The organism is Carnobacterium viridans, from assembly GCF_900102725.1.
Lineage (GTDB): Bacteria > Bacillota > Bacilli > Lactobacillales > Carnobacteriaceae > Carnobacterium_B > Carnobacterium_B viridans.
Genome location: NZ_FNJW01000008.1, coordinates 1,556,637 through 1,757,500 on the forward strand (window position 1 = coordinate 1,556,637; position 200,864 = coordinate 1,757,500).

The following is a 200,864-nucleotide window of genomic DNA, read 5'->3' on the forward strand; positions in this document are numbered from 1 at the left end:
ACAACTTTTTTGTTTTTTTATTTCGCTGTGTTGGTTTATTTCAACCTGTCTCAGCGACGTATTTAAATATAACAAGGTTTTAGCGTTTCGTCAATCATTTTTGACAAATAAAATAAACTAATTTTCAAAACTGAACATTATTTTGGAAATTAGTTCAAAACAGATTCATATAACGAAAAAAGACGAACTTTTATTCTCGTTTTTCACATTTAGTTAGATTTCATATATACAGTATAGTGTTTTTTTATGAATAAAATTTTGTGTTTATTTTTCTTACTGCAAAAAAAGCTTTTCCATTATTGCTAATGAAAAAACTCTTTTCTTTTTAAAAACTATTGATTGACCCAATTTGATTCAATAAAGTCTGCTCTTCCTGATCCTTGTCTGTATCTTGAATAATGCGCTGCATTCTTTTTGTAAAACCCTTGATGGTATGTTTCTGCCGGATAAAAAGGTTCAGCAGGTTGAATTTCAGTTACAATCGGCTGCTTAAAGCGACCACTATTTTGCAATGCTTCTTTAGAAGCTTCTGCTAATTGTCTTTGCTCTTCATTATGATAGAAAATAACAGGACGGTAAGATGATCCTCTATCGGCAAATTGTCCACCTGCATCAGTTGGATCGGTTTGCTGCCAATAGATTTCCACTAGATCTTGGTAGCTAAATTTTTCAGGATCAAATGTGATCTGAACCGCTTCTGTATGACCAGTAGTTTCACTACATACTTCTTCATAAGTTGGGTTAACCGTGTGACCACCTGTATAACCTGAAACAACTGATTCGATACCTGGTTGGGTTTCAAACGGTTTTACCATGCACCAAAAACACCCACCTGCAAATGTTGCTTTTTCAAATTTTTGTTCACTCACTATCGATTCCCCCTTTTGTTCTTAATGATTAGAGTATAGCACTCAACCTTATTGGTTTACATTATTTTGAATTGCCCTATTCTTAATCTGCTTTACGAATTTCAGTTACGCCACCCATATACGGAACCAATACATCAGGTATCTTAACTGATCCATCTGCTTGTTGGTAGTTTTCTAAAATAGCCGCTATCGTTCGGCCAACTGCTAATCCTGAACCATTTAATGTGTGGACGTATTCTAATTTACCTGTTTCTTCATTACGGTAACGTATCTTTGCTCGTCTAGCTTGAAATGCTTCTGTATTTGAGCAAGAGCTGATCTCACGGTACGTTTCTTGCGCAGGAATCCATACTTCTAAGTCATAGGTTTTTGCAGCAGAAAATCCCATGTCTCCAGTACATAATGCTAATACACGATAAGGAAGATTTAACTTTTGCAATACCGCTTCAGCATTGTTCGTCATCTTTTCTAATTCATTATAAGAAGTTTCCGGCTTACTAAATTTCACCATTTCAACTTTGTTAAATTGGTGTAGGCGTATCAATCCACGAGTGTCTCTTCCTGCACTACCTACTTCTGATCTAAATGAAGGACTTAATGCAGTAAAGTATACTGGAAGTTGCTCTTCTTTTAAAATTTCATTGCGGTAATAGTTCGTCAATGGAACTTCTGCTGTTGGTATCAGCGTTAAATCGGTTCCCTCAATTTGGAATACATCTTCTTTAAATTTCGGGAACTGGCCTGTACCAAACATTGAATCGCTATTCACTAAATAAGGTGTCATCATTTCTGTATAACCATGTTCACCGGTATGCAAGTCTAACATAAAATTGTATACTGCTCGTTCTAATCTAGCACCTAATCCTTTATAGTAGACAAAACGACTTCCAGAAACTTTTGCTCCTCGTTCAAAGTCCAAAATATTTAACTCTTCAGCAACTTCCCAATGTGCTTTTGCTTCAAATGTTACTTCTACAGGCGTCCCCCATTTGCGGACTTCAACGTTGTCTGCTTCATCTGCCCCTACTGGCACAGAATCATGCGGTAAATTTGGCAATCCAGTAGCAATTGTTTCTATTTTTTCATCAATTGCTGCTAATTGTTCATCTAAATCTTTTATTTTTTCTCCAACTTCACGCATTTCTTTTATTTTTTCATCTGCATTCTCTTTGTTGCGTTTTAGTGTTGCAATTGCACCAGATACTTCATTACGGTAACTTTTTAATTCTTCTGTTGTCACAATCAAAGAACGTCTTTCACTATCTAAAGTAATGAATTCTTCTAATAGCTCGTGTTTAACCCCACGTTCTTCTAACTTTTTAGCCGTTGCATCAAAATCTAATCTTAATTGTTTAATATCTAACATCTTAATCTTCCTTTCTTCTTGTAATTCCTAATCGATTGTACAAAAAAAGCCATTCCGATCCATTATTCATGGGACGAAATGGCTTCAACGTTCGCGGTACCACCCAAATTTAGAAGATTGCCTATGAATCCTCTACTCTTTTCAATCAGATAACGGTCTGGATCCGAAACAATTTTATCAAAAAAAGCTGAGTTCATTGTTTACTTCATGCGATGGATTCAAAAGATTAAACCATCAGTTTTCACCAACCACTGACTCTCTTTGTGTATTCAGTCTATTTTACTAATTCGCATTACTAACGTTCGTGTTCATTCAGTTGCTTACATTCTACCCAATCCCTTTACTTAAGTCAATAAAAAAAAGACTGGAAAATTCCCCCAGCCTTTTGCTATAAAAGTAATTAAATTTATAATTAACGCACTTTAGAATAAGTCACTAATAAAAGCTTTCACCCAGCGACCTGTTAAAACAAATACATTAGATTTTTCAACAGTTGAAGCAGCTACAACGGTAACTTCTTCTCCTGTATTTCCATTAACGTATCCTAACTCATCGCCTTCACTGATGACTTGCGCAGTTCCTACTTCTGTTCCCTTTTTGATTGGTGCAGTTAAGTTACCCGCTTCATTTAATAAATCTTTTTTGACTTGGACAGTTGCGTTTGTCTTTTCGCTATCCGCACTTGTTGGAATCAATAAGGACACATCCGATTGAACGGCTACATTCAAAGTATCCTTTTTACCTTTATCAACGGCTAAAGGCTCTACATCTTCTAACGTTTGACCTTCTTTAAAGACAGGAACCATATCCCAATTTTCAAATGCCCAATCCATTATTTTGTCTGTTTCAGCAAATCGTTTGCTCAAATCTTCTTGTCCATTCGTTGCGTTCATTACGATTGTAACAACACGCATACCTTCTTCTTCAGCTGTACCTGTCATTGAAGCTCCAGCGAAGTCAGTTGTCCCCGTTTTTAATCCATCAACATTTTCACGCTCATAAATTAATCCTGGCAACATCCAGTTAAAGTTTTGCATTGAAATTTCATCTGACGTACCTTCTCTGAATTTCTTTTCACTAATACTAGAAGTCTTTAACACTTCAGGAAAATCTAACAGTAGACGTTGAGCTACAATCGACATTTCTCTTGCAGTCATTGAATTTTCACTCTCGTCAGTGCTACCTGGATAAATGTTACCCTTCAAATCAGAATTAGATAAACCAGTTGTATTGTACAATTCATAATTCGTAATACCCCATGATTCAACTTTTTCATGCATCATATCAACAAATGACTTTTCATCTCCAGCAATATGTTCAGCCAATGCAATCGTTGCTCCATTTGCTGAATAAATTGCCATTGCTTGGTAAAGTTCTTCTACTGAGTATGTATCGTCTATTCGTAAAGGAACATTTGATAATTCATAATTTTGGCTAATGTTATGAGCGTACTCACTAATGTTAACTTGATCATCCCATGCCAAGTCGCCATTTTTAATGGTTTCCAACAAAATATATTCTGTAATCATCTTAGTCATTGAAGCAATGCCTAGTTTTTCATCGCCGTTTTGATTTAACAACACTTTTCCAGTTGTTGGTTCAATAGCAAACGCTGCTGCTGCCTCTATAGCAGGTTGTTCTATTGTTGCTGCCGATACAGTTGTGCTAGCAATTAATGGAGAAAAAGTTCCCAACAATAGCATTGTGACAAATAAGGTACTAATTTTAGTTAATTTCTTCATGATTTTTATTGTCTCCTCAGTCCGTTTGATTTTCTATTTAAGTATGTGTTAAATGATATTCTGTCTTAAATGACTACATGCGTTTTCTATGTTAGCGAAATAAACAAAAAAAAACAACCCTCTTTTGTCTAAAACTAATATAAGACTGTTGTTTTTAAAAGGTTTTAGCTAAAATCCCTTTAAATTTAGTCGTTATTTTTTTCAGCTAATTGTTTTAGTGGCAAGTGCATAACAAAGCGGGTTAATGTTCTATCAGAAGAGGCATAAATATATCCTCCATGAAGGGCTACAATACTTTGTGCAATTGCCAACCCTAAACCGGTGCCTCCTGTTTCTTGTGACCGAGACTCTTCCACACGGTAAAAACGATCAAATAATTGATCCAAGGATTTTTGCGGAATAGGCTGTCCATCATTATTTACTGAAATGATCGCTTCTTTTCCAGTTTTTTGGACTTCTATAAACACTTTTTTACCACCTTTTCCGTACTTCAACGCATTTGAAATTAAATTATTGAACACACGAACTAACTTTTCAGTATCAGCTTCCATTTGGACACTCTCATATGAAGTAACCACTTCGATTACCATATTCTTTTTTTCTGCTTCCAATTCAAAATCTGCTACCAACTGCTCTAATAGTTGAACCATATCAAATTCAGATAGATTTAAAGGCGTAGTAGTTTGACGCACTTTTGTGTACTCAAATAAGTCTTCTACAAGAACTTTCATTTGTTTCGCTTTCGTGTAGGCCGTATGAGTATATTTCAATAGTTCTTCTTCATTTTGATAACGCCTTTCTTCAATCAAACCTAAATAGCCTATGATAGAAGTTAAGGGTGTCCGAATGTCATGACTGACATTTGTGATCAGTTCATCTTTGGACTGTTCTATCTGGCGTTCATCTTCCATTGCTTGTACTGTGCTATCGACCAAAACATGTATGCTTTCTACTACTTTTTCCATATCTCCGCCAAAATCTGTTGTGATACGGTGCTCGTAATGACCTTCTGCGATATAGTGCAGCTCACTTATGATATGGTTCAACTGCATTTGTTTATAACGCCTTTTTAAACGCCAATAAATCGTTCCTGTTGCTACTATTGTTAGAAAAATAATAAAAAACGGCGTAAGAGAAATAATTTGATTTCCGCGAACACTAATAATGGCATCACTAAAGAACCAGAACCCTCTAATAATTTCAGGAGAATCAACAAGCATGCGGTTAAAAATAAGAAAAGCTGCATAATACAAAATCAAGATCAATCCAATAGTAATAAATCCTTCAACAATCAACTTACTTTTTTCTTTCCTTGTTAGTTTCAAGTAACTAGTCAACTCCCGTGTTTCATTCTTCTCAAATGGTATTACCGCTCACCAATTTTATACCCTACTCCCCAAACCGTTTGAATCACTTTTTCTCCGCCAGTTGCTTCTTCAATCTTATCTCTTAAATGACTGACATGAACCATGACCGTTTTAGCCGAAACGAGACTTTCTTGTTGCCATACACGTTCAAATATTTCATCTGCACTAAAGACGCGATTTGGATGGCTGGCTAATAAGTATAAAATCCCAAATTCTAAAGCTGTTAACTGAATAAATTCTCCATTGATTGTTCGAACTTCATGCGATTCTTTTTCAATTAACAATGGACCAACCTCAAGTTTATTTTGTTCTTGCGAGTTAGTCATATACTGACTTCTACGCAATAACGATTTGATTCTAGCCATCACTTCTAAAGGATTAAAAGGTTTAGCTACATAATCATCCGCTCCGGTTACTAAGCCTTTGATCTTATCAATATCCGTTGTTTTAGCACTAAGCATAAGAATTGGCACTTGCATCTCTTTGCGGACTTCTTTTACAACTTGATTTCCATCCATGTTAGGCATCATTACATCTAGTACCATTAAATCTATATTTTTAATTGTTTTGATTTTTGTTAAGGCTTCTTTTCCGTTATAAGCTTTTTCTACTTCGTATCCTTCATTTTGGATATAAATACTTAACAGCTCTACAATCTCTTTATCGTCATCGACTACTAAAATTTTCATATAATATCCCTCATTTAGATATATTTTTCCGATTTTACTTATCATATCAGAAAATACTAAAGAATTTATTAAAAGAAGACCAATAAAGTTCTGAATCGAACTTTATTGGTCTTCTTTAGTTAACAGTCTATTTATTGAACAGAGTAATTTGGAGCTTCGTTTGTAATTTGTACATCATGAGGGTGAGATTCGCGTAAACCGGCTCCACTCATTTGAATAAATTGTGTTTCTTCGCGTAATTGCTCTAAGTTTCCTGCTCCAACATATCCCATACCTGAACGTAATCCACCAAGCATTTGGAAAACAATATCAGAAACAGCTCCTTTATAAGCAACACGTCCCTCAATACCTTCTGGAACTAATTTGTTTGCTTCATTTACGCCACCTTGGAAATAACGATCGCTTGAACCTTTTTCCATAGCAGCTAAACTTCCCATACCACGATATGTTTTGAAGCGACGACCTTGGAAAATTTCAAATTCACCAGGAGATTCGTCTGTACCAGCAAGCATACTACCTAGCATAACAACATGTCCTCCAGCGGCTAATGCTTTTACAATATCTCCAGAATATTTAATTCCGCCATCTGCAATAATCGCACGTCCATATTCGCGAGCCACTGCTGCTGAATCATAGATAGCTGTAATTTGAGGAACACCAACTCCAGCTACCACACGTGTTGTACAAATTGATCCAGGACCAATTCCTACTTTAACGACATCCACACCTGCTTCATATAGCGCACGGGTCGCTTCACCTGTTGCTACATTCCCTGCGATTAAGGTAGCTTCTGGGAACTCTTCACGAATTTCTTCAATTTTACGAATAACTCCTGCACTATGACCATGAGCTGTATCAATAACAATTGCATCAGCACCAGAATCAATTAACGCGTGTGCACGTTCAAACGTGTCACTTGTTACGCCGACTGCTGCTGCAACAAGTAAACGACCATGAGAATCTTTTGCAGCATTTGGAAATTCAAGAATTTTTTCGATGTCTTTAATGGTTATTAAACCACTAAGACGCCCATTTTGATCAACAATTGGCAATTTTTCAATTTTATGCTGTTGCAAAATTTGCTCAGCTTCTTTCAAAGACGTTCCTGTCGGTGCAGTAACTAGGTTCTCTTTTGTCATTACTTCATCAATTTGAATAGAGTAATCTGCTACAAAACGCAAGTCACGGTTTGTTAAAATCCCTACTAGAATACGTTCATCCATAGTATTTACGATTGGCACACCACTAATGCGGTAGCGGCTCATTAGTTTTTCTGCTTCTGAAACGGAATGGGTGGGGGTTAAAAAGAAAGGATCCAAGATAACGCCGCTCTCAGAACGTTTTACTTTTCTGACTTCATCTGCTTGCTGTTGGATGGTCATATTTTTATGAATGACTCCTAAGCCGCCTTGACGAGCCATAGCAATCGCCATTCTTGAGTCTGTTACAGTATCCATACTCGCACTCATGATAGGCACGTTCAATTTAATATTTTTAGCTAGTTGAACACTTAAATCCACATCATTTGGTAAAACGTGACTTTCAGCAGGTACTAGCAATACATCATCAAAAGTGAATCCTTTTTTTGCAAATTTTGTTTCCCAATTAGACATTACAACCATCCGCTCCTTTTTCTCCACTTAATTTGTTCGATAATTTTATCTACAAAAATAACAGAGATAGCGGGCTTAGTCAAGAGTTGAATTCAAAATCATTGATTACTTCAGTCTTTCCTTCAAGCATATTAGCATATGAAGTGTTCTCGATGAAAAACGCATGAGAAAAAGCTCAAACCGCCTAAAATTGATTTAGACGATTTGAGCTTTTAAATGCTTTCCAATTTATAGGTTGATCCTAAAATAATCCGCCGCGAATATTTAATTTGCGTTTTGCAAAGTATTTAGCCACAAAAGCAAGTGCACCAATAATAATATTACTTATTGCATTTAAGGGGATATTCACAATTGGTGGAATAACCATCATCGATCCCGTCATGACAATCATTAAAGATAGCATCCCAACAGTAGAGACTAGGATATAGCGGAACATGCCGCCTTTTTTCGGGTTCTTTCTATCCGGCATATTTTTTGAAATCCATAGAATCACTAATCCACCGGCAATAAAGTTCAGTAACGTAGTAATCAATCCCAACGAAGAGCCTTCTACATTATTAAACAAGCCAGAAAGACCTGTGATAATAGAAAATAATCCACCTATCATCAATCCACCATCTAAAGCAATTTTCCAATTCTCAGAAGGTCCTTCTTGTTCTTTAGTCGGTTTTGCAACTATTTTGTCTGCACATTCAGTCACGGTCCCATATAATTGACGAGCCGTTTCTCCTGATCTTTGACGTTCAACTAAATTGTGAAGCATCTCGTTAACTAGTTCTTCTTTTTTAGTTTCAGGAACATTTCTTTCCACTAGAGCTTTATTCAAACTCATCATGTACTGTTCATTTTTTTTGGTTAATTTTTTAATTAATGTGCTGTTTTCTTCTTTTTTTGACAGAGTTGAATTTACTTGTACTTCTTCCATGAATCAATTGCCCCTTTCTAGGCCTTGCTCTTAGAAACTAACGGTTACTTATACATTAAATCTAAATAATAAAATATCTCCATCTTTAACAACATACTCTTTTCCTTCAGAACGCATACGACCTGCTTCTTTTGCTGCTTGTTCACTTTCATATTTATCGAAGTCTTCATAAGAGATTGTTTCTGCACGAATAAATCCGCGTTCAAAATCACTGTGAATAATTCCAGCCGTTTGAGGAGCTTTCATTCCTTTTTTAAAGGTCCATGCGCGAACTTCTTGAACACCTGCTGTAAAGTACGTTCCCAAACCTAAAAGATTATATGTTGAACGGATTAATTTGTCTAACCCTGATTCCTTGATTCCTAATTCTTCTAAGAATAATTCTTTTTCTTCGTCTTCAAGTTCAGCAATTTCTTCTTCAATTCTCGCACAAATTACAATAACTTCAGCCTTTTCTTCTTCAGCAAATTTACGGACTTGATTGACAAGCTCATCATTCTCAGTATCCGCTACTTGATCTTCAGAAACATTCGCTACATACAATACAGGCTTTGTTGTTAATAAAAATAAACTTCTAACGATTTTTTCTTCATCTTCATTAAATTCGATTGAACGAGCTGATTTACCTTCTTCTAAAACTGGTTTGATTTTATCCAAAACAGCTAACTCAGCTACAGCTTCTTTATCTTTTGTACGTGCAATTTTCGATACCCGAGTATAGCGTTTTTCAACTGACTCTAAATCAGCTAGAACTAATTCTAAATTGATGGTCTCAATATCTGAAATTGGATCAACTTTTCCTTCAACGTGAATAATATTGTCATCTTCAAAACAACGAACAACATGACAAATAGCATCTACTTGGCGAATGTTAGCTAAGAATTTATTTCCTAGTCCTTCCCCTTTACTTGCTCCTTTTACGATTCCGGCAATATCTGTAAACTCAAAAGTAGTAGGAATTGTTTTCTTTGGTGTAACCAATTCCGTCAAACGTGTTAAGCGGTAATCAGGAACTTCTACAACTCCCACGTTCGGGTCAATCGTTGCAAATGGATAGTTTGCAGCTTCCGCTCCGGCTTTTGTAATGGCGTTAAATAAGGTTGATTTACCTACGTTCGGTAAACCTACAATTCCAGCTGTTAATGGCATGTTTAAATTCACTCTTTCTTTTTTTAATAGTTTTTGTTGTTAGTTTTCTTCTGCTCTTTCTAAAACCTTTTTCATTTTCTTTTCAAAATCTCTTCTTGGCATCATGACCATATGGCCGCATTGTGTGCACTTAATGCGAATATCCATACCCATTCTAATGATTTGCCAACGGTTTGCCCCGCAAGGATGAGGTTTTTTCATTTCAACAATATCATTCAAATCGTAATTTTTTTCCATCGTTAATCTCCCATGCGTTTATTCATCATCAAATTGAATCTCTAGAATATCTAAAATACGCGTCAAATCATCAGTAGAAAGGTATTCAATTTCAATTTTCCCTTTTTTGTTTTTTTCATTTATCGATACACTGGTGCCAAATTTATCCATTAACCGTTCTTCACTCTCACGAATATAGTAAGGCTTTTTGGTTTCTTTTTTTGGCTGTTCTATTTCTTCTTTAGACTGGTTCATCTTGTTCACTAATTGTTCTAATTGACGAACCGTTAAATGTTCTTTGACCACTCGTTTAGCTAATTTCGAGATTTGTTTTTTATCTTTTAAGCCTAACAATGTTCTTGCTTGACCCATTGAGATTTCTTCTTTTTGAAGCATCTCTTTAACAGCATCTGGCAGCCCTAATAAACGCAAATAATTGGCGATGTATGGACGGCTTTTACCCAAACGTGTAGCGACTTCTTCTTGCGTTAGTTTTAATTTTTTCATCATCATTTCATAAGCTTCTGCTTCTTCTAAAGAGGTTAGATCTTCTCTTTGCAGATTTTCCAATACCGCGACTTCCATCATCTTTTCTTCATCAAATTCACGAATAATGGCTGGTATCGTTTCTTTTCCAGCCAATTTCGACGCTCTGAAGCGACGTTCTCCAGCTATGATTTCATAACCTTTAATTTTTGACTCACGAAGGATAATAGGTTGAAAAACACCAGATACTTTGATTGATTCTGCTAGCTCATTTAAAGCTATTTCGTCAAACGTTTTTCTCGGTTGGTAAGGATTTGGTCTGATATCGGTTAAGGGTATCTTCTGAACTTGTTCATTAGCTGCATTGATAGTTGAAAGCTCTGCATAATCTCCAAAAAGAGCATCGATTCCTCTTCCCAACCCTTTGCTATTTTTATTAGCCATTTGCTAGCACTTCCTTTGCTAATTCAAGATAGACTTCTGCTCCTCTAGAACGCGCATCGTAATCAATAATCGACAATCCGTGACTTGGAGCCTCAGATAACCGGATATTGCGTGGAATAATCGTTTTATAAACTCTTTCTCGGAAGTATTTCTTCACTTCATCGACTACTTCATATCCTAAATTCGTACGTGCATCCAACATAGTCAATAAGACACCTTCAATTTTCAATTCAGGGTTAAAATGTTTTTGAACTAGGCGAACCGTGTTTAACAATTGACTTAATCCTTCTAAAGCATAATATTCACATTGAACAGGAATCAGAATAGAGTCACTTGCAGTGAAGGCATTGATCGTCAAATGTCCCAGTGATGGGGGACAGTCAATCAATATATAATCGTAATCGTCTTTTACCTTTTCTAACGCTTGCTTCAGTCTAGATTCTCTAGCCATTTGTGAGGTTAATTCAATTTCTGCGCCTGCTAATTGAATTGTAGCTGGTACGACCCACAAATTCTCTCTTGAAGACGGCAGAACGACATCTTTAACAAGTGTTTCGTTTACTAAAATATCATAGATATCTTTTTCAACATCTGACTTGCGTACGCCTAAACCACTTGTTGCATTTCCTTGAGCATCAATATCAACTAATAATATTTTTTTACCAAAATACGCTAAACAAGCACCTAAGTTGACTGTTGTCGTTGTCTTACCAACTCCGCCTTTTTGATTTGCGACTGATATAATTCGTGCCATCCTATTTCCTCCATCTGTGTTTAATATCCCTAGTAACTTTATCGACACTGATTCAAGTGCAATAAACAAAAATAAGAGAAAAATTACATCTTGCGTATTTTTCTCCTACGCATTTGTTCAAAATGAATTTTTTTCATTTATCGCTCTCTATTCACTTATCTTTTTTTATTTCAATTGTAATGCGGTAAACATCTTCTAGATCTTCTTCTATTGCTTCTAAAGGCATACCTGTTTCTTTTATCAGTTCAACTGACTTATTGATTGTATTTAAAGCTAATCGAAGATCCTTAGAGATTTTTCTAACTCGTTTTTTCGGCTGTTCTTGAGTACTGTTTTTTTCTGCTACTTTTTGCTTCACTAAACGCTCTGTTTCTTTAACGGTTAGTTTTTTTTCAATAATGACACTTAATAATTCATTCTGTTCCTCATGCGATAAGGCTAGCACACTGCGTCCATGTCGTTCGGTGATTGTTCTGTTAAGCAAAGCTTCTTTTAAAGCATCAGCTAACTTTAGCAACCGCAGTTTATTGGCTATGAAAGATTGGCTTTTCCCAATGCGTTGCGCTAACGCTTCTTGTGTCAACCCATTTAACGCCATTAAGCCTTGATAAGCTTCAGCTTCTTCAATAGCTGTCAATTCTTCTCTTTGTAGATTTTCAATTAACGCAACCGAAGCTGTTTCGTTATCTGACATCTCTTGAACAATCGCTGGCACTTCTTTCCATTCCAAAAGTTGCATCGCACGAAAACGGCGTTCCCCTGCAACAATTTCATACTTGTTTTCTTCATATTTTCTAAGAATGATGGGTTGGATCAATCCATGAATATGAATTGTGCGAGCTAATTCATCCAACTTTTCTTCGTTAAACACTTTTCTAGGCTGAAAACGATTAGGAACAATCTGTTGTACCGCAATTTCTTGAACATGTTTTTGTTTTTTTAATACTTCTAACAAAACATCTTCTTCATTTTCAGTTTTCTTTTTAGTTTTTCCTGAACCAAATAAATCAGACAACGCCATTCTTTTTCTCTCCCTCAGTCCTATATGTCCTTTGATTCTATTGTATCAAAAAACGTTCTTATTGAGTAGTTGAATCCGAATAGAAACTGTCTGATAAGTATTGGTTTCTACTATAATGGATTCTTATTTGGTGTTCCCGGTTTTCTTGGATATTTTTTTGGGGATTCTTTCTTCTTGTCAATTAAAACAATGTGTCGTTCTCCAGCTTCACGCGGCAGTTCAAAAACAAATTCTTCGCGAAACTTTCCGCCCAATGTAGCAATCGCTTTTTGCCCTTCAGCCATTTCTTCTTGGGTATTGCTTGCTTTTAGAGCAATAAAAAGCCCATCTTTTTTAACTAACGGCAAACACAATTCAGATAAAACACTCATACGTGCAACGGCTCTGGCAGTTACAAAATCAAATGATTCGCGAAATTGTTTGTTTTGGCCAAACGTTTCAGCACGATCATGATAAAAATGAACACCATCTAACCCTAGCGTTTGAGCTAACAATGTTAGAAATTGAATTCTTTTATTTAATGAATCAACTATAGTGACTTCTAATTGTGGGAAAATAATTTTTAGGGGGATGCTTGGAAACCCGGCACCTGCACCTACATCACATAGGCTTTGGACCCCTTTAGTAAAATCCACATATAGTCCAGCTGTAATCGAATCATAGAAATGTTTTAAATACACTTCTTCTTTTTGGGTAATTGCAGTTAAATTAATTTTTTCGTTCCATTCTTGCAACAGTTTAAGGTATTGATCAAATTGTTCCATTTGCTTCTCAGTAACCACTAATCCCTTATCTTCAAGGGCTTTTTTTAACTCTTCTGGATTCATTAACTCAACTCCTTTTTACTAACGTGAAACACTATTTGTTTCACAAATCCATCGTTTTAACTGTATAACAAATTGACTAGAAGTGCAATGCTTTAAAGCATTTTTTCCGCTATATAAATGGATTAAATTTTATAACATTTGGCACTAAATGAGAATTAGATAAAATAAATTAAAATTAAATGATAGAGTTTGTTGACATTGTCTTGTAAGCTTGTTAGAATATTGGAAATAGTCAGAAAACAATTAATGAAAAGGAGATGTTCAATATGAAAACTACAGTCGAATTGTCTAGCTCGCGTTCTCAATTGAACGTATCTTTAGTCATTATTAACTTATTAATTTAGCCCAGGATTTGAACTATTCATTTAGTTGAGTCCTAGTTTGCGTATCTAGGGCTCAATCATCGAACTGATGAGGCAAGCCTTTATACAAAGGCTTGCCTCTTTTTATTTGAAAAATTCGAGGTTCATAAGTGTTGGAATGTCTGTTAAACAAAAATACGGAGGCGATTGAATATGAAGAACTATCTAACAGAAAGAATGTATAAGGCATCATCAGGGATCGCGAATGCTATTTTTGTAACAATCGGTATTGGCTTATTATTAGAAACAATTGGAAAAATGACTGGCTTAACCATTTTAGTTATGATTGGAACGGCCGCTAAAATGCTGATGGCTCCTGCTATTGGTGCTGGTATCGCCGTTATGTTAGGCGGAAACACTCTTACCATTTTTAGTGCTATGGCTGCTGGAGCGCTTGGTGCTGGCGCCATTCAAACGACAGCAGACGGCATGATCACTATTGCCACAGGCGAACCAATTGGTTGTCTCATTGCAGCTACTATCGCTACATTTGTTGGCAAACGTATTTCAGGTAAAACGCCTTTAGATATGATGGCCATACCGGTTACAGCGGTCTTATCTGGTGGTGTAGCTGGTTATTACTTAAATCTTGTCATTGCCCCATTCTTAAATATGGTTAGTGCTTTTATTTCTGCTTCCGTTGCTGGTTCACCAGTTGTTGGAGCCGCTGTGATTTCAGTTGTTGGCGGACTCGTATTAATGTCTCCTGCTTCTTCGGCCGCTATCGCAATTGCACTAAATCTTGATCCTGTCTCAAGTGCTGCAATGTTGGTGGGAACGACTAGTATGTTTATTGGCTTTTCTTTTGTCTCTATACGTCAGAATAATCTTGGCGGATTCTTAGCACAATTTGTTTGTACACCAAAAGTGCAATTGCCGAATATCGTTAAAAATCCGCGGATTTTAATTGGCCCAACTTTGGCTGCAGCAGTAGCAGCTCCCATTTCAACTGTTGCACTTGGTTTTACAGCACCCAGCGCTTTAGCAGGATTAGGTTTTTGTTCACTGATTGCTCCACTAAATATCTTTGTGTCTCAAGGAAGTGGTTCATTTGCTGTTTATATCCTGACTGCCTGCTTGGTTCCTATTGCTATTACGGTAGTAGTAAACAAAGTGTTGGAAAAAGTTAGTTGGTTGCGTAAAGGAGATATGGCTTTAGTAGTAGAATAATCTGATGGTATTACTAGCCTTCAATACATTTGAACCTTTATGCAAACGAAAAAGAGACATAAATCTCCAAAAAGGATTTATGTCTCTTTTTTTGATGGTCCCTACTGGGCTCGAACCAGCGACCCCTACCTTGTCGAGGTAGTGCTCTCCCAACTGAGCTAAGGAACCTTTTCTTGTTTGCGTTTGCAACATCGTTAAGTATACCCTAAACAGTTGCTTCCGTAAATATAGAGTTTTATTTATTTTTAAAAATTATATTATTTCCTGGGAAATAACAATCAAATAGAGCCTTACAATTAAGAGTAGCTTGATTGTAAGGCTCTATTCGTAGTTACTATCTATACTAGTACTTTTGCAATTTTTCCTTGTTCTACATAAACCATTAAAATTGAAATATCCGCTGGATTCACACCACTAATACGGCTAGCTTGAGCAATTGTTTCAGGCTGAATTTTAATCAACTTTTCTTTTGCCTCTGTAGCAATACCATTGATAGCAGCATAATCAATATTTTCCGGTATACGTTTATTTTCCATACGTTTTAACTTATCCACTTTTTGAGAAGCTTTAGCGATATATCCTTCGTATTTCACTTGAATTTCTACCTGCTCTTCTACGGCTAATGGAAGTTCATAGTCTCGAGGAACGAATGCTAAAAGATCTTGATACGAAACTTCTGGACGACGTAAGAAGTCTTTAGCTAAAATGCCATCTTTTAAAGGTGCTTGGTTGTTTTCAGTTAAATACGATTGGATTTCAGCAGTTGGTTTCAACCGAATAGAACCTAGACGTTCTATTTCTTCTTCAAATTGAGCTTTTTTCGCTACAAAAGTATCGTAACGTTCTTTTGTTACCAGTCCTATTTGGTGACCGATTTCAGTTAATCTAAAATCTGCATTATCATGACGCAACAATAAACGGTATTCTGCACGAGACGTCAATAAACGATAAGGTTCATTCGTACCCTTTGTCACTAAGTCATCAATCATAACGCCGATATATCCTTCACTACGCTTCATTACAAACGGTTCTTTCCCTTGCACTTTAAGTGCTGCGTTCATACCTGCCATAATTCCTTGGCCTGCTGCTTCTTCATAACCCGAAGTTCCATTCATTTGACCAGCAGTAAACAAGTTTTCAACTACTTTTGTTTCTAAAGAAGGACGTAATTGATGAGGTGTAACCACATCGTATTCAATTGCATAGCCAGTACGCATCATCTCTGCGTTTTCCAACCCTTCAACTGAATGTATAATATCTTGTTGAACATCTTCCGGAAGAGACGTTGATAAGCCTTGGACATAAACTTCTTCTGTATCGCGTCCTTCAGGTTCTAAAAACAATTGATGTCTTGGTTTGTCACTAAAACGGACAACTTTATCTTCAATTGATGGGCAGTAACGAGCACCTACTCCTTCAACAATTCCTGTAAACATTGGTGCACGGTGAAGGTTATCTTGAATTTTTTGATGAGTCGATTCATTTGTATACGTTAACCAACACGATAACTGATCTTTTAAATACGCACTGTTTGGTGTTTCATAACTAAAGTGATTCGCTTTTTCGTCACCTGGTTGTTCTTCAGTCACGCTATAATCAATTGTTGAAGATTTAACTCTAGGAGGTGTTCCAGTTTTAAAACGATTTAATTCAAAACCATTTTCGAGTAAACTTTCAGAAAGTTTAACAGATGGTTGCGAGTTGTTTGGGCCAGAAGAATATTTCAGTTCGCCAATGATAATTTGACCACGAGAAGACGTACCTGCTGTTAAAATAACCGCTTTAGATCGGTAGATTGCACCAGTATTTGTGATAATTCCTTTGCATATACCGTCTTCAATAATTAGTTCATCAGCAATTCCTTGTCTTAAAACAAGATTTTCTGTTTCTTCAATGGTTTTTTTCATTTCATTTGCATACATAAATTTATCTGCTTGAGCGCGTAAAGCTCTAACAGCAGGTCCTTTACCGGTATTCAGCATTCTCATTTGAATATACGTTTTGTCAATATTGCGACCCATTTCTCCACCAAGAGCATCGATTTCTCGAACGACGACACCTTTAGCCGGTCCTCCAATTGACGGGTTACAAGGCATAAAAGCAACCATATCTAGATTAATGGTAATTAAAAGCGTATGACTTCCCATTCTTGCTGCGGCTAATGCAGCTTCTGATCCAGCATGACCTGCACCAACAACAATTACATCAAAATTTCCAGCTTCATAATGATTCATTTAAACAATCCCTTCTTTTCTGTATTTAGTTCTTTTATAAGCATCAAATTATTTCATTTTCTGTTTTATCTGTGTGTCTAAACGGGAAGTTCAGCATCCTTTTAGTTGAGCTTCACTTCCCAGACACTGGGCTATTTTCAAGATTTGACGCAATGCGCGGGATGCTCTTGCTTTCAATTCTTGAAAATCGCTGTGTGTCTAAACGGGAAGTTCAGCATCCTTATTTTCCTAGGCAGAATTGGCTGAATAGTTGGGTCAGTAGTTCGTCTTGAACGCTGTCTCCTGTAATCTCACCTAATAGATCCCAACAACGTGTCATATCTATTTGAATGAGATCTACTGGCATACCAGCCTCTACTCCATTGATGACTTCATCTAACGCTTCTTCTGCATCATGTAATAATGCAATATGGCGTACATTAGATACGTAAGTAGCATCACGTTCACCAGTTTGTCCAGTGAAGAAGAGAGCAGCTATTTTCTTTTCTAAAACATCTACACCTGATTTAGATAAAATAGAAGTCTTCACAATACTTTCTGGATCTACTAGCGTTTCTAATTCAGTTAAATCTAATTTATTTGGTAAATCCATTTTGTTTAAAATAATAATACGGTGGTGTTGGCTTGTTGCTTCAATTAAGGCTTTATCTTCTATTGTTAAGGATTCGCTTTGGTTAAACACCAACAATACTAAATCTGCATCGCTTAGGGCTTGACGGCTTCGTTCTACACCAATGCGTTCAATAATATCTTCTGTTTCGCGGATACCTGCTGTGTCGATTAGTTTTAAAGGAACACCTTTAACACTGATGTATTCTTCAATGACATCCCGTGTGGTACCGGCAATATCTGTAACGATGGCTTTTTCTTCATCCAATAGATAATTCAACAAGCTCGATTTACCAACATTTGGTCGTCCAATAATAGCTGTTGCTAGCCCTTCTCTTAAAATCTTTCCTTGGCTAGCCGTTTCTAGCAACTGTTGAATGGAAGCTTTAACTAATTTAGCTTTTTCAATCAACAATTTCGAAGTCATTTCTTCAACGTCATCGTATTCAGGATAATCAATATTCACTTCTACTTGAGCTAATGTATCTAATATATCTAGACGCAAATTGCGAATTAAATTAGACAAGTTTCCATCTAATTGCTTTAATGCAACATGCATCGCTCTGTCTGTTTTAGCACGAATCAAATCCATTACAGCTTCTGCTTGAGATAAGTCGATTCGTCCATTCAAGAAAGCCCGTTTTGTAAACTCACCAGGTTCAGCTAAGCGAGCGCCATTTTGTAAAACACATTGCAAAACTTGATTGACAGAAGTAATCCCTCCATGGCAATTGATTTCAACGACATCTTCTCTTGTAAAGGTTCTAGGTTCACGCATAACAGATACCATTACTTCATCAATCGTTTCATTCGTTTTTGGGTTTTCAATGTGGCCATAGTGAATAGTATGACTCTTTTGTTCAGCAAGTGCTTTTGAACCAGATTTATATACACGGTCTGCAATTTCAATAGCTTGTTCCCCACTCAACCTTACTATCCCTATTGCCCCTTCACCAGGAGGCGTCGAAATAGCTGCAATTGTTTCAAATTCTAATGTCACGCTCTCTCACTCCTTCTATTTTTTTGCACGAAAAAAGTGCCTACTCCACCCTTTTGTTTTTCACAAAAGGAATGGAAAGCACTTTGACTACTTTTATCATTCAGATAAGTTATTTAATTTTCAGTATATTTAATGTTAATTTGTTGTTCCGTTAAGACTATACAAGTTCTCTAACTATTTGTCAACAACTTCAGTTGACTTTATTTATGATTTACTTTGCTGATCTTACATTTATTCGTACTTCTTCATACTCTGCTTCATTGTAGCTATCTAACAGACCCTTTTCCATAATCGCTGCTTTAGACACTACTTTTTGAATCAATCTACTATTAATAGGAGCTTCAAAAGGGAAAACTTTTAATGCAATCGTTTGTTCATCGATCCAGCTCGGATGTATATTCGTTTCATTTAATCCAAGTTCTTCAGATAACGAAAGTCCTTTTTTAAAAAAGGGATGAATCGTTTCTTCCGTAGCTCCAGGTTCGTTGACACATGCATATACAGATAGCGTATCTCCCAATACCAGTAAAGCATAATGGAAATCAAAAACACACTTATCAAAATAATCCAATGCAGCAATGATTCGACTCTTCCGTTCTTCTTCTTGTTTAAGAAATGCCTGTGATTCTTTAGATGAATCTTTTAAAAAGAATTGAGTATAATGTCTGCTGCAAAGTAATGCGGCATAAGCATCAACTTTTTCAACTTCATCGATACCATAAGTATAAAAGATAATTTTCGGTGCTTTTGGAAAATCAAATAGTGAATATGGAGCTTGTTTTTTATCATTCCAAAAGGGACTTTTATCAAGAGATTCCCATCCATAGTCATGCATTCGAATAGCGTAATCTACTGACTTGCTTAACTCTTCTCCTTGAAACAACGTTTTTTTCCATTGAGCCATAACGTCTCCCGCGAATTGAGCATGGTTCTTTTGTTCAATCATAACAAAATCATTTTCCCGTTCTCTAATAATCATAATGATGCACCCTTTCAACTTGTTTCATTTAGTCATTCTCTAGAATCTTCATTCCTTCTGACGACTATTTCACTTTTCATTATACCATTATTCTAACTTCTTCTTATTTATAAATCACTTTAAATTCTTCACATACCACAAGAATATTGTCATGAAAAACTAATCCACTTTGCTTATAAGATTTTGTGAAAAAGTCTTCGTGGACTTTTCTCCAGTACCTTAGTGAACGATCTCCTTCGCCTTCTTTGAATGCATGTTTTTCTGATACTTCTAAAAAAGGGACTACGGACACTTTTATCGTCTTTGTGATGCAGACAGCTTCTTCTCTAGCATCAAGTATGATATTTAATTCTCCAACTTGTGGTAATGCTTCGTTTTCTATTGCATATTCTTCATAGGCGGAAGCCGTAGCTGTTTTTATCTGTTCGATGGTTAAACGTGCTAATTCATCTGGTACTACACCGTAGCTCCAAGCTTGATACGTTTCGTTCTGATACTCCGGGTATACTGAAACAAATTTCTGCCACATTTGCTGTGCTTTCATAATAGGTACTCCTTTCTTATAAACTAAATTTAATAGCCAATAAAATTAATTGATGCAATGGGTAGTAGAGGTAACCAAAAATTTTCGGCATTTTTTTAGTCTCCCTATATGTGTCTATTAATAGTAGAAAAATAGCCAAACAGGCAAATAGTTGAAGAGATGGCCAGACAAAAATGTGCACCACCAGAAAAAGTATTACTCCAAGTGGCTTATGAATAAATACCATACAATAAATAGCCCATCCCAATAAAAAACCATATATTCCATACTCACAAAAGTAACTTAGTACTAATGCTAAAACAAAAAAACGCTTGTCTTTAATCGATAGTGCTACTAGAGCCAGTGTAAATAATATATTAAACACTGTTCCAGAATAAAGACTAATTGGAATCGTTAAAATACCTGTGCCAATCAATTGAAAAAAGTATTTTTTGAAATTGCTGGTATTTTTACTTCCTTGAATCGTTGTGTATAGAAAACATGGAAAAGCTATTCTTCCTATGATACGAAGCCAAATGACTTCAGGATACAAGTAATAACCGATATGATCGATTGTCATTGTAATAATTCCAATCCATTTGATTGCATTGATTTTATTGTAGCTTTCTTTTTGTGTCATTTAAGCCCTCCCATCACTATAAATCCTTTATTTGTAAGTATTTACTATTAACAACATACACCTTAACACGGCTTCTTTCGTGTAACTTTTACAGAATAAAATTACAGATTAAGTCATATTTTACATTAATTTACTTGTTTTGTATTGCTTTGGTAATGAAACGATTGAAATAATACAGAATGAATAAGAAACGATGACGAATGCCCTAAAGGCCTTTTAATTTTTTTTTACCATGGTAGGATAGCATTTGTTGAAGGAACAATCCCTTCATTTTTAATAGCACTTAGAGATTGTATGGAACATCGTCGCTCAGAATCCACAGTCACCTTCTTTTACATTAAGCAAGGAAAACTATATTTAACCAATAAAGGAGATCAAAAAAAAATGAAAAACTTTAAATCGAAATTATTTGTAGCAAGTGCAACTTTAGCTTTAACAGGTGTCATTGCCGTTTCAAATCCAACAGAGGCTTCTGCTGCTGAATATACTTCTAGCACTTGGGAAGCTCGTTCAGTAAGTGAGATCAAACAAGATCTTAAAAGCACTGAAGACGGAAGCACTCAATATACGATTCAATGGGGCGATACATTATCGTCAGTAGCTTTGGCAACTAATTTATCTATTAATGATTTAGTAGATGTAAATGATATAAATAATGCAAACACTATTTATAGTGGCAATACTATTTCTTTATCTGCTGACCAATCAACTGTTACTATTGAAACTCCTGAAGAAACTAAAAGCTACAATGTTAGTACTCCAGATGTTGTAGAAGTAGAGCCTGCTGAAGAAGCGCCAGTTGTTGAAGAACAAGCTCCTGCTGTTGAAACTGCACCGGTTGTTGAAGAACAAGCTCCTGCTGCTGAAACTGCACAATCTGGTAAAACAGTTACTGTTGAAGCAACAGCTTATTCAACAAATCAACCTGAATTAAGTGATACTACTGCAACTGGAATCAACTTAAACGAAAATCCAAATGTAATTGCTGTTGACCCAAGTGTTATTCCTTTAGGTTCAACTGTCTACATTCCAGGACAAGGTACATTTATTGCTGGTGATACTGGTAGTGCCATTAAAGGAAACCGTATCGATGTTCACATGACCGACTTAAACCAAGCATTAGCCTTTGGTAGACAAACAATGGAAGTGCAAATTTTAAACTAATACCATTAAATGAAGCTTATTCATATCCCCCAGATGTTGAATAATTAAAAAGATCCACCTAAGAGAGATTAATCTTTTAGGTGGATCTTTTTGTTACTTATTTATGATTTGAATAGGTATATGAGCAGACTGTTCAAAATCAAATAATCCTAAATCTGTTAATTTTAATTTTGGAATAACCGGTAGTGTTAAAAAGGATAATGTTAAAAATGGATTGAAATTTAATTCTTTTCCGATAGTGGCGACTGCCTGATTCAATTCTTTTAACTGTTGGTTAACAACTAAATAATCTGATTCTGTCATTAATCCTGCTACAGGTAATGCTAATGAAGCGAGTACTTCTTCTCCTGCTACTACAGTTAAACCACCATTGGTTCTGATAACTTGTTCAACCGCTTTTAAAATTTCCTGATCAGAAGTTCCCACTGCTACAATATTGTGTGAATCGTGCGCCACAGTTGTAGCAATTGCTCCTTTAGTTAAACGGAACCCTTTTACAATACCTAAACCGACATGATTGGTTCCGTTATGTCGTTCAATAACAACAATTTTCAACTGATCACTTTCGATTGAAGGGACAAAACAGCCGTTTTTAACTGTGACATTTTCTTTCAAATGATTAGTAATCAGACTATTGGGAATGATCTTGATTACGTTACACAAAGGATTTGTTAAAGGTACTGCCAATGCTGTTGTTGTTAACTCTTGAGTGTTTATTTTTGCTAAATTTGCGCCTATAAGTTTTTTTTCCACCTTTGTTTCAAATAAAGCAGTAGTCAAATTCCCATTATCTGAAATCATCACTCCTTTTTTGTACACTTGATCAATAGCAACAGTTTCTAAATCGTCCAAAATCAAAAAATCAGCTTGGTAACCTGGAGCAATCGCTCCTAAATGTTTCAAATTAAAACATTCAGCTGTATTTAGCGTTCCCATTTGGATAGCCGTTATAGGATCTAGTCCTTTTTGAATAGCTAAACGTACGATATGGTCGATGCTTCCCTCTGCTAATAAATCATCAATCAATTTATCATCTGTAACAAACAAGCACCTTCTAGCATTTTTTGCTGTCACAGCAGGTAACAAGGCCATTAAGTCTTTAGCTACTGTTCCTTCTCGAATCATTAAGTGCATACCTAAGTCCAAACGATCTTTTGCTTCCTGCGCATCAATACTTTCATGATCTGTTCGAATTCCAGCTGCTAAATAGATGTTTAATTCTTCTCTAGTCAAACCGGCAGCATGCCCATCTATATAACGATCTGCTTCTTGAACCATAGCAAGTTTATCCATCATCACACTGTCGCCATTTTTTACAGAGAAAAAATCCATCACTTCCGCTAAACCTAATACTTCTGGCTCTGATAAGAAAGGTTCAAGTTGTTCGGCATTTAATAGTGCCCCATTATTTTCAAATGCTGTTGCTGGGACGCAAGAAGATAACATAACATAAATATCCATTGGCAAACTTTTTGCTTCTTCTAGCATAAACTGAATGCCATCCACTCCAGCTACATTAGCGATTTCATGCGGATCTGTAATAACACTAGTTACGCCATGTTGCAGTACGACTTTTGAGAATTCTTTTGGTGTTAACAACGAACTTTCAATATGAACATGTCCGTCAATAAACCCTGGTACAATAACTTTATTTTGAGCGTCAATTGTTTCAACACCGTCATATGAGCCTATTCCAACAATCATACCTTCTGTTATCGCAATATCCCCACTCATGAATTCACCCGTAAACACGTTCACAATCGTTCCATTTTTGATAACTAGATCAGCTGGTATTTTTTTTGCTGCTACTTTGATTCTTTTTTCCAATGTTCCAGTTTCTACATTTCTCAAATCAATTGCCCCCTTGTAATGTATACACTATTGTTCTTTTATATTCTTACAATAATACACTAGCAAGGTTTAAACACAACTTTTTCCCTGATTTCCCTGACTATTTTTTCTTTCTTCTACTTAAATAAGTGTTAGCATTTGCAAGTTTTTCTTAAGAGACTATGCTAAAATGTAAGCTAAGGATAGGAAATGTGAGGAATCTATATGAGCAAGTTTAATGAAATTTTTTTAGATCTCGAAGCAGCGATTTTAAATCAACGATTTATTTCAGGTGATCTTTTACCTAGTGAAAATGAATTAGTCAAAACCTACAATGTTTCCCGTGAAACAATTCGAAAGGCCCTAAATTTACTTTTAGAAAAAGGATATATACAAAAAATACAAGGCAAAGGTTCTATTGTTTTAGATATTAAGCGCTTTGATTTCCCTGTATCAGGATTGACAAGTTATAAAGAACTCCAAGATGCTCAAAATATGAATAGTCAAACAATTGTGGTATCCAATGGCTTGCTACCTGTTTCAGAAGAGTTAGCGAATCACTTAAAACTTTCTGTAGGTACTCCAGTTTTGTATCTTGAACGATTAAGAAAAGTACATGGAGAAGTGGTTATTATTGATAAGGATTATTTAGTCACTTCTATTGTTCCAAGTATCCCGAATGAAGCTGCTGAAGACTCTTTGTACCATTATATTGAACAAACATTGGGTCTATCTATCGGTTACGCTCAAAAAGAAATAACGGTAGATCCTATTACTGAAGAGGATAAACGATTGATGGATTTACAAGAAGATACCCATGTTGTGGTTGTGCGAAGTGATGTCTATTTAGAAGATACAACCCTATTTCAACATACCGAATCACGTCATCGTTTGGATCGCTTTCGATTCGTCGATTTTGCTAGACGTCGAAATTCTTTATAAACAAAAAGGCTCTATACATTTTAGTGTCGATAGCTTAATTAAATTGGTTACAAGTTATTTCTGGAGGAATAGGGTTTGCTTGTAGCCATGCATTGGATTCAATGCAAATTATAAAACGTTAGCGCTTCATTGGAAGTGTGACTAAAAGCGGTTAGACCTGAATCACTGGAGCGAATAAGCGCAGTATGGTCAACGACCATCGAGCATTATTCGTGAAGTGGACGTCAGGACTGCTTTTTGAAACACGTTCTAGAATAAAGCAGCTTCAGACGTTCCCATGGCTCTCCACAAGCAAACCCGTCTATTCCAGAAGAAATTTTGTTTTGTTCTATCAACACCATTGACGAAGAGTCAACAAAAAAGGAAACTGATAATTATCAGTTTCCTTTTTTTGTTTACTTAGCTTCAAAATAAAAAGCAATGGTTTCGTAGGGACCTAATTCTAAGTTCGTGGTTAATGATCTTTCTTTTCCATTCCCAATAAGGTAGCGACTAGCTTTCGTTAAAAATTCTTCTGGAATTTCCAATGTTACCGAACCTGCGTAAAAATGATTGAGTACAAGCAACTGTTCACCTTCATATTCTCTAACATAGCCATAAACACTCGGATGATCCATCATGATTCCACGATAGCTTCCTTCAGAAATAACCGGCATCTCTTTTCTCAATTGAATCAATTTTTTATAAAATTCAAAGATGGATCCTTCTACTTGTTCTTTTTCTACATTAATTTGATGGTAGTTGTCAGCTAATTTTATCCACGGTTCTCCTGATGTGAAACCTGCATTTTCCTCATTTGTCCATTGCATCGGAGTCCGGCTATTATCTCGAGACTTACTTTTAATGATTTCCATAATTTCTTCATGTGGTAAATTTTTTGCTTTTAATTCTTTATAGGCATTATGCGTTTCAATGTCCACATAATCTGTCATTTCTTGAAATTCAGGATCTGTCATTCCAATTTCTTCTCCTTGATAAATATAAGGGGTCCCACGCAGCAAATGAATTGACTGAGCGAAGAGTTTAGCTGAAGCTTCAAAATGATTCACTGGATCTCCAAATCGGCTTATTACACGTGGTTGGTCATGGTTGTTCCAGAATAATGCATTCCATCCATTTCCATAAGACATGCCTTCCTGCCAATCGTTGAGCAACTCTTTTAATTTTATAAAATCAAATGATGTTTTACTCCATTTTTCGCCATCTAAATAATCAACTTTTAAATGATGGAAACTAAAAACCATCGATAATTCTTGTTTATCTGGATTAGAATATGCAATTCCATTTTCAATCGTTGTTGAAGACATTTCACCAACTGTCATGATATCTGAATATCTTCCAAACGTTTTTTGGTTCATTTCATGGATAAATTCATGTGCGATTGGGCGATCTGTATACAACGATTTACCTATATTATCTTCTGCATCTAATAGTTCTTCATCTTTACCGATTACATTAATCACATCAAACCGGAATCCTTTTACGCCTTTTTCTAACCAAAAATTGACTACATTAAATACTTCTTCTCTTACTTCAGGATTACGCCAATCTAAGTCAGCTTGCGACACGTCATACAAATGCAAGTACTCTTTTCCAGTATTAGCAAAAGGAGCCCAAGCTGGGCCACCAAATTTTGAGACCCAGTTCGTAGGATGGCTTCCGTCTGACTTTGGTTCACGTAGGATATAGTAATCTTGGTATTTCTTCTCACCTTTAAGAGCTTTTTGGAACCATTCATGTTCGATAGAGGTATGGTTTAACACCATATCTAACATAACTTCCAATTTATATTCCTTCGTTACGACAATGAGTTCCTCAAAATCTTCCATTGTTCCAAATAAAGGATCGATTTCTACATAATTAGCGATATCATAGCCATTGTCTTTTTGTGGAGAAATGAAAAATGGATTGATCCATAATACATCAACGCCTAACTCAGCTAAATAGGGTATTTTTTCAATAATTCCTTTTAAATCTCCTACTCCATCTCCATTTGAATCCTTAAAAGATTTTGGGTAAATTTGATACACGACTTTCTCATGAAAGGTACTCATTTTATTCCTACTTTCTAAAAATTATTTTCCTAATTCTGGTTCTGTAACAACAACTTGATCTGATTTATTTAAAATATTGTACTTACGGAATACAATTGTTAAGACAATCGGTACCACTATTGCGATTGCCATACAAAGGAAGAAGATTGGCCAATATTGATTTTGGATAGATAAGAAACCTGGAATTCCACCAACACCGATTGAATTGGCTGTCACGTTGAAAGTAGTAGCTACTAACCCAGCAAGACCTGAACCGATCATAGCCGCCACAAATGGGTAAATGTATTTGATATTGATCCCAAACATAGCGGGCTCAGTTACACCTAGATAACAAGAAATCATCGCTGGAATAGACACTTGTTCTTCTTTTTCATTTCCGCGGTGTAAGAAGATAATCGCCAGCACTGCTGAACCTTGAGCAATATTTGATAAAGCGATCATTGGCCATAAATTGGTTCCTTTAAAGTCAGCAATCAATTGTAAATCGATTGCATTCGTCATATGGTGCAATCCTGTAATAACCAACGGTGAATATAAGAAACCAAACAAAGCACCAAACAACCAGCTAAATGAGCTTCCTAATCCTGCATAAACGACACTTGAAACCCAGTTTCCTATAACCCAACCAATTGGTCCTAAAACCGTGTGAGCAATCAAAACCGTTGGAACTAAAGCAAAGAATGGTACAAAAATCATTGAAATAGCTTGCGGAACTATTTTACGCAATCCTAATTCTAAATAAGCTAATACAAATCCGGCTAACATAGCAGGAATAACTTGTGCTTGGTACCCGATCATGTCAATTGTGAAGTAACCAAAATCCCAAACTGGAATGTCTGCTGCTGCTGTTCCGGCAACTGCGTATGCATTCAATAGTTGAGGTGACACTAGTGTGATCCCTAGAACGATTCCTAAAATCTGAGTGGTTCCCATTTTTTTAGCAACACTCCACGTGATACCGACTGGTAAGAAGTGGAAAATAGCTTCACCAATCAGCCATAAGAACGAGTTGACTCCACTCCAAAACTGACTGACATTAACGATTGTATTGTAAATAGGTTCTCCAGCACTGTTGACTTGTGCTACACCATCTACCATCAATTGACCAAGAGATTCCATTGGAATGGCTTCCAAAATATTTCGGAAGCCTAAAATCAACCCTCCGACAATAATTGCTGGAATAATAGGTGAAAAGATTTCTGCTAAAACAGACATCGCGCGTTGTACTGGATTTTGATTTTGTTTACTGGCTGCTTTCACTTCGTCCTTAGATACGCCTTCTTTTCCGGAAATTTTTGAAAATACATTGTAAAATGTGGCAACATCATTGCCAATAATAACTTGATACTGACCGGCTTGAGTAAAGGTACCTTTGACTGCAGGGATATCTTCGATTTTTTTGCTGTCTGCTTTTGCTGGATCATTTAACACGAAACGCATGCGAGTGGCACAGTGACTGACTGCAGAAATATTATCGGGACCTCCGATGTCTTCTAAAAGCTGTTTTGCATCTTGCGTGTAATCTGCCATTTTTTTCCTCCTAAGAAAAAGTTATAATTGCAACTTGTATATACAAGTACAATGTAACCTTTTTCTTTTGTAAATGCAAGCGTTTTACCTTTATTTTTAAAAATAAAAAGAGTGAGCTAAGAATTAATCTTAGTTCACTCTTTTACCTGTTAACAAATTATTTAACGATGCTGTAATAAACTTTTGAGGTTACTTGATAAATGATTCCATAGATTACACTATAGCCAACAATTACACTTGCAAAACACCAAAAGATTAATGTTGTATCTACTACATTGAAAAGTAGTAACAGTTTTTGGATAATTGGAAAGGCAAATGCAACATGAATCACCGCAATTACTAGAGGCAATAAGAACATCCAAATAATTTGTAAACGAGTCGTTTTGCGAATCATTTGTTTGTCTAATCCTACTTTCTGCATGATTTGGAATTTTTCTCGATCATCATAGCCCTCTGAGACTTGTTTAAAGTAGGTAATCAAAGCTGCTCCAAAGGTAAACAATAATCCAAGGAAAATACCTAAGAATAAGAAACCACCATTCATATCATATAACGCATCACTTAAAAGTTCTTTAGACTCAAAGTATGAACCTTCTCTACTGTTCAATTTATCTGCCAATTTCTCAGAATAGCTTTTTTTCTGCTCTTGTGTTCCAGTCGTATTCCATGAAATCATCGCTTCCATAGGAACATCATACTCGATCTCTGATGCTTGAATGTTATAGTCTATAATAGACTGAAGAACTTCTTTTGATTCAACTACAAGAATCATATTCGGGCTTAACCATTCATCCATTTTGATAGGGTTTTCTATCTTTGACTTGATTTGATAAATTTCATCTCCTATAAGCAATGTAGAAAAGTCATAGTCATCTTTTAAGTCATAAATCAATATTTCATTTGATTCTAGGTCAATCGATTGATTTGTCATTTTTTCATAGTCTTCTTGTACGATTATTTTAGCTTGAAAAAGTTCATTTGCAGAATAATCCGTTTCGCCAAGAATTAGTTCATTATCTGCTACTATTGGATTCAAGTTATAGTACGTATAGATTTCTGTACCTGTTACTTCTAAGCCTGTTGCTTCCGTTTCTTTTTGTATTTCTTTAAATTCTTCTTCTAAATTAGCTTCTGTATAATACGTTACTTTATTTTCATAAGGAAAGCGGACATCTAACGTACCTTGTATCCCTATAAAAACCGCTATCGTAGTCGATACTGCAACAATGACCATCGTTGCTAAAATAGTAATATTAGCTAATCCTACGGCGTTTTGTTTCATACGATAAAGCATACCAGAAATTGAAATAAATGGACTTGGACGGTAATACAATTTCTTGTTTTTCTTCAATGCTTTTAAGATAAATATTGAACCAGAAATGAATAAGAAATACGTACCTACAATAACCAAAAGCACTGCAAGTAAAAAGTAAAGCATTGCGTCCATTGGGTTATCAATCATTACAGACAGATAGTAACCTGATCCAATCAATAATAACGAGAGAATAAAAAGGATAATAGAACTTTTTGGTTCCCGTTCTCCTGTTTGTTTTCCTTTGATCAATTGAATGGGGTTAGAAAACGTTACTTGAGTGATATTATAGAGCAACGTCACCAAAAAGATGAGAACAAATAATCCAATCGTGATTATTACAGCATTCAATGTAAAAGGAAAAGACATCTTTACGCCGAATTGCAAAGCATAATTTAAAATAAGGAAAGCAAGTTCTCCCAGTAGATGTCCGAGAATCAAACCTACAATGATGCTAAAAGAGCTGGTTACTAATGATTCAATTGTCAATATTCTAGAAACATGTTTTTTCTTCATTCCTAGTATCGCGTACAACCCAATTTCTTTTTTCCGTCGTTTGATTAAGAAACTGTTGGTATACAAAACAAACAGAAAGGAAAATACCCCAATGACCACTGCTCCAACAGTAAACATCATTGGTAAAGATGCGTTTCTCGTCTGAACAAATTTGTTTCCCATTAAGGCAACCATCATATAAAACATTGCTACCGTAGCAATAGAAGCGAAAATATAAGGTAAATAAATTTGTTTATTGGATTTAAGGTTACGTAAAGCTAACTTAGAAAAAAATCCTCTATTCATGTTGCTCACCTCTATTAGCTAATACGATCAACGCTTGAGAAATTTTGTCCATGAATTGATCTGGCGTTTGTTCTCCACGGTAAATTTCGTGGTACACTTCACCATCTTGAATAAACAAGACACGATTCGAATAAGCAGCAGCTCTTGTACTATGAGTGACCATGATAATGGTCTGACCAGCGTTATTGATGGTTTCAAACGTTTCTAATAAACTTTGGCTGGATTTTGAATCTAATGCTCCAGTTGGTTCATCAGCAAGAAGTAATTTCGGGTTTGTGATTAAAGCACGAGCTACAGCTGCACGTTGTTTTTGTCCTCCAGATACTTCGTAAGGATAATGATTGACCAACCCTTCAATTTTCAGTTTTTTAACAATTGGCATCAGACGATGTTCCATTTCAGTTATTGGCGTATTAGACAGTACTAACGGCAACAGAATATTGTCTTTAATTGAGAAGTTGTCTAGTAAGTTAAAGTCTTGAAACACGAATCCAAGATAGTCTCTGCGGAAATTAGAAATATCACTGTCCTTAATTCCTGTTAAATCATTTCCTTCTAGCAAGACTTCTCCACCTGTAGCCGTATCCAGTGTTGCTAAAATGTTTAATAAGCTGGTCTTGCCAGAACCTGATTCTCCCATAATGGAGACAAATTCTCCTTTTTCTACTGAGAAATTCACGTCTTTTAAAGCTTGTACTTCCTGTGCTGAAAACCTTCCTGTATATGTCTTTTTTAAATGGCTCACTTTTAATAATGTCATCATTGTTTCCTCCTGTTCATTTCTTTATTTCTATTACTAGTTTAATAAAAATGAACAATAGTTGCTTTTATCTCTTCTTACAAATAACGATTAAACCTTACACTTTCGTAAGATTCAGTATTAATACTCTTTTATTAGTGACGTTCGGGCTAAATCGATCATTACTTTAGTGCCTTTTCCTACAGTTGACTCGATTGACATCCCATGACCAAGACGTTTTGTAATTTCCTGACTAAGAAATAAACCAAGCCCTGTTGATTTTTCATGTATTCTTCCATTAAAACCAGAATAGCCACGTTCAAAAATACGCGGCAAATCTTCAGAGCGAATGCCAATACCGGTATCTTCAATAATGAGTTGATCTTCTGTAGTTGGGCTCATATAAATTTTTATCTTACCGCCTTCTGGAGTATATTTTAGGCTGTTAGAAACAATTTGTTCTACTAATACCTTTAACCACTTCTCATCTGATAAAACAGACTTATCAATTTCTTGATAATCTAATTGGATATGTTTATAAATAAATAGAATTGAAGACTTTTTAACCGTTTCTTTGATGACTCGATCAAGCGAAACTTGTACAAAGTCCAAATCAGAACCGCTTTGCTCTATTTTCAAATAATTCAATGCCATATGTGTATAGTTTTCAATCTGCACTAACTCTTGTTCCATTTGATGGCTAAATAGTGATTTAGTATCTCTTTGCATCAATAAGCTGATAGCTGAAATAGGTGTTTTGATTTGATGCAGCCACAAAGTAAAATAATCCATTTGAGACGCATTGCGTTGTAGACTCTTTTTTTTGATTTGCTGTATTTCTCCCATTAAATTTTCAATTTTAAGATGAAAAAAAGCTTCACTCGGATCATGATTCGATGATAGCTGCTTCAATGTTTCGAACGGATCCTTATCTAATCGTTCCAACAATCGAAAACGTTTGTAATACTTTGAAAATTTAAACAAAAAGAAACATCCGCCTATAAATAGCGAAAGTTCAATACTAAATACTAAAAAGTACAATGGCAATTGTCCTAATACATAAATAAAGCTAAACACACATAAGTTAAGTACGTATGCTAAAAAGAACGGATAATTAGCTTTTATAAACGCCTTGAGAACATCAATCACTTTATTAGTTGCTTTCAATAAAGTCATCATCCTTTTGTAGGCCATACCCATAGCCTTTTTTTGTAACAATAAATGAAGTTAAGTTCAATTCTGCCAGTTTTTTTCGTAGACGATTAATATTAACTGCTAATGTATTGTCATCAATGAATGAATCATTTTCCCATAATTTCATCATAATCGCTTCTCGGGAAACAAATGCTCCTTTTTGTAAAAATAAAACTTCTAAAATTTTCATTTCATTTTTTGTCAGTTCAACTTCTTGATCTTGATAGTGAATCTTTAATTCACTTATTTTTAAATAGACTTTCTGATAGCTTAAATAAGCATCATTTCCCGTAAAATCATACGTTCTGCGCAATAGCGCTTGTATCTTCGCTAATGCAACGGTTAAGTCAAAAGGTTTACTAATAAAGTCATCTGCTCCCATCTGAATAGCCATCACAATGTCCATTTGCTCACTTTGAGAAGAAATAAAAATAATTGGTACTTGTGAAATTTTGCGAATTTCTGTACACCAGTAATAGCCGTTAAAATAAGGTAGTTTAATATCGATTAAAACTAATTGAGGTGCTTCATGTGTGAATGTATCCATCACCCCATTAAAGTCTGTTACATGGAACGCATCGTATTGCCATTTCGTTAACTCTTCTTGTAAACTTGAAGCAATTACCAAGTCATCTTCAATAATCATAATTTTAACCATTCTAGGCACCTACTTATCTTTAATTATTTATTACATACTATACAGGATTTTTTTCAATCATCCTATGAGACTTTTGTATTAGACAACAACTATACTACAAAAAAAAGAAAGAATTCGGCTGATCGTGCTGACCGAATTCTTTCTTTTACTATTTTTTCTATAGAAAAATTTAGTTACTTTGATTCAACGACTAAATAACGGTGAGGTTCATTGCCTTCAGAATGAGTAATAACAGAATCATCTTTACTTAAATAAAAATGAATTTGTTTTCTTTCAGAAGCAGGCATAGGTTCTAAGAATACAGGTTGCTTTGTACGTCGAACTTTTAAAGCAGTTCGTTCAGCCAGCTCTCTCAAAGCATTTTCACGGCGTTCACGATAATCTCCAACATTTACGATAGCAACAAATTTTGTTTGAGCATGACGATGAAGCAACACTTGAGCTAACGATTGTAAGGCATTTAACACTTTACCATGTTTTCCAATAATCAAACCCGCTTTTTCTGTTTCAATTTGAAATACGATTTGATCTGTTGTTTCTTCTACCGTTACTGTACTAGAAATACCCATTTTTTGCGTGATGTCTTGAAGGTAATCGGCTACCATTTTGATTGCTTGCTCATCATTTCGTTCCGTGCTAGTTACGGTAGAAAGATGATCCGTTTCTAAATGATTCACCTCTGACAAGTTTGGTGCTTTTTCTTGTACAGTTTCAACTCGGATTGAATCAGATACTGGACTAAAAGTTTCCTCTTTAATAGCTGTTTTTTGAAAGATTTCTTTCGCATTGTTGTCTGTTGCCATTTTAGTGACCATTACAATAGCATCTTTCTTACCTATTTTAAAAATTCCTTTTCTGCCTGAATCTATTATTTCAATAGAAGCTTCTTTTCTAGTGATTCCTAATTTCTTCAATGCTTTTTGAGTAGCTTCCTCTATTGTCTCAGCTTGAGCTGTGTACTTATCCATCTGCCTGCCTCCATTCTCCCCATTTTTAATGCTTTATCTTTTTTTCTTTTTTTTCGTTTTTAGTGCTTTTTCAAGAGCGCGTTGACGATCTCGTTCAGCTTTTATTTTTTCATCACGCTCTTTTTTTATTTTAAAAGGATTATTTAATAATAATGTTTGTGCCACAGAGAACGCATTTCCAACTACCCAGTATAATGATAATGCACTAGGCAATGTGATACCCATGAATAAAATCAAAGCAGGCATTACGTAAAGCATAGTGGTCGTTGTCGGGTTAGATTCTGCTTGACTCATAGTAGATAACTTAGTCGTTGCAAATGTTAATATTGCAGCTAGTACAGGTAAGATGAAGTATGGATCTGGTGCCCCTAGATTCATCCATAAAAAATTTCCCGTTTTTAAAACTTCTGTACGGCTGATTGCTTGATACATGGCAATCAGTACTGGCATCTGAATGAGTAATGGCAAACAACCGGCTACAGGGTTGACACCTGCTTCTGAATACAATTTAGAAGTTTCTTCTTTTAACTTACTTTGAGTCTCTGTATCTTTAGAAGCATATTTTGTTTGCAATTCTTTTAGTTGCGGTTGCAACTCTGACATTTTCCGAGTACTTTTGGTTTGACCATGCATAACAGGTAAAAGAATTAATCGAATAATCAATGTAAAGACAATTATCCCTACTCCATAACTTCCACCAAATAAATTAGACAACCAAATAATAACACGAGAGAAATTAAAAATAACATATTTGTCCCATATTCCGGTACTTTGTTCTGTAATAGGTGAAGTACCACAACCTACCAAAACGACTGCTAACAACACTGTTCCTAACAAAAGAAGTAATCGCTTACGTTTATTCACATTTTGTCCCCCACTCTAATCTATTCTATCTTAATAATTTAGCAAGCTTTAATACGTGCATCAAGCTTTTCTTTGTTTCTTGCACGGTCATCTCTGCTGCTGGTTTTCGAGCAATTACGATAAAATCTTTTTCTGCTTTTAATTGCGGCTTCAACTCTGTTAAACTTTGTCGAATGCTTCTTTTAACTTTGTTCCGCATAACAGCATTTCCAATTTTTTTACCAACGGATATTCCTACACGAAAATGTGGTTGATTCTTCTTATCTAATACATAAATGACAAATTGCCGATTTGCTGTTGATTTGCCATGATGAAAAACTTTTTGAAATTCAGCTTCTTTTTTGACACGATAGGTTTTTCTCATTAAAATAACCTCTCATCTCTATAATAAATTGATATAAACCTGTTCCCATATAATGGAATAAGTATTAAAAATACTCCGTAGTTGTTTACATTAAACAACCACTGAGTACTTTTTTATTCGAATCCTAAAAAAAAAGACCACTGAAACGTTCAGTGATCTATGCAGACAATACTTTTCTACCTTTACGGCGTCTACTTTGTAATACATTACGTCCATTTTTAGTACTCATGCGTTTACGGAAACCATGTACTTTTTGACGTTTACGTTTTTTAGGTTGGTAAGTTCTTTTCATACGTGATACACCTCCTGTAAAAACTATCTCTCATTATTCTATTTTAAATTATCCCAAGACAGTCTAGATTATTATAACGAAGAAAAAATAGTCTTGTCAAGCACAATTCCCCTATTTTTATTCATTCACTCCAGTATAATAGCATATTTTTACCTAATAAGAAACTATCTTTTGCAAATTCTTTTTCCAAACCCCTAATTTCTTCTTCTTTATTAAGACTTAATAAGATTTAATCCTTTTTTTTCATTCAATATAAAGATATCCACAGGTGCATAACATTATACACAAGGCTATGTATGATTTTTTTTTAATTTTTGTTATCCCGTAGTTATCACCTAGTTATCCACATACAAACACGCTGTGTAAAAACATTATCCACTACCAATATATCTTTGTGGATAACTATTAGAAATGTTATCAGAACAACTTTTAATTAGTAATAGTTATCCACAAAAACAACCATTAACTTGTTGCCTAAAAAAGTTATACACTGTCTATAATCACTTGTGGATAACTTTATTTACAGGCCTTGGACAAATTTTCTATTAAAAAAACTACTTGTGGAAAACTATTTATAAAAGTGCTAAAATAACTTAGACGCATTTTAAAAGGAGGTTCTATTTTGGACGATTTACAAACACTCTGGATTTTTCTAAAAGAAAAATTCAAAGAATCGCTCTCCAAAGTCAGCTATGATACATGGATTGAAAGCGCAAGTCCCATACGTATCACTGATAACAATATTATTATCGAAGTCCCTTCTTCTTTACATAAAGAATATTGGGAAAATAACTTAGCTACTCGAATTGTTGAAAATATTTATGAATACTCCAGTCGTGAAATTTCTCCATTGTTTATTATCAAAAATGAACAAGAAGCAAGCAATTTGGTAAATAAAAATTTACGTAATGAGGTGCCAAAAAAAACCCTCTTTAAAAAAGATATTCAATTAAATACTAAATATACTTTTGATACGTTTGTTATAGGTAAAGGAAATCAAATGGCTCACGCTGCAGCTTTAGTCGTTGCAGAAGAACCTGGAACAATTTATAATCCTTTATTTTTCTACGGTGGAGTTGGACTTGGAAAAACCCATTTGATGCATGCTATTGGTCACCAAATGTTACTGCTAAACCCAGATGCACGAGTGAAATATGTTAGTAGTGAAACATTTGCAAATGATTTTATAAATTCCATTCAAAATAAAACACAAGAAAAATTTAGAAATGAATACCGTAGTGTTGATCTGCTTCTAGTAGATGATATTCAATTTTTTGCCGATAAAGAAGGAACTCAAGAAGAATTTTTCCATACATTTAATGCTTTATACGATGATCGTAAACAAATCGTATTGACTAGTGATCGTTTACCTAACGAAATACCTAAATTACAAGAACGCTTAGTATCAAGATTCGCATGGGGATTATCCGTCGACATTACCCCTCCAGATTTGGAAACACGTATTGCGATTCTAAGAAAAAAAGCCAATGCTGAACGATTAGAAATTCCTGGTGACACATTAAGTTATATCGCCGGTCAAATTGATTCAAATATTAGAGAATTAGAAGGTGCTTTAGTTCGTGTACAAGCTTATGCAGCTATTGAAAGTCGTGACATTACAACCAGTCTCGCTGCTGATGCTTTAAAAAGTATGTTACCTTCAGCAAAACCAACCACATTGACCATCTTAGATATTCAAAATGCTGTCAGTAAATATTATCAGTTATCTATTGCTGATCTTAAAGGGAAGAAACGCATTAAATCGATTGTTTTACCAAGACAAATTGCTATGTATTTATCTAGAGAACTTACATCAAATTCACTACCTAAGATAGGAGCTGAGTTTGGAGGAAAAGATCATACAACTGTTATTCATGCTTACGAAAAAATCGTCCATGCTTTAACGAACGATGACCAATTAAAACAAGAAATTAACGATATAAAGAAAAAAGTAACGTGATTTTTTTCTTTTACACATGTGCATAACTAATAGACTTATCCTTTTTTTACTAACAGGTTATCCACATGTGTAAAACCTTATAAATAAAAAGGTCCCTTTAGTTTTCCACAGTATCAACAAGCCCTACTACTATTACTAAAGAACTTATTAAACTAAATTAAACTATACTTGGAGGTAAATTTAATGAAATTTACAATTAAAAGAAGCGTCTTTTTAAAAAGCTTATCTGATGTACAACGTGCAATTTCTTCGAGAACCACTATTCCAATATTGACTGGGTTGAAAATAATCGCTAATGATGAAGGATTGACTTTAACAGGTAGTGATTCAGATATTTCTATTGAAGCATTCATTCCTGTATCTGAAGAAGACAATTTATTAGTTATTGAAAAAACTGGAGGAATTGTTTTACAAGCACGCTTTTTTAGTGAAATCGTAAAAAAACTTCCTGAAGAAACAATGACTATTGAAATACTTGACCATTTTCAAGCGTTGATTACTTCTGCAACAGCTTCATTTACTATTAATGGACTAGATCCTAATAATTATCCTCATTTACCGATTATTGATACAAAAGAATCATTTACTTTGCCTGTAAATTTATTTAAGCAAGTAATTGGACAAACCGTTATTGCTACTTCAACTCATGAAAGTCGTCCAATACTTACAGGAGTAAATATAGTGATTGAAAATGGTAAGTTTTTAGCTGTTGCTACCGATAGCCACCGCTTAAGCCAACGTGTGATTCCTTTAAAAATGAACGATGAGCAAGCTTCAAAAAAATACAATGTTATTATTCCTGGTAAAAGTTTAATTGAATTGTCTCGTACACTAGATGAAAATTCTGACACTATTGAAATGATGATCACTGAAAACCAAGTATTGTTTAAATCAGAAAACATGTATTTTTATTCTCGCTTACTAGAAGGGCACTATCCTGATACAAATCGTTTGATTCCTGCTAATTCTTCTACAGAAATCAGTTTTAATGCTAATTCTTTATTAGGTTCGATTGAACGTGCTTCATTGCTTTCACATGAAGGAAAAAATAATGTTGTAAAAATTACGATCAATCCGAATTTGGTCGAGATTTCTGGAAATTCACCTGATGTTGGAAATGTTAATGAGGAATTAGATTATCAGTCTGTTGAAGGAGAGCCAATCGAACTTTCCTTTAACCCAGATTATATGAAGGATGCACTGAGAACTTTTGGCCAAACAGACATTAAAATAAAGTTCACTTCACCAGTTCGTCCATTTATTTTAGTTCCTAGTGAAAATGACCAAGATTTTATTCAATTGATTACTCCAGTTCGAACATTCTAAAGGACATTCAAAAAAAACTACTTTTCAGGCAACTGAAAAGTAGTTTTTTTTATATCTATGCTGAATAACCATGTTTTTTTCGATTTAAGCAATTATGGAGGATTTAAGGTCTTTTTTTATCTTTTGCTTAAAACCGATAATAGTAGGGTTATTTTTAGATTCATTTGTACTATTGGTAAAAAAAGAGTATAATAGTATTAATAAGCGGCAGCGTAATGCGTGGATTAACTCCACGCTTATTTTATTGAAAAGTAGGTGAAAAAAATGAAAAAAACGATTAAAATCGATCGTGAATTTATTACATTGGGACAATTTTTAAAACATGAAAATATTATCAGCAGTGGTGGAATGGCCAAGTGGTATCTATCTGAACATACAGTCCTTCTTGATAACGAAGTTGAGAATCGCAGAGGTAAAAAACTTTATCCTGGTTCTGTAGTTGAAATACCTGATGAAGGAACATTCTTTATCCAGTCAGAAAATGAAACTGCTAAAACAAATGAGGAAGAAAAATAATGTTATTGAAAGAGATCCATCTTTCCGATTATCGAAATTACGAACATGCTGAAGTTGTCTTTTCTGAAGGTATCAATGTTTTCTTAGGAGAAAACGCTCAAGGAAAAACAAGTTTGATGGAAGCTATCTACGTATTAGCAATGGCAAGAAGCCATAGAACTGCAAATGATAAAGAAACCATTCGATGGGAACAAGAATTTGCACGAGTAAGTGGAAGAATTCAAAAGAAAAATACGAGTTTTCCACTTGAAATCTCTATTTCTAAAAAAGGAAAAAAAGCAAAATTTAATCATTTGGAGCAAAAAAAATTAAGTGAATACATTGGAAACCTAAATGTTATCTTATTTGCTCCAGAGGATTTATCTTTGGTAAAAGGTTCGCCTTCTGTCAGAAGAAAATTTTTAGATATGGAAATGGGGCAGATGAGCCCTATTTATTTACATCATCTCGTGCAGTATCAGCATCTTTTAAAACAAAGAAACAGCTATCTAAAACAATTAAGTCTAAAAAAAGTAAAAGATTTAACTTTTTTGGACATTTTAACGGAACAATTAGCTGAGTTTGGGGCGGCTATTTTAGTAGAACGTTTTTCATTTATAAAAAAACTAGAGAATTGGGCTAAGCCTGTTCATGCTGAAATTTCTAAGCAGAAAGAAATTCTTGAAATTGGGTATTCTTGTAGTTTGAAAATCACAAACGAAACAGACAAAAAGCAGATTTATTCAGATTTGATGGACGCTTATACGCAAGGCAGACAAAGAGAATTAGAGCAGCGAACAACTGTTTTTGGTCCACATAGAGATGATTTGAAGTTTAGTGTAAATGGGAGAAATGTTCAAACCTATGGCTCTCAGGGTCAACAAAGAACGACAGCATTAAGCGTAAAATTAGCTGAAATCGATTTAATGAAAGAAATGACAGGTGAATACCCCGTCTTATTACTAGATGATGTCCTGTCCGAGCTGGATGATGAGCGTCAAACGCATTTATTGAAAGCAATTCAAAATAAAGTTCAAACGTTCTTAACGACAACTAGTTTAGATGGAATAAAGAAAAATATGCTGGAAACTCCCAAAATTTTTCTGATTGATAATGGACAAGTAGAAATGGAGAGTGAATGAGTGTGTCTGAAGAAATAAAGAGCAAACAAGATCGTGCAAAAGAATATGATGCGAGTCAAATACAAGTTTTAGAAGGTCTAGAAGCTGTTCGTAAACGTCCAGGTATGTACATTGGTTCAACAAGTGGTGAAGGATTGCACCACCTTGTTTGGGAAATCGTTGATAATTCAATTGACGAAGCTTTAGCAGGTTTTGCCGATGAAATTAATTTAGTCATTGAAAAAGACGAAAGTATTACCGTTATTGATAATGGTCGTGGGATTCCTGTTGATATTCAAGCTAAAACAGGTCGTCCAGCGTTAGAAACCGTGTTTACGATTCTTCATGCTGGAGGTAAATTTGGCGGTGGAGGTTATAAAGTTTCAGGTGGTTTACACGGAGTTGGTTCCTCAGTCGTTAATGCACTTTCGTCCACTTTAGATGTTTATGTACACAAAGACGGAAAAATCTATCACCAACAATATGCTCAAGGAAAAGTTGTTCATGATGTTGAAGTCATTGGTGAAACAGATAAACACGGTACAACTGTGCATTTTGTTCCAGATCCTGAAATCTTTAAAGAAACAGTAGAGTTTAATTTTGATAAATTAGCTACACGTGTTCGAGAATTAGCTTTCTTAAATAAAGGATTAAAAATTACGATTGAAGACAAGCGTGAGGGCAAAGAACAATTTCTAGAATACCACTACGAAGGCGGTATCAAGAGCTATGTAGAATTCTTGAATGAAAACAAAGCTGTTTTATATGATGAGCCTATTTTTCTAGAAGGCGAGCAACAAGGCATCACTCTTGAGGTAGCTATGCAACATACAGACGGTTATCACAATAACTTATTAAGTTTTGCGAATAATATTCATACTTATGAAGGTGGAACGCATGAATTTGGGTTCAAGACAGCTTTGACACGTGTGATAAACGATTACGCAAAAAAGAATAAAATAATTAAAGAAAATGAAGAAAATCTAACTGGTGAAGATGTGCGAGAAGGCTTAACAATCGTTTTATCCATTAAACATCCTGATCCTCAATTTGAAGGACAAACGAAAACAAAATTAGGGAATTCTGAAGCACGTACCATTACAGATCGTTTATTTTCTGCGCATTTTGATAAATTCTTGATGGAAAATCCACAAGTAGCTCGTCAAATCGTCGAGAAAGGCTTATTGGCAGCTAGAGCTCGTTTAGCCGCCAAAAGAGCTCGTGAAGTAACGCGTAAAAAGAGCGGATTAGAAATCAGCAACCTTCCTGGTAAATTAGCAGATTGTTCGAGTAAAGATCCAACTATCAGCGAAATATTCATTGTTGAGGGAGATTCCGCTGGCGGTTCTGCTAAACAAGGACGCTCGAGACTTTTTCAAGCAATTCTACCGATTCGTGGAAAAATTTTAAATGTTGAAAAAGCAACATTGGATAAAATTTTAGCGAATGAAGAAATTCGCTCATTGTTTACCGCTATGGGTACCGGATTTGGAAATGATTTTGATGTTTCTAAAGCACGTTACCATAAATTAGTTATCATGACCGATGCCGATGTCGACGGAGCACATATTCGTACATTATTATTAACTTTATTCTACCGTTACATGCGTCCAGTAGTTGAAGCAGGGTATGTTTACATTGCTCAGCCACCTTTATACCAAGTACGTCAAGGTAAGAAAATGGTTTATTTGGATTCAGATGAAGAACTGGATAGTTATTTGAAAGAGATACCTCTTTCACCAAAACCTGCCATTCAACGATACAAAGGTCTTGGAGAAATGGATGCTGAACAATTATGGGAAACAACTATGAATCCAGAAAATAGACGAATGTTGCAAGTCACAGTTGACGATGCTATTGAGGCAGATAAAAGTTGTGATATGTTAATGGGTGATCGTGTTGAACCAAGACGTTTATTCATTGAAGAAAATGCACGCTACGTACAAAATCTAGATATTTAATCCAAATAGGAGGACAATAAAGAATGGCTGAAGAATTTAAAGAGAATATAAAAAGTATTGAACTAAGCCATGAAATGCGCACATCGTTTCTTGATTATGCAATGAGTGTTATTGTAGCTCGCGCATTGCCGGATGTACGAGATGGATTGAAACCCGTCCATCGTCGTATTTTATATGGAATGAGTGAATTGGGCGTAACGCCGGATAAAGCGCATAAAAAATCAGCACGTATTGTTGGGGATGTTATGGGTAAATACCATCCTCATGGTGATAGTGCAATTTATGAATCGATGGTTCGTATGGCACAAGACTGGAGTTATCGCTATCCGTTAGTGGATGGTCATGGAAACTTTGGATCAGTGGATGGAGATGGAGCTGCAGCAATGCGGTATACCGAAGCCCGTATGACAAAAATGGCGTTAGAAATGTTACGTGATATCAATAAAGATACTATTGATTACCATGAAAACTATGATGGATCAGAGCGTGAACCAGATGTATTACCGGCTCGCTTTCCTAATCTACTTGTAAATGGTGTCACTGGTATTGCAGTTGGTATGGCTACTAATATTCCACCGCACAATTTAACTGAGGTTATTTCTGCATTACACATTTTGATGAATAACCCTGATGCAACCACGGCTGATTTAATGGAAGCTATACCAGGTCCTGATTTTCCAACCGGTGGATTAGTGATGGGTAAATCTGGAATCAGAAAAGCCTATGAAACAGGTAAAGGTTCTATTATGGTTCGAGCTAAAGTTGAAATCGAAATACAAAAAAATGGCAAAGAACGCATTATTGTGCATGAATTGCCTTATATGGTAAATAAAGCACGATTGGTAGAGCGTATAGCTGATTTAGCTAGAGATAAACGAATCGAAGGTATCACTGATTTAGCAGATGAATCCGACCGTGATGGTATGCGTGTTGTGATTGATGTTAGACGTGACGTTAGTGCGAGTGTAGTTTTAAATAATCTATATAAATTAACTTCTTTACAAACTTCTTTTGGCTTTAACATGCTAGCTATTGTGAACGGTGTTCCAAAAGTATTGAGTTTGAAATCAATTCTTGAAGAATACTTGAAGCACCAAGAAATAGTGATTCGCAGAAGAACAGCTTACGATAAACGTAAAGCTGAGGCACGAGCACACATCTTAGAAGGATTAAGAATAGCGTTAGACCATATTGATGAAATCATTCGAATTATACGTGGTTCAAAAACTGGTGATATTGCCAAAACAACTTTAATTGAGACGTATGGTTTATCAGAGAAACAAGCACAAGCTATTTTAGATATGCGAATGGTTCGATTAACTGGTTTAGAAAGAGACAAAATTGAAGCAGAGTATACTGAATTGATGGCTTTGATCGCGGATATGGCGGATATTTTGGCGAATCCAGCTCGTGTACACACGATTATTGAAACGGAACTTCTTGAAGTTCAAGAAAGATTTGGAGATGCTCGTCGTACTGAATTGTTGGTAGGAGAAGTATTAAGTCTTGAAGATGAAGATCTGATTGAAGAAGAAGATGTCGTGATTACATTGACTAGCAAAGGTTATATCAAACGTCTTCCAAGTTCTGAATTCAAATCACAAAGACGTGGAGGGCGTGGAGTACAAGGAATGGGCGTTCATGATGATGATTTCATTGAAACCTTAGTTTCTTGTTCTACTCACGATACCTTATTATTCTTTACGAATAATGGGAAAGTCTACCGCTCGAAAGGATACGAAATCCCTGAATATGGCCGTACAGCTAAAGGAATCCCAGTTATCAACTTACTAGGAGTCGACTCTGGGGAAACGGTTCAAGCGGTTATAAACGTTAGAGGAGAAGCTGAAGAAGGACTGTACTTGTTCTTTACGACTCGTCTTGGAACAGTTAAACGTACGGATGTAAAAGCTTTTTCTAATATCCGAAGCAATGGTCTAAAAGCGATTGTATTAAAAGAAAATGATGAATTGATGTCTGTTTCTGTAACAAATGGAGATCAAAATATTATCATTGGAACACATATGGGGTATGCTGTGAGTTTCCATGAAAATGATGTCCGAAATATGGGTAGAACTGCTGGCGGTGTTCGTGGTATTCGTTTAAGAGAAGATGATTACGTCATTGGAGTAGATTTACTAACTGAGGACTCAGAAGTTTTAGTCATTACAGAAAAAGGGTATGGAAAACGTACCAAAGCGAGTGAATATGCGATTAAAGGTCGTGGCGGAAAAGGAATTAAAACAGCTAATATCACAAGTAAAAATGGGAATCTAGCTGGATTAACGACTGTCAAAGGCGACGAAGATATCATGTTAATAACAAATACAGGTGTTATTATTCGCTTTAATGTTTCTGCAGTATCTCAAACGGGCCGTGCAACATTAGGTGTACGTGTTATTCGAGTAGCTGAAGATGTCAAAGTTTCAACTATGGCAAAAGTAGATGCAGAAGTTATCAAAGAAGAAATAGATGAAGCAGGAATCCTTTCTGAATCGCCGTCTATAGAAGACAGTGAACTAAACGAATCGATTCAAGAAAATGATACTTCAAACAATTCTGATAATGATGCTGAAAGCAACAATGATTTAACTGAAGACTAAAAGAGTAGAGAGAATGAGATCAATAGATCATTCTCTCTATTTTTTTATGATTTAACAAATGATGTTAGTGGCTAAAAGAAAATTTCTATTAGAATAATTTTTTTTGCATGTAGTCATAGTCATTAGAAAAGGATTATATATAAGTGCAATTCAAGTATTGATGTTTAGAATGAAATATGCTATACTAAACGGACGTGAGTAATCTAAAGGAACATTAATTAGAATACTCTCCTTGCTCTGTAAAAAGAGCCAAAGTCCATAAGGAGGTGACAGTCAAGATGAGTAAAACAGCAAAATACGAAATTTTATACATTATCCGTCCAAACATCGAAGAAGCTGAAAAAGCAGCTTTAGTTGAACGCTTTGACACTATTTTAAAAGATAATGGTGCTGAAATCACTGAATCTAAAGACTGGTCGAAACGTCGTTTTGCTTACGAAATCAAAGATTTCCACGAAGGAATCTACCATATCGTAAAACTTACTGCTAATGATGCAGCTGCAATTAACGAATTCGATCGTTTGTCTAAAATCAGTTCTGATATTCTGCGTCATATGACAATTAGAGAAGAAGACTAAGCAAAAATGTTTCACATGAAACATTTTTATCGGAAGGAGTGGACAATGTGATTAACAATGTTGTTTTAGTTGGAAGATTAACAAAAGATGCTGATTTAAGATACACTTCAAATGGCACAGCGGTAGCAACTTTTTCATTGGCTGTAAACAGACAGTTTACAAACCAAAAAGGTGAAAGAGATGCAGATTTTATCAACTGTGTGATTTGGAGAAAGAGTGCTGAATCATTTGCAAACTTCACCAGAAAAGGTGCATTAGTAGGTGTAGAAGGCCGTATCCAAACACGTTCTTACGATAATCAACAAGGGCAACGTGTATATGTTACTGAAGTAGTTGTTGAAACGTTCTCATTATTAGAATCAAAATCTAAAAATGATCAACGTAAAGATCAAAATGATTCTCAAGCTCAATCGGGATCATATGGTTCTCAACAAAAATCTTATAACACTAATACACAAAGTAATTCACAAGAAGCTCCCCGTAACCAACAATATCAAAACTTTGGAAACTCTGATCCTTTTGAAAAGAGCGGACAACCGATTGATATTTCAGATGACGATTTACCATTCTAAAAAGAGTGGGACGTAAAGGAGGAATATGAAATGGCTCAACAACGTAGAGGCGGAAAAAAACGCCGTAAAGTTGATTTTTTTGCAGCAAACCACATCGAACACGTGGACTACAAAGACATTGACCTATTGAAACGTTTTATCTCTGAAAGAGGTAGAATTTTACCGCGCCGTGTTACTGGAACATACGCGAAAAACCAACGTAAATTAACTAAAGCAATCAAACGTGCTCGTATTATGGGATTATTACCTTTCGTAACTGACGAACAATAAAAAGATAAAGAGTTGAGGCAAATGTCTCGGCTCTTTTTATTTTTCTCGTTCAACTGTCATTCTAATTTTGAAAGATACTTAATAAAAAACATGTTTCACGTGAAACATACTCACGAAACTTGTTTCATGTGAAACAAGTTGTCTACTTAAAGAACAAGTGGTAAAATAGAGGTTGAACTTTAATTAGGAGAGAGATGGAAAAAGGGGCCTGTTATGAATAAGAAACTATCTCAAGAAAAATTTCCGGAATTCTTAAGTGATAAAAAAATCCAGACAATTATAGCCATTATAATGGTGCTTCAGTTAGTTATAATTATTTTAGGATTTATTGCTAATATTGGAATTGGCTTAGCGTTATTCATTATTTTTATAGTGGTATTATTTTTATTGTATGATTTGGCAAAAAAATTAGCCATTGAAAACAAAAAATACATTTCAGATTTAGCTTTTCGAATTAAGCGCGGAGAGCAAGAAGCTCTGATAAAAATGCCCATTGGTATTCTTTTGTTTAATGAACAGTTACAACTGCAATGGATCAACCCTTATCTTCAATCACATTTAGGATACCAAGAAGTGCTAGGTAAACAGTTAGAAGATGTTGATAGCGAATTAGCCATACTTGTCAAAGAAAGCCAAGATTCTGGATTGAAAAAAGCAAAATGGGGCGATAAAGTTTTCCAAATAATTGTTCAAAAAGATATTAAAGTTGTTTATCTAATGGACATTACAGAATACGCTATCATTCAATCAAAGTATGAGGAAGAACAAATCGTTATTGGAAATATATTTGTCGATAATCATGATGAAATTACTCAAGGAATGACCGATAGAAACATATCTAATTTGGATAACTTTATTACAACTCAATTATCTAATTGGGCTAAATCACATCATGTGTACTTAAAACGCATAACAGAAGATCGCTTTATCGTTATGATGCACAAGAGATCTTTAGCTAAAATGGAAGAAGAAAAGTTCAGTATTATCGATCAGATTAGGGAGAGAACTTCAAAACAAAATTTCCCTCTAACGTTGAGTATAGGTATTGCTTATGGATCTGAAGATTTAAGTGAATTATCTAAATTAGCTCAAAGTAATTTAGATTTGGCTCTAGGTAGAGGTGGAGACCAGGTTGTTGTAAAAGGTTATGATGCTGAACCGCGTTATTATGGCGGAAAAACAAATCCGATGGAAAAAAGAACGCGTGTTCGTTCTCGGATGATTAGTCAAGCACTTCAAGAATTAATGAAGCAATCCGATCAAATTTTTATTATGGGGCATAGGTACCCTGATTTGGATGCCATTGGAGCTTCATTAGGTATTAGAAGAATTGCTGAAATGAATAACAAAGAAGCTTGGGTTATTGTAAATCCAGATGAATTTAGCAAAGATATCTCTAAATTAATGAATGAAGTAGAAAAGGATAATGAAATTAGCCGATATGTTATAACACCTGCTGTTGCTGAACAAATGATTACAAACAATAGTTTAATTGTGTTAGTTGATTTTCATCGTCCGTCTATGGGAATAGCTCCAGATTTAATTTCTCAAACAAATAAGGTAGTTGTTATTGATCATCATCGTCGTGGAGAAGCTTTTCCAGAAAATCCAGCTTTAGTTTACATTGAACCCTATGCTTCCTCGTCAGCAGAACTGATTACAGAGCTGTTCGAGTACCAATCGAAAGAAGCAGATCCCATCAATAAGATTGAGGCTACTGCGCTATTAGGCGGTATTATTGTAGATACCAATAGTTTTTCTCTTAGAACAGGATCTCGTACTTTTGATGCTGCAAGTTACTTAAGATCTTGCGGTGCAGATGCTGTTATGATCCAACGACTATTGAAAGAAGATAAAGAAACCTACCTTCTTCGTAGTCATTTAATTGAAACCATTGAATTTGTGACTAAAAATATAGCCGTTGCTGTTGGTGAAGAGAATACTATTTATGATACAGTGGTAGCAGCACAAACAGCTGATACCATGCTTTCAATGTCTAAGATAGATGCAGCTTTTGTCATTACTAAACGTACAGATAATAAAATTGGCATTAGTGCTCGCAGTTTAGGTGAAATTAATGTACAAGTTATCATGGAACAGCTTGGTGGCGGCGGACATTTATCTAATGCAGCTACGCAATTAGATAACATGACGATAAAAGAAGCAAAAGAACAATTGAGTGAAGTTATTTTAAACAAAATTAAGGAGGAATAACATTATGAAAGTTATATTTTTAGCGGATGTAAAAGGTAAAGGTAAAAAAGGCGAGGTAAAAAACGTTGCTGATGGATATGCACATAACTTTTTATTGAAAAACAACTTAGCGAAAGAAGCTACTTCAGCTAGTATAAGTGAATTAAATGGTAAAATAAAAGCTGATGAGAAAAAAGAAGAAGAGATTCTACAAGAAGCTAAAAAGATAAAGGAATTTCTTGAAAAAGATGAAAATGCAATCGAAATCAAAACAAAAGCAGCTGAAGATGGTCGTTTATTTGGTTCCGTTACAACAAAACAAATTGCTGCTGCAGCTCAAAAACAGTTAAACATAAAGCTTGATAAACGTAAAATTGAATTACCTGTTCCTATTAGAAGTTTAACGTCAATGAAAATTGATGTAAAAATTCATCCAGAGGTAGTTGCCACTATAACGGTAAGAGTCCTACCAGAAAATTAAATTAGCAAAAAAAGCATTTGGCTCAGTAGCATTATAAGAGTCAAATGCTTTTTTTAAACAGAACAATCGTGGAACGAATGTTCTGTTTTCTAGATTGTGTTTCAAGTCCTTTTAAGGTAAAATAACAGAATTGAATACAACTATTTTACGGAAAATAATCGTACTGTTGATAGTGAAAGGGAGAGAATTTATTGGTACAAGAAGCTTTTCAAGATCGCTTACCACCACAGAGTATAGAAGCAGAACAAGCTGTTTTAGGTTCAATATTTTTAGATCCTGAAACGGTTGTCGGTGCTTTAGAATTTATTGAGTCCAAAGATTTTTATCGTCGAGGACATCAGTTGATTTTTCAAGCAATGCTGGAATTAAATAACCATAATGAAGCTATTGATATCGTTACGGTAACCAATGCCTTGGAGTCTAAAAACCAGTTAGAAGACATTGGTGGAATGGCTTACCTAGCCGAGTTAGCTGTGTCGGTTCCAACAGCTGCTAATATGGAATATTACGCAAAAATAGTAGAACAAAAAGCTATTTTAAGAAATTTAATCCACACAGCAACAGATATTGTGACCAAAGGATATGAAGAAGGAGATGAGCTAGCTTCAATTTTAGATGAGGCAGAGCGTAGTATTCTGGAAGTATCTGAAAGGCGCAACAGGAGCGGATTTTTAGCCATCTCAGACGTGTTGAACAGTTCTATTGCTCAGATAGATCAACTTTATCAAAATAATGAAGAAATTACAGGCTTGCCGACTGGTTATCAAGCTCTAGATAAAATGACAGCTGGACTTCAAAAAGAAGAATTGATTATTTTAGCTGCACGTCCCGCTGTAGGGAAAACGGCATTTGCTTTAAATATTGCTCAAAATATAGGCACAAAAACAGATGAAACAGTTGCCATTTTTAGTTTAGAAATGGGAGCAGAATCATTGGTCAATCGGATGCTTTGTGCAGAAGGAAGTATCGATGCTGGCCATTTGAGAACGGGGACGTTATCAGAAGAAGAATGGCAAAGCCTGATTGTAGCTATGGGTAGCTTATCAAAAGCCAATATTTACATCGATGATACACCAGGAATTAGAATAGCTGAAATTCGGGCTAAATGTCGTCGACTAAAACAAGAAAAAGGGAATCTTGGTTTAGTATTAATTGATTATTTGCAATTAATTGAAGGTACTGGGCGTGAAAGCAGACAACAAGAAGTTTCTGAAATTTCTCGTCAGTTAAAGAAATTAGCAAAAGAATTAAAAGTTCCTGTTATTGCGTTGTCTCAATTATCGCGTGGTGTGGAACAACGTCAAGATAAACGTCCAGTTTTAAGTGACATACGTGAATCTGGATCAATTGAACAAGATGCTGATATCGTAGCCTTCTTATATCGTGATGATTATTATGATCGTGAAGAAGGAGAAGATGACGACGATCATGGATCTGCCGGTGAAGACAATGTGATAGAAGTCATTATCGAAAAAAACAGAAGTGGTGCAAGGGGTACTGTTAAACTTTTATTTATAAAAGAGTATAATAAATTTTCTTCATTAAGTTATTATCCAGATGATATGGTACAACGTTAAAAAGACAAATGCGAAGTATTGTTCGCATTTTGTCTTTTTTTTTTAGTAATAAAAAATTAATGTTCGTTTATGTGGATTTTTTTAGTTGAAATAAAAAAAAATATTCGCTTTTTTGTTGAAACAATTATCATTTACTGCTAAAATTAACAAGTATTTGGGTAAAAAAAAATTAATGAGGTGTTCATATGTCTTCAGTAGTAGTCGTTGGTACACAGTGGGGCGATGAAGGAAAAGGTAAAATCACGGACTTTCTAAGCGAAAATGCGGAAGTTATTGCACGTTATCAAGGTGGCGACAATGCGGGACATACTATCCAATTTGATGGTGAAACTTACAAACTGCATTTAATCCCATCAGGAATTTTCTCTAAAGAAAAAATCAGTGTTATTGGAAATGGTGTTGTTGTAAATCCTAAAGCACTTATTAAAGAGTTAGCTTATTTACATGACAAAGGAATAACAACAGAGAATCTGCGTATTTCTGATCGTGCTCATGTTATTCTGCCTTATCATATTCAGTTAGATCAATTACAAGAAGATTCTAAAGGTGATCAAAAACTCGGAACAACAATTAAGGGAATTGGACCAGCATATATGGATAAAGCTGCTCGTATTGGTATCCGAATTGCTGACTTACTAGATAAAGAAATTTTTGAAGAACGTTTGCGCATTAATTTGGAAGAAAAAAATCGTAGTTTTGTAAAAATGTACGATTCTACTGCAATTGACTTTGAAGATGTTTTTGAAGAGTACTATCAATATGGACAAGAACTTAAACAGTATGTTTGTGATACATCAGTAGTATTAAATGATGCTTTAGATGATGGCAAACGTGTCTTATTTGAGGGAGCTCAAGGGGTTATGTTGGATATCGATCAAGGTACGTATCCTTTCGTTACTTCTTCTAATCCAGTAGCTGGTGGAGTAACTATTGGTAGTGGTGTCGGCCCTTCGAAAATTAATAAAGTAGTTGGCGTATGTAAAGCATACACTTCACGTGTTGGAGATGGCCCGTTCCCAACTGAATTATTTGACGAAGTAGGACAACGTATCCGTGATGTTGGACGTGAATATGGTACAACTACTGGACGTCCACGTCGTATTGGTTGGTTTGATACTGTAGTGATGCGTCACTCAAAACGAGTATCTGGGATCACTAATCTTTCTTTAAATTCAATTGATGTTTTAAGTGGTTTAGAGACAGTTAAGATTTGTACAGCTTATGAACGCAATGGAGAAGAGATTCTACATTACCCAGCAAGTTTAAAAGAGTTAGCTGAATGTACACCAATCTACGAAGAGTTACCAGGTTGGAGTGAAGATATTACAGGATGTCGTACTTTAGCAGAGCTTCCTGAAAATGCAAGAAATTATGTACACCGCATTTCTGAATTAGTGGGTGTTCGTATTTCAACGTTTTCAGTTGGACCTGACCGCGACCAAACAAACATCTTAGAAAGTGTTTGGGCGCAAGTTTAATAAATTAACGATTAACCAAGCAAAAAGCTGTTTTGTTTGGTTAATTTTTTAGTTGATAAAAGTTAGAAAAAGGATTTTTTTTGCTGTTTTTTACATAAAAACAATAAAATGTGTTAAACTATATTTTGTAAGCAAGAAGGTAAAAAACGGGTTGTTAGCTCAGTTGGTAGAGCAGCTGACTCTTAATCAGCGGGTCGAGGGTTCGAGCCCCCCACAGCCCATTGGGTGCCAAACCCACGAGACGAATAAACGTTGGTGCGAAAGCATTTTGAAAACGTTTGTTGCGTCTCTTTTTTATTTGTTCATGACATCTGCATTCAACTGTTTGTGAAAAAAATAAAAGAGCATTATACTGAAGAGGAAGAATAAAATAGTTGGCTATTATTAAAAGGAGTGAAGTAATTGATTGAATTTATGAGTTCATTAAGTCCACTAGTACAAACGATAATTGCTACGCTCTTTACATGGGGAATGACAGCTTTAGGAGCTGCATTAGTATTTTCTACTAAGAACGTGAATCAAAAGTTGATGGATGGCATGCTAGGTTTTGCTGGAGGAGTAATGATTGCAGCAAGTTTTTGGTCACTTTTAGCGCCTGCTCTTTCAATGGCTGAAAGCGGTCCGTTACCAGCATGGATGCCTTCTGCTATTGGTTTTATGTTAGGTGGTATCTTTTTATGGAGTGCAGATAATGTTTTACCTCATCTAAATCCTAATATGCCTCCAACAGAAGCTGAAGGGGTCAATCCTCAAAAGAGAAAACGTAGTACATTATTAGTTTTAGCGATCACGATGCATAATATACCTGAGGGTTTAGCAGTAGGGGTTGCCTTTGGATCAGTTGCAACAGGTAATCCAGAAGCTTCTATCGCTGGAGCAGTTGCTTTAGCAATTGGTATGGGGATACAAAACTTCCCAGAAGGAACGGCTGTGTCTATGCCTCTGAGACGTGATGGCATGTCTAGAGCGAAAAGTTTTTACTATGGTCAACTTTCGGGTGCTGTTGAACCAATTGCTGCCATAGTAGGGGTATTAGCTGTTACAGTAATGGAGCCTTTACTTCCATATGCTTTAAGTTTTGCTGCTGGAGCTATGATTTTCGTTGTTGCAGAGGAAGTTATACCTGGTTCTCAAGAAAATGGTAATAAGGATCTAGCATCTATGTGGTTGATGATTGGTTTTACAATCATGATGATTTTAGATGTAGCTCTTGGGTAGAAGAATCAAGTGTATATGAAAAAAAATGGACTCAACAGTTTACTGTTGAATCCATTTTTTTTTTCATATATTAGTGTCTATCTCTGCGATCTGAATTTAATAAAGGGAAGAATTTCAAGGAATACAATGCACATAAACCAACGATGATATAAATAATTTTAGATAACAACGATGTTTGTCCGCCAAAAATTGTAGCAACGAGATCAAATTCAAATAGTCCAACCAAGAGCCAGTTTAAACCGCCAACAATTAATAGTGCTAACGCAATACTATCCAATGCTTTCATCTAGATAACCTCCTTTATTTGATAAAGTAACTATACTTGGTTTAGAATTAGTTGTCGATTAATGTGACTTGCAAAAGAAATTCTTGTTATTATTCTTTTTGATAGAAAAATGGTAAAATTGCTAAAATCAATAAAATTAAATTTTTGAACAAGCAAGATATCAAATAACAGATTAGTTATCGAAAGGATGAAGATTATGCACAAAAATGGACTAATGATGCAGTATTTCGAATGGTATGTAGAAAATGATGGAAAGCATTGGATACGGTTAAAAGAAGATGCAAAGCACCTACATGAAATTGGTGTAACCAGTGTATGGATTCCTCCTTGTTTTAAAGGTATGGATAAAAATGATAACGGGTATGGTATTTATGATTTATATGATTTAGGAGAATTCGATCAAAAAGGGACTGTACGTACGAAATATGGTACTAAGGAAGAACTAATTGCAGCTATTGAAGAGCTACATAAATATGAAATACAGGTTTATGCAGATGTCGTTTTGAACCATAAAGCAGGTGCAGATGGAACTGAACGATTTAAAGCGGCTGAAGTGAATCCAGATGATCGTAATCAAAAGATTAGTGATGTTTATGAAATTGAAGGATGGACAGAGTTTACGTTCCCAGGCAGAAAAGGAAAGTATTCTGATTTTCACTGGCACTGGTATCATTTTTCTGGGACAGACTACAATCAAGAAAATGAAAAAAAAGCCATTTATCGTATTGAAGGACAACATAAGGGTTGGGCAGATGACGAGACGGTAGATAATGAATACGGAAACTACGATTACTTGATGTTTGCGGATATTGATTATAGTCATCCTGAAGTCATTGAAGAAACAAAAAAATGGGCCAACTGGTTTATTGAAGAAACTGGAGTGGATGGATTTAGGTTAGATGCTGTTAAACACATAAATGAGAAATTTATTTATGAACTTCGTGAAAGTATAGAAGCTAATTTTGGCAAACAGTTCTTTATTGTAGGAGAATATTGGGACCAAAACTATACAAACTTAAATAGTTATTTAGATAGTCAAGATTACAAGTTGGATTTATTTGATGTAGGATTACACCATCAATTAGAAAACGCTTCTAAAATGGGACAAGAATTTGATTTAACACATTTATTTGATCAAACATTAATTAAAAACAATCCAATGCAAGCTGTCACATTTGTAGATAATCATGATTCACAGCCAAACCAATCACTTGAATCATTTGTTGAACCTTGGTTTAAGTCTATAGCGTATGGAGTCATCTTACTAAGGAAAGAAGGCTATCCTGTACTCTTTTATGGTGATTATTATGGTATAAAAGGGGAAAATCCTATCGAACCACATCGTGAAGTAATCGATAAATTACTTTATGTAAAAAAACAGTATGCGTATGGAGATCAAACGGATTATTTTGATCATGGCAATTGCATTGGCTGGACACGTTCTGGAAATGAAGAACACCTTAAAGGATGCGCTATAGTCATTTCAAATAGTGAAGCTGGATATAAAGATATGTTTGTAGGAAAAGATAAAAAGGGATTCGTTTATGAAGATTATTTAGGGCATTGCAAGGAGACTGTAACTATTGATGAAGAAGGAAATGGTCATTTTCTTGTAGAAGCTGGATCCATATCTGTATGGGTTCACAGTGAAGAATAAAAAATAATGAAGTGATCAAAAAAAAGAGGCTGGAAAAAATTCCAGCCTCTTTTCTATATACGACTATTCACTCTAAAACGTGTTCCAAAAAGCAGACCCGAGGGCCACTTTATCATGCCTGTAGTTGCTGTAGATACGTTTGCTCCAGTTGCCCTAGCTCTTGCGGCTTTAGTCGCTTAGAGATAAGGTATGCGTTAGAAGATTCGGATTTAAACGCTTTTTTCCACACGCTCTTTTTATAATTGTCCACGTCTATCTTCAACAGATAAGTCAGGAGCATTAGATAAGTCTTCAACTACAGATGTTGGTGGAACTTCCACAGCACCTACGAATTCTGAATTATCAAGTGGTTCAGAGTGTAAATTTAAGTCTGTTTCAATATCTTCAATGGTTGCAGCTAATTCAGGATCAGTATAGCTGATTTCCTCTTCAACTTCTTTGTAACTTTGTTTTACTTCATCAGCAAAACTGTTTACTTGATCCATTGCTTGGTCTTTCAAATCGTTTGCTTGCGTTTTGATATCTTGTCGTAATTCTTTTCCTGATTTAGGAGCGAGTAATAAAGCAGTAACTGCAGCAGCAGCTCCTACAAATAAAGTTCTAGTAAAACTATTAGCCATAACAAAGTTCCCCTTTTCTAAATTGATTTAGTTTAGTTAAATGAAAAACGTTTTTTTGTTCTGTTTTTTCTACTCTGGTACATCTTTAAAGCAGTTTTTCCAACTTTGGTTATTCGAGGAGGAGTAACTGTTACTTTTCTCCTTGAACTAGAAAGAAAGTATGAAGCGACTTTAGTGCTATTTTGTTTTAAATCGTTGATAGAATCTCCAAAATCAGCTGTTGTCTGAGTAAAATCAGAAATATAAGCTTGTTTAACAGCTACATCTTTTGTCATACTATCTACTCGAGTGGTCATATGGTCTATTTTACTTGTTATAGCATCTGTTTCTTTTGTAAAATGAGTTATTTGATCTTGAACAGTAGTCTGAGTTGAATTAATTTCTTTCATTAAACTTCCTACCTTTTTACCCATGAGTATTCCGACAATAACTAAAGCAACCAAGGCTAAAACCACGATACCAATAGCTATGATAAATTCGATTGACATTTAGCTTTTACGCTCCTTTCATTAAAGATAGAGTTGAAATTGGTTTAACTTAATAAGAAATAGGTAAAGTAGCCACTCATTTTATCAACGAGTATCAGTTTACCTTTATTTTCTATAAGAATACCATTAAATATGGGAATAGCCAAATAAAATGAAATCGCATTATTGTAAAGTTTGACTAATGGATAAAAGAGAAGACAAACTTAAAGTTCTTAATTACCGTTGGATTAAATAACGAATGAATTTAGATAGATTTTTTTAAAAGATGGTCAAAGCATTTAGAATCCGGTACAATTAAAGATAAAATAAATAATGAGGAAAGATCAAAAAATGAATAAAAAAGAGATAGATATTGGAGGATTTATTGGAATGGACTTATCTTCAAAAAAAGAAGCACAAAGCGAATGGCTAGGGAAGAAAAAGGCATCATTAGTAGCTGTAACAGATGGTAGTGTGATACCTGTAGAAGAAGTGCCAGATCTTGTGTTTTCTGAAAAAATGATGGGAGAAGGTTTTGCTATGATCCCTACTTCTAATGTAGTTTGTGCTCCTATTGGCGGTATATTATTCCAAGTAGCAGATGCATCTCATGCATTCGAAATCCGAACAGAAGACGGATTAGAAGTTCTCATACATGTTGGTTTAGATACCGTAATCTTAAATGGAGAAGGTTTTGAAACGCATTTAAAAAAAGGCATGACTGTTAAACAGGGAGACACGCTGGTAAAGTTTGATAAGGAATACCTACTTAGTCACGGTTGCCGATTGTTTATACCAGTGATTGTAATAAATGGAGAAAACGAAAATTACCGTTATGTATTCAAACCAAATAATGAAGTCGAAGCTCAAGCTGGAAAAACAGTTGCATTAACTATCGAGGGTTATTAAAAAAATAGCCAATCAATAATACAAAATCAAGAGCGTGTATGCATGCTCTTGATTTTGTTTTTGCACTCTTACTGTATGTTCGGTATAATGAAAGGTAGAATAGTTTGTTATTCTTACAGCAAATTAATTAAAAAGCAATAAACCATTAATAAAAAAAATAATCATAAAAAGTAGAAATTCCAAGGAGGTTTCATTTTGAAAAAAATATTAGTCGTTGATGATGAGAAACCAATTTCAGATATCGTTAAATTTAATTTAACAAAAGAAGGATATGAAGTCTTTACTGCGTATGATGGAGAAGAAGCTTTAGAAAAAGTAGAAGAAGTGATGCCAGATCTTATCATTTTAGACTTAATGCTTCCTAAAAAAGACGGACTAGAAGTTTGTCGCGAAGTGCGAAAAAATCATGATATGCCTATTATTATGGTTACAGCAAAAGACTCGGAAATCGATAAAGTACTTGGATTAGAACTTGGTGCGGATGATTATGTCACAAAACCATTTTCTAATAGAGAATTGACAGCGCGTGTAAAAGCAAACTTAAGAAGACACGACAACGCTAAGACACCTGTTGTTGAAGAAATAGAAACAAATGATATTGAAGTAGGTGCTCTAATAATTCATCCAGATGCTTATATTGTTTCTAAAAGAGGCATTACAATTGAATTAACGCACCGTGAATTTGAATTGCTGCATTATTTGGCTAAACATTTAGGTCAAGTAATGACCAGAGAGCATTTGTTGCAAACGGTTTGGGGTTACGATTATTTTGGTGACGTAAGAACGGTTGATGTAACAGTTAGAAGATTAAGAGAAAAAATAGAAGACAACCCTAGCCATCCAACTTGGCTTGTAACGAGACGCGGAGTGGGCTATTATTTAAGAAATCCTGAACAGGAGTAATGTTTCATGAAGAAAAAAATCACTTTTTTTCAATCTATTGATTTCAAAATAATTTTCGTGTTCATTATTCTAATATTAGTGGCATTAGAATTAATTGGAACGTATTTTGTTAGACAATTAGAAACACAGCTAGTCACTAATTTCCAAGAAGAAAAAAAACTTCAAGTAGGTTTTTTAGATAATACTATTCAACCTATTTTATTTGATGATGAGACAGCAGAAGATAGTACCGAGATTGAACGGTTAATTGAAGATTTCTCAGGAAATGGAATTTTAGAAGTTCAGATCATTGACGCCCAACATTATTTATTAGGAACGAGCGACAGCACGCAGCAAAATAGTGTTGGTAGTAAAACAAATGACAAGGATGTTCAACAAGCATTACTGCTGGGAAATACAGTCACCAGCCAATACAGAGATCAAACGACCAACGACCGAATCTGGAAGTTGGTTTCTCCTATTATTGCAGGTGATGGCTCAAATGAAATATTGGGTGTAATAGCATTAACGACAAATATCGAAAGTGTCTACGAACAAATCAGCGAAATAACGCTCATTTTTCTTAATTCTTCCTTGATAGCAGTCGCATTAACCGTTATTTTAGCGCTGTTTATTTCCCGGGCAATAACAAAGCCAATCACTGAAATGACACAACAAACGATTCAAATGGCGGATGGAGATTATTCAGGACAAGTTAAAGTCTATAGTAAAGATGAACTGGGTATCTTATCTATGGCAATCAATGATTTGTCAACTAAGGTTGAAGAAGCTCAAGAAACGACTGAATCTGAACGGAGACGTTTAAATAGTGTGCTGACCCACATGACAGATGGGGTTATCGCTACAGACCGAAGAGGAGTCATTGTTATTATTAATGACAAGGCTATGGAAATGTTGAATATTTCCCAGGAAATGGCGCTAGGTGTTTCAATTTTAAAAGTATTAAAAATAGATAAAGAATATACATTGCGCAAATTACTTGAAAATGAAGATGATATGTATTTTGATTTTTCAAATGATGAGATGCCAGTAACTTTGAGAGGTGAGTTTACTCTTATTCAAAGAGAAACTGGGTTTATCAGTGGAATTGTTTGTGTATTGCATGATGTAACAAAGCAAGAAAAAATAGAAAATGAACGAAAAGAGTTTGTGTCAAATGTTTCTCATGAACTTAGAACACCTTTAACAAGTATGAGAAGTTATCTGGAGGCGTTACTTGATGGTGCATGGAAAGACCCGGAAATCGCTCCGCAATTTTTACAAGTAACACAAGAAGAAACAGATCGTATGATTCGGATGATCAAAGATTTGTTAGATTTATCTCGTATGGATTCTGGTAAAGGTTCGCTGGATTTAGAATACCTTAATGTAAATGAGTTGTTTGATCATGTCATCAAACGTTTTGAAATGATGATACAATCCTCTGACAAATCAACAAAAGATTTTTTAATCAAACGAAACTTTACGGATAGACAATTATGGGTTGAAGTGGACGCTGATAAAATGATTCAAGTTTTAGATAATATCATGAATAATGCTATTAAATATTCTCCAGATGGAGGAACGATCACCTGTGGACTAATGGAAACAAATGATAGCGTCGTTTTGAGCATTAGTGATGAAGGTCTTGGTATTCCAAAAAGAGATCTTGCAAATGTATTTGATCGTTTCTTTAGAGTAGACAAAGCTAGAGCACGCTCAATGGGTGGAACTGGATTAGGTTTAGCCATTTCTAAGGAAGTGGTTCAACAACATAAAGGTAAGATATGGGCAGAAAGTACGGAGGGAAAAGGAACGACTTTTTATATTTCACTGCCTTATCTTCCGTATGAGGAGGATGATTGGGAATGAAGAAAGATTTAATAATAAAAGTTGTTCTAGTAGCTCTTATCGCACTTAGCCTCTTTCTAACCTTTATGATTTGGACCATGCCTAGCCAATTTAATGAAGAGACAAATGCGAGTCAAGGGACGACCTCTGCTGTGTCTATCGCACGCAATTTGTCCCAGGTATTTGGCCCAACACAAGTTGTCCTTCATGAAAATGGTGAAATAAATGTATTTACTCAAACAGAAATTGTAACGGCTATAACTAGAGAATTTACTAAATGGAAAATAGATACTATTGAAGAACCGATTGAATTAACAAATGAAGAATACCAAGAAAAGTTGAGACAGACCAATGCACTAGAAATGGTTTTTGTTGAAAATATTTCATTTGGTGTTTTCCCAGATTTATTTAAGGATCTTGCAGGAGAATATCAAGATCGGTCATTTAATCGTATATATTTTTCAAAAGATAATTTAAATCAGGTTTATTTCTATAATACGCATTCAAAATTATTTTACAGTGAAACAATAGAAGGAATAGATCAAAGCAAAATAGATAAACTGATAGAAGAAGAAAATGCTAAATCTTACTTGGCAAATGCTGTTTTAGATGAAGGCAAACAAATTTATACTTCAATAGAGGAAATAGAATTGCCTTATTTAAGTTATTTAGTTGAAAGGCAAACAAATCAATTATTTATTGAACGGTTGTTTGATGATACTTCAGAAGTAAGAGAAAATAATGCTAACGATGAAAACATGGTTAGTTACAATGACTATGTGAGTGAATTGCAAATAAATGAAAATACTGACATATTAACGTATTATCGTAATCGAAATGCTGAAAATAAGTTATCCATCACAGAAACACTTAGAGTAAGTTACAATGAATTGATTCAGTATGAAAATTGGGCTTCAGATGTTCATTATTTTGACTATAACGATTCTACGAAAGAAGTTACTTATCGTCGTTATATTGCAGGATTTCCTGTGTTTAGTGAATTTTCTGACTATGGAACAACTCATATAACTGTTTTTGAAGATGGATTGTCACGGTTACAAGTTCCTTTAGTTATTGCTCAAACGCCTATTTCTGAGGTTGAAGAACAAAAAACACTACAAAGCGGTGTAAGTATCTTGGAATCTCTAACAGCAAGTGGCTATGCTAGTGAAGAAATCGATGATCTAAAAATCGGTTATACTTGGATAAATAGTGCGGAATCTGATCGTGTGATCAACTTAGAACCTAATTGGTATGTTAAAATCAATGGTAGATGGCAACTTGCTCAAAGCCTTCTTTTCAAAGAAGGAGGTCAGTAAAATGGACTTTAAACGAATTCAAATTATTTTTATTATTACCTTTCTCTTTCTAAATACTTTTTTGATATTTACGTATTTAGATAAAAATAAAAATTATTATACTAGCAGTTCAAATCAGTTAATTGATTTTATAGAAGAAATGGAAAATGAAAATATTCGGTTACCAAATTTTTCAAAAACTGAAAATAAAGTGCCCTATGTTCAAGCAGAAATAAATAGTTTATTTGAAGATAATATAGATAAATTGAAAAATCATTCTGGAACAATCGAAAAAGACGGTTCACTTTACATGAGTTTACTTTCTAATCCACTTGCTTTGTCAGAAGAGGAAGAATTGACTAAGGAAGACATTAAGTTGCTCGATGAATTTGTGATAAGTGATCAAGTTCTTTTTGGTAAACAGTATAGTTATTTTAGTTATAGCTCAACAGAGCAAAAAATAATTTATACTCAACTAGCGAACAATATTCCAATTGCAGATGGAACATCCCAAATTGTATTTCATTTGAATAATAAGAAAGAAGTCATCTCTTATGACCAAACCTATGCAGGTCCTGTTACTGTTCAAGGAGATAGTCGAAAACTGATTACAGATAAAAATGCTGTTGAAATTTTATATCAAAATGACGAAATACAAGCGAATGCTACTGTAAGAAAACCAAAGTTAACGTATTCGAAAACACTTTCGCTACAGAAATTAAGCATGTATGCACCAGTGTGGTACATTGAAATTGTTAACAGTGGAAGTACCGAGATCGAACGAGTAGATGCACTGAGCGGCAGTATTATACGAACGCCAACGAGTGAGACACCAGCTGCAGAAGAATCTGCAGCACAATAGGTTTAGAAACTGAAATGAAAGATTTGAAAAAATCGGTTTTCTTAGTTTAAAGCTAGAGCCAAAGTAAGAGGTGTGCAAGAGATGTCTTGTCACACTCCCTTTCTTTGGGTCTTTTTTTGCGTTTTGAAAACTTGAATTTATATAAGTTTGATGTAAAATGATAAAGGTAATAGAGGAGGATTTTTTAGATGGTATCCAAAGAAAGTAATGGTTTAAAGGTTAGTATTCTTGCCAGCGGAAGTTCTGGAAATGTGACATATATAGAATCTGAAAAAAAGAAGATTTTAGTTGATAGTGGATTAAGCGGAAAAAAAATAACGGAATTGTTAAAAAAAATTGACCGAAATGTAGCTGACCTGGATGGGATATTAGTCACACACGAACACCGTGATCATGTACATGGTGTGGGTGTTTTAGCTAGAAAATATCATTTAGATGTTTACGCTAATGAACAGACATGGGAAGCTATGACACCCATAATCGGCACGATAAAAACAGAACAGAAGTATTTATTTGAAATGGGAAAAACAATGACCATTGGCGATATAGATGTAGAAAGTTTTGGAGTTTCACATGATGCAATCGCACCTCAGTTTTATAGTTTTCATAAAGACAATAAAAGTTTTGTCATGTTGACTGATACAGGTTATGTTAGTGATCGTATGAGAGGGATTGTTTCGAACGCAGATGCGTATTTATTTGAAAGCAATCATGATCTCGAAATGCTGCGAATGGGAAATTACCCGTGGCATTTAAAACAACGTATTTTAGGAGATAAAGGACATCTTTCAAACGAAGACGGTGCACTAGCTTTAGCTGAAATCATAGGAGATGCCACGAAAAAAGTGTATTTAGGTCATCTAAGTAAAGACAATAATTTAAAAGAATTGGCTCATTTAACTGCTGTAAATATTTTAAAAGAAAAAGAAACAGGTGTAGAGGACAAATTTTTAGTATTTGATACAGATCCAGTTGTACCTACTTCTTTATTTGTTGTTTAAATTTTACAAAATAACCTCTCGCGACTAAAGGTCAAGAGAGGTTATTGATTTTGTATAAGATTATTCACTATCGTGTAAAGTAGATTTAATGTTAATATAATAATGAATAAATAAAAAGTTCCCAAAATTTTCATATAAAGTTCAAATGTAAAGATTATACTAACATCATAAAAAGACTACAAGGGGTGAATAGTTATGAGTGAGGAAACAAAAAATAAAAAAAGTGGTTCTTGGAAAAATGGACTTGTCGGAGGGCTAATAGGTGGACTTGTAGTAGCGGCACTAGGTGGAGGTTACTTAGCAGCAACGGATAATGGAGTAAATACTGAAACTGGTGTAGGTATGGTCGATAAAGACACTGGAGAAGTGATCACAACCAATGTCAGCGTAGATGTGACTTCTGATGTAACAGAAGCTGTCGCTAAAGTAGAGGATTCAGTTGTTTCCGTTGTTAATATGCAATCACAGGCCGATGGAGGTTTAGGTGGCGCATTTGAGACGAATAGCATGCAAGAAGAAGATAATTTACAGACAGCTGGTGAAGGTAGTGGAGTGATTTATAAAAAAGATGGTGATACAGCTTATGTCGTAACCAATAATCATGTTATCGATGGTTCAGATGCAATTGAAGTTATTTTAAAAGATGGCACAAAAGTTGAAGCTGAATTAATCGGAACAGATATCTGGACAGATCTAGCCGTATTGTCTATTCCTTCTGAAAATATTACCACAGTTGCTACTTTTGGCGATTCAGATGCATTGACTGTTGGCGAACCTGCAATTGCAATCGGTTCTCCACTAGGAACAAACTTTGTTTCTTCTGTTACTCAAGGAATTATATCTGCTAAAAATCGTAGTGTTGAAACGGATATTACAGGCGATGGCGTAGTAGATTGGGAAGTTACAGCTCTTCAAACCGACGCAGCTATCAATCCAGGTAATTCTGGTGGTGCTTTGATCAATATAGCTGGTCAAGTAATTGGCATCAATTCAATGAAAATCTCTAGTGATACTGTCGAAGGAATGGGATTTGCTATTCCAAGCAATGACGTTGTCAGCATCATTAATCAATTGGAAGCAAATGGTGAAGTTGTTCGTCCGGTATTGGGAATTAGCTTATTGGATTTAAGTGAAATATCTGAACAACAACAAGAAACAGTCTTGAAATTACCTGAAGATGTTACCTCAGGTGTTGTAGTAGCTGAAGTTCAACCAGATTCAGCAGCTGAAGTCGCTGGATTAGAGCAATACGATGTTATTGTGAAATTCAATGGTAAAGAAGTGACAGATTCAATATCATTGCGTAAAGAAATTTATGCTTCTGAACTTGGAAAAGAAATTGAAGTCGAGTACTATCGTAATGGTGAACTTCAAAAAACGACAGTCACAATGACTGCTTCAGAACCAACTCTATAATAAAATAAAAATTTTAAAATGAAAATGGAGTCTGAGTGATAAAAACTCAGACTCCATTTTTTTGTCATTAGCTAATTGCTTTTTTCCATTTACGAATTTTGGTTCTGAAATTCGTAAATGGTGCAATTGTATTTGTATGAATCCATTTCCAAATAGGCCATTTGGCTTTTGTAGTAGCCCAATTTCGTTGTTCGGGTTCAAATAATTCAGTATCAGAGAGACTTTCCACCCACTGGCATAACTCTTCAACTAACTGAGTTAACAGTTCTTTTTGTTTTACTAATGAGTATTTCCCATATTCTTGATAGAAAGACTGATATAATCCACCTAGATTGTTCCATTTGTATTCTTCAGTAGGTGTTTGAACAGTTTTTCCTTGTTGTTCATTTTTTTCCCATTGAAGTAAGAGATTGATCCAACCAAGCTGATAAGATAAATTTTCAGAAGGAGTTTGTTCTACTTCTATGATTCTCTTGTCTTTAAATTCTTCAGGGATAGAATCAAATTCGGTGATGTATTTTTGGTAGTGTTCTTTAATGGTGTTTATTAATTCAGTTTTATTTTGATATTCTCTCATAAAAAATTCCTCCTAATCGTTTAGTAATAAGAACAGAAGATTCTATATAAAAAGAATAAGGTGTAGAATACAAAAAGTCTAGGTCTTCGTAAAAAAATTGGAAACGAATTCTTTAACCTGAAAAAATGATGAAATAAACCAATTTTTAATTGGTTTTTTAAATTTTTGTGGACAAGTAAGTGTGAAAAGTTTTGAACATTGTGGATAAGTGCTGTAAAATAATAGAGGTAGGTATGTGGAGACGAAATAAGTTATCCACAAAATGAGGAAGGTGTTGTGGATGGATAAAATTTTAGCTTGTAAGGAACATGTGGAAGAAGCTTTAGATGACGCAGTTTATGGAGGTTTTGAACTGCCGGTACTAGACCAATTGTTACCTGTTGATAACTCGAAACAAAAATGTGGTTATTGCGAGAAGGATGCAATATATGTAGTGTCGAACAAGCATTCTACCACTATATAATGATTTAAAGTTGTGGACATGTGTATAACTTTTGTGGATAACCTGTGATTATAGGAGGATAACTTTTTGAACATCAAAATAATAACTGTGGGTAAGTTAAAAGAAAAATATTTGAAAATGGGTATTGCAGAATACGCTAAGAGATTATCAGCTTATTGTAAAATGGAATTAATTGAAGTTCCAGACGAAAAAGCACCTGAAAAATTAAGTGAAGCTGAAATGGTGCAAGTTAAAGAAAAAGAAGGCGAGCGTATTTTAGCAAAGATTCCAGATCAAGCATTTGTTTTTGCGTTAACTATTGAAGGCAAACAACGTACTTCAGAAGAATTTGCAAAAGAAATTGAACAACTAGGTGTTCAAGGGAAAAGTACCATTGTTTTTGTGATAGGTGGGTCATTAGGGTTAAGCGATGCAGTAATGAAAAGAAGCAATACACCTATTTCCTTTGGAAAAATGACACTACCTCATCAATTGATGCGATTAGTTTTAATTGAACAGATCTATCGTGGCTTCAAAATTGTTCGGAATGAACCGTACCATAAGTAAATGAGGTTTTAGTTGCTTATCAAAAGAATACTAATAAACTATAGTGTTTGAGGAATAAAGTTTTTTTATGAGAGGTGCGCAAATGAAGAAAGAAGAAGATATAGTTAAATTAAAAGAAATTCTATATCACAATTTTAATGATTATAATAATCTTGAAGTCATAGAAGTTGCTACTAAATTAAATAAACTGATAAGTCTCGGAAAAGACTCTTTAAAAAATAAATATAAAGGAGCTTTTATAGATACTTTAAAATTTCTATCTGAAGCAGAGTATTTACAAAAAAATTATGAATCTTGTTTAAAGCATATAAAACAACTTAAACTTAGTGAGTTTTATAAAAAGGAACCTATTAGTACAGTTAGACATGCGACTATTAGAGGATTTCAATGTGATGTTTTTTTAGGAATTTATCAAAATAACTTTGGAAAAATTAATATTGTAAAAAAAGAATTAATTGAATATGGAGATATTAACAGATCTGAGTTAGAGGTAAATTTAAAGGATGATTATGATAAGATACTTGATTTAGCTAGCTCGTTTTTAAATAATTCAATTAAAACGATAGTTAATTTTAAATTGCCATATAAAATAGATATTTCAGAAGATGAAGAAGTTATATATGAATATAAGGACATACAATTTAGTTTAAAATTTAAGACAATCAATAATATCACACAAGTACCATTTGAAGCTACTAACGGAGTGATAGAACTTGATAGAGATAAATATGGGGTATATTCATGTAGTGATTTAATGTTGACTTTTAATAAATTCTTTGATGCGACTCATTATATTAATGAATTATTAGCTCTATGTTCTGAATCATTTAATTATTTTTTAGATTATTATAAGACAACTACAAAATATTATTGGATAGACAATCTAAATTTATCGCAAATTCAAGTATCAAACGTAAAGGTAATCTCAGAAAAATATGATGATATAATATCAATTCCTTTTTACTCTGGACAGAGCATTTTATTTTCTGATAAGCCAAGTTATATTACCCAAGAAAAATTTAGCGAATTAAAAGACAGTCTTATTAAAGGGCAAGAACTTCCACTATGGAAAGTATTATACCTGGATGCAAAGAATAATATGTTTATAGAAAAATATAAGGAAGCAGTAATATCAATAAATTCTGCGTTCGAAAATTATTTGAATATAAAATCAAGGGAGATACTTAGAAGTGGAATGACTGATATAGAAGTTGAAGCTTACTTACAAGGAAAAGTATCCTATACAACATATTTTTTAAAAGATTTTATTAAAGAAGAAGATTTCAATAAAGCCATTGAGCAAGGAATAATAGGTTTGCATTCTCCTAGTACTTTTCAAATCATAAAAAAGTGTTTTAATTTAAACGATAACAATAGGATTACTACAAGTAAGAGTAAGATAAATGGACTAGTCAATAATATAAGAAAAAATAGAAACGACATAATTCATGGAAATATAATACTAATAAAAGATATTGAATCCGATGCTAAAAAATCAATAAATTCATTTGAAGAATTCATTAATGTGTTTCAGTAGATTAATTTAATAAAAATAATTACTTCTAGGAGTAGGAAACAGTATCATAAGCAATGATAAAATTTTAATAATCTAAATTTAAAGGCTGGAGATACTATGGATAAAAATAAGCTTACTGGAGAATTTGAAATTGAGGCAAAATGGTTTTCAGATGATTCTAAAAATGCAGAGTATGGAATATTAAAATATTCGCAAAATAGTATTGTTGTGGAGTTGCCAGATAGCGATATGGAATTTGATAGAAAATTTAGAACAGTAATAGGTGAAAATCAAAAAAATATAATAAGTTTATTTAATGTGCGAGTTATTAGCGAATCGAACAAATATTTAAATAAAACTAAATTACTTGCTGACTTTATGTTCATCGATAAAAAGGCAATTGATAGTTTGGAAGACTTTAAAATTGATTCAATTCAGTGGTCAACTGATAACTTACCACTTTTTCTAAATGATAGTGCTTGGGAAGGTTTAAGTGAAGGAGAAGGTGTTAAATATTCTGAAATTCCAAAGAGAGAGTACAAGATTCAAAATTTAGATGCGACCATAAGTATTAACTATTCATATATTACTAAGTCACAAATAACGTCGGAAGGTCTAGTTAATACATTTAAAACAATACCATACTTTAGCATTAAATATAGTAAAGTAAAAAGTATACTTGAAATTAAAGAAGATGTACAAAAAATTTGTAATTTAATTTGTATACTAAGTGGTGCTCCTCAAGTGATAAGTACGTTCAAATATAGTTCAACGGAATATGATTTACTAGGCAAAAAAATGCCAGTAAAGAGTCAATTTTATTTTAGTCAAGGAATCCCTTCCCAAAAAAAGTATCAGAAAATTGTCTCTGCCTATAAGTTTGATTTAATTGCGGATAATTTTGGTGATATTTTATCAAAGTATTTCGAGGAGCATGGGAAGCTACAAGCTATAATTCAACACTTAACTCTGCTAATTTCTTATAAAAATTTACTTGAGTCTAGTTATGTAGATGCAATTACTAGTTTAGAAGCATTTCATACGGAATTGTATGGTGATGATAAAAAAATTACTCTCTTTACCCAAGATATTATTATGAAATTAAAAGCAGAGACTAAAGAAGCATATAAAGATAAAAAGGGAAATGAAAAAGATGAAGAAGCTATTCTATTAACATACATTAAAAAAGTTAAAAAGATTACGCTTAAAGAACGATTAGTTGAATTATTTGATTTAACTCCTGTTAAACTAAAACAAAATTTTAAACATCATAAAATTAACTTTCTTATAGATGAAGATAAAAATGAATTTACGCGTAAATCTGTAAAGACTAGAAATCATCTTGCACATGGAAATAGTCAAATAATATTTACTTTTGATGAAATGTTAAGCGCCACCTATATATTATCAATGATTGCAGAATGCTGTTTGATGAAAAGAATAGGTTTGGATGAAGAATTAATAACGGAAGGTATATTTAATACTAGAATCTATAGAAACTATATTAAGTAGCTTTATAATTCTGAACAAATAAGCTTTCAAAAAATGAAAATTATTGGTTAATTAGTTATCTACAGAGAAACACTTATTAAATATAAAAAAGGCAAATAATAGTAAAAAATAGATGTTATAATATATTTATTAAAACCTAAACAATTCAAATCTATTTTAAGAGCGGTTACAACATGAAATTCGTATAGAAAAAAGGGGGAAAAATTAATGAATAAAGTTTTTTGGTTGGTTTTGAGTGTTGCAAGTGTGTTGGGTGCTTGCTCTACCGATAAGGTTGATAATGATGGTCAAAATAGCAGTTCAAATGCTGTTGCAACGGAAGAAGTATCAACAACTGAAACAAACAGCGTGGATGAAAATTATAAAGTATATTCTATAAATAGTTTGGAGTATTCAATTCCTGAAAGTTGGACGGAAGAAGTATCTGATGAAAACCTGAAATACTATTACCCTGAAGATGGTATGCTAATGGTTAGTTATTCGGAGACAGATGGAACTATTTCCAATAGTGTATCAAGAGCGAGTTTCGTAGAGGGCTTTACTTCTAATCTTGAATCATTCGATATAATTTCGGAGACAGAAATAACCGTAGGAGGTAAAACAGCATACCAGTACAATTTGAATAATGAAGTATCCAACGAAGAGTATGAAACTTCTGTAGTTATTTTTGATTATTATGATGGAATAATTAGCTTAGTTATGACAAAGGCATCAAATTCAGACGAAGATTATAGCAATGAATTTGAAAACATACTTAGTTCAATAGAACTTACAGATGAAGTTGATGAAGAGGTAGAGGAAATAGTTGAGGAGTCTGCTGGAAAAGAGATTGTCTTAGGAGAACCTATAGAATTAGGAGAATACACATTAACCATTCAAAAATATAGCCTTGGTGTAGATTATGAAGGAGATAGTGCTTTAATCATTGAATATGACTGGGTCAATAATTCGGAAGATTCAACTTCCCCGTTCATGACATTCATGTTAAAAGGGTTTCAAGATGATGTTGAAACTGATGATGCAATTATGGTTGAGGGTGTAGATTTAGGAGTTGGACAAAAAGAAGTAAGACCTAGTGGGGTAATCGAAGGTGCTCAGAGCACGGTTGGTATATCTGATACAACTAAGCCGCTAGAATTGGAATTAGATGAACTATTCTCATTAGATAGTAACCCTTATATAGCGGAAATTGATCTATCCACGTTAGAATAACTTAAATAAAAAAGCCCCACTCCCTACCAACAAATAAGAAGTGTCAAGCAAAAATAACACCCCAATAATAAGGCTATTTATGTATCCTATTATTGGTTTTTTTTTGCATGTGTTAATAGAATGAATTGAGTATGGATAGTCTCCCTTAATTAGACAGCTCCGTTAAGATCATATAAACATTATCAAACAAAGGCAATTATTAAAAAACCTCACTTAGGTATAACACGGAGAACCGTACCATAAGTAAAGGAGGTTTTCCTAGAAACCACAGCTTGTTATGTTGGGGGCATTTTTAATAATTGATAAAAATTATATTTTTCTTGGGAGGATTATATTTGAATAGATTAGACTTATATAAGAAGCCTATTTTATTACGTACTTTTATTACGAATGATGATGAACACAGTGACGAAGAATATAAAACTTATTCACGTGCAGTAGAAGATGTTGAAATTAATAATGATAAATTTAAAAAAGATTCTGAGTTTTATGAAATTATCAAAGAAATGATTTTTGAGGTTGATGAAGAAGATAGACCGTTTCTTTATATTATCTGTTATACATTTAATAGTTCATATAATAGCCTCGAGGTAGCAGCTCTAATGAAGACATCAGTTGAAGGATCAAAAAATGAAATAGACAGAACAATACTTCATGAATTAGCTATGTCGGTTATTTACAATATACCTATCTTTCCTAATCACGAGAATTTGGAAGAGGAACTGGGTCTTTATTATAACGAATTATATAAACATGGTTTTGAATTAATAGATAAAAACGAAAAGGTAAAAAAATATAAACTTGCTGATATTTTAATTCCAAATTTTGAAAATCAAAAGGATGATTTGTCAGAAGAAAAAATACCACGGATATATTCATATAGCGAAGTAAATTTTTATAAGAATAAATTAATGGAAAAATTAAAGAATTTTGATAATGCACAATATATAATAAATAACTTGAAAGATGGAATTGAAAAGTTATCAGATCAGTTAAACAGCCCTGAAAGAAATGAGAATAAGATTCAAAAAATATTAACAAACTATCCAATTCTATTTGGAACAGAATATACTGAAGTATTAGATAAGCAGAGTTTTGGATCAGAATATGAAGCTGATTATGTTTTGAAAAGGTATAATGGACTTTATGATATTGTTGAAATCGAAGCAAGCACATTAAATATTTATACTAAACAAGGTAATCCGTCTAGCCAACTGGTGCACGCAGAGCAACAAATAATGGACTGGTTAGAGTGGATTGAACATAATAGCTCATACGCACGAGAAAAAATTAAAAAACTATACTCACCAAAGGGCTATGTTGTCATTGGAAGGTCGAATACTTTAACAAGAAGTAATAAAGAAAAGCTAAGAAGAAGAAACTTAGTTTTTAGAGATAAAATCGAAATAATTACATATGACGACTTATTAGAAAACGCTAAATTATTATTAGATTTTTTAAGTGGTAACAAAATAAAAAAATGATTAAATTTACTGAATATATTGTCATAATATATTTCAGTGTATCGTTGCAATAGACAAAGGAGTTAGTAATTTCCTGTAAAGGGTGGACGCGAGTTTTACGATCGAGAAATTGCATACCCCTGACAAGGAGTTTCAATATCGCTTACATATTTTAATTGAGCAATATCTAAGTGTCTAAACACTGAAAAACCTCATTTAGATGAAGTTCGGAGAACCGTACCATAAGTAAATGAGTTTTTTTAAACATAGTTAAATCTGGGGTGAATGACCTAAAGGATGAGGTGAATTAATGAAATTTAATAAAACAAAAGATTCTTTAATTATCACAAAAAAACATATCCCTTTTTTACCAACGAAAATTGGGAATGAACTTCCGTCAGAAATTATTGCGCGCTTTGAACTTTATCCAGAAAATATACGACGACCTGTCAACAAGACTTTGTTTAGAAATGAGTACTTTGAATTAAGATATAATATGAAGACAAAAGATTTAGCTATATCATCCAGAGGAGATATTGTCTATTCAGCTATCCCATATGATACAGCTAGAAACTACATCCAACGTGCAGCTATTCAGTACTGACTCCATCCAGAAGAGGTACGTGAGTATATTAAAATGCATAAAGGTAATTTAGAAAAATACATTAAATTGAGTATGTTTCAAGTTACTAATAAAAGGATGGGTAAAAACAATAGTGAAGTTAAACAAGCTTATAATGCAATATTTCAAAATACATTATTTGAGATTCAAATTCTTGGGCGACTTCTGCAGCATGACGAAACTGGACCGATTTCTGCAAATATTGCAGGTAAATTCTTATTTAGTGAGAATGTAAACACAGGAATTTCTGAGTATGTTTTCGAATACCTTAAATTTGTCGTTCAACTCGCTAATTCGTTACCCATAACAACGGATGGAAAAAGAGTTGAATTGTTAGAAAAAAATCAGTTAAAGAAAGTTTTTTCTAATAATAGAAATAAAGATGAGTTTTTAACCTATAGATCAGACATTAAACCAGCATTGAGTTTCATGCCTCAAGAATTAAAGATAAGTTTAGAAAATTCAATTATCATTGCAAAACAATCTCAGTCTGTAAAATTAAAACCTATTTTACGATCAAAATCAGAGAAGAAAATTTCTAATCTTAGAAAAAATTATATTCCGCATAGTGTTCATCCTAAAGATACAGAAGAACACTTTGAAAATGTTCTTTCTACAGAGAATACAAATTTATTGAATGTTATCTCTGATGTTCACTCTAATGACGGAAAGCTGCCATTCTTCAACAAAAATTTCAATATAATGGTAGGAGATATCTCGGACTCTAAAGTAACAAACGGAGATATTAAAGGGCTCTACGTTATTGGAAATCATGAATTAGTAGATGTATTGCCGAGTAGTAGACAAGAACTTCAAGAAAAAAAGTGGAAACCATTTCTGAGAACCAAATGGTTTAAACAGCTTTTAGAAAATCCCGATGAGTCGTGGTACATGTTGCCTGTGGGCAATCATACATTTTATGAGGTAGTGAAGGATGAGCTTGAACAACGATTCCCACGAATAAACATATTGCATAATAGTCATATAGTTCATGAAGGAATACGATATATCGGGATCACAGTACCAGTTGTTTTAGTTAAGAGAAAGAAAGAGCAACAAAAATTTATTCTCAAAACTTTAAAAAATTTACTGAACAACGATTATGATATTCCAACGGTAATCGTTTCACATGCACCACTGTTTAACGAATTGAATATGGTCTCAATGAAGAGCAAAGTATATAACAATGAATATAATTGTTCAGAACCTAATATTGAAGAATTATTTAAGGAATATAACATAATTGGAGCTATACATGGTCATCATCATATACCAGCATCGTCTGGACGAAGCAAAGTTGTGCACTTTGCAGGCAAAGAGCTCTTTGTGGTTTGCTCAATTTATTCTAAAATGAATACAGGATTTGAGTTAATGAATCTGATAAGATCTAAGCAATCAAACTAAAAAAAGAATTTATTGAAATTTCATACAGAATAGTGCTTGTTTTTTGTTGTCGAGAATGTAATAGTATTTTAAATAAAAACATTGGAAAACTACCTAAAATTAGGGACGAACACGATTGAAGCCTGGTGAAATTATTTAAACGAAATGGGAGTCTATCAAATAAATGGATTCGGTACTTATGAGATGATTTAAGATGTTTGTTAATCAATTAAATGCGAATGATGATTTGAAGGAATAAAAAAATATAAGCATGTTGGCAACAGCCAACATGCTTATATTTAAAATAGTAGAAAAATTATTTTGCGCGTTTTACTTCAATCCGATAGCCATCAGGGTCCGTCACAAAGAAATAAGAGGGTGTGCCTCCTGAAAGCCCTCTTAAATCACCTGTTTGGTAAGCAGAAGATTTACAAACTTCATGCATTTTTTCTAAGTCACTAACAGTCACACCTAAATGACTGAAGCCGTCTCCTACATTGTATGGCTCAGCATCGTAATTGTAAGTGAGTTCAATTTGTACAGAAGAACCAGGAGAATTCAGATAAACTAAATCAAATTTATCTTCAGGGAATTCTCTGCGACTGGCAATTTCAAAATCAAATAGATTAGTATAAAAGTCTAAAGTAGCTTCAATATCTCTAACACGCAGGCAAATCTCAACAAGTTCTTGTTTCATAATAATATCATCCTCCAATAGTTTCTTATTTTATTCTAGCATGAATAGGTCATATAGGCACGCCCATGTTATTTTCTATAGTGCTTTCTATTACCTCGATAGGCAAAAAGAACAGAGTTTAATCTGATAATAGGAGCATTCATTGACAAAAATATATTCTACAAAGAAATAGTTGGTAAACTAAATGAATTAACGAAATAAACAAAGTTTGTTAAAGGTGTTGAGAGAACCATATCATAAGTAAAAATAAAAATTTAGTTAGTTAAATAGGAGGAAAAATAAAATGAGGATGAAATTTGACCCAAGTAATCCTATTATCCAGCTCTGTATGAAAGGGATGGCTCTAGAAGAAAGTGGAAATTTGGATGATGCCATCGAAGCTTTTATTGAAGCATGGAACCAAACAAGTGACGACTATGAAAGATTTATTGCAGCTTATCATTTAGGATTAAGACAAAATAATGTCGACGATAAGTTAAAATGGATGGAAAAATCATTGGCCCTGGCTCTAAAAATTAATGATGATGATGTTAAGAGTGCTTATCCAACTTTATATTTAACTATCGCTAAATGTTATGAAGCAATGAATGATACTACAAATGCTAGAAAAAATAGTGAATTGTTTCATTCATGTCAAGGTAGACCGACTGACGCTGGTCCTTTTTATCATGGGTCAAAGGCAGATTTGCAAGTTGGCGATTTGCTAACAGCGGGTAAGAAATCAAATTACGAAAAAGATCTTAAAATGAACCACATCTATTTCACAGCAAATATCAATGGTGCGGGACTTGCTGCAGCATTATCAAAAGGTGAAGGAATAGAACATGTTTATATCATAGAACCTACCGGTGAATTTGAAAACGACCCTAATGTAACTGACAAGAAATTCCCTGGTAACCTAACACGTTCTTATCGCTCCCAAAACCCTCTAAAAGTTTTGGGAGAAGTAACAGATTGGGAAAAACTGACTCATTCAGAACGACAGGAATGGGATGAAAGATTAGCTAAGAATAAAGGGGAGATTATTAACTAAAATTAACTATCATAGCAGTGCAACGGATGAGTAGTTATTTAGCATTCACGATTTTTACACTGTAATGAAAACTAATAAAGACGGAGATAATCCATTGTTAAATGATGGCTTATCTCCGACTTTTTCTGCTGTTATTGATATAAATCATTTAGGATTTTAGTACAATAATGCATATATACGGTATAAATATTGAGAATAATTAAAGTAAATTATACTTGTGAACAGAGTTTTGCAGATACCCTAGAAATATAATTAAGTTTAGTGATAAACTAACAGTCAATTGTAATTATTAAGTATGATATTTTTGATTTACTATTTTAGGGGGAGAAAGAGAATGGGATTTATTGTTAATAAATTGATATTAATTGTATCGTTAGGGTTGGTGCTAGGTGCTTGTTCTGCAGCAACTGACATGGAAGAAAGCTCAGAGAATACAACAGATGAGGCTGTAGAGGCAGTTGAAGAAACTGAAGAAAAAAGTATTGTAGCCGATGAAATGACAACAACTTTTTATCCAGAAGTAACTAGATTAAGACATCTTACCGAAGAAGACCTGGAGTGGTACGATATCATTATAACTAGATTAAATGCTATAGATGATTTCTCAGGTGATCGGGAGACTGTATACGAGATAGCTGAAGAATACGGAGAAGATCCTGAAGAGTTATATTTTGATTGGTTAGAGATTTGGGATGCAAAAGTGCATGGTGATAATGGGAATTATGCTATTTTGTCAGAGGCTTATAGTAAATTAACTACTGAGATTATTGAAAAAAACATCGTGGGGGAAAAAATCGAACATTCTAGCAGTAGATCTAGTTTAGATGAGGGAAATTTAACTACCTTTGTACAGCACGAGCTAGACGTAGATGGAGAACTTTATGAAGTTGCTTACGTGATTGAACACAGAGATGATTATAAAATTGCGGAAATAATTGAGTTTAGTGTTAATGGAGAAAAGACAGATTTATAGATAGAGTATGTTTAGTTATGTTCGTTGTAGCTGTTTTAATGCATCAATAAGAATTTTAGTATAAGTAAATGCAAAGGCTAAAATTTGGGCATATTGGTGCATGAGTAGTATGATGAAGTTACGAATAAATTTTATGAGGAGTGGTAAGATGACAGCATATGAATTACCAAAAGTGTGGCAGTGGGAAGAAGAGAATTCAAAAAAAGGTGGCAATCGTCCAACAGCTGGGAGTCGTTTCGAACAAAAATTACCAGTTGGAGATGCTCCGTTTCAACTCTATTCATTAGGAACACCGAATGGCATTAAAGTTACAATTATGTTCGAAGAGCTGAAAGAGTTGGGTGCGGAAGGCGCAGATTATGACTTATATACTATCAATATTGGCGAAGGGGACCAATTTGGTTCAGATTTTGTTGAGATCAATCCTAATTCTAAAATTCCAGCTCTTGTTGATCAAAGTCAAAGTCCTCGTTTGGATATTTTTGAATCAGGTTCTATTCTTCTTTACTTAGCGGAGAAATTTAACCAACTCATTCCGACAACTATTCACGGTCGGACTGAAACTCTTAATTGGTTATTCTGGCAAATGGGAGCAGGTCCTTATGTTGGTGGAGGATTTGGCCACTTTTTCGCTTATGCTCCTGAGTTTATGAAATACCCGATTGATCGCTTCACGATGGAAACGAAACGTCAGTTAGATTTATTAGATAAAACTTTAGCACAACGACCTTATATAGCAGGTAATACCTATACCATCGCAGACATTGCTATCTGGTCTTGGTACGGACGTTTAGCTTTAGGAAAATTATATGAAGGATCATATGAATTTTTGAATCTAGATGAATATACCCATCTCTTAGAATGGTCTCAGCGCATTGCAGAACGACCAGGTGTTCAAAAAGGTCTGGCAGCAGAGTCTCAATCAATTAAAGAATAGTTTGTATCATATTTTATTACTTTAGGGTTTTAACAATCTATTTTGATTAAAAAGAAATAAACAATCAGCACTGTATTATAATAAACAAGACAACAATAAATTATCACCAATACTAGGATTCTCTATAAATACCTTGCAAAAATAATTTATTATAGGTAGATTTAAGTTACACTTGAGGTATGTAATAGATAAAAATGTTTATGATAGTAGGGTTTGTATTGAGAAAAAAAGCACTAAAGATTCAGTTAACGAGTTGGATTTTCCTCTTAACTGCAACTGCAGGATTTATGAACGTTGTAACGATTATTTTATTTTCAGCTACTAGCTCCCATCATACGGGGAGTTTATCAAACAGTATGATTCATTTAGTAAAAGGGGATTTCGAGGGTTTTATTCGTTTGATAATCGTTATACTAGCCTTTTTCTTAGGAACGATGTTGAGTGGATTCCTATTTCCAGAACAGGTCTTTAAATTGAAACGTCGGTATGGTTATATTCAACTCTTATCCGGTTTAGCGATTTTAGTGGGAAGCATTATGCTTAAGGATCCTTGGTGGCGTTTGCTAGAGACAACCCTGATTTTAGGTCTGCAAAATGGTATGTTTGTCTATTATAAAGGGATGATTGTTCGTACGACACATATGTCTGGAAACCTAACTGATGCTGGTTTGGCTTTAGGTAGAAGTTTAGCAGGACGAAAATCCGAGTTATGGAAGGCCCGTTTCCAACTACTAAATCTCAGCTTCTTTCTATTAGGTAGCATAGTTGGTGCCGGCTTATTGCTATATACTAACGTTGATATTTGGCTTGTAGCAAGTAGCTTATACCTCTTTCTTGGTCTCTTATATTTCTCATTGTATCATCACGTCAATTACGTAAAATCAACCCATGATGAATTTGAAATAAACGGAAAAAACTTATTTGATTATTTAAAATAGACTTAGATTGGATTGTCTACACTAAACTGTACAAAATTTATATGGACTACGACCTGAAGTCAAAAGGACTCTTGTAGTCCATCCAAACAAAGAACCCCTCGCATTTTACTGTGAGGGGTTCTTTGTTTATTTATAGAGTCACAACTGCTTAATAGTGTAGTGCTTTTAATTCTTCTATAGTAACATCTTGATCAACATAGCCATCAACCATAAAGCCACTTAAATTTGAAAATTCTTTATAAAAGATGTCGTAAGCTGTCAGATTAGAATTGAAATTTTCTTCATTTAATTTTAGGATAAGTTCCTTCGTTTTAGCCTGAGTATCGCTGTCAAGTTCCCAGTTATCAGGTCTAAGACGGCCCACTTCATCGTATTCAGGCTTGTTGCCATAAATCATTTCTCTATAAATGCGGTCTTGATGCATAATTGGTGTTTCATGGGTGCCTTTATCTGCCATCACTTTGTAAAGACCGATACAATAAACAGGGAAAAAAGGAATAACTGAACTTGCTTTAGTGGTAACTGCAGTAGCGACTACAATCTGAGCTTTGCCGTTTATGTCAGCTAGTAACTCATTAATATTGTTTGTCTTTTCATCACAATCTGCTTTAGCCAGGCCAAGTGTACCACCACCATAGTAAGAATGGTTAAGCTCTGTTCCTAAATAAGAATAATTAGTTGTTAAGACGCCATCAGCTAATACGTCTGCTTCTTTTAGTGCTTGCATCCATAGTTCCCAGTCTTCTCCGCCCATTACCTTTACAGTATTAGCGATTTCCTGTTCAGTTGCAGGTTCCAGAGTTTCAGTATAGTAAGTCTGGTTTTGCATATTAATATTAGGTCCAACTACGGGCTCTCCAATGGCTTTAATCGAAGAAGTATATGTTTCTCCAGTAGTAGGATCTGTTCTTCGACCACTTGCCAGACTGTAAACGACTAAGTCTACTTTACCGCCAAATTCGTTCTTTATATAATCGATGACTTCTTGCTTGCTTTCGTGGCTGAAAGCGTCTTGAACAAAGTTTTTAGCAATCAGACCTTCTTTTTCAGCGGCTTCTCGAAAAGCAATATTATTGTACCAGCCAGCTGTACCTAAATTCTTTTCGTTCTTTGGACCCTTTTCAAAAGAAACGCCAATTGTATCTGCTCCAGTACCGAAAGCTAAGCTGATTCGGGTAGCTAAGCCGTAGCTTGATGATGCGCCAATGATCAATACTTTTTTTGGACCTTCATAAGTTCCTTTGCCTTTTACATAGTCAATTTGATTCAATACTTCCTGTTTGCATCCAAGTGGATTTATACCTAAAGCTACATTTCCACGAATATTTTGTTTGAATTCCATCATAATTAATTTTCCTCCATTAAATCGTTATAAGAATATCATATCAGAAAAAGCTTCTTATGAGAAATTACTTATCAAAATTTCACATCAAAGTTACGTACCTGTGTTCATCACTCAATAGGTAAAATGGAATGGTTGTATAGTATTACTAAAAATAAAAAAGATTTGGTAGTAAGATAGTGATTATGGTAACTACTAGATAAATGTAAGTTTCTGGTATAATTAATAATATATTAAAAATCACATTTTAACTATGGATACTAAAATTTAAATTGAGGAGACAGAATTATGGACATTAATCTCGTAAAAGCATTTTCTGATAATTATATTTGGATTATTGAAGAAGGTACAGAGGCAGTGGTAGTCGATCCAGGAGAAGCTGAACAAGTAATGGACTACTTAGCGGAAAAGCAGCTACAGTTAAACTCCATCCTTTTAACGCATAATCACGACGACCATATCGGAGGAGTTCAGCAAATTTCAGCAAAATACCCAGATGCCTCAATTTATGGCCCGAAAGAAACAGAGGACATAGCAGATCATATCGTAGTGGACGGGGACTCTTTTAGTTTGTTAGGTCAAAATTTCCAAGTATTAAAAACGGGCGGACACACCGAGGGACATATCAGCTTCTTAATGGATAATGTTCTCTTTTGCGGGGATGCTTTATTCTCAGCAGGCTGTGGCCGAGTTTTTACAAAAGATTATCAAGCTCAATATGATGCCTTACAGAAATTCAAACAATTAGACGATGAGGTACAAGTATATGCCGCTCATGAATATACGCAAACCAATTTACGTTTTGCGCATTCTATGCAGCCATCGAACACAGCCATTTCTGAAGCCTTAAACCAAGTCAATGAAATGCGCGCAAAAGGAAAACCAACTTTACCTACAACAATTGGTAAAGAGAAAAAAATCAATCTGTTTCTGCAAGCAGAGAAGATGGAGGACTTTAAAGAGTTGCGTGATGCTCGTGATAAGTTTTAGGTATTCTTTCAAATCCTGACACTAAGTTTTTACTAAATTAAGTAAGGAGATACAAAACAATTATGAATTTTGAAACAGTTATGCAGGAGCTTGAAGACTTAAGTAAGCCAAGAATGAAGAAAATATATCTATCCAATGGTGCACAAGAGCCGCTTTTTGGTGTAACCACGGGTGAAATGAAACCTATGTCAAAGAAGATAAAAAAAAATCAACCTTTAGCGGAAGAGCTTTATGCTACAGGTAATTATGATGCTATGTATTTTGCTGGTGTTATTTCGGACCCCAAAATTATGACGGAGTCTGATTTTGATCGCTGGATGGATGCAGCTTATTTCTATATGTTGTCTGATTTTGTTGTAGCTGTAACATTATCTGAATCAGATATTGCACAAGACGTTGCGGATAAATGGATTGCAAGTGGTCAAGAATTGAGAATGTCTGCGGGTTGGAGTTGTTATTGTTGGCTTTTAGGAAATCGTTCAGACAATGAATTTTCTGAAAGTAAAATTTCTGACATGCTTGATCATGTAAAAAAGACGATTCATGATGCGCCAGAACGCACAAAAGCGTCCATGAACAATTTCCTATCCACGGTTGGGATTTCATTTTCTCCTTTACATGAAAAGGCACTCGAGACAGCAATGGAAGTAGGTACAGTAGAAGTCAAACGTGAAAACAAAAAAAACAGTACCTTAAATGCTTATGAGAGTATTCAAAAACAAGTAGAAAAAGGAAGAATCGGCTTTAAACGTAAATATGTAAGGTGTTAAGATTAGCTTCACACAGGAGGTTCTAAGATATGGGAATACAAGAGCATAAGTATATTGAGACGAATGGAATCAAGCTGCATGTTGTTCAACAAGGACCTGAAAATGGACAGTTAGTGATTTTACTGCATGGGTTTCCTGAATTTTGGTATGGTTGGAGCAATCAGATGTCTGAACTGGCAAATAAAGGATTTAGAGTATGGGCGCCAGATCAAAGAGGCTATAATCTTAGCGATAAACCTAAAAAAGTAAGTGATTACCGAACGGATCATTTAGCTGCAGATGTTGCTGGTTTAATTAAAGCTTCCGGTAAAGAAAAAGTAGTTTTAGTAGGTCATGACTGGGGTGGAATCGTGGCTTGGAGAGTCGCAAGAGAATATCCTGAGCTGCTAAATAAGTTGATTATTCTTAACGCTCCACACGAAATGGCTATGAGTAACCAACTCTTAACACACCCATTACAAATTCTGAAAAGTTCGTATATTGCTTTCTTTCAATTGCGAGGATTGCCGGAAAAATTATTTGGCATGTCTAATTGGAAAGTTGTGGAGAAGGCATTAGTGACCAGCAGCCGAAAAGGAACCTTCAGTGAAGAAGACTTACAAAAATATCGAACTGCGTGGTCTCAGCCAGGTGCTATGCGCTCAATGATCAATTGGTACCGTGCTTTGGTATCCAACTATACTAGTTCAGATGTTCCATCTCGAGTGATTGTCCCAACGTTCTTGATCTGGGGAGCTAAAGATCAATTTTTAGGTCCTGAATTGGCCAGTAAAAGTCTCGAATTTTGTGATGATGGTCGAGGAGTATTGCTGGGAGAAGCTACTCACTGGGTACACCATGAAGAACCCGAACGTGTCAATAAGCTGATTCTTGATTTTATTATTAGTGAAGAGCCCCCTTTGTAGTTCTCCCTGAGCGTATTTAACTGTAACTAACGGTAACCAGAATAATAAACTCATATAAAAAGGCACAACATCCATTTATTACTGGACGGTGTGCCTTTACTAATTTTTATTATTTCACTTCGCCAATTGGCATAATAACTTTTCCATAAAGTTCATTCAAAACTTGTGCCATTGCAGCATAAATTGCTGAGAATCCACAAATGATTCCCTCGTAACCAGCAATGGTTAAAATAAGTGAAGAGTCTGTAAAATGACCTAAAGATAATAATAGGAATAAAAGTGCTAATGATCCAAATACAACTTGTAAAGCTTTATTGATTCTAAGTGTTCCAATAAACATAGCAAATGTAAAGATAGCCCACATGAATAAGTAAGCTCCCATAGATTGACTAGAAGGCGTTTCGCCTAAACCCATAGTAGGTAAAATGTTTATTGCAATCAATGATAGCCAAAAGAATCCATATGATGTAAATGCTGTAGCACCAAATGTATTATCCTTTTTCCATTCCATAATGCCTGCAATAACTTGTGCAAATCCGCCATAAAAAATACCCATTGCAAAAATCATTGAATCCATTGGGAAAAATCCAGCGTTATGAAGATTTAACAATACAGTAGTCATTCCGAAACCCAAAAGCCCAAGCGGAGCAGGGTTTGCAGTTATTTCTTTAAAAGTAACTGTTTTACCTAATTTATCTTTATCCAATTTGTAAATCTCCTCTAAATATAATAGTCGCAAAAAAATCGCGCGATTCTTATTATACAGAAGGCGGTCTATACAAGTCAAATAAAAGTCTGAATTAAATACTTTGAAGCTATTAATCGTATTTTTATGCAAAAAAACCCTAAAAATTAGATTTTTAGGGAATGACTTATTTTGAAATTCGTCTTTTTTGTATTAAACTTATTTTGTATAGTTGTCGAAGTAACCTTGAATATAAACAATAGGTGTCCCTTTGTCTCCGCTACCAGAGGTTAAGTCAGATAATGAACCGATTAAGTCTGTTAATCTACGTGGAGTAGTACCTTGCGCTTCCATCGTGCCAACTAAATCTTCCTTTTTATTCAGGATGTATTCAGAAATAGATTGTTTTAGATCTTCTCCACGAAGATGAGAGAAGTTATTGTCGGCTAAATATTTTAATTTCACTTCATTTGGAGTGCCTTCAAGTCCTACGGTGTATGCAGGTGAAACAACTGGATCTGCAAGTTCCCAAATTTTACCAACTGGGTCTTTGAATGCCCCATCGCCATATACCATAACTTCAATTGTTTTACCTGTCAGTTCTTTTAATTTGGCTTGAATACCATCAACAATTGGTTGGCAATTGTTTGGAAAGAGCTTCAGGGTATCTTCTGTTGCTTTATTGGATCCAAGCAGGCCATAAGTTTCGTTAAAGCCGCTACCATTGATTGACGCCGTTAAGATATCATCAAGGCCGTATACTGTTTCAGCTCCATTAGCTGATAAAATACGTTTTGTTCTAAAGCGTGAATGTATATCACTCGCCAGGACATGTTTAGTATACGTCAAAATAGTTTTGGGATTGTTTGAGAAAATGACTTCGCAAGTTGCGCCTTCAGCTTCAATCAACTCTCGATAGTAATCGATATAATCGATCCCAGTAAAGCGGTGTTTTTTGTAACCAAAATGCTCACGAAATTCAGCTTCCGTTAAAACATCTGTCCATGGATTTACACCTTTGACATCCAATTCATCAATCTCAACAAGTTGATTCCCTACTTCATCAGAAGGATAACTCAACATTAAGATGATACTATTTGCACCTTTTGCAATACCACGTAAAATATTTGCAAAGCGATTACGACTTAATATTGGGAAAATGACGCCAATTGTTTCATCACCGAATTTTGCTTTGATATCTTCAGCAATAGCATCAATTGATGCGTAGTTTCCTTGTGCGCGTGCTACAATTGACTCGGTTATAGTAACAATATCTCGATCTTCAAAAGAAAAATCTTTATTCTTAGCTGCATTTAAGACAGTCTCCACTACAATTTGTTCAATATCGTCACCTTTATTGATGATTGGACCGCGAAGACCGCGTACTACTGTTCCTACTGTGTTTTCCAATATGATCTCTCCTAATAAATTGCTTTATAAAAATAGGCATAACTATTTACACACTATATCCTTATTATACCTTTTTGAATGGCTAGAAGTAAAATAGAATAATATACTAGGTGACTATAGTGCGTTATTGAAAAGAGTATTTCTCTTATATCTCTATTTTAAATAAAATTGTCTCCTACTCCGTTAGTGAAGTATGGATTTAAACTCATTTGTACTCAAAAGGAGTTTGTGTACAATAAGGATAGAGAATTAAACTCATTAAGGTACTCAAAAGTGTTTTGCATACCTTACCGCTAGAGAAATAAACTTGTTAGGGTACTTAAAAGTGTTTTGCGTACCTTACCGCTAGAGAATTAAACTCATTAAGGTACTCAAAAGTGTTTTGCATACCTTAACGTTAGAAAATTAAACTCATTAAGGTACTCAAACAGGAATTGCGTACCTTATCATTAGAAATTCAAACTCTTTATGGTACTCAAAAATAAGAAAAGGTAGGATTAAAATGGACATTTATTCTATTGGACATTCAACTCATAGTAGCGAGGAATTTATTGATTTGCTTAAAGCTTATAAAATAGAGACATTAGTTGATATTCGTTCTTATCCAGGCAGCAAGCATGTGCCGCAGTTTAATAAGGAAAATATTGAAAAATGGGTGCCTGATAGTGGTATTCGCTATCTACATATGCCTGAATTAGGTGGTAGAAGAAAGAAAAACCGTGAAATAGAGGAGTCGTTGATTGATGGATGGAGAAATACATCCTTTCGCAATTATGCTGCGTATAGTTTAACAAAAGACTATGAAGAAGGAATCAGCGACTTAATAACAATCGAAGATAAAGAACGGGTTTGTTATATGTGTTCTGAAAGTGTTCCATGGAGATGCCACCGGTTGATTGTTTCAAATACCTTGGCATTAAAAGGACTGACTGTTCACCATATTATGACAGAGAAAAAAACAATTTTGCATGAAATCGGAATGTACGGGGCAAAAGCTGTCATTGAAGGTTCAACAATCATTTATCCTAAGCAGCAAGCAGACACTGAATAATGCTGAAATTTTTGTAGGAATAGATTAAAGAGCTGTTGCTAATGGTTTAATGAACAGTAAAAACGCTAAAGAGCCCTTACAAAAAACATTTAAATGTTTTTTTGAGTAAAGATAGGTGATACGAGCATAAAATATAGAGGGATAGGGTGCTTAAACCTGTTTAAATACCTTAAGGCCTTTAAATTTCTATCGATATGGTAGATAAACTCCTTTTGAGTACCATAAGGTTTTTAAATGCCTATTGATAAGGTAGACAAAGCCATCTTGCGTGCCATATGTGCGAAAAAGCCTATCACATAAGGTACTTAAACTCTTTTTTAAGAATTTTAAAGTAGACTTAAAAGGACCTATTTAATTATAGAAAATAAAATTAGTAAATGGTCGAATGGTTCAATGTTATAGAGAATTTATCAAAGGAGAATCTTAGATGAACTTAAGAGAACAAATTAGCCACTACATACCTTATACTACTCAAGAAGCTAAAGAACAAGAAGTGATCCTACAGTATATGGATACTTTTGACAATTTGTTGATACGCGAAAATGAGTTTGCGCATTTTACGGCTTCTGCTTGGATTGTTAATTCAGAACGGACCAAAGTTTTAATGGCCTATCACAACATCTATCAATCATGGTCATGGATTGGTGGACATGCAGATGGCAACGCAAATTTATTAGAAGTGGCTCTGAAAGAAACAACAGAAGAAACCGGTTTGTTGCATATCAGTCCTTTAGCAAATACAATCTATTCATTAGAGATTCTAGGCGTTCCAAGTCACATGAAAAAAGGATTTCCTATTGCAACACATCTGCACTTAAACGTAACTTATTTGATTGAAGCAAATGAAAACGAACAAACAAGAGTAAATCAGGATGAAAATAGTGCAATAAAATGGATGGAACTAGAGGAAGCTGTTGAAGCCTGTACTGAGCCAGAAATGAAAATTGTTTACGAGAAATTGAATGAAAAATTAAAAAACTACAAATAAAAAGCTGAGTTACGATTTCTTCTATTTAGTAATAATAGAGAGAAATGTAACTCAGCTTTTTTTAGTTGTATTTAGTCTTCGTCTGATTCGTTCATTATGCCGGCTTTTTCAAATAAATAAAAGGCGATACTTAGAATAATTCCGACTACACTCGCAAGAATCATCCCTTTTAATTCGATTCCCGCAAAATTAACCGTTAATCCGCTTAAACCAGCAACAAGAACGATAGAAGTTAAAATTAAATTTTTTGATTTGCTATAATCTACTTTAGATTCCACTAATAAGCGCAATCCACTTGTTCCGATCATTCCGTAAAGCAGGAAGGTTACTCCACCAATGACATTTCCTGGAATCGTCGAGATAAACGCTGCTAAAGGTCCAATGAAAGCCATACAGATTGAAAAGATGGCTGCTCCAGCGATTACTCGAACACTGTAAACACGTGTGATCGCCATGACGCCAATATTTTCTCCATAAGTTGTTGTTGGAACCCCACCAATTAGACCAGATAAAGCAGTTCCCAAATTGTCGGCGAATAAAGAGCGATGCAACCCAGGATCTTTTATCAGATCATGGCCGACAACATTTGAAGTGACGACCTGATGTCCGATGTGTTCAGAAGTTAAGACAAGAAGAACCGGCAGCATCGTTAATATGGCATTCACATCGAATTTTGCCCATTGAAAATGGGGCAAGGTAAACAATGACGTTTCCATTAAAGGTGTAAAGTCCACCATTCCGAAAGCGGCAGCAGAGATATAACCGACAACGATTGAGATTAAAATTGGGATAGTGGATAAAAATCCTTTAAACAGTACCGAACCTAAAATCGCTACACCTAAAGTAATGAAAAAGACAATGAAGTCTTGCGATGAGGCCGTTTCGGTCATCAAGTTTGCACCGATTGCACCGCCTTGAACGGTGTTTCCAGCTAGTTCCAAACCAATCAAAGCAACGACTGCGCCCATTGCTGCTGGTGGAAGAACGATGTTGATCCATGCTGTACCTACACGTCGAATGAATAAGGCTAAGAGACAACCAATGATCCCTAAGACGACAAAACCTCCTTGAGCATAAGCAAATCCTTGATTCGCAATAATAATACTTGCAGGTCCAATGAAGGCAAAACTTGAACCAAGATAAGCAGGAGCTTTTCCTTTGGTGATAAGAATAAATAATAACGTAGAAATTCCGTTCATTAATAAAACAATACTAGGATCAATACCAAAGATAATGGGTACTAATACCGAAGCTCCGAACATAGCAAATGTATGCTGTAAACTTAAAGGGACCAGTAATTTTCCTGGGACTTTTTCATCTACTTGAATAATTTTCTTGCTTGACATATACGATTCCTCCTATTTTTGGGCACAAAAAATGCCCTTTATGAATGGTGTATTCGCAAAAGGACCTCAGGTATCGTATCATAAATTGACTTGTTACCCTTTTTAATCTCTCTGGATTAATTTAAAAGGACTTTGCTTTGATTTATTCTAGCAGTAAAGGATAGGAATTACAATAAGCTATTGTTATTTAGATAGAAGAATGAGATTTATGAGTACACCCTTTAGTAAGGTGAAGCGGGAGAGTGTTTTATTGAAAAATTTAAAATACTTAACGATTGTAGTAACTGATTTAAGAAAGACTCATGTATACTATTATTAGTAAACAGACAAAGAAGAGTAGGATTGGATTTTAATTGAAAATTAGACTGAATCCTATTTTCTGACAAAGAGTGCAATACAGCCAATAAAGCTTTATACTAATGGAAGATAATAATTTGAAAAAGCTTGTGGAGGGTTAATAAGATGAACAATAATGATCGATTAGTAAGATTAAGATATGCTTTAGATATTAAAGATACCGAGATGGTAGAGATTTTTAAATTAGGCGGATTAGAGTTAACAAAAGAAGATGTAAAGAAAATGCTGACTAAATCAAAAAATGAAAATTCTGATACTATAAAAAAAGAGGAATTTCAAAAAAATGATTACGTAAAAGACTGTTCTAACCAAACGTTGGAATCTTTTTTAAATGGCTTAATTATTTTTAAAAGAGGTAGACAAGAGTCTGCAGTAAATGAGCCAGAAAAGCTAGTTCCAATGGTGATAAATGATAAAAACGTAAATAATATGTTGCTTAAAAAAATTAAAATTGCTCTGTCTCTTACAAGTGAAGATATGTTAGGTGTTTTAGGAAATGCTGGAGTACAGATTTCAAAAAGTGAATTGAGTGCGGTCCTTAGAAAAGAAGGGCACCGAAACTACAAAGAATGTGGCGATCGATACGCCCGAAACTTTTTAAAGGGTCTAGCTATAGCTTGGCGCGAATAGTCAGTTGATTGCAAAAAGCAAATAAAAAAATCAGTCTTAATTTCTGTACTCAAAAGCAGAAGTTCAGATGGTTTTTTTTAATACGATTAATACATTCATAGAGAAAATACATTGATTATAAATAATAAACCACTATAATTGAAAAGGATGTAAAAATAGGACGTTAGTTTCGAGCAAGATGTAATTGAACTTATTTATTCTTAATAGTAGTTAAAAAATAAAAACCGTTAGTACGACAAAAATCGTCTAACTTTTTTTTGTTTAAAAAGGCAGCTGCTAAAATCCAGCAATAATACAGGAGGAAAGCATATGAAAAAAACAGGATTTGATCCACAGAAGTACATTGAAGAACAATCAAAATATATCCTAGAACGAGTAAATGACTACGATAAATTATACCTTGAATTTGGTGGCAAACTGATTGGTGACAAACATGCTAAACGTGTATTACCAGGGTTTGATGAAGATGCAAAGATTAAGTTGCTGCAAAAATTAAAAGATCAAGCTGAAATCATTATCTGTGTCTATGCTGGAGATATCGAACGCAATAAAATTCGTGGCGATTACGGGATTACTTATGATATGGATGTATTAAGATTAATAGACGAACTAAGAGGATATGGCTTAGAAGTTAACAGTGTAGTTATTACTCGCTATAACGGTCAACCTTCTACAAAACTTTTCATTAATAAGCTAGAAAGAAGAGACATCAAAGTCTTCACACATGCTGCAATTGAAGGGTATCCATCTGATATCGAAAATATTGTAAGCGACGAAGGATTTGCAAAAAATGACTATATTCCAACAACTAAACCAATTGTAGTCGTTACCGCTCCTGGTCCAGGAAGTGGAAAGTTAGCAACCTGCTTAAATCAGCTTTATCATGAACGTCACCAAGGGAATACAGCTGGATATTCAAAATTTGAAACATTTCCAGTTTGGAATGTTCCATTAAAGCATCCGCTTAACATTGCTTATGAAGCAGCTACTGTAGACTTGAAAGATGTAAATATGATGGATAATTTTCATTTTGAAAAATACAACCAAGTGGCGGTTAATTATAATCGTGATCTTGAAACGTTCCCTGTTATTAAACGAATTATTGAAAAAATTACTGGTAAAGAATCGGTATACCAATCTCCAACAGATATGGGTGTTAACCGTGTGGGATTTGGTATCATTGATGATGAAGTGGTTAAAGATGCTTCAAAACAAGAAATTATTCGTAGAAGTTTTTCAACAGAATGTGATTTTAAAAAAGGTTTGATCGATGAAGAAATTCTTAATCATATGAAATTGATTATGGAAGAAGTCGAATTGAAAAAAGAAGATAGAGTTCCTGTGGCACCTGCCCGTAAATATGCTGAAAAGATAAGAGAACATTCTGAAGTTACAGATATGCCTGCAGTTATCGCATTTGAATTACCAGACGGCCAAATTGTGACTGGGAGAACGACTGAGTTAATGGATTCATGCTCTACAGCTATTTTAAATTCGATTAAAGTTTTGGCTAAGATCTCAGATGAAATCCATTTGTTATCTCCAAACATCTTAGAAACGATTCAAAAATTAAAAGTAAATGATCTTCATAGTAAAATGACGGCTTTGAATGCCAATGAAGTTTTGATTGCTCTTGCAATTAGTGCAGTAACGAATCCAACAGCTCAATTAGCTTACAATAAACTAGCTGAGTTGCAAGACGTTCAAGCACATTCAACTGTAATGTTGAATAAAGATGATGAACAAACACTTCGTAAATTAGGATTGGATATCACATGTGATCCATTCTATCCATCAGAAAATTTGTATTATATTTAACTAAATGTTCTTGGTGGAGCTTTACTGCTTAGAGATAAACCTGAAGATTTAGGAGCAGTAGCGTATGGTAAAGAAGAATCAACTGTCAAAGAACCGAACGCAGCAATGGTAACCAATGAATCAGAAGAAGCTGTACCTGAAGGATTAACTTTTGCTGAAGCAATCCGTTCACCTATCTTTTACTTTGCAGCAATTGCCTTTATCTCATTTGTAATGGTTAGTACATTTACCCAACAATTACAAGTATTCTTAGTTTCAACTGGAATTAATATCGTTCAAGTTGGTGCTATGATGTCTATGGCTTCAATTGCTATGATCATATCTAAGATTGCAATGGGATCTATAAGTGATAAAATTGGTTCGAAAACGACGTATATAGGCTTAGCGATTATCTTTACTACAGCCTTCATCATTTTCTTTTCAACAAGTTCGCCAATCATTTTATTCGTAGCGTTACTGATGTATTACATGTGTGCAGGTACTCCAAATGTTTTACATCAATTGATTACCTTAGATTTATTTGGGAAAAAAGACTTTACTGCAATTTGGGGAATGCTAGCCGTTGCAGCAAATATCGGTTTAGCCATTGGAAATCCAATTTTAGGTCTAATGTATGACTTAACTGAAACTTACCAATTAACCATTACTGTATGTATTGTATTGATGATCATCTGTATGGTATCGTTCTTCCTTGCAAATCATTAAAAAAAAAAAGAGGTCAAATTCGTTAAAAAATACGCATAATAAATTATAAGTAGAAAAAGTAGCCAACACTCAATTATTTTGAGTAATGGCTACTTTTTTTATGCTCTGCATTTTTTAGAGTATTAAAAATAAAGGCAGATAGTGTACCTGACATGAGAGCGTTACAATTATGTTGTGGTAAACAAAGGAATTCTATATAATTAATTTTAAGTAACAAATATATGAGTTTTTGGTGTGAGATAGTTTAGGATTTAAAAGAAATGAGGGTGAAGATGGACTGGAATAAGGAAATACAAGGCTTAGAAACTGATTTTTCTTCTTATATGGAAAGCGGAATTTACATCCATGATGGAATGAAACTGTTATTTAGCAAAAACAAAGAAGAGTTGTTTCCTTCAGCAAGCATTATTAAGCTTCCTATTTACCTCTACTATTATGAACAAGCAATTCAAGGCAGACTCAATTTAATGGATAGAGTGAATGTATCAAACAAAGGGCGTGCTAATGGCTCTGGAGTAATGCACGTTTTGACCTCCATTGAAGACTGGAGTGTTGAAGAACTCTTACAATTAATGATTGCTGTTTCAGACAATGAAGCGACAAATCAGTTGATTTCTTATGTAGGGTTAGAGAATTTACAAGCATGGATAAAAGAAAAAACATGGAATGAAGAAATAGCTTTAAGACGATACTTAATGGATTATGAGTCTGGTTTAGTCAATGAAGTGACACCACAAGGAGCTGTATCAGTTTTAAAAGAAATCATGGAACTTGGAAGTAATCATCCATTATGGGAAAAACAGATAGAAAAACCATTTTTATTGCAGCAGTTTCGAACAGGCCTTCCAGGATATTTAGATGAGAGAGAGATTCCTATTCTAGAGATGTTAAATAAGACTGGCGAAGATAATGAAATTCGTCATGATGTTGCTTTATTTCGGTATAACAATCAAATAGTATATATCGCTGCTTTAAATAAAAATGTAAAAGAAGAAGCAAAGGCAATTGAATGGATGCAAGAATTAGGAAAATTAGCGTTTAAATTTTTAACGAATGCGGTCTAACCAATATTTTTGCTAATAGAATTGGAACTTTGGCAGTAAGGGGAGAAGAACTAAATGAAAAAAATGGTTAACGTTGCTACAACTTTTTTATGGTCAAAAAATAAGGAACATCCGGTTCAGGAAAAAATAAAAAAACAACAGACAAAAAGACAGTTTTATACATTATCCGATGAGGAGGTTTTAAGCCTTTATAAGGATCGCTTGGTAGATTCAGAATTGCTTTATGGGGATATTGTTGAAGTCTCTGAAATTGTAGGAGAATACGCAAAGGTAACCGTTCTAAAACAAGCTTTTAAAAATGAACCTAAGGGATATCCCGGTTGGGTGATAGCTAAAGACCTTGTTCCTGTGCCACAGGAATGGTCAGAAGACTTAGAACAAATTGCTATCAATCAACCTACAGCAAAAATTCTATTTACTGAGGATAAACAAAGTTTTCAATTCGTTTCGATAGGGACGACGTTATCGTTACTGGAAGAGACACCTAGTCAGTACAAAGTTATTACACCAGATGGGATTGGATTTGTAGCAAAAGAAGATGCTCATTTAATTGAAAACTCTTCAATCAATGCTGCTGAACAACTCATTAGTCTCGCAAAATCATTTTTAGATTTGAGATATGTTTGGGCGGGGACAAGTGCTGCTGGATTTGATTGCTCCGGATTTGTCTATACCTTGTTTCGAACGTTTAATGTTTGGTTAAGCAGAGATGCTCAAGAACAAGTTTTTGAAGGAGAAGCTCATTCATATGAAGAAGCAATACCTGGAGATTTGTTGTTTTTTGCCTACCAAGAAGGTAATGGAGAAGTTCATCATGTAGGTATTTATCTAGGAGAGGATCAAATGATCCATTCACAAACTCCCGGATCAAAAGTAATCATAACAAAGCTTGAAGGAACTAATTACCAAAAAGAATTATGCGCAGTCAGGCGTTTTTTTTAAAGGAGAAAAAATAAAAAGAAGAGGAAAGGGTGAAAATAAATGAACAATCAAATAAAAGGTTTGGGAATACTTAGTTTAGCGGTTTTATTATCTGCATGCGGAAGTACAGAAACAAATGGATCATCAACAGAAAGCAATTCAGCTGATGGAGAAAAAAACTTAGCAGACACTCAAGAACTGCGGTTAACCGCTGCGTCAGAGATTCCCTCTATGGATACAGCTTTAGCAACTGATTTAACCAGTTTTACGGTTATGAACAATGTCTTCGAAGGATTATATGTTTTAGGACCAGATGCTGAGCCTGTTTTAGGGGTAGCGGCTGAAGAACCTACTATCAGTGAAGATGGAAAAACGTACACTTTTAAGCTACGAGAAGATGCTTTTTGGTCCAATGGAGAACCTGTAACAGCGGATGATTTTGTCTATGCCTGGCAAAAAGTTGCGGCACCTGAAACAGCCAGTGGATATGCGTATATGTTTGATGGGTTAATTCAAAATGCTACTGAGATTATCAATGACGAAATGGATCCAACTGAATTAGGTATCAAAGCGCTAAGCGATACCGAGTTAGAGATTACATTGATGCAGCCCACATCGTATTTTGATCAATTATTGACTTTGCCGTTTTTCTTTCCTCAAAATAGAGCATTTGCACAAGAACAAGGGGATGAATATGGGAGTACAAATGAAACGCTCGTTTATAATGGACCTTTTGTATTAGAAGGATGGAATCAAGCAAGCAGTGTTGGATGGACATTTGAAAAAAATGAAGATTATTGGGATGCTGACTCAGTTGTTTTAGACACAGTAACAGTTGATGTAATCAAAGAAGTAACAACTGAATTGAATTTATTTGAAAACGGCGAAACAGATATTGCCTTTTTATCTGGAAACTTTGTGTCGCAATATAGTGAAGATCCTAATTTTCACTCCTCACTAAATGCGACAACATTCTATATTGAAATGAATCATTTAAACAACGAAGAAACTACGGAACTAAGCAATGCAAATATTCGTTTAGCGATTGCATCTGCAATTGATAAAGATGGCTATGTTGATAATGTCTTACAAGATGGATCTGCTTCTATCGATGGATTTGTTCCAGCTGGTTTAGCCAGTAATCCTACAACAAAATCAGATTTCCGTGAAGATGCTGGAAATTTATTACCCTATGACTTAGAAAAAGCTACAGAAGCTTGGAATGCGGGGTTATCTGAATTAGGAACAGAGAGTATTGAATTAGAGTTGATTACCTCAGATACAGAAGATTCAAAACGTTTAGCTGAATATTTACAGGATCAATTGCAAAAGAATTTACCAGGACTGACGGTTACATTGAGAAGTATGCCTTTCAGTATGAAATTAGAAACAGTACGGGAAGGAAACTATGATATGGCTGTCAACTCGTGGATCGCTGACTTTGCAGACCCCATTAATTATGTAGAACGTTTTGATACAGACATCAATCGTATGAATTATTCGAATCCAGATGTAGATGCTTTAGTAGATATAGCAAAGGCGATATTCGATGATGACGAAGCACGTTGGGAAACGTTAGTAGAGATTGAGAAGGTTTCTTTAGGTGAAGATGCAGCTTTAGCACCGTTATACCAGTCAGCTGATTCTTACTTATTGAATCCAAAAGTTAAAGATTATTATAAAAGGGTTTTTGGTCCAGATAGTTACAAATGGACATGGATAGAAGCGGAATAAGTAAAAATAAGTCGGCCTATTTTTTAAACAAGATGCTGACCCCTAAAAGTTAGAGTTTTTATTGTATAGCTGATTGGCTGGTTTAAGTTCGGTATTCGACCAGACTCAAACCAGTCAGTTTTTCTTTTGACCGTACTTGAATAGACCCAATCGATGTATTTTTTAATTCTTCACAAAGAACAAGTTTTACCCCGTGATAGAGTTCTTGATTAAGGAAACCAACAGATTCTTTTTTCGGACTTCCATCATATCTTAACAAAAATAGGTTGACTTTAAGTTAGACTTACCTTATATTCAATTATAGACAAAATGAATCTGTAATTAAAAGGAAGAGCGATATGAAGTACTCAAAAGCAACAAATTATGCCTTACATTCTATGGTACATTTAGCAATGGAATCTACCTCTGGAGCAGTAAGGGTAGAAGATTTAGCTAAACGTCAAAAAATATCGCCCACTTATTTGTCAAAAATACTGACAAAATTAGCAAAAGCTGGATTGATCGCATCAACTCCGGGAGTAAAAGGTGGATACCGGTTACTGCGTTCACCAGAAGAATGTACATTTCTTGATATCATTCAAGCGATAGAAGGATATGAATCATTACTGAACTGTACGATGTCTCATGATGGTAAGTGGAATAGACACTGTTTAATCGAACGTGCAGTAGCTGATGCAGAAGATAAGCTGAAAGATGAACTTGCACATAAGACAATTGCGGATATTTTGAATCAAAGGCAAGAAAAAAATTAGTGTTCAGCTAATTTTTATTCTAATTATAGATATTAAAGGTCTTTAATAGAGTTTATAGGAGGAGTAAAGATGATAGACGTTGTTGTAATCGGTGGAGGACCAGCAGGAATGAGTGCAGCTTTAGTAGCTGGAAGAGGGAGAAAACAAGTGCTTCTTATCGATGAAGAAAAGCCAAGAAATGCTGTGACGAATGCAACGCATGCATTCTTAACGAGAGATGGCATTAAACCAGAAGCTTTCAGAGAAAAAGGTAGAAGAGATTTACTTAAATATCCAACCATTTCTATCAAAAAAGGTAAAATTCTATCCATTGAAAAAACGTTGGAAAGTTCATTTGAATTAACTACCGAGTCAGAGGAAATAATCAACACTAAAAATATCATTTTAGCTACAGGAGTGAAAGAGACACTTCCAGATGTTAGAGGAATTGAAACCTACTATGGAAGCAGTATTTTCTCTTGTCCTTTCTGTGACGGTTGGGAAATGAAAGATAGACCCCTAGTACTCATAGCAGAATCAGTTCAAGCTTTACATGTTACTAAATTATTGAAAAATTGGACGGATGATCTGATTGTGGCAACTAACGGAAATACAGTTTTTGATGATGACCAGAAAAGAGTTCTGGAAACAAACCATATTCGTCTAATAGAAGAAAGGATTGTTGAGTTAAAAGGTATAGGTGGAGAACTTCAAAGCATTGTCTTCGAAAGCGGAGAAGAAATCAAAAGAGCAGGTGGTTTCTGTACTACAGTATTGGAGAATAACTTTCCGTTCCTTGAGCAATTAGGGATAGAAGTCAACGAAGCAGGATTTATTATGACGGATATCATGGGACACACGAACATAAAAGGTATTTATGCTGCAGGAGAAATAACAGGACCCTCTCAATTGATTGTTTCTGCCAGCCAAGGTCATATGGCAGGTGCAGGGATTATAGCCGAATCTTGTGATGCAGCTTTTCAAGGCATATAAAAGGATTCAGAAAAAAAGAACGGAGTGGAAGCAATGGGACATATAAATCAATTCAATCAGCTAGCAGCAAATTATGATACGCCAAAGAATAGGGATATGGCGAAACGTTCTACCGATGCTATACGCAGTTTATTGGACAAAAATCATACGAAGACAGCTATAGATTTAGGTTGCGGTACAGGAAATGTAGGACTAGACTTGTTAGAGGAATTTGAATCTATGCTGTTTGTAGATGCATCTACAAACATGATCGAACAGGTAGAAAAAAAATTAGTAGATATAGATACAAAAAAAGCGACAGTACTATGTCTGGATATTGAAAAAGACGTTCAGTTTCCCTATAAAGTGGATACGATTATACTCTCTCTAGTATTACATCATATTTCAGATAGTCACCAGTTATTATTAAAACTTTATGAAGCTTTAAATGAAGGCGGACAATTGCTGATCATTGAGATGGAAAAACAAGAAGAAAATTCAAGCAACCACCACCATGGAATTGACAGATTAGTATTAGCTGCTACTTTAACAGAAGTAGGCTTTCAGAATATCCAGTCAGACATCTTTTATAATGCAAAAAAAGAGAGTGATGAACAAGGACTATCGAGATTTATCCTAAGTGCTAGAAAAAATTAAAATAAAGGGTGTTAATTCTTCAGATACAAAAATAATTCACTTTAAAAATTAACAGTAAATTCCATAAAATCAAGTATTGATAAAACAGGCCACAAGGATACAAATATCCTTGTGGCCTAAAACACATTATTTACATAGAATCATGTGTTTAGAAACTTGATAGTTTAAGCTTATTTTTGTTAAGTAGAATTACTTTTTGGATGAAACAGGTTTATACAAAGTGACGGAAAATAAAGAGGATAAGAGAATCGAAAAGATTAAATAGAAGTTGAAAAAAAAAGCTATTGGTTGTGATATATTTTCCTGAATGCTGATAATGGCACAAAAATAGATCTATACTATGAAGAATACGATTGAATCCGATGCAGTTCTTTTTATTAAAAAGACCTAAAATCTTCTTCTTTGTTATATGATGATGTAAGAAACGGATACTTTTTTTACGAAAACAAACTAAAAAAAATAAATATAGTAAATTTCTTTATAAAATTTAACCAAATCTGACATTTTGGAAAGGGAAGAAAATGATGGAAGAATCTATTTTTTTGTTGAAAAAGCTTAATAATGTTTATACGGATTATTATTTCTCTTATTGCGGTTTTGCTAAAACGGAGTCTAAACATAGTTTCGGACCAGCAATTCGTGATCAATATTTAATTCATATCATTCTAGAAGGAGAAGGCTATTATTCTATCAAAAATCAAAAATATTATCTAAGTAAAGGGCAAGGTTTCGTTATCCCGCCTAATGTCTCAACGTTCTATCAAGCAGATGAAAAAAATCCATGGAGCTACGTTTGGATGGGGATAGGCGGTAAAAATGTGGATCATTATTTAGAATATCTAGGCATCAATAATGATCATTTAGCATTTGATGTTATAAATTCAAACGATTTTAAAGCTACAGTATTCGAATGTTTTGCTTACGAACAGGATGATTTAATTAACGAAATCGTATTACAAAAACAAGCCTACAAATTTTTAGAATTACTTGTAAAGTCTTTAGCTATTCCTAAACAGGAAATTATCACAAAGAAAATGAACCCATATGTTAGCCAAGCATTAGAAATCATTAGTAAACAGGCACATAAAAATATCTCAATCGGAAGTCTCTCGGAACAATTATCTATCAACCCCAGCTATTTATCTCGTTTATTTAAAGCTGATATTGGAAGCTCAATCAAGGAATATATCAACGAAATCCGTCTTAATATAGGAAATGATTTATTATCTTCAACGGATTATTCAATACATGAAATAAGTGAACTCACTGGGTTTACTAGCTCTCAAACTTTTTCAAAAGCCTTTAAACAATCCCGCGGGGTTACTCCAAGTGCTTATCGAAAAAACAGAATAGGGATAGGAAAAATGAGACTGAAAAACCGGTAATCTAATATAAAAAAAGTCGCATTTGGCTTACTTTTGTTTGTGAAAAGCGCTTACTATATTGGTAAGCGCTTTTTATAATGGAGATAGTTAAAGAGGAGGAATATTAAGAATGGTAAAAAAACAACAAGCAACAATCACTTATCAATCTGAAATGAATCAATTTCATTTAAGCAATGGAGAAATCAGCTATTTATTTCAAGTTTCTTCAGATGAAAAGCTTTTACATTTGTATTACGGGAAAGCGCTACCGGAAAAGGATTACAGTTATTTAGTTGAAATGCACCATCGACCAATGACAACCTACCGACAAGAAAATGATCTCCTTTATTCTTTAGAACATTTAAAACAAGAATTTCCTGAATATGGTTCTACAGATTTTCGTCATCCAGCCATTTCTTTACGACAAGAAAACGGCTCAAAAATTAGTGATTTTACTTACCATAGTCACAAAATAACGAGTGGGAAACCAAGCTTAGAGAATTTACCTGCTACATATGTAGAGGATGAGAATGAAAGCAAGACATTAACGGTTACACTAAAAGATTCATTGACGGGTGTTGAAGTTGAATTACTCTATACTATTTTTAGCGAGTTGCCTATTATTACTCGAAGCGTTCGTGTTGTTAATAAGGGAAATCAAACACAAGCGATCGAACAAATTGCAAGTTTATCATTAGATCTGCCTGATGCTGAGTATGATTGGATGCAATTATCAGGTGCATGGGGTCGAGAAAGAACCATTAAAGAACGTCCATTACAACAAGGTATTCAATCAATTGAGTCTACAAGAGGAATCTCAAGTCACCAACATAACCCTTTTGTAGCGTTAAAAAGAAAAAATGCAGATGAATTTCAAGGAGAAGTTATTGGAGCATCTTTTGTCTATTCAGGGAACTTCTTAATTCAAGCAGAGGTTGATACATGGGATGTAACTCGTTTGCAGGTAGGAATTAATCCATTTGGTTTTGAATGGAAATTATTGCCTAATGAATCGTTCACTAGTCCAGAAGTAGTACTTGTCTATTCAGACACAGGTTTAAATGGAATGAGTCAAGCCTTTCATCAACTATTTAGAAAGCGCTTAGCTCGAGGCAATTGGAGAGAAAAAGATCGTCCTGTGTTGATTAATAATTGGGAAGCAACCTATTTTGATTTTGATGAAGAAAAATTGGTTAGCATAGCAGAGAAAGCTCATGATGTAGGCGTAGAATTATTTGTACTTGATGACGGATGGTTTGGAGAGAGAAACGACGATCGTGCTGGCTTAGGTGACTGGTTTGTTAATGAGAAAAGATTACCTAAGGGGATTGGCAGTTTAGCAGAAAAAGTACGTGACTTAGGACTGAAATTTGGATTATGGTTTGAACCGGAAATGGTTAATAAAGATAGTAAACTTTACAGAGAGCATCCAGATTGGTTGATTCATACACCTAACCGCAAAGAGAATCATGGTCGTAATCAATTTGTATTGAATTTCGGATTTGATGAAGTTGTAGATAATATTTTCAATCAAATGTGTAAAATTATCGATGAATCTAAATTAGACTATATCAAGTGGGATATGAACCGCCCATTGACAGATGTATATGATCATCGATTGGATATTAGACAGCAAGGAGAAGTTTTCCACCGTTATGTTCTGGGAGTGTACCGATTATACGAAATGTTAGTAACCAGATACCCGAATGTATTATTCGAATCTTGTTCTTCTGGTGGTGGTCGATTTGACCCGGGTATGTTGTATTATGCCCCTCAAACGTGGACAAGCGATGACTCAGATGCTATTGAAAGGTTGAAAATTCAATATGGTACAAGTTTATTGTATCCAATCTCATCTATAGGCGCACATGTTTCAATGGTTCCTAATCATCAAACTAATCGTATCACACCTATCGAAACACGAGGGAACGTTGCATTTTTCGGAGCGTTTGGTTATGAATTAGATTTAAATCAATTGACTCCACAAGAGTTAATAATTGTAGAAGAACAAATTAAATTTTATAAGAAACACCGTTCAACTATTCATAATGGTTCCTTTTATCGATTGCTTTCGCCATTTGACAATGATAATCAAACTGCCTGGATGGTCGTTAGCAAAGACCAAAAAACGGCGATTGTAGCTCACTATAAAGGTTTAAACGAAGTGAATCGTGCTTTCCAAAGAATGCAGCTGAAAGGATTGAATTCTCAATTTGATTACCAAATTAAGCAACAATCCTATTCTGGTACAGAATTGATGAACGCAGGATTAGTAATTACAGATTCTTCAAGCGGACAAATTATTGATCAAAATGATCAAACAGAAACACATGATTTTGATTCTAGGATATGGGTTCTTACTAAAGAGGAGAGATAGTAAATGAAAAATCCGAATAACGTACTACAAACAGTAGGAGTGCTAAGCATTTCGTTAATGCTTCCCAGCTCCCAAGCTATTAACGGTGTGATTCCTCAAATGAAAGAGGCTTTAAATATTTCGCAAAGTCAAAGCGAATTACTAGGAACAGCTCCTAGTATCACCGTTATTTTGTTTATCTTGTTATCTAGTTATGTTGCTGATAAGCTCGGTATGAGAAAGACAATTATTATTGGTTTATTATTAGCTGGTATAGGAGGAATTCTACCTGTCTTTGTAGCGAACTTTCCAATCGTATTAATTAGCAGAATTATTTTAGGAGCTGGGCTAGGATTATACAATTCTTTAGCAGTTACTTATATTAGCGCTTTATATACTGGAAACGCACGAGCATCATTATTAGGTATGAGAAGCTCTATGGAAGCAATTGGTCAAACTGTGTTGATTTTCTTAGCAGGTATATTAGTCAATATTAGTTGGACTGCTTCATTTAGTGTATATGCATTAGCCTTTCCGATAGCGCTTCTGTTTGCTTTAAGAGTTCCTGAAGTAAAAATTGAAAAGTCTGAAAGCGGTTCAGTTAAAGAAAAAATGAATCCAGCGGTATACGCGCTTGTATTGTTTGCGATCTTACTTGTAATGAATAGCATTGCAATATCTGTACGATTTTCTTCTATAGTCACAGAAATTAATGGTTCAGCATTTAACGCTAGTAATTATTTAGCTTTAATGCCGATATTAGGTATTGCTGCCGGATTTATCTTTGGTGCTGTTAATCGAACCTTCGGAAATAAAACAATGTATTTAGGAATTGGCTTCTTTATTCTATCAAACGTATTCATTGCTATGTCGAGTGGAAATATGGTCTTGCTGTTGCTAGGGTTATTTTTATCAAGTATTCCAGGCGCATGGTATTTTCCATTTATATTTAGTAATCTAGATAGAATTACGACAAAAAATACTGTGAATCTTGCTACATCGCTCATTTTTATTGGGTGTAACATAGGAAACTTTATTGCTCCGATCGCTATGAGTTTTACTCAAATGATTACGGGAAGCAACGAATTAACTGCTCCATTTTATGTTTTTGCTGTTTTGTTTATTCTCGTTCTTTTAGTAACGATTTTCGCTAATCAAAAGAGACCTCAAGAAAGAATTAAACAAGATATTTAAGGTTTTATGAATTATAGAATAAGCAAGTAAGATAAAAGGTTGTGTAAAGTATTTCAATCTACTCTATTATTTTGAAATCGCTATTTAAAGCATGTTGAAAAATAGTTAGAAGAGTGAGGCTCACTGCTTTTCTGGGTAAAAAGAGAGTTGGAGAATCCTATGTAAATAGGGTTCTTTTTTTCATCTTAAAAGCAAAGGAATTTAGAGATAGTTACCAATACGACACACACTATTGATAAAAAACTGAAAATAGACAAAATCCACTACATCTTATTGAAGTCGAATGAATGATTCGAGATTATCAAGCTATTGGTGCGTTATCCCTGAAAAGTTGTACTTATTCTCGATAATCCACGAATCAATCATGCTAAGCTAATTCAACTTCTTCTCGAAGAAAACAAACTCAAATCAAACTCCTTTATTAAACAAAAGAGTATCTTTTCAATCAGTGTCATTGTCATGTTGATTGTATTTAAACTACTGTTATAAATGGTGATTAAATAAAAAATTTCAGTTTAAGTTAAATTTTATGGACTCATTGTGAAAAAAATACGCGAAATGACAAGAAATCGATTACATTCTTTGAGGAAACACTAAGGTGAATCGCTTTACAAGTGTTTTTTTTAGCGGTACATTATGGATGAAACGCTTGAAAGCGTATTACATTATTGGAGGGAATAAAATGACGAAAGAATATATTATGTCGATTGATCAAGGTACTACTAGTTCTAGAGCAATCATATTTGATAAAGCAGGAAACCCCAAATGGAGTTCTCAAAAAGAATTCACTCAACATTTTCCTCAACCAGGTTGGGTAGAACATGATGCAAACGAAATTTGGGTTTCAGTTTTATCAGTCATTGCAGGCGTTTTGATTGAATCTGGATTAAAACCATCTGATATTGATAGTATTGGAATTACCAACCAACGTGAAACAACTGTTGTTTGGGATAAAGCAACTGGTAGACCTATTTATCGTGCCATTGTTTGGCAATCAAAACAAACGAATGATATTGCAGATCAGTTAAAAGAAGATGGGCATACAAAATTAATTAAAGATAAAACGGGATTAGTAATTGATTCCTACTTTTCAGCAACTAAAATTAAGTGGATCTTGGATCATGTTGAAGGATCAAGAGAACGTGCTAAAAAAGGTGAACTGTTATTTGGGACAATCGATTCTTGGTTGGTTTGGAGATTAACAGGTGGAAAAGCACATGTTACTGATTATTCAAATGCTAGTCGTACGATGCTGTTTAATATTTATGATCTTAAATGGGATGAAGATATTTTAGCATTATTAGATATACCAAAAGAAATGCTTCCAGAAGTAAAATCTTCTTCAGAAATTTATGGCAAAACAATCCCAGAACATTTCTATGGTGGACAAATTCCAATTGCCGGTATGGCTGGTGACCAACAAGCTGCTTTATTCGGTCAGGTAGGATATGAAAAAGGAATGGTTAAAAACACTTATGGTACAGGTGCTTTTATTATTATGAACACCGGAAAAGAACCCATTAAATCAGATAATGGATTGCTTACATCAATTGCTTACGGTTTAAACGGTGAAATCACTTACGCCTTAGAAGGTAGTATTTTTGTTGCTGGATCAGCACTTCAATGGTTAAGAGACGGAATGAGAATGTTTAGAACGGCTCCAGAATCAGAAGAGTATGCTAAAAAAGTAGAGTCAACAGAAAATGTGTATGTCGTACCAGCATTTACAGGGTTGGGAGCCCCTTATTGGGATCAAGATGCTCGTGGAGCGGTCTTTGGTTTAACACGTGGGACAACGAAAGAGCACTTCATCAGAGCAACACTTGAATCGTTAGCTTACCAAACAAAAGATGTTGTAGATACAATGAACAAAGAATCAGGTATTCCAATTAAAACATTGCGTGTGGATGGTGGAGCATCAAAAAATGACTTTTTAATGCAATTCCAAGCGGATATTTTAGATACTAAAATCGAACGTTCTAAAATCAGTGAAACAACAGCTTTAGGTGCTGCTTATCTTGCAGGATTGGCAACTGGATTCTGGAAGGACCAAGATGAGATAAAAAAATACTGGGAAAAAGATGCGACATTTGAACCAAATATGGAAGAAGAAGAGCGTGAAGATTTGTATGCCGGTTGGCAATCAGCTGTAGCAGCTACTCGAGTGTTCAAACATAAATCTAAAAGAAAAAATAAATAAAATCCAGCGAAAATAAATCGTTTCGCGAATAAGTGATATGGAAAATCAGTCCACTTTTCCGTGAAACGGCTCTACACGAATAAATGAGGAATCAAACTATTGCCACTTTTCCATAAAAGTTGATTCCTTGGAAAAGTGGAGCAAAAAAACTTGCCATTTCCTGAAAAAGGAGATGGCAAGTTTTTTTAGGTTCGTTTGAATGGTAAGATCTTAGTCAAAATCTATAGAAGAGTTGTCTTCTGTAATCGTGCTGTTTTCTTGACGTTCATGCAGTTTTTTCATAACAAAACGTGCAGGTGGTTGAGCAATCAAAAGCTCACAGAATAAAGCAATTGAAAAGTTTCTAGGCCAATGTGATAAGGTTTCAAATAAAGATAAGTTGAAACCTTTTCCAATCATAGTGCCAATGAATGTCATAATCAATGACATCCCAATAACAGTAAAAAAGATGGTGAATAATATTCTTGCATTAAATCCATCGGTATCATCGGAAAAAGTGTGCACTAATTTTTCTGCAATTCGTCCAATAACGAGTACTTCTAGCAACATGGCAATGATCAAGATAATGGGAAAAGACTTTAGAATAATCATGAATACTTCTGTATCAAGCTTTCCAAATTCTAGTCCAATGTTTACTGTGCTCATAATAAGAACAGTTATCGTACAAATAATAAGACCGTATAACATTCCTTCTTTAGCATTGTGCGGCAATCTGTTTTCTTTAACTTCTTTGATAGTGAAGAACTCCTTTTTTGTGTATCTATAAAAAGTGTATCAGAAAGTATACCTCTTTCGTAAGTAAAACTTTCATGAAAATTACATGAAAGTTTCAATATATTTTAACCAAATTAAAGAACCGCTCTTCATTATAGAAAGCGGTTCTCAATTAAATAATATTATTTTATTTTTAAGGTGTTCAATTGTTCTTCAATAGCATCTAATGGAGCTTCCGCTTGCAATAAAGCAGCTGCAGTATAGGCACTTTCGATTAACGCAGTGTCGTATAAGTTAACGGTCTTATCAGAGGTTTCAATTGCTAGTTCTAAATTCATTTTAGCGCTACCTAGATCATAAAAAGCCAGAACCGTTTCTTCTTCAAATGAAGATAAAGCTTCTTCAATTCGATCAAAGCTAGTTCCAATTCCGCCTTCTGGAGTTCCACCAGCACTTTTAACAGTGACATCTTTAGCAACTTCACTAATTAATTTAGCTAAACCGTCCGCAATTTCGTTTACATGAGAAACTAACAAGACACCGTATTCTTTACTCATCGTAGACACCTGCTTCCATCATTGTTTTAAATAAATAACTGCTTGACATAGCACCCGGGTCAATATGACCGATAGAGCGATCGCCTAAATAAGAGGCACGACCTTTAGTAGCTTTTATGTCTTTCGTTTTCTCAACAGTTTCTTCAATAAAAGCACTCGTTAACGTTTTTGATTTTACAGCTTCAACAACCGGTATCCATTCATCGACCATAGTTTTTTCTCCTGCTACGGCTTTTCCACGTTTTTGGATGCCTTCTAATCCGGCTTCTAAGACGGTTGCTAGGTCATCGTTGTCTTGGCTAGCCTTGGCCATGCCAATAAAAGCAGAGCCTAGTAGTGGGCCTGAAGCGCCTCCTACTTTACTAACTAAAGTCATTCCAGTTACTTTAAGAAGATCGGGTAACGTTTCAGGATTTTTAGTTTGCAATGCTTCAGTTAATGCATTAGCTCCGCGAGCAAGGTTGTTTCCGTGGTCACCATCACCAATAGCCGTATCTAGTTCGCTAAGATAATCTTTGTTTTCTAAAATTTGTTCAATAAAAAGATCAATCCACTTTCTTGCTGTTTCTTGAGTTAACATAAGTTTTTTTTCCCCTTTCTTTACCAAGCAATGGTTGTTACGGGTGTATTTAAATACTCTAACCAACTAGAATCTTCCAGTTTGACTAAGGTTAAAGAAAGACCTTCCATATCGATAGAAGTCATGTAGTCGCCAACTTTTCTGAAGGCTAACGTTAATCCTTCGTCCGATAATAACTGTTTCACATCATTCATAAAAATAAATTGTTCCATTAATGGAGTTCCACCCATACCATTTACTAAAACGGCAAAAGAATCTCCTTTTTCCCATTGAAATTCTTTTTTTAATTGATTCACAAGTTCTTTAGCTAATGCAGCAGAAGGTTGAAGTTTTTCTCTACGGTAACCTGGTTCGCCGTGAATTCCTACGCCAAATTCAATTTCGTCAGCTTCTAATTCAAATCCTGGTTTGCCAACTTCTGGCACAGTAGCAGGATTTAATGCAACACCTAAAGATTTTACAGTGGGGATAAGTTTGTCTGCTAATGTTTTAATTTCTGTTAAAGATAAGCCTTTTTCGGCAGCGGCACCTAAAATTTTATGGACCAAAACAGTACCAGCAATACCACGTTTTCCAGCAGTATACGTACTGTCTTCAACGGCGATATCATCATCTACTACAATATAATCAACTTCAATATCTTCCATTTCCGCTAACTCTTTAGCCATATCAAAGTTCATAACGTCTCCAGAATAATTTTTAATAATTAAAAAGACACCTTTACCTTCATCGCTAGCTTTAATACCTTCTAATATTTGGTCAGGAGTTGGAGAGGTGAAAACCTCACCACAAACGGCAGCCGACAACATTCCTTTTCCGACAAAACCAGCATGAGAAGGTTCATGTCCACTTCCGCCACCACTCACTAAACCAACTTTTCCAGTGTGTTCAACTTTACGGTGAATGACAGATGTTTCAGGTAAGCGTTCAACTAAATCTTCATAGGCAAAAGCTAAGCCATTCAGCATTTCATCTAAAATATTTGATGGATCATTGATGATTTTTTTCATTTTTTCCAGACCCCCTGAGAGTTTTCTAATTGACTTCATTATTATTGTAACCGTTATTAACGCAAAGAACAAAGCAAACGATTAGTGGAGATGACTAAATAGCCGATGAAAAAAAAGGGCTGGTTTCAAGCTGTTTTGGTATACTAGTAATAGATGCAAATCGTTATGTTAAAATTGCAACGTATTTAGAAATCAGGTTAACGACATTAGATATCGAATTGGTGCCAATTCAAAAACTGCCTTTATTATCCGTTGTTAAAGAAGACATGTTAGAATATTTTAAAGAGTAATTTTTAATCAATCAAAAATGGAGGCCAATAATGAAAACTCTAGTGATCCTATCTCATCCTGAAATTAAGGAGTCAGGAAGTCAGCAGTATTTGCTGAGTTCGATTCCTGAAAATAAAAATATTACCGTTCATCATTTGGAATCCATTTATCCTGATTTCAACATAGACGTAGAAAAAGAACAAGAGCTATTAAAAAGACACGATCGAATCATTTTTCAGTTTCCTTTTTACTGGTATACAGCTCCTGCATTATTGAAAAAATGGCAAGATGATGTACTGGCAGATGGTTTTGCTTATGGTAAGAAAGGGAAAGCATTAATCGGAAAAGAATTTGGGTTAGTATTGAGTATTGGTGTGAAAAAAGAAGAATACCAAGCTGGAGGACGTGAAGGATTCAGTATTGATGAGTTGACAAAACCCTTTCAAGCGATGGCATTGAAGACTGGAATGACGTTTCTTAAAACATTGCCTATTTTTCAATTTAGTTATTTAACAGAAAATCAAAAAATGAGTCTATTGATTCGCTATCAACAATATTTAACTCGTGAAAAAGATGATAGTTTAGAAGCTCGAGAAAGATGGTTCATCCAAGAATTATCAGAGACGGATGTGACTAAATTAAATAATGGCGATCAATTCGTTCTAGACCAAGCAATTGAATTTATAGAAGAAAATAGAGATACAATAGATGAATTGAAGATTGTTTTAGATCAAATGAAATAGCTTGTTAAGGAGGTCGGTAAATGAAATGGAACAAAAAGAGTGGTTGATTCAAGAATTGGAACGATTAATCCAAACAAGTCGCGATTACAAGCAAAAAGCTTTATTAAAAGCTGTAATTGCTTTAATTGATGAGCAAGTTGAACGAATTAGACAAATGGAAGGCGAATTGGATGGAACCTTATGGAGTCCACGCAATTGGAATGAGTAAGACAAAAAAAAGGCAACCTTAAACAGGGTTGCCTTTTTTTTTATAGAAAGAACTGAGTTTTACTGTTGGGCTAATTCTCAAACTTTTGTACAAATAGAATCTATAAAGAAGCGGTCATGAGAAACGATAATAAATAAAGGAACCATTCTATTCTTTCAGTTTTGATCGGACATAAGAATAGTTTCCTAGATATCTTACAAGGTGCTCATTTTGTAAAAGATAGGTTGTATCAAAAAATTTATCTAAAAAATAGCGGTCATGTGAAACAGCAATAATCGTTCCTTTAAACTGACTTAAGGCTTCTTCAATCATTTCTTTAGAATCAATATCCAAATGGTTAGTAGGTTCATCTAATATAAGAACGTTATGATTTAAATGAACGAGCTGTGCCCATCTTAAACGCATTCTTTCCCCACCAGATAGTTGATTCATTTTTTTAAAGACATCTTGTCCGTAAAATAAAAACTTTGCTAAAATATGCCTAGCTTCACCTTCTGAAACGGAAATTTTATCACGAAACTCTTCAATCACTGTAAATTGAGAAGACATTTCAAAGGCATGTTGGGAAAGATAGCCGATAGATAGAGAAGAACCTACTTCAACGCTTCCAGTATCCGGTTGGATTTTTCCGAGTAATAGATTTAATAAAGTACTTTTCCCAGTTCCGTTTGCCCCAACAATGGCGATACGATCTTGATAGTGAACGTGAAGTTCAAGATTTTCAAATAATTTCTTCTCTCCATAGTGTTTACTGACTCCATTTAGCTGAAAAAGATTTTTACTAGAGCGCTTTTTAGTCGTTAATTGGACCTCCATTTTATGTTGTTCAAGAAGTGGTTTTTTGACTAACTCAATTCTAGCTAAAGCCTTTTCCATATTTTTTGCACGGCGGTGCATTGCATCGCTGGGTGGATTAGAACGGTTTGCCCATTCTTTTAAGCGTTTGATGGATTCTTTCATTTTTTTTATTTTTTTCTGTTGATCTTGATACTCTTGAAATTCGTTTAATAGTCGTTTCTCTCGTTCCTTAACATAATCAGAATAATTCCCAAAATAATAATGTAGTTCTCCTTGTTCGATCTCAACGATTTCTTGTACAACATCATCTAAAAAGTAGCGATCATGTGAAACGATGATGATTGCTCCATCATAGTTCTTCACGAACTGAGTCAACCATTCAATAGCTAGAATATCTAAATGATTTGTGGGTTCATCCAGCAAAAGTAAATCAGGGTGTTCCAGTAAAATTTTTGCTAAACCAACTTTTGTTCGTTCTCCGCCACTCAAAGTTTTCCACTCTTCTTCCAGTAGAGCATCAATATGCAAACCACTTGTTACGCGACGAATGGAAGCATCTACCTCATATCCGCCAAGTTCTTCAAAATCTTGCTGCAATTGTCCATATTGATCTAAAAGCTTTTCTAAAGGAGCGTTAGGGTCTGCCATTTTTAAACTGAGTTGCTCCATTTTATTCTCTAAAAGAAAAATATCAGCGAAGCTTTTTGCTAAAATTTTATAGACTAACAAATGATCGTCTTGTTTTGGAAGTTGAGCAAGCATGCCAACGGTTAAGTTTTTTTGCCAAGAGATCATGCCATTACTAGGTTGCTCAATACCAGCAATAAGCTTGAGTAAGGTTGTTTTTCCTTCACCATTTTGTCCAATCAAACCAATTTTTTTTGAAGTAGTGATATCTAGACTTAAATCGCTAAAAATCGTGTTAGCTCCATAAGATTGTGTTACATTTTTCATATTAAAAAGACTCATTTTTCATTCCTCCGTTTACCGGAAACAGCAAAAAAAGAGAGGGAAAAAGACCTCTCTTTTTAGAAACAACGGTGTATAAAAAGACTCCTTAAAGAAGTTCCACGTGTCGTAAAAAGATGCTTTTTCTGGCTTTTCCATTTTAATTTAGTTAAAAAAGGGCATACTTCACCAATTTTTACTAAAAAGCGGAAAATTCGGCACGGATAACATACAAAAATACTATTTCTTTATTTGTTATCACGTTCCAACCAGTCATTAACATCTCTTCACCTCCTTAAATTCTAATCATTTATTCATTATAGTATACTATAGAATTGGCATTAGTAAAAGAAGTTGTGAAAAATTAACTTAATAATGATAAAACCAATAGAAAACTAGTTTTTATTTTTTTGCTACTAGGTAAATCTTTGTGAATTTTGGTATCGATTGTTTGTAAAAAACAGGTATAATAGGAAAAAAAGGAGGAGTAGAGAGAATGAAAAGAGAAAGTACAGCAGACTATGACATAAAAATGGAAAATGTCCGTTATTCTGCTCCTCAACGGTATTATGGAACAAGAATCTTATTTGTTATTAAAGGATCTGCAACCATTTCATTTGGAGGACGTAATTTTGAAATGGAAGAAAATGATATTTTAATTGTTAATCGTACCAATAACTATTCCGTAATGGGAAGTGAAGATAATTGCATTATTTCACTAAGCATTTCTAGTCATTTTTTTGTGACTCATTATAAGGAATACTTTCATTACAATTTTTTCTGTTTTTCAAAGGAATTAGATCCTGGCAGAGAAGGAATGATTGCTCAATTAAGACGATGGTTATCTGAAATCATGATTGCAGATTCTAGAAAAGATGAGAGCAATACGCTAGAAATTCGAAGCAACTTGTATCAGATTATGTTACTGATGACTCGCTTTTTTAAAAAAGAAGCTCCACATTGGAAAGGTGTAGATACAAGTGATGAACGGATCGCACGAATTATTCAATTAATTGAACAGAGGTATGCAGAACCGTTGACGCTTTCTGAGTTAGCAGAACATGAAAATCTATCTTCTTCTTATCTATCTCGTTATTTTAAGCAAATGACAGGTATGGGATTTTTAAATTACCTAAATCAAGTTCGTCTAAAACATAGCCTAGACGACTTATTGTATACTTCGGATAATTTATTTCAAATAGCGATGAAAAATGGTTTCTCGACTGCAAAAAACTACACAGTTGTTTTTAAAACGATTTATAATCAAACACCTGCTCAATATAGAAAAGAACACCAACATGAACAATTAGAACAGCATGAAGCGTTGATTAATACAGTTGAAGCTCACACCGTTCTTGATTCTCCCGCTATTTTAGATAGACTGGCTAGTTATTTAGATGAAGGAATAGATCAAAGTTATACGATAGATGAAGAACACCTTGAAGAACGTAGAATTGTTCTAAATAGTGAAGGTGAGCAAGAGTTAAAACATGAAAAGCACATCATATTTATTGGTGAATTAAAGGAACTACTAAATGAAAATGTTAAAAGACAGTTGATTTTAATAAAAAAACAAATGCGTGTAGACTTTGTAGGAATCCAAAAACTCTTTGAAGAGACCATACCCTTAACTGAAACGGATCTATCTGAAGGGGCAAATAATTCAACTATATATGCGAATTCTGATATTGTCCTACAGTTTTTAAAAGAACAAGGAATCCATTTATTCTTAAAATTAGAGTATAAGCAAATTAGTCAGAACGAAGAGTATTACTTTAAAAAGATTGATCAATTCATTCAGCATGCTTTGCAAGGTTTTGGGCGTGATTTTGTAGAAAAATGGCAAATTCTATTTTATAGTAAAGAAGATTCATCAATAGAATCAACGGAGTTAGAACGCGTTTATTTAAAAGTTTGGCAAGTGATCAAAAATAAATCTAGCAAAATGAAAGTGGGAGCATTTTTCCCATTTGATGAACAAAAAGAAGAGCTTCCAGAAAATCAACAATGGCAAATCGAGCATGCAAATAAAATTGAATTTATCGGTTATGAAGCAGATCAAAACGACGTTATTAATTTTCATGATATTAATGTAGAAGAGTTTTCTAAGAGTCATCGTTACATTATCGATAAAACGAAAAAAATTAAATCATTTATGCAGCAAAAGCAAATCGATCGACCAATGTTTTTGACTAACTGGAACATGTTATCTGGAAATACTCGATATATCAATGGGAATTTCTTTAGAGGAGCGCTAATTTTAAAAAAGGTTTTAGAATTAGAAAATGACGTAGCAGGAATCGGTTTCTGGATCAATAGTGAAATTCATGAGCGATTACAAGATTGTTCTAATAATCTAATCGATAGTTTAGATTTGTTTCATTTCTTTAATGAAAAAAGACCGACCTTTTATACTATGCGTTTTAAAGAAAGATTAAGAGGAATGGTCACTGCACGGGGATCAGACTATCTAATGACTGAAAATGAAGACGGCTATCAACTGATTATTTTCAATGAGCGACAATTTAGTCCCCGTTACTCAATTGATGAACTATTTGTAAAAAATCGAAGCAAAGAATTACACATTCATCTCAAAGGGATTAAGCCAGGTAATTATCAAATCCGTACGTTTAAATTCGATCGAGATAACGGAGGTTTATACTCTAAGTGGTGGAATCTGAATAGTAAGTACGGTATTGATCATGAAATGATGGATCATATTGTTCAATCTCTTAGTCCAGCACTGGATATCAAAGATGAATATTTAAATGAAGAATGGTCTTTTTATTCTTTACTAACAACTAACGCGATTCACTTTATTGAGTTCCGTAAGGCCATTGAATAAGTGAACGAGATTACTTTACAAAGTACAACCCAATGGCTATACTGTAATTTGGTAGGAGGTAGACCATGAAAAAAATAATTATTGCTAGCATTAAAGGCTATCAAAAAGGCATTTCTCCTTTATTTCAACCAAGTTGCCGCTATTATCCAACCTGCTCGCAGTATGCAATCGAAGCGATTGAGAAACACGGTGCAATCAAAGGTACAGTAATGGGAACAGCTCGCATTTTAAGGTGTCACCCTTTTATTAAAGGCGGATATGATCCGGTCCCGAAAAAATTCACGTTAAGAAAAAATAGAGAAATTAAAACGATAAAAAATTAACGATAAGCTGACAAATTTACTATTTGTCAGCTTATTTAATGCGTTCAAATCGTTTGTTTAAAAGTAGAGAAGAAGCAAACTATTTTAAGGCTTTTCATAAAAAGGTATGAATAACTTTGACAAACTTTTTAATATAGTGTAAATTGTCTTAGGGACGAAATATGAATAAAACATAAAGAAATAATGTTCGTGTTTTTGATTACCTATAAAAAAAATAACGAATAGCCTAAAAAATAGCGTCATAACAGAAAGAGGTTAAGGGAAAAATGAAAGTATTTGACTATGAAGATGTTCAACTTATTCCTAATAAAAGTATTGTAAGCAGCAGATCAGAATGTGATACAACAATTGAATTTGGCGGTAGAACATTTAATTTGCCAGTCGTACCGGCTAATATGCAAACGGTTATTGATGAAACATTAGCTATTTGGTTAGCAGAAAATAACTTTTTCTATGTGATGCACCGTTTTGATGAAGAAGACAGAATCCCTTTTATCCAACGAATGAATGAAAAAGGACTATATTCTTCGATTAGTGTAGGCGTAAAAGCAGCAGAATACACATTTATTGAAACTTTAGCAAAAGAAAATTTAGTACCAGAATACATTACGATCGATATTGCTCATGGACACTCTGACTTAGTGATTAATATGATTCACCATATCAAGAAGTACTTACCCGGAACATTTTTGATTGCAGGGAATGTTGGTACTCCAGAAGCTGTTCGCGAATTAGAAAATGCTGGGGCTGATGCGACTAAAGTAGGTATTGGACCAGGAAAAGTATGTATCACAAAACTAAAAACAGGATTTGGTACTGGTGGCTGGCAATTAGCTGCATTGCGTTTATGTGCTAAAGCTGCAAGAAAGCCATTGATTGCTGATGGAGGAGTACGAGATCACGGCGATATCGCTAAATCGATTCGTTTCGGAGCATCTATGGTCATGATGGGTTCTTTATTCTCTGGACATGATCAATCTCCAGGAGAAACGATTGAAAAAGATGGCAAAATGTACAAAGAATACTTTGGTAGTGCATCAGAATACCAAAAAGGTGAACATAAGAACGTTGAAGGCAAGAAAATTCTTGTAGAATACAAAGGCGATATCGCTGAAACATTATTGGAAATGAAACAAGATTTACAATCATCTATTTCATATGCTGGTGGAAATGACGTAGAGTCGATTCGCAAAGTTGACTATGTTATTGTTAAAAATTCAATATTTAACGGAGATCGTTAGATAAAAGAGAAAAGGTCCTGTAAAGGATCTTTTTTTGCTGTGATGCAAATGATTTGTATCCTCTGGTTTCTTTGTTACACTTAACGGGTAAACTGAAATGAGAGGGGTTATGAGTCATGAAAGTATTAGTAGTAGGTGCAAATGGACAAATTGGTAAAATGATCGTAGATAAATTACAGGATAGTGACAAGCATTCAGTACGAGCAATGGTCCGAAAACCAGAACAAGCTAATGCATTAGACATGAAAGATGTTGAAGCGTGTTTAACGGATTTAGAAGGACCAATTGAAGCGATTCAAAAAGCTCTTGAAGGTATGGATGCGGTGGTTTTCTCTGCTGGTTCAGGTGGGAAAACGGGATACGACAAAACGATGTCCATTGATTTAGATGGAGCTGTGAAAGTTATGGATGCAGCAAAAGAAGTTGGTATCGATCGTTTTATTATGGTCAGTGCAATGAACTCAGATGATCGTGCAGCTTGGGATAATGAAGAAATGAAGCCTTACAATATTGCTAAGTATTATGCCGATCGCTGCTTGAAACAAAGTGGATTGACTTACACAATTTTACGTCCAGGTTTGTTAAAAAATGATCCAGCTACAGGGAAAATCGAAGTAGCGGAGAACTTGCCAGGTGGCGCCATCTCTCGTGAAGACGTGGCAGAAGTGGTAGTTGCAAGTTTAGATAATGAATCAACTTTTAATAAAGCCTTTGATCTTTTAAATGGTGATTCGCCAATCGATGAAGCATTAAAAAATCTATAAGACTGTTAACTAACTAAAAAGCTTCAAGGTCTCTCAATAGAAGAGACCTTGAAGCTTTTTTTATAGATTCTTTTACAAATTTTAGAACATAGCGTCCAAAACAGACTCAAAAAACGTTATTTTACAAGTAGTCCTACAATGAAATAACCTTTAATGGAAGAGTGAAGCAGAAAAGTAGTCCAACTCTTCCGTGAAACGACTCTTCATGGATAAGTTGTGTCCAAAAAGTTGTTCACTCATCCATGAAACAGTCCTTCATGGATGAGTTGCACCAAAAAAGTTCGTCACTCCTCCATGAACAGAATAAAATGAGCATTTGCATAAACTAGAACGCTTATTTTACGTTTCTCATCTTACTTTTCTAAACCATTCCTGGTTTTAGGATGACTTTTATATTTTGATCTGCTTTTTTATCAAAAATGTCATAAGCTTGTGCAGCTTGCTCCAACGGCATCGTGTGTGTAATGATGTCTGTCGGATCAAAAACGTTTTTCTCAATCATGTCATACAATTTTGGCATAAGGTGAATAACAGGCGCTTGCCCTGTTTTTAGAATAACATTTCGGTTAAAGAAATCATTTATTGGGAAACTAGCAGAAGGAGTCATATACACTCCAGTAACTTGAACCGTACCAAACTTCTTAACACTTTCTGAAGCTGTAACAAGCGGACTAATTGTTCCACTTTGTACGCTTAAAAGAGTCTTAGCTTTTTCTCTGGTAGGAGTCACTCCGTCCATCCCTACGCAATCAATAACGACATCTGCTCCACCATTAGTGGTGTCATAAAGAAATTTTCCAACTTCAGTAACGTCTTTAAAATTAACGGTTTCAACATTATTGGTTTTTTGAGCATGATCTAAACGGTGTTTTACATTATCAACTGCAATAACTCGTTTAGCACCTTTCATTTTAGCAAATTTTTGAGCAAAAAGCCCAACTGGACCAGAGCCAAGAATGATAACGGTATCGCCTTCTTTAACACCGCTACTTTCTACACTCCAGTAAGCAGTAGGAACAATATCGGATAAGAAAAGTACTTTTTCATCTGGTAAATCATTTTCTGGAACAATAAAAGAGGTGAAATCAGCAAAAGGTACACGTAAGAACTCTGCCTGGCCTCCTGGATAGTTGCCGTGCATTTTACCAAAACCAAATAGCCCACCATTATCAAAAGCAGGATTTGGATTGGAGTTGTCACATTGACTTTCCATTTCGTGTGTACAGAAATGACATTCGCCACATCCGATGTTAAATGGAATAACCACACGATCGCCTTTTTTTACTTTTTTAACGCCAGGACCGACTTCTTCAACAATTCCCATTGGTTCGTGACCTACTACATAATCTTCTTCCATTACCGGTTTTCCATTATGATACAAATGTAAATCAGAACCGCAAATAGCCGTTGCTGTAATGCGGACAATCATATCAGTAGGTTCTTGAATCGTTGGATCTGGAACATTTCGAACTTCCATTTTTTCATTTCCTTGCCATGTTACTGCACGCATAAAATCGCTCCTTTATTTTGTATTTAACACCTAAATTCTAGCACTGTCAGTGAAAATAGTACAATGATATCGCTTAACTTATTGATGTTAGAATGCAAAAAAAAAGACTCTTCTTCAGATGGTGTTGATAGAAGAAAATAAAATTTCTTCTGGAATAGACTGTTTTGCTTGTGGAGAGCCATTGAATCCAATGCAAGCTACAAGCAAAACCTATTCCTCCAGAAATATCCTGTAACCAATTTAACTGGTTCTTCATTTTCTGGCTTTGATAAAGAAATTTCCTCCGGATTACGGGATAGCTTGCGGAGAGCAATGGGACCATTTTGAGCCGAAGAACGCGTCTCAAAACTTGCAAGCGTCAAACTTAACGTAGCGGCTAAAGCCGAACGATAAGTAATTCTCAATGCATCCTCTTTCATGGCTGCAAGCTCCTCCTATTCCTCCGAAAATTTCTGGAATGTGTTAAAAAAAACTCAATTAATTACTGACCAACGTCAAATGTTGCTGAACCATTTAACTAAGCTATCAACACTAAGAAGTATAGAGCTTAAATAGAGCTTTAATTACTAAGGACCTAGCAAATAAAGCTCTTACTACTTTTAAACTAATTTAATTAAGAAATATTTTTTCTTTCCTTTACGAATCAGGATAAAGCGTTCATCAAATGAGTTTTCAGGTGTCACAATAGATTCAACGTCTGTAATTTTTTCGCCGTTCATGGATAGAGCACCATTTTTGATGTCTTCGCGAGCTTGGCGTCTAGAAGGTTCAATACCAACTACATCAACTAACCATTCAACAATATTTCGTTCTTCTTTTGAAGATTCGAAAGTAGGCATGTTTTTAAATCCTTCTTCGATTTGGTCAGCCGTTAAGCTTTTTACATCACCGGAAAAAAGAGCTGCAGTAATCTTTTCAGCATCTTTTAAAGCTTGCTCGCCATGGACAAATAGAGTCATTTCGCTGGCTAACGTTTTTTGTGCTTCCCGTTTGTGCGGTTCAGTTGCTATTTTTTCACCTAAAACTTCAATTTTTTCTTTAGTTAAAAAAGTAAAATACTTCAAGTATTTAACCACATCACGGTCATCTTGATTTAACCAGAATTGGTAAAATTCATAAGGAGTGGTTTTTTCTGGATCTAACCAAATAGCCCCACCAGCAGTTTTTCCAAATTTAGTTCCGTCCGCTTTTAACATTAATGGAATAGTCAATCCATAGGCTTCAGCCTCAGAACCTTCTTGTTTACGAATGTATTCTAAACCAGCCGTAATATTTCCCCATTGGTCTGCGCCACCAATTTGTAATTGAACATCTTCATGTTGGTACAAGTGTAAGAAATCGATTGATTGCAGAATTTGATAAGTAAATTCAGTAAATGAAATACCGGTTTCCAAACGACTAGCAACGATGTCTTTAGACAACATCGTGTTGACGTTGAAACTTTTCCCAATATTGCGTAAGAAATCGAGTAAAGAGATCTCTTTTGTCCAATCCAAATTGTTAACCATACGAATAGATTTTTCATTTTTGCCTGCATCAAATAGTTTTTCCATTTGACGAGTTAATTTATCGACATTATGTTGAACTTGTTCGCTAGTCTGTAAAACACGTTCTTCAGATTTTCCACTTGGATCGCCGATTGAACCAGTTGCTCCACCAATAACGATGACGGGACGGTGACCGGCTAATTGAAATCTTTTCAAGATCATAAATGGAATCAAGTGACCAATATGCATGCTATCACCAGTTGGGTCAACCCCACAGTATAATCCTACCTTTTTTTGATCAATTAATTTTTTTAAACCTGCTTCATCTGTTTGTTGATTAATGGCATCGCGCCATTCTAGTTCATCAATAATGTTCATTGTTCCAGCTCCTTATATATGTATTTTGTGCATAAAAAAAGCCCGATAAAAAAGAGTTATCTCTTTTTTATCGGGACGAAATTTTCCGTGTTACCACCCAAATTGCAGTCTGTTTTAAAGCAAAACAAGCCTACCACTCATTTACTGTAACGTAGTAATACGCTTGAGGTTAATCAAGTTACTCCAGAGTGTACTTCACAAAGTTGGTTTGTACCTATTTTCATCATCCATAGGCTTTCTATGAAACAGGGACCAGATGCTACTATGCTCTTTCATCGTAAATTATTATGAGATTGTTATCAGTATAGATGAAGCAAAGACAATTTGTCAATCTTGTTTTTGAATTTATCTGCTTAGAAATCTTGAATCATTAAATAGTTGGTATACTTCACAGTAAAATTAAATTTTAATTTACATAAACGAAAACATAATGATATAAGGTACGAACAATAAATAGATATAAGACAAGAGAAGAAAGATCAATGAATGAAAAGGGCTTCTATTAAATTCTTTTATACAAAAAACGACACCAATAATAATTGCAGATAACCAAAAGAAATCAAAAATGCCTCTACCAAAGAGTGAATCAAAAAGTCCTGTAAAAAAAATAATTAAACCGAGCGACAAATAGCATATACCCAAGGTCGAACCGACAAATGATTTTCTATCGTAGGTACTTTTTTCTGTCTTCCAATATTTAAAAATTCTATACATAAAAAAAAATGGAAAAAGGTAGTGCAGAGCCAAGCATTATTTTGGTAATTGTAAACATCAATTACCATCCCCATTAGTTACATTTTCTAAAGAGTGATCTTCCAAAATTTTATTTAAAGGTATGCTAAATAAATAAGAACTCAAATGATTGAGCAATAATAAAAGAATTAAGTCATCTGTTTTTCTCTCGAATATAAGTCCTATAATGACTAAATAAATCAATACATCTAGACTCCCGCTTAAATAAATTAGAAAGTTGAATTTAACTTGTTGTTGCTTCGAGAGATGGTCAATGTTATCTAAATCAGTAGGGAAGATAGTCCAGTAGGTTACAAGTCTTGAGGAGTATTTACCACGTGAAACGTAAATAAAAGTGATTAATTTAATCAAGATAAAAAGAATCATACATGCAAGAATGAGTTGCTTAGACATAATAACCCTCTTTTCAATTTTAAAGTTCGATCGATAAATTTTCCCAGAAATCTTTCCATTTTTTAGTTTGAATACGATCAATATAGATTGAATGAAATTTGCTACCTTGTTGGTAAAAGGGTGTGGGTTCTACCTTCATTTCAAATAAATCGTTTAGTCCATAGGGAGCCATGATTTCAAGCTTATCATGGTGACATCTTACCGCTAGTGCAGTTGGAGTCTCTGGAAAATGAGCAACACCATCATAAGATGAAGTAAAAGGATCAAATCCACTTTTCGAATGCATACGAGCTTGATTTTTCACGGTCTAAGGCTGATTTGGAAGTAAACAACCTAAGTTTTTTCTAGTTCTTTTTCTATTTCCCATGATAGGTCTGAAGGATCAAAGTAAATGACGTCAATATCAGTTACAGGAGTTGTAGTATTATGTAATTTATCCCAAACTTTGTTCCGTATGAGACCTGCACATACCCAACAATCGGTTAGATTTAATTCCTGAACCGCTCTTAAAATGGATAAGAGGTAACTATCGTGTTTAATCATTTCTAATAATTGTTTTTCATAAGTAGTCACTGTTTTTTCCTACCTTATCATAGATTTTTGAAAATTAAATCTACGATGAAGAGTTTGGATTTAGTATAAAGTAAATTTCGACTATGATAAAGTGCTTATGTACAAATTTTATATCCAAATATAAGTCTTCTGACACTAGAATAAAATGTGTTAGAAGACTTATTTCAATTTGTTTGAGATTAAAAAGATTCTTTATTGATCGTTTTGAGAAGTTAAAAGACGTGGGCCGTCTTTCGTAATCGCTAATGTATGTTCAAATTGACAGCTGAGGCCTCCATCTTTTGTTCGAGCAGTCCAACCGTTATCATCCATTTTTGATTTCCATGTTCCTGTGTTTACCATAGGCTCAATAGTAATGACCATGCCTTCTTTTAAGCGTAAGCCTTTACCTGCTTGTCCATAGGAAGGGACGTTCGGAGCTTCATGTAAGGTTGGCCCAACACCATGTCCTAAGAATTCTCGAACAATTGATAGGTTTTCACTTTCAACATAAGTTTGAATCGCATGACCGATATCTCCTATACGGTTACCAGCTTGTGCCTGTTCAATACCTTTATACATAGCTTTTAGAGTAACTTCCATTAAATGGTCTTTCTCAGCAGTTGATTCTCCCACTACATAACTCCAGCAAGAATCTGATAAAGCACCCTTCAAATTAATAACCGTATCAACTTTGATCAAATCTCCATTTTTAAGAACTTCTTTTCTTGGGAAACCATGACAAATTTCATCGTTTATACTGATACATGTTGCATATTCATACCCTTCAAAACCAATTTGTTCCGGGATGGCATCATTCTCTAAGATAAATTTATGAGCGAATTCTTCAATATCCCAGCTCGTTATGCCAGGTTTAATAAAATCGCGTAAAGCAATATGCATATTTGCTAAGATGGTTCCAGATTCATCCATTGCATCGATTTCGCGTTGTGACTTTAATGTAATCAATTCATTCCCTCTTTTCTTTAAATCTAAATCTATACCTAATAGTATAAGTGTTTTCATTGAAAGATAAAAGAATTTATAGGCTTTATTAGTTATTAATGAATAAAACAATGTTGTCATTGATTAAAAGTAAGATAACAGGTTATAATTAGTAAGCATTTAAAAAGCTGATTCGGTATCTGGAAATAAAGGATATGGAACAAGAAATTTAATTTGCTCTTATAAGTATGCTAATGTGTTAAGAAAAGATAACAGTTGCAAAAAGATAGTTAGGTCAGATAAAAAGTAAAAATAATTAGTAAAACCAACAGCAACAGTCACCAATAAAGTTGCTGTTGGTTTTTTTAGTGTTATCTTTTGCCGTCTTCAGGTGGAAAAATAAAAAGGAGTGAACAGATTGGATTATAAAAAGACTGCTCAGCAAGTTCTAAGGTACGTTGGAGGGAAGGAAAACGTTTCTGAGTTAACACATTGTTTCACCCGGTTGCGGTTTATATTGAAGAACTCTGAGTTGCCTCAAAAAGATAAGCTCCTCAAAGTAGAAGGCGTGATTTCGGTTGTAGAAAGTAACGGTCAGTACCAAGTTGTTTTGGGAAATAAGGTAGAACAAGTTTATGAACAATTAGAAACGATGTTAAGTGATGTGCCAGAGTCAAAAAAAGAAACCCCCCATATTTCTCTAGGTAGTAAACTGTTAAACACGATTACAGCTATTTTTACACCAACGATTCCAGCAATTGCTGCATCGGGTATGTTAAAAGGGATTTTAGCAGTTGCATCAATTGTAGCAACTACGTTTTATCAACTAGATATCAAAGAAAATGATACTTATGTTATATTAAATGCTGCTTCAGATGCACTTTTCTATTTCATGCCGATTATTTTAGGCTATGCGGCAGCTAAAGTGTTCAAAACGAATGAATATATCGCTATGATTATCGGTGCTACGCTTTGTTATCCTACAATTGTTGCTTTAATGACAGGGGAGACAGCAGTGTCCTTGTTTGGTTTAGGTATTACGAAAGCTAACTATGTCTCATCCGTTATTCCTATTATTATTGCTGTTTTTATACTATCTTATGTGCAACGTTTCTTAGAAAAAGTCATTCCAGAAGTCTTGAAAATAATTATGGTTCCTACATTATCTTTACTAGTTATGATTCCGACGACTTTGTTGGTATTCGGACCAATTGGAATCTATATCGGACAATTTATAAATTGGATTTATTATTATATTATGAATTTTAGCCCAATTTTATTAGGAGCATTTATTGGAGGCATTTGGTGTATATTGGTCATCTTCGGTGCTCATCGTGCTATTATCCCTATTGGAATAAATGATGTGGCACAAACAGGAAGACAAAACTTACTGGCATTTGCCGGTGCAGCCAACTTCTCTCAAGCTGGTGCGGCTTTAGGCGTTTTCTTGAAAACCAAAAATAAAAGCTTAAAAACAGTTGCAGCATCTGCTACTGTGACGGCTCTATTCGGTATCACGGAACCTGCTATTTATGGAGTGAATTTGCGTTTGAAAAAGCCAATGATCTATGCTGTTATCAGCGGTGCTGCAGGAGGAGCCTTGATGGGTTGGGGTGGTTCTTACGGGATAGCTTTTGCTAATCAAGGTGTATTAACGATACCGGTTTATGCAGATGCGGGTACAAAAGCTTTTCTAAGCTATCTTATTGGTTGTAGCATAGCATTTTTTGGTGCCTGTGCACTGACAATGATTTTAGGGTTTAAAGATTTGCCAAGCGAAGATCAAGAAGTTGTAAAAAATGATTCAGATGAACTGTCCATCTCAGATTATGACATAAAAGTTTTATCTCCTATAAAAGGACAAGTCATTCCGTTGTCAGAAGTAGAGGACGAAGTTTGTTCTTCGGGAGCATTGGGTAAAGGAATTGCAATTTATCCGGAAATAGGAGAAGTTCGTGCACCAATGGATTGTACAGTGTCGGCTCTATACCCAACGTTACATGCTATTAAATTAGTGTTAGATAATGGTATTGAAATGTTGATTCACATAGGAATCGATACGGTAGAATTAAAAGGAACACATTTTGAAAGTTTTGTATCTGTTGATGACCATGTTGAGAAAGGAAGTAAGATAGTTTCCTTTGATAGGGATGCTATTGTAGCTGCAGGTTACGATATAACAACTTCTTTGATTATTACGAATTCACCACAGTATCGAGCAATAGATTCAAGCAACCAACCTCAAGTCACGAATGAAGATAATTTATTATTTATTAAGCTATAGGAGTGTATATCAATGAAAAAATTTAACGATGATTTTTTGTGGGGAGCTTCCTCATCAGCATTTCAAATTGAAGGTGCATGGGATGAAAATGGTAAAGGCATGTCTGTTGCTGATTACAATTCTTTCCAAAGGTCAGCACTTCAAGCAGACACAAAAGTAGCCAGTGACTTTTATCATCATTTTGAAGAAGATATTAAGTTAATGAAAGAATTAGGCTTGAATGTTTACCGTTTTTCTATATCATGGTCACGCATCATCCCTGATGGAGATGGAGAAGTGAACCAAGCAGGAGTCGATTTTTATAATCGTGTGATCGACTGTTTAGTGGAGCATGATATTCAACCGTTTATTACTTTGTATCATTTTGATTTACCCTTTGCCTTGGTCGAAAAGTACAATGGATGGGAAGGTAGGGAATGTGTCAATGCTTTCCAACGGTATGCGCAAGTTTGTTACCAAGCGTTTGGAGATCGTGTTAAAGACTGGCAAGTAACTAACGAACAAAACTTAATGATCAGAGTAAATGAGCGAATGAATATGTATCAAGTGGAACCAAAGGATGCAGAAAAAGTTCGTGCACAAATGGATTACCATATGTTCGTTGCTCATGCTTTAGCAACCATTGATTGCCATAAAATGGTGGCAGGTGGTAAAATTGGTCCTTCTGTGTCTTCAACGATGACCTACGCAAGTTCAACTAAACCAGAAGATGTTTGGGCAGCAAGAATGAATGATAATTTTAAGACCAATTATGCTTTAGAAATGTATTGTTTTGGAGCCTATCCTGGTTATTATGAAAAATACTTACGAGATCTTGAAATTTATCCTAAGACGTTACCTGAAGATCCAGAAATTTTAAAAGGTGCTAAACCAGACTTTATTGCTGTAAATTATTACCGCACATTAGTGGCAAGTTATCTACCAGCTGATAAAATGCATCCAGTTGGAACAAAAGAGAAAGATATTGATTTTGACTTATATGGATATTTCAAAATTGAACCTAATCAGCACTTGAAAGCATCGCAATATGGAGCTCAGATTGATCCAATGGGTCTACGTTTGGTTCTAAATGATTACTACCGTCAATACCGATTGCCCTTGATTATTACCGAAAATGGATTGGGAACACCAGACGTCTTAACAGAAGATCAACAGGTTCATGATGACTATCGTATTGATTATATTCGTGATCATATTGCTGCTTGTCACGATGCGATTAACGATGGTGTTGAATTATTCGGTTACTGTCCGTGGTCAGCAATCGATTTGCTAAGTTCACATCAAGGGTTTAAAAAACGGTATGGTTTTATTTACGTTAATCGTGAAGACCATGACCTAAAGGATTTAAGTCGAATCAAAAAAGACAGTTTCTATTGGTATCAAGAAGTGATTCGAAATAATGGCTTATTAGCAGAAGAGAAGTAAAGTAAGTTATTAAGATTTTGAAGATTCTACAAGGTTGAACCACAAAAAAATTCTACTGCTCTTAAGCGGTAGAATTTTTTTGAGTTTATTTTATGCAAAGGAACATAGATAGGAGGGATTTGTTGCTTTGCAACAATAGAGCATATAGTAAATTAGAGTTAAATAGGATAGAATAATTTTATTAAGGAGTTGTTGACAGTGTTGCAAATAGTGAATAAATTAAAAGACCAACATAACTTTACAAACACCGAAATAAGAATTGCCGATTATATTATTCAAAACATCACTAAGATTCCAACTATCTATATTGAAGATTTAGCAAAATTAACCTATACCTCTCACTCAACAATTATCCGTCTCTGTAAAAAAATCGGATATGATGGCTTTAGAAGTTTTAAACTTGCAATTTCGAGTGTCGTTTATAGTGAATTGCATTTGCCGGGTGAAGTAGATGCAAACTTCCCATTTAAACAAGAAGATTTAACCATGGATATAGCTAAGAATATGGCAGATCTAACTATTGATACGGTAAAAAAGACGTTAGCTCAATTAGATGAAGAACTATTACAATCGGTTGCAGAAATGCTGTACAACTCTGAGCGTATTTTTCTGTTTTCTCGTGGTGATTCACAAGTAAGAGCAAGAAGCTTTCAAAGTAAATTAATAAAAATTAACAAATTTGCTATTATATCTGAAGAATATGCAGATGTAGCTTGGAATGCATCTAACCTTACCCCAAATGATTGTGCTTTATTTTTATCTTATGGAGGAACTAGTCCGCATAATAATCGTATTCTGCAACATTTTTCTAATGAAAAGATTCCAACAATTTTGATAACAGGAAATTCGAACTCTGACTTGATTCAGTTAGCTACCAAAACAATCGTAGTCGTTCAAGAAGAATATGATTTTGTGAAAATTGGAACTTTTGCATCACAAGTTGCATTTGAATACATATTGAATACGCTCTATTCTATTCTATACGCAAAAGAATACAGAGATAATCTAGAAAATTTGAAGAAAAAACAATTGTTGATTGAAAAGGGAATTTTGTCTGAAGAGATATAAAAATCAACCTAATATTATACCAGCAGATTTTAAACCTTTATCTACAACAGACATAACCATTTCGCTATGGTCCAAGTGTTGTGTCATAGCTTCAAAATCAGATTCTCTAATGATTCTTTCAAATTCAGTGAATTCTTCATACATCCGATGTGCATGAACTCTAGAATCAATTACTTCGCTCTTATTTTGATGGTCTATTATAGTAAATCGTTCGATAGTACTTGTTGGACCTTCAATAATAATGGCGCCCTTATCGCCTTGAATAATGGTTCGTATCGGAGCTGTAGAATCTTTAGCTCCTATACAGACTACTTTTTTATCCCCATAATCAAGACTGAGTATGCCAGAAGTATCGATCCCTTTTTCAATATTTGCTAGGTAACTTACTTCTTTGGGTTCACCTAAAAGCCCCATAACAAAATGGATATTATAAATATTAATATCCATCAAAGCTCCACCACCCATTTTAGGATTGAAAGTAGGCAATACCTCTCCCTTTTTGAATGCATCATACCTTGAAGAATATTGAGAGTAATTACATTCAATTAGTTTAATCGTTCCAATGTCCTTTAGTGATTCTTTTATTTTTCTATAATTGGTTAGATATTGATTGGTTATAGCTTCTAACAACATGACTTTATTTTTTAAAGCAAGCTCTTTGAGTTCTTTCATTTCAACTAAATTTAAGGTAAATGGTTTTTCACAGATAACATTTTTTTTATTGAGGATAGCTTGTTTAGCAAAAGAGAAATGCAAATGGTTGGGTAATGCAATATAAACAGTGTCTATGCTCTTATTTTCTAAGCAATCTTCATAATTCGTTAGGACTTGACGGATTCCGTATTTACTTTTTAAATTCTTCATTTTATCTATACTTCTTTCAGTGCCCACAATTGCCTCTAACTGAATTTCAGGAACGTCACCAATCATTGTTAAAAAATCATTCACTACCATTCCTGCACCTATAATCGCGAGTTTCATGATAAACCTTCTTTCCTAATAGAATACTATTTTTTTAAATGAATAGATTAGTTAGTAGTTGATTTTTTGGATGCCTTCTTCGAGTATTTCCAATTGACGGATCGTTTCTTCATCTTTTACTAGTTTATCTTTTCCATTGATAATAGATTCATGTAAACCTTTATAAACATAACTGTAATCCCCAATTTCTGAAACTACTTTTTCTTCATGATAGAGACCATCATCATCTACATAGGTCACGGTACCATAATGATCTGGAGTATCTATACCAAAATCAGGATTAGTAGGCATATAGAATAATTTTAAATGTTCTTCTTGTCTGTCTTTCTCTTGTTTGATAAACATGCCTTTTTTACCATATAGAACAAAACTTGGTCGTTGTTTTATTCTGAAATAACTCGATTTAACCGAAACTTTTATTTTTGAATAGTAAAAGTCTAAGTCGAAATAATCATTCATTCGATCAGGCCCCAACAATTGTCTTACATCGTAGTGAATGGAATCAGGTTCTCCAAAGTAAGAAAGAACTTGATCAATTGTATGGCATCCATGCCCATATAGATAACTTGAAGTGGCAGAAAATTCTTTAGCATTTTCTGGAACTTCTGGTCTGAAATAGTCATAATGCATTTCAACTTCTAGTAATTCACCTATTATTCCACTTTCAATCACTTTTTGAGCTGTTAGAAAATCTGAATCGTAGCGTCTGTTTTGATAACATTGAACAAGTAATTTTTTTGATTTTGCTAGCTCAAATAGTTCTTTTGCTTCTTTAGCAGTTTCAGTAAAGGGTTTTTCAACAAGCACATTTTTTCCTTTTTCCAATGCTAATTTTGCAAATTCAAAATGTAATGAACTTGGAAGACAAATTACAACTAATTGAATGTCTGGATCATTCCAAATCTCTTCTAAATTCGTAGTATAGTAGACTCCAGGAACCTTATCCCATGAGCTGTTTTCATGCCAAGAATAAATCGTTTTCACATGAATATTTTCTGCTTTTTGTGAAAAAGGTAAATGGTAACGATTTGTACTTTTCCCATTTCCAATATAAGCCATTGTTAACATAAAAAAACCTCCTAATAGTCTGTGTAATTAGATTATATATGAAAACAATCAAAATAGGCTGTTATCCATTCATTCAGGTTCTGATGTTCTTTTTCTTCTAGACAACGTGATACAAACGGAACATTATGTTTAGTTAACAAGTTTTTATTTGAAAAGCAATGGAAGAAGGCTATGATTCCGTTTGCTTAGATGCAGAAAAAATAACTACGTTTAAATAAAGATAGAATATTGCGTAATGTCAATGATGCTACTATTTTAGTAGCTGATAGAGTATCTTTAATTCTCTAAATAAAAAGATTCAAACTAATGGCATTAAATAAAGGTGAATGATTAAAAATAGAACATTATTTTTCAAACAGGGAGTAGATAAAAAAAACTGAAATGAATACTACTATTAATAAAAGAGTACTTTTCCAACTTATAGCATCGTTTTTGTCAGAAGGGATTCCAAGTGTAAATCTTCTTGTCCCTTCAACTAAATTAATGATAGAACCATCTTTCTTTTTTCTCTTATTCATATGCCGTCCTCCTATAAAATTTGTTTTACTTACATATAGTAGAAATTTAGTTGTTTTGGTGAATGTAAATTATTGGTTGCTAAATGTAAATCAAATCATGCATTACTTTTCAACTATGCTAACTCATAAGTCGCATGTATTGATGTTAGATAGAGATAGTTTACTGAAAATCTTCAATAATTTCTGTAACTAAAATTTCTCCACCAATCAGTACTTCAGTGAGGTGGTTTTCAGCAGTAGAGCTCCAATATTTTTTTGCTTGATCGATTTTTTCTAAAAAAGAAGAATTTTCTAAAGACGGAAGTAATGCAGCATTTCCTTTGAAGATAGAGCCAGTAGTTTCTAGTTTGACAATTTGAATAATATCTCTGTTATAGGATTCAAACAATTCTTTCCATTCAAGTACACCCTGTCGACTATCAGATCCATATAAGCATTCAAATCTTGAGGGAAGCAGGGGAAAGTATTCTAATCTAGTCATTTCTGTAATGACTTCTCTAATCGCTCTCGAAGTATGAGATAGAGAATCTTTTAAAAATGATAGGTCTTCATGTTCAATTGTTGAGTCTAAATGATTTAGTATTTTGTCCAAAGACTCATTTGATTTGCTTTTAAAATTATTGTCTAGGAAGAAGTAATATAATCTATTCTTATGTGTTTTATCGAAATTAATTTTTTGCCCGACATACATTGGTTTTCTTGTAACTAGATGGTAGTATTGCAAATTTTTTATACCTCCTTATTTATGTCATTATTTATTTGAAATGAAAATATTGATTAGTTTAAATAACAGACTCATAAGCAAATACGGACTTAATAATAAAAGTAAATAACTGATAACAATTACTTGAGGGCTGTTGCTATTAGGAGGCATAATTTGTGTATTTCTTAAGCCGGTTAATAATCCTCCTGTGTTGAATTGAATTTCAATAAAAAGCATCACTGTGATCATTTCTAGATAAATAAATTTCATGATATTTTCTAAAAAGGTTAGTAAATTTGGAATAACATAGGAAAAGAATAATTTATATTTAGGATACCCCAGTGATTTTGCGAAGACAAAATAATTAGATTGATAAACATCTTTGATATACGGAGTCATGTATTTAATCAGAAAAATAATCGGGAAAATACTCAATATAACTAATGGAACAATTATCGCGGGTTCTCTGGGCGTACCAACTGTTTTAAACAGATAAATGGAAGTTTCTTTATAGATAACGACACTCATCCAGTGGACGAAAAAGACAATGCCAAGCACAGGTAAACTCTCGATATCTTCTAAATACTTTATCACTCTCAATACCGTTTTACTCTTTAGTTTTGGAAAATAGTAACTATACACAAGTAGTGAAAATAATGTTATGGCTAAACTAGCACTGATTAATTTTAACGTATAGTCACCGCTAGTTTGTTGATATATAACCAATAAATCAGATAAGTAACGATAGGTAAAAATTTGACTAATAGATTCTTTTACCATTTCGACTAATAAGTCTAGATTTCCCATGCCTAAAGGTAATGTATAGCTTAAACAAACAAGTAGAATGATACCTGCCGGTAAGGTAATAAGCAAAATGGATTGCTTTATAATTTCTTTATATGGATTGATTTTGCATCCCTCCCGTTAAAGATCGCTTGATACCATTGAGCAAGAGAATAAAGGCGCCATAAAAAGCTAACGGAATGAGCACCGTCCATGGAGTGCTAGCTAGTCGATTAATATTTTGGCCAATCAACCCGCTCCATTCGTTAGATATGGTTGCCGTATATGTAGTGCTTGCATCTAACTGTGTTACTAAGGAACCCCCTAGATAGAGTTGAAAGTAAGCTAAATAAATAAAAAGAGATAAATTTTGTGTTAGGATTTTGAAAAACAAATTTAATGTAAGTTCTGTTAATTGTGGTTTAAAAGAATAGCTAATCATTCTAAACTTAGAACTCCCTAATGTCTGGCTAGCAAAGGCAAAATCTTGTTTGAAAAGAAAGTTTAATTCAGAATGATACAGTTTAACCAAATTAGGAATTCCTACAAGAAATAAAATGAATAATTGAATCATCACAAATTTCAAATTAGCTGAAGGTTGGACATTATCGGTATTAAAGAATAAGGCATCAGAATAAGGGGCTATTAATAGCAACAATAAAAAAGGTTTAGGAATTAATGTAAAAAGCTTGTCAAAATAAGAAAATAGAGGCAGCAAAATTTTTGATCCTAATTTATGAAGAGTTAGCATATTTATAAACAAACTACTTAATATCTGAGCGATACTTAATAATAATCCAATAAAAAAAGTGTATTTAAATCCTTGTATGATTTTAGCAAAGATAGTAAACCCTATGATATCTGTACCAAATGGCAGAACTTCAAGAGGGGTGAAAGGTGGATACTTTACTTCTCCGTTTACTATAGTCTTTTCTACTCGGATCGTTAAAACTTTTGATAATAAGGGCTCGTATAAACAACTAAGCAGTAAAAAAAATAACACGATTGAACACAATATCCACAATGGATTATTTTTATTTTTCAATGTTTTCATTAAAAAAAATGGCCTCCATCTTTATTTTATTAATAACGGTTTATTTATTTTATTGTAAACAAGAGCGAATAGTAGAGTTCCTCCATAGTAGCCTGCGTACCAAGGGAAATCGTTCATTATATATATCGCTGCTACTGAAGTAGATAGAGGTAATATATTTGAAAACAAAGGTAAAATAGAAAGAGCTAAAAAGACTATAAAGTAGACAGTCAGCACTATATAAAAGCTCTTAAATTTTGAAAATTTCAAAGAATATAAAGATAAAAAAATTAAAACAATTGCAATAACTAGAGGGAAAAGGATGTGTACTATGCGAATAAAACTAGTTACAGCAAGTGGATCTTTTGAAAGAAGGCCTTCAATTGACACTAGATAAACGTTGTAAAAGTAAATAAACAAAGCTGGTACAATAATAAATGTTAAATAAAATAGGGTTTTCTTCATAAAATTCCTCCAAACAATTCATTAGATAACATTTCTTATTTTTTAATCTTGCTCTCATTATATAGTGCAGAAAAAAATAGTAAAGTTTTTTATTTACTCATGTGTTAATATGTCTTATTGTGAGCTGTTTTGTTTAAGTTTGAGAAGGAAGGTATTTATGCAAAAGTATAAAAATGAATGGTTTGGTAACATAAAAGGAGATATTTTAGCTGGAATTGTTGTTTGCTTAGCTTTATTTCCTGAAGTAATTGGTTTTATGTTAGTTGCTGGTGTGGAACCTATTGTGGGTATTTATGCAACATTTTTTATCACAGCAACGGCTGCTTTTTTTGGAGGTCGTACTGGATTAATTTCAGCAGCTGCAGGATCAGTTGCATTGGTGCTTGCTCATCTAGTTGCTGAGTACGGAGTAGAATATCTTTTCGCTGCAACAATTTTAGCCGGAATCATACAAGTTATATTAAGTTTATTTAAAGTAGGGAAATTAATGCGTTATATACCAAAGCCTGTTATGTTGGGTTTTTTAAATGGGTTAGGGATTATGATGTTCTTGTCTCAATTGGATCACTTCAAAGGGAACTCAGTTTTAATCGTACTTGGGATTATTGGAATTGCCATTATATTGTTAGCTCCCAAAGTAACAAAAAAAATTCCTGCACCGATTATATCAATTGTAGTCATTACTGCTCTTGTTTTAGGTTTAGAGTTGAACGTCCAATTGCTAGGTGATTTAGGGACTATTTCAAATGACCTACCTAAATTTGGTATTCCAAGTGTGCCTATGAATATAGAAACACTGAAAATTATTCTACCTACTGCACTTTCTGTTGCTATCGTCGGATTAGTAGAATCTTTATTGACAGCACAATTAGTGGATGAATTGACGAATGAACCAAGTGATAAAAATCGTGAATCATTGAGTCAAGGTCTCGGAAACGTATTGTCTGGTTTCTTTGGTGGAATTGCTGGTTGCGGTATGATCGGCCAAACGATCATTAATCTTAACTATGGGGGAATTGGTCGCTTAGCAACGTTCTTATCAGGTTTCTTCATGCTAATGTCAGTAGTATTATTTAATAAAATAGTGGTTCAAATTCCTATTGTTGCTCTGGCAGCCGTAATGGTCGTTGTTGCCTATGAAACCATTGACTGGAGATCGGTTAAGCGATTAAATATCATGCCTAAAAATGAAAGTTTTGTTATGCTCTTAACAGTTGGAATTGTTTTAGTTACACATAATCTAGCTTATGGTGTAGTTGCTGGAACTCTAGTAAGTGCTATTTTTGCAGCCTTTAGCATGACTCATTTCCAAGTAGAAAAAGGAACAGATAATGATGAGTATCATTATAAGGCACATGGGCATCTGTATTTCGCATCAGCTGAAAAATTTTTAGACTTTTTTGTACATGACTTTGAACACGAAGGTGAGCTAATTATCGATGTTAGTGCAATGACTTTGTGGGATTCTACAGCTGTTGAAGCTATTGATAAATTGATTAGTAAAAATAAAGAATCCGGTTTAACTTTTATTCATGCGAACAAACAAAGCAAAGAATTATTTAAGAAGAACACAAAACACAAGATAAAATAATAGATATAGCCATTTCGTACATAATCATGTATGCAATGGCTATATCTTTCTTTTTTAAATATATTTAAATCTTGGAATTTGTAAACTATCTTTTGTTATTCTGATGTTCTATCTTTATATAAAATAATATTAATGATATTAAGTGTAATCGTTACAATAAGGAGTATCGCTGAAATCCAATTTAAAGTGAAAGTTGTGTCCATGAGTGCAGTCCAATCTTGAATAGTGACTAAATAATTAGTGTAATAAATTTGAAACCATAAGGCAATTGCACAAAACCCCATACTCAATACAATGGTAGTTGATTGGCTATCTCTTCTTTTTTTATGACGCATAATACTAAAGACGGGGATAAACCAAGCAATTAAACCAAAAACTAGACTGCCTAAAGTAAGCCAGCCGTAACCAAGTAAATTAAACATCACAATCTCCTTTCAAGTCTCTTATATTATAACCTATAAATAAGGTGATTCCTTCTTTTTTTAGTGGATGTAAACCATTGGTTGCTAATTGTAAACTAATGGATGTGTTACTTTTGGAAGCTTTTTAAAAAACTAGAGCCCTTTTTACATTCAAGATATCATTCCAAGTATGAAATTATAACTCTTCTATAGGGAGGTTCATACCTTTCCATCCCTCAAGAGCTCCTGACAGTTCGTATGCTTCAAAACCGGCAGATAACAGAATAAGAAGAGCTTCTTTCCCTAGTATAGTTCCACCTGTCCAATCATATACAACGTAAGTTTTGCTTTTATCTAATGTATCCAATTGACTCTTTAAGTCTTTAGCTGGGATTTCAATTGAGCCTAAAATTTTATCTTTTTTTATTGCTGAGGGAGCATTTCGTACATCTAATACGATATAAGGAGAGTTTTCTTCTTGCGTTGAATTTAACACTGTGTGATGGCTAATATAAAGACTTAAAAAGGTTTCTAATAATTCTATTTTATTTCTTTTCATTACTATTTAGCTCCATTTCATTTTGCATTTTCTTCGTTCCTAATTTTACTTTGTTTAACAATCGAACAAGTTCTGTTTGTTCTGCTGTATCCAATGTTGACAATAGTATTGATATAGCATGATAATTATTAGGTAAAAACCTTTCCAGTAACGCTTTCCCTTCAGTTGTCAACTGAATTATGACAACTCTTTTATCACGCGATGAAGATTTCTTAATGATCCACTGACTTCTTTCCAAACCTTTGATAACTTTCGTAATAGTTGCACGAGTAGACCCTAACTTTTCAGATAAGATTGAAGGTAGAAGCTGATGACTAGGTTCATTGTAAAGAAACATAAGGATAATAAACTTGGTTTCTGTTAATCCGTAACGTTCAAGTAAACTATCATATTGTTTTTGCATTTCTCTATAGGTCCATTGAATATCTAAAAACAAAGTAACAAAGGACTCATTTGCTTCTGGAAAGGTTTTTTTCAGTGTTTCTAATCGTTCTTTAGTAGGTCTGTCAGTGAAATTATATTCAACCAAAATAATCTCCCTCTCAAAGTAATTAGCTGGCTAATTACTTTGAGTTTACATTACTTTTTTTAAGTTGTCAATTACAGATAATCTTAAACATTAGAGTACTTTACTATAGTAATTTAAGTACCTAGAAAAGCAATTTTTAATTCAATCACTCAACAAGATAGTATGAATGAACTATTATTTTCTTAATTACCCAATATAAATAACAATAAAAAGAACCTTGTTTTAATAAGGTTCTTAATTCACTATTTTTTTTAGTGCTTTTAAAAATTCTTCTTCTTTATACCGATCACTACTAATCATTTTCTTTTACTGTTTTTTAACTAAAGAAGTTTCTCTTAGTCTCAGTATTTGGTTTATCTAGTGTAACTAATGTTTATTTATGCTTTGAGTATATAAATACTTCTCTGTATATAGTATGATTGAAGCTAGAAATAAGTGATATTGTGAGAGGTGGATTACTATAAACGTCGATTTTTATAAGCGTCATAATCTAAACATTATTGGTTCTGGAAAAAAAATAATTTTATTTATCCATGGGTTTGCTTCAAGTCAACAAACATGGCAATGGATTACGCCAGCATTTGAGCGTACACATACTCTGATTCTAGTAGATTTAGTCGGTTCAGGAAATTCAGATTTACAAGCATACAAGGAAGAACGCTATTCTTCGTTAATGGGGCATGCAGATGATTTGATTGCACTTTGTGATGCATTAGAGCTGCAAGAGATTACTATTTTTGGGCATTCTGTTGGTGGAACTATTGGACTTTTACTAGCAAAAAAACGACCTGATTTAGTGCAACAAGTGATAATGATTGGTGCATCACCAAGATATTTAAATGATTTACCGAGTTATCATGGAGGATTTGAACGCGAAGATGTTGCTCAAATTCTTGAGATGATGGAACTTAATTATGTAGGATGGGCAAGTCATCTGTCTTCGGTTGCATTGCCTGCTTCTGAAGGTGAAAGTCAAACAAAATATGTAGAAGCAAGCTTCTTATCTAGCAATCCTAAAGTTACATATCAATTTCTTGAAATGACATTGTTAGTAGATTACCGTGATATTCTCAAAGAAGTTACAACAGACACTGTGATTATCCAGTGTTCAGATGATAGCTTTGTACCTATAGAAGTAGCTGAATATATGGTCAATGAAATTAAAGGTAGTACTTTACATATTTTATCTTCGAAAGGACATTATCCGCATGTTAGCAATCCCGAAGAAACGGTAAAAGCCATTAAGCTTAGTTTAAAATAGGAGGTTGTATAATGTATGATAAAATTTGGCAGCAGGCAATTATCCCTCTTGTGACACTTAATTTTGGTGGGGATATCCTTGCAGTCAATGATACATTTGTAAAATTAGTTGGCTATTCAGCTGATGAACTAGTTGGTCAACATTTTGAAATGGTTATGGATAATGGAGCCAGATTTTTCTTCAACTCTATGCTTTATCCAAAACTAAGGATGGAAAAAGAGATTCAAGAAATCTATATTTCAATTCGAACAAGTACACAAGAAGTAAGGTATGTGATGTTTAATGCACAAATAACTGAACCAGAGCATACGATCATTTGTTTTATTGTACCTGTTGCTCAACGGATGGAGTATATGAAGGAAATTCGTTCCATTAATAAAGCTCTTGAAGAGACCTTAAAAGAAAAAACACGCCTACATGAAGAGCTCATAATTTCGAATCAAACTTTGAAGCATTATGCAGAAAAAGATTGGTTAACTAAGTTGTATAATAGAAGAGTTTTTTTAATGAAAATAGAGAAGATATATGAAGAATACCAACAGGGTGGTCGTGTATTTTCAATTTGTATTCTTGATGTGGATAATTTTAAGCAAGTTAATGATCAATATGGTCATCATGTTGGTGATGAAGTATTAATTGGCCTAGCTAATGAAATGAGAGGGTTCTTTGATTCCTCATGTACGTTAGCACGGTTTGGAGGCGAAGAATTCATTATCCTTTTACCGGATCAAGATAAGACTGCAGCTTATAAAAAAGCCGATCTTTTTCGCAAGAGAGTGAAAAGTCAGAGATGGCAGGGAGTTTCTATTACAATTAGTTTGGGCGTTAATATGGTTTCTTATCCAAGCGAAATTAGCGATATCATTGTTGGGGCTGATCGTTCTCTTTATAAAGCAAAAAGAAATGGTCGTGATCAAGTAGTACTGGTAGATGATCTTTAAAAATAGGAGCTCTTCGTTAAATAATTTGATTAATTAAATTTAATACCTAGATAAAACAACGTAACTGAGGCATCTTACGTTGTTTTAAAGGTATAAATTATTCTTTAGCAGGTTTCATTAACGGATGTTCAAAATTATTTTTAATTTTTTCATTACTGAATGTAAAATTTGTAATACACCAAATAGGAGTATTAATGTTGTGTTCATTATATAATACAAGTAGGATTGAAGAAGAACTAGTTTAAAAGAAAGAAGGAAAAATATGAAAAGTAGAGCGGCAGTAGCATTTGGACCAAATGAGCCACTTAAAATCGTTGAGATTGATGTAGAAGAGCCAAAAGAAAATGAAGTATTAGTGAAAATATTGTACACATCTGTTTGTCACACCGATGCATTTACGTTATCAGGAGAAGATCCAGAGGGGATTTTCCCAGCTGTTTTAGGACATGAGGGAGCTGGAGTAGTTGTATCCGTGGGTAAAGGAGTAACTTCTGTAAAATCAGGAGATCATGTCATTCCTTTATATACACCAGAGTGTGGGAAATGTGAGTTCTGTCTTTCTGGTAAAACTAATTTATGTAGTGCAGTTCGTGAGACTCAAGGAAAAGGTTTAATGCCTGACGGAACGACAAGATTTTCATATAAGGGAGAACCTATTTATCACTATATGGGAACAAGTACATTCAGTGAATATACGGTAGTCAATGAAATCAACTTAGTAAAAGTTGATGAAGATGCTCCTCTAGACAAAGTTTGTTTGTTTGGTTGTGGAGTCACTACTGGTCTTGGAGCTGTTAAACATACTGCAAAAGTCGAAGAAGATGCTACAACAGCAGTATTTGGATTAGGAGCAATTGGTTTAGCGGTTATTCAAGGATTAAAGAAAGCAAATGCAAAACGTATTATTGCTGTAGATTTAAATCCTGATAAATGGGAATTAGCCAAACAAATGGGAGCGACTGATTTCGTTAATCCTGCTGATTATGATCGACCAATCCAAGAAGTTATAGTGGAAATGACAAACGGTGGCGTAGATTACAGTTTTGAATGTATCGGTAACGTTGAAGTGATGAAATCTGCCCTTGAAGCTTGTCACAAAGGATGGGGAGAAAGCATTATCATTGGTGTCGCTGGTGCTGGGAAAGAAATTCACACACGTCCGTTCCAATTAGTAACGGGCCGTGTATGGCGCGGGTCAGCATTTGGCGGAGTAAAAGGGCGCACGGAGTTGCCAGGAATGGTTCAAGATTTTATGGATGGTGAAATTGATCTAGATTCGTTTATTACGCATCATTTACCGTTTAAAGATATTAATGAAGCGTTTGATTTATTGCACAAAGGTGAATCAATCCGCACTATTTTAACGTATGAGGAGTGATTATATGGTTGTCGAACAGCTTGAAATGCATCTCTCTTTTCAAGGAGAGCAACGCAAATACCGTCATTTTTCCAAAGTATTAAATTGTGATATGGTATTTAGCCTGTACTTGCCGCCGTTGTATGAAGAAAAGAAATTATCGCTTATTTGGTGGTTATCAGGATTGACTTGTACAGATGATAATTTTAGTCAAAAAAGCGGCTTTCAAAAAACTGCTGCGGATCAGGCAGTTGCCGTGATTATTCCGGATACTTCTCCACGGGGGGAAAATGTACCGGACGATGAAGGTTGGGACTTAGGTAAAGGTGCAAGCTTTTATCTAAATGCCACAGAAAATCCGTGGGTTGAGAATTATCAAATGCATACGTATCTAACAGAAGAACTTCCTCAAATAGTGCATAGTTTGATTCCACATTTTTCAGGAAAAGAAAGCATTATGGGACACTCAATGGGTGGACATGGAGCAATCATGATGGGATTAAAAGAACCGGGACGATTTGCTTCCATTTCAGCGTTCGCACCAATTTTAAATCCCGCAAAAGTACCTTGGGGTAAAAAAGCATTTACAGCTTATTTAGGTTCAGATGAATCTTCATGGCAAGAATGGGATTCTACAAGCTTGATTGAACAAGCAGAAAAAGTTCCGCCTATTTTAATCACACAAGGTACATCTGATAATTTTTATGATGTGCAATTGCAAGAAAGTGAATTTTTAAAAGCAGCAGGAGATAAACCTGTTTTTTATCAGTCAGAAAAAGGATACGATCATAGTTACTTTACAATTGCGACTTTTATAGAAGAGCATATCCAATTTCATGTGAATGAATTAAAAAAATAAAGAAATGGCTAATGAGTATAAAATAGGTAATTTTGTTGCATCTATTTACTATGGTCAATTATTTAAACATTAATAGACTACCTCAATGTAAGAGGGAAATACAAAACACCTTATAGCTGGCGTACTTTAGTACGCCAGCTATAAGGTGTTTTTAAAAATAAAAAAATGTCCAATAATAAATTTTTTATTTTTTCTAGTAGAATTAATAGCGATATACCTACACTTAATGAAATAAGAACTACGATCTTTGTACTAAATAAAAGAAATTCAATTATTAATGTTTTTCTTCAGCAATTTGAGTATTTTTAATATAAATAACTATTGTTTTAATTACAGCAAAAGCGGGAACTCCGAAAATAATCCCTATAATTCCCAGCATTTTCCCAGCTACTAATAAAATGATAATAATTGTTAAGGGATGAATAGCTAATGATTTTCCAACAAATTTCGGTGTCAGAAAGTTAGCATCAAGTTGTTGAACGACTAATACGATTAAGGCGACCAATAAAGCAGTTGTTGGAGAGATCGTTAAGGCGACTAGAATAGCTGGTACAGCGCCAATGAAAGGACCGATATAAGGTATAAGGTTAGTAAATCCATTAACAATTGCCAATAATAAGGTGTAAGGTAATCCAATTATTAAAAAGCCAAAGTATATCAAAACAGCAACAACGATACTTGCTAAGCCTTTTCCACTGATGTAAGCAGTAATCACAATGTTAGTCTGATGAAGCAATTCAAAGACATGTTTTTGATATTTGTTGGGAAATAAATGAGTCACAGCCAATTGTAATTTTTCACCATCACGGAACATATAAAAGAGAACAATTGGTACCGTGATTAATACGATTGTTAAATTAGCGATAGCTCCAATGATAGAACTAATACTGGTAGTGAAACTAGATAAGATAGTTTTGGAAAAAGCATCAAGTGAAAGATTTAGCTGATTTAAAGTTTCGTCTAAATCAACATTATTAAATGGAGAGAGTAATGCTATGTCTTTCGTTTGAATCTCAATATCTGAGAGAATAGCAGGACTATTAGCAACTAAATCGGATAGTTGGTTCATCAAGATGGGGAAAGTTTTAATAATAAAAATAGTAGCTCCCCCAAGAAATAGAAACATTACTAAAATAATAGCATAGCTGCGTTTGATTTTGAATTTTTGCATTACGCTAATCAAAGGGTTCAACAAGTAAAATAAGAATCCAGCGCTTAAAATAGGAATAAAAAGTGTCGAAAATAGGACAAATAGTGGTTGGAAAACAAAGCTAATCTTAGTTGCATAGTAAATAATTAACACCATTGCTAATACCCATAGTGTCCATAATAACAATTTTGAATGTTTAAGATGTTTCATAAAAAAATAATCTCCTTCTTGTAGGTCTGTTTAATTTATTTATGTTGTTAGATAAGATTGAATCTTACAAGGAATTGAAAATAACCAAGAAAGAAACGTTACTGATCATTAATAATGTAAACACTTTGAGATTTCATTTGAATGCAATAACTGCTAGTCTCATAATAACATATCTATTACTGTAAATTGAGCAAAGCTAAAACTATAAATAGCCTCTTATTTTAAAAACTAGAAAAACAGACTTAAATGACCTATTTTTATTAGATGTAAACAGTTGGTTGCTAAATGTAAACCAATGGGTGCGTTACTTTCCAATCAAAATTAGAGATAATAAATTGGAAAAATGTATTATTCATTATGTGAGGAGAAACTTATGGAATACTTTACTGAAGAAAAACACGATATTGAAGGTTACAGGAATAATTTAAAATGTTTAGATACAGTACTCGATGCTAATACTTATAATTTTTTATTAAACACATCATTTCATGATAGTTTGATATGTGAAATAAAAGTATTAAACGACTATGTTCCCGAAGTACCTGATGACTCCCAAAAAAGTATAGTAACTGTTTCGGCTAAAATAAAGTACTGGGATGATACTTTATATGAGTTATTATGGAAAGATGTTACGGTATATTCTTTTGACTTTGATATTTCTAGAAGTAAAGTAGTTGAAACCCAAAAAATATTGTTCAATCGAGGGTTAGATGAATGGTCACTTGATGAATTAACTTTAATAAAGAATGATCGCTTAAAACATGAAATTATTTTTTTCTCACAAGCAATGATGATAATAGAATGCGGTGATTTTTCTATTAAGCTTCTTGATGACTAAGAAATTAGTTGCTTATTATAGATTTAATGAATAGGATTATATTAAAAAAAGCCTTTTAAATAAATTTAACGAAGGCTAATAATTAAAGAAAGTAGGAGATTTAATGGGTTTTTGGTATTTTTTAATATTATTTATAGGAGTTGCTTTGCTTGTAGCGGGTGGGTTAAAGAAAGGTGTTTCACGTGAAGTTAAACTTGTCATAATATTATTTATTTTTGGCAGTTTACTTGTTTTAATGTCACTCTTTATGTTTTTACCCGGTAGTGCTGAAGTTGTTTCTCAACTTTTAAATATGAATGAATAAACTAAGGAGATAAGGTCAATGAAAAAAAAGATTTTTTATTGGATCCTTTTTATTTTAGTGGGAGTCATTTTGGTTTTTACGAGGATTGACCTACTTTATGAAGAGGCTGCTGTGACTAGCCCTTTTAATAATCAAGTAAAGGTAATAACTGTTCCGCAACATCCAATATATGAATATGTAAAAGTTAGTAAAACAGTTCAATATATTTCCGGTTATGCAGGTAATCAACCAAATCAAGGAACTAAATTTTCAATAGGAGACGGTTTCCGTTGGAGTGAAGAAAATGAAGCTCAGGTCACTACAAGAAGTGCACAATATCTATTTGGTAGTATTGATCCATTGGGTAGCATTTTTGTAAAGGTTCCAAATGAAACGGATTATTTTAAACTAAAAGTAACAGAAGGTAATGAAGTAACTAAGACAGCTGTATACGTAAAGTCGGAAACTGATGATAATAAAAGGTTTCTCTACTATCTTTATCCATCATCTTTATACAGCCTTGCATTTACACCTGTAATAGTGCATTAATGTCCTTAAAATTATGAGGTAAATACTCATAAAAATAGTAATCAAGTACGAAAATAAGGGTATGGAAGAATAAAAGAGGTTTGGACATATTATTATGTCCAAACCTCTTTGCTTATACCTTTTAACTTAATAAGAGATATAAAATATTCAGTTCCTACTTATGTTAACATTACAATGGAGATTTAACTGGCTTCGTTTTTACCTAACTGGTAAATACCATAATAACAAAGGATCAATAGTACTAAACCTACTAAAGCGAACGGCAATGCATGAGAGGTCTGTAAATCATTTAGTGCATTTGTATTGTACAAAATAGCAAATGGGGAAGCAATCACTAAACCTAAGATTCCACTGTAAGTTACTGAACTATAATGTTCGAATAAGAATTCTATCGCTTTGCTAATCAAAAAGATACCAATCAAAACGCCTAAACCAAAGACAAACAGAAGGATAAAATTAGGCAATAGGGACTCCATATCCCCTGTTCGTAAAGCAGATATAAATATTGTTATAGTGTTGATGATTAAATAATAATAACCTAAGACCATTAAAATTAACGACCCGCTTACTCCCGGAATGACCATCGTTGCTGATGCAATAATCCCAATTATGAATAACTTGATTAAACTTAATGGATCTAATTGAATGGCTGTTAAAGAGGTTCCTGATCCTTGAAGTAACGGGAGTATAATAACAACTAATGCAAACATGAGAACAAAAGCAATAATATGACTAATCGATAATGTCTGTTTTTGTTTCTTTAACCCATTTTGAAAAGATTTCCATAAACCTGGAATACCACCTAAAATTAAGCCTATAAAAGCTAAGGCAGTTGGCAAAGTATATGAGCTCAATAAGAACTCAATAGTATAGGTAAACGCAACTATTCCGACAACGGCCCCTATTAATATAGGAACTAATGTTTTTAAACTATCTTTCCAATTTTTAAATAAATGACTAATTGATGAAATTAATCGATCGTAAATATCCAACGAGACAGCCATCGTTCCTCCACTTACACCGGGAATAATATTGGCTATTCCTATAATAATGCCTTTTAGAAAATCTATTAAATATCCCATTTTCATACTCCTTTTTCTTGGTTTATATAAATATAACTCCACCAACTTTACCAAATTTATTCCTTCTCGTATATATTTTTTCTATTATCTGGTATTGATATAAGTATTTAATACGGACAATACGTTTATAAATTCTAATATTTCGTCCTAATTGTGCAGTTGCACAATTAGGTTTGTTAACCTGACAATAGCTTTTTCTGGTAATGAAAAATATAATGTAAGCGCACACAGATTAAGTTGGGGGATGTTTAAAGATGTTAGATAGTACGATTCCATGGTTTGCAGCAATTATTGGATTGATTGTTGCAATTGTACTGATATTGAAAAAGTTCAATCCAGTATATTCTTTATTTTTTGGAGCCATCGTTGGTTGTTTAGTAGGTGGGGCTTCCTTGGTGAGTACTATTGATATTCAAATCAGTGGTACACAAAGTGTTATTGGAACCGCTATCCGCGTTCTGGCTGCGGGAATGCTTGCGGGTGTAATGATGGAATCTGGAGCGGCAGAATCCATTGCTAATGCGATTGTAACGAAACTTGGAGATAAGAAAGCTATCTTATCATTAGCTCTTTCGACAATGATCATAACGGCTGTAGAAGTATTTATTCCAGTAGCAGTTCTAATTGTTGCACCAATTGCATTATCAGTTGGAAAACAAACAGGGATTAGTAAGATTGCTTTATTAACGGCCTTATCTGGTGGAGGGAAAGCAGGAAATATTATTTCTCCTAATCCAAATACGATTGCAGCAGCAGATGGTTTTGGCTTGAATTTGAGCAGTGTGATGTTAGCTGGATTTATTCCTGCTTTATTCGGACTTGCAACAGCTGTTATTGTGGCCAATCTAATTAAAAGTAAAGGTGAAATGGTAAGAGATAGGGATATTCTTAAAAAAGAAGCAAAAGAATTAATGGCATTGGGAAAAGCGTTGATTGCGCCGATACTTTCAATTGTTCTTTTATTGATTAACCCAATTGGAACCCTACTAAAAATAGAGGTCCTCACAAATTTAAAAATTGATGCTTTATATATTCTTCCTTTTGCTTCAGTCGTAGGAACGATTGCAATGGGACATGCGAACAAAATTAGTGAATACGCTTCTTCAGGAATTAAACGGGTAACAGATACGGTACTTATTTTGATTGGAGCTGGTGCAATTGCAGGATTGATATCTGCTTCTGATTTATCTGTACAAGTTGTGAAATTAATTGACACGATAGGTATTTCTGGAACATTCTTAGCGCCAATTTCAGGTATTTTGATGGGATTAGCTGTAGGATCAACATCTACTGCTGTTATATTGGCTACTGGATCATTTGGACAAGCTATTCTAGATACAGGAACTTCTTCTTTAGCAGCATCTGTAATGGTTCACACAGGATCAATCGTTATTGATAGTGTTCCTCAAGGGAATTATTTCCATATTAGTGCAAATAGTATGAACATGACGATAAAAGAAAGATTGAAGGTTATTCCTTACGAGATGTGTGTAGGTGGGGCAATGACTGTAGTTGCAACTATTTTGTATGGATTTATTCTTAACTAATTAAGGGAAAAGAGGCAAATATAATGGTAAAAAGATTTGTTGTTGCACCAGATTCGTTCAAGGAAAGTATGAGCGCAAAAGAAGCCTGTGAAGCGATGGCTAGAGGAATCAAAAAAGTATTTAAGGATGCAGAAATCAGTCTTGTTCCAATGGCTGATGGAGGCGAAGGAACGGTTGATTCATTAGTGGATGCAACAAAAGGAAGGCGAATCAATGTTGAAGTGTCTGGTCCGATTCCTGAGGGAAAAGTAACGGCCTACTTTGGTATTTTAGGCGATAATAAAACGGCTGTCATTGAAATGGCAAAAGCAAATGGGATAGAATTATTACCAAAAGAGCGTCGAAACCCATTGATCACTTCTACGTATGGTACTGGAGAATTGATTAAAGCGGCTCTAGATCACGGTGTAGAAAAAATCATTATCGGAATTGGCGGTAGTGTAACGAATGATGGCGGGGCTGGGATGGCCGAAGCATTGGGTGTGAAGTTTTTAGACGGAAACGGACAATCGATTCCTCAAGGAGGAGGTTCTTTAAATCAATTAGTATCAATCGATACTGCTGAATTAGATCCTCGAATAAAAGAAATCGAAATTGAAGTGGCTAGCGATGTTACAAACCCATTGACTGGAGAGCATGGGGCTGCTCATGTATTTGGTCCTCAAAAAGGAGCTACTCCAGAAATGGTGGAACAATTAGACTCTAATTTAAAACACTACGCGCATATCATTCAAAAAGATGTTCAAAAATCTATTGAACATCTACCAGGGGCTGGAGCAGCAGGTGGGCTAGGCGCTGGTTTGTTAGCCTTTACAAATGCCACACTACGACCTGGAATTGATATAGTCATTGAGATCAATCAATTAGAGGAACAGATTGCTGAAGCTGATTTTATTTTTACTGGTGAAGGTGGCATGGATTTTCAAACTAAATTCGGAAAAGCGCCATATGGGGTCGCAAAAGTTGCGAAACAGTATCAAAAACCTGTCTTTGCTTGTGCTGGTTATATTGGAAAAGATGTTGAGGTGCTATATGATGAGGGGATAACGGCTATTTTTGGGATTCTCTCAAAAGCCAAATCAATTGACGAAGCTTTGAAGAATGGCGAATCAAATCTAGAACGAACATGTGAAAATATTGCTCGAATCTTATTCTTAACCAGTGAACAGAAATAAGCCTCATCTATTTTAGGAGATAAACTTGATATTTTAAGTTTATAAGAAGATACTTTAACTTAGAAGATAAGAAAAAACAGTTTAGGATGTATCATTCTAAACTGTTTTTTGTATAGAAAAGGTGGCAGAAGTAACGTGTTAACGAATAGTCAGGCTAGTCTAATCGTCAGTAAACTTATGGAAGATATTCCTTACAATATCAATATTATGAATGAATTAGGTATTATTATTGCAAGTGGTGACAGTAATCGTATTGGAACTTCTCATAGAGCAGCTGAACGAGCAATCAAAGAAAAGAAGATCATAGAGGTTTACCGAGATACGCATTTAGAGAAAAAAGGGACAAATGAGCCTATAATCTATGAAGGCACTATCATTGGAGTAGTCGGAATTACAGGCGACCCTAATGAAGTTCGTCCATTCACAAAAATTGTTAAAACGGTTTCGCTACTCCTTATTGAAGAATTGAATATTTATAAACAAAAAGAAGAGAATAGAGTGGCAAAGAATAACCTTTTGAAACAAATTATCCGGTCAGAAGGGATGTATACAGAATCGTTAAAAAAAGAAGCAAATGAAAAATACGATTTAGAATTGGGGCAACCTTATTATGGTGTTTTTGCTGAAAAGAAGGAAATACTGAGAGCAATTGCGTCTAAGAAAGAATTGTTTGAATGGTCTGGAGGTTTTATTATTTTTGTGGAAACCATTGATTCATTAAAAACAACTACTAAAGAATTTGTTGTTGTGAGTTCTAGTGAAAAAAATATCGGTCAAATTCTTCAAGATATCAAACAGACATATGCAATACTCTCTTTTTTAAACACAAAGAAAGATGGAGTCAATAAAACAGATAGCTGCTATTTAGCCAATTTATTCTCATCTTCTCTTCCTCCTAACCAAGAACTGTTGAATAAGATAAAGGAAGTGGCACCGGAATATGTAGAAACACTCATTAGTTTCGCGCAAAATAATAAAAGCATCAGTGATACTTCGCTAGAACTTCATATCCATAGAAATACATTGAATTATAGAATCCAAAAAATTGAAGAATTAACTGGAAAAAATCCTCGAGTTTGGTATGAATTATGGGAGTTGTTTTATCATTTTGCTTATTTCTCTCTAAATAATTAAAAATTATAGTTGTAGTAGTCCTTGTATAACTCTACTAAGTTTTATAGATGGTATACTATAAGTGATAAAAAATAGTACTAGGAGGGTGCATAAATGATCACAGGAGTTGAAATTGATTTTGTTGTAAAAGATAGTAAAGCAGCTTTGGAAGAGTACAGCTCCATTTTTGAGGTTGTAATAGTTGAGGCAACAGATTTTAAAGTAGGAAACAACGAAGCAGTTTTCACAATTTATGGTACTCGTTTCCACATGCTCGATGAAAATCCTGAATACCAATTGTTTGCACCAAAAGAAGATAGTAACCAATCATTTTGGTTTAATGTAGTGGTACCCAATATTCAAGTAGTATTTGATAAAGCAGTTGCTGCAGGAGCAACAGTTATTCAACCAATTACAAAAATGGAGGAAATGGGTATTTCAAATGCAATGTTTTTAGACAGCTTTGGTTATGTTTGGATGCTGCACGAAATCCATCAAGAAGTATCTTTTGAAGATCGTGTGAAAATATTAAGCGAAGATTTTGAATAAGAACTAATTTCTACAAAAAAACGTAGAATAACTTGTGAGATTTGGTTTTTTAACTAATCTAATAGGGTATTCTTATCTTTGTTTCGTTTTTTTTAAAATGATTTCCACAGTAGCTAACCCGTGTGTATAGAAATAATACCCGTGTTTCTTTATAATGATGAACAAGGGAACAAAAATAACTCTTACTGTGGCAAAAAAAGTTAGACAGATACGAGTTAAAAGTGATTACAAAAGTGTTAGGATAATGAAGGAGTGGAAAAGTAGTGAGATTAAGTGTCTTAGATCAAGCACCTATTACAAGTGGAAATACAGCTGCAGATGCTTTAGCAAAAGCTGAAGAACTAGCTATTTTAGCGGATGAATTAGGGTACACACGTATGTGGATGGCAGAGCACCATGGAACAAATGGTTTTGCAAGTTCAGCTCCTGAAATCACTGCAGCTCATTTAGCGGCAAAAACAAAAAATATTCGAATCGGCACAGGTGGAGTCATGATGATGCATTATTCACCTTTGAAATTAGCGGAAGTTTTTAAAACGTTAAGTGCTTTTTCGCCAGGACGAATCGATTTTGGAGTAGGTCGTGCTCCAGGTGGCGATAATAATTCTATTTATGCTCTATCAGAAGGTCGTCAGCCGATGTTGGACAATATGTATGAAAAATTCGATACCGCATTAAAATTAATCAATGATGAAGTACCTGAAGAACGAATATACACCCGAACAATTGCTACTCCTTCACATATTCAGTTGCCTGAAGCTTGGCTACTTGGTTCGAGCGGCAGCAGTGCGCGGAAGGCAGCCCAAATGGGAGTAGGTTATTCGTTTGCTCAATTCTTTATGGGTGGAATGACAAAAGATATCTTGGATGAATACAAAGTTAATTTTCAACCCTCTGCATTTATGGACAAACCATACATCAATGTAGCGTATCTTGTTACAACAGCTGAAACTAGAGAAGAAGCAGAATATGAAGCTAAACCACAAGATATTGCACGTCTATTGATGAGAAAAGGCCAGATGGGTCAATTGTTGACGCCTGAAGAAGCACAATATTATCCTTTAACCGAAATTGATCAATTAACAATAAAACAAGGACGTGAATTGCATTTAGTAGGTACACCAAAAGAAATCGCTGCAAAATTATTAGAAGATCAAGAAAAATATGGTTTTGATGAAGCGATGATCTGCAGTATTCCCCATTCACAAGAAAAACGCTTAGATGTGTATCGTTTATTAGCCAAAGAATTACTAAACAAATAATAAATCACCTCCACTTCCAACCAAGGAATAGTCATTGGTTGGAAGTGGTTTTTTTATTTTTTAATAAAATAATGAGAAAAATGATAAAATTTTAATGGTGTTTAAGTAGAGTAACTAAAGGCTTTTTAGTCTTTTTGTATTAAGTCCATGTGAGAAAATGTTACATGATTAAGGTAAATGTTAATTGATTTCTCATAAATGTGTATTTATACTATTGATTTAAGCAGCAAGAAAGACCTCGCCTGCTTAAAAAATTACTGATTACCATCAATGTTTTTGTAAAGGAGATGATACAGAGTTGATCAAGCTACAGAATGTAAATAAATATTTCGGCGACCATCATGTACTAAAAGATGTTAATTTAGAGGTGGCTGAAGGTGAAAAAGTCGTTATCATAGGCCCTTCTGGTTCTGGAAAAAGTACCACAGTTAGATGCATGAATTTTCTTGAGGAACCTACGACAGGAGAAGTCTATATAGATGGCAATCAAATAACAGAAAAAAACAAATTAGAGATGGTACGAAATTCTTCTGCAATGGTCTTTCAACAGTTTAATCTTTATCCGCATATGACGGTGTTAGGAAATCTGACAATTGGTCCTATGAAATTACAGAATAAATCAAAAAAAGAAGCAGAAGAACTAGCTTATCGGTATCTAGATATCGTAGGTTTACGAGAAAAAGCAACAGCATACCCTTCAACACTCTCAGGAGGTCAACAGCAAAGAGTCGCTATTGCCAGGTCGCTCTGTTCTGAAAAGAAAATCATTCTATTCGATGAACCTACATCTGCTTTAGATCCAGAGACGGTTCAAGAAGTATTGGACGTGATGATTAAGTTATCAAGCATGAATATTACAATGGTCGTTGTGACCCATGAAATGGGTTTTGCTAAACAAGTAGCAGATCGTGTCATTTTTATGGATAATGGAACCATTTTAGAAGTAGGACCGCCAGAACACTTTTTTGAAAACCCAACTCATGAAAGAACAAAAGAATTTTTAAGCAAAATTTTAAGATAAAAAATAAGGATATCCTGAGGAGGAAAAATAAATGAAAAAAAGAAACTTATTAGCAACAGTTATTTTATCTAGTGTATTATTTTTAGGTGCTTGTTCTTCAGATGAAGGTTCAAAAACAGAAGCAGACACACCAAAAGGATCGGATCAAGTAACAATTGAATCAATCAAAGAAGCCGGCGTTTTAAAAGTAGGAGTAAAAGAAGACGTTCCAAACTTTGGGCTGAAGAATACAGATACAGGAGAAATAGAAGGATTTGAAATTGATATTGCTAAAAAGATAGCTGAAGATATTTTAGGCGATCCGGATGCCATTGAGTTAACGCCGGTTACAGCCAAAACACGGGGTCCATTATTGGATAATGGCGAAGTTGATATGGTTATTGCTACTTTTACAGTTACTGAAGAGCGTAAAGAAACCTATAATTTCTCAGATGCGTATTATGAAGATGCAGTTGGCTTATTAGTGAAAAAAGACAAAAACTATGAAGGGTTAAAAGATATGGATGGAGCTAATGTAGGTGTGGCACAAAGTTCTACAACATCAGAAGCCATCGCTTCAGAAGCTGAACAATATGATATCACATTGGACTTTTCAGAATATGCTACTTATCCAGAAATTAAAGCAGCGTTAGACTCAGGCCGCGTAGATGCATTTAGTGTAGACAGATCTATTTTGGCTGGCTATTTAGATGATTCAACTGAAATCTTACCAGATCGTTTCGCAATGCAAGATTATGGAATTGCAACGAAGAAAACAAATACGGAGTTAGCAGAGCATGTAAATGAGTTGATCACTACTTGGGGAGAAGATGATACTCTTAATGGATTGGTTACAGAGTGGGGATTGAGTGAATAATGAAAAGTACAAATCCATTCGCTCTTTGGAGATGGGAGGACCTATTTCAAAACCTTGATAATTTTAGTTCTGGATTTTTAAGAACACTCCAAGTGGCCATCTTAGCATTAGTTTTGTCTTTGGTAATCGGAATCGTGATCGGAATACTGTCAACTGCCCTCAATTTCATTCTACGTTCGATCGCACGAGTATATGTCGAAATTTTTCAAAACATCCCTCTTGTTATTCAAATCTTCTTTATGTATAACGGATTAGCAATGGCAGGATTGGTCTTGAGCGAGTTTACGATTGGGGTAGTAGGGGTTGGTTTGTATCATGGAGCTTATATTGGCGAAGTAGTACGCGCGGGTATTTTATCTGTTCCTAAAGGTCAGCAAGAAGCTGCGTATGCACAGGGATTCAGCTATACACAAACTATGCGCTACATCATATTGCCTCAAATGGTTAAGGGTATTTTGCCTCCGTTAACCAATCAAGCGGTCAATTTAATAAAAAATACTTCTGTATTGGCTATTATAGCAGGAGCAGACTTAATGTATGCAGCAGACTCTTATGCTTCATTTAGCTTGAATTACGGACCGTCTTATGTGATTGCAGGATTGCTTTACTTCATTCTCTGTTTCCCACTGGCTACGTTCTCAAGAAAATACGAAGAGAAACTAAAAAAGAATGATTCCTTAGTTGTGAATATTCCGGAGGTGATGGAATGATAAACTCCATACAAACCGTTTTTACGCGGCCTAATGTATTGTTCTTGTTAGATGGGTTAAAGACTACTTTGTTGATTTCTTTATGTGTGGTGATTCTTTCAATTGTGTTTGGAACATTCTTAGGGTTGGTCAGAAACTATGAAAAGATGTTTTTCGGGAAAATAGCTGGATTTTACATCGAATTATTCCGTAATACCCCATTATTACTATGGATGCTCGGTTGTGCTTTCTTGATACCAGGAAGTACGATAGTAGTGAAAGCCTCCATAGCACTGTTTCTTTATACAGCTGCAGTAGTAGCAGAAATTGTGCGTGGCGGATTAAACTCGATACCGAAAGGACAATTTGAAGCTGCTCATTCTCAAGGATTTTCATTTTTTCAAACATTAGTGTATATCATTTTGCCGCAAACCTTCAAAAAAATCATTCCTTCTTTATTGTCGCAAGTGATTACAACTATTAAAGATACGTCATTTCTTGCTGGACTAGGAATCATGGAATTTACACGAAGTGGCCAAGTTATTTTAGGAAAAGTAACAAAAACTTCTGAAGTGTTTTTGATTTATGGTTTCTTAGCAGTTGTTTATTTTATTATTTGCTTCGCATTGTCGGTTTTAGTAAGGAACTGGCATAAAAAAAATTCTGAAAATGTATAGTTCATATAGTTTAGAAAACAGGAAAAACGGACTCTTAATGGGTCCGTTTTTTTGTATAAAAATATTACAAATCTTCCTCAAATAAATTCAATTCGGTTTGTTGTGGAGCGAGATGGTCAAAAGTAAGCTGTAATTTTTTTTGCAATTGTTTCGCATTTTTCGCGGCGTGACCACCAGAGTTATTGTTAAAAATAACGGCAACTTCTTTTGATTCTTTTTCTAATTGGCGAATAAGGGTTGCGAAATCATCTAATTCAGAAGAACTATAATCATAAAGCGTCCGTTTTTCCCGCCAATTGGGTCCACTGGCATCTAACCAACCTTCATAGTTTTGGCCATGCAGGCGAAACAGAGTGAGTTCGTCGTTGGTCCCATTGACAATTAAAGGAACGCTATTTCCAGGGGTCTGAGGTTGATCGACAACAGTGTGAATAAAGTGTTCTTCTGTTAAAAAAGCCAATGTGTTTTCTTTATTCGTGTCACTGTACCAGCTAGAGTGACGAAATTCGATTGCGATGGGTAATTCACCCATGTACTGACGGACTTTTCTTAAATACTGAACGTGTTCTTTTGTACAATCAAAATAAGGTGGAAACTGAAATAGAAAAGTTTTGATTCGATTCGTTGTGATCATAGGTTCAAAAATTGCAATGTAATGTTCGAACATTTGCTCTTCAGTCGGGAAAAACTTCAGCCAATCTTTGTGTAACGTCATCGCCTGAAAAGCTTTAGGGATAAACTGAAAAGCGGCTGGTGTTTTTTCTATCCATGAAAAAATATTTTTAGCAGGAGGAATAGCATAAAAGCTAGTATCCAATTCTACAAATGGAAAATGGGAACAGTAATCTTCCAAGCGTTTCGATTTTCGAACGGTCAGTAAGTCATGATCAGACCAACCTGTCAAACCAATAGAAATCATTGTGACTCCTTCTTTCTTGAATAATAAATCATTAGCCTTATTGTACCGCAACCGTTATTATTAAGGAAAGTAAAAGCTTTTTATAAAATGTTTCACTTAAATGGTTAGAAAGAAACACAAGAGAAATAGATTAAATAACATATAAAATGTTTCACGCGAAACAATTTGTTTCACTGCAATCGCTACAAAATAAAAACGGCAATAATTGAATTTAAAAATCAGAGGAGCATTTAAAATGTATAAACTTATATTTTTTGACATTGACGGAACATTATTGACAGATAAAAAAAGAATTCCAGATTCTGCTAGACAAGCCATTCAAGATTTGAAAAAAAAGGGTATCCTACCGGTTATTGCTACTGGAAGAGCGCCATTTAGAATTGACGAAATTCTAGCATCATTAGATATTCAGACACATATCACATTAAACGGACAGTATGTTGTGCATAAGGGTGAAGTGATTCATCAAAATCCATTGTCGGTTGATTCTGTTAAACGACTGGCACTAGCTGCGGAAACAAATAAGCAACGCATAGCATTTTGTGGAAGCGATGAAATATTAGGGACATCTATGGTTACTTTTGGACAAAAAGGATTATTGAAAAAAATGATTCAGCGAGTTCCGATAGCGCCACCTAAAAAAGTGATGAAATTGCTTATGCGCTATGTAGGCTCTTCTAAAAGAGTGAAGCCGATTTTGCCACATTACTATGAAGACCGAACTATTTACCAATGCATCATCCATACAACAGAAGAGTATGATGCTTTTTACCAAGAAGCGTTTCCAGATTGTCATTTCACACGATGGAATCCCTATTCAGTAGATGTAATCTCGAAAGGAATGTCTAAAGCAGTAGGCATTCAAAAGTTGATCGAACATGTAGGTATCGATATAAGTGAAACCGTTGCATTTGGAGATGGATTGAATGATATTGAAATGTTGCAAGCAGTAGCCATGGGAATAGCAATGGAAAATGGACGTACAGAGTTGAAAGAAATTGCAGATGACATTACAGCATCTCCAGAAAATCATGGTATTTTAAAAGGATTGCAAAAATTGAATTTAGTGCCGTAAAAAGTCTTAAGAATATCATATAAAACTTTAGTTAAGATATAAAGAAATCATTCGCAATTTCCTATTTTCAGTAGTTTTCTGTGGTATACTATTTCAGAAAGCTTTTGAGAAAAATCAATTTAAATAAAAAAGCACCCTACTCATTTGTTATCTAAACGTACCTTCTTTTCTAAAAGAGTGTTTGATAGATGGTTAGAATGGAGTAGTTAAACCTACTAAGGAGGCACCTAAAGTGACTGATAAAAAAACATTTTATATTACAACACCTATTTACTATCCAAGTGGAAAATTGCATATTGGAAATGCCTATTCAACAATTGCGTGTGATGTTATGGCACGATACAAAAGAATGCAAAACTTTGATGTTTTCTATTTGACAGGTAGCGATGAGCATGGCCAAAAAATTGAAAATAAAGCCCAAGAATTAAACATTACGCCTCAAAAGTATGTCGACCAAATGGCTGAAGACATGCAAAAATTATGGAAATTATTAGAAATTAGCAATGATAAATTCATCCGCACAACTGATCCTACACATGAAAAAGCTGTCGCAGATATTTTTGAACATTTTTTAGCCCAAGGAGATATTTATCTTGATGAATATGAAGGCTGGTACTCTGTTCCAGATGAAACGTTCTATACTGAAACACAATTAGTGGATATTGAACGTGATGACCAAGGCACTATCATTGGCGGGAAATCACCAGATAGTGGACATCCGGTAGAGTTGATTAAAGAGGAGTCTTATTTCTTTAGAATGAGTAAATATGCGGATCGTTTATTGGCTTACTACAATGAACATCCAGATTTCATTCAACCTGAATCGCGTAAAAATGAGATGATTAACAATTTTATCAAACCTGGCTTGGAAGATTTAGCTGTTTCACGCACGACATTTACTTGGGGTGTTAAAGTACCAAGTAATCCGAAACACGTCATTTACGTGTGGATCGATGCATTGGCAAACTACATTACTGCACTTGGCTACGGCACAGATGATACATCATTATTTGATAAATTCTGGCCAGCAGATGTGCACATGGTCGGAAAAGAAATTATTCGTTTCCATACGATTTATTGGCCAATCATGTTAATGGCTCTGGACTTGCCATTGCCTAAAAAAATATTTGGACATGGCTGGTTGTTAATGAAAGAGGGCAAAATGTCTAAATCTAAAGGGAACGTTGTCTATCCAGAAATGCTAGTAGAGCAATATGGACTAGATGCTTTGCGTTATTATTTGATGCGTGAAGTAACTTTTGGAAGCGATGGCGTGTTCACTCCAGAAGACTTTGTCTCTCGTGTGAATTACGATTTAGCAAATGACTTAGGGAACTTACTCAATCGTACAATTGCGATGATCAACAAGTATTTTAATGGAGAAGTTCCTAAATATTCAGGAAACGTTACAGAATTCGATGCTATCTTAAAAGAAACAGCAGAAAAAGTTTGTGTGGATTACCAAAATGAAATGGAAAATATGCAATTTAGCAGTGCATTAAGCCATGTTTGGGTATTGATTTCACGTGCTAATAAATACATTGATGAAACTGTGCCATGGAAATTAGCAAAAGAAGAAGATAAGAAAGATGAATTAGCGAGTGTAATGGTTCATTTAGCAGAAACGCTTCGTATTTCAGCTGTGTTATTGCAACCCTTCTTGACTCACGCACCTAAAGAAATTTTTGCTCAATTAGGAGTTGAAGGAGAATTTGCTGGAAACTGGTCAACCGTTCAGTTTGGCTCATTCCCTGAAAATACTACGGTAATCAAAAAAGGTACGCCTATTTTCCCACGTTTAGATATAGATGTGGAAGTTGCGTACATTAAAGAGCAAATGGCTGGCGTTCCTGATCAACAAGAGCAAGAAGCTGAAGAGGAAACGAAATGGGATCCTTCAGAAACTGTTTTAGCGTCAACAAAAGAGAAACAAATTAAGTACGACGATTTTGATAAAGTCGAATTAAAAGTTGCTGAAGTAATCGACTGTCAAAAAGTAGAAGGAGCAGATAAGCTCTTGAAATTCCGTTTAGATGCTGGGGATGAAGGTCATCGTCAAATTCTTTCTGGTATTGCAGAGTGGTATCCGAATCCAGAAGCTTTGATTGGCAAAAAAGTTGTAATCGTTGCGAACTTGAAACCACGTAAAATGCGCGGAGAGGTCAGTCAAGGAATGATCTTGTCAGCTGAAAAAGACGGAAAACTACAAATTATTGAAGCGCCGAGTGAAGCCCCAAATGGATCTGAAGTTGCTTAAAATCCTATAAAACGAATACCCTGCTGGAAACTCATTTAGCAGGGTGTTTCTGTTAAATAAGAACAAGAAAGGACGATACGATGTTGTTTGATACGCATACACATATTAATGCAGAAGAATTTGATCATGAAGTTCCAGAAACTGTACAGCGCGCACTTGAAAGTGATGTGAGTAAAATGGCTGTAGTAGGGTTTGATACTGAAACGATCGAAAAGTCGTTAGCTTTAAGTAAGGAATACAAAGAAATTTATAGTATTATTGGTTGGCACCCTACTGAAAGCTATTTGTATACTGAACAAATTGAAGAGAAATTGTACCATCAATTGCAATTACCAAAAGTTGTGGCTATGGGAGAGATGGGCTTGGATTATCACTGGGACACTTCTCCAAAAGATGTTCAAAAGGATGTCTTTCATAGACAAATGCAAATTGCCCGAGAGCTGAACATGCCTATTAGTATTCATATGAGAGATTCAATTGAAGATACGTATAAAATCCTGAAAAAAGAACATGTTGAAGATATTGGCGGTATTATGCACAGTTTTAGTGGCGATACATTATGGATGGAACGTTTCTTAGACTTAGGCATGCACATTTCTGTAAGTGGTGTTATCACGTTTAAAAATGCGCCTGAAGTAAGAGAAGTAGCTAAAGCTGCGCCGTTTGATAAATTATTGATTGAAACAGATGCACCTTACTTAGCTCCCATGCCTTATAGAGGAAAACGTAACGAACCGGCTTATGTGAGGTTTGTAGCGGAAGAAGTGGCTAAGCAGAGAGGCATTAGTTATGAAGAAGTGGCTCAACAAACCATGCAAAATGCCAATCGCTTGTTTAGGTTAGCTTAATGGAAAAAATAAAAGAAATTATAGTTGTTGAGGGCCGCGATGATACAAGACGTATTTTGGAATCGGTTGAAGCAGACACGATTGAAACGAATGGTTCAGCTATTGACGAAGAAACGTTGAAATTAATAAGAAAAGCCCACGAAACAAGAGGTGTTATTGTTTTTACAGATCCTGACTTTCCGGGTGAAAAAATCCGGAAAATCATTTCGCAAGCTGTTCCCGGAGTGAAACACGCTTTTTTGACAAAAGATGAGGCTAGAGCAAAGGGTAAGGGCAGCTTAGGTATTGAACATGCTTCACCTGAAGCGATACGCACAGCACTATCAAAGTGTTACACCGAAACCATAGCTAAAGAGTCGCTCATCTCACAAGAATTGTTAATGGATGCTGGCTTGATTATGGGGCCTTTTGCTCGAAAGAGACGAACAAAACTGGGTGAAAAACTTAATATTGGTTACACTAATGGAAAACAACTTCAAAAGAGATTGCAAATGTTTCAAATCTCACCTGAAGAAGTTGTAACAGTGATGCAACAAATTTTGGAGGAAGAAAATGACAACACGTAAAGATATTGCAACCCCATCAAGAACCAAAGAAATAATGGAGAAATACGGTTTTTCAGTAAAGAAAAGTTTAGGCCAAAATTTTATTGTGGATCCTAACATTTTAAGCAACATTGTAGCAGTAGCTAATATCGATAAAAATACAAATGTTATTGAAGTTGGTCCTGGAATAGGCGCTTTAACGGAACATCTTGCAAGAGCGAGTAAGGAAGTTATTGCTTTTGAAATTGATAATCGTTTACTACCAGTATTAGCGGATACCTTAAGTCCGTATGAGAATGTTTCAATTGTTCATAGTGATGTGTTGAAAATCAATTTACAAAAAACCTTGCCAGAAATGATCGATTTAGAGGAACCTTTAGTTGTAGTAGCTAATTTACCTTACTACATTACAACACCTATTATTATGCATTTTTTAGAGACACCTGTTCGAATCGATGGTTTAACGATCATGATGCAAAAGGAAGTAGCCGAAAGAATAACAGCTGCTCCCGGCAGCAAAGCTTATGGATCGTTGTCTATTGCTATTCAGTATTATATGGAAGCTGAAGTCGCTTTTATTGTTCCTAAGACAGTCTTTGTACCTCAACCAAATGTTGACTCTGCTATTATTAAGCTAACAAGAAGAGAGACACCAAGTGTAATAGTTAAGAATGAAAAGTCTTTTTTTGCACTTGTTCGTTCGGCTTTTGTGCAAAGACGGAAAACACTTTGGAATAATTTATTGATCAGATACGGCAAAGAAGAAACTACTAGAGAAAAATTAACCCAAGCATTAGAAGTCGCAGGCATTGATCCAAAGCGTCGTGGGGAAACATTAAACTTAGAAGAATTCGCCCGTTTATCAGATGCAATCGATGAAATTGTATTAAAATAAGATTAATTTTTATTAACTTTAAAGAGCTAGGTCAGTTGTACCAATGGTTTTTGAAGTTGATAATATGAGAGAATTATTATTTGTACCAAAGGTTTCCTTGTGGTATACTTGTAAAATTTCATTCTGTATGGTATAATGGCATCAGACGAGTGAGGTGAATCTGATGCCAAGTACATTAGCAGACATTAAAGAAAGCTTAGATGATCATTTAGGTAAAAAGATTATGTTGACCGCGCAAGCTGGTCGTAAGAAAAAAACCGAACGCAAAGGTATTTTAGCAGACACATATCATTCTGTGTTTGTGGTTGAGCTAGACCAAGATGAAAATGCATTTGAACGTGTCTCATATAGTTATACAGATGTTTTAACTCAATCTGTAGAAATTGAATTTATTGAAGAAGAAAAACGTCAATTAGCTTAATTATTAAAAGAGAATAGAAAACAGTTGACGAGCTATAAATTGCTCGTTTTTTTGTACCATCAAAAGAGAATTGATATTTTTTTAGTGTGGGGGATTATTAAAAATGGGGAATATTCATCATATAGAATTAAACGTTTCTGATTTAGAAAACTCTATTGGTTTTTGGGGCTGGTTTTTAGAGGAATTAGGCTACCAACCTTTTCAAGTTTGGGATGAAGGAAGAAGCTGGAAAAAAGAGGAATCGTATTTAGTATTTGTTCAAACAAAAGAACAGTTTATTTCTGAAGGTTACCATAGAGGACGTACAGGTCTGAATCATTTAGCATTTCAGGCAAAGTCCCGGCAGCAAGTAGACAATCTAGCAAAAAAACTAGAAGAAAAAGGGATTAAAATTTTGTATAAAGACCAACACCCATTTGCTGGTGGAAAACAACATTATGCAGTGTTTTTTGAAGATCCAGATAGAATTAAAGTAGAATTTGTAGCCCCTATTACATAGAAAAAGAAAAGAACTGAGACGAAATGTTTCAGTTCTTTTTTTATTGATCTAAGTAGTTTATGTGTAATTAACCTATTAATAAGTCAATAACTTGCCTTTTTTTTAATATTTAAATTAAATTATGACTTTCATGCTTTTCAAATGTTTTTATTTAAGCTAGTATGTTCTACAGACAATACAAATACTGAGGAAAGGAGTGAAATGTAAATGGAGATCATAGAAAAGGCTCCTGCTAAAATTAATTTAAGTTTAGATGTTTTGCATAAAAGAGAAGATGGTTACCATGAAATGAAGATGGTAATGACTTCAGTTGATTTGGCAGATCGCATAGTGCTAAAAACAATTGAAGGAGATCGAATTGTTATTCACTCAACTAATGGTTTTTTGCCCTTAGACCAAAGAAATCATGCTTATAAAGCAGCAAAGTTGTTAAAAGATACCTACCATATTGAAAAAGGCGTCGATATTACTATAGAAAAAAATATTCCAATCGCTGCTGGTTTAGCCGGTGGTAGCAGTGATGCGGCTGCTACTTTAAGAGGACTGAATCGTTTGTGGAATTTAAAGTTAACAAAAGAGGAGCTAGCTACTCTAGGAGAAGAAATTGGTTCAGATGTACCTTATTGTATTTATGGTGGAACCGCGTATGCTACAGGTCGTGGTGAAAAAATTCAACAAATAAAAGATATCCCTCAGTGCTGGGTAGTGTTAGTTAAGCCTAAAAAAGGCATATCGACCTGGACTGTTTTTGAAAATCTTTCATTTGAACAATTGGTTCATCCGGAAATCCCTCAGATGTTGACTGCTATTGAAGCCGATGATTACAGCCAAATGGTTAATAGTACTGGTAATGCCTTAGAAACTGTATCAGCTGTAAAGCAACCCGATATTAAGCGAATCAAAAAGAAGATGATTCAATTTGGAGCAGATGCTGCTTTGATGAGCGGTAGTGGCCCTACAATTTATGCTTTATGTAAGAAGTATTCTAAAGCTCAGCGAGTGTATAATGGCTTAAAAGGATTTTGTAATGAAGTTTACTTAGTGCGAACACTAAAATAAACTAAAAAAATGAAGTTCAAAGATGTGAAAATCTCTCTTATTTTGATAAGAGAAGTTCATGTCTTTTTTTCTTGACGCGCAATGTAGATAATGATAAGCTACATAAGGAATTTCAAATAGTAATGATTACGATTTGAAGAAGAGAGCTAACTAAAAAGCAGCCAATTTAAGTATTAGATGAATATAAAGGAGATATGTGTTCGATGAATAAGAAAAAGAGAATCGTGTTAATGACACTAGCATCTATAATGATGCTGCTAGTAATAGGGTGTGGAAATCAGGAAAGCACACAACAAGGAACAGATAAATTAAATGTAGTGACAACTTTCTATCCAATGTATGACTTTACAAAGAATGTTGCTGGAGATGAAGCTGAAGTAACCTTATTATTAGAAGCCGGGACAGATACTCATGGTTATGAACCGAGTGCAAAAGAAGTTGCCGCTATTTCAGATGCGGATGTATTTGTTTACAATAGTGAGGAAATGGAAGTATGGGTTTCAAGTGTTTTAGAGAGTATAAATACAGAAAATACAGTGATTGTTAATGCAAGTGAAGGCATTTCATTTTTGGAATCAACAGAAGAAGATCATCATGACGAAAATGAAGAAGAAGGCCATCACCATGAAGTTGATCCTCATATTTGGTTAGATCCTGTGCTTGCTCAAGAGGAAGTAACGACTATCAAAGAAGGATTGGTTGCTGCAGATCCAGAAAACGAAGAAATATATGAAACAAATGCAACTCAGTACAATGAAAAGTTACAGGCACTGGATCAAGAGTTTACTAATGCCTTTAGTGACGCAACGAGTCGTGTTTTTGTGACTCAACATGCAGCTTTTGCGTACTTAGCGAATCGCTATGATCTGGAACAAGTTTCAATTGCTGGAATTTCAACCGAAGAAGAACCAAGCCCCGCTAAATTGGCTGAATTACAAGATTATATAAATGCGAATGATATCCATTACATTTACTATGCAGAAACATCTTCTAGCAAAATTGCAGAAACACTCGCTAATGAAACAGGTACAGAGTTAGAAATTTTAAATCCAATTGAAGGCATTACAACTGAGGATCAAGAAAAAGGGACAGACTATATTCAATTAATGAAAAATAATCTAGCTGCGCTTCAAAAAAGTATTCATTAAGGAAATGGGTGTAATAAACCTTTCCTATAGACAAAAGAAAGAAGGGGTATTCATGCATTACGTTGAAGTAAAGGACTTATCTTTTTATTATGATGAAGAACCGGTTTTGGAAAACATTTCTTTTACGGTTGATCCAGGCGAATTTGTTATGCTGACAGGAGAAAATGGTGCGGCAAAATCTACGTTATTGCGCAATATTTTAGGTTTGCTGCAACCAACGAAAGGAACGGCTAAAATTTCTGCTGTAAATAAAAGAAATGAACCTTTAGCAATTGGCTACATTCCACAACAAGTGGCCTCATTTAATGCTGGTTTTCCTAGTACGGTATTGGAGTTGGTTCGATCCGGTCGTTACCAAAGAGGAAAATGGTTCAAGCGTTTAGATGCAGAAGACCATATACATGTTGAACGCTCATTGAAATCAGTTGGTATGTGGGATTTACGCCATAAAAAAATTGGAGAACTTTCTGGGGGACAAAAGCAGCGTATTTCGTTAGCCCGTATTTTTGCTACAGATCCAGATTTATTTGTTTTAGATGAACCCACCACTGGTATGGATCTAGACTCCAGAACAGAGTTTTACGAATTATTAAAACACAATAGTGAATTTCATGGCAAAGGTATTCTAATGGTAACGCATGATCATGAAGACATAAAAAAATATGCGGATAGACATATTCAGCTTATCCGAAAGGAGGATTCACCATGGAGATGTTTTTCTATGGATTCATGCAGCGAGCATTCCAATCTGCATTCTTAATTGCTGTTATTGCCCCTATTCTAGGATTATTTTTAGTTCTTAGAAGGCAATCATTGATGGCAGACACATTATCGCACATTTCTTTAGCTGGGATTGCGTTAGGATTATTTTTAAATATCAATCCAACCTTTATGACTTTAGTTGTCGTAGTGATTGCAGCTGTAATCATTGAGTATCTAAGTATGCTGTACAAGTCTTATTCAGAAATTTCTATCGCTATCTTAATGTCTGCTGGAATGTCCGTAGCACTTGTTTTAATGAGTTTGAGTAGTGGTGGATCCACGACTACTATTCAACAATACTTGTTTGGTTCAATTGTGACGATCAGTCAACAACAGATTTACTTGTTAGTGGCCCTATTTGTCATTGTTGTGGGTTTGTTTTTAGTCTTTCGTAGACCAATGTATGTGTTAACCTTTGATGAAGATACTGCTTTTACAGCGGGTTTACCAGCACGGATGATGTCAATTCTTTTTAATGTAATCACGGGAGTTACTATTGCAGTTGTCATGCCTATTGCAGGAGCTTTACTAGTATCAGCTATTATGATTCTGCCAGCAGCTATTGCTATGCGCATTAGTAAAAGTTTTTATTGGGTCATTCTTGCAGGCATTCTTGTAGGTATCGTAGGAATGTTTTCAGGTTTAACGGTCTCCTATCAATGGGGCACTCCACCAGGCGCGACGATTACCTTAGTATTTATCGTTATTTTTATCCTTACAACAGGAACAATGAAAATCGTGCAGCAGATGAAATACAAAAAAAGCCGTTCTTAAGGAATAGAAAATAGGCAAAAGGATTGAGAATTTTCTTGGTCCTTTTTTTTTCGCAAATTAAAAGAAAGTGAATGCGAAGGTTCGTGTTTTTTTTTATGAGAAAACCTTAACAAAAACGAATGTTTTTATAATAATACTTAAAAAGCTACCTTTTTATATGAAAAACACGTATAATGATGTTTGATAGAACTAATGACCTGGCAAAACCTAATAAAATGAAACTATAGAAAAGGTGAAAATAATGAAAATAAAAAGAAGTGAACGATTGATCGACATAACGCGTTATATGCTGGAGAGACCGCATACGTTAGTGTCACTTACCTATTTTGCGAACCGCTACGACTCTGCTAAATCTTCTATTAGTGAAGATTTAAGTATAGTGAAAAAAACATTTAGAGAACGAGGCACAGGAACTTTGGAAACAGTCCCTGGAGCAGCAGGAGGGGTGCGCTACATACCCGAAATTGCAGCAGATGAAGCTGAAGAATTTGTAAAAGAAATGTGTGAACGTTTATCTGAATCAGATCGGCTACTACCAGGCGGCTACGTTTATTTATCTGATTTACTTGGACAACCAAGTGTTTTACGTCAAGTCGGGAAAATTATTGCAACGAAGTATTTAGAACAACCGATTGATGCTGTAATGACAGTGGCGACAAAAGGGGTTCCAATTGCTCAAGCAGTATCAACATACTTGAATGTACCATTTGTTATTGTGCGTAGGGATTCTAAAATAACAGAAGGTTCTACTGTAAGTGTGAATTATGTTTCTGGATCGTCTGATCGTGTTGAAAAGATGGAATTATCTAAACGCAGCTTAAAACGTGGATCTCGAGTATTGATTGTAGATGACTTCATGAAAGGCGGCGGTACGGTTAACGGTATGAAGAGCTTGATTGAAGAATTTGAAGCTGAGCTGGTGGGCATCACAGTTTTTGCTGAATCTACTTTTAGTGGTAATAGAATGGTAGATGAGTATACGTCTCTTTTATGTGTAGACGATGTGAATGTTCGCGAAAAAACAATTCATGTACAACCAGGAAACTATTTTACCAACTAAAGAATAGCGAGGATAAAGGTGAGTCTAGTACCTTTGTTCTCGCTATTTTTAATTGGTTTTTTATTTCTTATTTTTTACTTGTAACAGAAGTGTAAGCTATCTCATATATATTACTTCTTGAAAACTGATTATGTATAAGCTATCATAAAATAGGAGACTTTGTAGTAAAAAGTCTTAGCTTAATTAAACTAAAATGAACAATAAAAAAAGAACAAAATAAGATAGGAGTTTATATAATGCCACAACGTTATGCAGTGATATTAGCAGCAGGACAAGGTTCAAGAATGAAATCTAAGTTATACAAAGTGTTGCACCCGGTTGCAGGTAAACCAATGGTTGGACATGTAGTAAGTCAAGTTGAAGCTATAGGCGCAGATAAAATCGTAACGATTGTTGGAGTGGGCGCTGAGAAAGTAAAAGATTATCTTGGCTCGCGTTCTGAATACGCTATTCAATCTGAACAGTTGGGAACGGGACATGCTGTTATCCAGGCTGAAGAATTATTAAAAGACAAAGAAGGAACGACATTGGTTATTTGTGGAGATACACCGCTATTAACTGCTGAAACGTTAACGCATTTATTTGATAATCATCAAGAGCAAGGAGCAAAAGCAACTATTTTAACGGCACATGCAGAAAATCCTACTGGATATGGTCGAGTGATTCGTAATGAACTAGGAAATGTCGAGAAAATAGTGGAACAAAAAGATGCGAGTTCAGAAGAATTACAAGTACAAGAAATCAATACTGGAACCTATTGTTTTGATAATCAATTATTATTTGACGCTCTTAAACAAGTTGGGAATGATAATGTTCAAGGGGAGTACTACTTACCAGATGTAATTGAGATATTAAAAAAACAAGAATACGTCGTTTCGGCTTATAAAATGGATAACGAAGAAGAAGCGTTAGGTGTAAATGATCGGATTGCTTTAGCTGAAGCAACAAGATTAATGCGAAGCCGTATCAATAAAAAACATATGCAAAATGGGGTTACTTTTATTGACCCGGCAACAACGTATATTGATAGTGACGTAGAAATTGGTTTGGATACAGTTATAGAAGCAGGTGTTAGCCTTAAAGGGACTACCACTATTGGAGAAGATTGTTTTATTGGTTCAAATTCTGAAGTTTCAAATAGCAAAATCGGGAACAATGTTCGTGTAACAAGTTCCACTATCAAAGATTCTGAGATGTCTGCTAATAGCAATATTGGACCTTACAGTCATTTGCGTCCAAATAGCAAAATTGGAAATTCTGTTCATATTGGAAACTTTGTTGAAATCAAAAATGCGACAATTGCGGAAGATACTAAAGTAGGTCATTTAACGTATATTGGTGATGCTGATTTAGGGAAAAATATTAATGTAGGTTGCGGGACTATTTTTGTTAATTATGATGGAAAAAACAAACATCGTACAACTGTTGGAGATAATGTGTTTGTAGGCTGTAATGCTAACTTGATTGCACCTATCACAATTGAAGAGAATGTTTACATTGCTGCGGGTTCAACGATAACTAAAGATGTTCCTACTGAATCACTTGCGATTGCACGGACTCGTCAAGAGAATAAACTGAACTATTTTGACCGTTTGTCACATTAAAAGTTGAATAAAAACTCTTTAAATACTTGATTTTTAGGTGAGAAGTATCTACTATTAATATGATATGTAGTAAATAATTTGTAAATAAAGAAAGTGGAGGTCACTATGTCAGAACATTATTTTGATCCAAAGTTAAAGATTTTTGCGTTAAACTCTAATAAGCCATTAGCAGAAAAAATTGCCAAATCGGTTGGAGTAGAATTAGGAAAACTATCTGTGGATCAATTCAGCGATGGAGAAATTAGAATCAATATTGAAGAAAGTATTCGTGGAGCTCATGTTTATATCATTCAATCAACATCAAGACCTGTAAATGATAATTTAATGGAATTATTGATTATGATTGATGCTTTAAAACGTGCCAGTGCAGCAACGGTTAATATCGTTATGCCTTATTATGGTTATGCAAGACAAGACCGTAAAGCTCGTTCTAGAGAACCCATCACTGCGAAACTTGTTGCTAATATGATTACAGCTGCTGGAGCTGATCGCATGCTGACACTAGACTTACACGCTGCTCAAATTCAAGGCTTTTTCAATATGCCTGTTGATCACTTGGTAGGTGCCCCTCTTTTAGCAAGTTATTTCTTATCAAAAGGAATCGCTACGGAAGCAGAAGACGTAGTTGTTGTTTCGCCAGATCATGGTGGCGTAACTCGTGCACGTAAATTAGCTGAGTTCTTAAAAGCTCCAATTGCTATTATTGACAAACGTCGTCCTAAAGCAAATGTGGCGGAAGTGATGAACATCATTGGCAACGTAAAAGGTAAAAAATGTATTTTAATTGATGATATGATCGATACTGCAGGAACCATTACGTTAGCTGCCCAAGCTCTTTCTGAAGCTGGAGCTACAGAAGTTTATGCCTGCTGTACACATCCTGTTTTATCAGGTCCAGCCATTGAACGCATTCAAAATTCAGTGATCAAACAATTGATTGTTACGGATTCAATTTATCTTCCTGAAGATAAAAAAATTGATAAGATTGTTGAAGTAAGTGTCAGCAATCTATTGGGTAGTGCTATTATGCGTATCCATGAAAACAAGTCTGTTAGTCCGTTATTTGAAGCAAAATATACAGGTGTAGTAGAATAAGTTAGCCTATTCTTATAATCAAATGAATTGAAGAAATGTGATAAGGAAAAAGAAGTTTTCTTATCACATTTTTTGATGTAAAAGACAGAGTTAACTAGATTAATCTAAAACTACTTCAAGTACACTATCCTTAACGCAGTAGCTTCTTAGTAAAAATTCAGAGAAGTGGAGTCAAAAGATATGAAAAAATTTAAAGATCATTTAGAATTGGTTCGTCCTTTTGATGGTATAATTATTATCCTATTATTATTAGGATCATTTATACCACTTGTCATCTTTGGTCAGTCTACAAAAAATCTAGATGAAAATAGCTCTATTTATGCTGTAGTATCTATTGATGGTGAACCAGTTAAAGAAATAGAATTAACAGAAAATACCCCCCAAGAATCATTTACTTTTTATCCAGCAGAAGGACAATACAATATTGTTGAAGTTGATGGAACAAAAATTCGTAATAAAGAAGACAATAGCCCAGATCAAATTGCTGTGAAAACAGGTTGGATCAGTAAACCTGGTGAAACGGCAATATGCTTGCCACATAAATTGATTATTGAAATCAAAGCCAAAGATGATTCGAATGAAACGGATGATGATGTGATTATTCCGCTTTAACGAAAATGGTTCACAACGACTAGATAATAGTCGTTGTGAACTATTTTTTATGCATTTAAAAAGTTTTTATGTATATTAACTGTATATAATTAAGTTTAACTGTATTAATTTGCAATTTAATGCGTGTAGAAGTATACTATACGCATTATCTAATAGTTTAAAAACTTAAAAGTGAAAAGGAGTTTGGGTATGGATTCTATGATTAAAGAAGTACATAAAACAGAAAGTCTTTTGGCTTTGCAGAAATTGATTGCTATACCATCTGTGAATACTTCAGATGGTATGACAAACCCACCTTTTGGAAAAGCGATTGAAGATTGTTTGACAGAAGCATTAGTGATTTGCGAAGAATTGGGAATGACCACCTATCATGATCCAGCGGGTTTTTACGGTTACGCTGATTATGGTCAAGGAGAAGAATTGGTAGGAATCCTTTGTCATTTGGATGTGGTACCAGAAGGAAATTTAACTTTATGGAAAACTAATCCTTTTGAAGGTGTAGTGAAGGATGGCGTTATCTATGGTCGTGGAAGTCAAGACGATAAAGGTCCTACAATTGCTGCCTTATATGCATTTAAAGCAGTGGTTGATGCAGAATTAACCTTTAATAAACGAATCCGATTTATTTTTGGTACAGATGAAGAGACCCTTTGGCGTTGTATGGATCAGTACAACTTGAACGAAGAAGCACCGACAATGGGCTTTGTTCCTGATGGTGTCTTTCCTTTAACTTACGCAGAAAAAGGGTTGCTACAGGCTAAGTTAATAGGGCCTGGAAGTAACAATCTTGCTTTACATTGCGGTGAAGCATCAAATGTTGTTCCGGGAAAAGCGAGTTATACCGGTCAAGATGCAAACGAAATTGCCGAAACGCTAAAAGAATTAGGAATAGATTATGTACTAGCTAATCAAATGATTACTGTAAATGGAAAAGCGGTTCATGCAAGTACAGCCGAACTGGGAATTAATGCTATAAATAAACTAGCTCAAGGTTTAGCCGCTCATTACACTCATCCGGTAATAAATTTTCTAGCAGAAAAAGTTGCAAATGAAACAAATGGCTTTAGTATCTGTGGAGAAGTTAAAGACGCATTAACTGGAGAATTAACGTTTAATGTAGGGAGTGTTCACATAGATGAAGCAAGTTCTGAGATTGTTTTAGACTTGCGAATTCCTGTCAAGTACACAATAGAAGGCATAGCTTCACTAGTGGAGAAAACAGCCAATGAATACAAATTGGTTTATGAGGAATATGATGCTGTTCCATCATTGTATATTCCGAAAGAAAGTCCGCTCGTTCAAACGTTAATGGCTATCTATCGTGATAAAACAGGCGACTTATCTGAACCAACTACTAGTGGCGGAGCAACTTATGCTCGGAAAATGACCAATATGGTAGCTTTTGGTGCTCACTTCCCGTATACAAAAAGCCTAGCTCATCAAGAGAATGAAGGTATGAAGTTAGAAGAGTTGTATTTAGCGATGGACATTTATGCAGAAACAATTGCTCAATTATGTTGTAAATAAAAATAAAAAGGAACGGAGTCGAGAAAAATTCTCAACTCCGTTCCTTTTATTAATAAAGATTAGTTTTCTTTTTCCAAAGCTTCAAATGCATCGGCAGTAATTTTTTTTAATGTAGATGCAGATAAATTCATTTTGTCCATTTCAGAATCATTTAGTGGAATCTCGATAACGCGTTGGATTCCCTGTCTGTTAATGATTGCTGGAGCACCAATGAATACATCATTTTGTCCATATTCACCGTTTAAGTGAACTGAAAGAGGCAACACAGCATTTTCATCATTGAAGATAGCTTTTGTAATCCGAGCAAGTGACACAGCAATACCGTAGAACGTAGCACCCTTTTTCTGAATAATATTGTAAGCAGAATCTCTTACGCTAAAGAATACATCAACAAGAGCTTTTTCGTCAGTCTCTGGATTATCTTTGATCCACTCATTGATGCTTAGTCCAGCAATGTTTGCATGAGACCATACTGGGAACTCTGTATCTCCGTGTTCGCCTAAAATATAACTATGAACGTTACGTGTATCAACGCCTGTTAATTCAGCGATAGCTTGACGGAAACGAGCGGTATCCAGTGAAGTACCTGATCCAATTACGCGGCTCTTAGGAAGTCCAGAAAATTTCCAAGTTGCATAAGTCAATATATCTACAGGATTTGTTGCTACTAAGAAGATACCATCAAAGCCACTATCCATTACTTGACCAACTAAGCTTTTGAAAATTCTTAGGTTTTTTTGTACTAAGTCTAATCGAGTTTCACCTGGCTTTTGAGCTGCACCAGCTGTAATTACAACGATATCTGCGTCATGGCAGTCGCTATAACTTGCTGAGTAGATTTTTTTAGGAGAAGTAAATACTAAAGCATCTGATAAATCAATAGCATCTCCTTCTGTTTTGTTTGTATCGATATCGATGATTCCTAATTCTTGAGCAATATTTTGAGTTACTAGGGCAAAGGCATAACTAGAACCAACTGCTCCATCTCCAATTAAAATTACTTTTTGGTGGTCTTTTACTTCTTGTTTAGTCATGATGCAACAAACTCCTTTATAAATATTATTCTTACTAAAGATAGTGTAACACTTAACAAACTTTTTGTAAATCGAAATTTAAAAAATAAACAAAACTAACAGAAACTGATTAATAGGCTTTTTTTTCGAAAAAATTATGTGAAAAAAATCTATTTGTTTACATAAATCAGGTTCAAATGTCTAGGTTTATTAATTAAAGCGTTCGGCCGAAACAAATAGTAGAAAAACGAAAGTCTTTTGTATACTTTCGCTTACATCATATAACTAAAGTGTAGTATTTCAAAGCAAAAAGTGATGAATAGATGATAATTTGAAAATAAAAAGATTAAATTCATTGAATTTTTTTTAAAAAACCAATGGTAGTAAGAGAGATAGGGCAATAATAATGGCCGAACGATCAGTACGTAATAGAATGAGAGAATGAAAATTTTGATGGGAAAGTCTGTAAGTCTTTTGAAAAGATTTAGACATAAAGATTAGAGAAAACCCATAGAACTGTGGTATACTATATGAAATTGTTACTGGACGAATTTTTTTCGTGCGGCGCTTTTTTGCGTAAAAAATGCTTAGTATCCATTGAATGGATAAAAAGAATGGATAAAAAAAGAAATGTGAAATAATCAACTGGAGTGTACTAAATAATGAAAATGATAGTTGGCTTGGGAAACCCTGGCGCAAAATATAAAAACACAAAACACAATATTGGTTTTATTGCAGTGGATGAATTTGCGATTCAGCACAAAATGGAGTTTAGTAAAACGAAATTTGAATCACTGTATGCAGAAGCGTTTGTTGGAACTGAAAAAGTTCTTTTAGTAAAACCGCAAACATTTATGAATGATTCGGGAAGAGCTGTTCGTCAGTTAATGGATTATTTTAATGTGGAAGTAAAGGACTTAGTTATTATTTATGATGATTTAGATTTGCCTGTTGGAAAATTACGCTTGCGTCAAAAAGGTAGTGCAGGCGGACACAATGGGATTAAGAGTATTATTCAACACATAGATACAGCAGACTTCAACCGTATTCGAATTGGAATCGATCGTCCAGTGGGGAAACAAACTGTTGTACAGCATGTATTAAGTGGTTTTCCTAAAAGTCAGCACGAAGAACTGTTGATTACGATCAAGGATAGTGTAGCAGCGCTAGAGTATTGGATAGAAGGACATCCGTTTTTAGAAGTTATGAATCAATTTAATAAAAAAAAGAACGCATAAAAAACAGAAAATGTGAAACTAAAAAAAGTAGTGAAGCCCAGAAAATTCTGAGCTTCTTTTGTTCAGTTTAATGATCTGTTTGTAAATAAAAAAATAGATTGGAAGGAGCTCTTACAGTGGGAGATATAAAAAAAATACTAGCTGATGCGCCTGATGTTAAAGCTTTGCTAGATCAACTAGAGCAACATCAATCACAATTGATAACAGGATTATCTGGTTCAGCAAGAACGTTAGTCCTGAGTACGTTAGTAGCAGAAAAGAAAAAGCCATTTATTATTGTGACGCATAATTTATTTCATGCCAATCAGTTGATGGAAGATTTTGCAGATTGGGTACCTGAAGACCGACTACATCTTTTTCCGGTTGATGAAATGATCTATGCAGAAATGTCTGTAGCTTCACCTGAGGCAAGAGCTGAACGAGTAGCAACATTAGATTTTTTGTTATCTGAAAAATTTGGTGTTGTGATTGTACCTCTTGCGGGTGTGCGTAAATTATTGCCGCCAAAAGAAATATGGCAGGCCGCACAATTTACAATCAAACAAGGAGGGGAACTGGATTTAACTCATTTATCTCAGCGATTAGTAGATATGGGCTATACTCGCCAACAATTAGTGAATAGTCCTGGTGAATTTAGTATTCGCGGTGGAATTGTCGATATTTATTCTTTAACCGAAGAATTTCCAATTCGGATTGACTTGTTTGATACTGAAATTGATTCGTTGCGTTATTTTGATGCTGCTACACAACGTTCCATTCAAACAATTGAAAAAGCAACTATTCTTCCCGCAACAGATACCGTTTATACCAAAGAACAATTAACGGCTGCAGCACCTAAATTTAGTAAAGCTGTCGAAAGAAATCTGAGCTTAATACAAGATGCTTCCGAAAAACAAACGTTTATCAAGCAAATGACACCTATTTCAGATGCTTTCCAAAAAGGTGAACCAATTGATGAATTAACGATGTTTACAGATTTTATTTATCCTGAAAAAAATAGTGTATTGGATTACATGAGTAAAAAAGGAATTGTTGTGATGGATGAGTATCCTAGGATAATGGATACTGATCGTCGGTTAAGTGAAGAAGAAGCGGAATGGGTAATTAGTAAACTGAGTGAGCGACGCATTTTGCAAAATCAAGTCTTTTCAAATAATTTTCGTGATCAATTAAAAGCATTAAACACGAGTATCTTATACTTTGCAGTTTTTCAAAAAGGAATGGGAAATACTCGGTTTAATCACATTCATGCTTTTCAATATCGGAATATGCAGCAGTTTTTTGGTCAAATGCCGTTACTTAAAACAGAGATGGATCGTTGGATAAAACAAAAAAATACGATTATCATTATGGTGCCAAATACTGATCGAGCTAAAAAAGTACATCAAACGTTCAAAGATTTTGAAATTACGAGTAAAATAGTCAAGCCTGCTAGGCTTGAACTTGAAAAAGTGCAAATCGTTGAAGGGTATGTTCAGTCAGGTTTTGAGATGCCGACAGATAAACTGGTAGTCATTACCGAACGAGAGCTATTCAATAAAGTCACTAAGAAAACTGCTAGACGCCAAACACTATCCAATGCAGAACGGTTGAAAAGTTACAGCGAACTGAATCCTGGGGATTACGTTGTCCATGTTAATCACGGGATTGGGAAATATACGGGAATGGAAACTCTTGAAATTGATGGCATTCATCAAGATTATATGTCGATCATTTATAAAGATGATGCGAAATTATTTATTCCTGTAACTCAACTTAATTTACTGCAAAAATATGTTTCTTCCGAAGCGAAAACGCCAAGAGTTAATAAATTAGGCGGAACAGAATGGGCTAAAACAAAGAAAAAAGTGGCGACTAAAATTGAAGACATCGCGGATGAACTCATTGAGCTATACGCTGCCCGAGAACAAGAAGTAGGGTATGCATTTTCTCCAGATGATGCCTATCAAGAGGAATTTGAGAATGCTTTTCCGTATACAGAAACAGATGATCAATTGCGTAGTACTGCTGAGATCAAACATGATATGGAACAGAAAAAACCAATGGATCGTTTACTCGTTGGTGATGTTGGATATGGTAAAACAGAAGTAGCAATGCGGGCAATTTTTAAAGCTGTTCAAGAAGGAAAACAAGCAGCCTTTTTAGTGCCAACAACTATTTTAGCGCAACAGCACTATGAAACGATGCTGCAACGCTTTGCTGATTTTCCGATTGAGATTGGTTTATTGAGTCGTTTCCGAACAAAAAAACAGCAGAATGAAACGATAGCAGGTCTAAAAAAAGGACAAGTTGATATTGTGGTCGGAACACACCGTATTTTATCAAAAGATATTGAATTTCAAGATATCGGTTTACTGATAGTAGATGAAGAACAACGATTTGGTGTGAAGCATAAAGAGAAATTAAAACAGTTAAAAGCGCAAGTGGATGTCCTAACCTTAACTGCAACACCTATTCCACGAACGCTTCATATGTCTATGCTAGGTGTAAGAGACTTATCTGTTATCGAAACTCCACCTGCAAATCGTTATCCGGTTCAGACATATGTAATGGAACAAAATCTAGGAGCAATACGTGAAGCTGTTGAACGAGAAATGGCACGTGGCGGACAAGTCTTTTATTTATATAATCGAGTAGCCACGATTGAGAAAAAAGTAGATGAACTACAACAGTTGATTCCAGACGCGAGAATCGGCTATGCCCATGGGCAAATGACAGAAGGACAACTTGAGAACACGTTGCTGCAATTTATTGAAGGGGAATACGACATGTTAGTCACCACTACGATCATTGAGACTGGTGTCGATATGCCCAATGTAAATACGTTGTTTGTAGAGAATGCAGATCATATGGGATTATCACAATTGTACCAATTGCGCGGTCGCGTAGGTAGAAGTAATCGTGTTGCATATGCCTACTTCTTGTATCAGCCAAATAAAGTGCTAAATGAAGTCAGCGAAAAAAGATTACAAGCGATTAAAGATTTTACTGAACTAGGCTCAGGATTTAAAATCGCCATGCGTGACTTATCGATTCGTGGTGCTGGAAACCTATTGGGAGCACAGCAACATGGGTTTATTGATTCAGTTGGATTTGATTTGTATTCAGAGATGTTAAGTGAAGCAGTAGCTCGTAAACGAGGGATAGACGCGAAAGAAGAAAAAACGCAAGTTGAAATTGATTTAGGAATCAACGCTTATCTACCAGGTACGTATATAGAAGATGAACGTCAAAAAATTGAAATTTACAAACGTATCCGAGAATTGAGATCACACGAACAATATGTAGAACTACAGGATGATTTAATTGATCGTTTTGGGGAGTACGCAGATGAAGTAGCAGACTTGTTAACGATTGGATTAATCAAAATGTACGGTGAACGTGCACTGATAGAAACAATCAAACGAACAGACGATGAAGTCGAGTTAACATTTTCTATTGTAGGTACTCAGTCGTTGCCTGCAGAAGAAGTGTTTAGATCGTTAAGTGAAGTGCCTTTAAGAGCAAATGTAGCTGTCAAGAAAGACCGTTTGATGGTTACGCTACAACTGAAAAAAGAACCAACCTACCAATGGTTGGGATATATTGAAAAGTTTGCCCAAAATATCGTTAGCTATCGTTTAAAAGAGGCTGACTAATCTTTGGCCATAAAAAGAATCGCAAATTGCTGATCTAAATCATATAAGTGAGGGCAGAAAATTGGGAAATCAACAAATGAAAAAAATGATGAATGGGGCGATCATTCTATCGGTAGCGGCTTTTATTGCCAAAATCTTAAGTGCCGTTTACCGTGTTCCTTTTCAAAATATGGTTGGGAATTCAGGATTTTATGTTTATCAACAAATCTATCCGATATACGGCATTGCAATGACTATAGCTTTAAGTGGATTTCCAATCTTCTTATCCAAGTTAGTCGCTGAAACGTCTACAGTGGAGGAACGGAAAAGTCTCTTGAAAAAATCGTTTATTTTATTAAGCACTCTTTCGGGACTCTTTTTCTTAGGTATTTATTTTTCAGCGGAGTTGATGGCGAATTGGATGGGCGATGCTAATTTAGAACCGATTATTCAAACCGTTTCGTGGTTGTTTTTGTTAATCCCGTTTTTAGCGGTCAGTCGGGGTTATTTCCAAGGAACCTTTCGTATGCTGCCAACAGCTATTTCTCAAGTGGGAGAACAATTTGTACGTGTGGCGGTGATCTTAATTGCCGCTTATGTGTATACGCGCAGTCAATGGGATGAGTACCAAATGGGAACCATTGCTATGAGTAGTTCTTGGATAGCGGGTCTAGTCGCTTGCATTATTTTAGGTGCAGCCCTGTTTAAGCAACGGTCTTACCTGTCGGAGAGAAGCACAGAAGTAGGTTCAATTCCTGAAACAGTTCATTACGCAAGTGTTGCAAAACGGTTTGCTACAGAAGGTGTCACGATGTGTTTGCTGAGTGCTTTACTCATTCTTATGCAGTTGATCGATTCGTTTACACTTTATAATGGATTAGTAGAAAATGGATTGAGTTCTTTTGAGGCGAAAAATTTAAAAGGGATCTATGACCGTGGTCAGCCACTTGTCCAATTAGGGATGGTAGTCGCTACTGCTTTTTCTGCAAGTTGGATTCCTTTACTGAGTCAATCATTTGCCCAACAGAATAGAAAAACGTTTATTCGCACAGGAAAATCATTAATGCGGATAACAGCAACCTTTGCTATGGCAGCGACTACCGGTATTATTGTATTGATGCCGTATTTAAATTTAGTGTTATTTGGCGATACTGATGGAAGTTTGGTGTTGAGCGTATACAGCATATCCATTTTTTTAACATCATTAATTGGAGCTTATAATGCTATTTTTCAAAGTCAAAATAAACATCAAGTAGCTTTAATCGGCTTACTGATTGGATTAGGCATAAAAATAGGATTGAATGAGTGGCTCGTTGAACAATTTGGAACACTTGGCTCAAGTGGAGCAACGATAATCGGTTTATTGGTTATCTTAATGATTATGTGGTGGGATTTACCTAAAGAAATAAAGGAAAGTTTAACGGAAAAAAGTTTTGGATGGAAATTGCTGTTCAGTTGTGGTGTAATGGCTATTATAGTATGGTTCGAGATGAAATGGTTTGGAAATAGTGCCTTAATAGAAGAGAATCGGTTAGCCGCTTTTGGTTACACAGTACTAGGTGGCGTTACAGGTATTGGGGTCTTTTTATGGCTAATGATAAAACTTAGCGTGTTGACGATTCGTGAATGGTTGTCTCTTCCGTTTGGTAAAAAAATGTTAAGAAAGTAGGCGGAACTGAATGGGGAAAATTAAAGTGGTTGGACTTGGTCCGGGAGACATTGAACAGCTTCCTTTTGGAGTGTATCAATTGTTGAAGAAAGAACAGCCGTTGTATTTGCGAACTAAGTTGCATCCAGTTGTGAAAGATTTAGAGCAAGAAGGGCTGGTTTTTCAATCATTTGATGCAATTTATGAAGGGAACGATCAATTCGAAGATGTTTATAAGACCATTGTTAAAGAATTGCTAACAGCAGCTCAAAAAGAAGATATTATTTATGCTGTTCCAGGACATCCAATGGTAGCTGAAAAGTCCGTTCAATTGTTATTGGAAAATGAATCAGGTATTTCAATTGAGATCAAAGGTGGGAAAAGTTTCTTAGACGATCTTTTTCAAGCAGTCAAAATTGATCCAGTTGAAGGATTTCAATTGGTTGATGCATTAAGCTTAAATCAAGATCAATTGGAAGCCAGTCAGCATATTATTGTTATGCAAGTTTTCAATGAATATATTGCAAGTGAGGTAAAATTAACTTTAATGGAGAAGTACCCTGACGAACATTTAGTAGCGTTAGTTCATGAAGCAGGGGGCAAGAATGAAAAAATAGAATGGTTGCCCTTATTTGAACTGGATCGCATGGAAGGTGTTCATAATTTAACATCGTTATACGTTCCTCCATTAGCAGTAGATGAACGAACAAAATCATTTCAGACTGTCCAGTATTATATGGATGCTATTACAGGAGAAAATGGTGATGCTTGGATAAAAGAACAAAATCATGAGACTTTAGTTGCTTATATGGAAGAAGAAGTGCTGGAATTTAAAGCAGCAGTTGAAAATGATGATATTGATAATATGGTAGAAGAGTTAGGCGATGTTTTGATGCAAGTACTCTACCACACAAATTTTGGCGAGCAGACAGGATATTTTTCATTTGAAGAAGTGATTGAGACTTTAAATAAAAAACTTCGTCGCCGTCACCCACACGTTTTTGATGGTGTTAAAGCAGAAACACCAGAAGAAGTCGACGCAATTTGGCAAAAAATAAAAGCAGAAGAAAAGAGGAACAAATAATGAGATTAGATAAATTTTTGAAAGTATCTCGCATCATTAAACGACGTACGATTGCAAAAGAAGTAGCAGATAAAGGCCGTATTCAAATTAATGGTATACCGGCTAAATCTTCTTCAGATGTAAAAGTAGGAGATGAATTAACGATCTCATTTGGAAATAAAACATTAGTCGTTAAAATTGATAAAATTGTTGAGACAACTAAAAAGGATGAATCAAAAGAAATGTTTAGTATTGTTAGTGAAACGTATAGAGAAGAACCGACTAACTAAGTCTATGAAAATGATTTAACCAACGTCCCTTTTAGATGGTATAGCTAAAAAACAGTTAGTGTATTTTAGCTGATAGATAGACAAAGTAACTGCTTTCTTGCTATAATCATTTCATAAAGTGAGAATAGAAGGTGAATCGTTTTTATGAAGAAAGAAAACCAAACAAAAGTGGCTAAGTTAACGAATGAATATACACATAATAAAACACTTCAGGCTCTTCGAGAACGCAAACACAAACGTCATATGCGTAGAAGAATCGCTGGCATTCTTGCTATCAGCTGTTTCTTTGTTTCAGGATTTGCCATCAATATATGGTCAAATACTCAAACAATCTCTCAAATGGAGCAGGAAAAAAAAGAAGCTCAAAACGAACTAAAGCTAGTTGAAAAAGAACAAGAAAATTTAAATAATCAAATTAAAAAGTTAGAAGATGAAGATTATGTTGCTAAAGTAGCCCGTAGTCAGTATTATTTATCTGAAGAGAATGAAATTATTTTTAGTTTACCTGAAGACAATGCAGCTAATGAAATTGAAAAAACACCGAATTCTGAAGAATAACCAAACTAATAAATAAGAATCGTTTAGTAGAGTGATTTTAGGTTCAATAAATTAAATAATCGTTTTATGTCACAAGATAACATGGTATAATAACCGTACAAGTTTTAAGGAGGAAGCAATTTTATATGTCGATTGAAGTTGGAGAAAAAGTTACAGGTACTGTTTCAGGAATTACAAATTTTGGTGCGTTCATCGATTTAGGTGATAGAAAAACAGGGTTAGTTCACATTAGTGAAGTTTCAGATAGCTTTATTAAGGATATCAAAGACGTGTTAAAAGTAGGAGAACAAGTTACTGTTAAAGTAATGTCCATTGGAGATGACGGTAAAATTGGCCTTTCTATTAGACGTGCTGTAGATAAACCGGTTGAAACAACTGCTCCATCTCGCGAAAGAACTAGCAGCAGTAGTAGCAGTTACCAAGGGCGTCGCGAAAGCAGCAGCCCAAGTCGCAGTAGTACTGGTTACCAAAAAACAGACCGAGGATCAAGAAATGCGGGTCCGAAGAAAGAAGATTTTGATTCATTGATGAGTTCATTCTTAAAAGACAGTGATGATCGCTTAACTTCTCTTAAACGTAACACAGAAGGAAAACGCGGCGGACGCGGCGGGCGTCGTAACTAAAAAAATGCTGAAGGATAAGGAAACTTATCCTTTTTTATGTTGTATTCAAGAGAGTTGAGTCTATCTAGTAATCACGAGAATAACCAGATTGAACGTAAAGGAGCAGTTAAAATGGATATGTATTTTGATTTTTTAGAGCGTTGTCAAAACAACCTCTATTGGAAGTCGACGGATCGTTTGCTGTTAGCTGTATCTGGTGGCGTTGATTCTATGGTATTAGTAGATTTGATTCAGCGATTACCAGATGTCATCAGACCTTGGTTTGGAGTTGTCCATGTAAACCACCAATTAAGACAAGCTTCTATAGAAGAAGAAAAATTTCTTTCTGAGTACTGTGCGACTAATAGAATTCCATTTTTTTTAAAAAGATGGCCTGTGAGGGAACATCCGATTGAAGGAGTAGAGGCAGCAGCTAGAGAGTTTAGATATGCTTTTTTTCATGAAGTACTGAAAGAACAGCAAGCTACGCATCTGCTTACTGGGCATCATAAGGATGATCAAATGGAAACTATTTTAATGAGGCTGGTCCGTGGTGGTCAATTAGAAAGTATTGCAGGAATAAAAAAGAATCGAAACTTTTACGGGAAACGACTAACTCGACCATTGTTAGATTATAGTAAAAAAATACTCTACCAGTATAGCCAAGAACGGTCATTATCTTTTTATGAAGATGAGTCAAATGACAGCTTGGAGTACACAAGAAATCGTTACAGGCATCAAATCATTCCATTGCTAAAAAAAGAAAATAAGCAAGTATTGACTCATTTCTCGGATTTTTCATCTGATTTGCAAGATGTGATCATACTAGCTAAAAAGGAAATTGAAAACCAAGCATCAACTGTCTGCTTTCAAAAAGGGCCCTTTTGTTGGGAATTGGATGTACCCTTATTTTTAACCTTTGAACCTGCAATGAAACGTCAAGTAATGCAGATTGTATTTAACAGCCTATTTCATAAAGAAGTTAGTGAAGTTGGCAGAAAACATCAAGTACAGATAATTGATTTAATTGAAAAAGATAAGCCAAATAGTCAACTGAACTTACCTGGAAATTGGATCGGTCAAAAAATATATCATAAATTTTACTTTTTTAAAGAAGATGAACAAGAGGTTGCTACTAAAAAAATACAAGATACTTATCCATTGAATCTAGGGGAGTGGTTATCTCTATCCAATGGTGGAAGGCTAGGTCTATTTGAAGCTACGAAAGAATCAGTAGATACAGATCATACAAAAAAAGTTGTTTGGTTAAATCCAGAAAGTATTCAGTTACCCTTACAGGTTAGGAATCGAAAGCCGGGAGACCGCATGACGTTAAAAGGATTAGAAACCGGGAGCAAAAAAATTAAGGATTTGTTTATTGATCAAAAAATCCCGCGAAATAAACGAGAAGAAGCCGTTTTAGTAACAGATAGTAATGAAGAAATTATTTGGTTAATAGAATATAAGGAATCAAGATTGTCTATTGAGCCAGAAACTGATAAAATACATTACATACTCATTTATGAAAGTAAATATGAGTAGACGTAATGAAAAGGAGAACTTAAAACAATGAAAAATGATATTGAACGTGTACTTTTTTCACAGGATGAATTAGCTGAAAAGACAAGAGAACTAGGTAAGCAATTGACAGGAGACTACCAAGATAAGAACCCGTTAGTAGTCGGTATCCTTAAGGGAGCTATGCCTTTTTTGTCTGATCTTGTAAAAGAAATGGATATTTATTTAGAAATGGATTTTATGGATGTTTCAAGTTATGGAAGTGGGACAGTTTCATCAGGTGAAGTGAAAATCGTAAAAGACCTAAATACAACTGTTGAGGGTCGCGATTTGTTGTTAGTAGAAGACATTATTGATAGCGGACGTACACTGAACTACCTGATAGATATGTTTAAATACCGCAAAGCTCGATCAGTAAAAATCGTCACATTATTAGATAAACCAGAAGGCCGCGTTGTAGATATTAAAGCAGATTATGTTGGATTCTTAGTTCCAAATGAGTTTGTGGTTGGTTATGGATTGGATTATGCTGAAAGATATCGGAACTTACCGTATATCGGAGTTTTAAAACCTGAAATTTACGAAGAGAAATAAATGGTCAATGTTGGTCAAATATGTTACAATTAATAAAATTAAGAATCATTTACAATAAAATACAGAATTGAACTTAAAAAGTTTGTTTGTAGAAGGAGGGCACAATGAAAAAAGGACTCTTTAAAAATGGGTTCTTCTATGCGATCGTTTTCTTAGTCATAATAGGAATTGTAACTTGGGCAACCGGTGGAAACTCAGGACAGAATAGTACAACCCTTTCAGCTAGTGAATTCGTTACTCAATTAGAAGAGAATAAAATAAAATCATTTACGATTCAGCCTAGCGCTGGAGTGTACCAAATTACTGGAGAATATCGAGAAGAACAACCTGCAGAGGAAAGTTCTAGTCAAGGTGTTGATATTTTTGGAACAACAGAAACAGCAAATACAACATTTACAACAGCTATTTTGCAAAATGACTCCTCTGTACAAGAGATTACAGCATTAGCAGATGAACAGAATATTGAATATACACCGCAACAAGAAGAAACAACCGGTATATGGGTTACATTACTGATTTCAGTATTGCCTTTAGTTATTTTTGTTTTCTTTATCTACATGATGATGGGACAAAGTGGTCAAGGTGGAGGCGGTCAAGGCGGACGTGGCGTGATGAACTTCGGTAAATCAAAAGCTAAAGAAGCAGACAGCAAAGCTAGTAAAGTTCGTTTCTCTGATGTAGCAGGAGCAGACGAAGAAAAAGAAGAACTTGTAGAAGTAGTGGAGTTCTTGAAAGATCCTAGACGTTTTGCCGCTTTAGGAGCTCGTATTCCAGCAGGTGTCTTGTTAGAAGGACCTCCAGGAACGGGTAAAACGTTACTTGCGAAAGCTGTTGCCGGAGAAGCAGGGGTACCATTCTTCTCAATTTCAGGTTCAGAATTCGTTGAAATGTTTGTTGGGGTAGGGGCAAGTCGTGTACGTGACTTGTTTGAAAATGCTAAAAAAGCAGCGCCAGCAATTATCTTTATTGATGAAATCGATGCAGTTGGTCGTCAACGTGGAGCCGGAATGGGTGGCGGACATGACGAACGTGAGCAAACATTAAATCAATTGCTAGTTGAAATGGATGGTTTTGCAGGAAATGAAGGAGTTATCGTCATTGCTGCTACAAACCGTTCCGACGTCTTAGATCCAGCTTTGTTACGTCCAGGTCGTTTTGACCGTCAAATTTTAGTTGGTCGTCCTGATGTTAAGGGTCGTGAAGCTATCTTGAAAGTACATGCTAAAAACAAACCTTTGGCGCCTGATGTTGACTTAGCAGTTGTAGCAAGACAAACTCCAGGATTCTCTGGAGCCGATTTAGAAAACTTGTTAAATGAGTCAGCTCTAGTAGCAGCTCGTCGGAATAAAAAAGAAATTGATGCACTTGATCTTGATGAAGCTCAAGACCGCGTTATTGCTGGTCCAGCTAAAAAAGATCGTGTCATAAGCAAAACAGAACGTGCAATGGTTGCTTATCATGAATCTGGACATACAATTGTCGGAATGGTTCTAAATGATGCACGTGTCGTTCATAAAGTTACGATTGTCCCTCGTGGGAAAGCTGGCGGATACGCAATCATGCTTCCTAAAGAAGATCGCTTCTTAATGACTAAAAAAGAAATGTTTGAACAAATCGTTGGTTTGTTAGGTGGACGTGTAGCAGAAGAGATGGTATTTAATTCTCAATCATCTGGAGCAAGCAATGACTTCCAACAAGCAACTCAGTTAGCTCGTAGTATGGTTACCGAATATGGTATGAGTGAAAAATTAGGTCCTGTTCAATACGAAGGAAATCATCAAGTATTTGTAGGACGCGATTATGGTCAAACTAAAGCTTATTCTGAACAAATTGCTTATGAAATTGATCAAGAAGTTCGTCGTATTATTGTTGAAGCTCATAGTGAAGCTCGTAGAATCTTGGAACAATACAAAGCAGAGCACAAATTAATTGCTGAAAAACTTCTTGAGATTGAAACATTAGATGAACGTACAATTAAGAGTTTGTTTGAAACAGGTGAAATGCCTCCAGCTACTAATGGTTCGAAAGAAGAATTTCCACATGAATCAGAAGGTGCTTCTTTCGAAGAAGTAAAAAAAGCTCGTGAAGCTAAAGAAGCCGCTCGTTTGAAAAAAGAGCTAGAAGAGGAAGAAGAAGCTAGACGTTCTGTTCAAGGCGATGACAAAGACATCGTTGAAGAAGTTAAAAAAGAACTAGGCACAGATGATGATCTTGATTTTGATAAAGATTCAGAAGATAAATCAGAAGATGATTCTTCAAAACGTTCGTAATCTAACAAACGAAAATTAAAAGAGGGATGCGACCATGTTGCGTCCCTCTTTTGTACTGGATTTTCACTTACTAAAACACAAAAGGGGATAAAAAAATGTCAGATTATTTATTGAAAAGCATCTGTTTTGATGGACAAGTACGCGTGTATACAATCGATGCAACCGAAACAGTAAGAGAAGCACAACAGAGACATGATACATGGAGCGCATCATCAGCGGCTCTAGGTCGTACAATGATCGGAGCGTTATTGCTAGGTGCTACTTTAAAAGGAAAGGAAAAAATCACGGTTAAAGTTGAAGGTGATGGTCCAGCTGGACACATCATAGTAGACAGTAACGGAAAAGGTGAAGTAAAAGGATACATTGCTAATCCGAAAGTAAGTTTGGAATTGAATGATGCTGGGAAAATTGATGTCCGTGGAGCAGTTGGTACTCAAGGTACTTTGACTGTAACGAAAGATCTCGGAATGAAAGATACTTTTGCAGGTCAAGTTCCTCTTGTTAGTGGAGAATTAGGAGAAGATTTCACTTACTACATGGCGAATTCTGAACAAACACCTTCAGCATTTGGATTAAGTGTTCTTGTAGATACGGATGAATCGATAAAAACAGCTGGCGGATTCATGATTCAAGTTATGCCTGGTGCAACTGAAGAAACCATTATTAAACTAGAAGAAAGTATTGCATCCATTCCGATGGTATCTCAATTAATGGATAGTGGAGAAAAACCTGAGGAGATTCTGGAACGTTTGGTAGGCGAAGGCAATGCTAAAATTTTAGAAAAATCTCCTGTAGCCTTTAAGTGTGACTGTTCAAAAGATCGTTTTGCTAGAGCAATCATTGCTTTAGGTGAAAAAGAGATTGATGATATGATCACTGAAGATCAAGGTGCAGAAGCTAGTTGTCATTTCTGTGGCAAACATTACCAATATACTGTTGAAGAATTAGAAGAATTAAAAGAAAGTTCAAGAAGTTAATGCAATTAAGCCTCAGACGGTAGAGAACGATCTACTGTCTAGGCTTTTTTTATGCACATTTGACAAATAAACCGTTGTGCTTGATATTGTAAGCGATAAACTTTAAACTAAAAGGATAAAGAACTTAATTTTAGGAGGTAACATCATATGGTAAAAGTAGTTCATTCTGTAACGGATTTAATTGGAGAAACGCCTATTATTCGTTTAACAAAAGTCGTTCCTGCAGATGCAGCGGAGGTTTATGTAAAACTCGAATCATTTAACGTTGGTGGAAGTGTGAAAGATCGTATCGCATTAAATATGATCGAAGTAGCGGAACAAGAAGGTAAATTAAAACCGGGCACTACAATTATAGAACCAACAAGTGGAAACACAGGAGTTGGTTTAGCAATGATTGCAGCTGCAAAAGGCTACAAAGCTATTTTTGTTATGCCTGATACAATGAGTATAGAACGTAGAAAGTTATTGAAAGCTTATGGTGCAGAACTTATTCTAACACCAGGAGCGGATGGAATAACAGCATCAATTAACAAAGCAAAAGAACTTGCAGAATCAAAAGGTTATTTTATGCCTATGCAATTTGAAAATATTGCTAATCCTGCCGTACATGCTGCTACTACTGGTCCAGAGATTTTAGAAGCTTTTGGCGGAGTTGCACCAGATGCATTTGTTTCAGCAGTCGGTACTGGGGGGACCTTAACAGGTGTTGGACAAGTCTTGAAACAAGCGGATCCTGCTGTTAAAATCTATGCTTTAGAACCAACTGAATCGCCTGTTCTAAGTGGTGGAGCTAAAGGACCACATAAAATACAAGGTATCGGTACAGGGTTTGTGCCCAACGTGTTAGATACGGTTATCTATGACGAAGTTTTACAAGTTTCAAGTGATGAAGCTTTTGAGATGACACGTCGTTTAGCTGCAGAAGAAGGCTTGTTAGTTGGTATCTCTTCAGGTGCTGCAATTAAAGGAGCAATTGATGTAGCGATAAAATTAGGTCAAGGTAAAAAAGTTATTACCGTAGCACCAGATAATGGGGAACGTTACCTGTCAATGGCTGTTTTCCCATACGTCGATTAAGAAAAATCAAGTGAAAGGTTGAGTCGCTAAAGTCTCAGCCTTTTTTTGTTTCTTCTTTAACTAGTTTATGAAGTATGTTAATATACAACTTATAAAATTCTTATAGGAAGTCTAAATCATAAGATTAGAAGAACATGAATTGAAAACCACTTAAGTTAGTTGCTAAATAAGAAAGTGAAATAAAAAAAGTTGGGAAATGCATGAGAACATTTGTAATTTCCTTGCTTTTTTTTCGTTATGTTGGCATTATTAAGAGTGATGATTTGAGTACGAACGAATTTATAACAGAAATGGAGCGGAAATAATGAGCCACGAAGAACTAAACCAAGAAGAATTAAATGATCAATTGATTGTCCGCCGTGAAAAGCTTGATACCTTACGTGAGCGTAATGTGAATCCTTTTGGTGGGCGTTTCGAAAGAACGCATCTATCCAATGAACTACATGAAGCGTATGATGAATTTACTAAAGAAGAAATAGCTGAAAAAGAAGATACAGCAACTGTTGCAGGTCGTATTATGACTAAACGCGGTAAAGGTAAAGTTGGGTTTGCTCACTTACAAGATCGTAAAGGACAAATTCAAATTTATGTTCGTAAAGATACTGTTGGCGAAGAAGACTATGAGACTTTTAAAAATGCAGATTTAGGAGACTTTATTGGTGTTACTGGAACAATTATGAAAACTGACACAGGTGAAGTAACGATTAAACCAACTTCAATTACCCAGTTGTCAAAAGCATTGCGTCCATTACCAGATAAATACCATGGATTGACAAATGTTGAACAACGTTACCGTCAACGTTATTTAGATTTAATCAGTAACCGAGAAAGTTTTGATCGTTTTACTAAACGTAGTCAAATTATTCGCGAAGTTCGTAACTATTTAAATGAACAAGATTACTTAGAAGTGGAAACTCCGACTTTGCATAATTTAGCCGGTGGAGCTGCTGCACGTCCATTCATTACACACCACAATGCTTTAGATATGGAACTTTACTTGCGTATAGCTCTTGAATTGCATTTGAAACGATTAATCGTTGGTGGAATGGAAAAGGTTTATGAAATTGGTCGCGTGTTCCGTAATGAAGGAGTAGATACAACTCATAACCCAGAGTTTACGATGTTGGAAGCTTATACTGCCTATACTGATTTTGAAGATGTAATGGACTTAGTTGAAGGATTGATCCGTACCGTAGCACAACGTGTATTAGGTACAGGGCAAATTACGTACAATGAACAAGCGATTGATTTAGAGTCTTCTTGGAAGAGACAACATATGGTTGATGCGATAAAAGAACATTCAGGGGTAGATTTTTGGCAACACATGTCAGACGAAGAAGCTCGTGCATTAGCTAAAGAACATGATGTTCCTGTAACTGAGCATAGCCAGTTTGGCCATGTAGTAAATGAATTTTTTGAAAAATTTGTAGAAGATAAATTGATTCAACCGACATTTATCTACGGCCATCCTCTAGAAATTTCACCATTAGCTAAGAAAAACACAGAAGATCCTCGCTTTACAGATCGTTTTGAAGCATTTATCGTAGGACATGAGTATGGAAATGCATTTAGTGAACTAAATGATCCGATAGATCAAAGAGAACGTTTTGAAGCACAAATGAAAGAACGTGCATTAGGAAATGACGAAGCTCATATGATCGATGAAGATTTCATTGAATCTTTAGAGTATGGTATGCCTCCAACAGGTGGGTTAGGAATCGGAATCGACCGTTTAGTGATGTTATTAACCGATGCTCAATCTATTCGAGATGTCCTGTTATTTCCAACAATGCGTAATCAATAAAATAAAAAGTGAAATCAATCTCTATAAAGAGATTGATTTTTTTTACTTTAGATATAAAGTAGTTTAAGATAAAGGAGCATTAGATTACATTACATAAATGTGCAATACAGCAAATCAAAAAATAAGGAGGTATCTAATGAAAGAGAAAACAAAATTTATGAATTATCTGGGTGGCACGAATATTCTCTTCACCCTGCTAATTCTTATCATGTTAGGAATAATCATTTATATTTATAACGCTATTTCTTTTATTTTTGAACCATTAAAAGTTATCTTTTCTACTTTAGTAGCTCCATTGATCTTAGCGTTCATTTTTTATTACCTGTTAAATCCTGTTGTTGACTGGATGGAAAGACATAAAATAAAGCGAATTTGGGGAGTAATCATTTTATTTATTGCCATTATTGGTATTTTAGCTGGTTTGGTAGCATTAGCATTTCCTCCAATACAAGAACAAGTAACGAGTTTGGTTAATAATTTTCCTTCCTATGTAGATTCAATGGGAACAACTATCTTAAGTTGGGTAGCGAATACGCCATTAGAAAATGCGACAAGTGATTTTATAGAATGGCTGGATGGCTGGGTAAGCAATCTACCAAGTGTCGTTGTCAGTTATTTTGATACAGCAGTAAGTGGATTAACAAGTGTTTTCTCTACGGTTTCAAATGTAGTAGTAGTAATCGTGACATTTCCGATAATTGCCTTTTTCTTATTGAAAGATGATGAAAAGTTTTTTAACTACGTGCTTAATATTATTCCACCAAAATTTAGAAAAGATACAAAGAATATTTTTGCAACAATCAACGAGCAAGTAGGATCATATATTAAAGGGCAATTATTAATCTCGCTATCTCTTGGAATCATGATGTTCATTGGTTTTACGGTCATTGGTTTAGAGTACTCAGGGATATTGGCTATAGTTGCAACCTTTACAAGTATTGTTCCGTATATAGGAGCAGCCCTTGCGATGATACCAGCTATAATCGTAGCATTTACTATTTCATGGTTTATGGTTCTTAAATTGATCATCGTTTGGGTAGTCGTACAGTTCGTAGATGGAAACTTAATTGAGCCAAATATTATGGGTAAGAATTTAAACGTCCATCCATTGACGATAATCATTGTCTTGCTTGTTTTAGGGGATTTGCTTGGTTTTGTTGGCTTGATTTTAGGAGTACCGATTTATGCTATTTCAAGAGTGTTGGCAACATTTGTATTTCGGAAATTTAAACAACGCTACAATAAGTATTATGGCGATGAAGCAGGTAATTACGAAAATACAGAATTTACTCCAGATAAATACCAAGAAAAAAAATAAATGCAGAGTTTCTAAGAGAGCTAATAAGAACAAAGTACTCGATTTATATATCGAAAGGACCTTTTAACCCTATTACTTAATAGGGTTAAAAGGTCCTTTTTGATATTAATGGCTATATAAGGGTTTCAAAGTATCTTTTATAATAAGTCTATTTTAAGTAAAAGGGATAAATATGTAGAAAAATGGAAGTTCATTCAAATTGAACGTTATTAAAGAATGCATTATATTCATTCGTTATTTGATAAAGAATAACGCTTTCTGACAAAGACGGTGATTTTTAAAGTTCGCTTCTAAAAATTCTTTTTAAATTTTAGCCGAAAGATGTTGACGATACTCTGAATCCCTGTTATATTAATACATGTCGCTGAGACAGGTTGAAACAAACCAACACAGCAAAAAAAGAAAAAACAAAAAGTTGTTGACAGACGATTCGCTAGATGATATTATTAATGAGTTGTCACAAACGAAACAACACACTTTAGACCTTTGAAAACTAAACAAAGTAAGACGAACCAAATGTGAGGGTGACTTAGCAGTGCTAAGTCAACAGTAACAAAATTAGTGAATAATTATTCGCTAGCAATCAATATGAGCTTCAAGCATCATTTTATATGAGAGTTTGATCCTGGCTCAGGACGAACGCTGGCGGCATGCCTAATACATGCAAGTCGAACGCTTTGATTTCACCGGGTGCTTGCACCCACCGAAGTCAAAGAGTGGCGGACGGGTGAGTAACACGTGGGTAACCTGCCCATAAGAGGGGGATAACATTCGGAAACGGATGCTAATACCGCATACTTCTAATCGCCTCCTGGCGAATGGAAAAAAGGTGGCTTCGGCTGCCGCTTATGGATGGACCCGCGGCGTATTAGCTAGTTGGTGAGGTAATGGCTCACCAAGGCGATGATACGTAGCCGACCTGAGAGGGTGATCGGCCACACTGGGACTGAGACACGGCCCAGACTCCTACGGGAGGCAGCAGTAGGGAATCTTCCGCAATGGACGAAAGTCTGACGGAGCAATGCCGCGTGAGTGAAGAAGGTTTTCGGATCGTAAAACTCTGTTGTTAGAGAAGAACAAGGATGAGAGTAACTGCTCATCCCCTGACGGTATCTAACCAGAAAGCCACGGCTAACTACGTGCCAGCAGCCGCGGTAATACGTAGGTGGCAAGCGTTGTCCGGATTTATTGGGCGTAAAGCGAGCGCAGGCGGTTCTTTAAGTCTGATGTGAAAGCCCCCGGCTCAACCGGGGAGGGTCATTGGAAACTGGAGAACTTGAGTGCAGAAGAGGAGAGTGGAATTCCACGTGTAGCGGTGAAATGCGTAGATATGTGGAGGAACACCAGTGGCGAAGGCGACTCTCTGGTCTGTAACTGACGCTGAGGCTCGAAAGCGTGGGGAGCAAACAGGATTAGATACCCTGGTAGTCCACGCCGTAAACGATGAGTGCTAAGTGTTGGAGGGTTTCCGCCCTTCAGTGCTGCAGCTAACGCATTAAGCACTCCGCCTGGGGAGTACGACCGCAAGGTTGAAACTCAAAGGAATTGACGGGGACCCGCACAAGCGGTGGAGCATGTGGTTTAATTCGAAGCAACGCGAAGAACCTTACCAGGTCTTGACATCCTTTGACCACCCTAGAGATAGGGCTTTCCCTTCGGGGACAAAGTGACAGGTGGTGCATGGTTGTCGTCAGCTCGTGTCGTGAGATGTTGGGTTAAGTCCCGCAACGAGCGCAACCCCTATTATTAGTTGCCAGCATTCAGTTGGGCACTCTAGTGAGACTGCCGGTGATAAACCGGAGGAAGGTGGGGATGACGTCAAATCATCATGCCCCTTATGACCTGGGCTACACACGTGCTACAATGGATGGTACAACGAGTCGCAAGGTCGCGAGGCCAAGCTAATCTCTTAAAGCCATTCTCAGTTCGGATTGTAGGCTGCAACTCGCCTACATGAAGCCGGAATCGCTAGTAATCGCGGATCAGCACGCCGCGGTGAATACGTTCCCGGGTCTTGTACACACCGCCCGTCACACCACGAGAGTTTGTAACACCCGAAGTCGGTGAGGTAACCCTTTTGGGAGCCAGCCGCCTAAGGTGGGACAGATAATTGGGGTGAAGTCGTAACAAGGTAGCCGTATCGGAAGGTGCGGCTGGATCACCTCCTTTCTAAGGAATATAACGGAAACCCACACATTCGTACTTACTTTGTTTAGTTTTGAGAGGTCTAATCTTCTCAAAAACGCAACTTTGGTTGCGGCAAGACGTTGTTCTTTGAAAACTGGATAAAGTTAAAAAGTGTAATTCAAGTAACAAACCAGAAACACACCGAAAAGTTTTAAAAAATGAGTTTTTTTAAGGTTCTCATCGAAAGATGAGGTTTAAAAATTAACTGTTAACCATAGGTTAAGTTAATAAGGGCGCACGGTGAATGCCTTGGCACTAGGAGCCGATGAAGGACGGGACTAACGCCGATATGCTTTGGGGAGCTGTAAGTGAGCTTTGATCCAAAGATTTCCGAATGGGGGAACCCAGCATCTTTGATAGGATGTTACTGCTGACTGAATACATAGGTCAGTAGAGGTAGACGCAGAGAACTGAAACATCTAAGTACCTGCAGGAAGAGAAAGAAAAATCGATTCCCTGAGTAGCGGCGAGCGAAACGGGAATAGCCCAAACCAGAAAGCTTGCTTTCTGGGGTTGTAGGACTGAACATATAGAGTCATAAATGAAGTAGGTAGAAGAAGCGACCTGGAAAGGTCTGCCGAAGAAGGTAAAAGCCCTGTAATCGAAACCTATTTCACTCTGATCAGTATCCTGAGTACGGCGGAACACGAGAAATTCCGTCGGAATCCGGGAGGACCATCTCCCAAGGCTAAATACTCCCTAGTGACCGATAGTGAACCAGTACCGTGAGGGAAAGGTGAAAAGAACCTCGGAAGAGGAGTGAAATAGCCCCTGAAACCGTGTGCCTACAAATAGTTAAAGCCCGTTAATGGGTGATAGCGTGCCTTTTGTAGAATGAACCGGCGAGTTACGATCCCATGCGAGGTTAAGTTGATGAGACGGAGCCGCAGCGAAAGCGAGTCTGAATAGGGCGAATGAGTATGTGGTCGTAGACCCGAAACCAAGTGATCTACCCATGTCCAGGTTGAAGGTGCGGTAATACGCACTGGAGGACCGAACCCACGTATGTTGAAAAATGCGGGGATGAGGTGTGGGTAGCGGAGAAATTCCAATCGAACTTGGAGATAGCTGGTTCTCTCCGAAATAGCTTTAGGGCTAGCCTCGGAATTAGAATCATGGAGGTAGAGCAACTGTTTGGACTAGGGGCCCTTCTCGGGTTACCGAATTCAGATAAACTCCGAATGCCATTGATTTATATCCGGGAGTCAGACTGCGAGTGATAAGATCCGTAGTCGAAAGGGAAACAGCCCAGACCACCAGCTAAGGTCCCAAAGTTTATGTTAAGTGGAAAAGGATGTGGAGTTGCTTAGACAACTAGGATGTTGGCTCAGAAGCAGCCATCATTTAAAGAGTGCGTAATAGCTCACTAGTCGAGTGACCCTGCGCCGAAAATTTACCGGGGCTAAACATAACACCGAAGCTGTGGATAGAACCATTGGTTCTATGGTAGGAGAGCGTTCTAAGGGCGTTGAAGCTAGATCGTGAGGACTAGTGGAGCGCTTAGAAGTGAGAATGCCGGTATGAGTAGCGAAAGACGGGTGAGAATCCCGTCCACCGAATGACTAAGGTTTCCTGGGGAAGGCTCGTCCTCCCAGGGTTAGTCGGGACCTAAGTCGAGGCCGAATGGCGTAGACGATGGACAACAGGTTGAGATTCCTGTACCAGTTGGTTTTGTTTGAACAATGGAGGGACACAGTAGGCTAAGGAATACGCGCTGTTGGATATGCGCGTCCAAGCAACAAGTTTTGAAGTGAGTCAAATGCTTGCTTCTATAAGAACAAGTTGTGATGGGGAGGGAAATTAAGTACCGAAGTTCCCGATGTCACACTGTCAAGAAAAGCTTCTAGTTAGAAACCAACTGCCCGTACCGCAAACCGACACAGGTAGTCGAGGAGAGAATCCTAAGGTGTGCGAGAGAACTCTCGTTAAGGAACTCGGCAAAATGACCCCGTAACTTCGGGAGAAGGGGTGCTGACCAATTGGTCAGCCGCAGTGAATAGGCCCAGGCGACTGTTTATCAAAAACACAGGTCTCTGCAAAATCGTAAGATGACGTATAGGGGCTGACGCCTGCCCGGTGCTGGAAGGTTAAGAGGATGGGTTAGCTCTCGGGCGAAGCTCAGAATTGAAGCCCCAGTAAACGGCGGCCGTAACTATAACGGTCCTAAGGTAGCGAAATTCCTTGTCGGGTAAGTTCCGACCCGCACGAAAGGCGTAACGATCTGGGCACTGTCTCAACGAGAGACTCGGTGAAATTATAGTACCTGTGAAGATGCAGGTTACCCGCGACAGGACGGAAAGACCCCATGGAGCTTTACTGCAGTTTGATATTGAGTGTTTGTACAGCTTGTACAGGATAGGTAGGAGCCATTGAAGCCAGGACGCCAGTCTTGGTGGAGGCGTTGGTGGGATACTACCCTTGCTGTATGACCACTCTAACCCACAGCCCTTATCGGGCTGGGAGACAGTGTCTGACGGGCAGTTTGACTGGGGCGGTCGCCTCCTAAAGTGTAACGGAGGCGCCCAAAGGTTCCCTCAGAATGGTTGGAAATCATTCGCAGAGTGTAAAGGCATAAGGGAGCTTGACTGCGAGACCTACAAGTCGAGCAGGGACGAAAGTCGGGCTTAGTGATCCGGTGGTTCCGCATGGAAGGGCCATCGCTCAACGGATAAAAGCTACCCTGGGGATAACAGGCTTATCTCCCCCAAGAGTCCACATCGACGGGGAGGTTTGGCACCTCGATGTCGGCTCATCGCATCCTGGGGCTGTAGTCGGTCCCAAGGGTTGGGCTGTTCGCCCATTAAAGCGGTACGCGAGCTGGGTTCAGAACGTCGTGAGACAGTTCGGTCCCTATCCGTCGCGGGCGTAGGAAATTTGAGAGGAGCTGTCCTTAGTACGAGAGGACCGGGATGGACACACCTCTGGTGTACCAGTTGTTCTGCCAAGGGCATTGCTGGGTAGCTATGTGTGGACGGGATAAACGCTGAAAGCATCTAAGCGTGAAGCCCCCCTCAAGATGAGATTTCCCATCACGTAAGTGAGTAAGACCCCTGAGAGATGATCAGGTAGATAGGTTGGAAGTGGAAGTATAGTGATATACGGAGCGGACCAATACTAATCGGTCGAGGACTTAACCAAAGCAATACCCGGTGTACGAAGGTAAGCAAACGAAACACACTTTAGACTTTATCCAGTTTTGAGAGTCCAACGGACTTTCGATTGACATTGTGTGGTGATGAGGGCAAGAAGGTCACACCTGTCCCCATGCCGAACACAGAAGTTAAGCTTCTTAGCGCCGATGGTAGTGAAGGGATTCCCTTTGTGAGAGTAGGACGTTGCCACGCAAATCAAAAAGACATCATCCTCGGATGGTGTCTTTTTTTGTTCTTTTTAAACTAGTCATTTTGTTTAGAATAAAAAGAGTAATAAATCAACTAATAAAACGCTTGCAAAACTAATTCGAACGTGTTATATTGTTTGTAACAAAGGATTGTTACTGCATCGGCAGGCAAAACCTAAATTGATTCGAATTGTTCTATCTTATTGGAGACAGAGCATTTGGAATGAGTTTAGGTTTTTTATTTTCTATATGATGAAAGTTGGTGAGCAAAGCGATAAAATGAAAATAGAAAAAGTATTGAATAATAATGTTGTGATCACCTTGACTGATACTAATGAAGAAATGGTAGTAATGGGAAGAGGGATTGCCTTTCAACGTAAAGTTGGCGATACAATTGAAGTCGAAAAAATAGAAAAAACGTTTGTACCAGAAGGAAATGAAGGTATTGAAACTTTTTCTACTTTGTTTAAAGAAATCAATCCAGAAATTATAGAAATAGCCACTGATACAATCAAATACGCGCAGTCTATTTTAAAAACTAAATTAAGCAATAATATCTATTTAACTTTAACGGATCATTTGAACTATGCGATAAGCCGAACGAGTGAAGGAATCGAAATTAAAAATCCTTTAACTTGGGAAATAAAAAAGTTTTATAAAAAGGAATATGAGATTGGATTAAAAGCTTTAGAAAATATTAAAACTAAATTCGGTGTGATAATGAATGAAGACGAAGCTGCATCCATTGCTTTGCATATTGTGAATGCTAAACAAGAAGGACAAGAACTAGGAATTACCGTTAAAATGACTGAAGTTGTGCAAGATATTTTAACAATTGTACGGTTACAATTTGGAATCACTTTTGATGAAGATTCCTTTAACTATTCTCGTTTTGTTACTCACTTACAATATTTGCTCGTAGAATGCTGGAACATGATAACAAAAGATCTAATGATGATTTTTTATTCGAGCAAGTTAAAATAAAGTATCCAAAAGCTTTTGAGTGTACAAATAAGATCAATAGTTACCTTACGAATAAACACCATACGCTACTCTCAAAAGATGAACAGGTTTACTTAGCGATTCATATCCAACGAGTAACGAGTGAAAAAATAATTAAATAAACTAATCAATGATGGATTGTTACTGCGCAAGCAGGCAAAACCTAAATTGATAGCTAATATGTATCGAGTAATGATGCATTATGCTATTGATTTAGGTTTTTCTTTTTAAAAAAATTAAATGGGAGAAGGAATTAGGATGAAATACGAAGCATTAGCTAAATCAATAATTGAAAACGTGGGCGGAACAGAAAATATCAATAGTTTAACTCATTGTGTAACAAGATTAAGGTTTAAATTAAAAGATGAAAGTAAAGCAAATACAGATGTACTAAAGAAAATGGACGGAATTGTAACCGTAATCAAAAGTGGCGGACAGTATCAAGTCGTTATTGGAAATCATGTACCGGATGTCTATCAAGAAGTCGTAACTGTCGGAAATTTAAATAGTAATGATTCTTCTGAACAAGAATCAGATGAGAAAGTAGGTCTGTTCAATAAGTTCGTTGATATGATTTCAGGAATTTTTGCACCAACTTTAGGAACATTAGCTGCTACTGGTATGATCAAAGGATTCAATGCTTTGTTTGTAGCACTAGGCTGGCTAACAGTTGAATCAGGAACGTATTAAATATTAAATGCTATAGGTGATTCATTGTTTTATTTCTTCCCTATTTTCCTAGCATTTACAGCCAGTAAAAAATTCAAAGTGAATCAGTTCACGGCTATGGCTATTGGTGCTTCACTCGTTTACCCGACTTTAGCTGGAATCAGAGCAGGAGATCCTCTTTATACACTGTTTTCCGGATCCATTATTGAGTCCCCAGTGCATACCACTTTCCTAGGACTTCCACTTATTCTAATGGACTATTCGTCAACCGTTATTCCGATTATTGTTGCTATTTTTCTAGCATCTAAAGTTGAAAAAGGATTGAAAAAAATCATTCCAGACGTGGTCAAAACCTTCTTAATTCCTTTTTTTACTCTTTTGATTATTGTCCCAGTAACTTTCATGATCGTTGGACCAATCGCAACATGGGCAGGTAGCTTAGTAGGAGCCGGGACTTTAGCCGTTTATAACTTAAGCCCAATCTTAGCAGGTGCAATTGTAGGTGGTTTCTGGCAAATATTTGTTATGTTCGGATTGCATTGGGGTCTTGTGCCAGTAGCTCTGAACAACTTAGCTGTTTACGGATATGATCCTATTTTAGCAATGTCATTTGCAGCCTCATTTGCACAAACTGGAGCAATTATTGCAATTATGGTAAAAACAAAAGAGAAAAAGGTTAAGTCTTTAGGTATTCCTTCTGTAATTTCCGGTATGTTCGGTGTAACAGAACCAGCAATTTATGGTATCTCTTTACCTCTTAAAAAACCTTTCATCATGAGCTGTATCGCTGCCGGTGTGGGTGGAGCAACTCTAGGATTAGTCGGAGCCAATGGATACGTTGTAGGAGGACTAGGAATATTTGGAATCACCAATTTCCTGAATCCTGCTGAGAGTGGTTTAGGTGATGTGCCTATAGTAATAGCCATTATCATTGGAGCTATGATTCTTGGTTTTGTATTAACTTATATTGCTGGTTTCGGAAAATTGTATGAAGATGATGCAGTTGTGGCAGAAACAACTAATGATGGAACCATTGATTCAGGAAATGAAGTTTATATTGGAAAAGATACTATCGAAAGCCCATTAAAAGGATCTATTATTCCGCTTTCTGATGTTCGAGATGAAGCTTTTTCATCTGGAGCTATGGGAAAAGGTTTGGCAATTGAACCAACTGAAGGGAAATTAGTTTCACCAGTTAATGGAGTTGTCACAATGCTTTTTCCAACGTTTCATGCAGTGGGTATAACGTCAGATGAAGGAACAGAAATCTTGATCCATATTGGTATGGATACTGTTCAAATGAATGCTGAAGGATTTGTTCCACACATTAAGCAAGGAGACAAAGTAACAAAAGGTCAGCTTTTAATTGAATTTGATATTGCCAAGATCCAAGCAGCCGGTTACAGCGTGGTTACGCCTGTAGTTATCACAAATTCACAAAATTATTTAGATGTCATCACGACAGAGAAAGCAACTGTTTCTTCTAACGAACAATTAATGACTGTAGTCATTTAAAAAATAAGAAAATGAGGTAATCAGATGAAAAATAGTAATGGTTTTCCAGAAGGATTTTTATGGGGAGGCGCAACTGCAGCCAATCAATTTGAGGGTGCATATAATGAGGGAGGAAAAGGCCTCTCTACAGCCGACATGGTAAAATTTATACCTAAAGAAGAACGAGGAGAAGGGTTTTCATTAGACGTTTCAGGTAAAGAAATTGAAGCAATTTTAGCAGGAAAAGTAGATGCTGTTTTCCCGAAACGTTTTGGGGTTGATTTTTATCATCATTATAAAAAAGACATCGCTTTGTTAGCAGAAATGGGTTTTAAAGTATTCCGTTTATCGATTAACTGGGCACGTATTTTTCCAAATGGGGATGATATAGAACCAAATGAGGAAGGACTTGCTTTTTACGATAGGGTATTTGACGAATGTCTAAAATATGGCATTGAGCCTTTGGTAACTCTGTCTCATTATGAAATACCTTTGAACTTAACCTTGAAGTATAATGGATGGGCGGATCGCCAAGTCATTGACCTCTTTGTTAAGTATGCTGAGACTGTCTTCACACGTTATCAAAATAAAGTGAAATACTGGCTTACATTTAATGAAATCAACATTATTACATTAAGTCCATATACAGGCGGTGGAGTACTAGTAGATGACGCAGAAAATCCATTGGAGTTGTCTTATCAAGCTGGACATCATCAATTTGTAGCTAGCGCATTAGCTACAAAAATTGGACATGAAATTAATCCTGAATTTAAAATAGGATGTATGCTGGCGCGCATGACAACTTACCCTGAAACTAATAACCCGAAGGATATAATAAAAGCGCAAGAGGAAAATCAATTGAACTTGTTCTTTACAGACGTTCAAGCACGTGGAAAGTATCCTGCTTATATGGATCGTTATTTCCTTGAAAATGATATTAACATCCATAAAGAACGTGGCGATGATGAAATCTTGAAAGCCTATCCTGTTGATTTTATTTCCTTCAGTTATTATATGTCCAATACAACTAGCTCGAAACCATCTGAAGATCAAGTTAGCGGAAACTTTATGGGAGGAATAAAAAATACCTATTTAGAAACATCTGATTGGGGCTGGCAAATTGATCCAATTGGATTAAGATGGACCTTGAAAGATTTTTATGATCGTTATCAATTGCCGTTGTTTATTGTTGAAAATGGATTAGGGGCTTATGATAAAGTAGAAGAAGATGGCAGTATTCATGATGATTACCGAATTAATTATCTGCAAAAGCATATTGAACAAATGAAGGAAGCGGTACTAGATGGTGTGGATCTAATGGGTTACACGAGTTGGGGAGCGATTGATTTAGTTAGTGCATCTACTTCTGAAATGTCTAAGCGATATGGCTACGTCTATGTTGATCAAGATGATGAAGGTAACGGAACGTTAAATCGCTCAAGAAAAGATTCATTCTTCTGGTATAAAAAAGTTATTGAGACGAATGGAATGGATTTAAGTAAATAAATAAAGCAGGCGAAAGAAGGGTCTTGATTTGAGCGAGTTCTTTTTTAGCCAGCTGCTGTATCCTCTATTAAAAAAACATATGCTATACTTAATAAAGTAAACGTTTAATAAAATGAAGAATCTAAAATAATTGATCGAATAAAGGAGAAGATGACTTTGACAGTAGAACAATTTCCAAAAGATTTTTTGTGGGGCGGAGCAGTAGCTGCGAACCAATTAGAAGGCGCTTATAACGAAGACGGAAAAGGGTGGTCTGTCCAAGATGTGACACCACATGGTGGATTTGGCCCAATTACAAAAGAACCTACAGAAGATAATATGAAACTTGTAGGAATTGATTTTTACCATCGCTACAAAGAGGATATTAAATTATTTGCAGAAATGGGATTTAAAACTTTCCGTACGTCAATTGCTTGGTCACGCATCTTTCCTAATGGAGACGAAACCGAACCAAATGAAGCTGGATTAAAATTTTATGATGATTTATTTGATGAACTTCTTAAATACAATATCGAACCATTAGTAACACTATCTCACTATGAAACACCATTACATTTAGCCAAAGAATACGACGGCTGGGTTAATCGCAAAATGATCGGGTTTTACGAAAATTACGTGCGGACTGTCTTTACACGCTACAAAGGGAAAGTGAAATACTGGTTGACTTTTAACGAGATTAATTCAATTATACATGCACCATTTATGAGTGGTGGAATTGCTACTGCACCAGAAAATCTGACACAAAAAGATTTGTATCAAGCGGTTCATCACGAGTTAGTAGCGAGTGCGTTGGCTACTAAAATTGGACATGAATTAATGCCGGAAGCACAAATTGGATGTATGGTTTTAGCTATGCCGACATACCCATTAACTCCAAATCCAGATGATGTTATTGCTGCTATGGAAGCAGAACGTAAAAATTATTTCTTCTCTGATGTACACGTTCGAGGAGTTTATCCAGGGTATATGAAACGATTCTTCCGTGAAAATGCTATTGAATTAGATTTTGGTCCAGAAGATGAAGAACTATTAAAAAATACGGTTGATTTTATCTCGTTCAGTTATTACATGAGTTCTACTGAAACAGCTGACGAAAGCAAACGAGTAGCAGGTGAAGGCAATATTTTAGGTGGGATACCTAATCCATACTTAGAAGCATCTGAGTGGGGATGGCAAATTGACCCTAAAGGTTTGCGTATTGTTTTGAATGACTTCTGGGATCGTTACCAAAAACCCTTATTTATCGTTGAAAATGGATTGGGAGCTAATGATAAGCTAATTACAGATGAATA

Annotated in this window: 180 protein-coding genes, 2 tRNA genes, 3 rRNA genes, 1 pseudogene and 2 other annotated features (1 of these 188 only partly in view); of the genes and pseudogenes, 120 read left to right on the forward strand and 66 right to left on the reverse strand. The window is 35.1% G+C overall.

From position 1 onward, the window contains the following. Positions 1–332: 332 nt before the first annotated feature. From msrA to rsmG, 13 genes are all read right to left on the reverse strand, one after another. Positions 333–869: a peptide-methionine (S)-S-oxide reductase MsrA gene (gene msrA, locus BLT48_RS08995; RefSeq protein ID WP_035020935.1), complete on the reverse strand. Its 537-nt coding sequence runs from the start codon at positions 867–869 to the stop codon at positions 333–335. An 82-nt stretch (positions 870–951) separates the two neighbouring features. Continuing rightward, complete coding sequence (serS, locus tag BLT48_RS09000) at positions 952–2,235, reverse strand: serine--tRNA ligase (RefSeq protein ID WP_089977359.1); 1,284 nt, start codon at positions 2,233–2,235, stop codon at positions 952–954. 66 nt (positions 2,236–2,301) lie between these two features. Further along, positions 2,302–2,540, reverse strand: a binding site (T-box leader). Positions 2,541–2,657: 117 nt separating this feature from the next. Continuing rightward, complete coding sequence (locus BLT48_RS09005; protein ID WP_089977362.1) at positions 2,658–3,977, reverse strand: serine hydrolase; 1,320 nt, start codon at positions 3,975–3,977, stop codon at positions 2,658–2,660. A 185-nt stretch (positions 3,978–4,162) separates the two neighbouring features. Next, the gene (locus BLT48_RS09010) at positions 4,163–5,302 is read right to left on the reverse strand and encodes a sensor histidine kinase (protein ID WP_089977365.1); all 1,140 of its coding nucleotides are present in this window, start codon (positions 5,300–5,302) and stop codon (positions 4,163–4,165) included. Between the two features lie 41 nt (positions 5,303–5,343). After that, entirely contained in the window at positions 5,344–6,033 is a 690-nt protein-coding gene (gene croR, locus BLT48_RS09015) for a response regulator transcription factor CroR (protein ID WP_089977369.1), read from the reverse strand. A gap of 131 nt (positions 6,034–6,164) precedes the next feature. Continuing rightward, positions 6,165–7,646, reverse strand: coding sequence for an IMP dehydrogenase (gene guaB, locus BLT48_RS09020; RefSeq protein ID WP_035020944.1), 1,482 nt, complete (start codon positions 7,644–7,646; stop codon positions 6,165–6,167). A gap of 241 nt (positions 7,647–7,887) precedes the next feature. Next, on the reverse strand, positions 7,888–8,571 hold the full coding sequence (locus BLT48_RS09025; protein WP_035020945.1) for a DUF1129 domain-containing protein: 684 nt from the start codon (positions 8,569–8,571) through the stop codon (positions 7,888–7,890). A gap of 48 nt (positions 8,572–8,619) precedes the next feature. Next, positions 8,620–9,720, reverse strand: coding sequence for a redox-regulated ATPase YchF (gene ychF / locus BLT48_RS09030; protein WP_035020947.1), 1,101 nt, complete (start codon positions 9,718–9,720; stop codon positions 8,620–8,622). A 39-nt stretch (positions 9,721–9,759) separates the two neighbouring features. Continuing rightward, on the reverse strand, positions 9,760–9,957 hold the full coding sequence (locus tag BLT48_RS09035; protein WP_035020949.1) for a DUF951 domain-containing protein: 198 nt from the start codon (positions 9,955–9,957) through the stop codon (positions 9,760–9,762). 18 nt (positions 9,958–9,975) lie between these two features. After that, positions 9,976–10,866: a ParB/RepB/Spo0J family partition protein gene (locus BLT48_RS09040; RefSeq protein WP_089977373.1), complete on the reverse strand. Its 891-nt coding sequence runs from the start codon at positions 10,864–10,866 to the stop codon at positions 9,976–9,978. Continuing rightward, entirely contained in the window at positions 10,859–11,620 is a 762-nt protein-coding gene (locus BLT48_RS09045; RefSeq protein ID WP_013712085.1) for a ParA family protein, read from the reverse strand. The genes BLT48_RS09040 and BLT48_RS09045 overlap by 8 nt, the downstream gene beginning before the upstream one ends. Before the next feature lie 151 nt (positions 11,621–11,771). Then, the gene (gene noc, locus BLT48_RS09050; protein WP_089977376.1) at positions 11,772–12,641 is read right to left on the reverse strand and encodes a nucleoid occlusion protein; all 870 of its coding nucleotides are present in this window, start codon (positions 12,639–12,641) and stop codon (positions 11,772–11,774) included. 110 nt (positions 12,642–12,751) lie between these two features. Beyond that, complete coding sequence (gene rsmG / locus BLT48_RS09055; protein WP_089977379.1) at positions 12,752–13,468, reverse strand: 16S rRNA (guanine(527)-N(7))-methyltransferase RsmG; 717 nt, start codon at positions 13,466–13,468, stop codon at positions 12,752–12,754. A gap of 515 nt (positions 13,469–13,983) precedes the next feature. Between rsmG and BLT48_RS09060 the strand changes: the two genes are divergently transcribed. Next, on the forward strand, positions 13,984–15,000 hold the full coding sequence (locus tag BLT48_RS09060) for a PTS sugar transporter subunit IIC (RefSeq protein WP_089977383.1): 1,017 nt from the start codon (positions 13,984–13,986) through the stop codon (positions 14,998–15,000). A 95-nt stretch (positions 15,001–15,095) separates the two neighbouring features. Here BLT48_RS09060 and BLT48_RS09065 read toward each other — a convergent pair. The 6 genes from BLT48_RS09065 to BLT48_RS09090 form a co-directional block, all read right to left on the reverse strand. Then, positions 15,096–15,168, reverse strand: a tRNA-Val gene (locus BLT48_RS09065). Between the two features lie 170 nt (positions 15,169–15,338). Then, positions 15,339–17,234 (reverse strand): tRNA uridine-5-carboxymethylaminomethyl(34) synthesis enzyme MnmG, encoded by a 1,896-nt coding sequence (mnmG, locus tag BLT48_RS09070; protein ID WP_035020954.1) that lies wholly within the window; start codon positions 17,232–17,234, stop codon positions 15,339–15,341. A 220-nt stretch (positions 17,235–17,454) separates the two neighbouring features. Further along, entirely contained in the window at positions 17,455–18,843 is a 1,389-nt protein-coding gene (gene mnmE, locus BLT48_RS09075) for a tRNA uridine-5-carboxymethylaminomethyl(34) synthesis GTPase MnmE (RefSeq protein WP_035020955.1), read from the reverse strand. 211 nt (positions 18,844–19,054) lie between these two features. Next, positions 19,055–19,822, reverse strand: a complete 768-nt coding sequence (locus BLT48_RS09080; protein WP_035020956.1) for a DUF3891 family protein — start codon at positions 19,820–19,822, stop codon at positions 19,055–19,057. A gap of 103 nt (positions 19,823–19,925) precedes the next feature. Continuing rightward, on the reverse strand, positions 19,926–20,366 hold the full coding sequence (locus BLT48_RS09085) for an ASCH domain-containing protein (RefSeq protein WP_035020958.1): 441 nt from the start codon (positions 20,364–20,366) through the stop codon (positions 19,926–19,928). A gap of 16 nt (positions 20,367–20,382) precedes the next feature. Continuing rightward, on the reverse strand, positions 20,383–20,985 hold the full coding sequence (locus BLT48_RS09090) for a TraX family protein (protein WP_035020960.1): 603 nt from the start codon (positions 20,983–20,985) through the stop codon (positions 20,383–20,385). Between the two features lie 384 nt (positions 20,986–21,369). Between BLT48_RS09090 and BLT48_RS09095 the strand changes: the two genes are divergently transcribed. Continuing rightward, the gene (locus BLT48_RS09095; protein WP_089978742.1) at positions 21,370–22,149 is read left to right on the forward strand and encodes a 3D domain-containing protein; all 780 of its coding nucleotides are present in this window, start codon (positions 21,370–21,372) and stop codon (positions 22,147–22,149) included. 93 nt (positions 22,150–22,242) lie between these two features. Here the strand turns inward: BLT48_RS09095 and ade are convergent, their stop codons facing one another. Next, a complete protein-coding gene (ade, locus tag BLT48_RS09100; protein ID WP_089977387.1) occupies positions 22,243–24,000 on the reverse strand; it encodes an adenine deaminase in 1,758 nt (585 codons plus the stop codon). 204 nt (positions 24,001–24,204) lie between these two features. Between ade and treR the strand changes: the two genes are divergently transcribed. Continuing rightward, positions 24,205–24,921, forward strand: a complete 717-nt coding sequence (gene treR, locus BLT48_RS09105; protein ID WP_089977392.1) for a trehalose operon repressor — start codon at positions 24,205–24,207, stop codon at positions 24,919–24,921. A gap of 395 nt (positions 24,922–25,316) precedes the next feature. Here the strand turns inward: treR and treC are convergent, their stop codons facing one another. The 10 genes from treC to rpmH form a co-directional block, all read right to left on the reverse strand. Further along, positions 25,317–26,975, reverse strand: coding sequence for an alpha,alpha-phosphotrehalase (gene treC, locus BLT48_RS09110; RefSeq protein ID WP_089977394.1), 1,659 nt, complete (start codon positions 26,973–26,975; stop codon positions 25,317–25,319). A gap of 21 nt (positions 26,976–26,996) precedes the next feature. Continuing rightward, positions 26,997–28,505, reverse strand: coding sequence for a PTS system trehalose-specific EIIBC component (gene treP / locus BLT48_RS09115; RefSeq protein WP_089977398.1), 1,509 nt, complete (start codon positions 28,503–28,505; stop codon positions 26,997–26,999). 157 nt (positions 28,506–28,662) lie between these two features. Beyond that, positions 28,663–30,618 carry an ABC transporter permease gene (locus BLT48_RS09120; RefSeq protein WP_089977402.1) on the reverse strand — a complete coding sequence of 652 codons (1,956 nt, stop codon included), beginning with the start codon at positions 30,616–30,618 and terminating at the stop codon, positions 28,663–28,665. Next, a complete protein-coding gene (locus BLT48_RS09125; protein WP_089977405.1) occupies positions 30,611–31,378 on the reverse strand; it encodes an ABC transporter ATP-binding protein in 768 nt (255 codons plus the stop codon). The genes BLT48_RS09120 and BLT48_RS09125 overlap by 8 nt, the downstream gene beginning before the upstream one ends. A gap of 120 nt (positions 31,379–31,498) precedes the next feature. Then, on the reverse strand, positions 31,499–32,524 hold the full coding sequence (locus BLT48_RS09130) for a sensor histidine kinase (RefSeq protein WP_176944109.1): 1,026 nt from the start codon (positions 32,522–32,524) through the stop codon (positions 31,499–31,501). After that, positions 32,511–33,209 (reverse strand): response regulator transcription factor, encoded by a 699-nt coding sequence (locus BLT48_RS09135; protein ID WP_089977407.1) that lies wholly within the window; start codon positions 33,207–33,209, stop codon positions 32,511–32,513. Before BLT48_RS09135 ends, BLT48_RS09130 begins: the two co-directional genes overlap by 14 nt. 173 nt (positions 33,210–33,382) lie before the next feature. Further along, entirely contained in the window at positions 33,383–34,177 is a 795-nt protein-coding gene (gene jag, locus BLT48_RS09140) for an RNA-binding cell elongation regulator Jag/EloR (RefSeq protein ID WP_089977410.1), read from the reverse strand. Between the two features lie 33 nt (positions 34,178–34,210). Beyond that, positions 34,211–35,041, reverse strand: a complete 831-nt coding sequence (yidC, locus tag BLT48_RS09145) for a membrane protein insertase YidC (protein ID WP_089977413.1) — start codon at positions 35,039–35,041, stop codon at positions 34,211–34,213. A 25-nt stretch (positions 35,042–35,066) separates the two neighbouring features. Beyond that, positions 35,067–35,405, reverse strand: coding sequence for a ribonuclease P protein component (gene rnpA / locus BLT48_RS09150; RefSeq protein ID WP_035020981.1), 339 nt, complete (start codon positions 35,403–35,405; stop codon positions 35,067–35,069). Positions 35,406–35,562: 157 nt separating this feature from the next. Further along, complete coding sequence (gene rpmH / locus BLT48_RS09155) at positions 35,563–35,697, reverse strand: 50S ribosomal protein L34 (RefSeq protein ID WP_007725519.1); 135 nt, start codon at positions 35,695–35,697, stop codon at positions 35,563–35,565. A gap of 622 nt (positions 35,698–36,319) precedes the next feature. Here rpmH and dnaA point away from each other — a divergent pair. The 15 genes from dnaA (at position 36,320) to BLT48_RS09230 (ending at position 53,530) form a co-directional block, all read left to right on the forward strand. Further along, positions 36,320–37,657, forward strand: coding sequence for a chromosomal replication initiator protein DnaA (dnaA, locus tag BLT48_RS09160; protein ID WP_035020982.1), 1,338 nt, complete (start codon positions 36,320–36,322; stop codon positions 37,655–37,657). Between the two features lie 183 nt (positions 37,658–37,840). Further along, on the forward strand, positions 37,841–38,983 hold the full coding sequence (gene dnaN / locus BLT48_RS09165; protein WP_089977418.1) for a DNA polymerase III subunit beta: 1,143 nt from the start codon (positions 37,841–37,843) through the stop codon (positions 38,981–38,983). Positions 38,984–39,247: 264 nt separating this feature from the next. Next, complete coding sequence (yaaA, locus tag BLT48_RS09170) at positions 39,248–39,499, forward strand: S4 domain-containing protein YaaA (RefSeq protein ID WP_035020984.1); 252 nt, start codon at positions 39,248–39,250, stop codon at positions 39,497–39,499. Then, entirely contained in the window at positions 39,499–40,620 is a 1,122-nt protein-coding gene (gene recF / locus BLT48_RS09175; RefSeq protein WP_035020985.1) for a DNA replication/repair protein RecF, read from the forward strand. The genes yaaA and recF overlap by 1 nt, the downstream gene beginning before the upstream one ends. Before the next feature lie 2 nt (positions 40,621–40,622). Further along, a complete protein-coding gene (gene gyrB, locus BLT48_RS09180) occupies positions 40,623–42,560 on the forward strand; it encodes a DNA topoisomerase (ATP-hydrolyzing) subunit B (RefSeq protein WP_035024032.1) in 1,938 nt (645 codons plus the stop codon). A gap of 23 nt (positions 42,561–42,583) precedes the next feature. Next, positions 42,584–45,163 (forward strand): DNA gyrase subunit A, encoded by a 2,580-nt coding sequence (gene gyrA, locus BLT48_RS09185; RefSeq protein WP_089977420.1) that lies wholly within the window; start codon positions 42,584–42,586, stop codon positions 45,161–45,163. Between the two features lie 278 nt (positions 45,164–45,441). After that, positions 45,442–45,741, forward strand: coding sequence for a 30S ribosomal protein S6 (rpsF, locus tag BLT48_RS09190; RefSeq protein ID WP_013709702.1), 300 nt, complete (start codon positions 45,442–45,444; stop codon positions 45,739–45,741). A gap of 47 nt (positions 45,742–45,788) precedes the next feature. After that, positions 45,789–46,313, forward strand: coding sequence for a single-stranded DNA-binding protein (gene ssb, locus BLT48_RS09195; protein ID WP_035020990.1), 525 nt, complete (start codon positions 45,789–45,791; stop codon positions 46,311–46,313). Positions 46,314–46,343: 30 nt separating this feature from the next. Continuing rightward, entirely contained in the window at positions 46,344–46,583 is a 240-nt protein-coding gene (gene rpsR, locus BLT48_RS09200) for a 30S ribosomal protein S18 (RefSeq protein ID WP_013709704.1), read from the forward strand. A 213-nt stretch (positions 46,584–46,796) separates the two neighbouring features. Beyond that, the gene (locus BLT48_RS09205; RefSeq protein WP_035020993.1) at positions 46,797–48,797 is read left to right on the forward strand and encodes a DHH family phosphoesterase; all 2,001 of its coding nucleotides are present in this window, start codon (positions 46,797–46,799) and stop codon (positions 48,795–48,797) included. Positions 48,798–48,801: 4 nt separating this feature from the next. After that, positions 48,802–49,257, forward strand: coding sequence for a 50S ribosomal protein L9 (rplI, locus tag BLT48_RS09210; protein ID WP_089977424.1), 456 nt, complete (start codon positions 48,802–48,804; stop codon positions 49,255–49,257). Positions 49,258–49,448: 191 nt separating this feature from the next. Further along, positions 49,449–50,834: a replicative DNA helicase gene (dnaB, locus tag BLT48_RS09215; protein WP_089977427.1), complete on the forward strand. Its 1,386-nt coding sequence runs from the start codon at positions 49,449–49,451 to the stop codon at positions 50,832–50,834. Between the two features lie 185 nt (positions 50,835–51,019). Then, positions 51,020–52,312: an adenylosuccinate synthase gene (locus BLT48_RS09220; RefSeq protein ID WP_089977430.1), complete on the forward strand. Its 1,293-nt coding sequence runs from the start codon at positions 51,020–51,022 to the stop codon at positions 52,310–52,312. Positions 52,313–52,460: 148 nt separating this feature from the next. Next, a tRNA-Lys gene (locus tag BLT48_RS09225) sits at positions 52,461–52,533 on the forward strand. 184 nt (positions 52,534–52,717) lie between these two features. Then, the gene (locus tag BLT48_RS09230) at positions 52,718–53,530 is read left to right on the forward strand and encodes a ZIP family metal transporter (RefSeq protein ID WP_244885836.1); all 813 of its coding nucleotides are present in this window, start codon (positions 52,718–52,720) and stop codon (positions 53,528–53,530) included. 70 nt (positions 53,531–53,600) lie between these two features. On the opposite strand, the gene BLT48_RS09235 is transcribed toward BLT48_RS09230, so the two are convergent. Next, positions 53,601–53,816: a DUF378 domain-containing protein gene (locus BLT48_RS09235; RefSeq protein ID WP_035021001.1), complete on the reverse strand. Its 216-nt coding sequence runs from the start codon at positions 53,814–53,816 to the stop codon at positions 53,601–53,603. 196 nt (positions 53,817–54,012) lie between these two features. On the opposite strand from BLT48_RS09235, the gene BLT48_RS09240 reads away from it, so the two are divergent. Beyond that, entirely contained in the window at positions 54,013–55,473 is a 1,461-nt protein-coding gene (locus BLT48_RS09240; protein WP_089977437.1) for an alpha-amylase, read from the forward strand. Between the two features lie 236 nt (positions 55,474–55,709). Here BLT48_RS09240 and BLT48_RS09245 read toward each other — a convergent pair whose 3' ends face one another. Together BLT48_RS09245 and BLT48_RS09250 are read right to left on the reverse strand one after the other, a co-directional pair. Next, entirely contained in the window at positions 55,710–56,093 is a 384-nt protein-coding gene (locus BLT48_RS09245; protein WP_089977440.1) for a YtxH domain-containing protein, read from the reverse strand. Positions 56,094–56,125: 32 nt separating this feature from the next. Next, entirely contained in the window at positions 56,126–56,581 is a 456-nt protein-coding gene (locus tag BLT48_RS09250; protein ID WP_089977442.1) for a DUF948 domain-containing protein, read from the reverse strand. A gap of 330 nt (positions 56,582–56,911) precedes the next feature. Between BLT48_RS09250 and BLT48_RS09255 the strand changes: the two genes are divergently transcribed. From BLT48_RS09255 to BLT48_RS09285, 7 genes are all read left to right on the forward strand, one after another. Beyond that, positions 56,912–57,469, forward strand: a complete 558-nt coding sequence (locus tag BLT48_RS09255) for a PTS sugar transporter subunit IIA (RefSeq protein WP_089977447.1) — start codon at positions 56,912–56,914, stop codon at positions 57,467–57,469. Between the two features lie 195 nt (positions 57,470–57,664). Beyond that, entirely contained in the window at positions 57,665–58,372 is a 708-nt protein-coding gene (gene yycF / locus BLT48_RS09260; RefSeq protein ID WP_218123370.1) for a response regulator YycF, read from the forward strand. A gap of 6 nt (positions 58,373–58,378) precedes the next feature. Continuing rightward, positions 58,379–60,223, forward strand: coding sequence for a cell wall metabolism sensor histidine kinase WalK (gene walK / locus BLT48_RS09265; protein WP_089977450.1), 1,845 nt, complete (start codon positions 58,379–58,381; stop codon positions 60,221–60,223). Beyond that, positions 60,220–61,521: a YycH family regulatory protein gene (locus BLT48_RS09270; RefSeq protein WP_089977453.1), complete on the forward strand. Its 1,302-nt coding sequence runs from the start codon at positions 60,220–60,222 to the stop codon at positions 61,519–61,521. The genes walK and BLT48_RS09270 overlap by 4 nt, the downstream gene beginning before the upstream one ends. A gap of 1 nt (position 61,522) precedes the next feature. Next, positions 61,523–62,362, forward strand: a complete 840-nt coding sequence (locus tag BLT48_RS09275) for a two-component system regulatory protein YycI (protein WP_089977457.1) — start codon at positions 61,523–61,525, stop codon at positions 62,360–62,362. Between the two features lie 188 nt (positions 62,363–62,550). Then, a complete protein-coding gene (locus tag BLT48_RS09280) occupies positions 62,551–63,363 on the forward strand; it encodes an MBL fold metallo-hydrolase (RefSeq protein WP_035021018.1) in 813 nt (270 codons plus the stop codon). Between the two features lie 195 nt (positions 63,364–63,558). Further along, positions 63,559–64,779: a S1C family serine protease gene (locus tag BLT48_RS09285; protein WP_089977460.1), complete on the forward strand. Its 1,221-nt coding sequence runs from the start codon at positions 63,559–63,561 to the stop codon at positions 64,777–64,779. A 67-nt stretch (positions 64,780–64,846) separates the two neighbouring features. Here the strand turns inward: BLT48_RS09285 and BLT48_RS09290 are convergent, their stop codons facing one another. After that, the gene (locus BLT48_RS09290; protein ID WP_089977464.1) at positions 64,847–65,356 is read right to left on the reverse strand and encodes a ClbS/DfsB family four-helix bundle protein; all 510 of its coding nucleotides are present in this window, start codon (positions 65,354–65,356) and stop codon (positions 64,847–64,849) included. Between the two features lie 280 nt (positions 65,357–65,636). Here BLT48_RS09290 and BLT48_RS09295 point away from each other — a divergent pair, with 280 nt between their 5' ends. From BLT48_RS09295 to BLT48_RS09325, 8 genes are all read left to right on the forward strand, one after another. Beyond that, positions 65,637–65,819, forward strand: a complete 183-nt coding sequence (locus tag BLT48_RS09295; protein ID WP_041556015.1) for a CxxH/CxxC protein — start codon at positions 65,637–65,639, stop codon at positions 65,817–65,819. Between the two features lie 66 nt (positions 65,820–65,885). Continuing rightward, complete coding sequence (gene rlmH, locus BLT48_RS09300; RefSeq protein ID WP_035021026.1) at positions 65,886–66,365, forward strand: 23S rRNA (pseudouridine(1915)-N(3))-methyltransferase RlmH; 480 nt, start codon at positions 65,886–65,888, stop codon at positions 66,363–66,365. 82 nt (positions 66,366–66,447) lie between these two features. Then, positions 66,448–67,902 carry a hypothetical protein gene (locus BLT48_RS09305; protein ID WP_089977468.1) on the forward strand — a complete coding sequence of 485 codons (1,455 nt, stop codon included), beginning with the start codon at positions 66,448–66,450 and terminating at the stop codon, positions 67,900–67,902. A 96-nt stretch (positions 67,903–67,998) separates the two neighbouring features. After that, complete coding sequence (locus BLT48_RS09310; RefSeq protein WP_089977471.1) at positions 67,999–69,393, forward strand: ApeA N-terminal domain 1-containing protein; 1,395 nt, start codon at positions 67,999–68,001, stop codon at positions 69,391–69,393. A 207-nt stretch (positions 69,394–69,600) separates the two neighbouring features. Continuing rightward, positions 69,601–70,605, forward strand: a complete 1,005-nt coding sequence (locus BLT48_RS09315; protein WP_089977474.1) for a DUF5067 domain-containing protein — start codon at positions 69,601–69,603, stop codon at positions 70,603–70,605. Between the two features lie 335 nt (positions 70,606–70,940). Next, positions 70,941–72,089 carry a Shedu anti-phage system protein SduA domain-containing protein gene (locus tag BLT48_RS09320; RefSeq protein ID WP_089977477.1) on the forward strand — a complete coding sequence of 383 codons (1,149 nt, stop codon included), beginning with the start codon at positions 70,941–70,943 and terminating at the stop codon, positions 72,087–72,089. 289 nt (positions 72,090–72,378) lie between these two features. Continuing rightward, positions 72,379–72,672: a hypothetical protein gene (locus tag BLT48_RS14385; RefSeq protein ID WP_324199190.1), complete on the forward strand. Its 294-nt coding sequence runs from the start codon at positions 72,379–72,381 to the stop codon at positions 72,670–72,672. Positions 72,673–72,744: 72 nt separating this feature from the next. Then, complete coding sequence (locus BLT48_RS09325; RefSeq protein WP_342341809.1) at positions 72,745–74,094, forward strand: metallophosphoesterase family protein; 1,350 nt, start codon at positions 72,745–72,747, stop codon at positions 74,092–74,094. A gap of 295 nt (positions 74,095–74,389) precedes the next feature. Here BLT48_RS09325 and gloA read toward each other — a convergent pair whose 3' ends face one another. Beyond that, complete coding sequence (gene gloA, locus BLT48_RS09330) at positions 74,390–74,770, reverse strand: lactoylglutathione lyase (RefSeq protein ID WP_089977480.1); 381 nt, start codon at positions 74,768–74,770, stop codon at positions 74,390–74,392. Positions 74,771–75,053: 283 nt separating this feature from the next. On the opposite strand from gloA, the gene arr reads away from it, so the two are divergent. From arr to BLT48_RS09350, 4 genes are all read left to right on the forward strand, one after another. Further along, complete coding sequence (gene arr, locus BLT48_RS14585) at positions 75,054–75,803, forward strand: NAD(+)--rifampin ADP-ribosyltransferase (protein ID WP_089977483.1); 750 nt, start codon at positions 75,054–75,056, stop codon at positions 75,801–75,803. Positions 75,804–76,137: 334 nt separating this feature from the next. Further along, positions 76,138–76,776, forward strand: coding sequence for a hypothetical protein (locus BLT48_RS09340; protein WP_089977487.1), 639 nt, complete (start codon positions 76,138–76,140; stop codon positions 76,774–76,776). Between the two features lie 148 nt (positions 76,777–76,924). Continuing rightward, the gene (gene yghU / locus BLT48_RS09345) at positions 76,925–77,713 is read left to right on the forward strand and encodes a glutathione-dependent disulfide-bond oxidoreductase (RefSeq protein ID WP_089977491.1); all 789 of its coding nucleotides are present in this window, start codon (positions 76,925–76,927) and stop codon (positions 77,711–77,713) included. Positions 77,714–77,931: 218 nt separating this feature from the next. Further along, positions 77,932–78,651 (forward strand): YoaK family protein, encoded by a 720-nt coding sequence (locus BLT48_RS09350; RefSeq protein WP_226776533.1) that lies wholly within the window; start codon positions 77,932–77,934, stop codon positions 78,649–78,651. A 148-nt stretch (positions 78,652–78,799) separates the two neighbouring features. Here the strand turns inward: BLT48_RS09350 and fabV are convergent, their stop codons facing one another. After that, positions 78,800–79,993, reverse strand: coding sequence for an enoyl-ACP reductase FabV (gene fabV / locus BLT48_RS09355; RefSeq protein ID WP_089978747.1), 1,194 nt, complete (start codon positions 79,991–79,993; stop codon positions 78,800–78,802). Positions 79,994–80,281: 288 nt separating this feature from the next. Between fabV and gloB the strand changes: the two genes are divergently transcribed. The 3 genes from gloB to BLT48_RS09370 all read left to right on the forward strand — a co-directional run bounded on the left by gloB (position 80,282) and on the right by BLT48_RS09370 (position 82,658). Next, on the forward strand, positions 80,282–80,983 hold the full coding sequence (gloB, locus tag BLT48_RS09360; protein WP_089977498.1) for a hydroxyacylglutathione hydrolase: 702 nt from the start codon (positions 80,282–80,284) through the stop codon (positions 80,981–80,983). Between the two features lie 62 nt (positions 80,984–81,045). Next, positions 81,046–81,753, forward strand: a complete 708-nt coding sequence (locus BLT48_RS09365) for a DNA alkylation repair protein (RefSeq protein ID WP_023176526.1) — start codon at positions 81,046–81,048, stop codon at positions 81,751–81,753. A gap of 29 nt (positions 81,754–81,782) precedes the next feature. Beyond that, positions 81,783–82,658, forward strand: coding sequence for an alpha/beta fold hydrolase (locus BLT48_RS09370; protein ID WP_089977501.1), 876 nt, complete (start codon positions 81,783–81,785; stop codon positions 82,656–82,658). A gap of 109 nt (positions 82,659–82,767) precedes the next feature. On the opposite strand, the gene BLT48_RS09375 is transcribed toward BLT48_RS09370, so the two are convergent. Next, a complete protein-coding gene (locus BLT48_RS09375; RefSeq protein WP_035021041.1) occupies positions 82,768–83,364 on the reverse strand; it encodes an acetate uptake transporter in 597 nt (198 codons plus the stop codon). 198 nt (positions 83,365–83,562) lie between these two features. After that, positions 83,563–84,753 (reverse strand): coenzyme F420-0:L-glutamate ligase, encoded by a 1,191-nt coding sequence (locus tag BLT48_RS09380; RefSeq protein WP_035021042.1) that lies wholly within the window; start codon positions 84,751–84,753, stop codon positions 83,563–83,565. Between the two features lie 502 nt (positions 84,754–85,255). Here BLT48_RS09380 and BLT48_RS09385 point away from each other — a divergent pair. Both BLT48_RS09385 and BLT48_RS09390 read left to right on the forward strand, forming a co-directional pair. Next, entirely contained in the window at positions 85,256–85,804 is a 549-nt protein-coding gene (locus BLT48_RS09385; RefSeq protein WP_089977504.1) for a DUF488 domain-containing protein, read from the forward strand. Between the two features lie 427 nt (positions 85,805–86,231). Then, positions 86,232–86,792 (forward strand): NUDIX hydrolase, encoded by a 561-nt coding sequence (locus BLT48_RS09390; RefSeq protein WP_035021044.1) that lies wholly within the window; start codon positions 86,232–86,234, stop codon positions 86,790–86,792. A gap of 71 nt (positions 86,793–86,863) precedes the next feature. On the opposite strand, the gene uraA is transcribed toward BLT48_RS09390, so the two are convergent. Next, positions 86,864–88,138, reverse strand: a complete 1,275-nt coding sequence (gene uraA, locus BLT48_RS09395) for a uracil permease (protein ID WP_089977508.1) — start codon at positions 88,136–88,138, stop codon at positions 86,864–86,866. Between the two features lie 462 nt (positions 88,139–88,600). On the opposite strand from uraA, the gene BLT48_RS09400 reads away from it, so the two are divergent. The 6 genes from BLT48_RS09400 to BLT48_RS09425 all read left to right on the forward strand — a co-directional run bounded on the left by BLT48_RS09400 (position 88,601) and on the right by BLT48_RS09425 (position 95,367). After that, positions 88,601–89,125 carry a YehS family protein gene (locus BLT48_RS09400; RefSeq protein ID WP_089977511.1) on the forward strand — a complete coding sequence of 175 codons (525 nt, stop codon included), beginning with the start codon at positions 88,601–88,603 and terminating at the stop codon, positions 89,123–89,125. Positions 89,126–89,434: 309 nt separating this feature from the next. Beyond that, entirely contained in the window at positions 89,435–90,943 is a 1,509-nt protein-coding gene (locus tag BLT48_RS09405) for a DUF1846 domain-containing protein (RefSeq protein WP_035021047.1), read from the forward strand. A 105-nt stretch (positions 90,944–91,048) separates the two neighbouring features. Continuing rightward, positions 91,049–91,648: an MFS transporter gene (locus BLT48_RS09410; protein ID WP_226776532.1), complete on the forward strand. Its 600-nt coding sequence runs from the start codon at positions 91,049–91,051 to the stop codon at positions 91,646–91,648. A gap of 272 nt (positions 91,649–91,920) precedes the next feature. Beyond that, positions 91,921–92,712, forward strand: a complete 792-nt coding sequence (locus tag BLT48_RS09415) for a serine hydrolase (RefSeq protein WP_051923356.1) — start codon at positions 91,921–91,923, stop codon at positions 92,710–92,712. A gap of 54 nt (positions 92,713–92,766) precedes the next feature. Then, positions 92,767–93,654, forward strand: coding sequence for a C40 family peptidase (locus BLT48_RS09420; protein ID WP_035021051.1), 888 nt, complete (start codon positions 92,767–92,769; stop codon positions 93,652–93,654). Positions 93,655–93,693: 39 nt separating this feature from the next. Next, positions 93,694–95,367: a peptide ABC transporter substrate-binding protein gene (locus BLT48_RS09425; RefSeq protein WP_035021053.1), complete on the forward strand. Its 1,674-nt coding sequence runs from the start codon at positions 93,694–93,696 to the stop codon at positions 95,365–95,367. A gap of 82 nt (positions 95,368–95,449) precedes the next feature. On the opposite strand, the gene BLT48_RS13905 is transcribed toward BLT48_RS09425, so the two are convergent. Further along, entirely contained in the window at positions 95,450–95,626 is a 177-nt protein-coding gene (locus BLT48_RS13905) for a hypothetical protein (RefSeq protein WP_176944110.1), read from the reverse strand. A 79-nt stretch (positions 95,627–95,705) separates the two neighbouring features. Here BLT48_RS13905 and BLT48_RS09430 point away from each other — a divergent pair, with 79 nt between their 5' ends. The 7 genes from BLT48_RS09430 to glpK all read left to right on the forward strand — a co-directional run bounded on the left by BLT48_RS09430 (position 95,706) and on the right by glpK (position 104,841). Continuing rightward, the gene (locus tag BLT48_RS09430) at positions 95,706–96,119 is read left to right on the forward strand and encodes an RrF2 family transcriptional regulator (protein WP_035021054.1); all 414 of its coding nucleotides are present in this window, start codon (positions 95,706–95,708) and stop codon (positions 96,117–96,119) included. Between the two features lie 69 nt (positions 96,120–96,188). Next, entirely contained in the window at positions 96,189–97,091 is a 903-nt protein-coding gene (locus tag BLT48_RS09435; protein ID WP_089977515.1) for an NAD(P)/FAD-dependent oxidoreductase, read from the forward strand. Between the two features lie 33 nt (positions 97,092–97,124). Continuing rightward, the gene (locus tag BLT48_RS09440) at positions 97,125–97,727 is read left to right on the forward strand and encodes a class I SAM-dependent DNA methyltransferase (protein WP_176944111.1); all 603 of its coding nucleotides are present in this window, start codon (positions 97,125–97,127) and stop codon (positions 97,725–97,727) included. A gap of 524 nt (positions 97,728–98,251) precedes the next feature. Then, the gene (locus tag BLT48_RS09445) at positions 98,252–99,112 is read left to right on the forward strand and encodes an AraC family transcriptional regulator (RefSeq protein ID WP_035021060.1); all 861 of its coding nucleotides are present in this window, start codon (positions 98,252–98,254) and stop codon (positions 99,110–99,112) included. Positions 99,113–99,221: 109 nt separating this feature from the next. After that, positions 99,222–101,468: an alpha-galactosidase gene (locus BLT48_RS09450; RefSeq protein ID WP_089977523.1), complete on the forward strand. Its 2,247-nt coding sequence runs from the start codon at positions 99,222–99,224 to the stop codon at positions 101,466–101,468. A 3-nt stretch (positions 101,469–101,471) separates the two neighbouring features. Further along, complete coding sequence (locus tag BLT48_RS09455; protein WP_089977527.1) at positions 101,472–102,641, forward strand: MFS transporter; 1,170 nt, start codon at positions 101,472–101,474, stop codon at positions 102,639–102,641. A gap of 682 nt (positions 102,642–103,323) precedes the next feature. Continuing rightward, a complete protein-coding gene (gene glpK, locus BLT48_RS09460; RefSeq protein ID WP_035024040.1) occupies positions 103,324–104,841 on the forward strand; it encodes a glycerol kinase GlpK in 1,518 nt (505 codons plus the stop codon). A gap of 210 nt (positions 104,842–105,051) precedes the next feature. Here the strand turns inward: glpK and BLT48_RS09465 are convergent, their stop codons facing one another. The 4 genes from BLT48_RS09465 to dhaK all read right to left on the reverse strand — a co-directional run bounded on the left by BLT48_RS09465 (position 105,052) and on the right by dhaK (position 107,702). Continuing rightward, a complete protein-coding gene (locus tag BLT48_RS09465) occupies positions 105,052–105,552 on the reverse strand; it encodes a DUF2798 domain-containing protein (protein ID WP_226776531.1) in 501 nt (166 codons plus the stop codon). A gap of 185 nt (positions 105,553–105,737) precedes the next feature. Continuing rightward, positions 105,738–106,112, reverse strand: a complete 375-nt coding sequence (gene dhaM, locus BLT48_RS09470; protein WP_089977531.1) for a dihydroxyacetone kinase phosphoryl donor subunit DhaM — start codon at positions 106,110–106,112, stop codon at positions 105,738–105,740. Beyond that, entirely contained in the window at positions 106,105–106,692 is a 588-nt protein-coding gene (gene dhaL, locus BLT48_RS09475; protein ID WP_089977534.1) for a dihydroxyacetone kinase subunit DhaL, read from the reverse strand. Before dhaL ends, dhaM begins: the two co-directional genes overlap by 8 nt. Before the next feature lie 20 nt (positions 106,693–106,712). Beyond that, positions 106,713–107,702, reverse strand: coding sequence for a dihydroxyacetone kinase subunit DhaK (gene dhaK, locus BLT48_RS09480; protein ID WP_089977537.1), 990 nt, complete (start codon positions 107,700–107,702; stop codon positions 106,713–106,715). Positions 107,703–108,022: 320 nt separating this feature from the next. Between dhaK and BLT48_RS09485 the strand changes: the two genes are divergently transcribed. Both BLT48_RS09485 and BLT48_RS09490 read left to right on the forward strand, forming a co-directional pair. Further along, positions 108,023–108,715 carry an NAD(P)H-dependent oxidoreductase gene (locus tag BLT48_RS09485; protein WP_089977541.1) on the forward strand — a complete coding sequence of 231 codons (693 nt, stop codon included), beginning with the start codon at positions 108,023–108,025 and terminating at the stop codon, positions 108,713–108,715. Between the two features lie 25 nt (positions 108,716–108,740). Continuing rightward, positions 108,741–108,923, forward strand: a complete 183-nt coding sequence (locus BLT48_RS09490) for a hypothetical protein (RefSeq protein WP_013709808.1) — start codon at positions 108,741–108,743, stop codon at positions 108,921–108,923. Between the two features lie 147 nt (positions 108,924–109,070). Here BLT48_RS09490 and abc-f read toward each other — a convergent pair whose 3' ends face one another. Further along, complete coding sequence (abc-f, locus tag BLT48_RS09495; RefSeq protein WP_089977544.1) at positions 109,071–110,690, reverse strand: ribosomal protection-like ABC-F family protein; 1,620 nt, start codon at positions 110,688–110,690, stop codon at positions 109,071–109,073. A 475-nt stretch (positions 110,691–111,165) separates the two neighbouring features. Here abc-f and BLT48_RS09500 point away from each other — a divergent pair, with 475 nt between their 5' ends. From BLT48_RS09500 to BLT48_RS09515, 4 genes are all read left to right on the forward strand, one after another. Beyond that, on the forward strand, positions 111,166–113,514 hold the full coding sequence (locus BLT48_RS09500; RefSeq protein ID WP_089977548.1) for a helix-turn-helix domain-containing protein: 2,349 nt from the start codon (positions 111,166–111,168) through the stop codon (positions 113,512–113,514). Between the two features lie 65 nt (positions 113,515–113,579). After that, positions 113,580–113,837, forward strand: a complete 258-nt coding sequence (yidD, locus tag BLT48_RS09505) for a membrane protein insertion efficiency factor YidD (RefSeq protein WP_089977551.1) — start codon at positions 113,580–113,582, stop codon at positions 113,835–113,837. Positions 113,838–114,103: 266 nt separating this feature from the next. After that, positions 114,104–115,078 (forward strand): GMP reductase, encoded by a 975-nt coding sequence (gene guaC / locus BLT48_RS09510; protein WP_089977555.1) that lies wholly within the window; start codon positions 114,104–114,106, stop codon positions 115,076–115,078. Between the two features lie 116 nt (positions 115,079–115,194). Beyond that, on the forward strand, positions 115,195–115,842 hold the full coding sequence (locus BLT48_RS09515) for an SDR family oxidoreductase (protein ID WP_089977557.1): 648 nt from the start codon (positions 115,195–115,197) through the stop codon (positions 115,840–115,842). A gap of 361 nt (positions 115,843–116,203) precedes the next feature. Here the strand turns inward: BLT48_RS09515 and BLT48_RS09520 are convergent, their stop codons facing one another. The 7 genes from BLT48_RS09520 to map form a co-directional block, all read right to left on the reverse strand. Beyond that, positions 116,204–117,352, reverse strand: a complete 1,149-nt coding sequence (locus tag BLT48_RS09520; protein ID WP_089977560.1) for a zinc-dependent alcohol dehydrogenase — start codon at positions 117,350–117,352, stop codon at positions 116,204–116,206. Between the two features lie 197 nt (positions 117,353–117,549). Beyond that, complete coding sequence (locus BLT48_RS09525; protein WP_089977565.1) at positions 117,550–117,771, reverse strand: hypothetical protein; 222 nt, start codon at positions 117,769–117,771, stop codon at positions 117,550–117,552. 180 nt (positions 117,772–117,951) lie between these two features. Next, a complete protein-coding gene (gene tyrS, locus BLT48_RS09530; RefSeq protein ID WP_089977567.1) occupies positions 117,952–119,217 on the reverse strand; it encodes a tyrosine--tRNA ligase in 1,266 nt (421 codons plus the stop codon). A 68-nt stretch (positions 119,218–119,285) separates the two neighbouring features. Next, positions 119,286–119,502 (reverse strand) — a binding site (T-box leader). 486 nt (positions 119,503–119,988) lie between these two features. Continuing rightward, complete coding sequence (locus BLT48_RS09535; RefSeq protein ID WP_089977570.1) at positions 119,989–120,363, reverse strand: hypothetical protein; 375 nt, start codon at positions 120,361–120,363, stop codon at positions 119,989–119,991. Between the two features lie 19 nt (positions 120,364–120,382). Further along, positions 120,383–120,667: a nucleotidyltransferase family protein gene (locus BLT48_RS14350; protein WP_267462110.1), complete on the reverse strand. Its 285-nt coding sequence runs from the start codon at positions 120,665–120,667 to the stop codon at positions 120,383–120,385. Between the two features lie 29 nt (positions 120,668–120,696). After that, positions 120,697–120,936, reverse strand: coding sequence for a nucleotidyltransferase family protein (locus tag BLT48_RS14355; protein ID WP_267462109.1), 240 nt, complete (start codon positions 120,934–120,936; stop codon positions 120,697–120,699). A 192-nt stretch (positions 120,937–121,128) separates the two neighbouring features. Continuing rightward, positions 121,129–121,884, reverse strand: coding sequence for a type I methionyl aminopeptidase (gene map, locus BLT48_RS09545; protein ID WP_089977574.1), 756 nt, complete (start codon positions 121,882–121,884; stop codon positions 121,129–121,131). Between the two features lie 394 nt (positions 121,885–122,278). On the opposite strand from map, the gene BLT48_RS09550 reads away from it, so the two are divergent. The 3 genes from BLT48_RS09550 (at position 122,279) to BLT48_RS09560 (ending at position 126,637) form a co-directional block, all read left to right on the forward strand. Beyond that, positions 122,279–124,144 (forward strand): beta-glucoside-specific PTS transporter subunit IIABC, encoded by a 1,866-nt coding sequence (locus BLT48_RS09550; protein ID WP_035021088.1) that lies wholly within the window; start codon positions 122,279–122,281, stop codon positions 124,142–124,144. A 12-nt stretch (positions 124,145–124,156) separates the two neighbouring features. Next, on the forward strand, positions 124,157–125,569 hold the full coding sequence (locus BLT48_RS09555) for a glycoside hydrolase family 1 protein (protein WP_089977581.1): 1,413 nt from the start codon (positions 124,157–124,159) through the stop codon (positions 125,567–125,569). 201 nt (positions 125,570–125,770) lie between these two features. Further along, positions 125,771–126,637 carry a MurR/RpiR family transcriptional regulator gene (locus BLT48_RS09560; RefSeq protein ID WP_035024041.1) on the forward strand — a complete coding sequence of 289 codons (867 nt, stop codon included), beginning with the start codon at positions 125,771–125,773 and terminating at the stop codon, positions 126,635–126,637. A 3-nt stretch (positions 126,638–126,640) separates the two neighbouring features. On the opposite strand, the gene BLT48_RS09565 is transcribed toward BLT48_RS09560, so the two are convergent. The 7 genes from BLT48_RS09565 to BLT48_RS09590 form a co-directional block, all read right to left on the reverse strand. Next, positions 126,641–127,618 carry a Gfo/Idh/MocA family protein gene (locus BLT48_RS09565; protein WP_089977584.1) on the reverse strand — a complete coding sequence of 326 codons (978 nt, stop codon included), beginning with the start codon at positions 127,616–127,618 and terminating at the stop codon, positions 126,641–126,643. 51 nt (positions 127,619–127,669) lie between these two features. After that, positions 127,670–128,686: a Gfo/Idh/MocA family oxidoreductase gene (locus BLT48_RS09570; protein ID WP_089977588.1), complete on the reverse strand. Its 1,017-nt coding sequence runs from the start codon at positions 128,684–128,686 to the stop codon at positions 127,670–127,672. Between the two features lie 344 nt (positions 128,687–129,030). Then, on the reverse strand, positions 129,031–129,204 hold the full coding sequence (locus tag BLT48_RS13910) for a DUF6366 family protein (RefSeq protein ID WP_156097339.1): 174 nt from the start codon (positions 129,202–129,204) through the stop codon (positions 129,031–129,033). Positions 129,205–129,364: 160 nt separating this feature from the next. Beyond that, a complete protein-coding gene (locus BLT48_RS09575) occupies positions 129,365–129,928 on the reverse strand; it encodes a DUF2441 domain-containing protein (RefSeq protein ID WP_089977592.1) in 564 nt (187 codons plus the stop codon). 27 nt (positions 129,929–129,955) lie between these two features. Beyond that, the gene (locus BLT48_RS09580) at positions 129,956–130,714 is read right to left on the reverse strand and encodes a peptide transporter (protein ID WP_089978752.1); all 759 of its coding nucleotides are present in this window, start codon (positions 130,712–130,714) and stop codon (positions 129,956–129,958) included. A gap of 88 nt (positions 130,715–130,802) precedes the next feature. Then, positions 130,803–131,744, reverse strand: coding sequence for a peptide ABC transporter permease (locus BLT48_RS09585; protein WP_089977595.1), 942 nt, complete (start codon positions 131,742–131,744; stop codon positions 130,803–130,805). Between the two features lie 21 nt (positions 131,745–131,765). After that, entirely contained in the window at positions 131,766–132,188 is a 423-nt protein-coding gene (locus BLT48_RS09590; RefSeq protein WP_035021102.1) for a hypothetical protein, read from the reverse strand. Between the two features lie 157 nt (positions 132,189–132,345). Between BLT48_RS09590 and BLT48_RS09595 the strand changes: the two genes are divergently transcribed. Beyond that, positions 132,346–133,779 carry a SulP family inorganic anion transporter gene (locus BLT48_RS09595; RefSeq protein ID WP_089977599.1) on the forward strand — a complete coding sequence of 478 codons (1,434 nt, stop codon included), beginning with the start codon at positions 132,346–132,348 and terminating at the stop codon, positions 133,777–133,779. A 95-nt stretch (positions 133,780–133,874) separates the two neighbouring features. On the opposite strand, the gene BLT48_RS09600 is transcribed toward BLT48_RS09595, so the two are convergent. The 3 genes from BLT48_RS09600 to BLT48_RS09610 form a co-directional block, all read right to left on the reverse strand. Continuing rightward, on the reverse strand, positions 133,875–134,201 hold the full coding sequence (locus tag BLT48_RS09600; RefSeq protein WP_035021104.1) for a hypothetical protein: 327 nt from the start codon (positions 134,199–134,201) through the stop codon (positions 133,875–133,877). Between the two features lie 175 nt (positions 134,202–134,376). After that, positions 134,377–134,739, reverse strand: coding sequence for a rhodanese-like domain-containing protein (locus BLT48_RS09605; protein ID WP_089977601.1), 363 nt, complete (start codon positions 134,737–134,739; stop codon positions 134,377–134,379). Then, entirely contained in the window at positions 134,726–135,268 is a 543-nt protein-coding gene (locus BLT48_RS09610) for a MarR family winged helix-turn-helix transcriptional regulator (protein ID WP_089977604.1), read from the reverse strand. The genes BLT48_RS09605 and BLT48_RS09610 overlap by 14 nt, the downstream gene beginning before the upstream one ends. Before the next feature lie 520 nt (positions 135,269–135,788). Here BLT48_RS09610 and BLT48_RS09615 point away from each other — a divergent pair. The 4 genes from BLT48_RS09615 to fghA all read left to right on the forward strand — a co-directional run bounded on the left by BLT48_RS09615 (position 135,789) and on the right by fghA (position 139,686). After that, positions 135,789–136,529 (forward strand): alpha/beta fold hydrolase, encoded by a 741-nt coding sequence (locus BLT48_RS09615; RefSeq protein WP_267462154.1) that lies wholly within the window; start codon positions 135,789–135,791, stop codon positions 136,527–136,529. An 11-nt stretch (positions 136,530–136,540) separates the two neighbouring features. Beyond that, complete coding sequence (locus BLT48_RS09620; RefSeq protein WP_089977612.1) at positions 136,541–137,470, forward strand: diguanylate cyclase; 930 nt, start codon at positions 136,541–136,543, stop codon at positions 137,468–137,470. Between the two features lie 262 nt (positions 137,471–137,732). Next, positions 137,733–138,848 carry an S-(hydroxymethyl)glutathione dehydrogenase/class III alcohol dehydrogenase gene (locus BLT48_RS09625; RefSeq protein ID WP_089977615.1) on the forward strand — a complete coding sequence of 372 codons (1,116 nt, stop codon included), beginning with the start codon at positions 137,733–137,735 and terminating at the stop codon, positions 138,846–138,848. A gap of 4 nt (positions 138,849–138,852) precedes the next feature. Next, the gene (gene fghA / locus BLT48_RS09630) at positions 138,853–139,686 is read left to right on the forward strand and encodes an S-formylglutathione hydrolase (RefSeq protein ID WP_089977618.1); all 834 of its coding nucleotides are present in this window, start codon (positions 138,853–138,855) and stop codon (positions 139,684–139,686) included. Between the two features lie 274 nt (positions 139,687–139,960). Here fghA and BLT48_RS09635 read toward each other — a convergent pair whose 3' ends face one another. Then, positions 139,961–141,046: an AI-2E family transporter gene (locus BLT48_RS09635; RefSeq protein ID WP_035021113.1), complete on the reverse strand. Its 1,086-nt coding sequence runs from the start codon at positions 141,044–141,046 to the stop codon at positions 139,961–139,963. 373 nt (positions 141,047–141,419) lie between these two features. On the opposite strand from BLT48_RS09635, the gene BLT48_RS09640 reads away from it, so the two are divergent. The 3 genes from BLT48_RS09640 (at position 141,420) to BLT48_RS09650 (ending at position 142,716) form a co-directional block, all read left to right on the forward strand. After that, positions 141,420–141,884 carry a hypothetical protein gene (locus BLT48_RS09640; protein ID WP_051923358.1) on the forward strand — a complete coding sequence of 155 codons (465 nt, stop codon included), beginning with the start codon at positions 141,420–141,422 and terminating at the stop codon, positions 141,882–141,884. Positions 141,885–141,987: 103 nt separating this feature from the next. After that, entirely contained in the window at positions 141,988–142,188 is a 201-nt protein-coding gene (locus BLT48_RS09645; protein ID WP_035021115.1) for a hypothetical protein, read from the forward strand. Between the two features lie 18 nt (positions 142,189–142,206). Continuing rightward, positions 142,207–142,716, forward strand: coding sequence for a hypothetical protein (locus tag BLT48_RS09650; RefSeq protein WP_035021117.1), 510 nt, complete (start codon positions 142,207–142,209; stop codon positions 142,714–142,716). Between the two features lie 182 nt (positions 142,717–142,898). On the opposite strand, the gene BLT48_RS09655 is transcribed toward BLT48_RS09650, so the two are convergent. Further along, positions 142,899–143,798 (reverse strand): DUF368 domain-containing protein, encoded by a 900-nt coding sequence (locus BLT48_RS09655; protein WP_089977623.1) that lies wholly within the window; start codon positions 143,796–143,798, stop codon positions 142,899–142,901. Between the two features lie 254 nt (positions 143,799–144,052). Between BLT48_RS09655 and BLT48_RS09660 the strand changes: the two genes are divergently transcribed. From BLT48_RS09660 to BLT48_RS09700, 9 genes are all read left to right on the forward strand, one after another. Then, the gene (locus BLT48_RS09660; protein WP_035021120.1) at positions 144,053–145,345 is read left to right on the forward strand and encodes a GntP family permease; all 1,293 of its coding nucleotides are present in this window, start codon (positions 144,053–144,055) and stop codon (positions 145,343–145,345) included. 23 nt (positions 145,346–145,368) lie between these two features. Then, positions 145,369–146,520, forward strand: coding sequence for a glycerate kinase family protein (locus tag BLT48_RS09665; protein WP_035021123.1), 1,152 nt, complete (start codon positions 145,369–145,371; stop codon positions 146,518–146,520). 135 nt (positions 146,521–146,655) lie between these two features. Beyond that, positions 146,656–147,654: a CdaR family transcriptional regulator gene (locus BLT48_RS09670; RefSeq protein ID WP_035021125.1), complete on the forward strand. Its 999-nt coding sequence runs from the start codon at positions 146,656–146,658 to the stop codon at positions 147,652–147,654. A gap of 93 nt (positions 147,655–147,747) precedes the next feature. Then, a complete protein-coding gene (locus tag BLT48_RS09675; protein WP_089977625.1) occupies positions 147,748–148,182 on the forward strand; it encodes a VOC family protein in 435 nt (144 codons plus the stop codon). A gap of 263 nt (positions 148,183–148,445) precedes the next feature. Next, positions 148,446–149,444, forward strand: coding sequence for an LLM class flavin-dependent oxidoreductase (locus tag BLT48_RS09680; protein WP_035021126.1), 999 nt, complete (start codon positions 148,446–148,448; stop codon positions 149,442–149,444). A gap of 298 nt (positions 149,445–149,742) precedes the next feature. After that, positions 149,743–150,465: an amino acid ABC transporter ATP-binding protein gene (locus BLT48_RS09685; protein ID WP_035021127.1), complete on the forward strand. Its 723-nt coding sequence runs from the start codon at positions 149,743–149,745 to the stop codon at positions 150,463–150,465. 31 nt (positions 150,466–150,496) lie between these two features. Further along, a complete protein-coding gene (locus tag BLT48_RS09690; protein ID WP_035021129.1) occupies positions 150,497–151,321 on the forward strand; it encodes a transporter substrate-binding domain-containing protein in 825 nt (274 codons plus the stop codon). Next, positions 151,321–152,031 (forward strand): amino acid ABC transporter permease, encoded by a 711-nt coding sequence (locus tag BLT48_RS09695; RefSeq protein WP_089977628.1) that lies wholly within the window; start codon positions 151,321–151,323, stop codon positions 152,029–152,031. The genes BLT48_RS09690 and BLT48_RS09695 overlap by 1 nt, the downstream gene beginning before the upstream one ends. Then, positions 152,028–152,687, forward strand: coding sequence for an amino acid ABC transporter permease (locus BLT48_RS09700; protein WP_089977631.1), 660 nt, complete (start codon positions 152,028–152,030; stop codon positions 152,685–152,687). Before BLT48_RS09695 ends, BLT48_RS09700 begins: the two co-directional genes overlap by 4 nt. A 64-nt stretch (positions 152,688–152,751) precedes the next feature. Here the strand turns inward: BLT48_RS09700 and BLT48_RS09705 are convergent, their stop codons facing one another. Then, complete coding sequence (locus BLT48_RS09705) at positions 152,752–153,606, reverse strand: DUF72 domain-containing protein (RefSeq protein WP_035021133.1); 855 nt, start codon at positions 153,604–153,606, stop codon at positions 152,752–152,754. Between the two features lie 235 nt (positions 153,607–153,841). Between BLT48_RS09705 and BLT48_RS09710 the strand changes: the two genes are divergently transcribed. The 16 genes from BLT48_RS09710 to BLT48_RS09785 all read left to right on the forward strand — a co-directional run bounded on the left by BLT48_RS09710 (position 153,842) and on the right by BLT48_RS09785 (position 169,787). Further along, on the forward strand, positions 153,842–154,681 hold the full coding sequence (locus BLT48_RS09710; protein ID WP_035021134.1) for a Cof-type HAD-IIB family hydrolase: 840 nt from the start codon (positions 153,842–153,844) through the stop codon (positions 154,679–154,681). 232 nt (positions 154,682–154,913) lie between these two features. Beyond that, entirely contained in the window at positions 154,914–156,938 is a 2,025-nt protein-coding gene (metG, locus tag BLT48_RS09715) for a methionine--tRNA ligase (protein WP_089977633.1), read from the forward strand. An 80-nt stretch (positions 156,939–157,018) separates the two neighbouring features. Next, a complete protein-coding gene (locus BLT48_RS09720; protein WP_089977636.1) occupies positions 157,019–157,786 on the forward strand; it encodes a TatD family hydrolase in 768 nt (255 codons plus the stop codon). Then, positions 157,786–158,352 carry a ribonuclease M5 gene (gene rnmV / locus BLT48_RS09725; RefSeq protein WP_089977639.1) on the forward strand — a complete coding sequence of 189 codons (567 nt, stop codon included), beginning with the start codon at positions 157,786–157,788 and terminating at the stop codon, positions 158,350–158,352. Before BLT48_RS09720 ends, rnmV begins: the two co-directional genes overlap by 1 nt. Beyond that, positions 158,339–159,226: a 16S rRNA (adenine(1518)-N(6)/adenine(1519)-N(6))-dimethyltransferase RsmA gene (gene rsmA / locus BLT48_RS09730; RefSeq protein ID WP_089977642.1), complete on the forward strand. Its 888-nt coding sequence runs from the start codon at positions 158,339–158,341 to the stop codon at positions 159,224–159,226. The genes rnmV and rsmA overlap by 14 nt, the downstream gene beginning before the upstream one ends. Before the next feature lie 163 nt (positions 159,227–159,389). Next, the gene (locus BLT48_RS09735; RefSeq protein WP_035021144.1) at positions 159,390–159,647 is read left to right on the forward strand and encodes a Veg family protein; all 258 of its coding nucleotides are present in this window, start codon (positions 159,390–159,392) and stop codon (positions 159,645–159,647) included. 103 nt (positions 159,648–159,750) lie between these two features. After that, entirely contained in the window at positions 159,751–160,146 is a 396-nt protein-coding gene (locus BLT48_RS09740) for a VOC family protein (protein WP_089977644.1), read from the forward strand. Positions 160,147–160,353: 207 nt separating this feature from the next. Beyond that, complete coding sequence (gene ispE / locus BLT48_RS09745; RefSeq protein WP_035021147.1) at positions 160,354–161,205, forward strand: 4-(cytidine 5'-diphospho)-2-C-methyl-D-erythritol kinase; 852 nt, start codon at positions 160,354–160,356, stop codon at positions 161,203–161,205. 194 nt (positions 161,206–161,399) lie between these two features. After that, entirely contained in the window at positions 161,400–162,353 is a 954-nt protein-coding gene (locus BLT48_RS09750; RefSeq protein ID WP_089977647.1) for a metal ABC transporter substrate-binding protein, read from the forward strand. A gap of 52 nt (positions 162,354–162,405) precedes the next feature. Beyond that, positions 162,406–163,113 carry a metal ABC transporter ATP-binding protein gene (locus tag BLT48_RS09755; RefSeq protein WP_035021150.1) on the forward strand — a complete coding sequence of 236 codons (708 nt, stop codon included), beginning with the start codon at positions 162,406–162,408 and terminating at the stop codon, positions 163,111–163,113. Next, positions 163,059–163,889, forward strand: coding sequence for a metal ABC transporter permease (locus BLT48_RS09760; RefSeq protein ID WP_035021151.1), 831 nt, complete (start codon positions 163,059–163,061; stop codon positions 163,887–163,889). The genes BLT48_RS09755 and BLT48_RS09760 overlap by 55 nt, the downstream gene beginning before the upstream one ends. A 241-nt stretch (positions 163,890–164,130) precedes the next feature. Continuing rightward, a complete protein-coding gene (gene purR, locus BLT48_RS09765; protein WP_035021152.1) occupies positions 164,131–164,949 on the forward strand; it encodes a pur operon repressor in 819 nt (272 codons plus the stop codon). A gap of 236 nt (positions 164,950–165,185) precedes the next feature. Next, positions 165,186–166,553 carry a bifunctional UDP-N-acetylglucosamine diphosphorylase/glucosamine-1-phosphate N-acetyltransferase GlmU gene (glmU, locus tag BLT48_RS09770; protein ID WP_035021153.1) on the forward strand — a complete coding sequence of 456 codons (1,368 nt, stop codon included), beginning with the start codon at positions 165,186–165,188 and terminating at the stop codon, positions 166,551–166,553. 105 nt (positions 166,554–166,658) lie between these two features. After that, positions 166,659–167,648: a ribose-phosphate diphosphokinase gene (locus tag BLT48_RS09775; RefSeq protein ID WP_035021154.1), complete on the forward strand. Its 990-nt coding sequence runs from the start codon at positions 166,659–166,661 to the stop codon at positions 167,646–167,648. Between the two features lie 180 nt (positions 167,649–167,828). Further along, positions 167,829–168,260, forward strand: a complete 432-nt coding sequence (locus tag BLT48_RS09780) for a NusG domain II-containing protein (RefSeq protein WP_035021155.1) — start codon at positions 167,829–167,831, stop codon at positions 168,258–168,260. A 189-nt stretch (positions 168,261–168,449) separates the two neighbouring features. After that, entirely contained in the window at positions 168,450–169,787 is a 1,338-nt protein-coding gene (locus BLT48_RS09785; RefSeq protein WP_023176636.1) for a M20 family metallopeptidase, read from the forward strand. A gap of 59 nt (positions 169,788–169,846) precedes the next feature. Here BLT48_RS09785 and BLT48_RS09790 read toward each other — a convergent pair whose 3' ends face one another. Further along, positions 169,847–170,821 carry an L-lactate dehydrogenase gene (locus tag BLT48_RS09790; protein WP_023176637.1) on the reverse strand — a complete coding sequence of 325 codons (975 nt, stop codon included), beginning with the start codon at positions 170,819–170,821 and terminating at the stop codon, positions 169,847–169,849. A gap of 641 nt (positions 170,822–171,462) precedes the next feature. Here BLT48_RS09790 and pth point away from each other — a divergent pair. From pth to BLT48_RS09895, 22 genes and pseudogenes are all read left to right on the forward strand, one after another. Further along, the gene (gene pth, locus BLT48_RS09795; protein ID WP_035021158.1) at positions 171,463–172,038 is read left to right on the forward strand and encodes an aminoacyl-tRNA hydrolase; all 576 of its coding nucleotides are present in this window, start codon (positions 171,463–171,465) and stop codon (positions 172,036–172,038) included. A gap of 116 nt (positions 172,039–172,154) precedes the next feature. Next, entirely contained in the window at positions 172,155–175,676 is a 3,522-nt protein-coding gene (gene mfd / locus BLT48_RS09800) for a transcription-repair coupling factor (RefSeq protein ID WP_035021160.1), read from the forward strand. 61 nt (positions 175,677–175,737) lie between these two features. After that, positions 175,738–177,324 carry a putative polysaccharide biosynthesis protein gene (locus BLT48_RS09805; protein ID WP_089977649.1) on the forward strand — a complete coding sequence of 529 codons (1,587 nt, stop codon included), beginning with the start codon at positions 175,738–175,740 and terminating at the stop codon, positions 177,322–177,324. 10 nt (positions 177,325–177,334) lie between these two features. Further along, the gene (locus tag BLT48_RS09810; protein WP_089977652.1) at positions 177,335–178,387 is read left to right on the forward strand and encodes a MazG nucleotide pyrophosphohydrolase domain-containing protein; all 1,053 of its coding nucleotides are present in this window, start codon (positions 177,335–177,337) and stop codon (positions 178,385–178,387) included. Next, a complete protein-coding gene (locus BLT48_RS09815) occupies positions 178,387–178,656 on the forward strand; it encodes an RNA-binding S4 domain-containing protein (protein ID WP_089977654.1) in 270 nt (89 codons plus the stop codon). Before BLT48_RS09810 ends, BLT48_RS09815 begins: the two co-directional genes overlap by 1 nt. Before the next feature lie 144 nt (positions 178,657–178,800). Next, positions 178,801–179,214, forward strand: a complete 414-nt coding sequence (locus BLT48_RS09820) for an FtsB family cell division protein (protein ID WP_035021166.1) — start codon at positions 178,801–178,803, stop codon at positions 179,212–179,214. A 125-nt stretch (positions 179,215–179,339) separates the two neighbouring features. After that, positions 179,340–179,837: a S1 domain-containing RNA-binding protein gene (locus BLT48_RS09825; protein ID WP_035021167.1), complete on the forward strand. Its 498-nt coding sequence runs from the start codon at positions 179,340–179,342 to the stop codon at positions 179,835–179,837. A 111-nt stretch (positions 179,838–179,948) separates the two neighbouring features. Further along, positions 179,949–181,358 carry a tRNA lysidine(34) synthetase TilS gene (gene tilS, locus BLT48_RS09830; RefSeq protein ID WP_035021169.1) on the forward strand — a complete coding sequence of 470 codons (1,410 nt, stop codon included), beginning with the start codon at positions 179,949–179,951 and terminating at the stop codon, positions 181,356–181,358. 27 nt (positions 181,359–181,385) lie between these two features. Next, positions 181,386–181,928: a hypoxanthine phosphoribosyltransferase gene (hpt, locus tag BLT48_RS09835; RefSeq protein WP_035021171.1), complete on the forward strand. Its 543-nt coding sequence runs from the start codon at positions 181,386–181,388 to the stop codon at positions 181,926–181,928. Between the two features lie 104 nt (positions 181,929–182,032). Beyond that, positions 182,033–184,198, forward strand: a complete 2,166-nt coding sequence (ftsH, locus tag BLT48_RS09840) for an ATP-dependent zinc metalloprotease FtsH (protein WP_089977657.1) — start codon at positions 182,033–182,035, stop codon at positions 184,196–184,198. Positions 184,199–184,293: 95 nt separating this feature from the next. Next, positions 184,294–185,175, forward strand: coding sequence for an Hsp33 family molecular chaperone HslO (gene hslO / locus BLT48_RS09845; RefSeq protein WP_035021174.1), 882 nt, complete (start codon positions 184,294–184,296; stop codon positions 185,173–185,175). Between the two features lie 147 nt (positions 185,176–185,322). Further along, a complete protein-coding gene (gene cysK, locus BLT48_RS09850) occupies positions 185,323–186,252 on the forward strand; it encodes a cysteine synthase A (RefSeq protein WP_089977660.1) in 930 nt (309 codons plus the stop codon). A gap of 304 nt (positions 186,253–186,556) precedes the next feature. Continuing rightward, positions 186,557–188,056, forward strand: coding sequence for a lysine--tRNA ligase (gene lysS / locus BLT48_RS09855; RefSeq protein WP_089977663.1), 1,500 nt, complete (start codon positions 186,557–186,559; stop codon positions 188,054–188,056). A gap of 136 nt (positions 188,057–188,192) precedes the next feature. After that, positions 188,193–189,374 carry an AI-2E family transporter gene (locus BLT48_RS09860; RefSeq protein ID WP_035021177.1) on the forward strand — a complete coding sequence of 394 codons (1,182 nt, stop codon included), beginning with the start codon at positions 188,193–188,195 and terminating at the stop codon, positions 189,372–189,374. Between the two features lie 607 nt (positions 189,375–189,981). Next, positions 189,982–191,543 (forward strand): 16S ribosomal RNA (locus BLT48_RS09865). A gap of 235 nt (positions 191,544–191,778) precedes the next feature. Next, positions 191,779–194,699 (forward strand): 23S ribosomal RNA (locus BLT48_RS09870). Between the two features lie 90 nt (positions 194,700–194,789). Next, a 5S ribosomal RNA gene (rrf, locus tag BLT48_RS09875) occupies positions 194,790–194,905 on the forward strand. Together the 16S, 23S and 5S rRNA genes form the textbook arrangement of a ribosomal RNA operon. Positions 194,906–195,150: 245 nt before the next feature. Continuing rightward, the gene (locus BLT48_RS09880; RefSeq protein WP_244885817.1) at positions 195,151–195,885 is read left to right on the forward strand and encodes a PRD domain-containing protein; all 735 of its coding nucleotides are present in this window, start codon (positions 195,151–195,153) and stop codon (positions 195,883–195,885) included. Then, entirely contained in the window at positions 195,825–196,025 is a 201-nt protein-coding gene (locus tag BLT48_RS14215; protein WP_228751029.1) for a PRD domain-containing protein, read from the forward strand. The genes BLT48_RS09880 and BLT48_RS14215 overlap by 61 nt, the downstream gene beginning before the upstream one ends. Positions 196,026–196,161: 136 nt before the next feature. Then, positions 196,162–198,087, forward strand: a pseudogene (locus BLT48_RS09885) (beta-glucoside-specific PTS transporter subunit IIABC). Between the two features lie 24 nt (positions 198,088–198,111). After that, a complete protein-coding gene (locus tag BLT48_RS09890) occupies positions 198,112–199,572 on the forward strand; it encodes a glycoside hydrolase family 1 protein (protein ID WP_089977666.1) in 1,461 nt (486 codons plus the stop codon). Between the two features lie 150 nt (positions 199,573–199,722). Next, positions 199,723–200,864, forward strand: the 5' portion of a protein-coding gene (locus BLT48_RS09895) for a glycoside hydrolase family 1 protein (protein WP_035021180.1). Its footprint extends 286 nt past the window's final position; only the first 1,142 of its 1,428 coding nucleotides appear in the window; its start codon is at positions 199,723–199,725; its stop codon lies beyond the right edge, outside the window.

Excerpts from the sequence above, each read along its gene's own strand:
- BLT48_RS09790 (WP_023176637.1), bottom strand. The coding sequence starts at position 170,821 with ATGACTAAACAAGAAGTAAAAGACCACCAAAAAGTAATTTTAATTGGA.
- BLT48_RS09595 (WP_089977599.1), top strand. The coding sequence starts at position 132,346 with ATGCAAAAGTATAAAAATGAATGGTTTGGTAACATAAAAGGAGATATT.
- recF (WP_035020985.1), top strand. The coding sequence starts at position 39,499 with ATGTTATTGAAAGAGATCCATCTTTCCGATTATCGAAATTACGAACAT.
- dnaN (WP_089977418.1), top strand. The coding sequence starts at position 37,841 with ATGAAATTTACAATTAAAAGAAGCGTCTTTTTAAAAAGCTTATCTGAT.
- BLT48_RS14385 (WP_324199190.1), top strand. The coding sequence starts at position 72,379 with ATGAAATTTAATAAAACAAAAGATTCTTTAATTATCACAAAAAAACAT.
- BLT48_RS09750 (WP_089977647.1), top strand. The coding sequence starts at position 161,400 with ATGTGTTCGATGAATAAGAAAAAGAGAATCGTGTTAATGACACTAGCA.
- BLT48_RS09650 (WP_035021117.1), top strand. The coding sequence starts at position 142,207 with ATGAAAAAAAAGATTTTTTATTGGATCCTTTTTATTTTAGTGGGAGTC.
- glmU (WP_035021153.1), top strand. The coding sequence starts at position 165,186 with ATGCCACAACGTTATGCAGTGATATTAGCAGCAGGACAAGGTTCAAGA.
- BLT48_RS09310 (WP_089977471.1), top strand. The coding sequence starts at position 67,999 with ATGGATAAAAATAAGCTTACTGGAGAATTTGAAATTGAGGCAAAATGG.
- ychF (WP_035020947.1), bottom strand. The coding sequence starts at position 9,720 with ATGCCATTAACAGCTGGAATTGTAGGTTTACCGAACGTAGGTAAATCA.
- BLT48_RS09735 (WP_035021144.1), top strand. The coding sequence starts at position 159,390 with ATGCCAAGTACATTAGCAGACATTAAAGAAAGCTTAGATGATCATTTA.
- BLT48_RS09120 (WP_089977402.1), bottom strand. The coding sequence starts at position 30,618 with ATGAATAGAGGATTTTTTTCTAAGTTAGCTTTACGTAACCTTAAATCC.
- lysS (WP_089977663.1), top strand. The coding sequence starts at position 186,557 with ATGAGCCACGAAGAACTAAACCAAGAAGAATTAAATGATCAATTGATT.
- arr (WP_089977483.1), top strand. The coding sequence starts at position 75,054 with ATGAGGATGAAATTTGACCCAAGTAATCCTATTATCCAGCTCTGTATG.
- BLT48_RS09585 (WP_089977595.1), bottom strand. The coding sequence starts at position 131,744 with ATGAAAACATTGAAAAATAAAAATAATCCATTGTGGATATTGTGTTCA.
- rsmA (WP_089977642.1), top strand. The coding sequence starts at position 158,339 with ATGACAACACGTAAAGATATTGCAACCCCATCAAGAACCAAAGAAATA.
- guaB (WP_035020944.1), bottom strand. The coding sequence starts at position 7,646 with ATGTCTAATTGGGAAACAAAATTTGCAAAAAAAGGATTCACTTTTGAT.
- rsmG (WP_089977379.1), bottom strand. The coding sequence starts at position 13,468 with ATGAATCCAGAAGAGTTAAAAAAAGCCCTTGAAGATAAGGGATTAGTG.
- BLT48_RS09080 (WP_035020956.1), bottom strand. The coding sequence starts at position 19,822 with ATGATTATTAGAGAACGGGAAAATGATTTTGTTATGATTGAACAAAAG.
- BLT48_RS09785 (WP_023176636.1), top strand. The coding sequence starts at position 168,450 with ATGGATTCTATGATTAAAGAAGTACATAAAACAGAAAGTCTTTTGGCT.
- BLT48_RS09430 (WP_035021054.1), top strand. The coding sequence starts at position 95,706 with ATGAAGTACTCAAAAGCAACAAATTATGCCTTACATTCTATGGTACAT.
- BLT48_RS09605 (WP_089977601.1), bottom strand. The coding sequence starts at position 134,739 with ATGAAAAGAAATAAAATAGAATTATTAGAAACCTTTTTAAGTCTTTAT.
- fghA (WP_089977618.1), top strand. The coding sequence starts at position 138,853 with ATGGTTGTCGAACAGCTTGAAATGCATCTCTCTTTTCAAGGAGAGCAA.
- BLT48_RS09125 (WP_089977405.1), bottom strand. The coding sequence starts at position 31,378 with ATGACATTATTAAAAGTGAGCCATTTAAAAAAGACATATACAGGAAGG.
- BLT48_RS09340 (WP_089977487.1), top strand. The coding sequence starts at position 76,138 with ATGGGATTTATTGTTAATAAATTGATATTAATTGTATCGTTAGGGTTG.
- BLT48_RS09280 (WP_035021018.1), top strand. The coding sequence starts at position 62,551 with ATGGTATCCAAAGAAAGTAATGGTTTAAAGGTTAGTATTCTTGCCAGC.
- BLT48_RS09665 (WP_035021123.1), top strand. The coding sequence starts at position 145,369 with ATGGTAAAAAGATTTGTTGTTGCACCAGATTCGTTCAAGGAAAGTATG.
- uraA (WP_089977508.1), bottom strand. The coding sequence starts at position 88,138 with ATGTCAAGCAAGAAAATTATTCAAGTAGATGAAAAAGTCCCAGGAAAA.
- BLT48_RS09535 (WP_089977570.1), bottom strand. The coding sequence starts at position 120,363 with ATGTCTAAGCAACTCATTCTTGCATGTATGATTCTTTTTATCTTGATT.
- BLT48_RS09135 (WP_089977407.1), bottom strand. The coding sequence starts at position 33,209 with ATGGTTAAAATTATGATTATTGAAGATGACTTGGTAATTGCTTCAAGT.
- BLT48_RS09420 (WP_035021051.1), top strand. The coding sequence starts at position 92,767 with ATGAAAAAAATGGTTAACGTTGCTACAACTTTTTTATGGTCAAAAAAT.
- BLT48_RS09640 (WP_051923358.1), top strand. The coding sequence starts at position 141,420 with ATGGAATACTTTACTGAAGAAAAACACGATATTGAAGGTTACAGGAAT.
- BLT48_RS09440 (WP_176944111.1), top strand. The coding sequence starts at position 97,125 with ATGGGACATATAAATCAATTCAATCAGCTAGCAGCAAATTATGATACG.
- BLT48_RS09400 (WP_089977511.1), top strand. The coding sequence starts at position 88,601 with ATGAACAATAATGATCGATTAGTAAGATTAAGATATGCTTTAGATATT.
- BLT48_RS09095 (WP_089978742.1), top strand. The coding sequence starts at position 21,370 with ATGAAAAACTTTAAATCGAAATTATTTGTAGCAAGTGCAACTTTAGCT.
- BLT48_RS09780 (WP_035021155.1), top strand. The coding sequence starts at position 167,829 with ATGAAAAAATTTAAAGATCATTTAGAATTGGTTCGTCCTTTTGATGGT.
- BLT48_RS09450 (WP_089977523.1), top strand. The coding sequence starts at position 99,222 with ATGGTAAAAAAACAACAAGCAACAATCACTTATCAATCTGAAATGAAT.
- dhaM (WP_089977531.1), bottom strand. The coding sequence starts at position 106,112 with ATGAGTAAAGAATACGGTGTCTTGTTAGTTTCTCATGTAAACGAAATT.
- BLT48_RS09245 (WP_089977440.1), bottom strand. The coding sequence starts at position 56,093 with ATGGCTAATAGTTTTACTAGAACTTTATTTGTAGGAGCTGCTGCTGCA.
- BLT48_RS09435 (WP_089977515.1), top strand. The coding sequence starts at position 96,189 with ATGATAGACGTTGTTGTAATCGGTGGAGGACCAGCAGGAATGAGTGCA.
- BLT48_RS09525 (WP_089977565.1), bottom strand. The coding sequence starts at position 117,771 with ATGAAAGAGGATGCATTGAGAATTACTTATCGTTCGGCTTTAGCCGCT.
- hpt (WP_035021171.1), top strand. The coding sequence starts at position 181,386 with ATGAAAAATGATATTGAACGTGTACTTTTTTCACAGGATGAATTAGCT.
- pth (WP_035021158.1), top strand. The coding sequence starts at position 171,463 with ATGAAAATGATAGTTGGCTTGGGAAACCCTGGCGCAAAATATAAAAAC.
- cysK (WP_089977660.1), top strand. The coding sequence starts at position 185,323 with ATGGTAAAAGTAGTTCATTCTGTAACGGATTTAATTGGAGAAACGCCT.
- ispE (WP_035021147.1), top strand. The coding sequence starts at position 160,354 with ATGGAGATCATAGAAAAGGCTCCTGCTAAAATTAATTTAAGTTTAGAT.
- BLT48_RS09305 (WP_089977468.1), top strand. The coding sequence starts at position 66,448 with ATGAAGAAAGAAGAAGATATAGTTAAATTAAAAGAAATTCTATATCAC.
- rplI (WP_089977424.1), top strand. The coding sequence starts at position 48,802 with ATGAAAGTTATATTTTTAGCGGATGTAAAAGGTAAAGGTAAAAAAGGC.
- gloB (WP_089977498.1), top strand. The coding sequence starts at position 80,282 with ATGGACATTAATCTCGTAAAAGCATTTTCTGATAATTATATTTGGATT.
- BLT48_RS09040 (WP_089977373.1), bottom strand. The coding sequence starts at position 10,866 with ATGGCTAATAAAAATAGCAAAGGGTTGGGAAGAGGAATCGATGCTCTT.
- fabV (WP_089978747.1), bottom strand. The coding sequence starts at position 79,993 with ATGGAATTCAAACAAAATATTCGTGGAAATGTAGCTTTAGGTATAAAT.
- BLT48_RS09655 (WP_089977623.1), bottom strand. The coding sequence starts at position 143,798 with ATGGGATATTTAATAGATTTTCTAAAAGGCATTATTATAGGAATAGCC.
- BLT48_RS09760 (WP_035021151.1), top strand. The coding sequence starts at position 163,059 with ATGGAGATGTTTTTCTATGGATTCATGCAGCGAGCATTCCAATCTGCA.
- BLT48_RS09270 (WP_089977453.1), top strand. The coding sequence starts at position 60,220 with ATGAAGAAAGATTTAATAATAAAAGTTGTTCTAGTAGCTCTTATCGCA.
- BLT48_RS09755 (WP_035021150.1), top strand. The coding sequence starts at position 162,406 with ATGCATTACGTTGAAGTAAAGGACTTATCTTTTTATTATGATGAAGAA.
- tyrS (WP_089977567.1), bottom strand. The coding sequence starts at position 119,217 with ATGAACATTATTGATGAACTAGAATGGCGCGATGCCATTAATCAACAA.
- BLT48_RS09720 (WP_089977636.1), top strand. The coding sequence starts at position 157,019 with ATGTTGTTTGATACGCATACACATATTAATGCAGAAGAATTTGATCAT.
- rpsR (WP_013709704.1), top strand. The coding sequence starts at position 46,344 with ATGGCTCAACAACGTAGAGGCGGAAAAAAACGCCGTAAAGTTGATTTT.
- BLT48_RS09285 (WP_089977460.1), top strand. The coding sequence starts at position 63,559 with ATGAGTGAGGAAACAAAAAATAAAAAAAGTGGTTCTTGGAAAAATGGA.
- yaaA (WP_035020984.1), top strand. The coding sequence starts at position 39,248 with ATGAAAAAAACGATTAAAATCGATCGTGAATTTATTACATTGGGACAA.
- tilS (WP_035021169.1), top strand. The coding sequence starts at position 179,949 with ATGGATATGTATTTTGATTTTTTAGAGCGTTGTCAAAACAACCTCTAT.
- BLT48_RS09500 (WP_089977548.1), top strand. The coding sequence starts at position 111,166 with ATGAAAAGAGAAAGTACAGCAGACTATGACATAAAAATGGAAAATGTC.
- BLT48_RS09445 (WP_035021060.1), top strand. The coding sequence starts at position 98,252 with ATGGAAGAATCTATTTTTTTGTTGAAAAAGCTTAATAATGTTTATACG.
- treP (WP_089977398.1), bottom strand. The coding sequence starts at position 28,505 with ATGGCAGATTACACGCAAGATGCAAAACAGCTTTTAGAAGACATCGGA.
- BLT48_RS09490 (WP_013709808.1), top strand. The coding sequence starts at position 108,741 with ATGGAACAAAAAGAGTGGTTGATTCAAGAATTGGAACGATTAATCCAA.
- BLT48_RS09425 (WP_035021053.1), top strand. The coding sequence starts at position 93,694 with ATGAACAATCAAATAAAAGGTTTGGGAATACTTAGTTTAGCGGTTTTA.
- dhaL (WP_089977534.1), bottom strand. The coding sequence starts at position 106,692 with ATGTTAACTCAAGAAACAGCAAGAAAGTGGATTGATCTTTTTATTGAA.
- BLT48_RS09645 (WP_035021115.1), top strand. The coding sequence starts at position 141,988 with ATGGGTTTTTGGTATTTTTTAATATTATTTATAGGAGTTGCTTTGCTT.
- BLT48_RS09815 (WP_089977654.1), top strand. The coding sequence starts at position 178,387 with ATGAGATTAGATAAATTTTTGAAAGTATCTCGCATCATTAAACGACGT.
- BLT48_RS09620 (WP_089977612.1), top strand. The coding sequence starts at position 136,541 with ATGTATGATAAAATTTGGCAGCAGGCAATTATCCCTCTTGTGACACTT.
- jag (WP_089977410.1), bottom strand. The coding sequence starts at position 34,177 with ATGGATAAGTACACAGCTCAAGCTGAGACAATAGAGGAAGCTACTCAA.
- BLT48_RS09825 (WP_035021167.1), top strand. The coding sequence starts at position 179,340 with ATGTCGATTGAAGTTGGAGAAAAAGTTACAGGTACTGTTTCAGGAATT.
- BLT48_RS09590 (WP_035021102.1), bottom strand. The coding sequence starts at position 132,188 with ATGAAGAAAACCCTATTTTATTTAACATTTATTATTGTACCAGCTTTG.
- BLT48_RS09060 (WP_089977383.1), top strand. The coding sequence starts at position 13,984 with ATGAAGAACTATCTAACAGAAAGAATGTATAAGGCATCATCAGGGATC.
- BLT48_RS09045 (WP_013712085.1), bottom strand. The coding sequence starts at position 11,620 with ATGGCACGAATTATATCAGTCGCAAATCAAAAAGGCGGAGTTGGTAAG.
- BLT48_RS13910 (WP_156097339.1), bottom strand. The coding sequence starts at position 129,204 with ATGAATAAGAGAAAAAAGAAAGATGGTTCTATCATTAATTTAGTTGAA.
- BLT48_RS09600 (WP_035021104.1), bottom strand. The coding sequence starts at position 134,201 with ATGTTTAATTTACTTGGTTACGGCTGGCTTACTTTAGGCAGTCTAGTT.
- dhaK (WP_089977537.1), bottom strand. The coding sequence starts at position 107,702 with ATGAAAAAAATCATCAATGATCCATCAAATATTTTAGATGAAATGCTG.
- gyrA (WP_089977420.1), top strand. The coding sequence starts at position 42,584 with ATGGCTGAAGAATTTAAAGAGAATATAAAAAGTATTGAACTAAGCCAT.
- BLT48_RS09205 (WP_035020993.1), top strand. The coding sequence starts at position 46,797 with ATGAATAAGAAACTATCTCAAGAAAAATTTCCGGAATTCTTAAGTGAT.
- ftsH (WP_089977657.1), top strand. The coding sequence starts at position 182,033 with ATGAAAAAAGGACTCTTTAAAAATGGGTTCTTCTATGCGATCGTTTTC.
- glpK (WP_035024040.1), top strand. The coding sequence starts at position 103,324 with ATGACGAAAGAATATATTATGTCGATTGATCAAGGTACTACTAGTTCT.
- BLT48_RS09880 (WP_244885817.1), top strand. The coding sequence starts at position 195,151 with ATGATGAAAGTTGGTGAGCAAAGCGATAAAATGAAAATAGAAAAAGTA.
- hslO (WP_035021174.1), top strand. The coding sequence starts at position 184,294 with ATGTCAGATTATTTATTGAAAAGCATCTGTTTTGATGGACAAGTACGC.
- noc (WP_089977376.1), bottom strand. The coding sequence starts at position 12,641 with ATGGCGTTGTCTGATTTATTTGGTTCAGGAAAAACTAAAAAGAAAACT.
- BLT48_RS09090 (WP_035020960.1), bottom strand. The coding sequence starts at position 20,985 with ATGACACAAAAAGAAAGCTACAATAAAATCAATGCAATCAAATGGATT.
- BLT48_RS09235 (WP_035021001.1), bottom strand. The coding sequence starts at position 53,816 with ATGAAAGCATTGGATAGTATTGCGTTAGCACTATTAATTGTTGGCGGT.
- rnmV (WP_089977639.1), top strand. The coding sequence starts at position 157,786 with ATGGAAAAAATAAAAGAAATTATAGTTGTTGAGGGCCGCGATGATACA.
- BLT48_RS09255 (WP_089977447.1), top strand. The coding sequence starts at position 56,912 with ATGAATAAAAAAGAGATAGATATTGGAGGATTTATTGGAATGGACTTA.
- BLT48_RS09250 (WP_089977442.1), bottom strand. The coding sequence starts at position 56,581 with ATGTCAATCGAATTTATCATAGCTATTGGTATCGTGGTTTTAGCCTTG.
- BLT48_RS09710 (WP_035021134.1), top strand. The coding sequence starts at position 153,842 with ATGTATAAACTTATATTTTTTGACATTGACGGAACATTATTGACAGAT.
- BLT48_RS09025 (WP_035020945.1), bottom strand. The coding sequence starts at position 8,571 with ATGGAAGAAGTACAAGTAAATTCAACTCTGTCAAAAAAAGAAGAAAAC.
- BLT48_RS09520 (WP_089977560.1), bottom strand. The coding sequence starts at position 117,352 with ATGCGTGCAGTAACATGGCAAGGAAATGAAAAAATGGAAGTTCGAAAT.
- BLT48_RS09410 (WP_226776532.1), top strand. The coding sequence starts at position 91,049 with ATGGTAACCAATGAATCAGAAGAAGCTGTACCTGAAGGATTAACTTTT.
- serS (WP_089977359.1), bottom strand. The coding sequence starts at position 2,235 with ATGTTAGATATTAAACAATTAAGATTAGATTTTGATGCAACGGCTAAA.
- BLT48_RS09315 (WP_089977474.1), top strand. The coding sequence starts at position 69,601 with ATGAATAAAGTTTTTTGGTTGGTTTTGAGTGTTGCAAGTGTGTTGGGT.
- BLT48_RS09695 (WP_089977628.1), top strand. The coding sequence starts at position 151,321 with ATGAAAAGTACAAATCCATTCGCTCTTTGGAGATGGGAGGACCTATTT.
- BLT48_RS09365 (WP_023176526.1), top strand. The coding sequence starts at position 81,046 with ATGAATTTTGAAACAGTTATGCAGGAGCTTGAAGACTTAAGTAAGCCA.
- treR (WP_089977392.1), top strand. The coding sequence starts at position 24,205 with ATGAGCAAGTTTAATGAAATTTTTTTAGATCTCGAAGCAGCGATTTTA.
- gloA (WP_089977480.1), bottom strand. The coding sequence starts at position 74,770 with ATGAAACAAGAACTTGTTGAGATTTGCCTGCGTGTTAGAGATATTGAA.
- BLT48_RS09325 (WP_342341809.1), top strand. The coding sequence starts at position 72,745 with ATGTTTCAAGTTACTAATAAAAGGATGGGTAAAAACAATAGTGAAGTT.
- BLT48_RS09820 (WP_035021166.1), top strand. The coding sequence starts at position 178,801 with ATGAAGAAAGAAAACCAAACAAAAGTGGCTAAGTTAACGAATGAATAT.
- walK (WP_089977450.1), top strand. The coding sequence starts at position 58,379 with ATGAAGAAAAAAATCACTTTTTTTCAATCTATTGATTTCAAAATAATT.
- BLT48_RS09860 (WP_035021177.1), top strand. The coding sequence starts at position 188,193 with ATGAAAGAGAAAACAAAATTTATGAATTATCTGGGTGGCACGAATATT.
- BLT48_RS09485 (WP_089977541.1), top strand. The coding sequence starts at position 108,023 with ATGAAAACTCTAGTGATCCTATCTCATCCTGAAATTAAGGAGTCAGGA.
- BLT48_RS09385 (WP_089977504.1), top strand. The coding sequence starts at position 85,256 with ATGGACATTTATTCTATTGGACATTCAACTCATAGTAGCGAGGAATTT.
- BLT48_RS09580 (WP_089978752.1), bottom strand. The coding sequence starts at position 130,714 with ATGGGAAATCTAGACTTATTAGTCGAAATGGTAAAAGAATCTATTAGT.
- BLT48_RS09415 (WP_051923356.1), top strand. The coding sequence starts at position 91,921 with ATGGACTGGAATAAGGAAATACAAGGCTTAGAAACTGATTTTTCTTCT.
- rnpA (WP_035020981.1), bottom strand. The coding sequence starts at position 35,405 with ATGAGAAAAACCTATCGTGTCAAAAAAGAAGCTGAATTTCAAAAAGTT.
- mnmG (WP_035020954.1), bottom strand. The coding sequence starts at position 17,234 with ATGAATCATTATGAAGCTGGAAATTTTGATGTAATTGTTGTTGGTGCA.
- BLT48_RS09810 (WP_089977652.1), top strand. The coding sequence starts at position 177,335 with ATGGGGAAAATTAAAGTGGTTGGACTTGGTCCGGGAGACATTGAACAG.
- BLT48_RS09555 (WP_089977581.1), top strand. The coding sequence starts at position 124,157 with ATGAAAAAATTTAACGATGATTTTTTGTGGGGAGCTTCCTCATCAGCA.
- BLT48_RS09635 (WP_035021113.1), bottom strand. The coding sequence starts at position 141,046 with ATGAAACATCTTAAACATTCAAAATTGTTATTATGGACACTATGGGTA.
- BLT48_RS14215 (WP_228751029.1), top strand. The coding sequence starts at position 195,825 with ATGCTGGAACATGATAACAAAAGATCTAATGATGATTTTTTATTCGAG.
- BLT48_RS09405 (WP_035021047.1), top strand. The coding sequence starts at position 89,435 with ATGAAAAAAACAGGATTTGATCCACAGAAGTACATTGAAGAACAATCA.
- yidD (WP_089977551.1), top strand. The coding sequence starts at position 113,580 with ATGAAAAAAATAATTATTGCTAGCATTAAAGGCTATCAAAAAGGCATT.
- BLT48_RS09085 (WP_035020958.1), bottom strand. The coding sequence starts at position 20,366 with ATGAAAGCACAGCAAATGTGGCAGAAATTTGTTTCAGTATACCCGGAG.
- croR (WP_089977369.1), bottom strand. The coding sequence starts at position 6,033 with ATGAAAATTTTAGTAGTCGATGACGATAAAGAGATTGTAGAGCTGTTA.
- BLT48_RS09690 (WP_035021129.1), top strand. The coding sequence starts at position 150,497 with ATGAAAAAAAGAAACTTATTAGCAACAGTTATTTTATCTAGTGTATTA.
- BLT48_RS09290 (WP_089977464.1), bottom strand. The coding sequence starts at position 65,356 with ATGAGAGAATATCAAAATAAAACTGAATTAATAAACACCATTAAAGAA.
- BLT48_RS09625 (WP_089977615.1), top strand. The coding sequence starts at position 137,733 with ATGAAAAGTAGAGCGGCAGTAGCATTTGGACCAAATGAGCCACTTAAA.
- BLT48_RS09005 (WP_089977362.1), bottom strand. The coding sequence starts at position 3,977 with ATGAAGAAATTAACTAAAATTAGTACCTTATTTGTCACAATGCTATTG.
- BLT48_RS09565 (WP_089977584.1), bottom strand. The coding sequence starts at position 127,618 with ATGAAACTCGCGATTATAGGTGCAGGAATGGTAGTGAATGATTTTTTA.
- BLT48_RS09455 (WP_089977527.1), top strand. The coding sequence starts at position 101,472 with ATGAAAAATCCGAATAACGTACTACAAACAGTAGGAGTGCTAAGCATT.
- BLT48_RS09370 (WP_089977501.1), top strand. The coding sequence starts at position 81,783 with ATGGGAATACAAGAGCATAAGTATATTGAGACGAATGGAATCAAGCTG.
- BLT48_RS09220 (WP_089977430.1), top strand. The coding sequence starts at position 51,020 with ATGTCTTCAGTAGTAGTCGTTGGTACACAGTGGGGCGATGAAGGAAAA.
- rpsF (WP_013709702.1), top strand. The coding sequence starts at position 45,442 with ATGAGTAAAACAGCAAAATACGAAATTTTATACATTATCCGTCCAAAC.
- treC (WP_089977394.1), bottom strand. The coding sequence starts at position 26,975 with ATGAGTACCTTTCATGAGAAAGTCGTGTATCAAATTTACCCAAAATCT.
- BLT48_RS09775 (WP_035021154.1), top strand. The coding sequence starts at position 166,659 with ATGTCAGAACATTATTTTGATCCAAAGTTAAAGATTTTTGCGTTAAAC.
- yghU (WP_089977491.1), top strand. The coding sequence starts at position 76,925 with ATGACAGCATATGAATTACCAAAAGTGTGGCAGTGGGAAGAAGAGAAT.
- BLT48_RS09705 (WP_035021133.1), bottom strand. The coding sequence starts at position 153,606 with ATGATTTCTATTGGTTTGACAGGTTGGTCTGATCATGACTTACTGACC.
- abc-f (WP_089977544.1), bottom strand. The coding sequence starts at position 110,690 with ATGAGTCTTTTTAATATGAAAAATGTAACACAATCTTATGGAGCTAAC.
- BLT48_RS09275 (WP_089977457.1), top strand. The coding sequence starts at position 61,523 with ATGGACTTTAAACGAATTCAAATTATTTTTATTATTACCTTTCTCTTT.
- rpmH (WP_007725519.1), bottom strand. The coding sequence starts at position 35,697 with ATGAAAAGAACTTACCAACCTAAAAAACGTAAACGTCAAAAAGTACAT.
- guaC (WP_089977555.1), top strand. The coding sequence starts at position 114,104 with ATGAAAGTATTTGACTATGAAGATGTTCAACTTATTCCTAATAAAAGT.
- BLT48_RS09035 (WP_035020949.1), bottom strand. The coding sequence starts at position 9,957 with ATGGAAAAAAATTACGATTTGAATGATATTGTTGAAATGAAAAAACCT.
- BLT48_RS09570 (WP_089977588.1), bottom strand. The coding sequence starts at position 128,686 with ATGTTAACAATGGCTTATATTGGAAATGGGAAAAGTACAAATCGTTAC.
- BLT48_RS09390 (WP_035021044.1), top strand. The coding sequence starts at position 86,232 with ATGAACTTAAGAGAACAAATTAGCCACTACATACCTTATACTACTCAA.
- BLT48_RS09740 (WP_089977644.1), top strand. The coding sequence starts at position 159,751 with ATGGGGAATATTCATCATATAGAATTAAACGTTTCTGATTTAGAAAAC.
- BLT48_RS09240 (WP_089977437.1), top strand. The coding sequence starts at position 54,013 with ATGCACAAAAATGGACTAATGATGCAGTATTTCGAATGGTATGTAGAA.
- BLT48_RS09890 (WP_089977666.1), top strand. The coding sequence starts at position 198,112 with ATGAAAAATAGTAATGGTTTTCCAGAAGGATTTTTATGGGGAGGCGCA.
- BLT48_RS09515 (WP_089977557.1), top strand. The coding sequence starts at position 115,195 with ATGAAAGTATTAGTAGTAGGTGCAAATGGACAAATTGGTAAAATGATC.
- BLT48_RS09675 (WP_089977625.1), top strand. The coding sequence starts at position 147,748 with ATGATCACAGGAGTTGAAATTGATTTTGTTGTAAAAGATAGTAAAGCA.
- BLT48_RS09660 (WP_035021120.1), top strand. The coding sequence starts at position 144,053 with ATGTTAGATAGTACGATTCCATGGTTTGCAGCAATTATTGGATTGATT.
- BLT48_RS09295 (WP_041556015.1), top strand. The coding sequence starts at position 65,637 with ATGGATAAAATTTTAGCTTGTAAGGAACATGTGGAAGAAGCTTTAGAT.
- BLT48_RS09700 (WP_089977631.1), top strand. The coding sequence starts at position 152,028 with ATGATAAACTCCATACAAACCGTTTTTACGCGGCCTAATGTATTGTTC.
- purR (WP_035021152.1), top strand. The coding sequence starts at position 164,131 with ATGAAAATAAAAAGAAGTGAACGATTGATCGACATAACGCGTTATATG.